The sequence below is a fragment of the Brachymonas moutaii (nom. illeg.) genome (assembly GCF_049977365.1).
GTDB lineage: Bacteria > Pseudomonadota > Gammaproteobacteria > Burkholderiales > Burkholderiaceae_C > Brachymonas.
Window position 1 is genome coordinate 1 of sequence record NZ_JBNGEN010000007.1, and the last position, 166,122, is coordinate 166,122.

Annotated in this window: 140 protein-coding genes and 5 pseudogenes; 88 read left to right on the top strand and 57 right to left on the bottom strand. The window is 64.9% G+C overall.

The genetic code is table 11. The features are described 5' to 3' along the window. The 4 genes from ACP2WS_RS08655 to ACP2WS_RS08670 form a co-directional block, all read left to right on the top strand. Positions 1–570 (top strand): hypothetical protein (locus tag ACP2WS_RS08655; protein WP_426460418.1); only part of this gene is annotated, 570 nt, incomplete at its 5' end. 320 nt (positions 571–890) lie between these two features. Continuing rightward, positions 891–1,532 carry a hypothetical protein gene (locus ACP2WS_RS08660; protein ID WP_426460419.1) on the top strand — a complete coding sequence of 214 codons (642 nt, stop codon included), beginning with the start codon at positions 891–893 and terminating at the stop codon, positions 1,530–1,532. Positions 1,533–1,544: 12 nt separating this feature from the next. Continuing rightward, complete coding sequence (locus ACP2WS_RS08665) at positions 1,545–3,059, top strand: phospholipase effector Tle1 domain-containing protein (RefSeq protein ID WP_426460420.1); 1,515 nt, start codon at positions 1,545–1,547, stop codon at positions 3,057–3,059. 176 nt (positions 3,060–3,235) lie between these two features. Then, positions 3,236–4,735, top strand: a complete 1,500-nt coding sequence (locus tag ACP2WS_RS08670) for an AMP nucleosidase (protein WP_426460421.1) — start codon at positions 3,236–3,238, stop codon at positions 4,733–4,735. A 42-nt stretch (positions 4,736–4,777) separates the two neighbouring features. Here the strand turns inward: ACP2WS_RS08670 and metW are convergent, their stop codons facing one another. Then, the gene (metW, locus tag ACP2WS_RS08675) at positions 4,778–5,374 is read right to left on the bottom strand and encodes a methionine biosynthesis protein MetW (RefSeq protein ID WP_426460423.1); all 597 of its coding nucleotides are present in this window, start codon (positions 5,372–5,374) and stop codon (positions 4,778–4,780) included. Beyond that, a complete protein-coding gene (metX, locus tag ACP2WS_RS08680; protein WP_426460424.1) occupies positions 5,371–6,522 on the bottom strand; it encodes a homoserine O-succinyltransferase MetX in 1,152 nt (383 codons plus the stop codon). The genes metW and metX overlap by 4 nt, the downstream gene beginning before the upstream one ends. A gap of 398 nt (positions 6,523–6,920) precedes the next feature. Between metX and ACP2WS_RS08685 the strand changes: the two genes are divergently transcribed. The 3 genes from ACP2WS_RS08685 (at position 6,921) to ACP2WS_RS08695 (ending at position 10,048) form a co-directional block, all read left to right on the top strand. Beyond that, positions 6,921–8,129: an ammonium transporter gene (locus ACP2WS_RS08685; protein ID WP_426460425.1), complete on the top strand. Its 1,209-nt coding sequence runs from the start codon at positions 6,921–6,923 to the stop codon at positions 8,127–8,129. A 336-nt stretch (positions 8,130–8,465) separates the two neighbouring features. Continuing rightward, positions 8,466–8,945 carry an RNA recognition motif domain-containing protein gene (locus tag ACP2WS_RS08690; RefSeq protein WP_374491818.1) on the top strand — a complete coding sequence of 160 codons (480 nt, stop codon included), beginning with the start codon at positions 8,466–8,468 and terminating at the stop codon, positions 8,943–8,945. A gap of 296 nt (positions 8,946–9,241) precedes the next feature. Further along, on the top strand, positions 9,242–10,048 hold the full coding sequence (locus ACP2WS_RS08695; protein ID WP_426460426.1) for a carbon-nitrogen hydrolase family protein: 807 nt from the start codon (positions 9,242–9,244) through the stop codon (positions 10,046–10,048). Between the two features lie 93 nt (positions 10,049–10,141). Here the strand turns inward: ACP2WS_RS08695 and alr are convergent, their stop codons facing one another. Next, the gene (gene alr / locus ACP2WS_RS08700) at positions 10,142–11,260 is read right to left on the bottom strand and encodes an alanine racemase (RefSeq protein ID WP_426460427.1); all 1,119 of its coding nucleotides are present in this window, start codon (positions 11,258–11,260) and stop codon (positions 10,142–10,144) included. A gap of 394 nt (positions 11,261–11,654) precedes the next feature. Here alr and lplT point away from each other — a divergent pair. The 3 genes and pseudogenes from lplT to ACP2WS_RS08715 all read left to right on the top strand — a co-directional run bounded on the left by lplT (position 11,655) and on the right by ACP2WS_RS08715 (position 14,589). After that, positions 11,655–12,942, top strand: a pseudogene (lplT, locus tag ACP2WS_RS08705) (lysophospholipid transporter LplT). A 189-nt stretch (positions 12,943–13,131) separates the two neighbouring features. Beyond that, positions 13,132–14,013 (top strand): DMT family transporter, encoded by an 882-nt coding sequence (locus ACP2WS_RS08710; protein ID WP_426460428.1) that lies wholly within the window; start codon positions 13,132–13,134, stop codon positions 14,011–14,013. Between the two features lie 78 nt (positions 14,014–14,091). Continuing rightward, the gene (locus tag ACP2WS_RS08715) at positions 14,092–14,589 is read left to right on the top strand and encodes a glutathione peroxidase (protein WP_426460430.1); all 498 of its coding nucleotides are present in this window, start codon (positions 14,092–14,094) and stop codon (positions 14,587–14,589) included. 28 nt (positions 14,590–14,617) lie between these two features. Here ACP2WS_RS08715 and ACP2WS_RS08720 read toward each other — a convergent pair whose 3' ends face one another. The 5 genes from ACP2WS_RS08720 to fur all read right to left on the bottom strand — a co-directional run bounded on the left by ACP2WS_RS08720 (position 14,618) and on the right by fur (position 17,971). Then, positions 14,618–14,836: a hypothetical protein gene (locus ACP2WS_RS08720; protein ID WP_374491812.1), complete on the bottom strand. Its 219-nt coding sequence runs from the start codon at positions 14,834–14,836 to the stop codon at positions 14,618–14,620. 251 nt (positions 14,837–15,087) lie between these two features. Then, positions 15,088–15,585 (bottom strand): carboxypeptidase regulatory-like domain-containing protein, encoded by a 498-nt coding sequence (locus ACP2WS_RS08725; RefSeq protein ID WP_426460431.1) that lies wholly within the window; start codon positions 15,583–15,585, stop codon positions 15,088–15,090. Positions 15,586–16,131: 546 nt separating this feature from the next. Continuing rightward, positions 16,132–16,848, bottom strand: coding sequence for an LrgB family protein (locus ACP2WS_RS08730; RefSeq protein ID WP_426460432.1), 717 nt, complete (start codon positions 16,846–16,848; stop codon positions 16,132–16,134). Beyond that, positions 16,841–17,239 carry a CidA/LrgA family protein gene (locus tag ACP2WS_RS08735; RefSeq protein ID WP_426460433.1) on the bottom strand — a complete coding sequence of 133 codons (399 nt, stop codon included), beginning with the start codon at positions 17,237–17,239 and terminating at the stop codon, positions 16,841–16,843. Before ACP2WS_RS08735 ends, ACP2WS_RS08730 begins: the two co-directional genes overlap by 8 nt. A gap of 300 nt (positions 17,240–17,539) precedes the next feature. Next, positions 17,540–17,971, bottom strand: coding sequence for a ferric iron uptake transcriptional regulator (gene fur / locus ACP2WS_RS08740; protein WP_426460434.1), 432 nt, complete (start codon positions 17,969–17,971; stop codon positions 17,540–17,542). A 140-nt stretch (positions 17,972–18,111) separates the two neighbouring features. Here fur and ACP2WS_RS08745 point away from each other — a divergent pair, with 140 nt between their 5' ends. The 7 genes from ACP2WS_RS08745 to ACP2WS_RS08775 all read left to right on the top strand — a co-directional run bounded on the left by ACP2WS_RS08745 (position 18,112) and on the right by ACP2WS_RS08775 (position 23,690). Further along, positions 18,112–18,636 (top strand): outer membrane protein assembly factor BamE, encoded by a 525-nt coding sequence (locus tag ACP2WS_RS08745; protein ID WP_374491807.1) that lies wholly within the window; start codon positions 18,112–18,114, stop codon positions 18,634–18,636. Between the two features lie 81 nt (positions 18,637–18,717). Further along, entirely contained in the window at positions 18,718–19,569 is an 852-nt protein-coding gene (gene dapB / locus ACP2WS_RS08750) for a 4-hydroxy-tetrahydrodipicolinate reductase (protein WP_426460435.1), read from the top strand. Beyond that, positions 19,566–20,216, top strand: a complete 651-nt coding sequence (locus tag ACP2WS_RS08755) for a MotA/TolQ/ExbB proton channel family protein (protein WP_426460436.1) — start codon at positions 19,566–19,568, stop codon at positions 20,214–20,216. The genes dapB and ACP2WS_RS08755 overlap by 4 nt, the downstream gene beginning before the upstream one ends. A gap of 56 nt (positions 20,217–20,272) precedes the next feature. Beyond that, entirely contained in the window at positions 20,273–20,653 is a 381-nt protein-coding gene (locus ACP2WS_RS08760; protein WP_426460437.1) for an ExbD/TolR family protein, read from the top strand. A 72-nt stretch (positions 20,654–20,725) separates the two neighbouring features. Beyond that, on the top strand, positions 20,726–21,082 hold the full coding sequence (locus ACP2WS_RS08765) for a DMT family protein (protein ID WP_426460438.1): 357 nt from the start codon (positions 20,726–20,728) through the stop codon (positions 21,080–21,082). A gap of 371 nt (positions 21,083–21,453) precedes the next feature. Next, positions 21,454–21,858, top strand: a complete 405-nt coding sequence (locus ACP2WS_RS08770) for a hypothetical protein (protein ID WP_374491802.1) — start codon at positions 21,454–21,456, stop codon at positions 21,856–21,858. Positions 21,859–21,884: 26 nt separating this feature from the next. Beyond that, entirely contained in the window at positions 21,885–23,690 is a 1,806-nt protein-coding gene (locus tag ACP2WS_RS08775; protein ID WP_426460440.1) for a phosphatase domain-containing putative toxin, read from the top strand. Positions 23,691–23,744: 54 nt separating this feature from the next. Here ACP2WS_RS08775 and ACP2WS_RS08780 read toward each other — a convergent pair whose 3' ends face one another. Further along, positions 23,745–24,743 (bottom strand): TauD/TfdA family dioxygenase, encoded by a 999-nt coding sequence (locus ACP2WS_RS08780; protein ID WP_426460441.1) that lies wholly within the window; start codon positions 24,741–24,743, stop codon positions 23,745–23,747. A 301-nt stretch (positions 24,744–25,044) separates the two neighbouring features. On the opposite strand from ACP2WS_RS08780, the gene leuS reads away from it, so the two are divergent. From leuS to ACP2WS_RS08800, 4 genes are all read left to right on the top strand, one after another. Then, positions 25,045–27,765, top strand: coding sequence for a leucine--tRNA ligase (gene leuS / locus ACP2WS_RS08785; protein WP_426460442.1), 2,721 nt, complete (start codon positions 25,045–25,047; stop codon positions 27,763–27,765). An 8-nt stretch (positions 27,766–27,773) separates the two neighbouring features. Further along, positions 27,774–28,292, top strand: coding sequence for an LPS-assembly lipoprotein LptE (locus ACP2WS_RS08790; RefSeq protein ID WP_426460443.1), 519 nt, complete (start codon positions 27,774–27,776; stop codon positions 28,290–28,292). After that, entirely contained in the window at positions 28,289–29,344 is a 1,056-nt protein-coding gene (holA, locus tag ACP2WS_RS08795) for a DNA polymerase III subunit delta (protein WP_426460444.1), read from the top strand. Before ACP2WS_RS08790 ends, holA begins: the two co-directional genes overlap by 4 nt. Positions 29,345–29,453: 109 nt before the next feature. Beyond that, positions 29,454–30,743, top strand: a complete 1,290-nt coding sequence (locus ACP2WS_RS08800) for a glutamate-5-semialdehyde dehydrogenase (RefSeq protein ID WP_426460446.1) — start codon at positions 29,454–29,456, stop codon at positions 30,741–30,743. Positions 30,744–30,848: 105 nt separating this feature from the next. On the opposite strand, the gene ACP2WS_RS08805 is transcribed toward ACP2WS_RS08800, so the two are convergent. After that, on the bottom strand, positions 30,849–31,493 hold the full coding sequence (locus ACP2WS_RS08805) for a regulatory protein RecX (RefSeq protein WP_426460447.1): 645 nt from the start codon (positions 31,491–31,493) through the stop codon (positions 30,849–30,851). A gap of 14 nt (positions 31,494–31,507) precedes the next feature. Next, positions 31,508–32,581: a recombinase RecA gene (gene recA, locus ACP2WS_RS08810; RefSeq protein ID WP_426460449.1), complete on the bottom strand. Its 1,074-nt coding sequence runs from the start codon at positions 32,579–32,581 to the stop codon at positions 31,508–31,510. 149 nt (positions 32,582–32,730) lie between these two features. On the opposite strand from recA, the gene ACP2WS_RS08815 reads away from it, so the two are divergent. The 3 genes from ACP2WS_RS08815 to ACP2WS_RS08825 all read left to right on the top strand — a co-directional run bounded on the left by ACP2WS_RS08815 (position 32,731) and on the right by ACP2WS_RS08825 (position 36,330). Beyond that, positions 32,731–33,273 carry a MarR family winged helix-turn-helix transcriptional regulator gene (locus ACP2WS_RS08815; RefSeq protein WP_426460450.1) on the top strand — a complete coding sequence of 181 codons (543 nt, stop codon included), beginning with the start codon at positions 32,731–32,733 and terminating at the stop codon, positions 33,271–33,273. 48 nt (positions 33,274–33,321) lie between these two features. Further along, positions 33,322–33,738, top strand: a complete 417-nt coding sequence (locus tag ACP2WS_RS08820) for a DUF2946 family protein (protein ID WP_426460451.1) — start codon at positions 33,322–33,324, stop codon at positions 33,736–33,738. 336 nt (positions 33,739–34,074) lie between these two features. Beyond that, positions 34,075–36,330, top strand: a complete 2,256-nt coding sequence (locus ACP2WS_RS08825; protein WP_426460452.1) for a TonB-dependent receptor — start codon at positions 34,075–34,077, stop codon at positions 36,328–36,330. Positions 36,331–36,426: 96 nt separating this feature from the next. On the opposite strand, the gene ACP2WS_RS08830 is transcribed toward ACP2WS_RS08825, so the two are convergent. The 5 genes from ACP2WS_RS08830 to ACP2WS_RS08850 form a co-directional block, all read right to left on the bottom strand. Then, entirely contained in the window at positions 36,427–37,317 is an 891-nt protein-coding gene (locus ACP2WS_RS08830; RefSeq protein WP_426460453.1) for a TonB family protein, read from the bottom strand. 68 nt (positions 37,318–37,385) lie between these two features. Then, complete coding sequence (mrdA, locus tag ACP2WS_RS08835) at positions 37,386–39,767, bottom strand: penicillin-binding protein 2 (protein ID WP_426460454.1); 2,382 nt, start codon at positions 39,765–39,767, stop codon at positions 37,386–37,388. A 25-nt stretch (positions 39,768–39,792) separates the two neighbouring features. After that, a complete protein-coding gene (mreD, locus tag ACP2WS_RS08840; protein WP_426460455.1) occupies positions 39,793–40,308 on the bottom strand; it encodes a rod shape-determining protein MreD in 516 nt (171 codons plus the stop codon). After that, positions 40,305–41,276, bottom strand: coding sequence for a rod shape-determining protein MreC (mreC, locus tag ACP2WS_RS08845; RefSeq protein WP_374491785.1), 972 nt, complete (start codon positions 41,274–41,276; stop codon positions 40,305–40,307). The genes mreD and mreC overlap by 4 nt, the downstream gene beginning before the upstream one ends. 150 nt (positions 41,277–41,426) lie before the next feature. Next, a complete protein-coding gene (locus ACP2WS_RS08850; protein ID WP_426460456.1) occupies positions 41,427–42,470 on the bottom strand; it encodes a rod shape-determining protein in 1,044 nt (347 codons plus the stop codon). A 347-nt stretch (positions 42,471–42,817) separates the two neighbouring features. On the opposite strand from ACP2WS_RS08850, the gene gatC reads away from it, so the two are divergent. The 5 genes from gatC to ACP2WS_RS08875 all read left to right on the top strand — a co-directional run bounded on the left by gatC (position 42,818) and on the right by ACP2WS_RS08875 (position 47,312). Further along, positions 42,818–43,120, top strand: coding sequence for an Asp-tRNA(Asn)/Glu-tRNA(Gln) amidotransferase subunit GatC (gene gatC / locus ACP2WS_RS08855; RefSeq protein ID WP_374491783.1), 303 nt, complete (start codon positions 42,818–42,820; stop codon positions 43,118–43,120). A gap of 109 nt (positions 43,121–43,229) precedes the next feature. Continuing rightward, a complete protein-coding gene (gatA, locus tag ACP2WS_RS08860; protein WP_426460457.1) occupies positions 43,230–44,723 on the top strand; it encodes an Asp-tRNA(Asn)/Glu-tRNA(Gln) amidotransferase subunit GatA in 1,494 nt (497 codons plus the stop codon). 20 nt (positions 44,724–44,743) lie between these two features. Further along, positions 44,744–46,201 carry an Asp-tRNA(Asn)/Glu-tRNA(Gln) amidotransferase subunit GatB gene (gene gatB / locus ACP2WS_RS08865; RefSeq protein WP_426460459.1) on the top strand — a complete coding sequence of 486 codons (1,458 nt, stop codon included), beginning with the start codon at positions 44,744–44,746 and terminating at the stop codon, positions 46,199–46,201. 133 nt (positions 46,202–46,334) lie between these two features. Beyond that, positions 46,335–46,646, top strand: coding sequence for a hypothetical protein (locus tag ACP2WS_RS08870; protein ID WP_426460460.1), 312 nt, complete (start codon positions 46,335–46,337; stop codon positions 46,644–46,646). A 153-nt stretch (positions 46,647–46,799) separates the two neighbouring features. Next, positions 46,800–47,312 carry a peroxiredoxin gene (locus ACP2WS_RS08875; protein WP_374491778.1) on the top strand — a complete coding sequence of 171 codons (513 nt, stop codon included), beginning with the start codon at positions 46,800–46,802 and terminating at the stop codon, positions 47,310–47,312. Between the two features lie 228 nt (positions 47,313–47,540). Here the strand turns inward: ACP2WS_RS08875 and ACP2WS_RS08880 are convergent, their stop codons facing one another. Continuing rightward, positions 47,541–51,371: a DUF748 domain-containing protein gene (locus tag ACP2WS_RS08880; RefSeq protein ID WP_426460461.1), complete on the bottom strand. Its 3,831-nt coding sequence runs from the start codon at positions 51,369–51,371 to the stop codon at positions 47,541–47,543. A gap of 500 nt (positions 51,372–51,871) precedes the next feature. Here ACP2WS_RS08880 and ACP2WS_RS08885 point away from each other — a divergent pair, with 500 nt between their 5' ends. The 3 genes from ACP2WS_RS08885 to ACP2WS_RS08895 are packed head-to-tail and all read left to right on the top strand — an operon-like array spanning position 51,872 to position 53,701. Further along, a complete protein-coding gene (locus ACP2WS_RS08885) occupies positions 51,872–52,462 on the top strand; it encodes a helix-turn-helix domain-containing protein (protein WP_426460462.1) in 591 nt (196 codons plus the stop codon). Beyond that, a complete protein-coding gene (locus tag ACP2WS_RS08890) occupies positions 52,455–53,039 on the top strand; it encodes a HipA N-terminal domain-containing protein (RefSeq protein WP_426460463.1) in 585 nt (194 codons plus the stop codon). The genes ACP2WS_RS08885 and ACP2WS_RS08890 overlap by 8 nt, the downstream gene beginning before the upstream one ends. Further along, complete coding sequence (locus ACP2WS_RS08895; protein ID WP_426460464.1) at positions 53,015–53,701, top strand: type II toxin-antitoxin system HipA family toxin; 687 nt, start codon at positions 53,015–53,017, stop codon at positions 53,699–53,701. Before ACP2WS_RS08890 ends, ACP2WS_RS08895 begins: the two co-directional genes overlap by 25 nt. A gap of 167 nt (positions 53,702–53,868) precedes the next feature. On the opposite strand, the gene ACP2WS_RS08900 is transcribed toward ACP2WS_RS08895, so the two are convergent. From ACP2WS_RS08900 to ACP2WS_RS08920, 5 genes are all read right to left on the bottom strand, one after another. Beyond that, complete coding sequence (locus tag ACP2WS_RS08900) at positions 53,869–54,492, bottom strand: chorismate--pyruvate lyase family protein (RefSeq protein WP_426460465.1); 624 nt, start codon at positions 54,490–54,492, stop codon at positions 53,869–53,871. 70 nt (positions 54,493–54,562) lie between these two features. After that, a complete protein-coding gene (locus tag ACP2WS_RS08905) occupies positions 54,563–55,360 on the bottom strand; it encodes an SDR family oxidoreductase (RefSeq protein WP_426460466.1) in 798 nt (265 codons plus the stop codon). A 17-nt stretch (positions 55,361–55,377) separates the two neighbouring features. After that, positions 55,378–56,103, bottom strand: a complete 726-nt coding sequence (gene lptC, locus ACP2WS_RS08910) for an LPS export ABC transporter periplasmic protein LptC (RefSeq protein ID WP_426460467.1) — start codon at positions 56,101–56,103, stop codon at positions 55,378–55,380. After that, positions 56,100–56,708, bottom strand: a complete 609-nt coding sequence (locus tag ACP2WS_RS08915; RefSeq protein ID WP_426460468.1) for a KdsC family phosphatase — start codon at positions 56,706–56,708, stop codon at positions 56,100–56,102. Before ACP2WS_RS08915 ends, lptC begins: the two co-directional genes overlap by 4 nt. Before the next feature lies 1 nt (position 56,709). After that, positions 56,710–57,732 carry a KpsF/GutQ family sugar-phosphate isomerase gene (locus ACP2WS_RS08920; protein ID WP_374491767.1) on the bottom strand — a complete coding sequence of 341 codons (1,023 nt, stop codon included), beginning with the start codon at positions 57,730–57,732 and terminating at the stop codon, positions 56,710–56,712. Positions 57,733–58,215: 483 nt separating this feature from the next. Between ACP2WS_RS08920 and ACP2WS_RS08925 the strand changes: the two genes are divergently transcribed. The 3 genes from ACP2WS_RS08925 (at position 58,216) to ACP2WS_RS08935 (ending at position 62,945) form a co-directional block, all read left to right on the top strand. After that, positions 58,216–59,484, top strand: coding sequence for a lytic murein transglycosylase (locus ACP2WS_RS08925; RefSeq protein WP_426460539.1), 1,269 nt, complete (start codon positions 58,216–58,218; stop codon positions 59,482–59,484). Positions 59,485–59,894: 410 nt separating this feature from the next. After that, positions 59,895–62,195 carry an NADP-dependent malic enzyme gene (locus ACP2WS_RS08930; RefSeq protein ID WP_426460540.1) on the top strand — a complete coding sequence of 767 codons (2,301 nt, stop codon included), beginning with the start codon at positions 59,895–59,897 and terminating at the stop codon, positions 62,193–62,195. Positions 62,196–62,273: 78 nt separating this feature from the next. Continuing rightward, positions 62,274–62,945, top strand: a complete 672-nt coding sequence (locus ACP2WS_RS08935) for a LysE family transporter (protein ID WP_426460469.1) — start codon at positions 62,274–62,276, stop codon at positions 62,943–62,945. A gap of 85 nt (positions 62,946–63,030) precedes the next feature. Here ACP2WS_RS08935 and ubiA read toward each other — a convergent pair whose 3' ends face one another. Together ubiA and ACP2WS_RS08945 are read right to left on the bottom strand one after the other, a co-directional pair. Continuing rightward, complete coding sequence (ubiA, locus tag ACP2WS_RS08940; protein WP_426460471.1) at positions 63,031–63,906, bottom strand: 4-hydroxybenzoate octaprenyltransferase; 876 nt, start codon at positions 63,904–63,906, stop codon at positions 63,031–63,033. A 57-nt stretch (positions 63,907–63,963) separates the two neighbouring features. Then, complete coding sequence (locus ACP2WS_RS08945; RefSeq protein WP_426460472.1) at positions 63,964–64,962, bottom strand: LysR substrate-binding domain-containing protein; 999 nt, start codon at positions 64,960–64,962, stop codon at positions 63,964–63,966. Positions 64,963–65,255: 293 nt separating this feature from the next. Here ACP2WS_RS08945 and ACP2WS_RS08950 point away from each other — a divergent pair, with 293 nt between their 5' ends. Continuing rightward, positions 65,256–66,980 (top strand): long-chain-fatty-acid--CoA ligase, encoded by a 1,725-nt coding sequence (locus ACP2WS_RS08950; protein ID WP_426460473.1) that lies wholly within the window; start codon positions 65,256–65,258, stop codon positions 66,978–66,980. A gap of 140 nt (positions 66,981–67,120) precedes the next feature. On the opposite strand, the pseudogene ACP2WS_RS08955 reads toward ACP2WS_RS08950, so the two are convergent. From ACP2WS_RS08955 to ACP2WS_RS08970, 4 genes and pseudogenes are all read right to left on the bottom strand, one after another. Further along, positions 67,121–67,305, bottom strand: a pseudogene (locus ACP2WS_RS08955) (IS481 family transposase); the annotation flags it as partial. Between the two features lie 226 nt (positions 67,306–67,531). After that, entirely contained in the window at positions 67,532–68,314 is a 783-nt protein-coding gene (locus tag ACP2WS_RS08960; protein ID WP_426460541.1) for a peptidoglycan-binding domain-containing protein, read from the bottom strand. Then, positions 68,303–68,920 (bottom strand): annotated as a pseudogene (locus ACP2WS_RS08965) (VgrG-related protein); the annotation flags it as partial. The pseudogene ACP2WS_RS08965 and the gene ACP2WS_RS08960, both read right to left, overlap by 12 nt. After that, entirely contained in the window at positions 68,910–69,329 is a 420-nt protein-coding gene (locus ACP2WS_RS08970; RefSeq protein WP_426460474.1) for a lysozyme inhibitor LprI family protein, read from the bottom strand. The gene ACP2WS_RS08970 and the pseudogene ACP2WS_RS08965, both read right to left, overlap by 11 nt. Positions 69,330–69,628: 299 nt before the next feature. On the opposite strand from ACP2WS_RS08970, the pseudogene ACP2WS_RS08975 reads away from it, so the two are divergent. Continuing rightward, positions 69,629–69,818: pseudogene (locus ACP2WS_RS08975) on the top strand (IS481 family transposase); the annotation flags it as partial. 238 nt (positions 69,819–70,056) lie between these two features. Here the strand turns inward: ACP2WS_RS08975 and ACP2WS_RS08980 are convergent. Further along, entirely contained in the window at positions 70,057–70,239 is a 183-nt protein-coding gene (locus ACP2WS_RS08980; protein ID WP_465248522.1) for an HVO_A0114 family putative DNA-binding protein, read from the bottom strand. A gap of 48 nt (positions 70,240–70,287) precedes the next feature. On the opposite strand from ACP2WS_RS08980, the gene ACP2WS_RS08985 reads away from it, so the two are divergent. The 6 genes from ACP2WS_RS08985 (at position 70,288) to rpoN (ending at position 79,846) form a co-directional block, all read left to right on the top strand. Beyond that, a complete protein-coding gene (locus ACP2WS_RS08985) occupies positions 70,288–70,635 on the top strand; it encodes a phage holin family protein (protein ID WP_426460476.1) in 348 nt (115 codons plus the stop codon). A 399-nt stretch (positions 70,636–71,034) separates the two neighbouring features. Then, a complete protein-coding gene (gene putA, locus ACP2WS_RS08990) occupies positions 71,035–75,081 on the top strand; it encodes a trifunctional transcriptional regulator/proline dehydrogenase/L-glutamate gamma-semialdehyde dehydrogenase (protein ID WP_426460477.1) in 4,047 nt (1,348 codons plus the stop codon). Positions 75,082–75,277: 196 nt separating this feature from the next. Next, a complete protein-coding gene (locus tag ACP2WS_RS08995) occupies positions 75,278–76,486 on the top strand; it encodes a benzoate/H(+) symporter BenE family transporter (RefSeq protein WP_426460478.1) in 1,209 nt (402 codons plus the stop codon). 85 nt (positions 76,487–76,571) lie between these two features. Next, on the top strand, positions 76,572–77,255 hold the full coding sequence (lptA, locus tag ACP2WS_RS09000) for a lipopolysaccharide transport periplasmic protein LptA (RefSeq protein ID WP_374491757.1): 684 nt from the start codon (positions 76,572–76,574) through the stop codon (positions 77,253–77,255). Next, a complete protein-coding gene (gene lptB / locus ACP2WS_RS09005) occupies positions 77,252–78,073 on the top strand; it encodes an LPS export ABC transporter ATP-binding protein (RefSeq protein WP_374491756.1) in 822 nt (273 codons plus the stop codon). The genes lptA and lptB overlap by 4 nt, the downstream gene beginning before the upstream one ends. 57 nt (positions 78,074–78,130) lie before the next feature. Continuing rightward, complete coding sequence (rpoN, locus tag ACP2WS_RS09010; protein WP_374491755.1) at positions 78,131–79,846, top strand: RNA polymerase factor sigma-54; 1,716 nt, start codon at positions 78,131–78,133, stop codon at positions 79,844–79,846. 200 nt (positions 79,847–80,046) lie between these two features. Here the strand turns inward: rpoN and ACP2WS_RS09015 are convergent, their stop codons facing one another. The 4 genes and pseudogenes from ACP2WS_RS09015 to ACP2WS_RS09030 form a co-directional block, all read right to left on the bottom strand. Further along, positions 80,047–80,568 carry a hypothetical protein gene (locus ACP2WS_RS09015; protein WP_426460480.1) on the bottom strand — a complete coding sequence of 174 codons (522 nt, stop codon included), beginning with the start codon at positions 80,566–80,568 and terminating at the stop codon, positions 80,047–80,049. A 92-nt stretch (positions 80,569–80,660) separates the two neighbouring features. Next, entirely contained in the window at positions 80,661–80,906 is a 246-nt protein-coding gene (locus ACP2WS_RS09020; RefSeq protein WP_426460481.1) for a hypothetical protein, read from the bottom strand. 64 nt (positions 80,907–80,970) lie between these two features. Continuing rightward, positions 80,971–81,412: pseudogene (locus ACP2WS_RS09025) on the bottom strand (DDE-type integrase/transposase/recombinase); the annotation flags it as partial. Positions 81,413–81,432: 20 nt separating this feature from the next. Then, the gene (locus ACP2WS_RS09030; protein ID WP_426460482.1) at positions 81,433–82,263 is read right to left on the bottom strand and encodes a GntR family transcriptional regulator; all 831 of its coding nucleotides are present in this window, start codon (positions 82,261–82,263) and stop codon (positions 81,433–81,435) included. Positions 82,264–82,471: 208 nt separating this feature from the next. Here ACP2WS_RS09030 and ACP2WS_RS09035 point away from each other — a divergent pair, with 208 nt between their 5' ends. The 6 genes from ACP2WS_RS09035 (at position 82,472) to ppc (ending at position 93,477) form a co-directional block, all read left to right on the top strand. After that, complete coding sequence (locus ACP2WS_RS09035; protein ID WP_426460483.1) at positions 82,472–83,290, top strand: (Fe-S)-binding protein; 819 nt, start codon at positions 82,472–82,474, stop codon at positions 83,288–83,290. Continuing rightward, positions 83,287–83,976: a LutC/YkgG family protein gene (locus tag ACP2WS_RS09040; protein ID WP_426460484.1), complete on the top strand. Its 690-nt coding sequence runs from the start codon at positions 83,287–83,289 to the stop codon at positions 83,974–83,976. Before ACP2WS_RS09035 ends, ACP2WS_RS09040 begins: the two co-directional genes overlap by 4 nt. Then, positions 83,973–85,502, top strand: coding sequence for a LutB/LldF family L-lactate oxidation iron-sulfur protein (locus ACP2WS_RS09045; protein WP_426460485.1), 1,530 nt, complete (start codon positions 83,973–83,975; stop codon positions 85,500–85,502). The genes ACP2WS_RS09040 and ACP2WS_RS09045 overlap by 4 nt, the downstream gene beginning before the upstream one ends. Before the next feature lie 247 nt (positions 85,503–85,749). Beyond that, positions 85,750–88,518 carry an FAD-binding and (Fe-S)-binding domain-containing protein gene (locus tag ACP2WS_RS09050; protein WP_426460486.1) on the top strand — a complete coding sequence of 923 codons (2,769 nt, stop codon included), beginning with the start codon at positions 85,750–85,752 and terminating at the stop codon, positions 88,516–88,518. Positions 88,519–88,705: 187 nt separating this feature from the next. Then, positions 88,706–90,526 (top strand): L-lactate permease, encoded by a 1,821-nt coding sequence (locus tag ACP2WS_RS09055; protein ID WP_426460487.1) that lies wholly within the window; start codon positions 88,706–88,708, stop codon positions 90,524–90,526. Between the two features lie 143 nt (positions 90,527–90,669). Next, positions 90,670–93,477: a phosphoenolpyruvate carboxylase gene (gene ppc / locus ACP2WS_RS09060; RefSeq protein WP_426460488.1), complete on the top strand. Its 2,808-nt coding sequence runs from the start codon at positions 90,670–90,672 to the stop codon at positions 93,475–93,477. A 192-nt stretch (positions 93,478–93,669) separates the two neighbouring features. Here the strand turns inward: ppc and ACP2WS_RS09065 are convergent, their stop codons facing one another. Together ACP2WS_RS09065 and ACP2WS_RS09070 are read right to left on the bottom strand one after the other, a co-directional pair. Then, on the bottom strand, positions 93,670–96,141 hold the full coding sequence (locus ACP2WS_RS09065; protein WP_426460489.1) for an adenosylcobalamin-dependent ribonucleoside-diphosphate reductase: 2,472 nt from the start codon (positions 96,139–96,141) through the stop codon (positions 93,670–93,672). A gap of 460 nt (positions 96,142–96,601) precedes the next feature. After that, on the bottom strand, positions 96,602–97,858 hold the full coding sequence (locus tag ACP2WS_RS09070; RefSeq protein WP_374491732.1) for an NAD(P)H-dependent flavin oxidoreductase: 1,257 nt from the start codon (positions 97,856–97,858) through the stop codon (positions 96,602–96,604). 417 nt (positions 97,859–98,275) lie between these two features. On the opposite strand from ACP2WS_RS09070, the gene mnmA reads away from it, so the two are divergent. Continuing rightward, positions 98,276–99,400: a tRNA 2-thiouridine(34) synthase MnmA gene (gene mnmA / locus ACP2WS_RS09075; RefSeq protein ID WP_374491730.1), complete on the top strand. Its 1,125-nt coding sequence runs from the start codon at positions 98,276–98,278 to the stop codon at positions 99,398–99,400. Positions 99,401–99,560: 160 nt separating this feature from the next. Beyond that, the gene (locus tag ACP2WS_RS09080) at positions 99,561–99,956 is read left to right on the top strand and encodes a TraR/DksA family transcriptional regulator (protein WP_426460490.1); all 396 of its coding nucleotides are present in this window, start codon (positions 99,561–99,563) and stop codon (positions 99,954–99,956) included. A 239-nt stretch (positions 99,957–100,195) separates the two neighbouring features. On the opposite strand, the gene ACP2WS_RS09085 is transcribed toward ACP2WS_RS09080, so the two are convergent. Together ACP2WS_RS09085 and ACP2WS_RS09090 are read right to left on the bottom strand one after the other, a co-directional pair. Beyond that, positions 100,196–100,750, bottom strand: a complete 555-nt coding sequence (locus ACP2WS_RS09085; protein ID WP_426460491.1) for a cytochrome b — start codon at positions 100,748–100,750, stop codon at positions 100,196–100,198. Between the two features lie 279 nt (positions 100,751–101,029). After that, positions 101,030–103,240: a malate synthase G gene (locus ACP2WS_RS09090; RefSeq protein ID WP_426460492.1), complete on the bottom strand. Its 2,211-nt coding sequence runs from the start codon at positions 103,238–103,240 to the stop codon at positions 101,030–101,032. A 447-nt stretch (positions 103,241–103,687) separates the two neighbouring features. Between ACP2WS_RS09090 and ACP2WS_RS09095 the strand changes: the two genes are divergently transcribed. Next, the gene (locus ACP2WS_RS09095; RefSeq protein WP_426460493.1) at positions 103,688–104,137 is read left to right on the top strand and encodes a polyhydroxyalkanoate granule-associated phasin; all 450 of its coding nucleotides are present in this window, start codon (positions 103,688–103,690) and stop codon (positions 104,135–104,137) included. A gap of 86 nt (positions 104,138–104,223) precedes the next feature. Here ACP2WS_RS09095 and gshA read toward each other — a convergent pair whose 3' ends face one another. From gshA to argC, 3 genes are all read right to left on the bottom strand, one after another. Further along, entirely contained in the window at positions 104,224–105,519 is a 1,296-nt protein-coding gene (gene gshA, locus ACP2WS_RS09100) for a glutamate--cysteine ligase (RefSeq protein ID WP_426460494.1), read from the bottom strand. A gap of 121 nt (positions 105,520–105,640) precedes the next feature. Further along, the gene (locus ACP2WS_RS09105; protein WP_426460495.1) at positions 105,641–107,230 is read right to left on the bottom strand and encodes a chloride channel protein; all 1,590 of its coding nucleotides are present in this window, start codon (positions 107,228–107,230) and stop codon (positions 105,641–105,643) included. Positions 107,231–107,382: 152 nt separating this feature from the next. After that, positions 107,383–108,315: an N-acetyl-gamma-glutamyl-phosphate reductase gene (gene argC / locus ACP2WS_RS09110; protein WP_426460496.1), complete on the bottom strand. Its 933-nt coding sequence runs from the start codon at positions 108,313–108,315 to the stop codon at positions 107,383–107,385. A 673-nt stretch (positions 108,316–108,988) separates the two neighbouring features. Between argC and sucC the strand changes: the two genes are divergently transcribed. The 14 genes from sucC (at position 108,989) to ACP2WS_RS09180 (ending at position 124,633) form a co-directional block, all read left to right on the top strand. Then, complete coding sequence (gene sucC, locus ACP2WS_RS09115) at positions 108,989–110,179, top strand: ADP-forming succinate--CoA ligase subunit beta (protein WP_426460542.1); 1,191 nt, start codon at positions 108,989–108,991, stop codon at positions 110,177–110,179. Then, positions 110,176–111,201 carry an OmpA family protein gene (locus tag ACP2WS_RS09120; RefSeq protein WP_426460497.1) on the top strand — a complete coding sequence of 342 codons (1,026 nt, stop codon included), beginning with the start codon at positions 110,176–110,178 and terminating at the stop codon, positions 111,199–111,201. The genes sucC and ACP2WS_RS09120 overlap by 4 nt, the downstream gene beginning before the upstream one ends. Before the next feature lie 26 nt (positions 111,202–111,227). Next, on the top strand, positions 111,228–112,121 hold the full coding sequence (gene sucD / locus ACP2WS_RS09125) for a succinate--CoA ligase subunit alpha (RefSeq protein ID WP_374491717.1): 894 nt from the start codon (positions 111,228–111,230) through the stop codon (positions 112,119–112,121). Between the two features lie 376 nt (positions 112,122–112,497). Further along, on the top strand, positions 112,498–113,085 hold the full coding sequence (locus ACP2WS_RS09130) for an FHA domain-containing protein (protein WP_426460498.1): 588 nt from the start codon (positions 112,498–112,500) through the stop codon (positions 113,083–113,085). Between the two features lie 187 nt (positions 113,086–113,272). Next, complete coding sequence (locus ACP2WS_RS09135; RefSeq protein ID WP_426460499.1) at positions 113,273–115,543, top strand: CHASE2 domain-containing protein; 2,271 nt, start codon at positions 113,273–113,275, stop codon at positions 115,541–115,543. A 449-nt stretch (positions 115,544–115,992) separates the two neighbouring features. Further along, positions 115,993–116,505: a pilin gene (locus tag ACP2WS_RS09140; RefSeq protein ID WP_426460500.1), complete on the top strand. Its 513-nt coding sequence runs from the start codon at positions 115,993–115,995 to the stop codon at positions 116,503–116,505. 306 nt (positions 116,506–116,811) lie between these two features. After that, on the top strand, positions 116,812–118,086 hold the full coding sequence (locus ACP2WS_RS09145; protein WP_426460501.1) for an O-antigen ligase family protein: 1,275 nt from the start codon (positions 116,812–116,814) through the stop codon (positions 118,084–118,086). A 113-nt stretch (positions 118,087–118,199) separates the two neighbouring features. Next, positions 118,200–118,706, top strand: a complete 507-nt coding sequence (locus ACP2WS_RS09150) for a pilin (RefSeq protein WP_426460502.1) — start codon at positions 118,200–118,202, stop codon at positions 118,704–118,706. Positions 118,707–119,129: 423 nt separating this feature from the next. After that, positions 119,130–119,717: a DUF6036 family nucleotidyltransferase gene (locus ACP2WS_RS09155; protein ID WP_426460503.1), complete on the top strand. Its 588-nt coding sequence runs from the start codon at positions 119,130–119,132 to the stop codon at positions 119,715–119,717. A gap of 708 nt (positions 119,718–120,425) precedes the next feature. Further along, complete coding sequence (modA, locus tag ACP2WS_RS09160) at positions 120,426–121,181, top strand: molybdate ABC transporter substrate-binding protein (protein WP_426460504.1); 756 nt, start codon at positions 120,426–120,428, stop codon at positions 121,179–121,181. Positions 121,182–121,392: 211 nt separating this feature from the next. Continuing rightward, a complete protein-coding gene (locus ACP2WS_RS09165; protein ID WP_426460505.1) occupies positions 121,393–121,782 on the top strand; it encodes a hypothetical protein in 390 nt (129 codons plus the stop codon). Continuing rightward, positions 121,761–123,086, top strand: coding sequence for an ImmA/IrrE family metallo-endopeptidase (locus tag ACP2WS_RS09170; protein WP_426460506.1), 1,326 nt, complete (start codon positions 121,761–121,763; stop codon positions 123,084–123,086). The genes ACP2WS_RS09165 and ACP2WS_RS09170 overlap by 22 nt, the downstream gene beginning before the upstream one ends. Positions 123,087–123,113: 27 nt before the next feature. After that, positions 123,114–123,791 (top strand): molybdate ABC transporter permease subunit, encoded by a 678-nt coding sequence (gene modB, locus ACP2WS_RS09175; RefSeq protein WP_426460507.1) that lies wholly within the window; start codon positions 123,114–123,116, stop codon positions 123,789–123,791. Positions 123,792–123,841: 50 nt separating this feature from the next. Then, on the top strand, positions 123,842–124,633 hold the full coding sequence (locus ACP2WS_RS09180) for an ATP-binding cassette domain-containing protein (protein WP_426460543.1): 792 nt from the start codon (positions 123,842–123,844) through the stop codon (positions 124,631–124,633). Between the two features lie 17 nt (positions 124,634–124,650). Here ACP2WS_RS09180 and ACP2WS_RS09185 read toward each other — a convergent pair whose 3' ends face one another. Next, positions 124,651–124,956: a BrnA antitoxin family protein gene (locus ACP2WS_RS09185; RefSeq protein WP_426460508.1), complete on the bottom strand. Its 306-nt coding sequence runs from the start codon at positions 124,954–124,956 to the stop codon at positions 124,651–124,653. Beyond that, a complete protein-coding gene (locus ACP2WS_RS09190; RefSeq protein WP_374491702.1) occupies positions 124,943–125,233 on the bottom strand; it encodes a BrnT family toxin in 291 nt (96 codons plus the stop codon). The genes ACP2WS_RS09185 and ACP2WS_RS09190 overlap by 14 nt, the downstream gene beginning before the upstream one ends. 44 nt (positions 125,234–125,277) lie before the next feature. Between ACP2WS_RS09190 and ACP2WS_RS09195 the strand changes: the two genes are divergently transcribed. Beyond that, positions 125,278–126,153, top strand: coding sequence for a TOBE domain-containing protein (locus ACP2WS_RS09195; RefSeq protein WP_426460509.1), 876 nt, complete (start codon positions 125,278–125,280; stop codon positions 126,151–126,153). A gap of 27 nt (positions 126,154–126,180) precedes the next feature. On the opposite strand, the gene ACP2WS_RS09200 is transcribed toward ACP2WS_RS09195, so the two are convergent. The 13 genes from ACP2WS_RS09200 to ACP2WS_RS09260 form a co-directional block, all read right to left on the bottom strand. After that, a complete protein-coding gene (locus tag ACP2WS_RS09200) occupies positions 126,181–126,435 on the bottom strand; it encodes an acyl-CoA-binding protein (protein ID WP_374491700.1) in 255 nt (84 codons plus the stop codon). 76 nt (positions 126,436–126,511) lie between these two features. Continuing rightward, positions 126,512–128,578: a polysaccharide biosynthesis protein gene (locus ACP2WS_RS09205; RefSeq protein ID WP_426460510.1), complete on the bottom strand. Its 2,067-nt coding sequence runs from the start codon at positions 128,576–128,578 to the stop codon at positions 126,512–126,514. Between the two features lie 165 nt (positions 128,579–128,743). Further along, positions 128,744–129,046, bottom strand: a complete 303-nt coding sequence (locus ACP2WS_RS09210; protein ID WP_426460511.1) for a YciI family protein — start codon at positions 129,044–129,046, stop codon at positions 128,744–128,746. 38 nt (positions 129,047–129,084) lie between these two features. Next, positions 129,085–129,687 (bottom strand): sugar transferase, encoded by a 603-nt coding sequence (locus ACP2WS_RS09215; RefSeq protein ID WP_426460512.1) that lies wholly within the window; start codon positions 129,685–129,687, stop codon positions 129,085–129,087. Between the two features lie 38 nt (positions 129,688–129,725). Further along, entirely contained in the window at positions 129,726–130,883 is a 1,158-nt protein-coding gene (locus tag ACP2WS_RS09220; protein ID WP_426460513.1) for a DegT/DnrJ/EryC1/StrS family aminotransferase, read from the bottom strand. 197 nt (positions 130,884–131,080) lie between these two features. After that, entirely contained in the window at positions 131,081–132,373 is a 1,293-nt protein-coding gene (locus ACP2WS_RS09225; protein ID WP_426460514.1) for a glycosyltransferase family 4 protein, read from the bottom strand. Continuing rightward, positions 132,370–133,527 (bottom strand): glycosyltransferase family 4 protein, encoded by a 1,158-nt coding sequence (locus ACP2WS_RS09230; RefSeq protein ID WP_426460516.1) that lies wholly within the window; start codon positions 133,525–133,527, stop codon positions 132,370–132,372. Before ACP2WS_RS09230 ends, ACP2WS_RS09225 begins: the two co-directional genes overlap by 4 nt. Beyond that, the gene (locus ACP2WS_RS09235) at positions 133,524–134,213 is read right to left on the bottom strand and encodes an acyltransferase (RefSeq protein WP_426460517.1); all 690 of its coding nucleotides are present in this window, start codon (positions 134,211–134,213) and stop codon (positions 133,524–133,526) included. Before ACP2WS_RS09235 ends, ACP2WS_RS09230 begins: the two co-directional genes overlap by 4 nt. Then, on the bottom strand, positions 134,210–135,535 hold the full coding sequence (locus tag ACP2WS_RS09240) for a lipopolysaccharide biosynthesis protein (protein ID WP_426460518.1): 1,326 nt from the start codon (positions 135,533–135,535) through the stop codon (positions 134,210–134,212). Before ACP2WS_RS09240 ends, ACP2WS_RS09235 begins: the two co-directional genes overlap by 4 nt. Positions 135,536–135,590: 55 nt before the next feature. Continuing rightward, positions 135,591–136,682: a DegT/DnrJ/EryC1/StrS family aminotransferase gene (locus ACP2WS_RS09245; protein ID WP_374491691.1), complete on the bottom strand. Its 1,092-nt coding sequence runs from the start codon at positions 136,680–136,682 to the stop codon at positions 135,591–135,593. A 198-nt stretch (positions 136,683–136,880) separates the two neighbouring features. After that, positions 136,881–137,495, bottom strand: coding sequence for an acyltransferase (locus ACP2WS_RS09250; RefSeq protein ID WP_426460519.1), 615 nt, complete (start codon positions 137,493–137,495; stop codon positions 136,881–136,883). 105 nt (positions 137,496–137,600) lie between these two features. Then, a complete protein-coding gene (locus tag ACP2WS_RS09255) occupies positions 137,601–138,554 on the bottom strand; it encodes a Gfo/Idh/MocA family oxidoreductase (RefSeq protein WP_426460544.1) in 954 nt (317 codons plus the stop codon). Positions 138,555–138,754: 200 nt separating this feature from the next. Continuing rightward, a complete protein-coding gene (locus ACP2WS_RS09260; protein ID WP_374491688.1) occupies positions 138,755–140,086 on the bottom strand; it encodes a nucleotide sugar dehydrogenase in 1,332 nt (443 codons plus the stop codon). Positions 140,087–140,278: 192 nt separating this feature from the next. Here ACP2WS_RS09260 and galU point away from each other — a divergent pair, with 192 nt between their 5' ends. From galU to ACP2WS_RS09330, 14 genes are all read left to right on the top strand, one after another. Further along, the gene (gene galU / locus ACP2WS_RS09265; RefSeq protein ID WP_426460520.1) at positions 140,279–141,154 is read left to right on the top strand and encodes a UTP--glucose-1-phosphate uridylyltransferase GalU; all 876 of its coding nucleotides are present in this window, start codon (positions 140,279–140,281) and stop codon (positions 141,152–141,154) included. Positions 141,155–141,156: 2 nt separating this feature from the next. Beyond that, positions 141,157–142,173, top strand: a complete 1,017-nt coding sequence (galE, locus tag ACP2WS_RS09270; RefSeq protein WP_426460521.1) for a UDP-glucose 4-epimerase GalE — start codon at positions 141,157–141,159, stop codon at positions 142,171–142,173. A 12-nt stretch (positions 142,174–142,185) separates the two neighbouring features. Further along, a complete protein-coding gene (gene wbaP, locus ACP2WS_RS09275) occupies positions 142,186–143,685 on the top strand; it encodes an undecaprenyl-phosphate galactose phosphotransferase WbaP (protein WP_426460522.1) in 1,500 nt (499 codons plus the stop codon). Between the two features lie 20 nt (positions 143,686–143,705). Then, complete coding sequence (locus ACP2WS_RS09280; RefSeq protein ID WP_426460523.1) at positions 143,706–144,605, top strand: glycosyltransferase; 900 nt, start codon at positions 143,706–143,708, stop codon at positions 144,603–144,605. Between the two features lie 47 nt (positions 144,606–144,652). Next, complete coding sequence (gene rfbB, locus ACP2WS_RS09285) at positions 144,653–145,711, top strand: dTDP-glucose 4,6-dehydratase (protein ID WP_426460524.1); 1,059 nt, start codon at positions 144,653–144,655, stop codon at positions 145,709–145,711. 18 nt (positions 145,712–145,729) lie between these two features. Further along, a complete protein-coding gene (rfbD, locus tag ACP2WS_RS09290; RefSeq protein ID WP_426460525.1) occupies positions 145,730–146,668 on the top strand; it encodes a dTDP-4-dehydrorhamnose reductase in 939 nt (312 codons plus the stop codon). Between the two features lie 58 nt (positions 146,669–146,726). After that, positions 146,727–147,614 (top strand): glucose-1-phosphate thymidylyltransferase RfbA, encoded by an 888-nt coding sequence (gene rfbA, locus ACP2WS_RS09295; RefSeq protein WP_374491676.1) that lies wholly within the window; start codon positions 146,727–146,729, stop codon positions 147,612–147,614. Next, the gene (gene rfbC / locus ACP2WS_RS09300; protein ID WP_426460526.1) at positions 147,611–148,147 is read left to right on the top strand and encodes a dTDP-4-dehydrorhamnose 3,5-epimerase; all 537 of its coding nucleotides are present in this window, start codon (positions 147,611–147,613) and stop codon (positions 148,145–148,147) included. The genes rfbA and rfbC overlap by 4 nt, the downstream gene beginning before the upstream one ends. Before the next feature lie 82 nt (positions 148,148–148,229). Next, entirely contained in the window at positions 148,230–149,186 is a 957-nt protein-coding gene (locus ACP2WS_RS09305; protein WP_426460527.1) for a glycosyltransferase family 2 protein, read from the top strand. Between the two features lie 124 nt (positions 149,187–149,310). Continuing rightward, positions 149,311–150,570, top strand: a complete 1,260-nt coding sequence (locus ACP2WS_RS09310; protein ID WP_426460528.1) for a flippase — start codon at positions 149,311–149,313, stop codon at positions 150,568–150,570. Then, on the top strand, positions 150,557–151,564 hold the full coding sequence (locus ACP2WS_RS09315; protein WP_426460529.1) for a glycosyltransferase family 2 protein: 1,008 nt from the start codon (positions 150,557–150,559) through the stop codon (positions 151,562–151,564). The genes ACP2WS_RS09310 and ACP2WS_RS09315 overlap by 14 nt, the downstream gene beginning before the upstream one ends. Further along, a complete protein-coding gene (locus ACP2WS_RS09320) occupies positions 151,513–152,844 on the top strand; it encodes an O-antigen ligase family protein (RefSeq protein WP_426460530.1) in 1,332 nt (443 codons plus the stop codon). Before ACP2WS_RS09315 ends, ACP2WS_RS09320 begins: the two co-directional genes overlap by 52 nt. A 110-nt stretch (positions 152,845–152,954) precedes the next feature. Further along, entirely contained in the window at positions 152,955–153,842 is an 888-nt protein-coding gene (gene argB, locus ACP2WS_RS09325) for an acetylglutamate kinase (protein WP_426460531.1), read from the top strand. 68 nt (positions 153,843–153,910) lie between these two features. Further along, entirely contained in the window at positions 153,911–154,585 is a 675-nt protein-coding gene (locus ACP2WS_RS09330) for a response regulator (RefSeq protein WP_374491672.1), read from the top strand. A 63-nt stretch (positions 154,586–154,648) separates the two neighbouring features. Here ACP2WS_RS09330 and ACP2WS_RS09335 read toward each other — a convergent pair whose 3' ends face one another. After that, positions 154,649–156,457, bottom strand: a complete 1,809-nt coding sequence (locus ACP2WS_RS09335; RefSeq protein WP_426460533.1) for a sensor histidine kinase — start codon at positions 156,455–156,457, stop codon at positions 154,649–154,651. A gap of 352 nt (positions 156,458–156,809) precedes the next feature. Between ACP2WS_RS09335 and ACP2WS_RS09340 the strand changes: the two genes are divergently transcribed. From ACP2WS_RS09340 to ACP2WS_RS09370, 7 genes are all read left to right on the top strand, one after another. After that, positions 156,810–157,475 carry a TetR/AcrR family transcriptional regulator gene (locus ACP2WS_RS09340; RefSeq protein ID WP_426460535.1) on the top strand — a complete coding sequence of 222 codons (666 nt, stop codon included), beginning with the start codon at positions 156,810–156,812 and terminating at the stop codon, positions 157,473–157,475. A 162-nt stretch (positions 157,476–157,637) separates the two neighbouring features. Then, a complete protein-coding gene (locus ACP2WS_RS09345) occupies positions 157,638–159,434 on the top strand; it encodes an acyl-CoA dehydrogenase C-terminal domain-containing protein (protein ID WP_374491667.1) in 1,797 nt (598 codons plus the stop codon). 44 nt (positions 159,435–159,478) lie between these two features. After that, positions 159,479–159,949, top strand: coding sequence for a DUF2147 domain-containing protein (locus ACP2WS_RS09350; protein ID WP_426460545.1), 471 nt, complete (start codon positions 159,479–159,481; stop codon positions 159,947–159,949). A 184-nt stretch (positions 159,950–160,133) separates the two neighbouring features. After that, on the top strand, positions 160,134–162,533 hold the full coding sequence (locus ACP2WS_RS09355) for a 3-hydroxyacyl-CoA dehydrogenase/enoyl-CoA hydratase family protein (RefSeq protein ID WP_374491666.1): 2,400 nt from the start codon (positions 160,134–160,136) through the stop codon (positions 162,531–162,533). A gap of 80 nt (positions 162,534–162,613) precedes the next feature. Next, positions 162,614–163,813 carry an acetyl-CoA C-acyltransferase gene (locus ACP2WS_RS09360; protein ID WP_374491665.1) on the top strand — a complete coding sequence of 400 codons (1,200 nt, stop codon included), beginning with the start codon at positions 162,614–162,616 and terminating at the stop codon, positions 163,811–163,813. A 149-nt stretch (positions 163,814–163,962) separates the two neighbouring features. Continuing rightward, positions 163,963–164,721: an enoyl-CoA hydratase gene (locus ACP2WS_RS09365; RefSeq protein WP_426460536.1), complete on the top strand. Its 759-nt coding sequence runs from the start codon at positions 163,963–163,965 to the stop codon at positions 164,719–164,721. A 166-nt stretch (positions 164,722–164,887) separates the two neighbouring features. Next, the gene (locus tag ACP2WS_RS09370) at positions 164,888–165,400 is read left to right on the top strand and encodes a thioesterase family protein (protein WP_426460537.1); all 513 of its coding nucleotides are present in this window, start codon (positions 164,888–164,890) and stop codon (positions 165,398–165,400) included. Positions 165,401–165,476: 76 nt separating this feature from the next. On the opposite strand, the gene ACP2WS_RS09375 is transcribed toward ACP2WS_RS09370, so the two are convergent. Continuing rightward, positions 165,477–165,719, bottom strand: coding sequence for a hypothetical protein (locus tag ACP2WS_RS09375; RefSeq protein WP_426460538.1), 243 nt, complete (start codon positions 165,717–165,719; stop codon positions 165,477–165,479). Positions 165,720–166,122 lie beyond the last annotated feature (403 nt).

A 166,122-nucleotide genomic window follows, 5' to 3' on the forward strand; every position in this document is an offset into this window, starting at 1 on the left:
ATTTTGAGCCTGTCGATTGCCGGTCTGTCTTTTCTATCCGGATGTCAAATGAACCAGCAAACTCCATCTTCGACCCTATCAAACGCCGCTACCGCTGCGGCTAACCCCGATTCAGTCCCTGTGTTGCACTTCAAGTTTCATAGCTTTAACGCACTTTGCTTTGACACATACGGCTGCAAGGTCGTTTATGCGGGGCTAACAGTACCGAACGACGCATCAAACAAGAAAAGATTATCATTTGCGGAATGGAGCGGTAACGAAGGTGAGAATGCATTGAAACGGGCATTCGGAGGGCACATCAACATCAAAAATTTCCCTGCACCCGCCAAGGTGACCTGGCGCTCCAAGGACGGTACATCCCATTCTGCAGAGATCGATATCGGAAAAATCTTCAAGGATGAGCGAATCATTCACCACTTGCCTTTGCGGGATTTTCCGCACTCCCCAGAGACCACCGGTAGAGATGTAACCATCTTGCTTATCGTGGACGACAGGACTATCAAGGTGTACATGTTGAGCGAAGTCAATATGAATTACTACCTGACCCTGGCCTACAGCCAGACCTTCTAAGCGAGGCCGCGCATGACAACCGATCAAACCCCTGCTCTCGTGATGGCGGTTTAGACACCTGGGTGGCAGATGCCACAGTCATCAACAGCCACACGCAGTCGCAGCAAATTGTTGCGCAGATGCAGGTGCCGCAGTTAGTCAGCAGCACAGATCCACATGCTCGCCTGCATGTCGCCCTTGCTTTGAGGGCACTGGCAATGCGATGAACCATGTGCTGGACAGGAAGAAAAATTTTTTTACAACAATACTTTCTTTGTGTAATATGAATTATATTGAATTAAAGAAATTATGTTTTTCAATAGCACACGCACGAGGGTGACATGAAGCGCAAACGGCTATTTTTTCAATCCACGCTTTTGAGCCTGTCGATTGTCGGCCCACTTTTTCTATCTGGATGCCAAATGAACCAACAAACGCCATCTTTGTCCACTTCAGGCACAACTACCGCTGTGGCAGACCCTAATTCCATTCCTGTGCTGCATTTCAAGTTTCATTCGTTTAGAGGCTTGTGCTTTGATACCTATGGCTGCAAAGTCACCTATGCCGGACTCGCTGTTCCCAACGATGAACCAAATGAAAAAACACTCTCTTTTGCACAATGGGGAGGCGAGAGTGGGTTGAAGCTGGCAGGAGGAGGCGGGCATATCAACATCAAAAACTTTCCTACCCCCGCCAAGGTGACGTGGCGCTCCAAGGACGGTACATCCCATTCCGCAGAGATTGATATCGGCAAAATCTTCAAGGATGAGCGAATCATTCACCACTTGCCTTTGCGTGAATTTGCTTTTCAAGACAATCCTATGGCGTCTTCCGACGATCCTACGATAGTACTAGTAGTTGATGATCGGACAATCAAGGTGTACATGCTGGCATCCATCAATACCAATCGTGAGCAAATTCCTGGTAATAAATACAGCTATACCAAAAATGAGCTAACCCTGGCCTACAGCCAGACCTTTTAAGCGAGGTGCGGCATGGCAACCAATCAAACTCCCGGCCCTCGTGATGACGGTGTAGATACCTGGGTGGCTGATGCCTCCGTCATCGACAGCCACACTCAGGCTAGCCAGACTGTTGCGCAGATGCAGATGCCACTACTGGTCAGCAGCAAAGACCCGCATACACGTTTGTATGTTCCCTGCTTCGACGGCACTGGCAATGACATGAACCATGTGGCAGCCGGTGAGAAGATGACCAATGTGGCGGAGCAGTACCAGCAGATTTTTGATTCTTCAGAGTCTCAAAATCAGATACGTGCTGGTTACGAACCCGGCGTAGGCACCCAAGGCGGCCTCACCGGAGTGGTAGACAGCATTCGTGGATCAACTTACCAGGCGCATCTGGAGAGCATGTACCGGAAGTTCATCAAACAGGCGGAAGAGTGGAAGGCAGCTGATCCACAGGCTGAGATCAGCGTGGCCAGCATGGGCTTTAGCCGTGGTGCCGTAGAAGCCACTTTATTCACTCGAATGATAGAAGAACGTGGTATTCAAAGCTATAGCAGCACAAAACCTCACTACAACCCCGACGGCACCATCAAAAGCCTAGAATTCACCAAGCCCCCTTTGGTCGAACCCGGCCATGTGCGCATGGCTGCTGCCTTGTACGACCCGGTCAATACAGGCGTGATGGAGCGGCAAAATGCCCTCCTGCCCACGTCGGTAGAGGCGGGTCTGCAACTGACGGCACAGCACGAGCGGCGCGATCTGTTCAAGTCTACCGATATCATTGCCCCTGGTGTTTCAGCGAACGGACGCTTCGTCAACGCTACGGTGGGCGGGGCGCACAGCGATATTGGTGGCAGCTATGCGCATGACGGGCTGTCGGCGCGTAGCCAGAACACCATGACTGACTTTCTCAACAAGCTGTCGGACAAGCCGTTTCTGCAGCATCGGGAAGTGCCACAGGCACCCGACATGAGTTTGGTGCACAACTCTGCGCAGCACCGGTCTTTCTATAAAACCACAGAATTCGACAAGTTGGGCCACCGTGCGCATGTCAATGCGGATGGCACACGCAGCCAGACAATCGAATCCAGGCCCACGCCTGCCACGCCAGAACCCCGGGCCGATCGTCCGCAACAAAGGTCAGAGGCCAGCGAAGTAGACACCCTGGCCAATCACCCTAACCGTTCCATCGTTGCCCTCAACAACCTGGTCAACAACAGCCCTGATCTGGCACACCACACGGATACCGAACGCGCCCGCATTACCGCAGCCTTGTGTCTGGAATGCCTGAAGACCGGCAAGGACATCTCTGGCATGACAGAGGTGGAAAGCTTCGAGCACAAAGGCAAAACCCTGGCTCTGGTAGATGATCCCGTCAAGGCAGAGCGCAACCCTTACACCAGCACAGCCACCGTAGACGTGGCACAGGCCACCCAGACACCCGTACAGGACAGTCTGGCCCAAATGCAGAACGTGCAGGTCGCCCGGGCTCAGACACAAGAGCAAAGCCGCAGCCAAAGTGGTCCTGTGATCACCATGTAATTGAATCACTCCGGGATTCGCGGAGGCCAGTTGATTTAAGTCAGACGGTCGTGGCCTGACCAGCGCATGTTTGGGCTGTTGCCGGTCTCCAAAGACCCGGAAAAAGGAAAAACAAGAGGCAGCCCCCCACCGCCCCAGTCATCCCCCTGCCACGCGCGCTTCGTACAATGGGGTGCATGACCCAGCAACCGCTCACGCCGCCGTTTCAGGCGCCCCAGCTCCATACCGATCCTGATGCTGCGCTGCGCCAGGTGCAGACGATCTATCAGGAGGCCATCGACCATCTGCGGGCGGGGTTCAGGCGGTTTCTGGAAGAGGGGAGTCTGCCCTGGCCGGTGCGGGCGCACTATCCGCTGGTGCGCATTCGCACGGTGGTGCCTACCGTGCATCCGCGGGGCGAGAGCCACTCGGCCTTTGGCTTTGTGGCGCAGCCGGGGGTGTACGAGACCACGCTGTCCGATCCCTTTCTGTTTGCCGACTACTACCGCACGCAGTTCGCGCTGTTGCTGGCCAACCATGGGGTGCCGCTGGAGATCGCCACCAGCCACCAGCCCATTGCGCTGCACTTTGCGCTCGATCCGCACGAGGCGCTGCAGGGCACGCTCGATGCCACTCTGCGCGAGCGCATGCACACCACCTTCGACTGGCCCGACCTGTCGAGCATGGACGACCGCATCGCCAACGGCACCTGGCAGCCCCACGGCTCGGCGGCGCATCCGCTGTCGCTGTTCACGGCGCCGCGTGTGGATTATTCGCTGCAGCGCCTGCGCCACTACAGCGGGACCGATGCCGGCCATTTCCAGAACTACGTGCTGTTCACCAACTATCAGTTCTACATCGACGAGTTCATCCGCCTGGGGCACGCCGCCGTGCAGGACCCCGAGAGTGGCTACACCGCCTTTGTGGAGCCGGGCAATGTGGTCACCCACGCGGCCGGAGGCCAGCCGCCCGAAGGCTTCGTGCAGGGCACGCACCCGCAGCGGCTGCCGCAGATGCCGGCCTATCACCTGGTGCGTCCTGGCCACGAGGGCATCACCATGGTCAACATCGGCGTGGGCCCGAGCAACGCCAAGACCATGACCGACCATGTGGCCGTGCTGCGCCCCCATGCCTGGCTCATGCTCGGGCACTGCGCGGGGCTGCGCAACAGCCAGACTCTGGGCGACTACGTGCTCGCCCACGGCTATGTCCGTGACGACCATGTGCTCGACGACGATCTGCCCCTGTGGGTGCCCGTGCCGGCTCTGGCCGAGATCCAGCAGGCCCTGCAGCAGGCCGTGGCGGAGGTGACGCGGCTGGAAGGGGACGACCTCAAGGCCGTGCTGCGCACCGGTACCGTGGCCACCACCGACAACCGCAACTGGGAGCTGGACGCGCAGAACACGCCGGCCCGCCGCTTCAGCCAGAGCCGGGCCGTGGCCATCGACATGGAAAGCGCCACCGTGGCCGCCAACGGGTTTCGTTTTCGCGTGCCCTACGGCACCCTGCTGTGCGTGAGCGACAAGCCCATGCATGGCGAGATCAAGCTCCCCGGCATGGCCGACCGCTTCTACCGCGAGCGGGTCGACCAGCATCTGCGCATCGGCATCAAGGCGCTTGAGCTGCTGCGCCAGCGTGCCACGGGGCAGCTGCACAGCCGCAAGCTGCGCAGCTTTCAGGAAGTGGCCTTCCAGTGAGCGCGTGGGCGGCTCCCGGGTGATGGCCCCGGACAGCGCCCCTCAGCGTGGCGTGCCGCGCGCCACCTGGTACACGGCAGTGGGGGCGAGCAGGTTGGGCAGGTGGCGCACCACGCGCGCTTCGTTGAGCCCAAAGCTGTCGAGCACGCGCAGGTGGTTGCGGGCCGCCATGATGCCAAAGTCGGCATAGGTGCCCACCCGGATGTTGGGCGTGTCGTACCACTCGTAGGGCATGCGGCGGTTCACCGGCATGCGTCCGCGCAGCACCGACAGGCGGTTGGCCCAGTGGGCAAAGTTCGGAAACGCGATGATGCCCATGCGCCCGACGCGCACCGTCTCGCGCAGCATGGTCTCGGCATTGCGCAGATGCTGCAGCGTGTCGATCTGGAGCACCACGTCGAACATGTCGTTGGCAAACACCGACAACCCCTGATCGAGGTTGAGCTGCAGCACGTTGACGCCGCGCTGGACGCAGGCCAGCACATTGGCATCGTCGAGCTCCACGCCGTAGCCCGAGCAGCCCTTGTGCTGCTGCAGGTAGGCCAGCAGTTCGCCGCGTCCGCAGCCCAGATCGAGCACGCGCGAGCCTTCGGGCACCAGGGCCGCCACGGCCTTCACATTGACCAGTCCGCCGCTCATGCTGCCACCTCTTTGTCGAAATACGCGCGCACCAGAGCCAGGTAGCGCGGGTCGTTGAGCAGGAAGGCGTCGTGCCCGTGGGGCGCGTCGATCTCTGCATAGGTCACGTCACGGCCGTTGTCGAGCAGGGCCTTCACGATCTCGCGGCTGCGCGCCGGGGAAAAGCGCCAGTCCGTGCTGAAGCTCACCAGCAGGAAGCCGGCCCGGGCCTGCGCCATCGTGCGGGTGAGGTCGCCGTCGAAGCGCCGGGCCGGATCGAAGTAGTCCAGGGCGCGCGTGATGAGCAGGTAGGTATTGGCGTCGAAGTAGCGGCTGAACTTGTCGCCCTGGTGCCGCAGGTAGCTCTCGATCTGGAACTCGATGTCCTGGGTGCTGTACTTGTAGCCCGTGGCGTTGTCGGTCACGGCGTCGCGCAGCTCGCGGCCGAACTTGGCGTTCATCACGTCGTCGGACAGATAGGTGATGTGCCCGATCATGCGGGCAATGCGCAGCCCGCGCGCCGGCACCACGTCGTGTTCGTAGTAGTGGCCGCCGTGAAAATCCGGGTCCGTCACGATGGCGCGCCGCGCCACCTCGTTGAAGGCGATGTTCTCGGCCGACAGGTTGGGGGCGCTTGCGATCACCACCGCATGGCGCACCCGCTCGGGATACTGCAGCGTCCAGCTCAGGGTCTGCATGCCGCCCAGGCTCCCGCCCATCACCGCCGCGAGCTGCGTGATGCCCAGTGCATCGAGCAGCCGGGCCTGGGCATGGACCCAGTCTTCCACCGTCATGACCGGAAAGTCCGCCCCGTAGCGCGTGCGGGGGCTGTCCGGCGGCGCATCGGGATTGGGGTCGCGCGGCCCCGTGCTGCCGAAGCAGGAGCCGAGATTGTTGACTCCGATCACGAAGAAGCGGTCGGTATCGACCGACTTGCCGGGGCCGATCATGTTGTCCCACCAGCCCACGTTCTTGGGATCGTCCGCATACACGCCCGCCACATGGTGGGAGGCATTGAGCGCGTGGCAGATCAGGACGGCGTTGCTCCTGTCGGCGTTGAGGGTGCCGTAGGTCTCGTAGGCCAGGGTGTAGTCGTGGATGCTGGCGCCACTCTGCAGAGACAGGGGCTCCGCAAAGTGCATGGTCTGGGGAATGGCTATCAGGGACATCGCAAAGAAAACTGGAACAAAAAAACCCGGAGCCGCAACGGGACGCCGGGTTTGCCAGTGCTCCGTTTTAGCTGAACTTGTAACGCGCCCGCAAGCTGGAAGCAAATCGGCGCTGACTCGGAACCAGTATAGCAAGAAGTCCCCCCGCGTGGAGAACCGGCCTGCCGATGGCAGCGCACGCGGGCCGGCCCCCGGCCGCTGCGCACCAATTGAGGGTGATGCACCATCATGGCATACGCGAAGCGCACCTCATTGGCACAGTTTGTGCTTATTCCGGTGCGCTTTGGGGCTTTAGATCAGAAAGTTTCCTGGTGTTCGCAAAAGCATCTCGTGATACGCACCTCATCAGTGCGAAATATGGCGATGCAGTGTTTTCTCAAAAGGGAGTGTGTTCAATAATGGGGACGTTTGCACCTAAACAGGGCGTCGATGCGCTGTTCATTCTGCTGGGCGCGATCATGGTATTGGCCATGCATGCAGGCTTTGCCTTTCTGGAGCTCGGCACCGTGCGGCGCAAGAACCAGGTCAATGCGCTGGTGAAGATCCTGGTCGATTTCAGTGTGTCCACCGTGGTGTATTTTCTGGTGGGCTACGGGGTGGCCTATGGCACCCATTTCTTCGTTCATGCCGACGCGCTGGCGGCAGCCAATGGCTATGAGCTGGTGCGGTTCTTCTTCCTGCTCACCTTTGCGGCCGCCATTCCCGCCATCATTTCAGGGGGCATCGCCGAGCGCTCGCGCTTCTGGCCCCAGCTCATGGCCACGGCGGTGCTGGTGGGGTTCTGCTACCCCTTCTTCGAGGGCGTGGCCTGGAACCAGCATCTGGGGCTGCAGGCCTGGCTCAGGCAGGTCACCGGAGCCGAGTTCCATGACTTCGCAGGCAGCATTGTGGTGCACGCCTTCGGTGGCTGGGTGGCCCTGCCGGCCGTGCTGCTGCTCGGGGCGCGCCACAACCGCTATCGCAAGGACGGCGCCATGTCGGCCCATCCGCCTTCCAGCATTCCCTTCCTGGCGCTGGGCTCGTGGATTCTCATCGTCGGGTGGTTTGGCTTCAACGTCATGAGCGCCCAGATGATCGACAGGATGAGCGGGCTGGTGGCAGTCAACAGCCTCATGGCCATGGTGGGCGGCACGCTCGCAGCACTCGTGGTCGGGCGCAACGACCCCGGCTTTGTCCACAATGGCCCCCTCGCCGGACTGGTGGCGGTGTGTGCCGGCTCCGATCTCATGCACCCGCTGGGCGCCCTGGTGGTCGGTGGCGTGGCAGGCGCCCTGTTCGTCAAGGCATTCACCCTGACGCAGAACCGCCTGCGCATCGACGATGTCCTGGGCGTGTGGCCCCTGCACGGCCTGTGCGGCCTGTGGGGCGGCATTGCAGCCGGCATCTTCGGGCAGCGCATGCTGGGAGGCATCGGCGGGGTGTCGTTCGGGGCTCAGCTCATCGGCAGCCTCATGGGCGTGGCGTGGGCGGTCTGCTCGGGTCTGGTGGTCTATGGGGTGCTCAAGAAGACCGTGGGCATTCGGCTGGGCCAGGAGGAAGAGTTCGATGGCGCAGACCTGAGCATCCACCGCATTTCCTCCACTCCGGACCGCGAAACGAGCTGGTAAGGCGTGCTGCCGCCGCAGTCCCCCACCTGCGGCGCGCGTGCTGCCCCGGGGCGGGGCAGTGTGGCGCGGGAAGAACAAAGCGCACAGCGCCGTTGCTTTTGTGATGAAGGCGCGCAGAAAACCCGGGGTTTTCAGGCGCACGGGGCATCCGCGAGTCACATATCTGGCCGATAATGAGCCGCGTATGGATGACACTCTGTCGCGCCGGTTTCTGTGCCGGCAGGCAGGTCGGCCATATGACTGCGGTGATTGATTTGCGAGAGTGATAGAGTGGGTTTTCGAATCGCATCCCAAACGGACATCGCTGGTATTTGATCTATCTGGAGAAGTCCGTTTATGGGCAACAAACTGTACGTGGGCAATCTGCCCTATGCTGTGCGCGACAACGATCTGGCACAAGAATTCAGCCAATTCGGCAGCGTGACCAGCGCCAAGGTCATGATGGAGCGCGACACTGGCCGTTCCAAGGGTTTCGGCTTCGTCGAAATGGGCAGCGATGCCGAGGCACAGGCCGCCATTGAAGGCCTGCATGGCAAGGACATGGGCGGCCGTCCGCTCGTGGTCAACGAGGCTCGTCCTCTCGAACCCCGTCCCCCCCGTCGCGAAGGCGGCTTCGGTGGCGGTGGCTACGGCCGTCGTGAAGGTGGCTTCGGCGGTGGCAACCGCGAAGGCGGCTTCGGTGGTGGTCGCAATGCCGGCGGCTTCGGCGGTGGCAATGGTGGCAACGGCGGCGATGGCTTCCGCAGCCCCTACGGTGGCCGTCGTGACAGCTCCAGCCGTCGTCACAACTTCGACGACCGCGACAACAACTATTGATCACACGGTTTCCATGGGCCCCGGTCCATGGTGCACCCGATCATGACAGGGCCCCGCTTCCATGCGGGGCTTTTGCTTTTCTGGATGAGGTGCGAGGCAGTGTGCAAGACCCCGGCGCATGGTTTTGCGCAGGGTCTTTCTGCATGCCGACTGCGGTGGCAGCCCGGGAAAGGCCCGCGATTGCGGGAATGCGTGCTCCTCTGTATGTGGACATGGAGCAGCCCCCCCTGCGGGCAGCGCTTGGAGCCGCTAGAGTGGGCATGTTGCCATTTCTTTCCTGATTTTCGGAGCGTTCCATGAAAGTTGCTGCCATCCAGATGGTTTCCGGCACCGAGCCCGCCGCCAATGTGCACACTGCTGCCCGCCTGATCGAGGAGGCCGCGCAGGGCGGGGCCGAGCTGGTGGCACTGCCCGAGTATTTCTGTCTCATGGGGCACAGTGACCGGGACAAGCTGGGCATTGCAGAGGAGCACGGCGCCGGGCCCCTGCAGGATTTCTTGCGTGCACAGGCCAGCCGACTGGGGATCTGGCTGGCTGGAGGCACACTTCCGCTGCGGACCGACGATCCCGCACGGGTGACGAACACCACGCTCGTGTACGCGCCCGACGGACGCGAGGTGGCCCGCTACGACAAGGTGCATCTGTTCGCCTTTCAGCGGGGAGGCGAGAGCTACGACGAATCCCGTGTGCAGCAGGCGGGGGCGAAGCCGGTGGCCTTCGAGTTGCCGTCGCGCGATGGCCATGTCTGGCGGGTGGGGCTGAGCACCTGCTATGACCTGCGGTTTCCCGAGCTGTACCGGGCGCTGCGCGCCGATCTGCTGCTGGTGCCGAGCGCTTTCACCCACACCACCGGGCAGGCTCACTGGGAGGTGCTGCTGCGGGCACGGGCCATCGAGAATCTGGCCTGGGTGCTGGCACCGGCGCAGGGCGGTCGCCATGCCAACGGGCGGCGAACCTGGGGGCAGACGCTGGCCATCACCCCCTGGGGGCGGGTGACGGGCGAGCTGGCCGAAGGAGAGGGCGTGGTGCTGGCCGACTGCGACTGGGCCGTGATGCAGGAAATGCGCGAGCAGCTGCCCGCGCTGCAGCATCGACGGCTGTGACGCGGCATGTTCTGCCGCCTCGACCTTCGGCACCGATGCGGCAGGATGTGCAGGCCCGGAGTGCTGTAGAACCGGGCTGGGGGCCGGAGGGGCTCAGTCCGTGACGCTGACGTGCACCCGGGGCGCCAGTGCGCACATGAGCTCGTAGCCCAGTGTGCCGGCGGTGGCGGCCACCTCGTCGATGGGCAGCACTTCGCCGGTGCTGGCACGTCCCCAGAGCGTGACTTCCGTGCCCAGGCCGATGACGGCATCGGCCGGGATGTCGGTGGTGTCGGGCGTCAGGTCCACTGCCAGCATGTCCATGCTGACGCGGCCGAGGGTGCGGCTGCGGTGACCTGCCACGAGCACCGGGGTGCCGGTGCCGCAGGTGCGGGGGTAGCCATCGGCATAGCCGCAGGCCACCACGCCGATGCGCAGGGGACGATCGGCCGTGAACAGGGCGCCGTATCCCACCTGGTCGCCCGGCTGCAGGTCGCGCACCTCGATGAGCTTGCTGCGCAGGCTCATGGTGGGCTGCAGATCCCAGTGATGCACGTCGTGTGCATCCACGTCGGGGCTGCTGCCATAGAGGGCAATGCCGGGGCGCACCCAGTCGGTGGCGGCGGCCAGTTCCGGGTGGCGGAGCAGGGCGGCGCTGTTGCACACGCTGCGTTCGCCGGGGAGTTCGGCCGTGGTGCGCTCGAAGATTTCCCAGGCGCGTGCAATGCCCGGCACGGCCACGTCTGCAGTGGCAAAGTGGGTCATCAGGCCCACATCTTCCACCTGGGGCAGTGCCTGCACGCGGGCATAGGCGGCACGGAAGCGGTCGGGGTTGAATCCCAGGCGCTGCATGCCCGTGTTGAGCTTGAGGAAGACCTTGTGGGGCTGCACCGTCTTGTGGGCGGCCAGCATGTCGATCTGTTCGTCGCTGTGCACGGTGTGCCACAGACCCAGGCGGGAGCAGAGCTCCAGGTCGCGGGGCTCGAACACGCCTTCGATGAGCTGGATGGGGCCGCGCCAGCCCAGGTCGCGCAGACGCACGGCCTCGTCCAGGTCGAGCAGGGCAAAGCCGTCCGCACCGCGCAGACCCTCGTAGGCGCGTTCGATGCCGTGTCCGTAGGCATTGGCCTTGACGACGGCCCAGACCCGCGCCTCGCCCGCTGCCTGTCGGCAGCGCATCAGGTTATGGGAAAGGGCATCGGTATGGACATAGGCATGGATCGGGCGCGGCATGGTGGAAATTCCGGAGGAGGAAAGAGGATGGGAGGCATTATCCTCTTCTGCCCACCGCGTGGGCGTCTCCTGCCGGGAGTGGGCGCGTGGGTGTCTGGCCTGCGTGGCGGACTGCAGACGGTGGGTTTCCTGCGACAGGCCCTGGGTCTGCCACAGGGGGTGCACCCCTGTTTTGCGGCGGCGGAGAAGGGGCGCGGGGCGACAGTGCCTGAAATGGCGCATACTACGATATGGTGCGGCTATCCGTCATGCGGACACAGTGCACCGTCAGGGCATGGACTGCACGCGTGCAAGGACGCGGCGCCATGATGGAGACAAGCGTTCCCGAGGGGCGCGAGGGGTTGTGTTTGAGTGATCTGATGCTATTCGTTCGGAGTTGCGGGGCTGCGGTTTCATGAAACGCGGCTTCTATACCATCATGGCCGCGCAGTTCTTCAGCTCGCTGGCCGACAACGCCCTGTTCATCGCGGCCATTGCCCTGCTCAAGGCAGCAGGCGCCGAAGACTGGCAGAAGGCTGCCCTGGTGCCGGTGTTTGCCCTGTTCTATGTGGTGCTGGCTCCGTTTGTGGGGGCCTTTGCCGATTCGCAGCCCAAGGGGCGCGTCATGTTCCTGAGCAACGCGATCAAGGTGCTCGGCTGCATCATGATGCTGTTCGGCGGGCACCCGCTGCTGGCGTATGCGGTGGTGGGGCTGGGGGCGGCGGCCTATTCGCCGGCCAAGTACGGCATCCTCACCGAGCTGCTGCCGCCCTCGCAGCTGGTCAAGGCCAATGGCTGGATCGAGGGGCTGACCATCTCTTCCATCATTCTGGGAGTGCTGTTCGGCGGGCAGCTGCTCAGCCCGCAGATCGCGCAACCTCTGCTGGACTTCGACTTCCCCTTCATCGACACCGGTGTCGATACCCCCCCCCGAGGCGGCCATCAGCGTGATCGGGGTCATCTACTTCATTGCCGCAGCGATCAACACGCGCATTCCGCTCACGTGCGCGGTCATGCGGCCCATGCCTTCCAATCCGCTGAGCCTGCTGCCCGACTTCTGGACCTGCAACAAGCGTCTCTGGGAAGACAAGCTCGGACAGATTTCTCTGGCCAGCACCACGCTGTTCTGGGGGGTGAGTGGCAATCTGCGCTACATCGTGCTGGCCTGGGCCGCCGTGGCGCTCGGCTATGCAGTGCCCGAGGCCTCCCGGCTCGTGGGGGTGGTGGCGATCGGCACCGCTGCCGGGGCGGTGTTCGCGTCGATGCGCATGCGGCTCGACCAGGCCACGCGCGTGATGCCGCTCGGCATCGTCATGGGGGTACTGGTGGTGGCCATGGTGTTCATTCACCAGCTGTGGCTGGCGGTGCCTTTCCTGATCGTGCTGGGGGCCATCGGGGGCTATCTGGTGGTGCCCATGAATGCGCTGCTGCAGCATCGGGGGCACAACCTCATGGGGGCTGGCCGCTCGATTGCAGTGCAGAACTTCAATGAGCAGGCCTGCATCCTGGGCATCGGCTTTCTCTACAGTCTGGCCACGCGCGGCGGGCTGTCGGCCTATGGTGCCATCGTCATCTTCGGGGTGCTGGTGTCGCTGTCGATGTGGCTGATTCAGCGCTGGTATGCGCACAATTGCACGCGCCATGCGGCCGAGCTCGACAACCTGCTCGAGATCGCTCGCAGCGACAAGAGCCACTGCGTCTGATCCGATTCGGGGGCGCTGTCTGGAAAGCCGGCCTTGGGGCTCTGCAGCCCTGCCGGCTCGCGCAGTGTTTGCACTGGGCAGGGTTTCACGCAGATGCACAGCGAGTGTGGCTGACCTGGCCCACCGGTGCATGTGCAGCACCCGCAACCGGCTTTTTCTTCACTTTCACCCTTCCGTCCATCGCTGTCCATGTCCAACCTGCTGCCCGTTCTTGCCATCGTCTTCAATGCGCTGGTGTGGGGGGTGTCGTGGTGGCCCTTTCATGTCCTGCAGGGCATGGGGGTGCACCCGCTGTGGGCCACGGTGCTGATGTACTGCGTGCCGCTCGTCGGTATCGTGCTGGTCCGGCCTGCCATGCTGCGGGAGTTTGCGCGGCCGTCGGATCTGTGGGCGCTGCTTGTGGTGGCGGGGCTCACCAATACCTGCTTCAACTGGGCCATCACCATCGGCGACGTGATCCGGGTGGTGCTGCTGTTCTACCTGATGCCGGCCTGGGCGGTGCTGCTGGCCTGGTGGCTGCTCGGCGAGCGGCCCACGACCATGGCCATTGTGCGGGTCGTGCTGGCGCTTGCCGGGGTGGCGCTGGTGCTGCAGCCTGCAGGGCAGGGGTGGCGTCTGCCGCTGCCCTCGGGCATGGCCGATGGGCTGGCACTCGTGGGGGGCTTCATGTTCGCGGCCACCAATGTGCTGCTGTCCCGCAGCGCTGTCCGGCACTCGCCGCTGGCGCGTGTATGGGCCATGTTTGCCGGTGGTGCCCTGCTGGGAGGGCTGGTGGCAGGGGCTGCGCTGCTGACGCACCGCTACGGGGTGACGCCCCTGCCGCCGCTGGCGGCGCAGTGGGGGCTGGTGGTGCTGGCTGCGAGCGCGGCCTTCATGCTCAGCAACACGGCCCTGCAGTACGGTTCGGCCCGCTTGACCGCCCATGCCATGTCCCTCATCATGCTGCTCGAAGTGGTGTTTGCCACCACCTCTTCAGCCTGGGCCGGGGCGGCGCATCTCACCGCACAGACTGCCCTGGGGGGCATGCTGGTGATGTCGGCGGCTGTGCTGGCGGCTGTTTCGGCGCACTGAGGGCATGAGTTCGATGGAAGGGCAAGCACCGATGTGGCGTTCCTTTTCTTTTTGCTGCAACCGACACAGGGCTGATGCATGAGCTGCCTGAGCGATTTCACCCCGCTGGATCTGTCCGGTCATCCCTATCCCCTGAGCCGCCATGCGGGTGAGGTGGTGCTGGTGGTGAATACGGCAAGCCACTGTGGATTCACGCCGCAGCTGGAGGGGCTGGAAGCCCTGTACCGGCAGTTCCGCGAGCGGGGGTTCGTGGTGCTCGGGTTTCCCTGCAACCAGTTTGCCGGACAGGAGCCCGGCACCCCGGACGAGATCGGCACATTCTGCAGCTTGCGGCATGGCGTGGACTTCCCGATGATGGCCAAGGTCGATGTGCACGGGCCGCAGGCCGATCCGATGTTTGTGTGGCTCACCCACAGCCTGCCAGGGGTGTTGGGAACGCCGCGCATCAAATGGAACTTCACCAAGTTTCTGGTGGGGCGCGATGGACATCCGCTGCGCCGCTACGCCCCCTGGACGCGGCCGGAACGGCTGGCTGCGGACATTGCGCAGGCACTGGAGAGCGGTTCAGGCACCTGAACCACTCCTTGCAGGGACACTCCCCAGCTCAGGTACAGAAATCCACTGCACCGGAGGCCGTGGTGCACCATGTCTGCACCTCGGCATGGCGGGAATGGCTGCTGTCGGTGTCCGTGGCGGAAACGCGCTGGGTACTGCCTTCGCCGCGCAGCCACACCACCTGCACCAGCACGGCTGCGATGCAGGCCAGTGCGATCAGACCAAAGCCGAGCAGCGGACGCTTCAGGAAATGGCGGAGCATGTTCATGGTGCTTCTCCTTGCAGTGCAGCAGGATTGCCGGTCAGCCACAGAATACTTCAGATGGCTGCTTCCTGCAGGCGAAAAAGTGTGTCTGAAAACTTCGGCAGGACGGCTTGTGGGGGGAGCGGCTCCCGCAGCCTTGTCCTGTCGGATATGTGGGAAAGATCCTCCAGAGTCTGGAAAGTTCCGGCATGGCTGTCATCGAGACAGACTGTCACATCTGTGCCATGGCCGGGCATGCTGCCTGCCCGGCAGGATCAGGGGCGGAAGGTCAGGTGCACCGTCACGGGCTTGCCTGCCAGATGCACCGGATGGGTCAGGGTCTGGCCCTTTTGCGTGGCCTGCACCGTGTAGTGGCCGCGTGGCAGATCGATCAGGCAGAGGGGACCGCCGGCACGCGTGGCGAGCACGGTGCGTCCCCGGCTGTCGGCAATGCGCATCTGGACGTCGGCATCGTAGGCGCCGGTGGGGGTGCTCATCAGCAGGGACAGGGCATGGTCTTTCATGGCATGGCGCATGGCGGTCGATTCGTCGATGCCTATGCCGCCGCAGCTCCATTGTGCTGAGCCTTGATGCTGCATGGCCGGAATCGGCACGGGCTGAGCGGGCGGTGCCGGCTGGGCCACGGCCAGGGCCACCGTACCGCCGGCGCACCAGGCGGCAGCGGTGATGCGCAGCATGGCGCGGGCGCGGGCCCGGAAACGCTGGGCCGGAGTGAGGGGAAGGGCAGGGGTGGAAGCGGTAGGAATGGTCATGGCGGTCTCCTGATGATGGGGCCGTTCGTGTGGCGTGGACCGGGATCGGGATGCATCTCCGCGCTCGCTCCGGAAGGGAGGAGGCGGCAGTCGGAGCCTTGGCGGACGGCAGAAGTGCCGGCGGTACGACCGGGGAGGGTCGGAATATCTGGCATCCGGAGGGCAGAGAGCCTGCTCCGGGCAACTGTGCATCCAGTGAACCCGCGGCACGGCAACGCGGCCATCGGGCCGGGCAGATGGCTGCCGTGCGGGCCCGGGGTTTGGACGGTTTCATTGTAGGAACGCCATGTGACATGCATTTGTCAGCAGGCGTGGCAGCGGTGACTGCATGCAACGCCGGGCACATCTGTCCTGGCAACCCCCGGCAGATGTGTTGCCGACGCAACCTTTGCTTACCGGGGCAGTTCACCCAGACCCTTGGCCGTACCGTACCGTGCCGTGCCGTGCCGTGCCGTGCCGTGCCGTGCCGTGCCGTGCCGTGCCGTGCCGTGCCGTGCCGTGCCGTGCCGTGCCGTGCCGTGCAGGCAGACCCGGGGCCAGCCCGCCTCAGGTAAAGAAGGCGGCGATGAGCGGGATCAGGATGGAGCCGATGAGGGCCTGCATGCCCAGTGCGAGGCCAGCAAAGGCGCCGGCTTCAGGGTGAACGTAGATGGCCCGCGCAGTACCGAAGCCATGGGACTGCGCGCCGAGCGCAAAGCCGCGCACGGCCCAGCCGCGCGCGCCGATGGCGTTGAGCACATACGAACCCCCGATGGCTCCGATGAGTCCGGTGATGAGCACGAACACGGCCGTCAGTTCAGGCACACCGTGAATCGACTGCGCGATGCCCATGGCCACCGGGGCCGTGATGGCCTTGGGCGAGAGCGAGCGCAGCAGGTCGGGCGGCAGGCCCATGGCCCACCCCATGAGCACGGCCGAGCCGCATCCGGCAATGCCGCCCAGCACAGCTGCCGTCAGCAGGGTACGGATGTGGCGCAGCAGCACTTCGCGCCGCAGCCACAGGGGCCAGGCCAGGGCCACCACGGCCGGCCCCAGCAGAAAGTGGATGAACTGGGCTCCCGCGAAATACCGGGGATAGGGCGTGTGCGTGACCAGCAGCAGCAGGATCAGGACCACGACCGACCACAGGACCGGATTGGCCCATGGATTGGCATCGAGCCTTGCGTAGACGGCCGAGGCCAGCACGTAGGCACCGAGCGTGGCCGTCAGTCCAAACAGCGGCGTGCTCGACAGATAGGTGAAGAACTGGACGAAATCATTCACGGGGTGCTCCTGTCTCCGGGGGCAGGGCAGCCTCCTGCACCATCTGGGCAGTGGTGCCGCGCATCAGCCACTGCATGACGAGGGCCGTGACCACCAGCCCCAGCGCCGTGGAGGCGAGCAGGATGATGGCGATGCGCCCACCGTACTGCTGCAGCAGTGGCAGCTGGCTCACCACTCCGACGCTGATCGGCACGAACAGCAGCGCCAGATGCGAGAGCAGGAATTCGGCACAGGCCTGCACCGGAGCGCGCAGAGGACGCCAGGCGAGGCTCGGGAGCAGCAGCATCATGCCGATGACAGGGCCGGGGAGTGGAAGATGCAGCAGCCGTGCCAGCCCCTCGCCGGCGGCCTGCATGAGCAGCAGAATGGTGAAACCTTGAAGACCTTGCATGAACAGAAAGCTTTCTTGACGAAAAAATGCAGCGCTCACCCCCGCACTCCGGATGCGTGACCCGGATGATCAGGAGGCGGCCTGCATGTCAGGCCGTGTCGGATGGGGCACGTGACCCGGGCCGGGATGCACACTGTCCCGGCACCCGATGGGCCTGCATGGCGATCATGCTATGCGATCCGGGTCCGTCCGAGCCGGCAGGAAAGCGTGATTTTTCTGCCACTGTCGTGTGAGCAAACTGCAAAGCGCAGCAAGGCCTGCCCCCTGCATGGCCCAGGTGGGGCACGGGCCAGTGGGGGGTCAGTGCGACGGCCGGTGGGGGCAGTCGGGCTTCTGGCAGTGGGCGTACAGGCTCAGGGCGTGGTCGGCGAGTGCGAATCCACGTTCGCGGGCAATCGCTGTCTGGCGCTTCTCGATCGCGGGATCGACAAATTCCTCGACCCGGCCGCAGTCCAGGCACACCAGGTGATCGTGGTGCTGCCCGAGGTCGAGCTCGTAGACGGCACGTCCGTTGTCGAAGCTGCTGCGGCACAGAAGGCCCGCCTGCTCGAACTGGGTGAGCACGCGGTAGACGGTGGCCAGGCCCACGTCCGATCCTTCCTGCATGAGCACGCGAAAGACATCTTCGGCACTCATGTGCCGTTGTGTGCTCTGTTGAAAAACTTCCAGGATCTTCAGCCGCGGGGCGGTGGCCTTGAGTCCGGTGCTCTTGATTTCTTCGATGTTGTCCATGCGGGCGGAATGGGGAATCGGCAATGCGTGCAGGACATGTGGGAAACGGTCACAAACCCACCCGTCCGGCAAGGCGGCGAGTGCAGGGGCTGCCGCTACAATGTGCCGGATCATATAGCTTTATTGTCAGGATGCATACCATGCCTGTTATGAACCGTTGGCACCGTCTGTCCCGTTCCGCGAAGGCGGTGGCATGCGCGTGCACGCTGGGGGCCGTGCTGGCTGCCGGCGGCTGCGCCATCTACAAGCCCGAGGTCATCCAGGGCAACTTCATCTCGCGCGAGCAGGCGGCTGCGCTGCAGCCGGGCATGCCGCGCGCCACGGTGCGGCAGGTGCTGGGCACGCCCCTGCTGACCGACATGTTCCGCTCGAACCGCTGGGATTACGTCTTCACCATCAAGAACCGCAAGGGCGTCGCGCCCCAGCGCTATGCCCTGACCGTGTATTTCGAGGGCGATGTTCTCAGCAAGGTCGAAGGCGCAGATACCCTGCCGGCCGAGCTGGACTTCGACCGTGAGATCGGTGGCAAGCGCACCTACAAGCCGCGTTCGCTCGAAGCCTCTCCCGCCCAGCTGGAGCAGTTTGCCGCACACAACAAGCCGGCAGCCCCGGCGTCGCTGCCGACGGCCCCTTCCACGACCAGCTATCCGCCGCTGCCCCAGTAAGGGCGGGCAGCGTCTCTCATTCCCGTGCAGGCGGGTGCCAGGGGTGCCTGCCTGCGCCTCTTCCATGTGCAGGATTTTCCCGTGAGCCTTTCTTCTTCTGCCGCCACCGGGCGGCATGCCATTGCCATTGCCGGCGCCTCCGGGCGCATGGGCCACATGCTGATCGAGTCTGTCATGCAGGCTGATGACTGCACGCTCACCGGCGCACTCGACCGTGCGGGCTCGCCCACTCTGGGCACCGACGCGAGCGCCTTTACCGGGCAGCTCTCCGGCGTGGCCATCACCGCCGACCTGGCGCAGGGGCTGCAGGGGGCGCAGGCCCTCATCGACTTCACCCGTCCCGAAGGCACCATGCAGCATCTGGCGGCCTGCCGTGCAGCTGGGGTGAATCTGGTGATCGGCACCACCGGCTTCACGGACGCACAGAAGGCCGAGATCGCAGCCGCCGCTCAGGACATTGCCATCGTCATGGCGCCCAACATGAGTGTGGGCGTGAATGTCACGCTCAAGCTGCTCCAGATGGCCGCCCAGGCCCTGTCCACGGGCTACGACATCGAGATCATCGAGGCACACCATCGCCACAAGGTCGATGCGCCCAGCGGCACTGCGCTCAAGATGGGCGAGGTGATTGCCGAGGCGCTCGGGCGTGATCTCAAGACCTGCGCCGTCTATGAGCGCTATGGCCACACCGGCGAGCGCGATCCGTCCACCATCGGTTTCTCGACCATTCGCGGCGGGGACATCGTGGGGGATCACACCGTGATGTTCGCAGGCACCGGCGAGCGCATCGAGATCAGCCACAAGTCCAGCAGCCGTGCCGGCTATGCGCAGGGCAGCCTGCGCGCGGTGCGCTTTCTGGCGGGGCGCTCCAGCGGCCTCTACGACATGTTCGACGTGCTCGGGCTGCGCGACGGAGCCGGGACGGCGGCATGAACCTGGTCGCGCTGTGGCAGCAGGGCGATGCCGTCAGCCGGGGCGTCATCGTGGTGCTGCTGTGCATGTCTGTGCTGACCTGGGTGGTCATCGTCTACAAGGGCTGGCTCGTGGCGCGCGCCCGCCGCAGCGTGCCCCGCAGCATTGCGGCCTACTGGCAGGCGGCGGATGCCACCGCCGCATGGCAGGGGGTGCGCGCCCATGATCCCCTGCGGCTCGTGCTGCCGCTCCTCGATGGCGTGCAGGCCCCGGATGTGGCGGCGCAGGCCACGCTGGAGGCCACAGGGTCCCGTGCTGCACGGCTCACCCGCCGCCTGCGCGAGGCGCTCGGCTCCGCGAGTCGCCAGCTGCAGTGGGGGCAGATCGTGCTGGCCACGATCGGTTCCACGGCGCCCTTTGTCGGGCTGCTGGGCACGGTGTGGGGCATCAACCATGCGCTCACGGGGCTGGCCGGTGCGGGAGCGCTCAGCATCGACAAGGTGGCAGGCCCGGTGGGCGAGTCGCTCATCATGACGGCCTTTGGGCTGCTGGTGGCCATTCCTTCCGTCATGGCCTACAACGTGTTTGGCCGCCTCATCGCGGGCGTGGTGGAGCAGCTCGACGGCCTCGCGCACGACCTGCTCGCCCTGTACGGCGAAGCGGCCTGAGGGGGGGAGTTGCCATGCCTCTCGGACGGTTCGAAACCCCGGAGCGTGAACGCCCCATGAGCGATATCAACATGACGCCGCTCGTCGACGTGATGCTGGTGCTCGTGGCCATTCTGCTCATCACGGCGCCGCTGCTCGCGAGCCGCATCGCGCTCGACCTGCCGCAGGCGCAGGGAACCCGGCAGGCAGCGCCCGACGCCGCGTTCGTGCGCATCTCGGTGCAGGCCGATGGCCGCCTCTACCTCAACGATGCCGAGATCACCGAGGCCGCGCTGGCCGCGAGCCTGCGGCAGACGGCGCAGACCCGGCCTGCCACCGAGGTGCAGCTGCGCGCCGACCAGACCGTGCCCTACGGGACTGTGGCTCGCATCATGGGGCTGGCCCAGCAGGCCGGGCTTTCGCGCATCGGCTTTGTGGCTGTGCAGCCTGCATCCTGATGCGGGGCCTGCTGCGGTCCTGGGCCCTGTGATTTTTCTTGCTGCGTGCGCCTTGCGGGCACGTCTCTTGCCATGCTGATGTCCATTCGCCCCGCCTGGGGCTTTGTGCTGCTGCTTCTGTGCAGCAATGTGTTCATGACCTTTGCGTGGTACGCCCACCTGCGGGAGCTGGCCACGCGCCCCTGGTATGTGGCGGCGCTGGCCAGCTGGGGCATTGCCTTGTTCGAGTATCTGCTGCAGGTGCCGGGCAACCGCCTGGGCTACACCGTCTTCAGTCTGGGGCAGCTCAAGGTCATGCAGGAGGTCATCACCCTGACCGTGTTCATCCCCTTTGCGGTGTTCTACATGAAGCAGCCCCTCCGGCTCGACTATCTGTGGGCGGGGCTGTGTCTGCTGGGGGCGGTGTATTTCATGTTCAGGGGACAGTGAGCACGGGCTGCGGGCGCGGGCAATTCATGTATTTTCATTGATGCTTATTAATGTACAAATTATTTTGATCATGAATGAAATTTAATCTTCGGTGCCTGTCAGGTGCGCGACAAAATCTTGCGTAGAATAAAAATGCATCTGCAGTAATGGTTTTATGGGGCATGTCCGCCAGAGTTTATTCTGGATGGCTATGATCCGTGAAAACCCTGCTGCATCCGCCGGTCGGTGTGCTTCGATGGATGTCATATATATTCATATACGCATGTGCATATATGAACGGAAAATCCATGAGAAGCGGGCGGCAGGTGGAAATATTCCTCCTGCAAGGGAAGATATTCATTTTCATTCACGAATTACAGGAGATTGCCGCCATGTCCCTCGATACCCAGATTGCTGCTGCCGTGCAGACCGTTCCCGAATGCCTGGCGCTGGGCTATGTCGACATTGCCTCGGGCATGCTGCTGTCGGTCAAGACAGTCGACTCGCATCCCCAGGAGGTGCTGTCTCTCGTGGCGGCCGCCACTGCGGATCTGTTCGCGGGCCCCAACGTGTCCATGATCGAAAAACTGTTCAACCAGGCGCGTGGTCTGGTGGACGATGGGCACCATTATTTCCAGGAAATCCTGGTCAACAGCGACAACCTGATCCACGTCTTTCTGCGTGGCAAGAAATATCCGGATTACGTGGCCATTTTCGTGTGTCGCAAGCATGCCAATCTCGGCATGGTGCTGACCAAGGCACGCATGGCCATGCCGGAGATTGAAATGTCCGTGTAAGTATTCAGAATGGGGAGGGCTTGCTCATGCAAGCAACGCAATCCGGTAACGGACACCCGCATGCCATGCTGGAACTCAGGGAGTTCGGCTGTTCCTTTGGGCAGCATGTGGTCTTTCAGGGGCTGAATGCCCAGATTCCCCTGCAGGGCATCACCATTCTCATGGGGCCGACCAAGACCGGCAAGTCCACCCTCATGCGCACGCTGGCCGGTCAGTACCGCGGCAATGTGCACATGCGGCAATGGGGGGACATCCACCTCAACGGAGTCCCTCTGGAGGAGGCAGGGCCGGTGCCACTCATGCGGCAGCATGTGCGCATGCTCCAGGCCACAGTGCGCGAGGCCTTCCATGTGCTCGTGCGTCAGCGCCAGGCTGCGCACCATGTGCCCCATCTGGATGCCGGCGAGTGGGCCGAGGCGCTGCTCACGCGCTACGGCATGTCCGCCCTTTCGGGGCGGATGTCGCAGGCTGTCATCGACCTGCCGGACTGGCAGCGCTATGCCTTCATCACGCTGGCGCATGCGCTCACGGCGCCGTCGCTGCTGCTGCTCGACGAGCCCACCTTCGGCATGAAGCCTGATTCCGTGGCAGCCCTGCTGCCGCTGCTGCGCAACATCTCGCAGCACCATCCGCTCCTGGTGTCGCTGCACAACCAGCAGGAAGCCCGGCGCCTCGGCGACCGCATCCTGCTCATTGGCGGGGGGCAGGCCGTGGCGAGTGCGCCGGTATCGGAGTTCTTCACGCATCCGGTCAATGCCCTGGCCGATCACTTCATCCACACCGGGAGCCTGGATCTGCCGTCGCCCGACGCGCCCGAGGAATGGCTGACCGATGAAGGACGCGCCCTGCGCGAGAGCCTGCACCAAGCGGCCCCTTCGGGAGAGCCCGCATCTCCGGCAGTGCAGCCTGTCGGGCAGCCGGTGGATGCGGCATCTGCCCCCCTTCCTGAGGATCGGGGGCCTGCGCCCGAGCCCGATGTGCAGGCGCTGGCGGCAGAAGCACAGGAACCGGTCCCGATGCCGGCACAGTCTGTCGCGGCAGAAGTGGAGGCTGTGTCTGCATCTGCCTCTGTGCCTGCGGCCAAAGAGTCTGCTGTCGAAGAGTCTGCTGTCGAAGAGTCTGCTGTCGAAGAGTCTGCTGTCGAAGAGTCTGCTGTCGAAGAGTCTGCTGTCGAAGAGTCTGTGCCCGAGCACGAGCTTCAGGCGGACTCTGAGGCGGCACCTGCCGCAGCGCTGCCTGCGGCGGCGGCAGGGGAGTCCGCACCGGCAGAAGGGGCAGGGCGGCGAGCGCTGCCCATGCCGGACGGGCAGGGGGTGCAGGATTCGGCCATGGTGGGCAAGGTGATGCTGCACAGCACCCATGTGCCTGATGGATTCTCGTGGATCGTGCCCCTGAAGCTGGCGGGCTGCGCGCAGCCGGGCCTGCTGCGGCCGATCGACTACGACCTCGATCTGCTGGCGCAGGTGGGCATCACCATGCTGCTCACGCTGACCGAGACCGACCTGGACCAGGCGGCGCTGACGCGCAACCGCCTGCGCAACATCCACTTTCCCATCTACGACCGCGAGGCGCCGAGCATCACGCAGGCCTACATGGTGAGCAAGCGCATCCAGCGCGCCATGGATCAGGGTGAGCGGATCGCCGTGCACTGCAAGGCAGGCATAGGCCGCACGGGCACCATTCTGGCGTGCTGGATGATCCACCAGGGCGGCGTGGGGGCGCAGGGCGCGATCGAGCGGCTGCGCTCCATCCGGCCCAGCTATGTGCAGAGCCGCGAGCAGGAGGAGTTCCTGTACGCCTTCGAGCAGGACATTCTGTCGCGGCTGCAGTAAGAAAGGTCTGCCCCCGATGCCCTCCTGCGAGGGCAGGGGGCTGGGGAACTGTGCTTACACCGTGGCGGGAGCGGCTGCGGGCACAGGGTCGGGAAAGCCGTTGCGCCCCGGAAAGTCGGGCGAATGCGAGCGGGCGTTGGGCATCTGCAGCCACAGCCGCAGCAGGCGGCGCCGCTGGGTCGGGTCGTCGTGGTCCTCGAAGCCGGTGCGCGAATGCAGCACCACGTTGTTGTTGGCCAGCTGCAGGTCGCCCGGTTCGAGCATCATGTCGATGCGGTGCTCGGGGTTGTGGATGGCCTCGTCGAAAATGTCGAGCGCCTTGATTTCCACGGCCGACAGGGGCAGCCCCATGATCTCGTGACCCAGCTCGATGTACTGGCGCAGGTAGCGGCAGCTCAGCTTGCCTTCGTGGTAGCTGAACAGGGCCGACAGCGCGGGTGTGTCCTGGCACAGGTGGGCCATGTACCAGCGCTTGTAGTACAGGCCGAGGTATTCGGGGTGTTCGGCAAGGATCTGGTTGTAGATGGCGGCCACGCTCACGAGGCTCGACAGGCCGCCCTCCTTGGCCTTGCGCTGGCACAGCAGGCCCACCACATCGGAAGGGTCGGTGTGGTAGGGCAGGTAGAGGTTGGTTTCGTAGACGCGGGTGTGTCTGTCCTGCGCGTTGCCCACGGCCGAGACGGTGCCCAGCAGGTCTCCGCGCGGGTTCTGGCGCACGGGTCTGCCCAGATGCAGGCCCAGGCCATAGCACACGGCCTGCACTTCCTCGTCGGTGTAGCGCTCCACCGGAATGCCGCGCACCACCACGAAGCCGCGACCGTCCTCCAGCGCGTCGGCCCATGCGTTCAGCTGGGGCGCGAGGGCATCGATCGGAAAGTCTTCTCGGGTGAAGTCGGGGTAGCGCAGCCCGCGCGCCTTGAGGGTGGCGAGTGCCGCATCCAGCACTGCAATCGATGCGAGCGACAGCGGGTAGACCCAGTCCTGGCGCTCGCGAAAGTCGGCTGCCGTCCAGGCGGCGGGGCCGGTGACGGGTTGGGTGAGGATGAGAGACATGGCGGCGTTCCTGAAAAAGAGGCCCATGAACCGGCAAAGCAATCGGTTTGCGGCCTTTTGGGGACAAAAGCCCTCCACTTTACCGTATCCGAAAGCGAGTGGGGCCTCCTGGAGCCCTGTGCGGAAGGCCGCCGGACCGGATGCTGCAGCGTGCTGCCGGGGAGGTGGTGCGGTATATTTCAAGTTTCGCGCAGCAGGCCGATGCCGCCCCCGGTTTTCGAGCCGGGCACCGTCTTCACGGCCTGCCGCTGCGCGCGCCATCTCCCTTGTGACGCCTGTTCCTGTCCCAGGCGACTTTGCCATGCAAGAAAACTACCAGCCCACCCCGATCGAGGCCGCCGTCCAGCAGACGTGGCGCGATGCCCATGCCTACACCGTCAGCGAGGATGCCCCTGACGCCGCAGGCCACCAGAAGCCCAAGTTCTATGCCTGTTCCATGCTGCCCTATCCCAGCGGCAAGCTGCACATGGGCCACGTGCGCAACTACACCATCAATGACATGCTCACGCGCCACCTGCGCATGAAGGGCTTCAACGTGCTCATGCCCATGGGGTGGGATGCCTTCGGTCTGCCGGCCGAGAATGCGGCCATCAAGCACGGGGTGCCGCCGGCCCAGTGGACCTACGACAACATCGCCTACATGAAGAAGCAGATGCAGTCCATGGGCCTGGCCATCGACTGGAGCCGCGAGGTGGCGACCTGCGATGCTGACTACTACCGCTGGAACCAGTGGCTGTTTCTCAAAATGCTCGAAAAGGGCATCGCCTACCGCAAGACCCAGGTCGTGAACTGGGACCCGGTCGACCAGACCGTGCTGGCCAACGAGCAGGTCATCGACGGCCGGGGCTGGCGCACCGGCGCGCTGGTCGAGAAGCGTGAAATCCCCGGCTACTACCTCAAGATCACCGACTACGCCGAGGAGCTGCTCACCCATGTGCAGGTGGGCAATCCGCAGGCCACGCTCGAAGGCTGGCCCGAGCGCGTGCGCCTGATGCAGGAGAACTGGATCGGCAAGAGCGAGGGGGTGCGCTTCGCCTTTCCCCACGACATCCGTGGCGAGGATGGCGAGGCCATAGGCGGCGGGCGCATGTACGTCTTCACCACCCGCGCCGACACCATCATGGGCGTGACTTTCTGTGCCGTGGCGCCCGAACATCCGCTCGCCCAGCATGCGGCGCAGGACAATGCCGAGCTGGCCGCCTTCATCGAGAAGTGCAAGCAGGGCGGCACCACCGAGGCCGAGCTCGCCCTCAAGGAAAAGGAAGGCATGCCCACGGGGTTGACCGTGACACACCCCATTCTGGGGGTGCCGGTGCCCGTGTGGGTGGGCAACTACGTGCTCATGGGCTATGGCGATGGCGCCGTCATGGGCGTGCCCGCACACGATGAGCGCGACTTCGCCTTTGCCCTCAAGTACGGCATTCCCATCAAGCCGGTGGTGCTGGTCGAGGACGAGCCCCCCTTCGATTACCACCACTGGCAGGACTGGTACGCGGACAAGACCCGGGGCGTCACCATCAATTCCGGCGACTTCAGCGGACTGGGCTACCACGAGGCCGTCGATGCGGTGGCCGCCGTGCTGGCCGGCAAGGGGCTGGGCGAGAAGAAAACCACCTGGCGCCTGCGCGACTGGGGCATCAGCCGCCAGCGCTACTGGGGCACCCCGATTCCCATCATCCACTGCGAGGAGCACGGCCCGGTGCCGGTGCCCGAGAAGGATCTGCCGGTGGTGCTGCCGCAGGACTGCATCCCAGACGGCAGTGGCAACCCGCTGCTGCGCCACGAAGGCTTCCACCATGGCGTGACCTGCCCGATCTGCGGCAAGCCCGCACGCCGCGAGACGGACACCATGGACACCTTCGTGGACAGCTCGTGGTACTACATGCGCTACACCTGCGCGGGCAATGACCACAAGATGGTCGATGCCCGCACCAACTACTGGATGCCGATGGACCAGTACATCGGCGGCATCGAGCACGCCATCCTGCACCTGCTGTACGCGCGCTTCTGGACCAAGGTCATGCGCGACCTGGGGCTGGTGGAGTGCGACGAGCCCTTCCAGCGGCTGCTCACGCAGGGCATGGTGCTTAACCACATCTACAGCCGGCGCACGGCCAAGGGGGGCAAGGAGTATTTCTGGCCCAGCGACGTGGAGAACGTGCTCGACGAAGGCGGCAAGATCATCGGGGCGCGCCTCACCAAGGCCATACCCAGTGCCGACGGCGAGCTGCCCGTGGGCACGCCGATCGACTACGAGGGCGTGGGCACCATGTCCAAGAGCAAGAACAATGGGGTCGATCCCCAGCTGCTCATCGAGAAGTACGGGGCCGATACCGCGCGGCTCTACACCATGTTCACCGCGCCGCCCGAGGCCACTCTCGAATGGAACGACGCCGCCGTGGAGGGCAGCTACCGCTTTCTGCGGCGTGTGTGGAGCTTTGCCTACCGCCACCGCGATGCCCTGCAGGCCGGCCAGGTCCCGGTCGACCAGTCCGGCAGCCAGCCCGCCTACGGGGCGGCCGCGCGCCAGCTGCGTCTGGAAATTCACACCACGCTGCGCCAGGCCAACTACGACTACGAGCGCATGCAGTACAACACGGTGGTGTCGGCCGTGATGAAGATGCTCAACACGCTGGAGGGCTTCCGTCCCGCCGAAGGTTCGGCCGAGGACGCCATGGCCCTGGCCGAGGGCTTCGGCATTCTGCTGCGCGTGCTCTATCCGGTGTGCCCGCACATCACTGCCGCCCTGTGGACCGAGCTGGGCTACACGGGACGCATGGGGGTGCTGCTGGACGCGCCCTGGCCCGAGGTGGACGAAGCCGCGTTGGTGCAGGACGAGATCGAGCTCATGCTGCAGGTCAACGGCAAGCTGCGCGGCAGCATCCGCGTGCCGGCCGATGCCGACCGTGCCGCGATCGAGGCCGTGGCCCTGGCGAGCGAGGCCTTCCAGCGCTTTGCCGAAGGCGCCGCGCCCCGCAAGGTCATCGTGGTGCCCAAGCGCCTCGTCAACCTCGTCGTGTGAGGGTGGTCATGCAACGCCGGCATTTTCTCCTGCACGTGCCGCTGGCGGCGGCCGGTGCCTCGGCTGCCGCGCTTGCGCTCGGCGGCTGCGGCTTTCACCTGCGCGAGGCGCCGGTGCTGGCCTTCCACTCGATCTACATCGAGGGCGACCCCAAGTCGGTCATCGTTTCGCGGCTCCGGCGCCTGCTGGCGCCCCAGGTGCGCATCGTCACCGAGGCGGCCCACCGGAACGAGGCCGACGTGATTCTGCAGATCCTCTCGGACCGGCAGGAACAGGTGGCGGTTGCGCGCGGGCCTACTGCCCAGGTGCTGGAGGTGGAGCTGCGCGTGCTGGTCGACTTTGCCCTGGTCACGCCAGGCGGCAAGGAGCTGATCGCGCGCAACACACTGGAGCTCTCGCGCGACGTGAGCTACAACGAAACCCAGACCCTGTCCAAGGACGAGGAATTCGCCACCCTCTACCGCGACATGCGCATCGACGCCGTGCAGCAGATCCTGCGGCGGCTCGGCGCGGTCAGGAGCCTATGAACCTGCCCGCCGCCCAGCTGGCACAGCAGTTGCGCAAGGAACTCCGCCCGCTGTACGTGTTTCACGGCAGCGAGCCACTGCTCGTGCAGGAGGCCGTCGATGCCGTGCGAGCGGCCGCACGTGCCGCTGGCTTTGCGGAGCGCACCAGCCATACCGTGAGCGGCGCCCACTTCGACTGGGGCGAGGTGCTCGGTGCAGCCCAGTCGCTCAGCCTGTTTGCCGACCGGCGGCTGGTGGAAATCGCCATTCCCGGCGGCAAGCCAGGCAAGGACGGTGCGGTCGCGCTGCAGCAGCTCGCGGAAGCGGTCGACGGGAGCGACAGCCTGCTGGTGATCGTCACCCTGCCTCGGCTGGACCGCACGGCCCGCGCGAGCGGCTGGTTCACGGCCCTCGAGTCCCATGGGGTGGCTGTGCAGATCGACGCCGTGGAGCGCCAGCAGCTCCCGCAGTGGATCGCCCAGCGCCTGCGCGCCCAGGGGCAGCAGGTCGCCGCCGGAGCCGAGGGCGAACATGCGCTGCGTTTCTTTGCCGACCGGGTCGAGGGCAACCTGCTGGCTGCCCACCAGGAAATCCAGAAGCTGGCCCTGCTGTACCCCGAAGGCGAACTCGGTGCCGCACAGATCGAGTCCGCCGTGCTCAACGTGGCCCGTTACGACGCCTTCAAGCTCGGCGAGGCCGTGCTGGCCGGGCAGGTCGAGCGGGTCGAGCGCATGCTCGACGGCCTGGAGGCCGAGGGCGAAAGCGCCGTGCTGGTGCACTATGTCCTGGCCGAAGACATTCGCGCGCTGGCGCGTGTGCGCCAGTCCATGGATGGCGGCAAGCCGCTGCCCATGGCCCTGCGCGAGCAGCGCGTGTGGGGGCTGCGCGAGCGCCTGTTCGAGCGCGTGGTGCCCCGGCTGGACGGGCGTGCGCTGGCCCGGCTGGTCCATGCAGCCCATGTCGTGGACGGCATCGTCAAGGGCATCCGGGTGCCCGAGTGGCCCGACGACCCGTGGCAGGCCCTGCAGCGGCTGGCTTTCATGGTCTGCCGGCAGATGCGCGCGGCCGCCTGACCGATCCGCAGCAGGCGCTGTCGGGACGTTGCGCTTATCATTGCAGGGAGATCGGCCGCCGTAGCGCGGCCTTTGCGCATTGCTCCTTCCCTTCGATTCCGTACAGCACATGACTTCCCAAGACGTTTCCACCCTCATGCAGCACATGGGCGCACGCGCGCGCGCGGCTTCCGCCGTCATGGCACGCGCCCCGGCGGCCCGGAAAAACCAGGCCCTGCGCGAGCTGGCGCGCCTGCTGGGAGAGGCGGGGCCGGAGCTGCAGGTGGCCAACGAGGCCGACGTCGCCCGGGCCCAGGCGGCCGGACTGGCTGCGCCCATGGTGGACCGCCTGCGCCTGACGCCCGGAATCATCGCCACCCTGCAGGAAGGCTGCCTGCAGCTGGCCTCCATGGCGGACATCATCGGCGAGATCAGCGGCATGCGCGAGCAGCCGAGCGGCATCCGGGTGGGGCAGATGCGGGTTCCGTTGGGCGTGTTCGGCATGATTTACGAGAGCCGTCCCAACGTCACGATCGAGGCCGCCAGCCTGAGCATCAAGAGCGGCAATGCCTGCATCCTGCGAGGCGGCAGCGAGGCCATCGACTCCAACAAGGCGCTGGCCAGGCTGGTGGGCCGTGCCCTGCAACTTGCCGGTCTGCCCGAGGATGCGGTGCAGCTCGTGCCCACCACCGACCGTGCGGCCGTGGGGCAGCTCATTGCCATGCCGGACTATGTCGACGTGATCATCCCGCGCGGCGGCAAGGGACTCATCGAGCGCATCAGCGCCGAGGCCAAGGTGCCGGTCATCAAGCACCTGGACGGCAACTGCCACACCTATGTCGACGATCCGTGCGACGTGGCCATGGCCGTGACCATTGCCGACAACGCCAAGACCCAGAAATACAGCCCCTGCAACGCGACCGAGAGCCTGCTGGTGGCGCGTGGGGTGGCGGCGGACTTTCTGCCGCGCATCGCGGCCGTGTACCGCGACAAGGGCGTCGAGATGCGGTGCGACCCGGAGGCGCGTGCCATTCTGGCGGCCGATCCGGCCCTGCAGGATGCCCGCCTCGCCGAAGCCACCGAGGCCGACTGGTCGGCCGAATACCTCGCACCGATCATCAGCATCCGGGTCGTGGCGGGCGTGGACGAGGCCATTGCCCATATCAACCGCTATTCGTCGCACCACACCGATGCCATCGTCACGACGGACCATGTGCATGCCCAGCGCTTTCTGCGCGAGGTGGATTCGGCCAGTGTCATGGTCAACGCCAGCACGCGGTTTGCCGACGGCTTCGAGTACGGACTGGGTGCCGAGATCGGCATCAGCACCGACAAGTTCCATGCACGCGGGCCGGTGGGCATCGAGGGACTGACCTCGCTCAAGTACGTGGTGCTGGGGCAGGGTGAGATCCGTCGCTGAACGGAGTGCCTGCGAAGGAATTCCCTGCGGCCGCCTCCGTCCGGGTGCCCACGCGCCGATGGGTGGCTTCCCGGGCTTCCTGAGGGGAAAATCGCCCGGTCAGCATCAGGGGCCGTCTTCGGTGCAGGAGGAGCTGCTCCCGTCGCCGTCGGGGTTTGCCAGACTGCCGGAAAGCACCTGCCGGATGGTGTCGTGCCGGAACCCCCGACTGGCCAGAAAGCGGGTTTGCCGTGCCCGCTCCTGAGGCGAGGAGGGGAGCGTGCCGAACTTGCGCTGCCACACGGCCCATGCCCGGGCAGGTTCATCGTCGGCAGCGCGCAGCCCGGCGAGGGTGGCGTCGATGACCGTGGCGTCCAGCCCTCTCTGCCGCAGCTCCTGAGCCAGTCGCGCATCGCCCATACGGCCGGCACGGCGGTGCACCAGCGACTGGGCTGCCCGCTCTTCGCTCAGGTAGCCGCGCGCCGTCATGTCGTCAAGCACCCGGGCAATCTCTGCGTGGGAGTCGGCTTTGGCATCGGCGTCGCCAGACTCCACGCAGGGCAGCTCCTGCGGGAGGGGGCTGTCATCGAGATCGCGTTCGGCAGGGCGGCGGTCGGTCTGGAAGTGCCCGCGTGCGGCTGCACGCTCCTGCGCCTGGCGGGCTTGCTGCTGCAGCCACTGGGCGAGCTTGCGCTCCATCTCGGCGCGTGAGTGGTCGCGCGTGGCCAGCAGCTGCAGGGCCTTGGCTTTCAGGGTGAGTGGGGGGCGCATGGACGACCGGGGCCTCAGTGGGGGCCGGAATCCGGGACGGCTTCCTCGGCTGCGGCTGCCGCCGGCGCGGCGATGGGCGGGAGCTGGATCACGCCCAGATGGGCGCGGACCTTGTTCTCGATCTCGCGGGCGAGGTCGGGGTTCTCGCGCAGGAATTCGCGCGTGTTGTCGCGGCCCTGGCCGATCTTCTCGCCGTTGTAGGAGTACCAGGCGCCTGCCTTGTCGACGATGCGGGCCTCGACGCCCATGTCGATGATTTCGCCCTCGCGGCTGATGCCTTCGCCGTAGAGAATGTCGAAGTGGGCGTCCTTGAAGGGCGGGGCCACCTTGTTCTTGACGACCTTGACCTTGGTCTCGTTGCCGATGGCGCTGTCGGCCTTCTTGATGGTGCCGACGCGGCGGATGTCGAGGCGCACGCTGGAGTAGAACTTGAGCGCGTTGCCGCCCGTGGTGGTTTCGGGCGAGCCGAACATCACGCCGATCTTCATGCGGATCTGGTTGATGAAGATGACCATGCAGTTGGTCTTCTTGATGGTGGCGGTGAGCTTGCGCAGGGCCTGGCTCATGAGGCGGGCCTGCAGGCCGGGGAGCTGGTCGCCCATGTCGCCCTCGATTTCGGCCTTGGGGGTGAGGGCGGCCACCGAGTCGATCACGACCAGGTCGACGGCGCCGCTGCGCACGAGGCTGTCCACCACTTCCAGCGCCTGTTCGCCGGTGTCGGGCTGGCTGATGAGCAGGTCGGGCAGCCGCACGCCGAGCTTCTGGGCGTACTGCACGTCGAGTGCGTGCTCGGCATCGACGAAGGCACAGGTGCCGCCGGTCTTCTGCATTTCGGCAATGACCTGCAGGGTGAGGGTGGTCTTGCCGGACGATTCGGGGCCGTAGATCTCGATCACCCGGCCGCGCGGCAGGCCCCCGACGCCCAGGGCCACATCCAGCCCGAGCGAGCCGGTGCTGACGGTCTGGATGTCCTCGATGGGCTCGCCCTCGCCGAGGCGCATGACGGTGCCCTTGCCGAACTGCTTCTCGATCTGGGCGAGGGCGGCCTGCAGGGCCTTGGCTTTTTCATTCTGGTCGACGGCTGCCATGACAAACTCCTTGTAGGGAAACTGTGCAAAAGATCATGCTGGATGCGTAGACAGTAGTTTAGGGGTGTATATCGGCTTGTAAAGCATTTTGTTGGTCAGTCTGCATGACCAGATTAGAATGCGGCCATTCTCTTCTTCGGGAGCCGATCATGGCAGGAGTACGTACCCCCCAGGGCGGGCGGATGCGCAGCCACCGGGCGCTGCCCACGCCGCCGGACGACTGGCGGGCCAGCCACCTGGGGCGTCTGCTGGGGCATGCCATGCGGCGCTTCGATGCCCGGGTGCTGCAGCTCATGGCGCAGGACCCCGAGGTGCCGCTGGCGCTGTCCAATCTGGCGGCCCGCCAGCAGGTGGGAGCGGCGCATATCCACCTCACGCGCCACCTGCCCCTGCAGGGGGGGCGGCTCACCGATCTGGCAGCTGCGGCGGGCATGCGCAAGCAGGCCATGGCGTCGCTGGTGGATCAGTGCGAGGCCTGGGGGCTGGTGCGGCGCGAGCAGGACCCGGCCGATGCACGGGCCCGGCGCATCGTGTTCACGTCCATCGGGCTGGCCTGGCTCGGCGGCTTCGAGCGTGCCGTGGCGCAGGCCGAGGCCGAGTTTCGCGACGAGGTGGGGCCGGAAGTGGCGGTCGTGGTGCGGCTGGGGCTGGAGATCTACGCCGGTGGCGGCGACTGGGAGGCGCGGGGCTGAGGAAGCCTGCCCCCTATAATGCCCCTTCCCGCAGTAAAGTCTTTCGACATGTCCGTCTCCCTTCTCCATCCCCGCCAGCAGCGCTGGATCGCCTTTCTGAGCGGTCTGCTGATGGCGCTGGCCGTGATGGCGCCGACGGTGTCGCGCGCACTGGCCGCCGAGGGCGTGGGCGGCTGGGAGATGGTCTGCAGCGCCGAGGGCATGCGCTGGGTTCAGGCGGGAGACGAGGAAGGCGACGAAGCCCATGCCGCCGGTGGCGACCACGGGTTCTCGCTCGATGTCTGCCCGCTGTGCGTGCTGGCCACGGACCGGCAGGCACCGCCGTCGCTGCCTCCGGCCCTGCCGGTGCTTGCGGCCGCGGCGCAGATCGTGGCCGACCTGGTGGTGCCCCCGCCGCCTGTGCTGCGGGTGCCCTGGTCGGCTCCGCCGCGCGGTCCTCCTGCAGACGCGCCTTTGTGGTTCTGAAGCCGAGCCGGCCGCTGGCCTGCTGGCGCTCTGCCTGATGCCCGGTCGCCCTGCGCGCCACCGAGGCCCGGGGCCTTCCTGACGTGTTCTTTTCCCTTCCCGTTTGCCGGGCTGCCTGTGCGAGGTGGCCTGCAGGTGGGGCCGCGCTGTGCGCCTGTCCGACCCTGTCATGGAGCCGGTAGGCGGCTGCAGAGGGCGGTGGATGGGGACAGGTGGGCTCTTTCTTCCCTTCTTTCGATTCCTGACCCCGGCGGCATTCGACCGGGGGCGGGCTCTGCCTGTGCGTTTCCCTGCAAGGGGGCCGGCGTGCCCGCATGTCTGCAGACGAGGTCCATTGTGTCCACTTCCCTTTCCCGTCATTCCCTGACTCCCATTGCCCTCGTGATCGCGGGGCTGCCTTCGGCCTGGGCCGAGGAGCCCGCGACCGATGCGCCCGAACTGGCTCCCGTGACGGTGACAGCACCCTCCGCGCGCAGCCTGACCCGCGGTTCCGCGACGCTCCAGGGCGCCGCCCTGGAAGCCAGAAAACCCACCACCAGCGATACCGCCGCGCTGCTGGCCGATGCGCCCGGCGTGGCCCTGCAGTCGGCCGGCGGGGTGTCCAGCCTGCCGGTGGTGCATGGGCTCGCCGATGACCGCTTGCGCATCACCGTCGACGGGGTCGATGCCATCGCTTCCTGCCCCAACCACATGAATCCTCCGCTGTCGTATCTGGCACCGTCGGTGGTGCAGAGTGCCCGGGTGTATGCGGGGCTCACGCCCGTGAGCGTGGGCGGCGACAGCATCGGCGGCTCGATCGTGGTGGAGACGAAGCCCCCCGTGTTTGCCGAGGCGGGCAAGACACTTGCCACCGGCGAGATCGGCGGCTTCTACCGCAGCAACGGGCATGTGCGGGGTGCAGATGTGTCGGCCACCCTGGCGACCGATGCGCTCAGCCTGAGCTATCGCGGCTCGGTGGCGCAGGGCGGAGACTACCGTGCCGGGGGTGATTTCAAGACGTTCACCGCCACCGGCAATCCCGGTCAGACGCTGGACCGCGACGTGGTGGGCTCCACCGCCTACAAGACGCAGAACCATGCGCTGGGCGTGGCATGGCGCAGCGGCGGGAATCTGGTCGAGGCCACCTACAGCCGCCAGAACCTGCCCTACCAGCTCTATCCCAACCAGCGCATGGACATGCTCGACAACCAGCAGACGCGCGTCAACCTGCGCTACACGGGCGAGTTTGACTGGGGCACCCTGCAGGCGCAGGTCTACCACGAGGAGGTGGACCACTACATGAACTTTGGCGAGGACAAGCAGTTCTGGTACGGCACGGCGCCCGGCATGCCCATGTACACGCGCAGCCACACCACTGGTGCCCGGCTCGGGGCCACCGTCGATCTCGGTGAGCGCGGCACCCTGCGTGCCGGCACCGAATACCAGCGCTACACCCTGGCCGACTGGTGGCCCGTCTCGGGCACCGGCATGATGGCGCCCTATACGTTCTGGAACGTTCGCGACGGTCTGCGCGAGCGCGTGGCCCTGTACGGCGAATGGGAAAAACGCCACAGCCCTCAGTGGCTCACCCAGCTCGGACTGCGGCTGGAGCGCGTCACCTCGGACGCTGCGCCCGTGCATGGCTACAACCAGGACACGGCGCCCACGGCCACCGCCGGCACCACCATGGCCAACCAGATCAGCGACGCGGCCACGCTCAACACGGCCGAGCGCCGACGCACCGACTACACCGTCGATCTGACCGCCATGGCCCGCTACACGCTCGACGCAGGCCGCGACATCCAGTTCGGCTACGCGCACAAGGAGCGCGCGCCCAATCTGTACGAACGCTACAGCTGGTCGACCTGGCCCATGGCGGCGGTCATGAACAACACCGTGGGCGACGGCAACGGCTACTTCGGCAATCCGGCGCTCAAGCCCGAGAAGGCCGATACCCTGTCGGCCACCTTCGACCTGCATGCGCCGGATCGCTCCTGGGAGCTGCAGGTCACGCCGTACTACACCCATGTGCGCGACTACATCGACGCCGTGCAGTGGAGCGGCAACGCCGCCACCGGCAGCGCCAGCACCGTGCTGCGCACGGACCAGTTCGTCGTGCTGCGCTATGCCAACCAGACCGCGCGGCTCTACGGGCTGGATCTTTCCGGCCGTGCTGCGCTGGGGCATACCGCCTGGGGTGACTGGGAGCTGCAGGGGGCGCTGGGCTATACCCGGGGCCGCAATCTCGATACCGGGCATGACCTCTACAACGTCATGCCGCTGCACGCCAAACTCACCCTGGCGCACCAGCTCGGGGGCTGGAACAACCGCATCGAGTGGGAAGGCGTTGCCGCCAAGGACCACGTCTCCACTCCGCGCAACGAGATCCGCACACCCGGCTACGGGCTGCTGCACCTGCGCAGCAGCTACGAGTGGAAGAACCTGCGCCTGGATGTCGGGGTCGAGAACGCCCTCAACAAGCTCTATTACCTGCCGCTCGGTGGCGCCTATGCCGGACAGGGCAAGACCATGGGCATCAATGCCATTCCCTGGGGCATTGCCGTGCCCGGACCGGGCCGCTCGTTCTATGTGGGCGTGAAGATGAAGTTCTGATTCCCAGCATGCCCGCGTGGCAGCTCTCTCCCTGGCTGCATGGCGGGGGAAGGCAGTGCCCGGCCCCGTGCCGTGCCCTGCGGGGCCGGTGGGGCGTCATTCGAGCCGGTAGATGACCGGCACGCGTCGCTGCAGGGGCGTGCCGGGCCCGCCCACGCTGCTGCGCACCGACGCCACGGCGCGACGCACCAGCTCCAGCGCCGCCTCATCCAGAATGCCGGTGCCAGAGCCCTCGACCACCTCGCATCCGAGCAGGGCGCCATCGGCAGCCAGGCGAACCTGCACCACGACCTGTCCCTGCTGCTGCAGGCGTTCGGCCAGGGCCGGGTAGCGCCGGAGCTGCCGCACGCGGGCCTGCAGCAGATCTGTCCACCGGGCCGGCGTCGCCGCTCCCTGGTGGCCAGCCGATTCGGAGTTCGACCGCAGGGCTGGCGCAGAGACAGAGCCGCCGGAATGCGTGCCCGCTGCAGATGGAGGCGCCGTCTCCAAAGTCTGCGGCCCGGCAGACGCATCATGGCGTTGAGTCCTGTGGGCAGCGCGGGCGGGGGACGTGGTGCGCAGGGCGCGTGCCGTCAGGGCGGGCGCCGGAGAGGCGGCAGCCGGGACATGGGCCGTCACTGGCCGGGCGCGTTCTGCATCCGGTGGGGCAGGGCGGATCTGTCGTGTCGGGGCAGGCTGGGGTGTGGATGTGTCGGGAGGGGATTTGTCCGGGCGGGGGGATGATTCGGGGGCGGGTGCGGCAGTGGCCGGAGCCGCTTCCTCGGGCATCCACAGAACCTGCAGGTCCTGCGGAGGAGGTGGCGGTGCGGGAGGCGTGTGAGTGGGCACCTGCCGGGCCACCAGCAGCACCCCCGCAAGCACGGCCGCATGCAGCAGGGCCGATCCGGCCCAGTCTCCCAGCGTCAGGCCCGAACCGTCCGGGGAGCGTGCTTCCGGCACGGGAGAGTCTCCCGCCGCAGAGACGGTCAGCAGGGCGGGGCCGGTCATGGACAGACCTTCAGCGGAGGGAGCAGGGAAAGGAGCTGCACCGGGGGCCATGTCCATCCCTTTCGGCATCAGCGTCGCACCGCGCTGGCAGCAGCAGGGGCAGGCGGTACGCGTCGTGCCGTTTCAGGGGCCAGGCCCGAGGCCGGAGCGGAAGGAGCCGGTGCCGGGACGGGACGCGGAATGGACCCTTGCCCGGGCAGCCGCAGGAAGAGCTGGTTGAGCCGCAGCGCCGCAGGCGGCGGGGCGTAGGGCGGAGGGGCACTGGCTGCCGAGGCCTGAGAGGCGGCTCCCGAAGCCGCCACAGCCGAGGGCGCTGCCGCACTGCCGGGGGCTGCTGCCGCCGCTGCCTGCGCGGGCGGCACCGCGCCGCTGCTGGCCATGGCATGGGTGAGTGCCGGGGCGGAGGGGCCCGTGAGTGCGCTGATGGCCGTCACGCCCCGGTTGCTGTTGCGCACGGGGGTGAGCAGCTTCATGCCCGCAGGCGGCCAGGGCAGGGTGGCGACGGGACGCGATCCGCCCGGATTGCCCGCCCCACCGCCGTGGGAGACGGCCTCGATGTCGGCCTCGCTCGGGTAGAGCCCCTTGATCCAGTAGTCGAGCACACGCCGGGCAATCGGCGCGGCTGCCGTGGCGCCAAAGCCGGCGTTTTCCACGATCACGGCCAGCGCGATGGTGGGATGGTCCGCCGGGGCAAAGGCCTCGTAGAGCGAATGGTCGCGCTTGCGTTCGCTCATGGCCGAGGCGCTGTAGCGCTGGTGCTGGCCGAGCGTGACGGCCTGGGCGGTGCCCGTCTTGCCCCCGCTCACGTAGCCCGCCCCGCTGAACGACATGCGCGAGGTGCCTGCGACGGTCACGTTGACCATGGCGTTCTTGACGAGCTGGACATTCTCGGGCTTGTAGCCGAGGTACACGGGCTTGTTGCGGTCGGGGCGCACGAACTGGTGCGACACCGCGTCCTGCAGCGCCAGGGCCACGCGGGGCTGGTAGTTGTTGCCGCCGTTGACCATGGTCGCGAGCGCATGGGACACCTGCAGCATGGTGAAGTTGTTGTAGCCCTGCCCGATGCCGAGCGAAATCGTCTCGCCGGGCAGCCAGCGCTGCTGGGCCGGGCGCTTGAAGGTCTTGCGCTTCCACTCCTGGCTGGGCAGCACGCCGCGTGCCTCGCCCTGCAGGTCGATGCCCGTGCGCTGGCCGAATCCGAGCGGGGCCATGAAGTCATGGATGGCATCGACGCCCATGTCGTGCGCCAGGATGTAGAAGTACACGTTGCTCGACATGGTGATGGCGCGCGCCAGGTTCACCATGCCGAGGCCTCCGGCCTCGGGGCTGCGGAAGCGGTGATTGCCGTAGATCCAGTAGCCCGGGTCATAGATGGTGTCGCCGGGCTTGCGCTTGCCGGTTTCCAGCGCCGCCAGTGCCATGAAGGGCTTGTAGGTCGAGCCGGGGGGATAGGTGCCGCGCAGGGCGCGGTTGAGCAGCGGCTTGTCGGCCGAATCGTTGAGGGCCTGCCAGCTGTCCTGGTCGATGCCGTCGACGAAGAGGTTCGGATCGAAGGTCGGCTTGCTCACGAAGGCCAGGACCTGCCCGTCGCGCGGGTCGATGGCCACGAGGGCGCCGCGCCGGGAGCCGAACAGGTCTTCCACCAGCTTCTGCAGCCGGATGTCGATCGACAGCACCACGGTCTTGCCCGGCACGGCCGGCGTCGACGAGAGCCGGCGCACGATGAAGCCGCCTGCCGTGGTCTCCATCTGCTCGCTGCCGGAGGTGCCGTGCAGCTCGGTCTCGTAGCTCTGCTCGATGCCGAGCTTGCCGATGTGGTCGGTGCCCCGGTAGTTGGGGCCGTCCTCGCTGTCCTGGATCGCGTCCTTTTCCTTCTGGTTGATGCGTCCGATGTAGCCGATGACGTGGCTCGCCAGCTCGCCGTAGGGGTAGTAGCGGAAGGGCCGCGCATTCACCTCCACGCCCGGCAGACGGTAGAGCTGGGTGGCGATGCGTGCGATTTCCTCGTCGCTCAGGCGGCTGCGCAGGGGAATGGGCTCGTAGCTCCTGCTGTCGGCCTGCAGCCGCCGGAAGCGCTTGCGGTCGGCCGGCGTGATGGTCACGAGCTGCGCGAGCTGGTCGATGGTGGCCTGCACATCCGGCATCTTGTTGGGCGTGAGCTCCAGCGTGTAGGCGGTGTAGTTGGTCGCCAGCACGATGCCGTTGCGGTCCACGATGTCGCCCCGGCTCGGGGTGATCGGCACCGTGGCCGTGCGGTTGTTCTCGGCCTGGGCGATGTAGTCCTTGTGGCGCACCACCTGCATCACCACCCAGCGCCAGGTCAGCAGCGCAAAGCACAGCAGCACCAGCATCGCCATGGCCAGCAGCCGCTGCTGCACCAGCTCCTGCTGGTTCGCGGCGTTCCGGAGCTCCTTGGCAACGGGAAGGGAGGAATCGTCCTTGCGGCGCATGGGCATGCAGACAGGGAAAGGGGGATCAGAGCGGCCGGGTCAGGTCGCGGTCCGGGGCACGGCGCTGCGGTGCGAGCAGGATCATGCTCACCGGCAGCCACAGCAGGGTTTCGGCCACGGGCGCTCCCAGCAGCTCCCAGCCGGGAAACTGCCCGCCGCTGGCCATGCTCAGCACCCAGGTCAGGGCATGCACGGCCACGAACACCGCCGCCATCTGCAGCGCCTGCGTGAACGGGTGGAACCACTGCAGGCGCCGGTGCAGCAGCAGCACCGTGCTGGCCATGACGCTGTAGGCCAGTGCATGGATGCCGAGCAGCGTGGTGGCATGCACATCCATCACCAGCCCGAGGCAGAAGGCCACGCCCACGCCCACGCGGGCAGGCTGGTACAGGCACCACAGCGCCACCGTCACCAGCAGGAAGTCCGGCGCCCAGGGCGCGCGGCCAAAGGGCAGCAGGTTGAGCATCAGCGCCGCCAGCAGCGTGCCGACGATGTAGGACGGCCGCACGGGCAGCAGCAGCTGTTGGTCGCGCTCGATCATGGCTTGCGGGCTCCCTTGTTTCTGGACGCCTTGCCGCGGGCCGGCGCGCTGGCCGCTCCGCTGGCGGCCGATGCGTCGGGGGCGCTCGCGGCGGCCGTGGCCTCGTTGCTGGCCACCTTCTGCGGTTCGAGCACCAGCACGTAGCCCATGGACAGCGGGCGCGCTGCCGGCTTGACCTGCACGCGCTCGAAGGCCGTGTTGCCGCGCCGGTCCACCAGCGTGACGGTGCCCACCGGCAGGCCCGCCGGATAGATCCCACCGATGCCGCTCGTCATGAGCACATCGCCGACCCGGAAATCGGCCGTGTTGGTCAGGAAGCGCACTTCGAGCGCGCTGCTCTTGGGCGACTGGCTGTCGCCGTACACCAGCCCGCGCTCGCCGGTGCGGCTGTTGAGCACCGGCGTGGGCTGTTCGGGGTTGTCGATGAGCGAGACTTCGCTGCTGAACGGGTACACGCGCACCAGCTGTCCCACCAGACCGTACTCGTCGATGACCGGCGAACCTACGGCCAGACCGTGGCTGCTGCCGCGGTTGATCACCACCTTGCGCGTGAACGGGTCAGGAGCCACGTACACCACTTCGGCTGCCCGGGCCCGGATGGGGAGGGCCTCGCTCAGGCCGAGCAGATGGCGCAGCTGGGCGTTCTCGCGTTCGAGCAGGTCGGCACGCTGGGCCTTGAGCGACTGCTGCGACACCAGCAGGGCTGCCTGCTCCTGGCTGTGCTTGGCCGATTCGACCGTGGTGACATAGCCGCCCATGAGGTCCACGGCCCGCACCGGCTGGGCGCCGAGCCACTGGAGCGGCGACAGCACGGTGGCAATGGCGCTGCGCATGCCGTCCCCGACATGGAAGCGGCTGTCTGCCACCATCAGAAACACCGACAGCGCCCCGGCCATGGCCAGTCGCGTCAGAGGCGACGGCCCCCGGCGGAAGAGGGGAGGCGTGCGTTCAAGCTGCTGCAGCGACATGGGCGAGCCCGGCTCCGGCGGCCGGCGCCATCGGCAGCGCTGCCCGCAGGCCACCGATGCCGCCTGACGCAGGCAGGGAAGGGGAGAGAGAACGGAGGGGGAGGAGTGGCACCAGCGGACGAGACGCCGACAGGCACCCGGCCACGGGCATCATTCGTTGGTGAAGATGCTGCCCAGACGATCCATGCGTTCGAGTGCGATGCCACAGCCGCGCACCACGCAGGTCAGTGGCTCCTCGGCCACCAGCACCGGCAGGCCGGTTTCCTCGGCCAGCAGGCGGTCGAGGTCGCGCAGCAGCGCACCGCCGCCAGTGAGCATCATGCCGCGTTCGGCAATGTCGGCACCCAGTTCCGGCGGGGTCATTTCGAGCGCGGTCTTGACGGCGCTGACGATCTGGTTGAGCGGGTCGTTGAGGGCTTCGAGGATTTCGTTGCTGCTCACGGTGAAGCTGCGCGGCACGCCTTCGGAGAGGTTGCGTCCCTTGACTTCCATTTCGCGCACCTCGCTGCCGGGGAACGCGGAGCCGATTTCCTTCTTGATCGCCTCGGCGGTCTGCTCGCCGATGAGCATGCCGTAGTTGCGGCGGATGTAGTTGATGATGGCCTCGTCGAACTTGTCGCCGCCCACGCGCACGCTGCCCTTGTAGACCATGCCGCCCAGGCTGATGACGCCCACCTCGGTGGTGCCACCGCCGATGTCCACCACCATGGAGCCGCTTGCCTCGCTCACCGGCAGGCCTGCGCCGATGGCGGCGGCCATGGGCTCCTCGATCAGGAACACCTCGCTGGCGCCAGCACCGAGAGCGGCGTCACGGATGGCGCGCTTTTCGACCTGGGTGGAACCGCAGGGCACGCAGATGATGATGCGGGGGCTGGGCTTCATCAGGGAGCGGGGGTGCACCATCTTGATGAACTGCTTGATCATCTGCTCGGTGACCACGAAATCGGCGATCACGCCGTCCTTCATCGGGCGGATGGCTTCCATGTTGCCGGGCACCTTGCCCAGCATGGCCTTGGCGTCCTTGCCCACGGCCTGGATCACGCGGCGGCCGCTGGGGCCCCCTTCCTGGCGGATGGCGACCACCGAGGGCTCGTCGAGCACGATGCCCTTGTCGCGGGTGCAGATGAGGGTGTTGGCGGTGCCGAGATCGATGGCCAGGTCGGTGGAGAAGTACCGACGGAAACCGTTAAACATGTGCGTAGTCCTTCGTGTGCCCAGGGCGGCCTGCGGCGGCCCTGCGGCAATGTGCAAAAATGAGGGGTGTGGAAGGGGTCGGAAAGAGCCTGCGCGCGGGAAGTGGCGCTGCTTCTCGGACCGCAAAAACCACGAAACGGCAGAAACAATACCCCACCGTGTTAAACCTTAGATAATACCGTATATGCGTTCGCAAGGGTATGCGCCGCAAGCCTTTTTTGCACTGCACACCATCCCTTGCGGGCCTTCTGCAGCCCGTGTGCCGGCCCGCTTTCCGGGCGCTGCCGGCGCACTCCCGGAGCCTCCCGATCCGGGACCACTTCTTGCCCGGACGCATCGATTTCACCATGTCCCTTACCGCCGAGAACATCGCCTTCATTGCCAAGCTGTCGCGGCTGGCCCTCACGCCCGACGAGGGCGAGCGCCTGCGCACCCACCTCAACCAGTTCTTCGACACCGTCGTGGGTCCCATGCAGCAGGTGGACACCACGGGCCTGCAGCCGCTGGCGCATCCCACCGACGTGATGCAGGAGGTGGCGCTGCGGCTGTGCGACGACGTGGTGAGCGAGCCCGATCAGCGCGAGCGCAACCAGGTCAGCGCCCCGGCCGTGCAGGACGGGCTGTTCCTGGTGCCGCGCGTGATCGAGTGATCGCCTGCCCTTGATTCGTCTTGCCGGCCTTCCTGCCCGGACTGCCGCGTTCTCCCATGGCATCGCATGGCCTTGCAGGCCCTGCGTTCCGAACCCTTGATTGCCCCCCATGAGTGATTTTCACCAATCCACCGTTGCCGGCCTGAGCCAGATGCTCGACCGCAAGGAAGCCAGCGCCGTCGAGCTGGCCCAGCATTTTCTGCAGCGCAGCCAGGCCCGGCCCGATCTGGGCGCCTACTTGAGCATCGACCCCGAGACCACCCTTGCCCAGGCCCGCGCCGCCGATGCGCGTCGCGCCGCCGGCACGGCCACCCCGCTCACGGGCGTGCCGATTGCCCACAAGGACATCTTCGTCACGCGCGAATGGCCCACCACGGCAGCGAGCCGCATGCTCGAAAACTACCGCAGCCCCTTCGACGCCACCGTGGTGGCCCGTCTGGGCTTCGGCAACCGGGACCAGGGCGGGCAGGACGACGGCGCCGGCATGGTCACGCTCGGCAAGCTCAACTGCGACGAATTCGCCATGGGCAGCGGCACCGAGAACTCCGCCTACGCCAAGGCGCACAACCCCTGGGACGTGACGCGCGTGCCCGGCGGCTCCAGCGGCGGCAGCTCTGCGGCGATCGCGGCCCGGCTCGCACCGGCGGCCACCGGCACCGACACCGGCGGCTCCATCCGGCAGCCCAGCGCCTTCTGCGGCGTGACCGGCATCAAGCCGACCTACGGGCGTGCCAGCCGCTACGGCATGGTGGCCTTTGCCAGCAGCCTCGACCAGGCCGGCCCCATGGCCCGCACCGCCGAAGACTGCGCCCTGCTGCTGTCGGCCATGTGCGGGGGGGACGCCCTGCGCGATTCCACCTCGCTCGACCTGCCGGCCGAGGACTACACCCGCTCGCTCGGCCAGAGCCTGGAGGGCCTGCGCATCGGTGTGCCCCGGGAATTCCTGGGCGACGGGCTTCAGGACGACGTGCGCCATGCCATCGAGGCGGCGCTGGCCGAGTACGAGCGACTGGGTGCGCGCCGCGTGGACATCAGCCTGCCGCATGCGCCGCTGGCCATTCCCGTGTACTACATCATCGCGCCGGCCGAGGCCAGCTCCAACCTGTCGCGCTTCGACGGCGTCAAGTTCGGCCACCGGGCGGCGGCGTACACCGACCTGGGCGACATGTACGAGAAGACTCGCTCCGAAGGCTTCGGCCCCGAGGTCAAGCGCCGCATTCTCACCGGCACCTACGTGCTCAGCCACGGCTACTACGACGCCTACTACCTCAAGGCACAGCAGATCCGCCGTCTCATCGCCAACGAGTTCCAGCAGGCGTTCACGCAGTGCGACGTGATCGCCGGCCCGGTGGCTCCCAGCGTCGCCTGGAAGATCGGTGCCGAAAAAGACGCCCTGGCCGACTATCTGGCCGACATCTACACCCTGCCGGCCAGCCTGGCCGGCCTGCCCGGCATGAGCCATCCCGTGGGCTTTGGCGAGGGCGGCATGCCGGTGGGCCTGCAGCTCATCGGAAACTATCTGCAGGAGGCGCGTCTGCTGCAGGTGGCGCACCGATTCCAGCAGGCCACCGACTGGCATGCACGCACCCCCGCAGGCATCTGACCGAGCAGCAGCACACCATCATGAGCACCTCCACATCGTCCCCCCTCATTCAGGGCTATGAAGTCGTGATCGGCTTCGAGACCCACGCCCAGCTCTCCACACACAGCAAGATCTTCAGCCGCGCCAGCATCGCCTTCGGGGCCGAGCCCAACACCCAGGCCTGCGCCGTCGATCTGGCCCTGCCCGGCACCCTGCCGGTCATGAACCGTGCGGCCGTCGACCGCGCCATCCGCTTCGGGTTGGCCGTGGGCGCGCACATCGCCCCGCGCAGCATCTTTGCGCGCAAGAACTACTTCTACCCCGACCTGCCCAAGGGCTACCAGATCAGCCAGTTCGAGATTCCGGTGGTGCAGGGCGGCGAGGTGCACTTTCACCTCGGCGAGGAACCCCGTGCCGTGCGCCTCGTGCGCGCCCACCTGGAAGAGGACGCCGGCAAGTCGCTGCACGACGTGTTCCCCGGCATGAGTGGCATCGACCTGAACCGCGCGGGCACCCCGCTGCTCGAAATCGTGACCGAACCCGACATGCGCAGCACCGAGGAAGCCGTGGCCTACGCCCGCGAGCTCCACAAGATCGTGACCTGGATCGGCATCTGCGACGGCAACATGCAGGAAGGCTCCTTCCGCTGCGACGCCAACGTCTCGGTGCGCCGGCCCGGCCAGCCGCTCGGCACCCGCCGCGAGATCAAGAACCTCAACAGCTTCCGCTTCATGCAGCAGGCCATCGACTACGAGATCCGCTGGCAGATCGAGCAGATCGAGGATGGCCACGCCATTCAGCAGGCCACCGTGCTCTTCGACCCCGACAGCGGCGAAACCCGGGCCATGCGCGTCAAGGAGGATTCGGCCGATTACCGCTACTTCCCCGACCCCGACCTGCCGCCGCTCGTCGTGGCGCCGGAATGGGTCGAGCAGGTGCGCGCCGACATGCCCGAACTGCCGCGCCACATGGCCGAGCGCTTTGTGGCCGACTACGGGCTGCCTGCCTATGACGCGAGCCAGCTCACCCTGAGCCGCGACATGGCGGCCTACTTCGAGGACACCGCCCGCCTCAGCGGCCAGCCCAAGCTGGCCGGCAACTGGGTCATGGGCGAGCTCTCGCGCCGGCTCAATGGCGACGAGCGCAGCGTGGCCGACAGCCCGGTCTCCACCGCGCAGCTGGCCGCCCTGATCGGCCGCATCCACGACGGCACCGTCAGCCACAACGCCGCCCGCCAGGTCTTCGACGCCCTGTGGACCGGCGAAGGCCACGACGTGGATGCCGTCATCGACCAGAAGGGCCTGCGCCAGATGAACGACACCGGCGCCCTGGAGAAGATGGTCGACGACGTCATCGCCGCCAATCCCGGCAACGTCGAGCAGTACCGGGCCGGCAAGGACAAGGCATTCAATGCCCTCGTGGGCCAGGTCATGAAGGCCAGCAAGGGCAAGGCCAACCCGGCACAGGTCAACGCCCTGCTCAAGCAGAAGCTGGGTTGAGTGACGGAATGCATTCCCGGCTGCCGCGTGCTGCCGGGGCCTGCACGCCGGTGCCGGGCACATGCTTTTTCATCGCGGGCGCATCGGCCCGTGGCATTTCGATCGTGAAACACCGTTCCGCACATTGATTCCCATGCCGTCTTCCAAGTCGCCCCCTTCCTTCGCCGCCATCGTTTCCGTGGGGGCCTTCGCGCTGCTCTCCATGCTGGGCGGGTGGATCATTGTCTGGGGAGGTGGGTTCTACCATTCGCCAAACAAGTACGTGGCGAACGCGCGGTTCTATGACGGGGGGCCGGCGGTGCTCATGGCGCTGCTGCAGTTTCTGGCGGCGGCACTCGGGTGGACGTGGCTCTTTTGCTTGCGGCTGGGGGCCTGGGCGGCGGCGACGCTGGGCTTTGTGCTGGTCTTCGTGCCGCCTGCGCTGTTCTGGGTGCTGGCGCGCTAGCGGCGGGTCGGGCCGTGGCGTCTGAGGCTTGAGGCTCCGGCATGCCCGCAGGAGACGCGGGGTTTATGGGTGGGACGCGACAATGGGGAAGGGGTGGTTCCTATGGAGCCGCTTCCTTCCCTTTTTTGTTTTTTCTGTTTGCGGAGCGTGCCCATGATTGCCGTTGGAGATCTGTTGCCTGATGTGACGTTGTCGGAGTATGTGGAGGTGGAAGGCGAGGGGTGCAGCCTCGGCCCGAATGCGGTCCCGGTGCGGCAGGCGGCTGCGGGCCGGACGATTGCCCTGTTTGCGGTGCCGGGGGCCTTTACGCCGACGTGCTCGGAGCGCCATCTGCCGGGGTATCTGGCCGCGCACGATGCGCTGCTGGCGGCCGGGGTGGATGAGATCTGGTGCGTGTCGGTGAACGATCCGTTCGTGATGGGAGCCTGGGCGCGTGCCGAAGGGACGGCGGGCAAGGTGCGCCTGCTGGCCGATGGCGACGCGGTGTTTGCCCGTGCGACGGGACTGACGCTCGATCTGACGGGCAAGGGCCTGGGGCTGCGCAGCAACCGCTATTCGATGCTGGTGCGCGACGGCCGGGTGGTGACGCTCAATGTGGAGGCGCCCGGGCAGTTCGCGGTGAGCGATGCGGACACGCTGCTCGCGCAGGTGCGCCAGCAGGGCTGATCGCCCCGCGGTTGGGGCACCCCGTGGCGCATGCCCGTGTGCCATGCCTCTGTGCCCATGCAGGGCCGGTTCCCGGAAAGGGGCCGGCCCTGTGTTTTTGGTGGAGGAGCTTTTCGGCATGCCGTGTTCGGCGCTTCGGCACCTCGATGCCCCCGGGGGCGTGATTTCACAGAGCCCCGGATTTCCGCGTGTGCAGAAGAAGCCGGAGAAGCCGGAGCGGGGGGGCAATCAGTCGCCGGTTTCGCCGTCCACGCCGAGGGCGAGGTCGGCGCGGGTGGTCTTGCCCTTGTCCTCGATGCCGGCGGCACTGAGCTTGACGGGGCGCAGGGTGATGCGCTGGTCGTCGAGCTTGCCGTGCAGCCAGGTGCGCACGGCCTGGGCGCGGTGCTCGGCGAGGGTCTTGAGGGCCTTGTCGTCCACCGGGATGCTGGCGTCGAGGAGCTTGCGCATGGCTTCGGGGTCGAGGGATTTGTCGAGGCCGAGGAAGTTGCGGGGGCGGTTCTTGACGGGGGCGTGCTTGTAGGCGCGCTTGAGGTAGGTTTCGTATTCGTCGGGAGTGATGGTGATGGACGCGAGGGCGGCGTCGGAGAGATCGGCCTTCTTGCCCTGGGTGTCGAGGGCCTTTTCGCGGCGGATCAGGGTCTGTGCCATGACGTGGCGCAGGCCGTCGGCATCGCGGGCAGGGTCGACGCGGCCGACGAGGCCGAGCTGCAGTGCGGATTTCTTCTGCAGCAGGGTGACGACCTTGGCGAGCTTGTCCTGCGCGTCGGTGTCGAGCACGGCCGAGCCGGGGGCGAATTCGACATAGCCGAGCGCACCCGGATCGCTGCCGCCGAAGATGGCGCCCAGCAGCTTGAACGGGGCGGTGACGACCTTGACGATGAGGTTGCCCACGGCACGCCAGATGAGGCCCCCCATGCTGAACTGCGGATCGTCCAGGGAGCCGGTGACGGGCAGATTCACGTCGATGTTGCCGTTGTCGTCCTTGAGCAGGGCGACGGCGAGCTTGACGGGGAGGTGGCGGATGCCGGGGCTCTCGTCGCGGTTGCCGAAGGTCAGCTCGGTGAGCAGGATGTGGTTGTCGGCGTTGAGCTGGCGGTGGTCGAGCCGGTAGTGCACGTCCACGCTGAGGCGGCCGTGGGTGATGGGGTAGCCGGTGTAGCGGGTGGAATAGGTGCTCAGGCTGGGGAGCTCCACGCGGTCGGCCTTGCCCTTGATGTCCAGAAAGGCCACGGGCTGCAGCGGGTTGACCGAGCCGGTGATGTCGATGGGCGAGCGGCCATTGAGCGCCGCATGCACGGCCACGCTGGCCGGCGGAGCACCGGGAGCCGTGCCGAAGGCGCCGATGCGGCCCGCGAGCCGCGTCATGTTGGCGGTGTAGTGGGGGCGGATGTAGTTGTCGGTGTAGTTGAGCTGGCCGTTGGCCAGGGTGATGCCGCCGATGCGCATGTCCACGGGCAGCGGGGCAGCAGGCGCGGAGGCCGCTGCGGTCGGGGCCGTGGCGACGGTGCCCGCAGAGGCTGCCACGGCGGTGCGGAGCGGGGCGGAAGGCGCCGTGATCGGAGCAGGCGCCGGGGTACGGCTGGGCGCTGCGCCGGCCGTGGGCTGCACGCGGGTGACGGACACAGGGGCCGACTGCGGCTGGGCCACCACGTCCGACAGGTTGAGCCGGCCGTTGGCGTTGATGATCATGCGGGCATAGAAGGCGCTGAGCAGCACGTGGCCCACGTCGATGCGGGGGCGACCGGCACCGGCCGTCACGCGCAGGTGGGTGCCTGCCAGCGTGCGCCAGCGCAGGAAGTCGTCGCCGGTGAGCTTGTCGCGGATGCGGACCTGTTCGAGCGCGGCATTGCCCTGGTAGCTGAAGGTGGGATGGCCGCTGCGGCGCCCGTCGTACACCAGCTGCCCCTGGTTGGAGGCGTGCGCGCTGGTGATGGTGACGTTGAGCGGCACCTGCACATAGGGCTGGAACGGAGCCAGGTCCATCGCGCGGGTGGTGACGTGCAGGTCGGCCCAGACGGGCGTGGGCTGGGCCTTGCCGGCCAGCGCGAAGTTGCCTGCACCGATGCGCCCCGCCAGCGTGAGAGCACGCGGACGATCGAGGTGGCTGTCGAGGGCGTCGATGCCCCCCTTGAGCGCCTCCACCGTCAGGTGCACGGGGCGGGAGCCGGTGGCCGCGTCGGTCCAGCGGACGGTGGACTGGTCGATGCCGGCATGGGCCACGCTCCATTGCCAGGGAGCAGAGGCCGTGCCCGGGCGAGAGCGGGTCTGCGCTGCGCGGGAGCTGCCTGCGGCAGGGGCGGCCGCGAGCCGGGCGAGGTTGAGCTGCCCATCTCGGGCGCGCTGCACGTCGAGTGCCAGCCCGGTGGCCAGCACGGACTGCACCCTGGCCACGCGCTGGGTCAGGTCCACTTCGTCGATGACGGTGTCGAGCTTCTGCCAGGCGACGGGGGGCGTGCCGCTGCGGGTGCCGGCAGGCTGCAGGGCCGTGTCGGAGAGGGTGGTTCTGGTCTTGGACAGGTGCAGGGTGAGGCCCGTAGCCCAGCCGAGCTGGAGCTGGCCTGCGGCATCGAGGGTGCCCTTGGGGACCTGCACGGGCAGCGCCCCCTGCGCCAGAGGCAGCAGGGTGGGCAGGTCCAGATGGGACAGGCCGAGCGTGGTGTCGAGCCGCGCGTGGGCGAGGTCCAGGGTGCCGGTGGAGCTGATCGTGCCGCCTGCCACGTGGCCCGACAGGTTCAGCGCCGCAGGTGGGGCGCTGGCGGACAGGGCCAGATGCTGCAGCGCACCCTGCAGCCCGTCCAGCGACAGGGTGTGGCCGGTGGCATCGGTGTAGTGCAGGGCATTGTCCCGCAGGGTCAGGGTGGCCACGCGCAGATCGGTGGCAGGAGCGGCGGACTTGGGCGCAGGAGCGGGAGTGGCCGATGCCGCAGCCGCCGGGGAGGCAGCGAGGGTGCTGAAGTTGCTGCCGCCCCCTGCGTGCCCGACAAAGTGCAGCTGCGAACGCTCCAGCGAGACGGCACCGAGGTGGTAGCGGGCGATCAGGGGCTGCACATCGGTGAGCTGGGCCCGTGCCCGGCCGATGGTGGCCAGAGGCGCCGCATGGGTGTCCTGCAGGGCGAGGTCATCGAGCTGGAGCTGGCCCGTGAGGCCCAGCTGCGGCGTGGACGCCTGCACGAAACGCAGCGCCACGTCGCCCGAGAGCCAGCCGCGCGGCAGCGCCACGGGCAGGCGCACCGGCACGTAGTCCACATAGCGGGCCAGATCGAGCCGGTCGATGCGGAAGTGCAGGGTCGAATCGAGCGAGCGGGCAAAGGGCTTGGCCTGTCCCTCGAAGCGCAGGGGGCTGCCGTCGACCTGCATCGACAGCAGCGGCCGCACGAACACGTCCACATCGCTCGGCAGATTGGCCAGGAAGGGCACGCCCAGCTCCAGATGGGCCACATGGTGCCGTGCCTGGAGCACGCGGTCGTCGAACTGGATATCGCCGTCGCGCAGCTCGATGTTGGAGACGGCAAAGCGCGTGGGCGAGGCGCTGGGGCTGGCGGGCTGCGCCATCAGCCGGTCCACGATGTCGCTGAAGTTGAAGCGCTGGGGCCCGGTGCGCACGATGCGCACGCGGGGCCGGTCCAGTCGCAGCTCGCCCACCACCGGAGCCAACCGGAACAGCGAGGCCCACGACACCCGCGTGGTGGCGCGGTCGATGTCGACAAAGGGCGACTGCCCATCGGCATCCGCAATGTGCACGCCGTCGAGCTGCAGACGCAGCGTGTAGGGGTTGAGATGCACCTGCCCGATCTGCACCTTGCGTGCAAGGGCGGCGCCGGCACGCTGCTCGATCTGCGTGCGCAGCAGGTCGGGCGCCACCAGAAAGCCCAGCACCCCCACCACCAGCAGAAACAGCACGGTGGCCGCAAGACCCCGGCGCATCAGCCGGGACCGTGCCAGGGTGCCGAGGCGCTGCCCGGCAGCCTTCAGCCGGGACGGTGCAGGAGCGGGCGGCTGCGGCGGGGCGTCGTGCGTCTCGTCAGAGGAAGAAAAGGCGGGTGGGGTGTCGGACATGTGCCGGAGCTCCGGTCGCGGGCAAAAGAAAAACCTGCCGCAGCCCGGAACGTGCAACGCAGCATGCATGCAAGCCGCCGCATGCGGACGCGGATCGGGGATGGGAGGGAATGCTACCAAGTGTAGCCCCGAGCCGCAGCCAGTAACCCCGCCCCGCCAGACCGACGCACATTGCCCCGCATTCCGGAAAATCCGTCACGAACGGACGGGGCATGTCCTCTGTGTCCCTGAGCAAAGGGAGCGGAGAGAAGGGGCGGGTGGCAGCAGGGCTCCTGAAAACGCATGGCACTGCATCGCCGAGGCTGCGTGGGCGGGTCTTGGCGGACGTCCTGCCCCCGGCACGTGTCTGCTGAGAGTGTTTCAGGAAAGTTTTGATCTATCTTTGCAGATCAAGAATTTATGTAGATATATAAAAATAGATTTTTATTGGAGATCTGCTTGATTGCAGATGCCTGTTTGCATATCATGAATCAAGCATGATATGTTTTTGTAGATCAAGTATGACTTACGAAGCGGAAAGGCTGGCAGCGACCTTAAAGGCTGCACGAGAGAAGAAGACACTCAGCCAACGGACGCTGAGCGTGCGTGCCGGCGTACCGCAGTCGCACATCTCCAAGATCGAGCATGGCAAGGTGAACCTCACCGTCTCAAGCCTGACCGCCATCGCCCATGCGCTTGATCTGGAGTTGGCACTCGTTCCGCGCAAGGCCATGCCCGCTGTCAACTCGATCACACGCAGCGTGGATGACGTGCCGCAGGCTCCGTCCGATGTGCGTAAAGAAATTTCTCGGGTTGCCAAGCAACTCAACCACATCAGGGTTTCAAGCACGGACCCATCAGGATTTGAAGACCTGAATCGTCAGTTCCGTGAGCTTCGGCAATACGCACATCTCATCACCAACGCCGAGGCTCTCCGCAGCCTCAGAGAGGCCCTCAATGAATGTGAGGAATCAGGAGGTCATGGGAACCTGCGGGACATCACCAGGCAGGTGAGAGACATCCGAAACGCGCTGGCCCATGGCAGTACGGGCTCGGATCGTCCGGGCTTGCCGCGCCCTGCCTATCGACTGGATGAGGACAATGATGAGTAGCGCCTCTGTACTGAATGTGAATCTCTACGACGACCCCATCGGGACTCTGACCCATGTCAGCGGAGATCGCACGCTCTTTGCATTCACGGATGCATATATCGAAAACGACGACAGGCCGACCCTTGGCCTCTCATTCAAGGACGAATTTGGTGCGCTGCGGACAGAGTTTCGGCCGCATCAGAAGCGGGTGATGCCTTTTTTCTCCAATCTCCTGCCAGAAGGCCGCTTGCGGAAATACCTGGCCGAGCGGGCTGGCGTGAACCATGAGCGGGAATTCCACCTGCTCTGGGCTCTCGGGCATGACCTTCCGGGCGCGATGACCATTACCCCTGCCGAAGGCGAGACGTGGTCATCCGATGCGGCGCAACGCGCGGAGACTCATGATGATGGCACTCGTTTGAATGCGTTGCGCTTCTCTCTTGCTGGCGTACAGCTCAAGTTCTCGGCCGTCACGGAAGCCAGTGGGGGGCTCACCATCCCTGCCTCGGGCGTCGGGCGTCGGGCGTCGGGGGTTCGTGGATCGTTAAGCTCCCTTCACGCGAATACGAAGGCGTGCCGGAAAACGAATTCTCCATGATGAAACTGGCCAGTCTCATCGGAATGAATGTACCGGCCATTGATCTTGTGAGTGTCGATGCCATCCAGAACCTGCCCGAAGGAATGGATCGGATCGGCAAACATGCCTTCGTCATCGAACGTTTTGATCGGCTCGCCAATGGCACGCGCGTTCATATCGAGGACTTTGCGCAGATCTACGGGCTCTACCCCGAAGCCAAATACGGGCATGGAAGTTTTCGGGACATTGCGCAGGTGATCGCCGCCGAAGGCAATGATGCGGACATAGTCGAATATGTGCGGCGCCTGACATTCAACATGCTGATCGGCAACGCGGACATGCACCTGAAAAACTGGTCGCTCATCTACCCGGACAGACGTCATGTTTCGCTCGCGCCGGCGTATGACTTTGTAGCGACAGTGCCCTATATTCCCGGGGATGCGACCAACATGAAGATCAGCCGGGCAAGTGCCTTTTCTGCATTCTCTGTCGATGAGCTTGAACACCTTGCCGTAAAAGCATCCATTCCCAAGAAGATGGCAGTCGACGCTGCCAGGGAAACCGTTCGGCTCTTTCGGGAGCATTGGGAGAAGGAGGCGGCGCACCTGCCAATGAGTGCAGCCGTGAAGGCCGCTGTCGAAGTGCATATGAAAACCGTGCCGATTCTCAAGGAGCTGGCGTAGCGGTCGCATCCTGGCCGCTCATGTGGCCGATGCCACTGTTTGATGGCTTGGCATGGGGGCGTTTGGAGCGCTGACTGCTCACAATGGGAGTGAGCAAGGGGTGTGGTGTTTTCCCACGTGGAGCCTTATCGGTTGAGGGTGTTGCACGTGATTGTTGACTGCGTCTATTAATTCTGCCGCGCTGCCATAGACGAATCCCACACGCCGGGGGCGAACCATTCGGTCACGATCAGGGGAGCCTGTGCATGCACGAAGACCGAGCTGCGTCGCCACACTGCGCGGGGGGGCAGGGGCGGGGTGGGGTCTGCTGGGCGGGGCCAGAGTCGCAGCACGTGGCGGGCTGCGGGGCTGGCAGGGGCATCGCGCTGCGCCACGAGCGGGGAGCGGCGGATGCGTGGGGTGTCATAGAGCAACTGCGCGAGCGGGGAGCGACCCAGTCCGCGCAGGCCGCTCCAGCGCAGTCGGGCGTGGGGGGCGAGCACGGCCGAACGGGCCAGCACGGCGGGCCAGGGGTGGCCGTCGGGCAGGGTGCACCACAGCACCACGGTGCGCACATGGGCTACGCCGCCGTGTCGGAATCGCTCGCGCTGCAGGGCGCGTGCTTCTTCCGGCCACAGCGGGGCTGCGCCCTGCTGCAGCACTTCTACCTGTACTGGCCCGATGGCCTGTGCCAGATGTCGGGTGAGTGAACCGGGGGCCTGCAGCCAGCTCCGGGCCTGCCGTGCGCGCGGCCATGTCGCCCCCGGCTGGCGGACAGGGGGGCTGGCGGGCATGGAGACAGGGGAGAACATGGGCGGTGCAGAGACGGGAAAGGCGAAATCGGCGCAATAAAGAAAGGAGGCCGGCAAGGCGGCCGCCGGCTCAGGGCTGCCCGTCGGGCGTGAGGCGCGGCTTGCGTGGGCGGCCGGCCAGCAGCCGGTCGAAGACGGCGTTGGGCAGCAGCCGCAGGAGCCGGGCGACGACGGCCATCTGCCAGGGGATGACGCGGTAGCTGCGTCCGGCCCGGATGGCGGGCCATGCGCGGCGGGCAAATTCGGCCGCAGAGATCAGGAAGGGGCGTGCATAGGTGTCGTGCGCCGTCATGGGGGTGTCGATGTAGCCCGGTACCAGCGTGACCACAGGCACGCCTGCTGCGCGCAGTTCGCCGCGCAGGCTCTCGCAGTAGGCGATGACGGCGGCCTTGCTGGCGCAGTAGGCGCCGTGTCCGGGCAGGCCGCGGATGCCGGTCATGCTGGCCACGCCCACGAGCGTGCCGCGCCCGGCGGCCCGCATGGACGCCACAAAGGGGTGGAAGGTGGCCGCGAGCCCCATGACGTTGGTGTCGAGAATGCGCTGCATCACGTCCAGATCGGCCCGCTCGGCGGTGTCGATGCCATGGCTGATGCCGGCACAGGCCGCCACCACGTCGGGCAGGCCCAGCGTCTGCAGGCAGGTGTGTCCTGCGGCGACGATGGAGTCGGTATCGGTCACGTCGGCCGCCAGAATGACATGGCGTGCCGGATCGAGGCCCTGCTGCGCGGCCCAGGTGTGCACCGCGTCCGCGCGGCGGCTCACCAGGCAGAGCCGCCAGCCCAGGGCGTAGGCATGCAGGGCCAGCGCCTGCCCGATGCCGCTCGATGCGCCGGTCACGTACAGCAGGGGAGCCGTGGGTGCGGTCATGGACGTGGGAGGAGGCGTCAGCGCGCGGCAGAGGCGGGCAGGATGGTGGCGTGCACGCGGCCACGTACCTCCAGCACCTTGCTTTCGCCGGTGTAGTCGAGTCCGGAGCCGGTCATCACGTCGGTGCCGCGCGTGATGCGCACGGGCTGGTCGGAGCTGATGCGCTCGCCGCGCCGGAGGATGTGCAGAAAATCGCCCGCAAAGCCCAGCGGCTCGGCTGGCCGGGAGGCCCCGGGGGCAGGCGGTGCGGTGCGCACCACGTGCACGTGGTCGAAGAGCCGCACGTCGTCGCCCTTGCGGTCGGAGATGGCGCGGTCGGCCGTGGAGCGGATGTCGGCGCCTCTGCTGTCCTGGCTGTAGCCCTGCACCGTGCGGGCGTGGATGGTGTCGTCGACCGGCAGATGCTCGCCGTACACGGCAGTGATGTCGTTGTGCAGGGCGCCCTGACCGTCATAGCTGCGGATGCGGAAGTCGCGCATGTAGTAGTCGGGCTCGCTTGCGGGAGGGGCGGCGCGGGGGCCTTCTTCCTTGGGCATGTTGTGCACCAGCCAGCCGGTGGCCAGTGCCAGGATGAGCAGCAGCCCCATGGGCAGAAAATCCGCCACCCGGCGCCGGGTGCGGTCGTACCACGTCTCGGGCGCGCTGCCGGCCACGGCCGGATGCAGGGCGCCCAGATCGAGCAAGGGTGCCCGTGCGGGCACCGGGGCCTGCGGAGGGGGAGAAGAGGGCGTGGCCGGATTCATGGGGCAAGGTCTCCGCCATCCCGATCGGCGCCGGGCGTGTGCAGGTAGGGGGCCAGGAGCGCGGCATAGCGCCCGGACGCCTGCAGCAGCAGGTCGCAGGCTTCGCGCAGGGCGCCTGCGCCGCCGCCGGCCTGGGTGACGTAGTGCACGCGGCCCCGCACTTCAGGGTGGGCGTGCGCCGGTGCCATGGCATAGGCTGCGCGGGTGAGCAGGGGCAGGTCGGGCCAGTCGTCGCCCATGGCGGCAGCCTGGTGCCAGCCGAGCCCCAGTTCGGAAAGGATACGCTCGGCCGCAGGCGCCTTGTCTTCGGTGCCGAAGACCGCATGCGTCACGCCCAGCGCCTGGAGCCGCACGCGCAGCGGCGCGCTGTCCCGGCCCGAGATCACCGCCGGCACGATGCCCGCGCGCTGCAGCAGCTTGAGCCCGTGGCCGTCGAGCGTGTGGAAGCGCTTGACCGTCTCGCCGGTCTCGGTATAGAGGAGGCCGCCGTCGGTGAAGACGCCGTCCACGTCCAGAAACACCACACGCACTTCCTGGGCGCCGATGAGCACTTCGGGCGGAAACTGCAGCAGGGGCCGGTCAGAGGAGGGAAGGAGGTCGGCCATGTCAGATCACCTTGGCCAGCATGAGGTCGTGGGTGTTGAGGGCACCGAGCAGCAGGCCGTCGGCATCGGTCACGGCCACGCTGTTGATGCGGTGCTCTTCCATGAGGCGGGCCGCATCGGCGGCCAGCGCGTCGGGTCGGATGGTCCAGGGATGCGGATGCATCAGCGTGGCGGCGGTCTGGCTGCGCAGGTCGGCCCCGCGTTCGAGCAGGCGGCGCAGATCGCCGTCGGTGAAGATGCCCACGGCCCGTCCGGCCTCGTCGACCACGACCGTGGCGCCCAGACCCTTGGCGCTCATCTCGCGCATGACGGTGCTGAAATCCGCTGCCAACGGCACGGCCGGTGCGGCATCGCCGGCGCGCATGACATCGGCCACCGTGGTGAGCAGCCGTCGGCCCAGCGCGCCGCCCGGGTGCGAGCGGGCAAAGTCTTCGGCCCTGAATCCGCGTGCATCCAGCAGGGCCACGGCCAGGGCATCGCCCAGTGCGAGCTGCACGGTGGTGCTGGCGGTGGGGGCGAGGTTGAGGGGGCAGGCTTCCTTCTCGACGCTGCTGTCGATCACGATGTCGGCATGGCGTGCGAGCGTGGAGTGCAGTCCGCCCGTCATGACCACCACCGGCACGCCGAGGCGCCGGAGCACGGGCATGATGCGGGTGAGCTCCTCGCTCTCGCCGCTGTTGCTGATGGCGAGCACCACATCCACTTCGCGCACCATGCCCAGGTCGCCATGGCTGGCCTCGGCCGGGTGCACGAACAGTGCCGGCGTGCCGGTGGAGGCGAGGGTGGCGGCGATCTTGCGGCCCACATGGCCGCTTTTGCCCATGCCCATCACCACCACCCGCCCACGGGCGGCGAGGATCAGGGACACCGCCTCCACGAGGGCGGCGCCTGCCGGGCCTTCGCGCAGGCGCCGGGCAGCGGCCTGCAGGGCAGAGGTTTCGATGTCGAGGGCGCTGACGGCCAGCTGCAGCACATGGGCCGCATCCGGCTGCGCGGGCCGTGCAGAGGGGGGAACGGTGCTCATCGGGGCATTGTAGCGGCGCCGTCCCGTGCGGCGGAGGCGGCTGGGCATGGCCCGGATCCCGTATGGGCAAGGAAGCACCGCCGCACGGCGTGACAGAATGAAGACTTCCTGAAAAGCGTGCAGCGCCCTTGTCCTTGCCATGGCACTGGGCGTCCCATGCGCCGGTGTGCCGATGCGGCGGCAGATGGGGCCGGGGCCCACGGGTTCCCAGCTGACGGCCCTGCTCTGCCCTTGCATGCCCCTCTTTGCCCTTCTCTCCACCTTCTGTTTCGAGGAACGTCCATGCCCCTGTCGTCTGCGATCTCGCCCTGTTTCTCTGGTCGGCAGTTTCGGCCGGCATTGTCTGCGTCCCACGCTGGCCCGCGCATGCGTTCTGGCCGGTGGGCCGTGCGGCCCGCTGTGACGGCCTGTGTGCTGGCGCTGAGCTCTCTGGCAGGCTGGGCCCAGGAGGCGCCCGAGCCGGACGCCCCTGAACCCGATTCCATGCAGTCACAGAAGCCGGCGCAGTCGGAGGCTCCCGGGAGCGACTTCGCGCAGTGCCTCGACGGACTGCGCCAGACAGGCGGCTTTGCCCGCATCGACGAGGCCACCTGGCAGCGCTACGTGGTACCCCTGCAGCCTGACATGAGCGTGCTGCCGCTCCTGAACCGGCAGCCCGAATTCTCGCTTCGCCCCTGGGACTATCTGGCCCAGCTCGTCGATGCCGAGCGCGTGGCCGATGGCCGGGCCGCCTATCGCCGCTGGCAGGATGTGCTCCAGCGCATCGGGGCCGAGTACGGCGTGGACCCGGCCATGGTGGTCGGGGTGTGGGGCATCGAGAGCAACTTCGGGCAGAACGTCGGAGGGCGGCCACTGGTGCAGTCGCTGGCCACCCTGTCGTGCTACGGGCGGCGGCAGACGTACTTCCGCACCGAGTTCGCCAACGCCCTGCGCATCCTGCAGGAAGGCGACATTCCCGCCTCGCAGCTCAACGGCTCCTGGGCCGGTGCCTTCGGGCAGACGCAGTTCATGCCTAGCACCTTCCTGCGCACGGCGGTCGACTTTGACGGGGATGGCCGGCGCGACATCGTGGGCAGCGTGCCCGACGCCCTGGCTTCCACCGCGCGGTTTCTGCAGCAGGCGGGCTGGCGCACGGGCGAGCCCTGGGGCTACGAGGTGCAGCTGCCACCCGGCTTCGACGCCAGCGGCGCCGGGCGCCGCAACCGGCAGGATGTGGGCCTGTGGGCTGCGCAGGGCGTGACGCTCCCGGGCGGCGCGCCCCTGCCGGCGGTGCCCGACCGTGCCGGCCTGATGCTGCCGGCCGGCCCGCAGGGCCCTGCCTTTCTGGTGGGGCGCAACTTCGACACCCTGTATCGCTACAACGCCAGCGAGAACTACGCACTCGCCATTGCCCATCTGTCGGACCTCATCGCCGGGCGCGATCGCTCCGTGGCCTTCCGCACTGCCTGGCCCACGGACGATCCCGGCCTGAGCCGCGCCGACAATCGCGAGCTGCAGCGCCTGCTGCTCGCGCGCGGCCATGCCGTGGGCGTGGCCGATGGCCTGATCGGTGCCCGCACGCGGGACGCCATCCGTGCCGAGCAGGCCCGCCTGGGCATGCCGGTCACCGGCAGGGCCGGGCAGCGTCTGCTCGCGGCGCTGCGCGGCGGCGGCGCACGTCCGGTGCAGGACATGTCGCCTGCAGTCCCGGCAGCCGTGCGGCCGGCGCGGCCCGTACCCAGAGCGGCAGGGCTGGGGCAGACGGACTTCTGAGCCACGGATCGCTGCACCGCGCGATGTTGCGCTACGTCATGCACTGTCGCTGAAGTGCACCGTCCCGGTGCCAGGTGCTGTTCCGATTCCCTCTTTGTGTGCGAAAATGCAAGGTTCCACCGTCGAGGGCCTACCGGCCCTTGACGCGCATTCAGGTGGGGGTGCGCCTTTCGACGGCTCCCGGGCAGCGAACCGCCCGGGGTGCTGCACAAACACCCCGAGAGCCACACTGCCCGCTGCCCGCGCGGCCAATTCCGATGCCCGGGGTGGGGGAGGTGGTTTTTGTTTCTGCAGGGAACGCCCATGGCCGGGGGAATGACCGGCCTCCGGCAGCCACAGGCCGGCGCGTTCCGCAGCAACGCAGCAGCATGACCTCCTTGAAGGACCACAACGTGACGACCGATAGCTCCATGTCTTCCGCCGCTCCCGGCTCGGATCTGCGCGAAGCCGCGCTGGAATACCACCGCAGCCCGGTGCGCGGAAAGATTTCCGTCAATGCCACCAAGCCCCTGTCCAACCAGCGCGACCTGAGTCTGGCCTATTCGCCGGGCGTGGCGTATCCCTGCCTCGACATCCAGGCCGATCCGGCCTGTGCGGCCGAGTACACCGCGCGCGGCAATCTGGTCGGCGTGGTCACCAACGGCACGGCCGTGCTGGGGCTGGGCGACATCGGCCCGCTGGCCGGCAAGCCGGTCATGGAAGGCAAGGGCTGCCTGTTCAAGAAATTCGCCGGCATCGACGTGTTCGACATCGAGCTCGCCGAGCGCGACCCCGACAAGCTCGTGGACATCATCGCCGCCCTCGAACCCACGCTCGGCGGCGTGAACCTGGAAGACATCAAGGCCCCCGAGTGCTTCTACATCGAGAAGCGCCTGCGCGAACGCATGCAGATTCCCGTGTTCCACGACGACCAGCATGGCACCGCCATCATCTCCAGCGCTGCGCTGCTCAACGGGCTCGAACTCGTGGGCAAGGACATCGGCAAGGTCAAGGTGGCCGTCTCCGGCGCCGGCGCTGCCGCCCTGGCCTGCCTGGACCTGATGGTCGAGCTCGGCGTGCGGCGCGACAACGTGTACGTGTGCGACTCCAAGGGCCTCATCTATGACGGCCGCCCGGCAGGCTTCGACGAGTCCAAGGCGCGCTATGCGCAGCCCGACACCGGCGAGCGCACCCTGGCGGACGTGGTCGAGAACGCCGACGTGTTCCTCGGCTGCTCCACGTCCAACGTGCTCACGGCCGACATGGTCAAGACCATGGCGCCCACCCCCATCATCCTGGCGCTGGCCAACCCCGACCCGGAAATCCGTCCCGAAGTCGCCCGTGCCGCGCGTCCGGACTGCATCATCGCCACCGGCCGCTCGGACTATCCGAACCAGGTCAACAACGTCCTGTGCTTCCCATACATCTTCCGTGGCGCGCTCGACTGCGGCGCCACGCGCATCACCGAGGCCATGAAGCTCGCCTGCGTGCGCGAGATCGCGGCCCTGGCCAAGATGGAGATCAGCGACGAGGTCGCGTCGGCCTATGTCGGGCAGGAGCTGCGCTTCGGCCCCGAATACATCATTCCCAAGCCGTTCGACAGCCGCCTCATCCTGCGCATCGCGCCGGCCGTGGCGCTGGCGGCGCAGGAATCCGGCGTGGCCACCCGCCCCATCGCGGACATGCACGCCTACCGCGAAAGCCTCAAGATGTTCGTGAACCACACGAGCATGTTCATGCGCCCCGTCTTCAACATGGCGCGTGCCGTGGATTCGGGCCGCAAGCGCGTGATCTACGCCGAGGGTGAGGACGAGCGCGTGCTGCGCGCCGTGCGTCAGGCCGTGGATGAAGGCATTGCCGAGCCGATCCTCATTGGCCGTCCCGACATCATCGAGGAACGCATCCGCCGCCTGGGCCTCAATCTGCACCTCGGGCCGGACGTGGGCGTGATCGACCCCGAGAACGATCCCCGCTTCCGCACCTACTGGGAAACCTACCACACGCTCATGGGACGGGACGGCGTCACCCCCGACGCGGCCAAGATGGCCGTGCGCCGCAGCAATACCGTCATCGGTGGTCTGGCCGTGCGTCTGGGCGATGCCGATGCCATGATCTGCGGTCTGGTGGGCAGCTACGACCGCCACCTCGACACCCTGCGCAACATCATTGGCACGCAGCCCGGCGAGAAGTTCGCGGCGCTCAACGCCGTCATCCTCGAAAACCAGACGCTGTTCATTGCCGACACCTTCGTCAACGAGGATCCCAGCGCCGAGGAGCTCGCGCACATTGCGCTGCTGTCGGCCGTGGAGGTGCAGCGCTTCGGCATCACGCCGCGCGTGGCTTTCCTGTCGCACTCCAACTTCGGCACCAGCCGCCGCGCCAGCGCCCGCAAGATGCGCGAGGCCGAGGAAATCTTCCGCCGGCTCGCCCCGCACATCGAAAGCGAAGGCGAGATGCAGGGCGACAACGCCATGGACGCCGGGCTGCGCCGCCACATGCTGCCCTCCAACCGCATGAATGGCTCGGCCAACGTCCTGATCTGCCCGAACCTGGATGCCGCCAACATCCTGTTCAACATGCTCAAGATCACGGGCGGCAACGGCCTCACCATCGGCCCGGTCCTCATGGGGGCCGCCGCCAGCGTGCACATCCTCACGCCCAGCGCCACCATGCGCCGCGTGCTCAACCAGACCGCGCTGGCCGTGGCTGCCGCAGAGGCACGCCGCAAGTAAGGCGCTGCAGCGGCCCGGTGCGTGGGTGCCGGGCCCTGCCGCTCCGAGCTGGCTGCGCCGCTCGCATTCCCTGCCGCCATGGATCTGCATCTCTGGGTTGCCTACCTCGCGGCAGCCGTGCTCATCGCCCTGTCGCCGGGTTCCGGTGCGGTGCTCTCGATCACGCACGGCAGCCAGCACGGGGTGCGTGGTGCCAGTGCCGCCATCGCGGGGCTCGAAGGCGGGCTCCTGGCCATTCTGCTGGTCGCAGGGCTGGGGGTGGGGTCGCTGCTGGTGGCTTCCGAACGGGCCTTCTGGGCCGTCAAGGTGGCCGGGGCCTGCTATCTCTTCTACCTCGGGGTGCAGCAGTGGCGCAGCACGGGCAGCCTGCTGCCCGGCACCATCTCATCCACCGCCCCTGACGCGCAGGGCGGCCCGGCAGGCGGTGAGGCGCGTCCCTCGTGGGGCAGCCGCTTTCTGACGGGATTCCTCACCAACGTCACCAATCCCAAGGGCATCGTGTTCATGGTGGCAGTGCTGCCGCAGTTCATCGATCCCGCGCGTCCGCTTGCGCTGCAGCTCCTGATTCTTTCCGTCACCACGCTGTCCGTCGATGTGGTGGTGATGCACGGCTATGCCCTCTTTGGCCGCGCGCTGCGCCAGCTGCTGCAGTCCCCGCGCGCGGCACGCTGGCAGCGGCGCATCTTCGGCGGCTTTTTCATGGCGCTGGGCACGGGGCTGCTGTTCGTGCAGCGCCACCGGCAGGGCTAAGCGGCAGCCATTCGGGCGATGACCGCAGCAGGAGTCGTCGGGCTCAGTGAGCCTGCGCTGGGCGAGCAGGCTGCGGCAGCAGAGCTCAGGCCAGCAGCAGGGCTGCCACGAACACGGTCAGCCCGATCCAGTGGTTTTCGCGGAAGGCCACGAAGCAACTGTCGCGCTGCCGGCGGTGGATCAGGTGCCAGTGCCAGCCCACCTGCGCCACCACAGCCGCCAGAGTGAGGGACCAGACGGCGAGCTTCCAGCCCGGCGCCCCATGTCCCAGCCCTGCATGCAGCCAGAAGATTGCCCACCATACCCCGGTATGCACGGCATAGAAGGCCATGATGCCGGCCACGTCGAAGCGGCCCAGCGTGATGGCCGAGGTCTTCATGCCGATGCGCAGGTCGTCGTCGCGGTCCACCATGGCGTACTCGGTGTCGTAGGCGAGTGTCCAGCACAGGTTGGCAATCAGCATCCATACCACCACGCCCGGCACGCTGTCCTGCACGGCGGCGTAGGCCATGGGCATGCCCATGCTGAAGGCCACGCCCAGCACGGCCTGCGGCATGGCAAAGAAGCGCTTGGTGAAGGGGTAGACGATGGTCACCAGAAGCGCCGGCACCGACCAGGCGATGGTGAGGGGATTGGTGGTGAGCACCAGCGCGAACGACACCAGCGCCAGCACGGCGCCCACGCCCAGTGCCTCGGGCACGCCCATGCGCCCGCTGGTGAGCGGGCGGTGCACGGTGCGCTTGACGTGCCGGTCGAAGTGGCGGTCGGCCACGTCGTTGATGCAGCAGCCCGCGCTGCGCATCAGGATGGTGCCGAGCGTGAAGACGGTCACCAGATGCCAGCCGGGCCAGCCTCGCGCGGCCAGCCACATGGCCGCCAGCGTCGGCCACAGCAGCAGCAGCCAGCCGGCAGGGCGGTTCCAGCGGATCAGGTCCAGGTACAGATGTAGTTTGTCTCGCATGGCTCGCCATTGTAGGCGCCGCACTCCACCGGGCGGAGACACACGAGGCGGCAGACCTCAGGCGTTGAGCCGCTCCACGCCGGGCAGGGCGCAGGCATGCACCGCATTGCGCAGGGCGGCAATGGCCTCGTAGCGGGTGAAGCTGCGGCGCCACACCAGCACCACGCGGCGCGAGGGCGCCTCCCCGCTGAACGGGATGTAGTGCACAAAGGGTGCGTCGCTGTGAGGGCTCGCAGGGGTGGTGCGCACCGGCTGCATGTCGGTGGCATCCCCCGCCTCGTGGGCCAGCAGCACGGCTGGCGGCACGCTCAGGGCCGGCACCAGGGTCACACCCATGCCTGCCGCCACCATGTGCTTGATGGTTTCGAGCGACGAGCCTTCGAAGCTCTTGCGGATGCCCTCGGCATGGCTCGAATAGCGCGCGAACTCGGGGCAGACTTCCAGCACATGGTCGCGGAAGCAGTGGCCGGTGCCGAGCAGCAGCATGTGCTCGCGGCGCAGGTCCTCGGTGTCGATCCGGGCGCGCGCGGCCAGCGGGTGGTCTGCCGGCACTGCGGCCCAGAAGGGCTCGTTGTACAGCGCCGCCGAGGCCATGCCCGAGTCGGGAAAGGGCTCGGCCATGATGGCGCAGTCGATCTCGCCCGCCCGCAGCATCTCCAGCAGCCGGGTGGTGAAGTTCTCCTGCAGCATCAGCGGCATCTGCGGGGTGAGCGCCATGTTCTGGCGCACCAGGTCCGGCAGCAGGTAGGGGCCGATGGTGTAGATGATGCCGAGCCGCAGCGGCCCGGCGAGCGGGTCCTTGCCTCGCTTGGCGATGTCGCGGATGACGCCCGCCTGTTCGAGCACCACCTGCGCCTGCTGCACCAGCTCCTCGCCGATGGGGGTGAGCGTGATCTCGCTCGCGTTGCGCTCGAAGATTTTCACATCCAGCTCGTCTTCGAGCTTGCGCACCGCGACCGACAGGGTCGGCTGTGCCACGAAGCAGGTCTCCGCCGCACGTCCGAAATGCCTTTCACGGGCCACGGCCACGATGTACTTGAGTTCGGTCAGAGTCATGGGCGCGATGGTAGCAGCCCCCCGCAGCGCAGGGCGACCCGGTACCGAAATGCGACGCACTCCATCTCCCATGTACCATCCCTGCTTGGGGAAACTCCCGTGCCCCGGCAGGCCACAGTCGTGGAGCAGGGCCATTCCCCCGGGGTAAGATGAATCCCATATAAAACGAACGACTGTGCGAATTTCGCCCGCCTCCCGTCACCACCCGCCTGCGCGACCTGGGGGTGCCGCGCAGGGCAGGACGCAGCGCCCATGCCCTGCAGATTCCGGGCACCACAAGGAAGACAAGTCCCATGAGTGAGTTCACCGACAGCCGCCCCTGGCTCAAGCAGTATCCCGACGGGGTGCCGTCCGACATCGACACCGGCCGCTACCGCTCGCTGGTCGACCTGCTGGAAGACAGCTTCCTCAAGCACGCCGACAAGCCGGCCTACAGCATGATGGGGCAGGAGCTCAAGTACCACCGGCTGGAGACCTACAGCCGCAAGCTCGCCACCTACCTGCAGAAGCTCGGCCTGCAGCGCGGCGACCGCGTGGCGGTGATGATGCCCAACATCCTGCAGTACCCGATCGCGGTCATGGCCATCCTGCGGGCCGGCTTCGTGCTCGTCAACGTCAATCCGCTCTACACCGCACGCGAGCTCGAGCACCAGCTCCACGATTCCGGTGCCCGCGCCATCTTCATCATCGAAAACTTTGCACACACCCTGGAGCAGTGCGTGGCACGCACCCACATCGAGCACGTGGTGCTCGCCTCCATGGGCGACCTCATGGGCACGCTCAAGGGCGGGCTCATCAACTACGTGGTGCGCCACGTCAAGAAAATGGTGCCCGCCTACGAGCTGCCCGGTGCCGTGCGCTTCAATGCGGCGCTGCGCCGCCACTCCCAGACCGAATACCAGCCGGTCACACTCGAACCCGACGACGTGGCCGCGCTCCAGTACACCGGCGGCACCACCGGCGTGGCCAAGGGCGCCGTGCTCCTGCACCGCAACCTCGTGGCCAACGTGCTGCAGTGCGAAGCCTGGTACATGCCGGCGCTCGCGCACCGGCCGCCGCACCACCAGATCGCCTTTGTCTGCGCGCTGCCGCTCTATCACATCTTTGCCTTCACGGTGAACATGATGCTGTGCTCGGTGCTGGGGGGCAAGAACATCCTGCTGCCCAACCCGCGCGACCTGCACGCGGTCATCAAGGAGCTGCGCGGGCATGTGTTCCACGCCTTCCCCGGCGTCAACACCCTGTTCAACGGGCTCGCACACCACCCCGAATTCGACCGCGTCGACTGGCGCCACCTGCGCATCACGGTGGGCGGCGGCATGGCCGTGCAGGGCGCCGTGGCCCGGCTGTGGCTGGAGAAGACCGGCTGCCCCATCGTGGAGGGCTACGGCCTCTCCGAAACCAGCCCGGTGGTGAGCTGCAACCCGGTCACCAACGACAAGTACACCGGCACCATCGGCGTGCCCGTGCCCGGCACCTGGGTCATGCTGGTCGACGACGAGGGATTCGAGGTCGAACGCCTCGGCGACCGGGGCGAAATCGCCGTCAAGGGGCCGCAGGTCATGGCCGGCTACTGGCAGCGCCCTGACGAAACCGCCCGCGCCATGACCCCCGAGGGCTACTTCCGCACCGGCGACATCGGCATCATGGACGCCAGCGGCTACATCACCATCGTGGACCGCAAGAAGGACATGATCCTCGTGAGCGGCTTCAACGTGTACCCCAACGAAGTCGAGGACGTGGTGGCTGCCGTGCCGGGCGTGCTCGAATGCGCGGCCATCGGCATCCCCGATGAGCGCACCGGCGAAGCCGTCAAGCTCTACGTGGTGCGCCAGCCAGGCAGTCAGGTTTCCGAGCAGGAAATCCGCGACCACTGCAAGGAAGACCTCACCGGCTACAAGCGCCCCCGCAGCATCGAGTTCCGCACCTCCCTGCCCAAGTCCCCCATCGGCAAGATCCTGCGCCGCGAACTGCGCGATGAGTACCTGGCTGTCGCCTCTGCAGCGGCAGGTGCCTAGCTGTCGCATCCCGGCCGATCATATGGCCGCTTGTGAAACAGATGCGGATGCGTCTGTTACCGGACTTTCATCGCCTGCATCGGCGTTTTGCTCTTGAGCGCTGACTGGGGCAACTGGTGGTTGTACAAAGCCACATAGTGCAGCAAGGTCTGCAGATGATGGGCAGCGTGCGAGCGATCCCCAAAGACGGAGCGCTTCTTTCACTTGTACGCCGTCTGTATCGGTGATGCCAAAGCGCTGGGCCAGGACACTGGCTGTCTCGGTGCTGGCCGCGATCTCGGCACGCACGGCGGGCGTTCTTGTTCTTGTGCAGGGCCATCAACATGGCTTCACTCCCCGGGTGGATGGCAAGGACTCTATCAGCTCTTGCAGGACATTTCTGGCCATGAACAGCGGATAGCGTTTGGGATCAATGCAATCATCCGGGATGCGACACTTATGCGTACATTACCCGTTTGGGCAGTGTCGCGCTTCGGATTGGAGACCACCCCTTGATCCATGGTTTCATGAGGTTCACTGTTTTTTATTATTCTGTTTTGGCAGCTTGGTAATTACATGGTGATCGTAGGACCACCTTGGCTGCGGCTTTGTACCTGAGCCTGGGCGACCTGTACGTTCTGCATTTTGGCCAGACTGTCCTGTATGGGGGTCTGCACCGCTTGGTCTGCATTAATTAGGGTAAAACTGGTATACGGGTTGCGTTCAGCCTTGACTGGATCATTGGCAAAGAACATGGTTTTACCGTTCTTGTCATAGCTCTCCAGGTCGGTAAGAGTGGCGACATTTATGCCTGTTCTCTGGCACTCGAGCATTGTGGCAGCCGCAATGCGGGAGCGATCTGTTTCGGAGTAGCTCACCAGGGTAGGCTCGTTTTGTACCCGCTCATGAAAGGCAATGATGGCCGGATTTTGATTCTGTTTCAGCAAATCGATCTCCGATTGGGGGCGATCAGCGGGATTGTGGGGCATGGGGGCATAGGCAGGTTGTGGCTTGGCTTGTACTTGCTCGTCAATGGCTTTTATGGTGCCAGGCCCCACGCGCCCGTCCTCCTTCATGTTGTGGTTATGCTGAAAGCGTTTAACTGCCTCTGTGGTCTCGTGATTGAAATGACCATCAACCTTCAACGATTGATCCTTCGCGTCATGTACCTCTAGCTCGTTAAGCTTGTTTTGTAGCGCCTTAACGTCTTCCCCATATTGACCTTGGTGCAGGGGGCGTATATGGGCAACACGTTCTGCAGGGGCCCAGTCTGGTCTCTGACCGTTATGTTCAACCGTATATTCTGCTGAAGCAAGCCTTAATAGATCTGTTTTTTCTTCGTGTGCACGATGCAATGTGCCGGCGCGAACTTTGGCGGACGAGCTTTGAAACAGGCTATCGTTGTGCGCGACTTTATAGTCTTGCAGCGCTTCAATAACGTCTTTGTCGCTGAGATTTTCTAGCTTGTAATCTTTTCCGAATTTTGATTTTAGTCCATCGGAAAATAAATTCGGTGTTTTCCCTCGGAACTGAACTGAAGTGCTCCAGATGGCATCTTGCACTGCTTTTCAGCGATCCGAAAGATCAAGGCCGGCTGCTTTGAGGGCTTCGACCTGCGGATCAAAGTGTGTGCGCGCAATGAATTCGTGCTGTTCTTGTTTGAAGCCAACGGGATCTTTTTTTGCAATCGATTCCCACTTTGCGTTGAAATTCGAAGAGCCTGAAACTAGATGTTCAAAATCTTTGGCATGACTTGATTGACGCACATAGGACATCACAGTGGATTTGGATAGCTGGTATGAGCCATAGGACATACCCCCGTGGTCGCCAATGCCAGATGAAATAGTGCCCGGTCCTCTGCTGCCACTTTCATAATGTTCCGAGGTTTGACCTTGGTGCCATGCATCAAGCTTGGCTTGCGCAGCGCTCAGTTGTTTTTGGAGTTGCAGTTCATCTGCCATTGTGTTTTCCTTTTGCTTCCAAGTAGTTTGCTTGCCTTGCGGTTTCTTCGAGATAGCAACTCTGGCTGTTTAATGTCGCTGACGTTCCTCCATCGACGTCAGGTGCACAGCGGGTATCGCGGCCAGTGAGCCACTTAATTTCGTTCGCACGCAACTTGACCTGTTCTGCTTTGCTCGATGCACGCATTAATTTCTTATACGCCCTGTTTAAACGCTTGTCCTGATAATCACTTTCAGCAGCAATGCAGTTGAGCATATTCAAGGTCACCCCGCTGGACGCGTCTATACATTTGTCAAAAGACGGACGCATTTTGGGTTCATCAGCAGGTGCCGCATGGGCACTTGAAGCAAAAATTAAATAACTAAAAATGCTCACAGATGCTGCTATTGCAAGGCGACGTTTTGGCATGGTAGGGAGATACATGGAATAGAAGGCAGACGGTGGAGACGGTCGCACTACGCCTCTCCTTGGCAGGCGCCGCGGCCAAGGCTGCATCATACACTTGAAAGCTAAAAAGTAGGTACTTTAAACTAATTAAAACCCATGCTTACGAACGTATGTGCGTAAATAGGTTTATCCACAGGTGCTATGGATAAGTGTCGCATCCCGGATGATTGCATTGATCCCAAACGTTATCCGCTGTTCATGGTCAGAACTGTCCTGCAAGAGCGGATAGAGTCCTTGCCATCCACCCGGGGAGTGAAGCCATGTTGATGGCCCTACACAAGAACGCCCGCACCACGCCCGCCGTGCGTGCCGAGATCGCGGCCAGCACCGAGACAGCCAGTGTCCTGGCCCAGCGCTTTGGCATCACCGATACAGACGGCGTACAAGTGAAAGAAGCGCTCCGTCTTTGGGGATCGCTCGCACGCTGCCCATCATCTGCAGACCTTGCTGCACTATGTGGCTTTGTACAACCACCAGTTGCCCCAGTCAGCGCTCAAGAGCAAAACGCCGATGCAGGCGATGAAAGTCTGGTAACAGACGCATCCGCATCTGTTTCACAAGCGGCCATATGATCGGCCGGGATGCGACAGGTAAGAAAATCGGAAACAAGCTTCTCTTGCTTTCATCGCGTTCCGAGCAATGATGCGCTTTGACTGGCGGAAATCACGAGACGCTGCTGGCTGCAACGTCAGGCCGCAGCAATCGACGCGTTGATCGAGATTGTGGTGGCAACAGGCATCACGATCTTCTTGCGCCCGTGCACCTCATTCTTGACCAAGCCCCATTGGCTCAGCTTGGCAACGTCGCACGACACGGCGCTCTGGTCACGGTGTGCTGCAGTCGCCAAATTCGCGATGGATCGCCACCGCATCACCCACGATGCTATGCTGCCCGCAGAACCACTCTTTTCCAAAAAGTCATGATCAAGCTTGCTGTCAAATGGTTGCTGTATGCGGCTGCTCTTATGTTTGTGGCCAAGGTCATCGGGGGGATCGAGGTGCGCAGCCTGGGGTCTGCGCTGGTGGCGGCGGCGGTGATTGGGTTGCTCAACATGCTGGTGCGTCCGGTGCTGGTGCTTTTGACGCTGCCGGTGACGGTGCTCACGCTTGGGCTGTTTCTGCTGGTGATCAACGCGCTGGTGTTCTGGATGGCGGGCAGCATTCTGGCGGGCTTTGCGGTGGCGGGGTTTGGCGCGGCGCTGCTGGGGGCGCTGGTGTATTCGCTGCTCGGGGTGCTGATTGATGCCGTGGTGGAGACGGCGCTGTGAGGTGATCGACCCCCTTCATGAGTCCCGACCATGCACAGGGTGCATGGGCCGACGGGCTGCATGAAATGACGTGTGTGCTACAGGCAGCCGGCGGCAGCGTCGGCTGCCTTTTTCGTGCATGAGGGGGCGGCATGCCGCTGATGCGGCGGCGCCACATTGGGGGGCACGGCTGTGGTGCACGGGCAGGTGGAGGGTGCCCGGGCGTGCGGGTTTTGCCTGTTCGTGGTGCGGAAAGGCGGTGCGGCATGGTGCGTCATGCACCAAGGTGCAACCCGCGCAAAATCAAGGTTGCACCTTGGATTTTTTGCCGGCATGATGGCTGCGTGCCGCTTCGCAGTGGGGGGAGTGGCGTTCCTTTGCAGTCACTTTCTGCTTTCTGTGTAGCCACGGATTTCCATCATGACCAGCACCACCCTTGGGATCAAAGTCGATGACGCCCTGCGTCAGCGCATCAGGACTGCCGCCAGCCAGATCGAGCGCACGCCGCACTGGCTCATCAAGCAGGCGATTTTCAATTTTCTCGATTCGCTCGACCGGGGTGTTGTGCCGCCGATGCCGGGGGCTCCGCTGCCGGAAGGGCAGGGCGCCGAGGAGTCCGGGCTGTCGGCGGGCGGTGCCGGTGGGGTGGAGGTGCAACCCTTTCTGGAGTTTGCGCAGTCGGTGTCGCCCCAGACTCCGCTGCGCGCGGCCATTACTTCGGCTTGGCGCGTGCCGGAGCCCGAGTGCGTGCCGCAGCTGCTGGCGCAGGCCGAGGTGCACGATGAGGCACAGCGCGCGTCCATTCGCCAGATGGCGGCCAGTCTGGTGGAGGCGCTGCGTGCCAAGCGCTGCGGCGGCGGGGTGGAGGGGCTGATTCAGGAGTTTTCGCTCTCCAGCCAGGAGGGCGTGGCGCTGATGTGCCTGGCCGAGGCGCTGCTGCGGATTCCGGACCGGGCCACGCGCGATGCGCTGATCCGGGACAAGATCGGCAAGGGCGACTGGAAGGCGCATCTGGGCGGGGGCAAGTCGCTGTTCGTGAATGCGGCGACCTGGGGCCTGCTCATCACCGGCAAGCTCACCAGCACCAGCAGCGAGGCCACGCTGAGCAAGGCGCTGACCCGCCTGCTGGCCACGGGTGGCGAGCCGCTGGTGCGCAAGGGCGTGGACATGGCGATGCGGCTCATGGGCGAGCAGTTCGTGACGGGGGAGACCATCGGCGAGGCGCTGGCCAACAGCCGCAAGTTCGAGGCCAAGGGCTTCCGCTACAGCTACGACATGCTGGGCGAGGCGGCCGCGACCATGGAAGATGCCGATGCCTATGTGCGGCTCTATGAGCAGGCGATTCAGGCGATCGGGCAGGCGAGCAATGGCCGGGGCATCTACGAGGGGCCGGGCATCTCGATCAAGCTCTCGGCGCTGCATCCGCGCTACAGCCGTGCGCAGCAGGAGCTGGTGATGACCGAGCTGCTGCCCCGGCTCAAGGGGCTGCTGGTGCTGGCGCGCCAGTACGACATCGGGGTGAACATCGACGCCGAGGAGACCGATCGGCTGGAGCTGTCGCTCGACATTCTGGAGGCGCTGTGCTTTGCGCCCGAGCTGGCGGGCTGGAACGGCATCGGCTTTGTGGTGCAGGCCTACCAGAAACGCTGCCCGCATGTGATTGCCTGGCTCATCGATCTGGCACGCCGCAGCCGCCACCGCCTGATGGTGCGGCTGGTCAAGGGGGCGTACTGGGACAGCGAGGTCAAGCGCGCGCAGATCGACGGGATGGAGGGCTACCCGGTCTATACGCGCAAGGTGCACAGCGATGTGTCCTATCTGGCCTGCGCGCGCAAGCTGCTGTCGGCGCCGGATGCGATCTATCCGCAGTTCGCCACGCACAACGCGCAGACGGCGGCGAGCATCTACCACTTCGCAGGCAACAACTACTACCGCGGGCAGTTCGAGTTCCAGTGCCTGCACGGCATGGGCGAGCCGCTGTACGAGGAGATCACGGCCGGCAAGTACCAGCGTCCCTGCCGGGTGTATGCGCCGGTGGGCTCGCACGAGACGCTGCTGGCCTATCTGGTGCGGCGCCTGCTGGAAAACGGGGCCAACACGTCGTTCGTGAACCGCATCGGCGATCCGGCGGTGCCGGTCGAGTCGCTCACCGTCGATCCCGTGGAGGAGACCCGGGCCGTGGCCGAGCGGGAGGGGGTGCCGCTGGGCACGCCGCACCCGCGCATTCCGCTGCCGCGCGCCCTGTTCGGTGATGAACGCCTGCTGGCGCAGGGCCTGGATCTGGCCAACGAGCAGCGTCTGGCTTCGCTCACGGCCGGGCTGCTGCACAGCGTGGTGCAGGTGTGGCAGGCCGCTCCGCTCATTGGCGATGGGCGTGCCGAAACGGTCTGGCCGGCCGAGCGCCTGCAGCCGGTGTGCAATCCGGCTGACCACCGCGACGTGGTGGGGCAGGTGGTGGAGGCCGACGCGGCCGACATCGACGCCGCCCTGGCCGCCGCCGCAGCGACCGAGCCGATCTGGCAGGCCACGGCACCCGCCGAGCGGGCCCAGTGCCTGTGCCGCGCGGCGGATCTGCTCGAATCACGCATGCAGCAGCTCATGGGGCTGATCGTGCGGGAGGCGGGCAAGTCGCTGCCCAATGCGGTGTCCGAGGTGCGTGAGGCGGTGGACTTCTTGCGCTACTACGCGGCGCAGGTGCGCGAAGGCTTTGCCAACGACACCCACCGCCCCCTGGGCACGGTGCTGTGCATCAGCCCCTGGAATTTTCCGCTGGCCATCTTCACGGGGCAGGTGGCGGCCGCGCTTGCGGCAGGCAATGCCGTGCTGGCCAAGCCGGCCGAGCAGACGCCGCTCATTGCCGCCGCCGCCGTGCGCATCCTGCGCGAGGCCGGGGTGCCAGCCGGGGCCATCCAGCTGCTGCCGGGACGGGGCGAGACGGTGGGCGCCGCACTGGTGGCCGATGCCCGCGTGCAGGGCGTGCTGTTCACCGGCTCGACCGAGGTGGCCCGCATCCTGCAGGCGACGCTCGCACAGCGGGTCAACCGGCATGGCCGGCCCGTGGCGCTGATTGCCGAAACAGGCGGGCAGAACGCCATGGTGGTGGATTCCTCCGCGCTGGCCGAGCAGGTGGTGGCCGACGTGCTCGCCTCCGCCTTCGATTCGGCCGGACAGCGGTGCTCGGCGCTGCGCGTGCTGTGCCTGCAGGAAGAAGCCGCCGACCGCATCCAGCACATGCTCGAAGGGGCCATGCAGACCCTGCGGGTCGATCGGCCCGACCACCTGCACACCGATGTCGGCCCCGTCATCGACGCCCCGGCCCGCGAAGTCATCGAGGCGCACATTGCCCGGCTGCGCGAAGAAGGCTGCCGCGTGCTTCAGACTCCCGTGTCCGAAGGGGCAGGGCAGGGCCATTTCGTGCCGCCCACGCTCATCGAGATCGGCAGCCTCGGCCAGCTCCGCCGCGAGGTCTTCGGCCCCGTGCTGCATGTGCTGCGCTACCGGCGCGAGGAGCTGCCTGCACTCATCGACGCCATCAATGCCACCGGCTACGGGCTCACTTTCGGGGTGCATACCCGCATCGACGAAACCGTGGCGCAGGTCACGCAGGCCGTGCATGCAGGCAACCTGTACGTGAACCGCAACGTGATCGGCGCCGTGGTGGGGGTGCAGCCCTTCGGGGGCGAGGGACTGTCGGGCACCGGGCCCAAGGCAGGCGGCCCGCTGTATCTCTCGCGCCTGCTGGCGCAGCGCCCGCTGGGACAGAACCTGTTGGCAGGCCTGACGCCGGCCGAGGCTTCCACAGCCATTGCCCCGGCCCGGGAGGCCCATGGCCTCACCCCCGAGGAACAGGCCGCCCTCTCGCCGCTGCGCCAGGCGCGCGCGGTGTGGGATGCCTGGCAGGGCTGGTTCGGGCTGCACGGCATTCATGCGCAGGACCCCGAGCATCTGGCCCACATGACGGCCACGCCGCTCCTCGCCGCGCCCTGGCGCCTGCCTGGGCCGACAGGGGAAAGCAACCGCTACCAGCTCCACCCGCGCGGCACCGTGTGGTGCATGCCGGCCACGCTGGCCGGGGCGCAGATGCAGCTCATGGCCGCGCTGGCTGCGGGCAACCGGGTGCTGTGGCAGGTGCGTGACGAGGCCCTCGCCTCCGAGCTGTGCGCCTGGCAGGCCGGTCTGCCGGTCGAGGTGCAGGAGGCTGCCGTGGTGGCCGGACCGCAGGCCAGCCTCGGCACGCACGCGGAGCCGGTGGCCGCCGTGCTCTTCGAGGGCGATGCCGACGTGCTCCTGCAGGTGCAGCAGGAGGTGGCCGGACGCGCCGGGGCACTGGTGCCGGTGTACGGGCTGTCCTCGGGCGAGGTGGCAGACGGAGCCTCGTGGGACCCCGTGCGCCTCGTCGCCGAGACCAGCCTGAGCATCAACACCGCCGCCGCAGGGGGCAACGCCAGCCTCATGACCATCGGCTGAGCCACTGGCCCTGGACGCCAGCCCGGCTCGCCGCCCCGGGCTGGCGTCTGGTCCCCTGCCGCAGGGGAGCTGGCACTGCACCTCCGGCACTCCCCCGGCCCGGCGCCGCTGCGCAGAACACCGGGCGTGCGGGGTGCCTGAGCGATGTCGACTTTCCTGCCACAATCGGGACTTTGCTTTTTGCAGGACGTCCGTCATGCACTGGACCCAACGTCTGTCGCCACTGCAGTTCGTGCGCGACTTCTCCCTGACGGCGTTTGTCGCAGGTTTCGTGGCCACCCTGGTGGGTTTCACCAGTTCGGTGGCCATCATCTTCCGGGCGGCGCAGGGCTTTGGCGCCACTCCCGCCGAAATCACCTCCTGGATCTGGGCCGTCTGCCTCGGGTGTGCCGTCTGCAGCATCCTGCCCTCGCTGTGGCTGCGCAAGCCGGTCATGATCGCCTGGTCCACCCCGGGGGCCGTGGTGCTCGCCACGGCGGCCGCCTCGGGGCAGTTCACCATGCCGGAAGCGGTGGGGGCCTTCATGGTCAGCTCCGCGCTCATCACCGTCTGCGGGTTCACGGGCTGGTTCGAGCGGGTCATGAACCGCATTCCCCTGTCGGTGGCGGCGGCCCTGCTCGCCGGGGTGCTGGCGCGGTTTTCCATGCAGGCATTCGCGGCAGCGGGGTCGGCCCCGGTGCTCGTCATCGGCATGCTGCTGGCCTACCTGCTCGGCAAGCGCCTGAGCCCGCGCTATGCGGTGGTGTGGACGCTGGCCGTCGGGGTGATGCTCGTCGCGCTCGGCGGGCACCTCTCGCTGCACGACCTGCATGCCGACTGGGCGCATCCGGTCTTCACGGCGCCGGTCTTTTCCATGGCAGCCATCACCAGCCTGGCGCTGCCGCTGTTCGTCGTCACCATGGCATCGCAGAACCTGCCGGGTGTGGCAGCCTTTCGTGCCGCCGGGTACGAGCTGCCCACGTCCGTGCTCGTCACCGTCACCGGCATGGTGGGGCTTGCCCTGGCGCCGCTGGGGTGCTATGCCATCAATTTCAGCGCCATCACCGCCTCCATCTGCATGGGCGATGAAGCCCATCCCGACCCCGATCGCCGCTACGTCGCCGCCGTGGTGTGGGGGCTGTGGATGCTGCTCATCGGCCTCTTCGGCACCGTGGTCACGGGCCTGCTCATGGCCTTTCCGCACGAGTTCATTGCCGCCATTGCAGGGCTTGCGCTGCTCTCGACCATTGCCAGCAGTCTCGTGACTGCGCTCGACGTGGCGCGCCACCGCGATGTGGCCGTCATCACCTTTCTCGTCACCCTCAGCGGGGTGGAGGTGGCTGGCGTGGGTTCGGCCTTCTGGGGCGTGGTGGCCGGGGTGGTGGCGCTCCTGGTGCAGGACTACATGCCCCGCCGACGCATCTGAACGGCTCTTCGGCCCGAGCCGCGCGGGAGGCATCCGGCATCGCTACAATGGACCATACGTCCAACGAGCAAGAATCGTGCCGAACATGAAACCGTTGTCCTCCGCCTTGCCGGCCCTCGCGCTGGCTGTCGCCTGCCTGGGTCTGGTGCAGACCGCCCACGCCGAGCTGGCCGACCGCGCCAAGCCCCTCAACATCGAGGCCGACGCCATGCGCTACGACGATGCGCACAAGATCACCACCTTCACCGGGCGGGTCGTGGCCACCAAGGGCACCATCGTGCTGCGTGCCGACAAGGTCGAGGTGCGCCAGGATCCGCAGGGCAACCAGTTCATGTACGCCGAAGGCAGCGCGGGCCACCAGGCCTTCATGCGCCAGAAGCGCGAGGGACTCAACGAGTACATCGAGGGCGAGGCCAACCGCATCGAGCGGGACGACAGAACCCAGATCGCGCGCCTCACCGGCAACGCCCGCATGCGCCGCCTCGTGGGCACCCAGCTCGCCGACGAAGTCCGTGGCGACACCATCGTCTACAACGACCTCACCGAGGTCTACAACGTGGCCGGCGGCCCCTCCACTGGCGCCGGGGGCGCTGCCGCAGGGGCCGTGCCGGCCGGCCGGGTGCGCGCCGTCATCAACCCCGTGGGGCAGAGCGGCGGCAAATCCGCGCTGCCCATGCCCGCCACCCGGGCCGCCAGCAAGGGGGCGCGCGCCGCGTCGGCTCCCGTCACCACCCTGCGCTCCAGCGCCACCATCGGAGGCCGCCCATGAGCGATGCCGCTCCCGTATCTGCTCCGGCCGCCGACCTCCGCTGCGAGGGCGGCAGCCAGGGCCGTCCGCCTGCCGACGGCAGCGAACTGTGCGTGCGCCACCTCCAGAAGGCCTACGGCCGCCGCCGCGTCGTCAAGGACGTGTCCCTGAGCGTGCGCAAGGGCGAAGTCGTGGGCCTGCTCGGGCCCAACGGAGCCGGCAAGACCACCTCCTTCTACATGATCGTCGGCCTCATCCGGGCCGACGGCGGCGCCATCTCCATCGACGGCCAGCCCGTCGAGGACCTGCCCATCCACCGCCGCTCACGCATGGGCCTGAGCTACCTGCCGCAGGAAGCCTCCATCTTCCGCAAGCTCAACGTCGAGGACAACATCCGCGCCGTGCTGGAGCTCCAGGTCGATGCCCACGGCAAGCCGCTCGACCGCGCCACCATCGACACCCAGCTCGATGCCCTGCTCGCCGACCTGCACATCACCCACCTGCGCGACACCCCCGCGCTCGCACTCTCCGGGGGCGAGCGCCGCCGGGTCGAAATCGCCCGTGCCCTTGCCAGCCAGCCGCGCTTCATCCTGCTCGACGAGCCCTTCGCCGGCATCGACCCCATCGCCGTCATCGAAATCCAGAAGATCATCGCCTTCCTCAAGGCGCGCGGCATCGGCGTGCTCATCACCGACCACAACGTGCGCGAAACCCTGGGCATCTGCGACCACGCCTACATCATCAGCGAAGGGGCCGTGCTCGCCTCGGGCACGCCCGAGCAGATCGTCTCCAACGCCGAAGTGCGCCGTGTCTACCTCGGCGAACACTTCCGCATGTGAGCGGACTCCGTCCATGAGCCGCTTCCCGCTGTACCTTCCGAAGCCGCCCTCCGTGCCATGAAAGCAGGACTGCAGCTGCGCACCGCGCAGAACCTCTCCCTCACGCCGCAACTCCAGCAGTCCATCCGCCTGCTGCAGATCTCCACGCTCGACATGCAGCAGGAGATCGACCAGATGCTGGCCGACAACCCCTTCCTGGAGCAGGACACCAGCGCCGAGGACGCGGCAGCCTCCGAGTCGGAGCCCGACGCTGCTGGCCACGCATCCGGCGATGTCGATGCCACCACCGGCCCCAGCGCAGAGGCAGGCAGTGACGACGGCATGGGCGCCACAGCCGAAGGCGGCTACGACGACCCCGAAGGCGCCGACGCCCCCGACACCAGCGAAGTCCTCTCCAGCGACGCCCCCGACCACACCGACCTCGCCAACGCCCAGACCGACGACTGGAGCGCCGGCTCCACCCGCGACGACAGCCCCGCCACCTCGGGCGACGACGAAGTCCTCTCCAGCAGCAGCGACGGCGACGACGACTGGGACAGTCTGCGCGTGAGCAGCGCCGGCAGCAGCCATGACGACGACGAGGACGAGCCCTCCGCCATCGAGCGCGCCGGCTGCCACGAAAGCCTGCAGGACTGCCTGCACCGACAGGCCCTGGCCCTGCGCCTCGACACCAGCGAACAGGCCGCGCTGTACTTCCTCATCGAATCCCTCGACGACGACGGCTACCTCGAAGACACCCTCGGCGAACTCGCCCAGAGCCTGCAGGAGCGCAACCCCACCGGCGACCCCGAACGCGACGCCGAGGAGCACGCCGAACTCCTCCACCACCTCACCATGGCCCTGCGCCTGCTTCAGTCGCTCGACCCCGTCGGCGTCGGCGCGCGCGACCTGGCCGAATGCCTGCAGCTCCAGCTGCGTGCCCTCGACATCCCCGACGCCGACACCCCCCGCCTGCTCGCGCGCGAAGTCGCCCTCGACGTCTGCCGCCAGCCGCTCGACTACCTCGCCCGGCGCGACGTGCGCGGCCTCGGCAAGCTGCTGCCCTATTCGGCCGCGCACCTGCGCAGCGCCATGCAGCTCATCGCCACCCTCGAACCCAAGCCCGGCCGCGCCTTTGCCCAGACCGAGCGCAACATCGTCATCCCCGACGTGCTCGTGCGCGCCAACCAGGGCCGCGACGCCGCCAGCCGCCCCTGGAGCGTGCAGCTCAACCCCGCCGTCATGCCCCGCGTGCGCGTGCAGGAGATGTACGCCAGCGCCCTGCGCCACCACAAGGGCGAAGGCATCCAGGCCCTGCAGCAGCGCCTGCAGGAAGCCCGCTGGATGGTCAAGAGCATCCAGCAGCGCTTCGACACCATCCTGCGCGTGAGCACCGCCATCGTCGAGCGCCAGCACCGCTTCTTCGAGCAGGGCGTGCTGGCCATGGAACCCCTCGTCCTGCGCGAAATCGCCGACGAACTCGGCCTGCACGAATCCACCGTCAGCCGCGTCACCAGCGCCAAATACATGAGCACCCCCTGGGGCACCTTCGAGCTCAAGTACTTTTTCGCCTCGGGCCTCGCCAGCGAAGACGGCAGCACCACCAGCAGCACCGCCGTGCGCGCCATGATCGGGAAACTCATCGCCGACGAACCCCCCGCCAAGCCCCTCAGCGACAACCGCCTCTGCGAACTCCTCCAGGAACGCGGCGTCCAGTGCGCCCGCCGCACCGTAGCCAAATACCGCGAAGCCCTGCGCATCCCCCCAGCCCATCTGCGCAAGGTGCTGGGGTAGGGGAACGTTTCAAGCAACTCCGCCAACTGGCAACTCGCTACGACAAATTCGCCACACGCTTCAATGCCTTTCTGCAACTCGCATGCGCATTCATCTGGCTAATGTGAACACGCCCTAGTCGCCCGCCGCTGGCACGGCGATGGAGATGGCGACGTGCGCGGCTACGTGTCGAACACGCGCCAGACCTCGCATGCTGCGCTTCACCTTGGGCTCGCCTTGTCAAGATAGTTGACCAGGCTTTGCGACATGACAAGGGCGTGGGCCATCAGCGCATTTACCAGATTCTCGTGCCTGTTGATGTCCATGGAGAGCCCGCCAGCTTGGAAGATTGGCTGTTCGACCAAAACGATCACGCCGGCCACGTCGCCGCCACCGACATAGCTGGCGATCTGGGCCCTGGCCGCGGGCTCCCGGGCCTTATCGCCCGCCAAATTGGCCCACTTGAGAACGTCCTCGATCATCGTTTCTGAATTGTCAGTCTTTCCGTTCTTGTGAACGATGACGTGCCGAAACTTCTCAGCCATGCGGGTGTGAAGCCGGAGATTGATGCTGATCTGGTTTTCGACTTCAACCTTCGCGAGCTCAGGTAGCTTTTTCCGAAGCATGTCGATGATCAGAGGCACTTTCTTTTTGAGCTCGGACGGGGGCATCACCGCGTCAGCATCCTTGCTCAGGCGAAAGTGCGTGTGGTCCCCTCTGACGAGCTCATAGAGTGACACCACGAAGTCCTCAAACAGCTCGTAGGCCTCGACGAGCAGCCATTGGTACTGCTTGTTCTTGTGAAGGTAGACGAGCCTGACCGTCTCTTTAGGCGTCAGCCTTGCGTGCGAGTAGGGGGGAAGATGTGTCCCGTGTATGGATTCTGAAAAAAGAACAGTTCGTGGCTGCTGCCAAGCAACTTGCGAGCCTCCGAGGCTAGGCCAGCCAAGTCTCGGTCGCGAGCCTGCAAGCTCGCGATCATCTGCTTCGCAACGTTCGCGGAGAGTCGCTGATAGTGCTGGATGACGGCGACTTCGTTAAAGAACTTCTCAAGTCGGCTGTTATAGGGTTGAAGGTTCATCGACGTTGCATTCATTGTCAGGAGGTGAAGCGCCCCGGGTTTCGCAGAGGCCAGTTGGTTTAAGTCAGACGGTCGCGGTCTGACCAGCGCGTTGTTGATGGTAGTTTGCCTCGAACTCTGCGGGCGGGACATTACCAAGTGGCCCCATCAACCGATGGTGGTTGAACCAGAGACCCATTCCAGCGTGGCCAGCTCGACGGCCTGCTTGGTCTTCCATGGGCCACGGCGGTGGATCACCTCGGCCTTGTACAGACCGTTGATGGTCTCGGCCAGGGCGTTGTCATAGGAGTCCCCCCTTGCTGCCCACCGAGGGGCGTATGTCGGCCTCGTCCAGACGTTCTGGTGTAGCGGATAGAAACGTATGGACTGCCCCTATCGGAGTGGTGCGTCAAGGCATGCGCTGCGGGCTGGCGGTCGTACAGGGCCTGCTCCAGGGCGTCGAGCACAAAGTCTGCCTGCATGCTGCGGCTGACCCGCCAGCCCACGATGCGCCGGGCGTACAAGTTTGGTGGTGGCAAGCCAGCTTTTACCCCCGCTCCTGCCCCAGCACGGATTCGAGGCGGCGGGCGGCGGTTTCTCGGCGGGCTACGGTGCGCAGGGTCTGGTGCAGGGTTTCGCGCACGTAGTCGATGTGGGTTTCGGCGGCGGCGCGGGCTGCGGCGGGCTGGCGGTCGCGGATGGCGTGGTAGATGGCGGCGTGCTGTTCGCGGATGCGGCTGCGGGCGGCGGGGACGCGTTCGAGTTCGTCGAGGTTGAGCCGGATGTGGTCGTGCAGCAGGCGCAGCAGGGCGCCGAAGAGGTGGCCGATGAGCACGTTGTGCGCGGCGTCTCCCACGGCCTGGTGGAAGGCGATGTCGGCATCGGCACGGGGGGTGTCGCCGGCGGTGGGGGATTCGGCCGCAGACGAGGTGGCCGATGGCGCAGGGGCAGCGTCGTCGGTGCTGTCGTTGGCTGCATCGAGGGTGTGGAAGGCCTGTTCCAGGCGCTGCAGGTCGGCCTCGGTGGCGCGCTGGGCGGCGAGTTCGGCGGCCTGGCCTTCGAGCATGCGGCGGAATTCGAGCAGGTCTTCGCGCAGCTGGGGGTGCTTGCCCATCATGGCCTGCCAGGGGTCGAAGAAGCTGGCTTCGAGGGCGCCGGTGATGTAGGTGCCGCCGCCCTGACGGCTGCGCACCATGCCCTTGGAGGCGAGTTTCTGGATGGCTTCGCGCAGGCTGGGGCGGGAGACGCCCAGTTCGACGGCGAGTTCGCGTTCGGGCGGCAGGCGATCCCCGGGGCGCAGGGAGCCTTCGAGGATGCGCTGCTCCAGCGTGGAGGCGATGGCGTCGGAAATGCGGGGGATCTGCAGCTTGCTGGACATTGGTAAGACCAAATTGATTGGTAAGACCATTCATTTTACCAATGCCGCATGTCTGGTGGCTGAACAGCCTCCGCGCAGAGTGCAAGACAGCTGTCTGAGGGAGGCCATGTGGCGGGATACCGATCGAATTGCGGGATTTCCCTGATTTGACGGCATGGAGTGATTCCCCTACATTCGCGCATCGGATCATTTGTCTTACCAATTTACCATGTCATCCGTTGCTGAAATTGCCGTGCCGTCCCGGCCGCAGGACGTGTACCTGTTTGCCACCTGTGTGGTGGACCAGTTTTTCCCTCAGGCGGGGCTCGATGCCATCACGCTGCTGGAGCGGCTGGGGCTGCGCGTGCATTTCCCCGAGGATCAGACCTGCTGTGGCCAGCCGGCCTACACGAGCGGCCAGCCCGATGCGGCACGGCGCGTGGCGGCGGGCACGCTGGCGCTGTTTCCCGAGCCGTGGCCGGTGATCGTGCCCTCGGGGTCATGTGCCGGCATGATGCGGCACCACTATGTGCGCCTGTTTGCCGACTGCCCGGAGGAGCGGGCGCAGGCCGAGGCGCTGGCGCCGCGCGTGTATGAGCTCACGCAGTTCCTGGTGGAGGTGATGGGCTGGCAGCCGCAGGATGGGGGCGAGCCCTGCACGGTGGTGCTGCATACCTCCTGTTCGGCGCGGCGCGAGATGGGGGTGCACCGCACGGGGCGGGCGCTGCTGGGGGCGCTGGCGGGGGTGACGGTGGCGCAGCAGGATCACGAGTCGGAGTGCTGCGGCTTCGGGGGGACGTTTTCGGTGAAGCAGCCGGAGATTTCGGTGGCGATGGTGGAGGACAAGGTGCGTGCCCTGCAGGCGACGGGCGCATCGGAGGTGGTGAGTGCGGACTGCGGCTGCCTGATGAACATTCTGGGACACGCGGCCTGGAAGGATCGCCAGGAGGGGCGCCGGAGTGCGAGCCTGCCGGGTGAGCACATGGCCAGTTTTCTGCTGCGGCGCACGGCCGGGCAGGGCACGACGCAGGGCGGGGAGGGCGCATGAACGCGAGAGAGCAGATTCTGGGTCGGCTGCGGGCACATCGTCCGGCTGCGCCGGTGTCCGCGCCCGAGGTGGCCGCATGGTATGCGGCGCATCGTCCGGTCACGCCGATGGCCGAGCGGGTGGAGCGTCTGTGCGCGGGGCTGGAGCTGGCCCATGCCGAGGTGCATCGCGTCACGCCGGAGAACTGGGTGGACCGGCTGGCGGAGGTGCTGCAGGCGCGGGCGCTGACGACGCTGCTGGTAGGGCGCGATACCGCCCATGGTGCGCGTGCGGCCGAGGCGCTGGCGGCGCGCGGAGTGATGTGCCCGGGCTACGGGCAGGCGATCGAGCACTGGAAGGAGCGGCTGTTTCACGAGGTGCCGGCGGCCCTGACGGCGGCGCGGGCGGCCATTGCCGAGACTGGCACGCTGGTGCTCTGGCCCGATGCGCGGGAGCCGCGGCTGATGTCGCTGGTGCCGCCGGTGCATGTGGTGCTGGTGGATGCCGCCCGCGTGTATGACACCTTCTACGAGGCGATGGGGGCCGATGGCTGGGCGCATGGGCTGCCGACGAATGCGCTGCTGGTGTCGGGGCCGTCCAAGACGGCGGACATTCAGCAGACGCTGGCCTACGGCGCGCATGGCCCGCGCGAGCTGGTGGTGCTGGTGTGTGCCGCAGACACAGAAACGGAAGGAGCAGGCGCATGACGGCACGCACGACGACGACCGAGCAGGTGCTGGAGTTTCATCCCGCAGCAGGGTTTCGCAAGCGGGCGGGGGCCGTGGTGGCCCATCCGCAGCTGCGCGAGAGCTTCCGGGGGGCGATGGATTTTCTGATGGCCAAGCGCGCGGCCCAGTTTCCCGATGCGGAGGAGCTGGAGAGTCTGCGGGTATTGGGCGAGCGCATTCGCCAGTACAACCTGGCCCGGCTGCCCGATCTGCTGGTGCAGCTGGAGGAGACGCTCACGCGCAATGGGGTGCGGGTGCACTGGGCTTCCACGCCGCAGGAAGCGACGGGCATCATTCTGGACATCTGCCGGACGCACGGAGCGCGGCACATGGTCAAGGGCAAGTCGATGGTGAGCGAGGAGATCGAGCTCAACCATGCGGCGCAGGCCGCTGGCGTGGATGCGCTGGAGTCGGACATGGGCGAGTACATCGTGCAGCTCGCTGGCGAGAAGCCGTCGCACATCATCATGCCCGCCATTCACAAGACGCGCGAGGAGATTGCCCGGCTGTTTGCCGAGCGGATTCCGGGGGTGGACTACACCGACAGTGTGGACGCGCTCATCCAGATCGGGCGGCGCGTGCTGCGGCAGAAGTTCCAGGAGGCGGACATCGGGCTGTCGGGGGTGAACTTCGCGGTGGCCGAGACCGGCACGCTGTGTCTGGTGGAGAACGAGGGCAACGGCCGCATGTGCACCACGGTTCCACCGGTGCACATTGCCGTGACGGGCATCGAGAAGGTGGTGGAGCGGCTCGACCATGTGCCGCCGCTCTACACGCTGCTCACCCGTTCGGCCACGGGGCAGAACATCTCGACGTATTTCAACATGATCTCCGGTCCGCGTCGCGCGGGCGAAAAGGACGGGCCGACCGAGGTGCACCTCGTGCTGCTGGACAACGGACGCACGCAGGCCTACGCCGATGAGCAGCTGCGGGCCACGCTGCAGTGCATCCGCTGCGGTGCCTGCATGAACCACTGCCCCGTCTATGCCCGCATCGGCGGCCATGCCTATGGCACGACCTATCCGGGGCCCATCGGCAAGATCGTGTCGCCGCATCTGCTGGGCATGGAGGCAGCCGGGGGGCTGACCACGGCCTCGTCGCTGTGCGGAGCCTGCGGGGAGGTGTGCCCGGTGCGCATTCCCATTCCCGAGCTGCTGATCCGGCTGCGTGAGGAGCAGTTTTCGGCTCCGCATCCGCATCCGGCGCTGCGCGGGCAGGGGGCAGGCTACAGCGCGTGGGAGGCTGCGATCTGGCGCTGGTGGGCGCGGGTGTATGGCTCGCCGCGGGCGTACCGCGCGGTGTCTTGGCTGACCAGCCGCCTGCGTGCGCTCACCCCGCGCCGGCAGGGGGGCTGGACGCGTGCGCGGGAGCCGATCGTGCCTGCACCACGCCGTCTGCGCGATCTGCTGCAGGCCCGTGAGGCGACTGGGCAGCAGCCGACGGAGAAGGGCAAGAACGCGAGCCTGAATTCCCACAGCAACCCCACGGGATCGTCGGGGAGGTGACGCGCTGCGCTGAGCTGAGGCACCGGGCAGTGTGTTTGCTCCCGTGTCTGCATCGCTGCTTCCTTGCGTTCCTGTATGCCAGATGCCGCTTCTGTGCGAATGGGCTCTCCCGTCGGGTGGCTGTCGGGCTGGCAGCCGCTGCGCTGGATGCCCGGCGTCTTCATGTCGCCACGGTGTGACGGATGCATCGGTTTTTTCATTCACTGATTTCTTGTCCCGGAGCTGAATTCCGGGAGGGTGTGTGCTCATGACTCCTCTGATTTCCGCCCTGCAGGCGGCCCTGCCGGACGGGCAGGTCATCACCGACGATCTGCGTCGTCTGGCCTATGGCACCGACGCGAGTTTCTACCGCCTGATTCCGTCCGTGGTGGTGGTGCTCCAGGACGAGGCGCAGGTGCGCGAGGTGCTGCGCATCGCACAGGCACACACGACCCCCGTGACATTCCGGGCGGCGGGCACCAGCCTGTCGGGACAGGCCGTGACGGACGGCATTCTGGCGCTCGTGGGCGAAGGGTTTGCCACCTATGCGCTCAGCCCGGATGCCGGGGTGGTGCGGCTGGGGCCGTGCATGGTCGGTGGCGAGGTCAACCGGCGCCTGGCGCCGCACGGGCGCAAGATCGGGCCCGATCCGGCTTCGATCGGGGCGGCCCGCATCGGGGGCATCGCCGCCAACAATGCGTCTGGCATGTGCTGCGGCACCGCCCAGAACAGCTACCGCACGCTCGCAGGACTGCGCCTCATGCTGGCCGACGGCACGGTGCTCGATACCGAGGACGCAGCGAGCGTGACGGCCTTCCGGCAGTCGCATGCGGCGCTGCTCGACGGGCTTGCGGCGCTGGCGCGCGAGACGCAGGCCGACGTGGCGCTTGCCGAGCGCATCCGGCGCAAGTTCCGCATCAAGAACACCACGGGCTACAGCCTCAATGCGCTGGTGGATTTCGAGGACCCCGTGGACATTCTGGCGCACCTGATGATCGGCTCCGAGGGAACGCTGGGCTTTCTGTCGCGCATCAGCTACCGCACGGTGGTGGAAGATCCCTGCAAGGCGTCGGCGCTGGTGTTCTTTCCGGACATCCGCACGGCCTGCGAGGCGGTGGTGCGGCTCAAGAGCCAGCCGGTATCGGCCGTGGAGCTGCTCGACCGGCCAGCCCTGCATTCGGTCGAGAACAAGCCGGGTCTGCCAGCCGGTCTGCGGGCGCTGGGCGAGGAGGCGGCGGCGCTGCTGATCGAAGTGCGGGCGGGCGATGCCGCACGGCTCGCCGAGTACATCGACGCCGTGGAGCAGGCCCTCGTGGGCGTGCCCACGGTGGAGCCTGTGGCCTTTTCGACCGATGCCTCGCTGTGCGAGACCTACTGGAAGGTGCGCAAGGGCACTTTCCCGGCCGTGGGGGCCATGCGCCGCACGGGCACCACGGTGCTGATCGAGGATGTGGCCTTTCCGCTGCCGCGGCTCGCCGATGCCACGCTCGAACTGCAGGCGCTGCTGCGCCACCACGGCTACCACGAGGCCATCATCTTCGGCCACGCGCTGGAGGGCAATCTGCACTTCGTGATCACGCAGGATTTTGGCGATCCGGCCGAGATCGACCGCTACGCCCGGTTCATGGATGCGCTGTGCAACATGGTGGTGCACACCTACGACGGCTCGCTCAAGGCCGAACACGGCACGGGCCGCAACATGGCCCCCTTTGTGGAGCTGGAGTGGGGAGCTGCAGCCATGGGGCTGATGCGACGCATCAAGGCCCTGTGCGATCCGGCCGGGCTGCTCAATCCCGGCGTGATCCTCAACGACGATCCGCAGGCCCATCTGCAGCACCTCAAGCCCATGCCGGCAGCCGATGACCTGGTCGATCGCTGCATCGAGTGCGGATTCTGCGAGCCGCTGTGCCCCTCGTTCCGACTCACCCTGAGTCCCCGCCAGCGCATCACCAGCGTGCGTGAGCTGGCCCGGCGTGCGGATGCCGGCGAGCCGGCTGGCAGCCTGGGGGACGACTATCCCTACATGGGACTTGATACCTGTGCCGCCTGCGGGCTCTGTGCCACGGCCTGTCCGGTGGGGATCGACACGGGCGCGCTCACCCGGCGCCTGCGCGGCCAGCGGCTCGAAGGGGTGGCTCGGACTGCCACGGTCTGGGCCGGGGAGCACATCGGGGTGCTGGCTGGCGTGGCCCGCACGGGGCTGCGTGCGGGGCATGCCGTATCGGCAGTGGTGGGAGATGCCGCAATGTCGCGCCTGAGTGCCGGGCGCTGGAAATCCGGCATGCCCCATCCCGGGCGGGCTCCGCTGCAGCGCGGCGGGGCGGGGGATCCGGTGGTGTACTTCCCCACCTGTGGCACACGCATCTTCGGGCCGACGGGGCAGGACGCCCAGCAGGCCGACGTGATCGACACCCTGCTGCGCCGCGCGGGCTATCACCCCATCGTGCCGGAGGGGGTGGAGCGCCTGTGCTGCGGACAGATGCTGGCCAGCAAGGGGCTGGCCGAGGAGGCCGAAACCATGGCGCAGCGGCTCGAAGAGGCTCTGCACACGGCATCGGACGGCGGACGCATCCCGATCGTCATGGACGCGAGTGCCTGCACGGTGCGCATGCAGCAGCATCTGGCCGGGCGGCTGCCGGTGTACGACTTTCACGAGTTCGCGCACGATGCGCTGCTGCCGCGCCTCATGGTCACCCGCCAGCCCGGCCCCGTGGCCCTGCATCTCAACTGCAGCGTGCGCCGTGCCGGCAGCGAAGCCAGGCTGCGCGCCCTGGTGCAGGCCTGCGTCGAGGAGGTCATCGAGCCGGCCGGTGTGACCTGCTGCGGCTTCGGGGGCGACCGCGGCTTTGCGGTGCCCGAGCTCAATCACCACGCGCTGCGCCATGTGCACGAGGCCCTGCCTGCGGCCTGTGCCTGCGGCGTCTCCACCAACCGCACCTGCGAGATCGGCCTCACGGCCGAGACCGGCAGGCCCTACCGCTCGGTGGCCTACCTGCTCGAAGCGTGCACACGCAAGGAGGACGCCATGCCCTGCTGAGGAGGACAAGGAGACAACCCAGAAGGCCGGCCCCGGAGGAGCTTATTCCCGGGAGTCGGTCCATCACCAGACCCCACTCCGCCTGCCGCCCGAGGGCGCAGGCCATGTCCCGGACCGGGGCGCATGCCGACAGACACGCTGCGTCGACCCCCTGACCGTGGACCGCTTTTCTCATAAGGACCATTCCATGACCTGGCAAATGAATGTCGACCCGCTCGGCCACATTGGCCTCTCGGCCCTCGTGGCCGCGGTGCCGATCGTCTTTCTGTTCTGGGCGCTGGCCATCCGCCGCATGAAGGGGCACTACGCGGCCCTGGGCGGCACGGCGCTGGCACTGCTCATTGCGCTCACTGTGTACGGCATGCCGGTGCAGTATGCGGCGCTGTCCACGCTGTATGGCGGAGCCTTCGGGCTGTTCCCGGTGTGCTGGATCGTCATCACGGCACTCTTCATCTACAACATGTCGGTCAAGACCGGGCAGTTCGAGGTCATCAAGAATTCGCTCGCCTCCATCACCGACGACCGCCGCCTGCAGGCGCTGCTGATCGCCTTCTCCTTCGGGGCCTTCATCGAGGGAGCGGCCGGTTTCGGCACGCCCGTGGCCATCACGTCGGCCATGCTGGCGGGGCTGGGCTTCAATCCCCTCTATGCTGCGAGCCTGTGCCTGTTCGCCAACACGGCCCCCGTGGCCTGGGGAGCCATCGGCATTCCCATCGTGGTGGGAGGTCAGGTGGCCGGTATTCCCGACCTGGCCCTGAGCCAGATGGTGGGGCGCACGCTGCCCTTCCTGAGCCTGTGCGTGCCCATGTATCTGGTGGTGCTGATGGCGGGCTGGAAGAAGGGACTCGAAGTGTGGCCAGCCTGCCTCGTGAGCGGAGGCTCGTTTGCCGTGGCGCAGTATTTCTCGGCCAATTCGCCGCTGACCGCACCGCTGCTGCCCGACCTGATTGCCTCCATCGCCTCCATCGTCTGCACCGTGGTGTTCCTGCACTTCTGGCACCCGAAGGAGAGCTGGCACTTTGCCGACGAACCGCGCCGCCAGGGCAAGGAGCAGCTGCGTTACACGGGTGGACAGATCTTCCGTGCCTGGGCACCCTTCATCATCCTGTCGCTGTTCGTCTGTGCCTGGGGCATCAAGCCCGTCAGCCAGGCGCTCGACCAGATCACCAAGCAGGTGTTCGATTTCTCGCTGCCCATCGCGGGGCTCGACAAGATGGTCATCGACCAGGCCGGCAAGGCCAAGCCTGCCGTGTTCAAGCTCAACGTGCTCAGCGCCGCCGGTACCGCCATCCTGTTTGCCTGGTTCTTCTCGATCGCCGTCATGGGGGCCTCGCTCCGAACCGCTGCCGGGGTGGCACGCGACACGCTGCGCACGCTGGCCTGGCCCATCGTGACCATCGCCACCATCCTGGGCTTTGCCTACATCATGAACTTCTCGGGCATGGCCATCACGCTCGGTCATGCCATCGCCCACACCGGGGCGGCCTTCCCCTTCTTTGCCGCGCTGCTCGGCTGGCTCGGCGTGTTCATGACCGGCTCGGATACCTCCACCAACGCGCTGTTCGGCAAGCTGCAGGCGGTCACCGCCGACAAGCTCGGCATCGATCCCGTCATCACCATGTCGGCCAACACCTGCGGTGGCGTGTGCGGCAAGATGATTTCCCCGCAGTCGATCTCGGTAGCCACCGGCTCCACCGGCATGGTCGGGCGCGAGTCGGAAATCTTCCGCTTCACCTTCAAGCACTCCATCTTCATGGCCGCCATCGTCGGTGGCATGCATCTGCTGTGGGCCTACGTGTTCCCTGGCATCGTGCCGAGCTATGTCAGGCCCGTGGCGGCGGCAGCTGCTGCCGTGGCCAAGACTGCGCAGGCGGCCATCAATCCGCAGGGGCTGATGTGGCTGGCGGTCTTCGTGGGCATCATCACCCTCGTGACCGTGGCTGCACGCACCCTGGGAGCGCGGCTCGAAGCCCCGGTGGAGGGGCATGACGAGGTGCATTTCCACTGATCCACCATGCCGGTGCAGCGACTGGCCCCCTCGCGGGCCAGAAGCGGCCGGGTTCCGGGCCCGTCGGGAGGTTGCGCGCCACCCGGCGGGCCCTGTGCTGTCCGTGTGTCCATTTGCATGTTTGCCATCCGAAAGGCCGTTCCATGTCTTCGTCCCTGACCGATGATTTTCCTTGCCCCACTCCCGAGGCGGCACGCAAGAATGACCCCCTGCGACACGACATCCGCCTGCTGGGGCGGGTGCTGGGCGACACCGTGCGCGAGCAGGAGGGCGATGCCGTGTTTGCGCTCGTGGAGCATGTGCGGCAGACCGCCGTGCACTTTGCCCGCCATGGCGATCCGGCCACCCGTGATGCGCTCTCGGCCCTGCTCGATCCCCTGGGGCCTGATACCACCCAGACCGTGGTGCGTGCCTTCAGCTTCTTCCTGCAGCTGGCCAACATCGCGGAGGATGCCCACCATATACGCCGCCGCCGGGCCCATGGCATGGCGGCGTCCCCTCCCCGCGCGGGGAGTCTCGCCCATGCGCTCGACACGCTCGTGGCGGCCGGAGTGTCCCGGGCAGCGGTCGCTGACTTCTTTGCACGTGCCCTCATCGTGCCCGTGCTCACGGCCCACCCCACCGAGGTGCGGCGCCAGAGCCTCATGCGCAACCACCGGGCCATTGCCCGGCTGCTCGATGCACGCGACCGCCAGGCCCTGACCCCCGAAGAGCAGGCGGAGCACGATGTGGCCCTGTACGACACCGTGCTGACGCTGTGGCAGTCGCGCATGCTGCGGCCGGCACGGCTGCGGGTGATCGACGAAATCCACAACGGCATCGCCTGGTTCGGCCAGACCTTCTTTACCGAGCTGCCGCATCTGTATGCCGAAACCGCACGGCTGCTCGCCATCCACTATCCAGACGGCGCATGGACCTTGCCGCCGTTCTTGCGCATCGGCAGCTGGATCGGGGGCGACCGGGACGGCAACCCCCACGTCGATGCCGGCATTCTGCGCGAAGCCCTGCATCTGCAGTCCGCCGCGGCCTGCACCCACTACCTCGACGAGGTGCATGCCCTGGGCGAGGAGCTCTCCCTGTCCGACCGGCTGGTCGGCATCTCGCCCGCCCTGCGTGCGCTCGCCAACGCTTCCCCCGACCATTCGCCCCAGCGGGCCGACGAACCCTATCGCCGCGCACTCGCCGGCATCCACGCACGCCTGGAGGCCACGGTGCAGACGCTGGAGCAGGGCGCCGCATCGGCGGCGGCATCGGGCAGTGTCCCTACAGCCCTGGCGGTGCAGCCCTATGCCTGCCCAGAAGACCTGCGCGCCGAGCTGGAAGTGCTGGCCGATTCGCTGCGCACCCATGGCAGTGCCCGTCTGGCAGACGGACGGCTGCGGCGCCTGATCCGGGCCGTGCAGGTCTTTGGCTTCCATCTCGCCTCGCTCGATCTGCGGCAGAACGCCGACGTGCACGCCCGCACCGTGGCCGAGCTGCTGGCGCGCGCGGGGCGTTGTGCCGACTACGCCCGCCTTGACGAGGACGCCCGTGTGGCCCTGCTGGTGGAGGAAATCACCAGTCCGCGTCCGCTCCACGCTCCCTGGCTGCCCTATGGGGAGGAGACGCGCGGAGAGCTGGCCATCTTTCTGGCGGCCCGCGAACTGCGCGAACGCCATGGACACGCGGCCCTGCCACACTGCATCATCTCCAAGACCGACGCCGTCTCCGATGTGCTCGAAGTGGCGCTGCTGCTCAAGGAGGCGGGCCTGCTGCTGCCCGGCAACACGCCCCGGCTCGGCATGGACATCATTCCGCTGTTCGAGACCATCGACGACCTGCGCCGCAGCGCCGGCATCATGGAGGCGCTGCTGGATCTGCCGGCCTATCGCGCCCTGCTGGCGAGTCGACACGACGGGCAGGAAGTCATGCTCGGCTACTCCGACAGCAACAAGGACGGCGGATTCCTCACCTCGGGCTGGGAGCTGTACCAGGCCGAGCAGGCCCTGACGCGCGTGTTCCAGGCACGGGGAGTGCGGCTGCGGCTGTTCCATGGCCGGGGCGGTTCGGTGGGCAGGGGAGGGGGCCCCGCCTACCATGCCATCCTGGCGCAGCCCCCGGGAGCGGTCGATGGGCAGATCCGCCTCACCGAACAGGGCGAAACCATCTCGGCCAAATACGGCAATCCTGACACCGGGCGTCGCAACCTCGAAGTGCTGCTTGCAGCCACGCTGGAGGCCAGCCTGACCGATGCCGAGAACCGTGTCACGCCGGTCGAGGTCTTTCATCCCGTCATGGAACGGCTCTCTGCACTGGCCTTTGCGGCCTATCGCGGTTTGGTGTACGACACGCCGGGCTTCGAGGTCTACTTCCGGCAGTCCACGGTCGTGGCCGAGATCGCGGCTCTCAACATCGGCAGCCGGCCAGCTTCGCGCACCGCCTCGGCACGCATCGAGGACCTGCGCGCCATTCCCTGGGTGTTCAGCTGGACGCAGTGTCGTCTCATGCTGCCAGGCTGGTATGGATTCGGGGCAGCGGTACAGGGCTATCTGGCCGAGGTGCCCGACGGGCTCGACATCCTCCGACACATGGCGCGCACCTGGCCCTTCTTTCGCGGGCTGCTCTCCAGCATGGACATGGTGCTTGCCAAGTCCGACCTCGCCATGGCCTCGCGCTATGCCGAGCTGGTGGACGATGCAGCCCTGCGCACGCGCATCTTCGAGTGCATCCGCGCCGAATGGACGCGCACCCGCCACTTCCTGCTGCAGATCCTGGAGCAGGACGAGCTGCTTGCCGCAGATCCTCTCCTGCGCGAATCGCTGCGGCTGCGTGCCCCGTATCTCGACGCACTCAACCATCTCCAGGTCGAGCTGCTGCTGCGACACCGTGCGGGCGAGACCGACGAGCGCGTGGCGCGCGGCATCCATCTCACCATCAACGGCATCGCCTCCGGTCTGCGCAATACCGGCTGAGGCGAGCGACCCGGCGCAGCGGAGCCGGCACCCCTGCGGCTGCAGCCTGCAGCCTGTGGCGCCTCATGCGCCACGGCCTTCCGCAGGGGAAGGCCGTGGGCGTCATGTCATGCCATGGCTCCCTGCGCAGGGATGCCATGGCGTGCGTGCCGTGCCACCCCGCAAGGGGTGACCGGCCGGGCAGGGGGTGGATCAGCCGCAGCTGCCCACGAAGCCACACTGCGTGCAGTAGTCGCAGCCGTCCTTGCGGATCATGGCGTGCGCACCGCATTCAGGGCACTTCTTGCCGGCCATCACCGGCAGGGCCATCTGCTCGGTCATGGTGGGCGTGTGATTGGGCGAGGGGGCGTCCAGGTTCTGCAGTGGGAGCTCCATCTGGCTGCGCTCGGCGATCAGGTTCTGGATTGCGTAGGCAATCGCCGCCACCTCCGAATCGTGCCAGCGCGGCACCAGCGTGCCGTCGGCCTTCTGGTAGGTGCCCAGGCGCACCGGGCCGCGGTCCCATGCCACCTTGCGCAGGTCCGACAGCGAGCGGTCCAGGAAGCCGCCACGGGCGGCCAGCGACAGGGCCCGCATGGTGGAGGTGATCCACTGCTGCGATTCGCTGCTCTGGCCCACCGGCATGAAGAACTCGATCGCGCGCTCCACCGTGCGGCCGTCCTCGGTCTCGATCGGCATGAAGCTCACGATCAGGTACAGGCGCTTCTTGCCTTCCTGCGTCCAGTATTCGATCTTCTCGGCCACGGCATTGAGCGCGCCCTTGGGCCGGCTCTCGATGACCACGCGCATCGGGTCGATCGGCGCATGGGCCGCAATGGCCGCCACTGCCTCCGGACGGGCCGCTTCCTCGGCCTTGGGCGCAGGAGTGGCTTCGAGCACGGCCCCGAGAATGTTGTTCGGACGGTAGGTGGCCAGTCCCTTGAGCCCCGCGCGCCAGGCGTGGTGGTACAGGTCCTTGAAGTCGTCGTAGGGGTAGTCGGCCGGAATGTTGACCGTCTTGGAAATGGAGGTGTCGATATACGGCTGCACGGCCTGCATCATGGCCACGTGGTCGGCCGCGCTCATCTCCAGCGCCGACACGAAGCTCTCGGGCAGGGGCGCATCCGCTCCCTTGAGGGCATGGTAGAGGCGGTAGGCGTGGTCCTCGACCGTGTACTCGCTCTTGCTGCCGTCGCTTTCGCGCTTCCTGCGTGTGTAGGTCCAGGAGAAGGCCGGCTCGATGCCGTTGGAGGCATTGTCGGCAAACGCCAGGCTCACGGTGCCCGTCGGGGCGATCGACAGCAGATGGCTGTTGCGCAGGCCGTACTTGCGGATGTCGGCCTGGATGTCCTCGGGCAGACGGCTGGCAAAGCTTTCGCTGCCCAGGTAGTCCTTGGCGTCGAACTTGGGGAACGGTCCCTTCTCGCGGGCCAGATCCACCGACGCGCGGTAGGCGGCATTGCGCATGCGCTCGGCAATGAGCGCAGCCATGGCGCGGCCTTCCTCGCGGTCGTAGCGCAGTCCCAGCATGGACAGCGTATTGCCCAGCCCGGTGAAGCCCACGCCGATGCGGCGCTTGGAGGCGCTTTCTGCGCGCTGCTGTTCCAGCGGCCAGAACGTCACGTCGAGCACGTTGTCGAGTGCGCGCACCTGCACGGCCACACTGCGCTCGAAGGCCTCGAAATCGAATTCCGCCGTCCCGCCCACATGGAACGCATGCCGCACGAAACGCGGCAGGATGATGGGGCCCAGGTCGCAGCAGCCGTAGCTCGGCAGGGGCTGCTCGCCGCAAGGATTGGTCGCCGCAATGGTCTCGCAGTACGAGAGATTGTTGTCGCGGTTGATCTGGTCGAGGAACAGGATGCCCGGCTCGGCAAAGTCGTAGGCCGAGGTCATGATGGTGTCCCACAGTTCGCGGGCGGGCACCTTGCGGTAGACCCACTTGCCGTCGTCACGCAGGTAGCCGCCGTCGTCGAGCACCTTCTGGCCGGGGCGGGCCTTGTGCACCAGTTCCCAGTCGGCGTCGTCGGTGACGGCCTGCATGAAGGCATCGCTCACGCCGACAGACACGTTGAAGTTGTTCCAGCGTCCGGGGGTGCGCTTGGCCGTGATGAAGTCGAGCACGTCCGGGTGATCGATGCGCAGCACGCCCATCTGGGCACCCCGGCGGGCGCCGGCGGACTCGACCGTGGAGCAGCTCTGGTCGAAGACGTTGATGTAGCTGCACGGGCCGCTGGCGATAGAGTGCGTGCCCTTGACCTCGGCTCCCTTGGGACGGATGCGGCTGAAGTCATAGCCCACGCCGCCGCCGCGGCGCATGGTCTCGGCCGCCTCGCGCAGCGCCTCGTAGATGCCGGGATAGCCTTCGGCATCCACGCCCTGGATGCAGTCGCCCACGGGCTGCACGAAGCAGTTGATGAGGGTGGCCTGGATGGCGGTGCCGGCCGCGCTCATGATGCGGCCTGCCCCGATCGCGCCGGCGCGCAGGTTGTCGAGGAAGCGGGCTTCCCACTCGGGGCGCAGCTCTGCTTTCTCGGCCCCGGCGAGCGCACGGGCCACGCGGCGGTAAATGTCCTCGGCCGTGGATTCGCCCTCCTTGCAGTATTTTTCGTGCAGGACGTCCAGGCTGATGTGCTGGGCGGGCAGGGCGGGGGAATTCTCGGGAGTGCGTGCAGCAGTGTCCATGTCGGGGTACATCGGAATAAGGGAAAAATCGGGTGAATGGCTGGCGCGGTCGCCAGGGGACGGCGCAACGGCTGCATGCCCTGCAGAGGCACGGTGCTTCCGCCTCAGGAGGGCCGGAGAGTCCGTGCAGCGGGATCGCAAACCGTCAGATCAGGGCGCCAGTTTAGCGGTTCCGGGATCGCTGAGTCGCCCGAAATTTTCAGGTCGAACCCGGGCATCCGCTGAATGCCGCGCCCCGTCTGGCTTGCCGCCGAATGGCCGCTTTTTGGGGGCGGACAAAAAACCACAGGATCCATGCAGGCATCGGCCCCCGCGTTGACAGAAAGTCGTTTTGCGGTATGGGGCACATGCAGCCCGCTCGGTCCAGCCAAAAAACAAGGCGCCGGACATGCGCCCGTGCGCCTTGGGGGCCGCGCCAGGCACGATCAAGTGGCCTGTGCGGGGAGGGGAGAGATCGGGGTCAGACGCCCACGGGGCGCTTGCCTGCGAGCATCCACTCCATGAGTTCCTGGACGCTGCGGATCTGGTTGCCGAAGGGCAGGCGGCCCGCACCGCGGAAGAACAGGCCCTTCTGCACCTCGCCCTTGACGGCATGGCCCAGCTGCTTGTCGATGCAGAACTGTCCCATGTCGGACTTGCCGTCGCGCAGGCCGCAGTGGGCCAGGCAGTCGAAGGCCATGTTGCAGCGTTTTTCGTGGGCCACGGCCTGGAGCTTGGGTTCGATGCGCAGGTACTTGTCGAGCCACGGAGTGCGCACGGCGCGTGCGGGGAGCCCCGCCACGCTCACGAATTCGACGATGTCCTCGGGCTTGGCGTTGGCCAGCACGCTCTTGAATTCGGCGTCGGCGTCGCTCTCGCGCGTCACGGCAAAGGCGGTGCCCATCTGCACGGCATCGGCCCCCAGATCCTGCATGCGCTGCAGGTCTTCATGGCTCTCGATGCCGCCTGCCGCGATCAGCGGAATGTGGCGTTCGTAGCCGGCGCTCTTGAAGAATTCGCGCACGGCCGGCAGAACGTTCTGGAACTCGAAGCGCTCATGGTTCAGGTCCGAGACCCGCGAGGCGCCCAGGTGGCCCCCGGCGAGGCGGGGATGCTCGATCACGATGGCATCGGGCAGGCGGCCGCGCTTTTCCCACTTCTTGACGATCAGCTGCACGCCCCGTGCGTCCGACAGGATGGGGATGAGCGCTGTCTTGGGGAAGTCCTTGGCCAGCTCGGGCAGATCCAGCGGCAGGCCCGCGCCCACCACCAGGGCGTCCACCCCGGCTTCGAGCGAGGCGCGGACGTAGCCGGCATAGGCACTCAGGGCCTTCATGATGTTGACGGCCACCATGCCCAGGCCTTCGGAGAGCTGGCGGGCCCGCGCGATCTCGCGGCGCAGGGCTTCGTAGTTGGCAGCCTCGATGATCGCCTTGGCGGGGCCGGTGTCGCGGGCCTTTTCGTGTGGGGCGGTTTCTTCCATCAGGTCGGGATGGAGACGGCGCAGGTCGATGGACGAGATGGTGCCCATGGCGCCCATGCGGGCCACCGTGCCGGCCAGGCCGCCAGCGGAAATGCCCACGCCCATGCCGCCCTGGACAACCGGGAGCACGGTCTTGCCGGCGACCGTCAGCAGCTTGAGACCCGACTGCAGGGCCATGGCGCGCAGGCGATCGGCAATGGCCGTGGCTTCGGACACGGCGGATTGGACAGGAGAGGGAATGGCAACGGAGGTCATGTCGGAACGGTCGAACTGGCGAAAGGGGAAGCGGCGACACCCCGGGCCTTCCGGGGCACGCGCCCGGGCTGACAGCGCCGGGTGCATGACAGGGCATGCATCCGGTTTCCACAGGGGGATGCGCAGGACGCAGGCAGGGAGAGGAAGGGCAATGGGGGTGTCTCGACCCGTGGGCTCCGGGGACTGGGGAGCCAGGCCACTGGAAGCGAGCTGAAAAAATTTCAGCCCATCGGGAGTTCATGTGAGAAAACTGAGTGGACTATTGTCGCGTGTCCGACACGCTTTGTCGACTTTGCCCTATAGGTATTCCGTCAACAGGGGCTTGTCTGAGGGTAAAGCGAGACAGTGCAGCGCTGCCAGCGGCATCGGGGCCCGCCCTGCGCCGGGCCTGCAGGACCCATGGGGGCAACTGCGATAATGGCGCCCATGACCAAACAGCGTATCGTGGTGGGCCTCTCGGGTGGAGTCGATTCCGCCGTCACGGCCTACCTGCTCAAGCAACAGGGCCACGAAGTGGTCGGCATCTTCATGAAGAACTGGGAGGATGACGACGACAGCGAGTACTGTTCCTCCAATGTGGATTTCGTCGATGCCGCTGCCGTGGCGGATGTGCTGGGCATCGAGATCGAGCACGTCAACTTCGCGGCCGAGTACCGCGACCGTGTCTTTGCCGAATTCCTGCGCGAGTACCAGGCGGGCCGCACCCCCAATCCGGACGTGCTGTGCAACGCCGAGATCAAGTTCAAGGCCTTTCTCGACCATGCCATGCGCCTCGGGGCCGACCGCATCGCCACCGGCCACTATGCCCGTGTGCGCACGCGGGCCGAAGACGGCCAGGTGGAGCTGCTCAAGGGCGTCGATCCCGCCAAGGACCAGAGCTATTTCCTGCACCGCCTGACCCAGGCCCAGCTGCGCCGGGCCCTGTTTCCCGTGGGGGAGCTGCTCAAGACCGAGGTGCGCCGCATCGCCGCCGAGATCGGCCTGCCCAATGCCCGCAAGAAGGATTCCACCGGGATCTGCTTCATCGGCGAGCGGCCGTTCCGCGAGTTTCTCAATCGCTATCTCGCAAGCAAGCCGGGCCCGATCAAGGACGAGAAGGGGCGCACCATCGGGCGGCACATGGGGCTGTCCTTCTACACCCTCGGCCAGCGGCAGGGACTGGGCATCGGCGGCATCCGCGACAAGGGCGCTCCGCGTGGCGGCGGCGACCATGCCCCCTGGTTCGTGGCCCGCAAGGACATGGCCACCAACACCCTCTACGCCGTGCAGGGGCACGACCATCCGTGGCTGCTGTCGCAGACCCTGCAGGCCGACCAGCTGAGCTGGTGCGCGGGGCATCCGCCCATGGCCGCCACCTCGTCTGCCGGCTTCACCGCCAAGACCCGCTATCGGCAGGCCGATGCGCCCTGCACGCCGTCGCTGCGGGCCGACGGCACCCTGCAGCTCGACTTTGCCGAGTCGCAGTGGGCCGTCACACCAGGGCAGAGTGCCGTGCTCTACGACGGCGAGGTCTGTCTCGGCGGCGGCATCATCACCGCCTGAAGCGGGTGGCGATTCTGCCGGGGGCTGATGCAGGTCATCTTCGGCAGGGGCGCCGCCGTGGGCTGTGGCAATCGTCGTTACACTGTCCAGTGAAGCATCCCACGCGGACAGGGCAGGAGCACGTCTTCTGCCCCGCCGCCAACGACTACGGAGTATTTCCATGAGCAAACACCTCACCGCCGCGCAGCTGACCGAACTCAAGACCCTGCTCGAAGCCCGCAAGGCCACCATCGAAGCCCGTCTGCAGGAGGTGCAGGAAGGCCAGAGCCGCTCCGACCACGCCCGCGAGATTCTGCTGCAGGACAGCGATGACCTTTCGCACCGCGCCTCCGACCGCGAGGTCGATCTGGTGGCCAGCGACATGGGCTCGGTCGATCTGGCGCGCATCGACGCCGCCCTCGAACGCATGAAGAATGGAACCTACGGCTACTGCGACGAATGCGGCTGCGAGATTCCCTACGCCCGCCTCAAGCTCGAACCGCAGACCCAGCACTGTGTGGCCTGCAAGGGCCGCTGGGAAAAGCGCACCGCCGCCGTGCCCGACGCGCGCATGTGATCCATTCCCGCTGCTGACGGCGCGACTGCCGCGCATCGGCGCATGCATTCGTGCCGTCGCACCGCAAAGAGCAAAGGGGCCGCAGATGCGGCCCCTTTGCTTGGACAGTGTCCCGCAGACATGCAGGGCAGACGGGTAAATGGGCGGGAGAAGGCCTCCACCTCCACCGGACGCGCTGCCGAGTGGGAACAGGCTGCACCCCGACATCCGCCATCCCCGCCACGGTCAGCGGCGCGAAATCAGCCCTTGAGGCTCATGCGCAGCAGCGTGTTGTCGTGGCGCATGTAGTGGTGGTACAGAGCCGCCACGGCATGCAGGCCAATGAGGGCATAGCCCAGGTTGGCCACGGCTTCGTGCACTTCCTTGATGCTGTGAGAAGTATCCTTGTTGACCGCCGAAGCCAGCGAGGGCAGATCGACTCCCCAGAACCACACGTGGCCGCCGTTGTAGCTCACCGTCAGCCAGCCGGACAGCGGCAGACCGATCATCAGCAGGTACAGCAGGCCTTCGACCGCATGGCTGAGCACGCTCTGCCAGCGCGGCAGCGGCGGCTCGATGGCGGGGGTGGGAGACGCCAGGCGGGCCAGCAGGCGCAGCCAGGTCACGGCAAAGATCGTCATCCCGACCGTGAAGTGCCAGGACTTCATGGCGGTGCGCTCTGCACTGCCCTTGGGAAAGATGTCGCTGAATTCCATCAGGGCATATACCGCGATGATGAGCAGCACCGTCAGCCAGTGCAGAAGAATCAGGGGCGTGCCAAAGCGGGCAGCCCGGGACGGAAGAGGGGTATTCATGCGCAATCTCCGGAAAAAGGGGCGGAATGTCCTTCCCCCGGGGCCATGCCGTGGGACAGGCAAGTCGGCGGAAAGACTTCGGCGCCCATTGTCGCATTGCCCGATGAAGCTTCGCTGAAGCCGCAGGGCTGCCTGCACCACCTGCCCCTGACGGCACGAGGGGCCGGATGCAGCACACCCCCACGGCCGGGCATGTCCAGCCATGGGGGTGTGTTGGGGGGCCGGAGTCGGTGGCGGCCGTGCCTGCCGGACGCAGGGCACGGTCCATGCCCACCGAAATCAGGCAGCGGCTGCAGCGGCCTTGGCCTTCTGGCGCCAGGCGTGCAGGAGCGGCTCGGTGTAGCCGCTCGGCTGCTCGACGCCCTTGAAGACCAGGTCGAGCGCCGCGCGATAGCCGAAGCTCGTGTCGGCATGGCCTGCCATGGGGCGGTAGGCCGGATCGCCTGCATTCTGCTCGTCCACCAGGGCAGCCATGCGTTCGAAGGTCGCACGCACCTGCTCGGGGGTCACCACGCCATGCAGCAGCCAGTTGGCCATGTGCTGGCTGGAGATGCGCAGGGTGGCGCGGTCTTCCATGAGTCCCACGTTGTGGATGTCGGGCACCTTGGAGCAGCCCACGCCCTGCTCGACCCAGCGCACCACGTAGCCGAGGATGCCCTGGCAGTTGTTGTCGAGTTCCTGCTGCTTCTCGGCGTCGCTCCAGTCGGTGCGTGCAGCCACCGGCACGGTGAGCAGTCCTGTGAGCAGGGCGTCGCGTTCGGCAGCCGCGTCGGTCTGTTCGAGCTGGCGCTGCACGTCGGCCACGTTCACCTGGTGGTAGTGCAGCGCGTGCAGGGTGGCGGCCGTGGGGCTCGGCACCCAGGCCGTGTTGGCGCCAGCGCGGGGATGGGCGATCTTCTGTTCGAGCATGGCCTTCATGAGGTCGGGCATGGCCCACATGCCCTTGCCGATCTGGGCCTTGCCGCGCAGGCCGCAGGTCAGGCCCACCAGCACGTTGTTGCGTTCATAGGCCTGAATCCAGGCACTGGACTTCATGTCGCCCTTGCGGATCATGGCGCCGGCGCGCATGCCGCTGTGGATCTCGTCGCCGGTACGGTCCAGGAAGCCGGTGTTGATGAAGGCCACCCGCCCACGGGCCGCGGCGATGCAGGCCTGCAGGTTGATGCTGGTGCGGCGCTCCTCGTCCATGATGCCGAGCTTGACGGTGTTCTGTGCGAGTCCGAGCAGCTGCTCCACGCGGCCGAACAGGTCGTTGGCAAAGCCGACTTCGGCCGGGCCGTGCATCTTGGGCTTGACGATGTAGACCGAGCCCTTGCGCGAATTGCGGATGCCATCGGCACCCAGCCCCTGCAGGTCATGCAGGGCAATGGTCGTGGTGATGACCGCATCCATGATGCCTTCGGGAATCTCGCGGCCTTCCGCACCCCACAGAATGGCAGGATTGGTCATCAGATGGCCCACGTTGCGCACGAACATCAGCGAGCGGCCATGCAGCCGCACCTCGCCCTGACCGTCCGGGGCCGTGTAGAGCCGGTCGGCGTGGAGACCGCGGGTCATGCTCTGGCCGCCCTTGTCGAAGGTCTCGGTCAGTGTGCCGCGCAGGATGCCGAGCCAGTTGCGGTAGCCCAGGAGCTTGTCCTCGGCGTCGACCGCAGCCACGGAATCCTCCAGATCCAGAATGGTGGAGAGCGCTGCCTCGACCACCACGTCGCTCACCCCGGCCAGATCGGACTGGCCGATGGGGGTGGAGCGGTCGACACGGATGTCGATGTGCAGGCCGTTGTGGGTCAGCAGGATGCTGTCGGGCGCGCGCACGTCTCCCTGGTAGCCCTTGAACTGGGCCGGATCCTGCAGGGCGACGATCTGTCCGCCCTTCACGTTCACGGCCAGCTGGCCGTCCTGCACGAAGTACACCGTCGCGTCGCGGTGGGAGGCCCCGGCCAGCGGCACGGCCTGGTCCAGAAAGTCGCGGGCGAAGGCAATGACCCTGGCGCCGCGGGCGGGGTTGTAGCCCTTGCCCTTGCTGGCTCCATCGGTCTCGGGGATGGCGTCCGTGCCGTAGAGCGCGTCGTACAGGCTGCCCCAGCGCGCGTTGGCGGCATTGAGGGCATACCGGGCATTCAGGATCGGCACCACCAGCTGCGGACCCGCCTGTACGGCCAGCTCGTCATCGACCCCGGTCGTGGTGATCTGCGCATCGGCAGGCACCGGCACCAGATAGCCCAGTCCTTCCAGAAAGGCGCGGTAGGCCGGCAGGTCGGTGATGGGGCCGGGATGGGCGCTGTGCCATTGGTCGAGCGCCGTCTGCAGTCGGTCGCGTTCGGCCAGCAGGGCGGCATTCCGGGGGGCCAGATCCATCACCAGATCGCTGAATCCCTTCCAGAAAGTGTCCTGTGCGATGCCGACCGGCGGCAGCACCTCCTGGTTGATGAAGTCATAGAGAGTGGAGTCGACCTGGAGCTGATGGGCCTGGGTGCGGGCGTGTGACATGGGGCTTCCTTTGCATCCGGAGAGAAAAATACAGAGACGAACGGTTGTGGCAGGCTGTACACAGAAGTCGCACAGGCGTTTCCACCAAAGTGTCATGCGGTATGTATCATGAATGGCGGTGATGTCGTGCGCATCCGGAATTGCCGGTCGACCGTTCCGTATGAATGGACTGTATTACAGCATCAATGGGTTATTAATCGGTAATTTATCTCATGATTGGTGACTTTTTGGGGGGTAATTCAGGCCGCTGGTCCTTGTCTTCCGGCATGATTGCGGCAGGCGATTGCCTGACGGGGCAGCAGGGATGTTCACGAATCATTCAGAATATGCCGGCCACCACACGCTGGCATCTCCCCGGGGCAGGAAGGCCCAGGGGCAGAGCGGCAGGCCTGTCTTGCAGGACGGGCCCTGCATCAGGGAGTCTTCCGCCACTACAACCTACACATCATGAACCATTACACCATTCCCAATACGCGCAAGGCACTGCAGCTCGCCAAGCAGACCACCGAGCTGTCCTTTGCGGCGCCTCAGGTCGTGGCTCTGCGCGTGGCACGCATGGCCACGGCCGGGGCTGACCCCTCCGAGGAAGACCGGCGCGAATTCACCCTGATGGGGGCCGAAAAGCTGGCGGCCTTCACCGAATCGTGGCACGCCATGGGAATGCAGATGCTGCAGGCGCAGCAGCATTTCTGGTCGGGATGGTGGGGCTACTGTGCCAATCCCCTCAAGTGGGCGCAGCCCTGGGAAGGCATGGGGCTGGCCGCCGTGGGCAGCCAGTACCAGCAGGCCTGGCTTGATGTGATGCGCAAGGGGCTCAAGCCCGTGCACAGCCGTGCAGTGGCCAATGCCCGCCGCCTGGGACACCCGGAAGCGGCACGCGCCAGCGCCCTGCGCTGAAGCGCACCCCGCAAAGCCTGTCCGCTGCCCCTCCATCCCTTCCCGTGTGAGCCGGGGCGTGGATGGGATCGGCGGACGTCAGGACATCAGGAGTCCAGGGCCAGGGGGTCGGTGGCTTCCAGCTCGTAGCTGGCCGCCAGCATGGCCAGCCGCCCGATGACCCCATACATGTAGAAGCGGTTGGGCGCACTCATGCCCGGCTTCTTGCCCAGTTCGGGCAGGTGGGTGCTGCGGTCGAACGCCAGTGGCACATACTTGGCGCCGGCCGTGTTGAGGTTCTCGTCCACGCCGCGTTCCTGGTGCATGCGGTAGAACCCTCCCACCACGTAGCGGTCCATGAGGTACACGACCGGCTCGGCTGCGGCGTCGTGGATGCGCTCCTGGGTGAGTACCCCTTCCTGCACGATCACCTTGCTCACGGGCTGCCCGCCCTTGAGGTGGTTGAGGTCCTTGCGGGACTGGCAGCTCAGATCGTCGAGTTCGGCGGCATCATGCACGGTGACGATGCCCATGCCGTAGGTGCCGTTGTCGGGCTTGACGAGCACGAAGGGCTTTTCGTGGATGCCGTACTCCTTGTACTTGCGCCGGATGCGGGTCAGCACCGTGTCGACCTGGTGGCGCACGCCGTCGAGCCCGTGCGGGTCGGTGAGATCGACTTCTCCGCACGGAGCAAAGAGGGGGTTGATGAGCCACGGGTCGATGCCCAGCATCTTGCCGAAGCGCTTGGCGACATCGTCGTAGCAGGCAAAGTGCGTGCCCTTGTGGCGCACGTTCCAGCCGGCATGCAGAGGCGGCAGCAGGTTCTGCTCGTGCAGGTCTTCCAGAATGCCGGGCATGCCGGAGCTCAGGTCGTTGTTGAGCAGGATGGTGCAGGGATCGAAGTCCCGCAGCACCAGCCGCCGCTCCGTGCGCAGCACGGGCTCGACCAGCAGGGTATGTCCATTGTGCAGCGTAAAGCGCGTGGCTTCGCGCAGATCGGGGTCGATCGAGCCGATGCGCACGTTCAGTCCGGCCATGCGGAAGATGCGTTCGAGCTGGGCCACGTTGTGCAGGTAGGACAGGTCGGTGCGGAGCGTGTTCTCGGGAATGATGAGCAGGTTGCGCGCCTCGGGGCAGACTTTCTCGATGGCGGCCATGGCCGCCTGCACCGCCAGCGGCAGCATGGGCTCGGAAAGGTTGTTCCAGCCGGCGGGAAAGAGGTTGGTGTCCACCGGGGCGAGCTTGAAGCCCGCATTGCGGATGTCGACGGAGGTGTAGAACGGAGGCGTGTGCTCCATCCATTCCAGGCGGAACCACCGTTCGGTGGCGGGCATGGAGTCGATGATGCGTTGCTCAAGTTCGTTGATCGGCCCGGTCAGGGCAGTCACGAGGTGGGGAACCATGGCAGGGGGGAGAGAAAGAGGTGGAGGGCCGGCAGCAAAATACGCTTCCAGTTGAGGCCAGTTCCGGAGGATTCAAGGAGGTGCAGGACACGCTGCAAGGAAGGAGAAAGAGGCTGTCTCCTCACTTTGGCGCAGAATCGTCTGCGGCGCCTGCCGTGTCCGCATCTTCTGACGTGGAGCCCTCTGGCGGGGTGGTCGACGCCGGAGTCTGCGCGGCGGCTGTGTTCGGGAGCGGCACGGATGGATCGGCGCTGGCCTCGGCGGGGGAGGAAGAGGGCGCCGCGCTGCTGCCTGGGGCTGCCTCGGGGGCGATGTCCGAAGGAGCTTCCGAGGCGCTGTGGAGCGCATGGGAGTTGTCCTCCCGGCTGTCGCGCACCACATAGGCGGGCTGCAGCGAGAGGTACATGGCTCCGGCCAGAGCCGGATAGAGCGGTCGGCTGATGAGGCGAGACAGCATGGCCGCCACCATGGCCGCAGCCATCAGGCTCAGCACCATGGCGCCTCCATCCACCATTTCCATCACGATGATGAAGGCTGTCAGCGGCGCCTGGGTCACTGCGGCCAGAAAGGCCGCCATGCCCAGCGCAATCAGGGGGGCCAGAATGGTCATGTTCTGGCTGTAGTAGGCCACGTCGTAGCCCACCCCCGCGCCCACGGCCAGACTCGGTGCGAAGATGCCGCCCGGCACGCCGGACCAGGCCGTCAGCCAGGTGGCCAGGAACTTGAGGGGCACGAACAGGAACGACGGGCGTTCGGTCTGCGTCAGCATGTTCCGTACCGATTCGGCCCCGCCGCCGAACGTGGCGCCCTGTGTGGCCAGCCCGATGCCTGCGATCAGCAGCCCCAGAAACGCGGCGAAGGGCAGCGGATACCGCCGTCGCAGCGCATTGAGGGGGGAGGGCGCACCATTGAGCGAGGCCGTCATCACCCGCGCGAACAGCCCGCCCAGCAGACCGCTGGCCAGCGTCACCCCGATACCGGGGCCCAGCATCGACAGGCTGATGGGAGGCACGACGATCGTGCCCAGGAAATGCTGGTTGCCAAAGAACGTGATGCCCACCAGACCGGCGAGCACGATCACCACGATGATGAGGCTGCTGTTTCTGGGCGGCAGCTTGCGGCCCAGCTCCTCCAGCGCGAACACCACCCCGGCCAGTGGCGCATTGAACGTGGCCGCGAGTCCGGCCGCACCACCTGCCACCAGCAGGGCATGCACGCCCAGTTCCGAATCCTTGCGCAGCCAGCGGCGGGCATGCAGCATCACCCCGGCGGCTACCTGGACCGAAGGGCCTTCGCGCCCGATCGACAGCCCACCCAAAAGTCCGGCGGCAGACAGCAGGATCTTGGCCACCGACAGCCGCAGCGACACAAAGCTCGTGCGCTGCGATGGCGTCAGGTCAGGCTCCAGCGCCACCATCACCTGTGGAATGCCCGAGCCCCCGGCTCGGGGAAACCACCGTCGCGTGCACCAGGCCACGGCCACGGTACACAGGGGCGTCCACACCAGCAGTGCCAGAGGCCAGGCCGCATAGAGCCGGGAGAACAGGCCAAAGGTCCGATCGGTCAGCCAGGTGAAGGCCACCACGCTCAGACCGGCCAGCGTGGCATACCCGAGAATGATGGCCCGATCCACCCACTGCCGTCCCTGCGCCAGTTCCTGGCGCACGTTGTGCCAGACATTGGGTTCTTCGCGTAGGGAGGGATCGTCCATGAGGCAGGGGTGCGGCGCAGGCAAAAGGGGGGATTGTAGAAAAAAACGGCATGCCCGTCAGCCCGGCGTCATGCACTCAGCCAGGGCATTCTGCGGACAGGGCCGCCTCGGCCCCCAGGATCAGGCCCGGGGAGCCGTGGGCGACGAGTGCCTCACGCCTGTCCTTCCGGCAGCCCCAGCATCAGCCGCAGGTTCTGCACGGCGGCACCGCTCGCGCCCTTGCCCAGGTTGTCGAGCCGCGCCACGGCCACAGCCTGCTGGGCGCCCTCGTTGCCGTACACCCGGATCTCCAGGCGGTTGGTGCCACGGAGAGCCACGGCGTCGAGCTTGCCGTCCGGCGTCGGGTCGGGAGCCGTCACATAGGTGCTGCCCTCGTAGTGCCGGCGATAGATGGCGTGCAGGTGCTCCAGCGTTGGCGCTCCCGGCAGCAGAGTCAGATGCAGTGGCAGCTGCACCAGCATGCCCTGATCGAAATTGCCCACGCTCGGCACGAACACCGGGCGACGGGCCAGTTTGCCGTAGGCCATGATCTCGGGCAGATGCTTGTGCGACAGCCCCAGTGCATACAGCTCGTAGGGGGCCCCCTGGCCGGCCTCGTAGGTCTCGATCATCTGCCGTCCGCCCCCCGAATAGCCGCTCACGGCAGGCAGGGTCACGGGGTAGTCGGGCGGCAGCACGCCTGCATCGATCAGCGGGCGCAGCAGCGCGATGGCCCCCGTGGCATAGCAGCCGGGGTTGGCCACGCGGGCGGCCTTGCGGATAGCCTCGGCCTGGCCTGCACACAGCTCGGGAAAACCGTACACCCAGCCCGCCTCCACCCGGTGGGCCGTGGAGGCGTCGATGATGCGGGGGCGCGGAGCCGGCAGGGCGTCGATCAGCGCCACCGATTCGCGCGCGGCATCGTCATGCAGGCACAGGATCACCACGTCCACCGAAGCCATGAGCGCCTGCTTGGCCTGGGCGTCCTTGCGCAGGGCGGGGTCGATGCTGACCAGTTCCACTTCCGGCACATGGGCGAGCCGTTCGCGGATCTGGAGCCCGGTGGTGCCCGCCTCTCCGTCGATGAAAATTCTGAATCGATCCATGATCTGCTCCTCTGCGGTCTGTGTCGCTGCCGACTGCGCCACGGAGCACCTCCAGTATCGGAAGGCCCGCCCAGAACTGTGGCAGTTCGGCTTTCTGGTCAAGGTGCCATTATCGGTGTCAAGGTGCAGGCCGGTGGGTGTGGAGCTGTGATTTGTGGCCTGCATGCCGTGTCGCCTGCCCACCCCTGACGTACATGCCAAAAGAATGCAACATACGGGTTATGCGTATAACGTGTACCGAGGGAGTGATACAGACAGAAAAATGACCGCGGCTCGACACCCTTTCCAGGGCAGACATGCTGGCCATCGGGGATGCCATCAAGGTGCATCTGGCCTTTTCCCGGTGAAGGCACGGGGCAACTCCTGGATGCCTGCCTCACGCCACTTGCATGCAGCTTGCGACCTTGCTGCAATCAGGGGCTTGTGTGGGGCGGAACACACGCGCGTGCTGCTCCCTTGGCGCACCGGTTCATTTTTTGCATCGAGAATTTGCGTTCAATCATGCGAAAAAACGCCGATATTTCATCATGCGATAGAACAGGGGTGTGCAGGCTCCGGGTTTTCAGGGATGCTCCTATATTCGAGCGTAAGTCGCACATGATACATTTACGCCCGGATTTTCCAGACCCTTTTCGGGGCAGCCTTCCGGCCCCGTCTCGGGGGATCCTTTTCCATTCGTAGAGAGAACCGCATGAAGATTCATGAGTATCAGGGCAAGGAAATCTTGCGTCAGTTCGGCGTGCCGGTCCCACGGGGAATTCCTGCATTCACCGTGCAGGAAGCCGTGGAAGCCGCCCAGAAGCTGGGAGGCCCCGTGTGGGTGGTCAAGGCACAGATTCATGCCGGCGGCCGTGGCAAGGGCGGTGGTGTGAAGGTGGCCAAGTCCATCGAGGACGTGCAGAAGCTCGCCGGCGACATGCTCGGCATGCAGCTGGTCACGCACCAGACCGGGCCCGCAGGCCAGAAGGTTCGCCGTCTCTATATCGAAGAGGGCGCCGACATCCAGAAGGAATACTACGTCTCCGTCGTCACCGATCGTGGCACCCAGAAGGTCGCCATGATGGCCTCCAGCGAAGGCGGCATGGACATCGAGGAAGTGGCGCACAACACGCCCGAGAAGATCGTCAAGATCTTCATCGACCCCCTCGCCGGCCTCACCGATGAGCAGGCCAAGCAGCTCGCAGACGGCATCGGCATCCCCGCCGACTCCACCGCGCAGGCCATGGACGTGTTCAAGAAGCTCTACCAGTGCTACATGGACACCGACGCCTCCCTGGTCGAGATCAACCCGCTCAACCGCGACAGCAAGGGCAACATCATGGCGCTCGACGCCAAGTTCAACTTCGACAGCAACGCGCTCTTCCGCCACCCCGAGATCGTCGCCCTGCGCGATCTGGATGAAGAAGACCCGGCCGAAGTCGAAGCCTCCAAGTTCGATCTGTCCTACATCAGCCTCGACGGCAACATCGGCTGCCTGGTCAACGGCGCCGGTCTGGCCATGGCCACCATGGACACCATCAAGCTCTTCGGCGGCGAACCTGCCAACTTCCTCGACGTGGGCGGCGGTGCCACCACCGAGAAGGTCACCGAAGCGTTCAAGATCATGCTCAAGAATCCGAACGTGAAGGCCATCCTGGTCAACATCTTCGGGGGCATCATGCGCTGCGACACCATCGCCGAGGGCGTGGTGGCTGCCTCCAAGGCAGTCGGCCTGTCCGTGCCGCTGGTGGTGCGCATGAAGGGCACCAACGAAGACGCCGGCAAGAAGATCCTGGCTGATTCCGGTCTGCCCATCATCAGTGCCAACACCATGGCCGAAGCCGCCGAGAAGGTCGTCACTGCCGTCAAGGACGCCGCTCGGTGAAAACCGCCTCCGTTCCTGTCGCCGTCCAGTCGCCGGTCGCCCCCGAGGGGCATGACCTGCCCGGACATGACGGACACGCCCATGGACACGCTGCAGCAGGGACCGGTCTTCCGGCACCCGAAGGCACGTGGTATGGCCGTGCGCTCTGGTTCGCGGCCATCGCAGCCACTTCGCTCGCGCTGCTGCGTCTGTGCAGTCAGCAGGCCCAGCCTGTCGACATGCCACTGCCGCCCATGCAGCCTGCCTCAGGGGTCGAAACACCCGCCGCATCCGCTTCCGCATCGTCCGATGCGGCCGTGGAATTCGGCCAGTGGTCGGCCACCGTGGCAGGCGGCACGCTCACCCTCGACGGGCGCGTGTCCAGCGAAGCCGCGCGCAACGCCCTGCTGACCGCAGCGCGTGCCCGGTTCGGCGCAGACCACGTCATCGACCATCTCCAGGTGGACGGCTCTCTGCCGGCCACGGTGCTGGGTGAGCGCATGGACGAGCTCTTCGGCTGGCTCCAGTCGCATGCGGGCGCAGGCCTGCGTGCCCAGGGACACCGCATGGCCCTGTCCGGCTCGCTGGGCGAGGCCCTGATCGACGACATCGCCAGCCGGCTGCACCTGTGGTTCGGTGAGAGCGTGACCGTCGACACCAGCGGCGTCAGGATCGAGGCCATGCAGGCGGCAGAGGCACTGCGGCAGGGAGCCACAACCTTCCGCATCCATGTCGAATTCGACACCGGCAAGGCGTCCATTCGCCCTGCCAGCCATGCGGAGCTCGACGCACTGGCCGAAGCGCTCAAGTCGGCGCGGGTCAAGGGAGAAATCGCGGGTTACACCGACCATGTCGGCAACTCCGCCACCAACCTTCGCCTGTCGCAGGCACGCGCAGAAGCCGTTCGGGCCTATCTGGTCGGGCACGGCGTCGATGCCGCCGCGCTGACGGCCAAGGGCCATGGGGACGCCAGTCCCGTTGCCGACAACTCCACTCCCGAAGGCCGGCAGCGCAATCGCCGCGTGGCATTCATCGCACAATAAACCCCGAAAAACCATCGGAGCATTCCATGAGTATTCTGATCAACAAGGACACCAAGGTCATCACGCAGGGTATCACCGGCAAGACCGGCCAGTTCCATACCCGCATGTGCCGTGACTACGCCAATGGCAAGAACTGCTTCGTGGCAGGTGTCAATCCCAAGCGTGCCGGCGAAGACTTCGAAGGCATTCCCATCTACGCCAACGTGACCGAAGCTGCCAAGCAGACCGGCGCCACCACCAGCGTGATCTATGTGCCGCCCGCAGGCGCTGCGGACGCCATCTGGGAAGCCGTCGAGGCCGACCTCGACCTCGTCATCTGCATCACCGAAGGCATTCCGATCCGCGACATGCTGATGGTCCGCAACAAGATGAAGGCCAAGGAAGCCGCAGGCGGCAAGAAGACCCTGCTGCTGGGCCCCAACTGCCCCGGCACCATCACGCCCGACGAGATCAAGATCGGCATCATGCCCGGCCACATCCACCGCAAGGGACGCATCGGGGTGGTGAGCCGCTCCGGCACGCTGACCTACGAAGCCGTGGCCCAGCTGACCGAAATCGGTCTGGGACAATCCAGTGCCGTCGGCATCGGTGGCGACCCCATCAACGGCCTCAAGCACATCGACGTCATGCAGATGTTCAACGATGACCCCGACACCGATGCCGTCATCATGATCGGCGAAATCGGTGGCCCCGACGAGGCCGAAGCTGCCCGCTGGTGCAAGGACCACATGCAGAAGCCCGTCGTTGGCTTCATCGCAGGCGTGACCGCGCCTCCCGGAAAGCGCATGGGCCATGCCGGTGCGCTGATCTCCGGCGGTGCCGATACGGCCGAAGCCAAGCTCGCCATCATGGAAGAGTGCGGTTTCAAGGTCACGCGCAATCCGTCCGAAATGGGCAAGCTGCTCAAGAGCCTGCTCTGATCGCAGCGCGGGTCCAGGTGGGCGGAGCGTCCGGGGCAGAGGGAGAGTCTTTCCTCCGCCCGGAAGCGGGCTCCGCCATCCAGCCGCCAGCTTTTCACGGCTGGCGGTTTTTTTTGAGGGGAGCCGCGGGCGGCTGCTCCATCCTTGTGGGAAACCATTCATAATCCATCGAACATTCCATGCCTGCTGACCGAGGTTTCTCACATGGAAGAAGCACAGAAGTAGGTATATGGGATGACTTCTATGTACAATTAATAAATTAAGGCTATTGCGGTATGCGGATCCATGCATTGCATGGCCTGACCGTGTCAAGTGGCCTGCGCATGGTGCGCAGGGGTCGTTCCGCTCTTTCCGTCACAGCCCAAGAGGTCTGCACATGGCTAAGCTGGTCATCACGCTCGATGGTGTCGTCATCCGAGAGGTTCCTCTCGACAAGGATCACATCTCCCTGGGGCGCCGTCCCTACAACCACATCGTGATCGACAATCTGGCCGTCAGTGGAGACCACTGCGTGTTCCAGTATGTGGGTGGGCAGTTCTACGTCGAGGACGTGGACAGCACCAACGGCACCTCGGTGAACGGCCTCAAGATCAAGCGCCAGAAACTCCAGAATGGCGACATCGTCGGTGTGGCCAAATACCGCATCGAGTTCCTGTCTTCCCCTGAGGACGCCCTGCGTCCACCTCGTCCCACAGGCGTACTCAACAGCACGATCCAGGTCATTTCAGGGCCGGCCACGGGGCGTTCGCTGGTGCTCACCAAGCCGGTGACCACGGTAGGCAAGCCCGGCGTGGCCGTGGCCAGCATCTCGCGGCGGGCCGAAAGCTTTGTGCTGCGCTACATCGAAGGTACACGCCCCATGACCTGCAACGGCAACACCGTTGCCACGCGGGAGCACATTCTGCTCGACGGCGACCTCATCGACCTTGCCGGGGTTCAGATGCGCTTTGCACAGCACCTCTGATGCCTCTCCGGGGGGAAGATTTCGGCGGGCAGCGCCGGGGCTGCTGCCTGCATGGTCTTGAGATACCCGCACTGGCAGGTGCTTGGGCATTCGTGTGTGTGGTCATGCTCAGGGAGAGCCTCGGCAAGTCTTTTGCGCTTTCCAGTGCACGCATGCACAGAGCCTTGTGGCTATGCGCGCCTTGCTCGTGAGATTTTCCCTGTGGGCGCGAGCGCACCTGCGTGCGTGCGGCTCTCTGCTGCAGCGGGCAGGCTGGCGGTGGGTCCTGCTTCTGCCCCTGGTGCTGTTGTGGCCTCATGCTGCCGGATGGTGGCCGTATGGAGCCATCACGTCGCTGGATCGCGCCTGGTACGACCTTGAACTCACCACCCTGTGCGCACGCAAGGGAGCTGATTCCCGCATCGTGATCGTCGACATCGACGAAGCCAGTCTGCGCCAGTGGGGGCGCTGGCCCTGGAGTCGCGCCGTCATGGCGCAGTTGGTCACCGAGCTGTTGCAGCGCCAGAAGGCCAGCGTGCTGGGGCTCGACATCGTGTTTGCCGAGCCCGAGGGCGACACGGTGCTGCCGGGGGTGGCACGGGTGATTGCACAGCAGGCGGGGCACAACCCCGCGCTTCAGACGCTCTCCCGCCGGCTGCAGGCCGAAATGGACCACGACGCAGCCCTGGTGCGTGCCCTGCAGCACCAGCCCGTGGTGATGGGCGCCTACTTCGAGAAGGACGGCGCCTCCACCATGGTGCCGCCGCCCGCTGCGCGGGCTCTGCCCGTGCCCGCCGCTGCCCAGGCGCTGGGGGCGGACTGGTCCCATGTGCCTGCCATGCGTGGCTATACCGGCAGTGTGTCCGGGCTGCGGGACATGCCGTTTGGCGCCCTCAACGCCTGGATCGACCCCGATGGCACCCTGCGGCACATTCCGCTGGTGATGCGCCATGTCGATGCGCAGGGCGTGTCCCGCTTCTATCCCTCGCTGGCCCTGGCCATGCTGCAGCGTGCCTTGCCCGCCGCCCAGGTGCAGGTCGCCCTGAGCCCTGCCGACGGGGCATCTAGAGGCTCTGCCCATCTGGCCGGCGTGCGCCTGTCGCAGGGGGCGGATCGCCTGTGGATTCCGTCGGATGACCGGGGGGCCATGCTCGTCCCGTTCCGGGGAGAGGGAGGCGCAGGAGCCGGACACTTCCGGTACATAGGTGCGGCCGACATATTGGCTGGGCGCCTGCCGCCCGGATCGCTGGCGGGGCGCATGGTCATCGTGGGAACCAGCGTGCCCGGGCTGCGCGACCTGCGGGCCACCCCCTTCGACAGAGCCTATCCCGGCATGGAGGTCCATGCCTCCGCGCTGGCCGCCATGCTCGATGGTCGTTTTCTTGTGGCCCCTGACTATGCCAATGCGTGGTCCGCGCTGTGGCTGCTGCTGCTGTCCGGTGGGCTGTGGTGGGGACTGGCGCATGCCGGCGCCCTCAGGGCATGGTTCGTGACCCTGGCCTGCGCGGCTGTGGTGGTGGGGGCGCAGGTGGCACTCTTTCGTGCAGGCCTGGTGCTGCCTCTGGCAGCCAGTCTGGTGCTGGTCGTATCCATGTATGTGCTCCACACCCTGATGGCCTACCTGCACGAGCGCCGCGCGCGCGCCCGGCTTGTGACTCTCTTTGGACACTATGTCCCGCCCGAGCTGGTGAAGGAAATGGATCGCCAGCCCCAGTCCTGGTCGCTGCAGGCGCAGTCGCGGGAGATGACCGTCATGTTCTGCGACATCCAGAACTTCACGGCCATGGCCGAGGAAATGGCACCCGAAGAGGTGCAGCGCTTCCTCAATGGTCTCTTCAACCGCATGGCCGGCGTCATTGCGCGACACCGGGGCACCATCGACAAATACATCGGCGACTGTGTCATGGTGTTCTGGGGAGCGCCGCTGCCCGACCCCGACCACGCCAACCATGCCGTCCACACCGCCCTGGAGCTGCAGGCGCTCATGGGCGAATACAACACCCAGCGCGCCCGCCAGGGCCGCCCACTGCTGCGTCTGAGCATCGGCATCAATACCGGAATCATGCGCGTGGGGGACATGGGCTCGGACCTGCGCCGCAACTACACCGTGCTCGGAGATGCCGTCAACCTGGCTGCCCGTCTCGAACCCTGCTCCAAGCAGTGGGAGCAGCCCCTCATCGTCGGGCCCGGCACCGCAGCGGCGGCCACCGACTTTCTGTGGCAGTGGGTCGACGACACCCATGTCACCGGCCGCAACCGCATGGTGGAGCTCCATGCCCCCTGGGCTCCGACCTCGGCCGCCTCGGCGTATCGCACACAGCGCGACCTGTGGCAGCAGTACCAGAGCGCCTGGCGTGCCCAGCACTGGAATTCCTGCCAGACTCTCCTCACCCGTCTCCTCCGGGAAGCCCCCGACCATCTGCTCTATCGACTGCATGCCGAGCGGCTCCATGCCATGCGGGTGTCTGCCGTCATCTGACGGGGGCCGCGCATCAGAGTGGGGGCAGGGTAGGCCGCCAGGGCATACCAAGGCGTGCGCAGCCCCGTGTACGAAAGTGTGCGTGAACCTGTACACCTTGGTGCAGACAGGCCATGCCCGTGGGAGCTGGACGCACGGCATGCGGCAAGTACGGCGCAGCAAACCATGTCAACCGACAGAAGTTGTCACCTCTGCGCTGACAAAAAACGTCTGGTGCAGGACGTTTTTTGTGACGTGCGACAGAATTTGTCACAACTTATGCAGTCTGGGTGAACCGAGCAAGAACGTCGACCTCCGCAAAGCGTGAAAAAGTGGGCACAGCGCACGTCGTGGCGCTTCATCATGCAGTCTGGCACGACAGTTGCATCATGTCAGTCGTAGTCAGCAAAACTACAGAGCGCGAGTTCCGAGTTTTAATTCTTTGGTAAAAGTTTTTTGGAGTACATCTCATGAAAGCCTCCCTGCGTAAAGCCCAGCAAGGTTTCACCCTGATCGAACTGATGATCGTGGTGGCCATCATCGGTATCCTGGCCGCCATTGCCATTCCTCAGTATCAGACCTATGTGGCCAAGTCGCAAGTGGCTCGTGCCATGGAAGAAACTGGTGCGCTCAAGACAGCCTATGAAGATTGCCTGAATAATGGGCAGACGGCTGTAGGTGCATGTAATATGGGTGCAACAAAATCCAATATTATCGATTTTACAGCTCCTTTGTCGTTGGGAACTACGGGTTCTGATTCAACTAACACTGTAGCTCTGACTCCCGATGGGACGATCAGTGCAACGTTTGCGGGTAATGCATCTTCTGCTCTGACCTCTGGTACGGCCAAGACCATTACGTGGACGCGGACTACTGATGGCAGCTGGTCTTGCTCTACTACGGCAGATGCCAAGTACAAGCCTGCTGGATGTTCTGGCGCTGCTGCTGCTGCTTCTGCTGCTTCTGCTGCTTCTGCTCCCTGATATTCAGCTTCTTGCTTGAATGCAAAAAGGAAGGCTTGGCCTTCCTTTTTTTATGGAGCCGTCATGTCTTATGTGGTAGGGATCTTTGTCCTGTGTCTGGTGCTGGGCCCCAATGTGTCGAGCTTCTGGGCGGGCAATGTGGGGGTCTATGACATGCAGCGTTTACTGCTCTGTCTGGCTGTGACACTGGGAGCAGTGCGGGCATGTGCAAGGCTGGCGGGAAGCGCTCCTGGGGCAGGCCGGTGTGGCAGGCACAATGGAAATTTGCGCGGGCCAAGCAGTCAGGCGCAGCAGGTGTGGGGCGGTTTGGGATTGATTGCCTGCATGGGGCTGTGGTCCGCCTCTTTGGCCGCATCGCCGCGTCATGCACTGGCCGAATATGCGTTGTATGTGCTGCTGGGGGTGTCGGTTGTGCAGATGGCGCAGGAAGCGCGCAAGGCGTCCGTGCGCCGGGGAGTGTTGTGGGCCTTGGGCGGGGCCTGTCTGTTGCATGAGTCCAAGAGTCTGGTGTTTTATGCATGGTGGCTGGCAGATCGCATGACGCTGACGCCTGACCCGTTCATGGTGGGGTTTTCCAACATGCGTTTTGTCAATCACTTTCAGACTGCGACACTGCCGCTGCTGGCGCTTTTGACAACGACTTATGTTCCCACACGGAAGTGGCGCGTGGTGAGCTGGGGGGTGACGGCACTGTGGTGGGCGCTGGCTTTTGTGCTGGGAGGGCGTGGCACCCAGCTGGGCATGGCAGCCGGGTGTGGAATGTGTCTGGTTCTGTTTGGGCAACGTGCCTGGACAGCAGGCTATCTGCGACACATGGTGGGGGCCTGTCTGGCAGGAGTGGTGCTGGCATGGTGCTTGCAGTGGGCCATTCCTTACGCTGTTACCGGGCATATGTCAGATGATTTTCTGTTCGGCAAGCTCAATCGGCTGGAAGATGGGGGCTCAATCCAGACACGTCTGGCTTTGTGGAGAGCTGCATGGGGCATGTTTCTACAGCATCCCTTGCTGGGTGCAGGACCGATGCACTTTGCTGCATTGCCGAATGCCATGCATCTCGATGCCTCTGCTCCGCACAACTGGGTTCTGCAAATCGCTGCCGAGTGGGGCGGCATAGTGCTGCTTGCCGTGCTCATGCTGCTGGGAATGGCCGTCAAGGGAATCATGCATACCCGTGTGTGGGTGCGTGAAGGCGACATAACGCCTGCCAAACAGGAGTGGATGGCATATTGCACTGCATTTTTTGCCCTGTGGACAGATGGCTTGGTGTCGAATACCTTCATGGTTCCCATTATTCTGACTACGGTGGCAGTGGTATTTGCACTCATGTTGGGTATGGCGAATGAGCACGGATGGATGGAAGATATTCTGGCGCCCTCCATCGCACAGGGGGGAGGAGCATGGCAGCGGGTGCTTGTGGGCAGCTGTTGGATGGCCATGGCCTGCATTCTGTGGGTGGGCATGTGGCCCGAAACAGTGCTGGCCCTGCACGGATGGATACGGCCCGATTTTGCCCCTGATGAAATACGCTGGTTCAGACCAAGATGGTTTCTTGATGGGCATTTCGATGTGCCGGGCACCTGATGGCGTCAGGGTATTTGGGGTGTGCATGGCATGCAACTTGCTGGGTGTGCCACGGGAGGCTCTCGATGCATGCATCAAGAGGGCGATGAATAAATATAAATTAATCAGTCATCATGAAAGAACACAGTCTGCAATCCATCAGAGGTTTTACGCTCATTGAGCTGATGATCGTGGTGGCCATCATAGGTATTCTGGCTGCCTTGGCTTTGCCTCAGTATCAGCGGTATGTGATTCGTTCTCAAATATCGCGGGTAGTGTATGAAGCCGGGTCGCAGAAAGTGGCTGTAGAAGACTGCATCAATAATGGACAGCTTACGGTGGGCACAAGTGGCATGTGCAAGGGCCTGGCCACGGGGTCCAATCTGATGGCCAATGGGGGCAACATGTTCAATGGCGGAGCTCCGGCTGCAGGGCTGGGTGTGCCCACGCTGGCGTTCGGCAGCACGGGCAGGGCCGCGCAGGTAGTGGCTGTCATGGGCAATCAGGTCAGCCCGCTGGTGGTGGGCAAGAAAGTTGCCTGGTCACGGGCAGATAACGGCAGCTGGGGCTGCGCTACGGATGCAGATGCACAGTTCGCTCCGCCGGAATGCCCACATGGCTCGATTCCGGCACTGCCCTGAGGCGATAGGGCAGTGTGCATGTCGGTTGATGGGGGAGGGACATTCATGCTCAAGAAGACTTATCTGTTTCGCTGTAGAGTGATGACATCGAAAATCGTAAATTCACTGTTGTGACGGAGGTTGGTGGCATGACTGCCAGAGATGCTGAATCAGCGCTGCTTGCCCGGTGCTCCGCTGTCGCACGGGAGGTTGCGCAGTCCGCGCAGGATCAACGCGAGGCCAATGTGTTCCGCTTGGCTGCGATGGTCGTTCAGTCGCGATTTCCCAGCGAGTCGATGTGCTTGATGCGAGCGAGCGAGCGGTACTTCGACTCGCACCCGAACGAACGACTTGCACCGGCTGATGTTGTCAGGAAGGGCTGGGTTCTGAGCCTTCCTCGCCTGTGTGACATGCTGAGCCACCGACTTCACGGGCATTGAATCCATGGTGACGACACAAGCATTCCATACTCGCACGGCTTTGGCGGAAGGTCTGCGAGAGTTGTTCAAGCAACTTGAGGAACGGCTTTCGCTGCGCAGCCCGGTTAACGTCTACCTGGCTGGGGGAATGGCTGTCCATCTTTACACAGCCAGTCGCGTCACGACCGATGTGGACGCGGAGTTCGGAGGTCGTGTTTACCTTCCGAACGATCTGATGGTCGAGGTGACTCTGGAGGACGGCACCCAGCAAGTCGTCTATTTCGACACCAACTACAACTCGACCTTTGCGCTGATGCACGAGGACTATCTGGACGACTCCATCCCTGTAGACTTCGGCATGGATCAGATTCGTGTCCACGTCCTCTCTCCCGTCGATCTCGCGGTGAGCAAAATCGCCCGCTTTGCTGACAACGACAAGGATGACATTGCTGCATTGGTAAGGCTTGGCCTGACCAGCGCAGACGAGATTGAACATCGCGCAACAAGCGCCTTGGCGGGCTATGTTGGTGGTCAGGCGATGCTGCAACTGAACCTGCGGGATGCCGTCGCCTTGGCTCGCGAGGTCGAAAGCGAACGGGTGGCCGCGCAGTGATTGACCGAACTGCCTCTTCTCGAAAAGCATGCGGGAGCGGCATTCACCTTTTGGCGGCACGCCACCGAGGCCATGAAGGCGCATGGCGCTGGTGGCATGAACTGGGCTGATATCGAGCACAGAACCATCCTCGAAAGCATTTCTGAGCATGGGCAACCCGCCTCTGATGGTGCGGATGTGATCTGCCAGCACAGTCCGGGGGCCGTGACGAAGGCAAGACGACCTGCGTGCCTTGGTTGAAAGGCTCGCACCTGAACTTCAAGCGCAATATGCCAAGGCGCGAGGCGAGAAAGGGTGTGAATCATCCAGCTGGCTGGGTGCAAATGTGTAAATCGGCGTGCACTGTGTGGGTTTGTGGCAGCGCCAAGGGGCTATGGAGCTGAGCTGGTTGGTGCATGAAACTGCGGGGCCTGCCGCCATGGATCAGTCTCGCTGGAGCCGCTGACTCAGTATGTGATCCAGCCCGAGGCAGGCTGGTGGATATCCATTCTTGTCAGACTCGGTCTCTCTGGCAGTCATGGGCCTTGCTTCTCGTGGAGGGCGGTGACTGGCAAGAATACGCTCTGCATCAGGGCGTCATGGCTTTGCTGCATGCACCACTTTCCTTGTCTGGAGGCAATACACGCAGACGGCCATGCGCTGTATAGGTGGCTATACTTCGCTCATCTGACGAGCAACAGGAGCACTTCGATGCGGATGACCAGGCTGATGAACAGGCGGATCGGGATGGCAGTGGCGGCGGTGTGGCTGCTGGGGGGGAGCGTGGCGGCGCAGGCGGCCGAGATCACGGTGTCGGCTGCGGCGAGTCTGACCAATGCTTTCCGTGAGGTGGGGCAGGCCTACGAGCGGCGGTATCCGGGGGCGCGGGTGCACTTCAACTTCGGTGGGTCGGGGGCGCTGCTGCAGCAGATGGCCAAGGGCGCACCGGTGGATGTGTTTGCCTCGGCTGACGAGGAGACGATGAACCAGGCGCAGCAGCACGGACTGGTACGGGCCGATGCGAGGCGCGATTTTGCCCGCAACGCACTGGTGCTGATCGTGCCGGCCGACAGCCGCCTGGCGCTGCACCGTGTGGAGGATCTGGCGCAGCCGGGTGTGCACCGGGTGGCGGTGGGCAATCCGGCGAGTGTGCCGGTAGGGCGTTACAGCATGATGGTGCTGGGGCGCCTGAAGAGCTGGCCGCAGATTCAGCCGCGCGTGATCCATGCCGCCAATGTGCGGCAGGCGCTGGACTATGTGGCCCGTGGCGAGGTGGATGCCGGGCTGGTGTACCGCACGGATGCGGCCATCATGCCGGGCAAGGTGAAGGTGGCAGCCACGGTGCCCCTGCCGGTGGCGATCCGTTACCCGATCGCGTCCACCACGGGCAGCTCGCAGCAGGTGGAGGCGCGGCGCTTTGTGCAGTTTGTGCTGACGCCCGAGGCGCAGGCACTGCTGGCCCGCTACGGCTTTGGCCGGCCGTGAGGGGCTGACTGCAGGCAGGGATGGATGCTGTGCGGCAGCGGTGAGTGGTTGTGGGTCTTGTGTGTGCTTTGCGTGGGGGCACGGTCTGCTGCGCGATGGAGCCCAGAGGCTTCGGGTACAGTGCAGGGGGTAGCTCTTTTCCAGCTTTTTGCAGGGGCATTGTGTGAGTCGACCAGGAAATAATCCCAAACGCCGTATCGTGCGCGCGGATATGCTCAGTGACGCTGCGAAGCAGCGCCTCGAAAAGGCAGTGCGTTATGTGGGCAGCGGCCATCACAAGCGCAATCCTGCTGATTACGGGTTGCTGCGAACCAATCCACGGCCCACAAAGTCGTTGTGCGATCTGGTGCGTGTCGTGACGCTTGACGAGGCGCGATCGCTGATGAAAGCGGGTATTGGATGGGGTTTGGTCAGTGAGCTGCGTCAGGATGGGTTTCCCAAGTACATCTGGAGTGTTTCAGAGTGCGGGGAGGTGTTCGAGGCCAAGACAGATGCACATGGCACGGGGGAGTATCACGGGTATCCACTCGAAAATGAGGATGCCATGCATCTGTATGTCACGTCGGTTTGGAAGGAACGATGTCAACACGCTGGTCAATAAAAACGGATTGGGCATGGCTGGAGTCCGGCTCGCCAGAGGAGCGGGCCGGATTTGCTGCGATCGACATTACAGCCTATGGCACTTGCCTCACGGAAGGGCATGACCGTCTTCTGCAGAGTGTGCGCAGGGCTCCCTTTCTTTCTGCGTACCATCTTGCCGAATGGCTGGCCTGGAATTGGTGGCGTTTGCGCTGGGAGCCATGGAAAGCCTCCATGGAGTGGAGGCTTTCGCACGAAATGACGAGCATAGGCAGCGGCTATATCTGGCCCCATATCAGCGTGCTGTCGGATGGTACGGATGTCACGTTGTGCGCCAGACCCACGCCGGAACGGCAGCGCACGCCTTATCGTTATATCAGCGATGCGGTGAGTGTGATTCCGGGAACGGATTTCGAGACCGAGGTCGATCTGTTCATCGAGACGGTTTTGCGACGGCTGAAGGATTGTGGAGTTGCCAGGACCAATCTGGAGACAGTGTGGCAGTCTGTGCTCGAAGAACGGCAGGATGCCGCCTTGTACTGGCGCAGAAAGATCGAAGCCCTGCTCGGCGAAGATCCCGGAGAGATGGATGTGAATTTGCTGCAGCACCTGTTGGATGAATCAAGGCAGATCGGGACTTCTGCCATTGAGGAAATTGCAGCCAATCGTGTCGAAGGGCAGGCGGTGCCGGATGTCGGGGCACTTCTTGCGCATGTGCGCCGTGTGGGTACCGTAGCGCGATCTGGGGGGCGGGCGCATGTGGATGTGTGCAAGGTACGGGAGGCTGATGCGCAGAAAACCGATGTGCAGAAAACTCCGGCATGGAAGATAGGCGCCGACGCGGCCCATGCGTTACGGGCACATCTGCAACTGGACCCGGACAGGCCAGTATCCAATCAGGTGCTGACAGATTGCTATGGAGTGCCCGTATCCATTCTGGATGCCCGGGCCGATGTTCCTCCAATGGATCTTTCACTGTCTTTTGCAGAAACGCAGGGGCAGGATAGGGTGCTGCTGCGCTCCCGGTGGGAGACGGGGCGTCGGTTTGAATTGGCAAGGCTGCTCGGCGATAGTGTCGTGTACGTTACCCGTGAGCCCATGCGCCCAGCCACACGGTCGAGTACCTATCGGCAGAAGGTGCAGCGCGCTTTTGCGGCCGAGCTGCTTTGCCCGTTCAGGGCAGTGGACGATATGCTGGGGGCAGATTGTTCGATGGAAAATCAGCAGGATGTCGCGCACCATTTCGGAGTGTCCGCTTTAACGGTTCGCTCCTTGCTCGTGAGTCATGGTCGCATGAGCCGCAGCGAATTTGACGAAGGGTACTGACATGGGGCCTTGCAGGAGGGGGGCCGTATGGACGAGCCGGTGACGGTGGCGCTGGAGCTGTCGCTGCGGGTGGCGGGGCTGGCCACTGCGGTGGATCTGGTGCTGGGGGTGGCGCTGGGCTGGCTGCTGGCGCGGCGGCGCTTTCCGGGGCGGGATGTGCTCGATACGGTGTGCACCCTGCCGATGGTGCTGCCGCCGACGGTGCTTGGCTATTACCTGCTGGTGCTGCTGGGCTCTCGGGGGTGGCTGGGCGGCTGGCTGCAGGAGGTGTTCGGCATTCATCTGATCTTTACCTGGCAGGGAGCCGTGGTGGCGGCTGCCGTGGTGGCGTTTCCGCTGGTGTTCAAGCCGGCACGCGCAGCCTTCGAGGCGGTGGATGGGCATCTGGAACAGGCCGCGCGGGTGCTGGGCGTGAGCGAGTGGGGCATTTTCTGGCGGGTGACGCTGCCGCTTGCCTGGCGCGGCATTCTGGCGGGGTTGCTGCTGGCCTTTGCGCGGGCTCTGGGTGAGTTCGGGGCCACGCTGATGGTGGCCGGGAGCATTCCGGGCAAGACGCAGACGCTTTCGATTGCCGTGTACGAGGCGGTGCAGGCCGGGCAGGACGATGTGGCCAACCGGCTGGTGGTGCTGATTTCGGTGGTGTGCGTGGTGGTGCTGCTGTCGGCGGGCCGGCTCGCCCCCGGGCGGCTGGCGCGGCAGGAGTGACGGTCATGCAGAACCATGAGAAGGCCGGTGTGGCGCATGCCACACCGTGCATGCAGCCGGCGGAGGCAGCAGGGGCTGTGCCTGCGGCAGCCGAGGCCGCGGCCGTGTTTGATCTGGCGGTGGACAAGGTGCTGCAGTCGCGGCAGCACCGGTTTGCGCTGCGGGTGCGGCTGCAGTCCCCGAGCCGGCGGGTGGTGCTGCTGGGGGATTCGGGGGCGGGCAAGTCGATGACGCTGCGGGCGGTGGCGGGGCTGCTGCGCCCCGACGCCGGGCATGTGCGGGTGTCCGGGCGCACGCTGTTCGACAGTGCGCGCAAGGTGCATCTGCCGGCCCAGGCACGCCGCATGGGCTATGTGTTTCAGGATTATGCGCTGTTTCCGCATCTGAGCGTGCGGCAGAACGTGGCGTTTGGACTGCGCCGGGGGTGGCGCAATCCGTCGGCACGGGCCCGGTGGCCCGAGGTGGAGCACTGGCTGGACATGCTGGGGCTGATGCCGCTGGCGCACCAGCTGCCGGATGCGCTCTCGGGCGGGCAGCGGCAGCGGGTGGCGCTGGCACGCACGCTGGTGGCGCAGCCCGATGCCCTGCTGCTCGACGAGCCCTTTTCGGCACTCGATCCGTCCCGGCGTGCGGCCCTGCGCGACGAGCTCGATGCCCTGCAGCAGCGCCTGCAGCTTCCCATGCTGCTCATTACCCACGACACCGACGATGCAGCCCAGCTGGGCGAGCATGTGTTTCGTCTGCGCGAGGGCGAAGTGGTGGGGGAAATGTGGCAGGGGGCAACCGCTCTGCCTGCGAGCGCCGGGGCAGGGCTGGCATGCAGGCCATGGCCCCCTCGGTGATGCGGGGGAGTGGGGGGTCAGGTCTTGTGATGCAGTGCGCGCAGCATGGCTTCCCGCAGGATGGCATTCATGCGGGTCTGATAGCCTTTGCCCTGGCTCTTGAGCCAGGCCAGGACATCGGCATCGATGCGCACGGAGGCGTGGGTCTTGACGGGCTTGAAAAAGGGGTTGGGAAGGGCGCGTGCCAGGAATGCGTCATCCAGCTGGGGAATGTCGCTGTAGTCGATCCTGTCTGCCGGCTGGCTCGCAAGGGCCTTGAGTTCGGCCTCGCGGGCGGCGCTGAGAGGCGGAAGTGTGCCCTGTGCGTACCTAACTTTGCTCATAATGATGCCTTTCGTGGCGATCGGCGCGACGGGCGCTGATGATGCGGATGATTTCGGCTCCTTCGTCTTCAAGCTGGAGGGTGTGGGCAACCAGCAGTACCACGCACCCGCCGACCATGCCAAGGGTCTGCCATCGCTGTTCTCCATGTTCGATGCGATCCTGTACCGAAAGGGCCAGAGGGTCATCGAACACGCGCGCTGCGTCTTCGAATCGAATGCCATGCTTGCGGAAATTGAGATCTGCTTTGTGGTCGTCCCATTCGAAGTAGCGCTGCATGGCAAAAGAGTAGCATATTTTTGTATATACAAAAAGGGGGCGAAATGCGCATGAAGGAAACGCCGGAGGCTGTCCCGCACGGAGCGCACGCTCCCTGCCCCTGTGAAGAAGCCAGCGAAGAGGCTGCCGTGACGCTCGAAGCGCCGCTTCAGCTGGCGCTGGGGGGGCGGGTGCTGGGGGGGGAGCGGCAGATGCGGCTGCTGGAGGCGGTGGAGGCCTGTGGCTCCATCACGCAGGCGGCCCGCATGGCGGGCGTGAGCTACAAGACGGCCTGGGATGCCATCGATGCCATGAACCAGCTGGCCGGCGAGCCGCTGGTGGTGCGCGCCACGGGGGGGCGCGGCGGTGGCGGCACGGTGCTCACGCTGCGCGGCCGGAGGCTGCTGGCGGGCTATCGGCGCATCGAGGCCGAGCACCGGCGCTTTCTGGCGCATTTGGCCGAAGATGCAGGCCATCTGGCCGACGATTACCGACTGCTGAGGAGAATGATGATGAGAACCAGTGCGCGCAATCAGTTCATGGGGACGGTGTCCCGCATCGAGCGGGGAGCGGTCAACGACGAGGTGATGCTGGCCATTGCCGGAGGGCATGAGCTGGTGGCCGTGGTGACGCGGGAAAGCACCGATGCGCTGGGGCTGGTGCCGGGGTGCGAGGCCATTGCGCTGGTGAAGTCGTCTTCGGTCATTCTGGTGACCGAGAGCGAAGGGGTGCGGTTCTCGGCGCGCAATGCGCTGGGAGGGCGCATCATGCGGCTGCATCCGGGGGCCGTGAATACCGAGGTGGTGCTCGACATTGGCGCCGGGCTCACGCTGGCGGCCATCATCACCAATACCAGCGCCGACGCGCTGGGGCTGGAGGAGGGCATGCAGGCCCGCGCCGTGTTCAAGGCGTCGAGCGTGATTGTGGCGGTACCGGCCTGATGCGCTCTGGGCGGTAGCCGGGGCCGCTCAGGCCAGGCTGTCGATGAGGGTGATGTACTGCTGGCGGGCTGCGTCGGCGCTGGTGCCCTTGAGGGCGTTCCAGGCGTCCCACTTGGCGCGGGCGACGAAGTCGCTGAAGCCGGGCTTGGCGGCGGTGTTGTCGCCTTCGGTGGCCTGCTTGTAGAGGCTGTAGATCTTGAGCAGGGTCTGGTTGTCGGGCTTTTCGCTCAGGGTGGTGGAGCGGGCGACGGCGGCTTCGAAGGCGGCGTTCAGGTCGGTCATGGATGTCTCCTCTGTGGGGCTGGGATGCACGGCCTGCGCGCACAGGAAGGGGCAGGCCGGCAGAGGCGCATTCTACCTATTTCTGAACGCTCGTGCTTTTTTGTGCAAGACTGAGCCAGTCCACGATGGGGCCGGCCTTGAAGCCGCTCACCAGCCGCAGCAGCAGCCCCGACAGGGCCTCGACCTCGTTGGCCTGCATGTGGGTCTGCAGTTCCACCAGAAGGGGCTGGAGCTGTTCCCAGGGGAGCAGGGCCTCGTGGGCTTTCATGATGCGGGGGTGTTCGGTGGGCTGGGGGTTGTCGCCGATGAGCAGTTCCTCGTAGAGCTTTTCGCCGGGGCGCAGGCCAGTGATCTGGATGGCGATGTCGCCTTCGGGGTGCTGTTCGTCGCGCACGCTCAGGCCGGAGAGGGTGACCATCTGGCGCGCGAGCTGGAGGATGCGGACGGGTTCTCCCATGTCGAGCACGAAGACGTCTCCACCCGTGCCCATGGCGCCGGCCTGCAGCACGAGCTGGGCGGCCTCGGGAATGGTCATGAAGTAGCGGGTGACTTCGGGGTGGGTGAGGGTGATGGGGCCACCGTGGGCGATCTGCTGCCGGAACAGCGGCACCACCGATCCGGAGGAGCCGAGCACGTTGCCGAAGCGCACCATGGTGAAGCAGGTGCGGGGGGCGGCTGCCGCAGGCTGGGCAGGACTGCCGTCCGTGGCTGTTGCCACTGCCGCTGCGGGGAGCTGCGGCAGGGGGCGGTCGCCCGGGGGGATGTGCATGGCGTCGTCGAGCGGCGCGAAGCCGGGTGCGGCGGCGCTTGCAGTGGCGTGCGCCAGGGCCTGCAGGCACATTTCGGCCAGGCGCTTGCTGGCACCCATGACGTTGGTGGGGCGGACAGCCTTGTCGGTGGAGATGAGCACGAACTGGGGCACCCGGCATTCCAGTGCGACGCGCGCCATGGTGAGGGTGCCGAAGACGTTGTTGGCCAGGCCCTGTACGGGGTTGTGCTCGACCATGGGCACGTGCTTGTAGGCGGCGGCATGGTAGAGGGTGGCGGGCTGCCAGGTGCGCACGATTTCGCGCATGTGGTGCAGGTCCTTGACGTCACCCAGCAGGGGCACCATGGTGGCGGGGGTGCCCTGCGGGCCTGCCGTGGCGGCAGCCAGGGCGCGCAGCTCGTGGTAGATGCGGTAGAGCGCGAATTCGCTGTGCTCGACGAGCAGCACGGTGCGCGGGCCCTGCCGCACGATCTGGCGGCACAGCTCGCTGCCGATGCTGCCGCCGGCGCCGGTCACGAGCACGACCCGGTCCTGGATGTCGCGGGCGATGAGGGCGGGGACGGGCGGCACGGGGTCGCGGCCCAGCAGGTCCTCGACATCGAGCTCCTGGAACTGCTGCACGCCCGAGCGGCCGCTGGTGAGCTCGGCCATGCTGGGCACGCTGCGCACATGCACGTTGAGCCCCTGCAGGCTCTGGATGATGGCGTTGCGCCGGGCCCGGGGCAGGGAGGGAATGGCCAGGAGCACGTCGGTGACTTCGCTGTCGCGGATCACGTCGGGGAGCTCGGCGGGGGACCAGACTTCGGCGCCGTTGATGCTGCGGCCGATCTTGGCGGGGTCCTGGTCGACGTAGCCGATGAGGGTGTACTGGCGGGCGTTGCGGATGGCTCCGGCGGTCTGGATGCCGGTTTCGCCGGCGCCGTAGATGAGCAGGCGGCCCTGCTGGCGGGCCTCGTGCTGGCCGCTGTAGAGGAACAGTCCCCGGATGAAGGCGCGGTTTCCGCCCACGAGGAGCAGGAACATGAGCGGCTGCAGGATGCCGACGCTGCGCGGCACATGGGTGGGGTTGCCGACGAACACCACATAGCAGAAGAACAGCACCCCGTAGACGGCGATGGCCTGGATGGTGGTGACCATGGCCGCGAAGCCGGTGTAGCGGAAGATGGCGCGGTACAGCCCGAACCGCAGCATGATCGGTATGGCGAGCGCCGGTGCGAGCAGGTAGGTGATGCCCTGGGCACGGTAAGGGGCGGTCCAGACGTCGAGCCGCAGGCTGATGGCCAGCCACAGGGCCAGCCAGGCGCAGAGGATGTCCATGCCCATGGCCAGGAGTTGGCGGGGCAGGGTTTGGGTGTTGAAGATGCGGGACTGCATGGTGTTTCAGAGCCTGTTCACAGGTTCTTCAGGGGAGGGGATGAACTTCATTCAGATGGGGAGCGGCTCGGGCGGGGAGCAGGACAGTGCAGGCTGCCAGAGGAACCATGCAGAAGGCGCTCCGGGAGGTGCGGGCGCATGGCGTGTGGGTGCAGGGGAGCGGCATCACAGCACCCGGAGGGGTTCGAGGCCCTCTGCCGTCATCGACGGCCACCATTCCTGGATGGTGTAGGCCGCGATCCGTTCGCGGTGAAAGGGGTCCTGTGCCACCAGCGTGTCCACCGCCGTACGGTCTGCCGCGCGGGCCAGAATCACGCCGCCGGTGCGGGGTTCGAGCCGGCCGGAGGCAAGAAACACGCCTTGTGCATAGCCCTGACGCAGATAGGCGCGATGAGCTTCCAGGTGGCGTTCCACTTCTTCCAGGGGCTGAAGGTAGCGCAGGGTGATGAGAAACAGGGGAGCGGGCATGGGGACAGCAGGGAAAAGGGGCACGAGAGGGCAATGCATCAGGGCTTGAGCAGGATGCCGAGCGTCATGCCGATGATCTTCAGGTCGAGCCCGAGGCTGCGCTCGCGCACATACTGCCTGCACAGCGCGAGCTTGGCCGGGAGGATGGTGTCGATGTAGGTGCGTTCGGGGTCGGCACTCTGTGCGAGCAGCGTGCTCTCGCTGCGGTATTGTACGGAGGCCAGATCGGTGATGCCGGGGCGCACGCTGAGCACTTCGGCGCGCACGTCGGCCGGGTAGAGCGCCACGTAACGGGGGACTTCAGGGCGCGGGCCGACGAGGCTCATGTCGCCCAGGAACACGTTGAGGAGCTGGGGCAGCTCGTCGAGCTTGTAGGCCCGGATGATGTGGCCGCTGCGGGTGATGCGGTCGTCCGCGCCCACGGTGATCTGGAGGCCGGAGTGGTCCACGCGCATGCTGCGGAACTTGTAGATGCGGAAAGGCCGCCCGCGCAGGCCGATGCGTTCCTGGCGGAAGAACACCGGCCCCGGGGAGTCGAGCCGGATCCAGGCCGCCAGAGCCAGCAGCAGGGGCGAGAGCAGCAGCAGCCCGATGCCGGAGGCGGCGAGGTCGAAGGCGCGCTTGAGGGCGAGGGACTTCATGCGGGGTGTCGTGCGGTCGTCGTCATGTGCGCGGGGGCTCAGCCGAGGATGTCGTGCAGGGCCGCAATGATGCGTTCCTGGTCGGCGTCGCTCATGGCGGTGAACAGCGGGATGCTGAACATGTGCTGGTAGGCCCTGTCTGCCTCGGGGAACTGCTCGGGGGTGAGGTGGTAGCGGTCGCGCCAGTAGGGCTGGCGGTGCAGGGGCACATAGTGCACGCTGGTGCCGATGCCGGCGTCGGACAGGCGCTGGATGACGTCGTCGCGCGTGACGCGGGCCGCCTCGGTGAGGCGCAGCACGAACAGGTGCCATGAGTGCACGTCGCCCGCAGGGGCATCGGCGGGCAGGATGAGGGGGAGGTCGCGCAGCGCCTCGAAGTAGCGGGCGGCGAGCTGCTGGCGGCGGGCCAGAAAGGCGGGCAGGCGCCGCAGCTGCACGCGGCCCAGGGCCCCGGCCATGTCGCCCATGTTGTACTTGAAGCCGGGAGCCACGATCTCGTAGTACCAGGCCGGTGTCTTGCTGGTGAAGCGGTCGAACGCATCGCGGCTGATGCCGTGCAGGCGCATGATGCGCATGCGCGCAGCCAGGGCCGGGTCGTGCGTGACGGCCATGCCGCCTTCGCCGGTGGTCATGGTCTTGTTGGCGTAGAAGCTGAACACGGCCGCATCGCTCGGGAGCTGGCCGATCTTGACGCCCTTCCAGGTGGAGGGCAGGGCGTGGGCGGCGTCTTCGACCACGCGCAGGTGGTGCTGCCGCGCCAGCGCCATGATGGCGTCCATGTCGCACGACAGGCCGCCGTAGTGCACCGGCAGGATGGCCTTGGTGCGGGAGGTGATGGCGGCCTCGATCTTGCGCACGTCGATGTTGAGCGTGACGGGGTCGCAGTCCACGAAGACGGGGTCGGCGCCCAGGTAGCGCACCACTTCGGCGGTGGTGGTGAAGGTGAGGGTGGGGACGATGACTTCGTCGCCCGCCTGCACTCCGATGGCTTCGAGGGCCAGGTGCAGGCCGGCCGTGGCGGAATTGACGGCCACGGTGTCAACGCCACCGCCGAGCGAGTCGGCGAATTCCTGCTCGAAGGCGCGGGTTTCAGGGCCGGTGGTGACCCAGCCGGAACGCATGGCCTGCGTGACGGCGGCAATTTCTTCCTCGCCGATGTCGGGGCGAGCAAAGGGGATGAAGGCAGGTGTGCTCATGAAGTCGATGGAAGAAGGGGAAAGTGCCTGCGCGGAAGGGGCATGCGTCAGCGGCCGCTGGGCCGCCCCTGACCGGGCGCAGGAGACCCCCGGGGCCTCTCGTGCAGGGCCCGGCCAGGGGCGGGGCGCAGGAGAGGCATTCCGGGTTGCATCAGAAAGGTATTGTCCGACTTTTGGTCTGGAGCCGGGAGGACGTTTCAGCTTTTTGCAAGGCTCGTGCCACAGGCTTCCAGAAAGCGGCGTGCGAGCACGGGGTAGGTGTGGTGTGCGAGCACGTGGGCACGGCCCGATTCGCCCATGCGGGCTCGGGTGGCGGGGTCGATCGCGGCGAGCTGGCGCAGGCCTTGCGCAATGGCAGGAGGATCGGCCGGGGGCACGGTGAGTCCGCAGCCGGCTTCGGCCACCGGATCGTTGCCGGCCTCGACCGAATGCAGGACCACGCAGCGCGCCATCATGTAGTCCATGAGCTTGTTGGGCGCAATGCCAAAGCGGTAGATGGGCACGCGCTGCCAGCCGATGTAGGCGATGTCCACCTGGGCCAGAAAGGCGGGGATCTGTGCCTTGGGAATGGGGTCGAAAAAGGCCACGGTGTCTGCGAGCCCCAGGGCCTCGGCCTGCTGGCGCAGGGCGGCTTTTTCGTGTCCGTCGCCGACGAGCACGAAGCTGAAGGGCGCGTCCCGGAGCAGGGCGGCAGCCTGGAGCATCACGTCGAGCGCGTTGGGGGTGCCGTGCGAGCCGGCATAACCGACCACGGTGCGGCCGGCGGCCTTCTGTGCGGCCACGTGGCGCGCGATGTCGCCCCGCAGGGGCGGCGGCTCGCCCTGCCATTCGTCGAGCGTGATGCCGTTGGGCACGATGTGGAGCCGGCGCAGGTCGAGTCCGTGCGCCTGCATGTGTCCGGCCACCTTGGGCAGCATGCTCACCACGACATCGGCGTCCCGGTAGGCGGCGTTCTCGGCGGCCTGGCACAGCCGGATGAAGGGGTGGCCGGGCGACATGCCGCCCAGCTCGATGGGAGACAGGGGCCAGAGGTCGTGCACCTCGAACACCAGCGTGCAGGGGTGGCCGGCACGGCGGGTGAGGCGCGCGATGCGGCGGGCGACCCAGATGTCCATGGGGTAGGTGCTGCTGGCGATGACTACATCGGGCCTGAACTCACGAGCGATGCGGGGGGCATCGGCCCATGCCTGGCGCAGGAAGGCCCAGATGTTGCGCACCCGGCCCAGGCCGTTGCCCGCGTAGGGGGGGGTGGCATACCAGTGGTAGGCGATGCCGTCGATGTCCTGCACGGTGGCGTGTCCCGACCGTGTCGCTCCCGCCGCCTGCAGCGCGGGCAGATCGGGCTGCCTGGCCCGCACATGGCTGTGGCTGCCGGCGAGCATGCGCACGCAGTGGCCGGCGTGCACCCATTCGCGGGCGAGGTAGTAGGGACGGTATTCCATGCCGTGCAGGGGACTGCCGGCATAGTGGTTGAGGTAGAGAATGTTCATGCGTGCGGCCCCCGGAGCGGAGGCAGGGTGTGCAGGGTCTGGATGAGGCGCGAGACGGCAGGGGCAAAGAGCCCGTGGTCGGCCACCCAGGCGCGATGGTGTCGGGCAATGTCCGGGGCGCGTGCGGCCAGGATCGGGAGCTGCCGGGCACTGACCCGGGCCAGCTCTGCGCTGCCCAGGCGGTCCGGCACGATCCAGCCGTGGGCGTCGTCGGCCACCAGTTCGCGGTTGGCGGGCAGGTCGCTCAGCAGCGGAATGCAGCCGTGGGCCATGGCTTCGAGCACCGACACGGCGACCGAGTCGCTCTGCGGCAGGCTCAGATACCACTGGGCCCGGTCGTACCACACGGCCTGTGCGGCGGCGTCCAGGCGCCCGACAAGGCGCACGCGGTCGCCGAAGCCTTCGCGTTGCACCCACGCTTCCAGCTCGGGGCGCAGACTGCCGTCGTGGGCCATCACGAGCCGGGCCTGCGGCTGCCACGAGACGATGCTGCGGAACAGCTCCAGCACGCGCAGGGGCTGGTAGATGGGTTCCAGCCCCCGGTTGGCGTAAAAGAGCCAGGGCTCGCGCACCGGCTGTGCCGGCACGGGCGGCAGCGCATCGAGCCCGAAGGGAAAGGTCATCACCTCGCGTGCGCCCAGCGCCCGCATCTGCTGCGTCATGTGCTGCGAGTCGCTGGTGCAGAGGTCCGCGTTGCGCAGAATGGAAGAGGTGAGCCACCGGTAGGCCGCGTGGCGCCCGGGCGTGAGCAGGATGTCGCTGCCCCAGGCCGATGCCAGCACGCGCCCGCGCAGGCGCCATGGGCGGCGTGCCAGCCACACCAGCGTGCCGTGCGAGGTGAGGTAGTGGGGGTTGATCCAGTCGGCATCCGCATGGCGCAGCCAGCGGCCGACTTCCGGCAGGCGACGCAGCAGCGCAGCGTTGCCCCCGCCATGGGCCGGGTCGGTGTGCAGTGCCAGCCGCTGCTCGGGCGGTACCAGCTCCGCCAGCCCGGGTGCAAAGCCCCGGCTGGAGCATACCCACAGATCGACATGCGGATGCAGGGCACGCCCCCATTTGACGAGGTGCGGGCTTTCGCCGTCGCCCACCAGGGCATAGCGCAGGCGGCGTGTGGCATCGACCGGCAAGGGGGCGGGAAAAACGGCAGGGGTCATGCGTCGTGCGGAGGAAATGGGGATGCCGATGCCGCCTGCATCCCGGAAGCGGAGGGCAGCGCACCGGCCCAGTGTGTGTAGGCCGTCAGATGGTCGGGGTGCTCGGCGAGCCAGCGGGCATCCTGCGTGCGGGTGTCGCCCACCACGCGGGCAGGGCAACCGCTCACCACCGCAAAGTCGGGAAATGTGCCACGCACCCGGCTGTGGCTGGCCACCAGACAGCCCTTGCCCAGCACCGTGCCGGCCTCGACCACGCAGTGCGGGCCGATGAAGCAGTGCGCCCCGATGCGGATCGGAGCCCGGATATCGCTGGCGAACGAGCCGTCCGCAGCGGGCCCGGGAGCCCCCGGCACCCGGGCTGCCACCCGCACGCTGCGGTGGGTGCTGTGGGTGACGATGCTGACGAAGTTGGTGATCTGCGTCCCGGCCCCGATGGTGATGCCTGCGCTGGCCTCGATGAAGTTGAAGTGCCCGATGAACACGTCGTCCTCCAGCAGCAGCCGGTCCTCGTGCTCGATGCAGGTGCTCGGCGAGATGCGGGTGGCGGGGCGGGGCTGGCCGCCGGACACCTCGCCGAACACCATGCGGAAGCACAGTGCCTGCCACAGCCAGCGCCGCATGCGGTTGAGGCGGGCGCGCCAGCGCAGGGCGGGGGGCATGGAAGGCGGGGACATGGGGGACGTCATGGCTGCTCCTCCACCAGTTGACCCACATCCGCTTCAGCCGGATCGGCAGGCTCGGGTGCGGGAATGTCCGACCAGAAGGCCAGACGCCAGAAATAGATGCCGAAATACACCACCATCGCGGCCGAAACGGCCCAGGCCCCGGCCAGCAGCCCTCCCCACCGCAGTCCGGCCGCGAGGGCGCCCACGAAGGCGATCTGCCCCACCACTGCCCAGCGGAAGGCCCAGCGCTGGGCCTGCCAGGCCATGGTGACCACGGCCAGCGGCGCAGCCACGAAATGCGCGGCAATGTAGGGGGCCAGGGCGCGGGCCAGCTCGCCCGCATCCCGCCATCCGGCCCCGAACACCAGCCGGAACAGCCAGGGCCCCGCCACCATCAGCACGCCCATGAGCCCCAGCGCCACAGCCCCGAGCAGCAGCATGATCTGACGCACGGCTCGCCGGGCATCCTCGGGCCGGGCGCCGGTCAGCCGGGGGTACAGCGCCTGCGACACCGCGCTGCCCACCAGTGTGGCCGGCGCCTTGAGGTAGCGCAGCGCCAGTCCCCAGAAGCCTGCGGCCGCATCGCCCGACCAGGCCACCAGCAGCGCCACGGCCAGTGCATCCTGCAGCGTGCCCAGAAAGGCATGCGGCGTGTTGAGCAGCGGAAAATCGCGATGGATGGAGGCCATGCGCCGCATGTCCTGTCCCAGGTCCGCAGAGGCCGCCAGCGGCCAGACTCTCCGCCAGCCCCCCGCCGGAGCAGGGCGCCACAGGGGCAGGGTCGCCAGCAGCACCGCCACGCTGGGGGCCAGCACCAGTGCCCATGTGCCTGCGGTGCCCGTGGCCTGGCCGCTCCACAGTGCATAGCCGAACAGCACCTGCAGCACGGCGCCTCCGCCATACTGTACCACCCGGCTGGTGGCCAGTGCGCGGAACTGTTCGGCGCGGTTGCACCACATCACGAGCAGCTGCAGCAGCCCACTCCCTGCCACCGCCAGCGGCAGCAGGGCCGGCAGAGGCAGATGCGCCCAGCGCGCCAGCGCCCAGCCCACAGGCAGGCACAGCACCGTCACCGCCAGCCAGATGCGCAGGCACAGCGCCAGCAGGGCACGGGCATCGCCTTCCTGCCGTGCCATCGGCAGCGCAAACTCGTAGCGGCCGCAGGCCACCACGGCCAGGGTGGCGGCCACCGTGGTGAAGCTCGTGAATCCGCCCATCGCCTCCGGCGTGAACAGGCGTGTGATCACCGGCCCCAGTGCCAGGGGCACGACCTGTGCGAGCGCTCCGCCCATCAGCAGGGTGAGCGTGGCATGCAGGAGTCCGGCAGGAGCACGGGAAGACATCGTCGGCAACAGGGCAGCGGGGAGGGAAGAAAGAGGGCGGGGCAACCTGCGCCGGTCAGCCCAGTACCCGAGCCAGGGCCGCGATGACGCGGTCCTGCGTGTCGTGCGTCAGGTCGGCGCTCATCGGCAGGCTCATCACCGAGCCCGCCAGCATGTCTGCCACCGGGGTGGGGGTGTCGCACAGTCCCTGATAGGCCGGTTGGCGGTTCATGGGGATGGGGTAGTGCACGGCGGTCGGAATGCCTTCGGCCTTGAGGGCCGCCTGCACCGCCTCGCGGTCAGGCACCCGGACCGTGTACTGTGCAAACACGCTGGTGCGTCCCGGCCGCTGCTGGATGCGCGTGATGCCGGCGGCATCGCACAGTGCGTTATAGCGGGCGCCCAGCTCCGCGCGCCGCGCCACTTCCCAGTCGAACCGTTCCAGCTTGGCCAGCACCACGGCGCACTGGATCGTGTCCATGCGTCCGCCCACGCCGATGCGGGTATGGGTGTAGCGCTTGCTCTGGCCATGTACCCGCAGCTCGCGGCAGGCGCGGGCCAGCGTGTCGTCGCTCGTGAAGATGGCGCCGCCATCCCCATAGCAGCCGAGCGGCTTGCTGGGGAAAAAGCTCGTGCAGCCCAGCGTGGACAGATGGCCGCTTTCCACACCGTCGAGCGTGGCCCCGAAACTCTGCGCGCCATCCTCGATCACAGGCAGATGCCCATGCCGTGCGGCCACTGCGCGGATCGCCGTCATGTCCGCCACCTGTCCATACAGGCTCACCGGCATGATCGCACGGGTGCGCGGCGTGATGGCTGCCTCGATCCGGCCGGCGTCGATCAGGCCCGTGTCGGGTTCCACGTCGACGAACACCGGGCGCCCGCCCAGGAACACGATCACCTCCACCGTGGCGGCAAAGGTGAAGGGCGTGGTGATCACCTCGTCGCCGGGGCGCAGTTCCAGCGCCATCAGGCTGATGAGCAGCGCCTCGGTGCCGCTCGACACCGTGATGCAGTGCGCCGCACCGGTCCGCGCTGCCAGCGCCGTCTCCAGCTCGGCCACTTCGGGGCCCATGATGTACTGGCCGTGGTCGAGCACCTGCTGGATGCGGGTGTCGATGCGGGTCTTGAGGGCAGCGTACTGCGATTTGAGATCGATGAAATCCATCGTGATGCATGCAGGGCATCCCGCACGGGAGCCCTGTCCTCCACAGGTCATGAAAAAAGGGACAGTGAACAGACCCCGCGCCATGCAGGGCCACAGGACCGTCCCGGAATGTGTTGTGCGCGTGGCATGTCGGGTGCGTGCTCGCGGTCGTCCGCCCCGCAGGGCTGCCGCAGCCAGATCGTGCAGGGCCCTCCGGCCTCAGGCCGCCGGCACCAGCGTCACTGCGTCGTCCTGGAGCACATAGCGGTCGCCCGTGTGGGGGCAGCGCGCCTCGCCCTCGCCCGAAGCCGGCAGATCCAGCCGCTCGCCGAAGCGGCTCATCCAGCCGATGCGCCGCGCCGGCACCCCTACCACCAGGGCAAAGTCCGGCACATCCCTTTGTACCACGGCCCCGGCCCCCACGAAGGCGTACCGCCCCACGGTATGGCCGCACACAATGGTCGCATTGGCGCCGATCGTCGCCCCCTGTCGCACCAGCGTGCGGCGGTATTCGCTCTTGCGCGCCACGGCAGAGCGGGGGTTGTAGACGTTGGTGAACACCATGCTCGGGCCGCAGAACACGTCGTCCTCCAGTGTCACCGCGTCGTACACGCTCACGTTGTTCTGCACCTTCACGTTGTTGCCGATCTGCACGTCATTGCCCACAAACACGTTCTGCCCGAACGAGCACCCCGCGCCGATGCGGGCTCCGCCGCAGATGTGCACCCAGTGCCATACACGGGTGCCCGCGCCGAGCTGCGCCCCCGCATCCACGATGGCCGTGGAATGGACCACAGGAGAAGAAGCAGGAGCGTCCGCAGACGCCGTCGTCATGTCAGCCGCCATGGGCAAGCACCTCGTCGATTGATGTTTCTGGCGGCGCGCACCGGCATGTGCCCGTGCGTGCCGCCTCCAATGCGTGGAAAAAGCGCAGCCCCCTCAGGCCCGCAGCAGCCGGGCAAGCATCGGGTGTCCCTGGCCGTCCCGGGCGGGCACGGGCTGCGCGTGGCGAATGACGTTCACCGTCTCGATGCAGTGCCGCGCATCTTCCAGCCCGTAGCCACGGCCGGCCAGAATCTCCTCGTAGCTCACCTTGTGCAGTTCCGTGAAGCCTTCCGAGAACTCAAGCTGCTCGCCGCTGATGTCGATGCTGCGGAAAGTCGGCTTCCTGCCCTTCACGCTGTCGGGCAGATCGGTGGCGTCGATCGACAGGAACCAGCGCACGCGCGCGCGTTCGTACTCCAGATAGCCCGCCGCCTTGTTCTCGGCGCTGTAGTGCACCACGTTCTCCTGCAGGTTGCCGAACACGAAGTGCAGCATGTCATAGAAATGCACCCCGATGTTGGTCGCCACACCGAAGGACTTGCGCGGATCGCCCTTCCAGCTCTCCATGTACCACTTGCCGCGCGAGGTGATGTAGGTCAGCTCCACGTCGAACTTGCGGTCGGCCGGCGCCTCGGCCACCTTGCGGCGCAGCGCCAGAATGGCGTCATGGTGGCGCAGCTGCAGAATGTTGCGAACACGGTGGCCGGTTTCCTTCTCCACCAGCACCAGGTCGTCGAGCAGCTCGGGCGTCGGCACCAGCGGTTTCTCGCAGATCACGTCGCACCCCAGCCGCAGCCCCGCCGTGATGTGGGAATGGTGCAGGTAGTTGGGCGTGCAGATGCTCACAAAGTCGAGCGTGCGGGCCGGATCGCGCTTCAGGCTCCAGGCATGGTCGTAGAAACGCTCGAAGTCGGTGAAGAACTCGCTCTGCGGAGAGATGCTGTCGATGATGCCGACCGAATCGTTGATGTCATAGGCCACCGCCAGATGGTGTCCCAGATCCTTGATGGCCCGCATGTGGCGGGGTGCAATGTAGCCGGCCGCACCGATCAGCGCGAAATTCTTGATGGTATGCATGGAAGGAAATCAGGCGTGTCATGAAAAACAGCCCGCATTGTGCGCCTATTCGGCAAAGCTGACAAAAGGGTGACACATCGGCGCAGTCCGTCCGGCGGAGCACGCAGCCCCTCCTGCAGACAGGGCCGGGGCACAGGGGGCAGGGGCCTGCACGGGGTGTCCGTGCCTGTGCTTCGTGCCCCTGGGGTGCCTTACAGCCGGAACACCTTGAACCCGGCCTCTGCGGCTGCGTGGCGGTCGTACAGGCTCTTCACGTCGCTCAGGATCGGGTGCTCGCCCCGGGTGAAGGGCCGGAGCTCGGCGGGCGTCAGGGCCCGGTAGGCACTGTGGCCCACGGCCACCACCAGCACATCCACCGGGTGCTCGGCGTCGATCGGCTCCAGCGCGATGCCGTATTCGCGCTGCACCTCCACCGCATCGGCTACCGGGTCGCACACCGCCACCTGCATGCCCCAGCTCTCGAACTCGCGCACCATGTCCACCACCTTGCTGTTGCGGATGTCCGGGCAGTTCTCCTTGAAGGTGATGCCCAGGATTCCCACCCGGCAGCGCGGAGCGTCCATGCCCTGCTGCAGCATCAGGCGAATGGTGTTGCGAGCCACATAGCGCGCCATGTTGTCGTTGATGCGGCGCCCCGCCAGAATCACCTGAGGGTTGTAGCCCACGGCCTGCGCCTTGTGCGTGAGGTAGTAGGGGTCCACGCCGATGCAGTGTCCTCCCACCAGCCCGGGCCGGAAAGGCAGAAAGTTCCACTTGCTGCCCGCTGCCTCCAGCACCTCCACGGTGTCGATGCCCAGTCGGGCGAACAGCACGGACAGCTCGTTGACAAACGCAATGTTGAGGTCGCGCTGCGTGTTCTCGATCACCTTGGCGGCCTCCGCCACCCGGATGGAGCTGGCCGGGTAGGTGCCCGCCGTGATGATGTCCGCATACAGCGCATTCACCGTCTGCGCCGTGGCGGCCGTGCTGCCGCTGGTGATCTTGCGGATCTTGGTGAGGGTGTTCACCTTGTCGCCGGGATTGATGCGTTCCGGGCTGTAGCCGCAGTAGAAGCCGCGTGCCGCATCGGCCGTGGCCTCGTTGCCGCTGTGAATGTAGGTGAGCCCGGACATGCGCTCCAGCACCGGCACGCACACCTCCTCGGTCGCGCCAGGGTACACGGTCGATTCGTAGATCACGATGTCGCCCGGCTTGAGCACCTTCCCCACTGATTCGCTGGCCTTCACCAGAGGAGTCAGGTCGGGGTTGTTGGCACCGTCCACCGGCGTTGGCACCGTCACGATGAAGATGCGGCAGTCGCGCAGCGCGTCGAGCGTGCTGGCGTAGCGCAGATGGGTGGCTGCAGCCAGCTGCTCGGCGGTGGTTTCGAGCGTGCTGTCCCGTCCGGCCTCCAGCTCGGCAATCCGTGTCGTGTTGATGTCAAAGCCCACCACGGGTCGCTGACGGCCGAATTCCACAGCAAGGGGCAGGCCCACATAGCCCAGGCCCACCACAGCCATCAAGGGCATAGAAGTGCTTTGCATACAATATCGAGAGAAGAGTAGTTTGAACGGCCTAGCGTGTGGCGCGCAGTCCTGTCATGCCGGTGTCAATGTCGTGTCAGACACTTGTCACTGTGCTGCCATGCATGCGCCGCATGGGCCCGGCCGGGTCCACCCAAATTATAAGAACCGTTCCCCCGGATTACGGGGGTTCCCTGTGATACAAACCCTCCCATGAACACTGTCATCCGCAAGGCCGTTTTCCCCATCGCGGGCCTGGGCACCCGCTTCCTTCCCGCCACCAAGGCCAGTCCCAAGGAAATGCTTCCCGTCGTGGACAGGCCCCTCATTCAGTACGCTGTTGAGGAGGCCTACGCAGCCGGCATCCGCCAGATGATCTTTGTCACAGGGCGCACCAAGCGTTCCATCGAAGACCATTTCGACACGGCCTACGAGCTGGAATCCGAACTCGAAGCTGCAGGCAAGACGGCGCTGCTCGATCTGGTGCGCAGCATCATGCCCGAGGACATGCAGTGCGTGTACGTGCGCCAGCCGCGGGCCCTGGGGCTGGGCCACGCCGTGTCCTGTGCCCACCAGCTCGTGGGAGACGAGCCCTTTGCCGTGCTGCTGGCCGATGACCTCATGGTCGGTGAGCCCCCGGTCATGAGCCAGATGGTCCAGCAGTTCCGCGAGTGGCGCGCGAGCATCCTGGCCGTGCAGGACGTGCCGCACGAAGAAACCCGCAAATACGGCATCGTCTCCGGCACCCCCATCCGTGAACGCCTCGTCGACGTCGACGGCATCATCGAAAAGCCTGCCCCCGAGGAAGCCCCCAGCACGCTCGCCGTGGCCGGACGCTACATTCTCACCCCCGGCATCTTCGACGAGCTCGCCCGCCAATCCCACGGCGTGGGCGGCGAGATCCAGCTCACCGACGCCATCGCGGCCCTCCTGCGGCGCGAAAAGGTCTTTGCCTACCGCTATGAAGGTGCCCGCTATGACTGCGGCAGCAAGCTGGGCTTCCTGCAGGCCACGGTCGACCTGGCGCAGACCCATCCGGAAGTCGGCACCCAGTTCTCCGAGTGGCTCGCACATCGCATGAAGGGGTGAGCATGTTCCAGTCCCATGTGCTTCTCACCGGCGGCACCGGCTACATCGGCAGCCATACGGCCGTGACGCTGATCGAGGCAGGATACCAGGTCGTCCTGCTCGACAACCTCTGCAACAGCCAGGCCGACATGGTCGACCGCATCGCTGCCCTGTCTGGCGCGCGGCCTGTCTTCGTCGAGGGCGATGTGCGTGATACCGCCCTGGTGCGGGACACCCTTGAGCGCCATTCCATCGAAGCCGTCATCCACTTCGCGGGCCTCAAGGCGGTCGGCGAGTCGGTCGAACGGCCCATCGACTACTACGCCAACAACGTGCAGGGCTCCATCAACCTGCTGCAGGCCATGCAGGCCGCCGGTGTGCACCGGCTGGTGTTCAGTTCGAGCGCCACCGTCTACGGCACCCCGCACTACCTTCCCTACGACGAGCAGCATCCCACGGCGGCCATCAACCCCTATGGGCGCACCAAGCTGCAGGTCGAGGAATTCCTGCACGACGTGGCGGCCAGCTCGGCCGACTGGCGCTTTGCCACCCTGCGCTACTTCAACCCTGTCGGCGCCCACCCTTCCGGGCTGATCGGCGAGGCGCCCAACGGCATTCCCAACAACCTCATGCCCTACATCGCCCAGGTCGCCGTCGGCACCCGGCCCTGGCTCAACGTCTTCGGCGACGACTACGACACCCCCGACGGCACCGGCGTGCGCGACTACATCCATGTCATGGATCTGGCCGAGGGCCACCTTGCCGCCCTGCGCTTCCTGCAGGAGCATGCGGGCTGGCATGCCTTCAACCTGGGAACCGGGCAGGGCACCAGCGTGCTCGACATGGTGCGGACCTTCGAGTCTGCATCGGGCGTGCCCGTCCCCTATCACATTGCCCCGCGTCGGAATGGGGATCTCCCCGCCTACTATGCCAAGGCCGACAAGGCCCGCGAGCAGCTGGGCTGGCAAGCCCATCGCACACTGCACGACATGTGCGCCAGCACCTGGCGATGGCAACAGAATTTTTCGCGGCAATCCTGAAGCCCTTCCCTCATGAGAATATCTTCGCCAGAATCTGATACCGTCAATTTTTATAAACGGCTATATCAACTTCCGCCCTTCAGGCATGCAGCGGGCTGGCAGCTTCTGGCACAGGCTACTTGCGACATAGGTGCCTTTATCCTGAGTGCGATACTGGCCAACATATTGGCACGCTGGCTCAATGGTCCCATGGCCGAGCAGATATTCTGGCAAGGCGCACGCGGCAGCATTTTTTTTGTGTTGCTCCTGGGGTGGATGTTTTGGTTTGGGGCGGTTAAACAGGCCTATACCCGTCGCAAGCCTTTCTGGGCTGAACTGCATCGGTCACTCACGGCAGTTTTGATTTTTGCTCTACTCGATTTGGCCTTGCTCGGTTTGCTTCGGGTTTCCTATTCTCGGACCTGGTGGCTGGCGTTCTGGGGCTGTCTGCTCGTGCTCCAGCCCTGGGGCAGGGGCCTCGCGCGCCGCATGCTCATGCGGCTGGGTAAGTGGAACCGTCATACCGTGATCTATGGTGTGGGGCCCAATGCCTGGCAGGCCTGTCTGGCCCTGCGCTCGGAGCCTGCGCTGGGGGTCATTCTGGACGGATTCGTGGCACCTCCGGAGCTGCTGACCGAAGTGGATCCCGCCATCCGTGCCTCCGGCCTGCCGGTCGTGGAGTGGCAGGGCACAGAGGATCAGGCAAGCAGCATCCATGAGTGCAACAACGTCATCGCCTTCGAGGCCGAGCAGCGGGACTACCGCGACGCCTGCATCCGTCAGCTCACCCAGTACATGGTCAGGAGCGTGCGCGTCATCCCCTCCATGCGGGGCGTGCCGCTGTACGGCATGGAAACCTCCTATTTCTTCAGCCATGAGGTTCTGCAGATTCACCTGCAGAATAACCTTGCCAAAATTCAATGGCAGATATTGAAAAGGAGTCTGGATATTTTCCTTGCAAGTATCGGATTGTTTGTTCTGTCTCCATTTTTTCTATGGATTGCATTTCTTATAAAAAGAGAAGATGGTGGTCCTGTTATCTATCATCAAGCAAGAATAGGAAAAGATGGAAAAGCATTCAAGTTTTATAAGTTCAGAAGCATGGTGGTGAATGCAGGGCAGATTCTTGAGCAGTGGAGGTTAAATGACTCGCCTGAGTGGTTGGAGTATAAAGAAAATAATTTTAAGCTGGCAAATGATCCGCGCATATTGAAGATTGGACGTTTCATAAGAAGGACGAGTGTTGATGAGTTTCCTCAGCTTTTCAATGTATTGAAGGGGGACATGAGTCTTATTGGTCCTCGTCCTCTTATGCCCAGTGAGGTGGTGGATTACGGTGAGGATATTTCTTTGTATGGGGTAGTGCGGCCTGGAATGAGTGGGCTGTGGCAGGTCAGTGGTCGAAGTAATACCTCGTTTGCAGATCGCATTTATTTCGATGGATGGTATATCAAGAACTGGTCCCCCTGGATGGATGTAGTGATCATTGCAAAAACATTTAAGGTGGTGCTTGCTGGTTCTGGTGCGTACTAGAGGATATTATGAGAGTGTGTGTGCTTTTGGCTGCATTTGATGGTGAAAAATATATTAAAGAGCAGTTGGATTCTATTTTTCAGCAATCCGGATGTGATGTCATCGATGTATTTGTTCGGGACGATTGTTCTCGTGATGGCACAAGTGAGGTTTTGAAGAATTATTCTTTGAAAAAAGACGCCTTGAAAGTGCTTGAGGCAGATTCCAATACAGGAAAGGCGGGATTTAATTTTTATGAGTTAATAAGATATGTCCCGCCTGATTATGATTATTATGCATTTGCAGATCAGGATGATATCTGGATGCCAGATAAGTTGGCGTCGGCGGTGAATTTGCTGCAGGGCAGCGGAAGCGAATGTTACTCGTGCGCAGTAGAAGCCTTCTGGCCGGATGGTAGGACTTCGATATTGAAGCAAAATCCCAGACAACTCCCGGCCGATGCTTTTTTTGAAGCGGCCGGCCAGGGATGTACCTACGTTTTTACGCAAGCATTTTTTGTGAGGTTACAGGATTTTGTGCGATCGCATGCAAGCGAGATAGCTAAATTTGAATTCCATGACTGGCTGGCCTATGTCCTTTCAAGGGCATGGGGATCAAAATGGTATTTTGATCCTGTTCCTCATATGCGTTACCGTCAACATGACAACAATGAATTGGGTGCAAGAGGTGGCTGGAAATCGATTGCCAACAGGCTGCGCAAGATACGAAGTGGATGGTACAAGGGACAAATTGTCATGGCTTCGGATATTTATATTGCTGCAGGTGGAGGTGATAAAAGTGCACTTGATTTACGTAGCAGTTGTGTGAATTCTTCTGCGAAATTCAGTGCAAAAAGTATTTGTCTTTTGATGAGGTATTCGCGCAGGCGTGTAGTGGATAGGGTGGTCATTGTATTCTCGCATCTGATGCGTTGGATTTGAGTGCTTGCAGAGGCTTATTTTATTGATTTTGTATTGAAAGGATTTCCATGATATTGGTAACAGGCGGCGCCGGCTTCATTGGCGGAAATTTTGTGCTGGACTGGGTGGCTGGGCATGAGGAGCCGGTGGTCAATCTGGACAAGCTCACCTATGCGGGCAATCTGGAGACGCTGGCTTCGCTCAAGGACAATCCCCGCCATGTCTTTGTGCAGGGGGACATTGGCGACCGTGCGCTGGTGGAGCGGCTGCTGGCCGAGCATCGGCCGCGTGCGGTGGTGAACTTTGCGGCCGAGAGCCATGTGGATCGCTCGATCCATGGCCCGGAGGATTTCATCCAGACCAATATCGTCGGCACCTTCCATCTGCTGGAGTCGGTGCGTGCGTATTTTGGGGGATTGGGGGGTGCCGAGCAGGCGGCTTTCCGCCTGCTGCATGTGTCGACCGACGAGGTGTATGGCACGCTGGAATCCACGGCTCCGGCGTTTACCGAACGGCATCGCTACGAGCCAAACAGCCCCTACAGCGCAAGCAAGGCGGCAAGCGACCATCTGGTGCGTGCATACCATCACACTTATGGGCTGCCGGTGCTGACCACCAACTGCAGCAACAATTACGGGCCCTACCATTTCCCCGAGAAGCTCATTCCGCTCATGATCGTGAATGCGCTGGCTGGCAAGCCGCTGCCGGTGTATGGCGACGGCATGCAGATTCGGGACTGGCTCTACGTCAAGGACCATTGCAGTGCCATCCGCCGCGTGCTCGAGGCCGGGCAGGTCGGCGAAACCTACAACGTGGGCGGCTGGAACGAAAAGGCCAATATCGATATCGTGCACATCGTCTGCGATCTGCTTGACGGGCTCCGTCCCCGTGCGGATGGCCAGAGCTACCGCACGCAGATCACGCATGTGACGGATCGTCCCGGTCATGACCGCCGCTATGCCATCGATGCGCGCAAGATCGAGCGTGAACTCGGCTGGAAGCCGGCCGAAACGTTCGAGACCGGCATTGCCAAGACGGTGCAGTGGTATCTGGACCATCCGCAATGGGTGCAGAACGTGCAGAGCGGGGCCTACCGGGAGTGGGTGAATCTGCAGTACCACCAGTAAGACACAGGGGATACCGTCATGAGAATTCTGCTGTTCGGTCGCAACGGGCAGGTGGGCTGGGAGCTGCAGCGCAGCCTGGCGCCGCTGGGCGAGGTGGTGGCGCTGGATCACCGCCTGGAGGACAACCCGGTATGGGAGGGCCGGCCGCTGGCCGGGGATTTCGGCGATCCCGAGGGATTGCGGGACACTGTGCGCCGCGTGCGCCCCCATGCCATCGTCAATGCGGCCGCCCATACGGCCGTGGACCGCGCCGAGAGCGAGCCGGAGCTGGCGCGCTGCCTCAACGCCACGGCCGTGGGCGTGCTGGCCGAGGAAGCTGCCACGCTGGGGGCGGCACTGGTGCACTATTCGACCGATTACGTGTTCGACGGATCGGGGGATCGTCCCTGGACCGAAGGCGATACCCCGGCACCGCTCAATGTGTATGGACGCACCAAGCTGGAGGGCGAGCAGCTCGTGCAGCGGCATTGCCCGAAGCACCTGATCTTTCGCACCAGCTGGGTCTATGCGGCCCGGGGGGGCAACTTTGCCAAGACCATGCTGCGGCTGGGGCAGGAGCGCGATGCCCTCAGCGTGATCGACGACCAGCATGGGGCCCCCACCGGAGCCGAGCTGCTGGCCGATGTCACGGCCCATGCGCTGCGCCAGCTGCTGCGTGGTGATTCGCAGTGTGCCGGGCTCTACCATCTGGTGGCGGGTGGCGAGACCACCTGGCATGGCTATGCCTCGCTGGTGCTGCAGACGGCGCGGGAGGCAGGAGTGCCGGTGCGGGTGACGCAGGACGCCATTGCAGCGGTGCCGACCAGCGCATTTCCCACGCCGGCGCGTCGGCCGCTCAATTCGCGTCTGTCCACGACGCGGCTGCAGCAGACCTTTGGCCTGGTGCTGCCCGACTGGCAGCAGGGCGTGCGGCGCATGCTGGCCGAGATTCTGCCCGATGGCAAGGCAGCGAAATAGTTCTGAAGGCCCGCGGTGAACCGCAGGGCTGTCGCATTCTCTTTCTTACGCACACATCATGACGACACGCAAAGGCATCATTCTGGCCGGAGGTTCGGGCACCCGCCTGCATCCGGCTACTCTGGCCGTCAGCAAGCAGCTGCTGCCGGTGTACGACAAGCCCATGGTTTACTACCCCCTGAGCACCCTGATGCTGGCAGGGATCCGGGATATCCTGATCATCAGCACGCCGCAGGACACCCCGCGCTTTCAGCAGCTGCTGGGCGATGGTTCGCAGTGGGGCATCCATCTCGAATATGCGGTGCAGGCCAGCCCGGATGGGCTGGCGCAGGCCTTCCTGATCGGGGAGCATTTTGTGGGCAACGCGCCGAGCGCGCTGGTGCTGGGTGACAACATCTTCTACGGACATGACCTGAGCATGCTCCTGCAGCAGGCCGACGCCCGCACCACGGGCGCGAGCGTGTTTGCCTACCATGTGCAGGACCCCGAGCGCTACGGCGTGGTGGAGTTCGATGCGGCGGGCAAGGCCATCAGCATCGAGGAAAAACCGGCGACTCCCCGATCCAACTATGCCGTGACGGGGCTGTATTTCTACGACAGCCAGGTGGTGGACATCGCCAAGGCCGTGCGGCCGAGCGCGCGCGGGGAGCTGGAGATCACCAGCGTCAACCAGGCCTATCTGGAGCAGGGCTCCCTGCATGTGCAGATCATGAAGCGGGGGTACGCCTGGCTCGATACCGGCACGCACGAGAGCCTGCTCGATGCCGGACAGTTCATTGCCACGCTGGAGCAGCGGCAGGGGCTCAAGATCGCCTGCCCCGAGGAAATCGCGTGGCGCAACGGTTTCATCGACGCTGCACAGGTCGAGCGGCTCATGCAGCCCCTGCTCAAGAACGGCTACGGCAAATATCTGCAACGCATGCTCAAGGATGGAGTCAAGGCATGAACATCATCGAAACCACGCTTCCCGAAGTCCTCATCATCGAACCCAAGGTGTTCGGCGATGCACGCGGCTTCTTTTTCGAGAGTTTCAACCAGCGCGATTTCGATGCGGCCACGGGCACGCATTACAGCTTCGTGCAGGACAACCATTCCCGTTCCCGCAAGGGGGTGCTGCGCGGCCTGCACTATCAGACCCAGCAGCCCCAGGGCAAGCTGGTGCGCGTGGCGCGTGGCGCCGTGTTCGACGTGGCCGTGGATATCCGCAAGGGGTCGAGCCATTTCGGACAGTGGTTCGGCGCCGAGCTGACCGAGGACAACCAGCGCCAGCTGTGGATTCCGCCGGGGTTTGCGCATGGCTTTGTGGTGCTCAGCGAAAGTGCTGACTTCCTCTACAAGACCACGGACTACTATGCGCCGCAGTATGAAGCTAGCTTGATGTGGAATGATCGCTCGATTGGTGTTGCATGGCCGATTCGTGAGGAAGATGCTATCCTTTCAGATAAAGATAAGAAAGGTATGCCTTTTGCGGGAATTTGAAAATTAAATTTAATGGTCTGCATAACGTAGAGATGAATTGTCTCGATGCGTGGCGTGAATTGATTGAAATTTGATTGTACGTATGAGTGTAAGAAATTGCATATTGTTGGCCACATATAATGGCGAAAAATATATTGAGCAGCTCCTGGAATCTCTTGATTTCATTGAAAATGAGTCATCTTTTTTGGTTGTCAATGATGATGGGTCACAAGATGGAACTATCGATATTTTAAGAGGTTTTGAAAGAAAATTCAGTGGCAGGGTTTTTATCAATGAAAACCTGTCTGGCGAGCATGGGGCTCTAAATAACTTTAGGGACTTGATTTCTAAGGCGCCGCCAGCGGATTATTATTTTTTCTGCGATCAGGATGATGTGTGGGTAAAAAATAAAATACCGAAAATGATTGGCGTTATGCAAAATGCGGAAGCTGCACATGGGGTCGATTGCCCTATATTGGCGCATTCTGATCTTTTTGTGGTTGATAAAGATCTGAAAAAAATAGGAAATTCTTTTTTTGAATATCAGAATCTTTATTCAGATAAATCTGGATTTAATGACATTCTTTGTCAGAACATTGTGACAGGCTGTGCGAGTGTAATTAACAGAAAACTTTGTCGTTTAATGGCAAACGTTCCTGCAGAGGCGATCATGCATGATTGGTGGGCGGCGCTAGTTGCGTCTGCTTTTGGCAAAATTGTGTTTAATAATGAATCATTGGTATATTATAGGCAGCATGATTCTAATTCGGTGGGTGCGAAAAAATGGACGATTTCTTCTGTGGCAAAGAAGCTTTCTCTTGTTTTTTCTAGAAAAAGGTCTCAAAAGGTTGTCGCTCCTCTTTTTATTCAAGCGAAATCTTTTTGCAGTATTTATTGCGACAAGTTGGATCTTGCTAAAAGGGGGATAATCCTGGATTTCTTGTGTATTGAAAAAAGAAATGTGGTGCAGAAAATTATACTTCTGGTCAAGAATAAATTTTCTAAAAATGGGATGCTTCGAACTTTGGGGTTTTATTTTGTGGTTTTGAGATCGATTTGATTGTTTGGATGGTTTGGTGGTGTGGATTTGTTGTGAATTTATTAAATAATCGCGCTATATTTTGTGTATTTTATGTCGTTGAATGGTGTGTTTCTTGTGAGGGTTTTGCTTAAAAGGTGCAAGAGTGAGTATATTGAAAAATAGTTTTTGGAATATGCTTGCCTTCGCTGTTCCTACGATAATAACGATACCTGCATTTGGTGTGATATCGCGCTCGCTCGGGTTGGAGAAGTTTGGCGTCTATACAGTGGCATTCGCAATATTGGGGTATGCTTCTGTAATCGATATTGGAATATCTAGGGCTGTAATACGCGAAATTGCACAGAATGGAGGCGATGAAACTCAGGAGGCGAAAATACTTGGTACGGCATATAAAGCGATATTTATTTTTAGCTTTGTTTTTTCCTTTCTTTCTATAATTTTTTCTTCTGAAATTGTAGATATGATGGGGGTGCGGATTGAAAATCATCGCGATGTGCAAATCGGGATGATTTTTTGTTTTTTATCTTTCCCGTTGATGATGATTGTTCAAGTGCTTCTGGCATATTTGGAGGGGAAAGAGGAATTTTACGTACTTGCTAAACAAAGAATTTATACGTCAACGATTAGTGCTATTGTTCCTGCGATATTGTGCTATGAATATAAAAATTCTTTTTTGTGGGCGGGGCTAGGTATATTGATTGGAAGAATTTATACTCTGGTTTTGACTTTTTTCGTCGTGAGGAAGATCTGTCCTGCTTGGCCGCGTGAAATCGATTTCAATATTCTTCGTAGAATGATGAAGTTTGGAGGTTGGTTAACGATCACTAATATTATTAGTCCAATTATGGTTTACTTTGATAGATTGGTTGTGGCTAATTCGCTGGGTGCGGGGAGAGTAGGGATTTATTCGGGGCCATCTGAGTTGGTGGCTCGCTTGAGTGCTATACCGCAGGCTGTTACGCGTTCCCTGTTTCCTAAGCTATCGAATTTAAATGAAGTAAAGAGCCATAAACAATACGTCGTGCAAACTAGATTTATTGTTTTTTTGTCGACTTTTGTGATTTGTGTTGTCGTCTATTTTTTTTCTGGGGCTATTTTGGGAGCATGGCTTGGTCTTAGTTTTAAAACGGATGAATCTATTGCTGTTCTGAGGATTTTGTTGCTGGGTTTCTTTTTTAATTCTATGGCGCAGATACCATTTACGGAGTTGCAGGCAATGGGGCGATCCCGTTTGACGGCATATGTTCATTGTGCAGAAGTTGTTCCATATGTTGTGGTACTTTATTATCTTATGAAGAATTTTGGGCTTTATGGCGTAGCTGCTGCTTGGGCGATAAGAGTAGGGTGTGATTATGTTTTGCTTGAATATTTGACGGGTAAGGCAAAAAATGAATATTACTGAGCTTCAGTGCGCCTCGAAAGAGGTTATTGTGCTCTTGGCAACTTTCAATGGTGAGAAGTTCATTGAAGCACAATTGCAATCGATTGTTGATCAAAATTATCAAAATTTTTCAGTATTGATTCATGATGATGGATCCAGCGATGGTACCAGAGAAATAATATTGAATTTTGTTAAAAGATATCCTGAATTATTTTTTCTGATAGAGGATGGTCTTGTTTTTGGTTCGGCGAAGAATAATTTTTCTCATCTTTTGGGTTTGGCTTCTTCTTTGAATGCTAAATATTTCATGTTCTGCGATCAAGATGATGTTTGGCATAGGGATAAGATAAGTCAATCACTTTTATCTATGCGTGTTATTGAAGGTGTCGATGAAAAAACTCCCTGTTTGGTTTGTACGGATTTGAATCTAATGGACGGGGAAGGTAATATATTTGCCGATTCTTTTTGGAATTATCAGCAAATGGAGTGTAAAAAGGATTTTAAGACTCTTGTTAATAAGAGTTATTATCCTGGATGCTCTATGATGATCAATAAAGCGTTGCTTAATTTTGCTGGTTGCATACCAGATGAAGCAATTATGCATGATTATTGGATTTTGCTTGTGGCTTCGGCTTTTGGAAGAATTTCTGTGATTGATGCTCCTTTGATTTCTTATAGGATTCACGGTGGTAATCTTGTTGGAATAAATGGCTATCAAAAAAATTTCCAAAAAATATTAAAGATTTTGGAGTATTTTAAAAATCAAAGAATGATGGGGAAGAAGCAATTTGACCAGGCTTACGCTTTTTGGAGAATTTATCATGATAAATTGCCGATGGAAATTGATGGTTTTTTGAGAAATTATCTGAAGATTAGGCTTTCGGGAAATTTTATTTTAAAAATAAAAAACCATCGCCTTTTGTATGCTGAAGGATTGATTAAATCTATTAATAAGCTGATTTTGTGGGATTCCTTGCTTTGCAAGGACGTGTATGCGGATGTTGTTTTGTATTGATTTTTATTTGGTTGTTTATGATTGCTATAAAAAGATCATACACTGAGAGTGTTTCTTGGCTTTTTTTGGCCTGTAGTTTTTTAGCAGTCTTGTTGCCTAGTGGCCGGTTTTTCGGTATAAATTTAAAAATAATTTCATTCTTTTTTTTATTGTTTTTTATTGGAATAAAATCTTATATTTTTTCTGATTTTATTAAAAGATTGAATTTTGTCATTTTGTTGTTGATAATTTGGGTTTTTGTTGGGCTTGTGTATTGGCAGGGTGACCTTTCTCCTGTTTTTTCACAGGCTAAAGATATCTTTGTGACAGCTGTTTTCCCTATAATTGGAAAAATTCTTCTGCAAAGAAATATGCTGACTGCTGAAAGACTTCTTCGAAGTGCAACGGTTTGGCTTTTTGTTATTGCGTTGATAAAGATTTTTATTTTCATTTTTTCATTTGTTGCTGGTGTTCCTGTGTATGTGGTTATGGAAGGCATTTCGGAGTTTTTCGGTACTTCTCTGATGTCTTTCGATCTTGGGGATTTGGGAGGAAGAATTCAATTCGTTTCTGATTTGTTAATTCCTTTCGTTATATTTTATATTCTTTCTTTAAAAAAGAATAGAAACAGGTTTGATTTCTTTGTTTTGTTTTCGCTGATTTTTTCTGCTTTGGTTGGTTTTTCTAGATATGTGTGGGTGGTGGTGGCGGTTTCGGTTTTTTTGTCTAACTTTCTTGTTTTGAGGAAAAGAAAGAGATTTGCTATTTTTATTTTTATAATTTTGTTTTCGTGTGTCTTTTATTTTTTTGAAAAAGAATATATTGATTATGTATTCTTGCAGAGATTTGATAGCGTCGCTTCCTCTGAGTCTGATTTGGTTAGACAAGAACAATCCAGAAATCTATGGGCGTGGTTTTGGGATGCTCCTTTGATGGGGCATGGTTTGGGTGCGTACATTCCAGGCTATATAAGGAGTGAGGAGGCACCTTACTCTTATGAGCTTCAGCTATTGGCTCTTCTAGGACAGATGGGAATTATCGGCGTAGGTTTCTTGTCGATTGCCGCCATCAGCCTTTATTGGCGTCAATTTTTAATGGCTTTACGTTCTAATTTGATGGATGCTGTGGCTATTTTTGTGCTTTCTGTTTTTTGGATTATGAGTGGTCTTTATAATCCCTATTTGTTTTCTTCTTCTGCTGGTGTAATCTATACAGTAATTTTTGCGCTTTATTTTTATATTTCTTTCGAATGTCGTTCGAAGGGCGGTGTTTCGGATTATTTGAATATAAAGTCAATTTGATCTAATAAAATTTGTGTTTATTATTAATGTTTCGTCTGGTTGGAATTTATTTTAGTGAGTGGTGTCAAATCAATTTTTTGGCAATCGTTTTCTGTAATTAATTTTATTTTATGATTGATTCTACAAAATCTCTGACTAGGAATAATGTCGAAGTGCTGGCTCAGGCGCTTCCGAGCATCCAGAAATATCACGGCAAGACCATGGTGATTAAGTATGGCGGCAACGCCATGACCGATCCGGCCCTGCAGAAGGCGTTTGCCGAGGACATCGTGCTCCTGAAGCTGGTGGGCATCAATCCGGTGGTGGTGCATGGCGGGGGGCCGCAGATCGAGACGGCGCTCAAGCGGCTGGGCAAGGAAGGGCACTTCGTGCAGGGCATGCGCGTGACCGATGCCGAGACCATGGGCGTGGTGGCGTGGGTGCTGGCCGGCGAGGTGCAGCAGCAGATCGTCGGGCTCATCAATCAGGTGGGCGGCAAGGCCGTGGGCCTGACCGGACGCGATGGCGCCATGATCCGTGCCCACAAGCTGCGGCTCAAGGACCAGCACGACCCGTCCATCGAACATGACGTGGGCATGGTGGGCGACATCGAGGAGATCGACCCGAGCGTGGTCAAAGCGCTGCAGGACGATCAGTTCATCCCCGTGGTCAGCCCCATCGGCTATGGCGTGGACAACGAGAGCTATAACATCAACGCCGATGTGGTGGCGGCTGCGCTGGCCACCAAGCTCCAGGCCGAGAAGCTGCTCATGCTCACCAACATTGCCGGGGTGCTCGACAAGCAGGGCCAGCTGCTGCCCGAGCTCACGCCCACACGGGTGGACGAGCTGTGTGCCGATGGAACCATTTCCGGGGGCATGATTCCCAAGATTTCCGGGGCGCTCGAAGCGGCCAAGCGCGGTGTCAAGGCCGTGCACATCATCGACGGTCGGGTGCCGCACAGCATGCTGCTCGAAGTGCTGACCGAGCAGGCCTACGGCACCATGATCCGGGCCTGAAGACGGCGGAGCCGGCCCGTGGGGCGGGGCGGCTCCCTGAGAGTGCCCCGTCATAAAGGAGAACAGACATGCGATTGCTGCTGGTGGAAGACGACCAGATGCTGGCCGATGGCATCAAGCAGGGGCTGACCACGGCGGGCGGCTATGTCGTGGATGCGGTGGGCAGTGCCGAAGCGGCGCTGGATGCCCTGACATCCGACGAGTTCGATGCCGCAATCATCGACGTGGGCCTGCCCGGCATGGACGGCATGGCGCTCACGCGCCGCATTCGCGAGCGGGGGCTGAATCTGCCGGTGCTCATGCTGACGGCCCGGGATTCGCTCCAGGACCGGGTGCAGGGACTGGATGTGGGCGCTGACGATTACATGGTCAAGCCTTTCGAGCTGCCGGAGCTGCTGGCGCGGCTGCGGGCACTGCTGCGGCGATCGCAGGCGGCCACCACGTCGGTCCTCACGCTCGGGCCCATTGCGCTCGATACGGCGGCCCACCAGGTCACGGCCGATGGCCAGCCGCTCGACATGGGCCCACGCGAATGGACGGTGCTGCAGTATCTGATGCTGCATGCACCCAAGCCCGTGAGCAAGGAGAAGCTGCTGCAGGCGCTCACCGGCTGGGACAAGGAAATCACCCTCAATGCGGTGGAGGTCTATATCTCCCGGCTGCGGGCCAAGCTCGACCCCTACGGCATCGCGCTGCGGTCGATCCGTGGCTTCGGCTACCGCATCGAGCACAACGGGCACTGAAGGGGGCTTGAAGGGGGCTTCAGCCGGGCGACTGCCCGGCATGGAGGCTGTGTGCAGCCGTCACTACTCCCCCTGCACGGTGTTGCCGTAGCGCAGGAGCAGCGAGGCGGCAAAGAGCAGTGTGACCTTCAGGCCGCAGCCGGTGTCCTGCTCGTGGGGCATACCGTCCGAGAGAATCAGGTCGCTGTGATGGCGCAGCGCGATTTCGCGGGCGATGGCCAGGCCGAGGCCGGTGCCTTCGCCCTTGGTGCCGGGGACGCGGTAGAAGCGCTCGAACACATGGGTACGCTCCGTCACCGGGATGCCGGGGCCGTTGTCCTCCACTTCCACGAAGGCGCGGGGCGGAATCGGGGCGTGTTCGGGGTGGCCGGTGACGCGGGCCAGCATGCTGGCATGGTCGTGCTCATCGGTATCGCCGACGCCCTGCACGCCGCAGCGCAGGGTGATCACGCCGCCTTCCGGGGTGTAGTGGATGGCGTTGACGATCAGGTTGCTCAGGAGTTCGCGCAGCCACAGCGCATGGGCGGAGACGCGCACCGGCTGCACGTCCAGCCCGAGGTCGATGTTCTTGGCGGCGGCGGCATCGAGGTGCGATTCGAGCAGGTCCTCGCACAGCGCCTTGAGGTCGACGGCCTGCAGGTGCTGCGCTTCCATGGCATCGGAATCGGCGCGGGACAGCGACAGGAGCTGGTGCACGAGCTGCGAGTTGCGCCGGATGGCCGCACGCAGGCGGGTGAGCTCTGCCACAGGGATCTGGGCCACATGCTGGTGCAGCTCCGGACTCCAGACCAGACGGATGCCGTTGGCATCGGCTCCTGTGCCCGCGCCTGCCCCAGAGCCTGTCGGGGGGGGCAATGCTGGAGCCGTGTCTGCCAGACCGGGTGTGTGGAGCCGGGCGGGAGGGGAGGACGGCAGTGCGTCCTGCTGCTGCCGCAGGGACTCGGTCCAGGCCTCGATCTGGGCCTGCAGGCCTGCCAGCGGGGTGCGGAGCTGGTGCGCGGCGTCGGCCACGAAGCGGCGCTGGGTTTCGGCCTGGGCGTTCACGAGGGCGAACAGGCGGTTGAGCGAGGCGATGAGGGGGCGGATTTCTTCCGGTGTGATGCGTTCGTCGATGCTGCTGAGGTCCCGGGGAGAGCGCTGCTCGACGGCCATGATGAGGTCGCGCAGCGGCTTGAGGGCGCGCCGCACCGCCCAGCTGATGACGAGCGAGGCACCCGCAATCATCACGAGGTTGGGCAGCAGGACCTTGAGAAAGAGCTGCTGCAGCCAGCGCTTGCGCGGGTCGGAGGCGTCGGCCACTTCGACTACCACGTCGCCTGCCACGCTGGGCACGCGCTGGACCACGATGCGGTAGCTGGTGCCCTTGACGTCCTGGTTGAAGAAGTCGGGGTCCTGGGTCACGGGCACGATCGAGGGCAGGCGTTCGTCGCCGTGCAGCAGCTTGCGCTTGGGGGTGTAGACCTTGTAGGTGACGAGGCCCTGGCGCTCCTTGAGGAATTCTTCCACCGGTGGGGCGAGCAGGAGCACGGGCGGGTCGCCCTCATGTGCGCCCACCGCGATGATCGAATCCGCCAGCAGGGGCACGAGCTGCAGGAGCTGCTTGTCCTGCTGCGAGGCGGCCGAGTCGGCCGAGCGGTAGTCCGACCAGGCGTTGATGAGCGCGAGCACGACCAGCGGGGCGATCAGCAGCATGAGCAGACGGCGCTGGATGCGCACCGTGTCCACCCGGGCCACTGCGCGGTCTGCCACGGCCCGCGCCCGCGCACTGGCGGCGGCATCGGGGGAGCGGGGGGAAGACAGGGCGTCGGCAGCGTCCGCCTCGGTGAGGGAGTGGGGGGCCAGGCGCAGCCGCAGCCAGCGGGGAAGGTTCATGGGGCGAGTATGCGGGAAAAGGGATCGAATTCCCAAGGCCCGCGATGCTTGTCCGGCCGAAGGCGTGTGGAGCCCACGCCCCCGCCCGCACCGTGGCATCGGGCCCCCGGAGGGCAGATCGAGGGCAGGCTGCAGGGTGTGCGCCCGAGGGAAAACGGCAGGAAACGAGGAGTCTCCCCATGCGCTGCGGGGATAGGGTGCGCTACCATGGGCGCCGCAAGCATGTTACATCCTGCGAGGAGGTGGGGAGGTGTGCTGCAGGATGCCTGGTGCTGGCTCGCGCGGCTAGGTGTCTTCCCTAGATGTGCCTGAAAAAAGCACGACCGTTCTATTCATTTGATATATTCACGCCATGTCCACGATCCATCCTGTTTCGTCGTCCAAACCCGAAGCGGAGAGCCACGGCAGCCGCCGTGCCCACCACAAGGGAATGCACACCCGTGCCATGCTGCTCGATGCAGCACTGGCGCTGGCGAGCGAGCTGGGATTGGAGGGCATCAGCATCGGTGCGCTGGCCGAGATGGTCGGCATGAGCAAGTCCGGCGTGTTTGCCCATTTCGGGTCGCGCGAGGATCTGCAGATTGCCATCGTTCAGGAGTATTACCAGCGTTTCGAGCAGGAGGTGTTCTATCCCGCCCTCAAGGCGCCCCGGGGTTTGCCGCGGGTGCGGGCGATGTTCGGCAACTGGATCCAGCGGGTCACGGAGGAGGTGCAGTCCGGCTGCATCTTCATCAGTGGCGCGGTGGAGTTCGATGACCGCGAGGGGGCTGTGCGCGACGCGTTGCAACGTGCCGTGCGCAGCTGGCTGGCGGCCATGTACCGGGCGATCGAGCAGGCCAAGGAAGAAGGACACCTCCGGCCCGATACCGATGCGCAGCAAATGGTGTTCGAGACCCATGGGCTGATTCTGTCGGTGCACTACGAGGCGCGCTTCCTGCAGGAGCCGCACGCACTCGACCGGATTGCGCGGGGTTTCGAGCGCATCGTGGCGTATTACAGCACCGGCACGTCCGCGTAGGCGCGGCGGGGTACGGGCGGTAGACGTCGGAGAGGAGTTCCACCGGAAGCGGTGCGACATCGGGGGGCCTGCGGGCAGGCCCGATGCTGCGGAGCCATCGGTGGGGTTCGAGGTCTTGAATGAACGAGGCGCATGCGTGCGCCGGACACAGGAGATGGACAGATGCCGATTTACAACCCGCCCCTGCGCGACATGCAGTTCGTGATGCACGAGGTGTTCGACGTGAGCCGCGAGTTCGCCGCCATGCCGGCCTTTGCCGAGGTGGATCGCGAGACCGTCAACGCCGTGCTCGAAGAAGGGGGCAAGTTCGCCGCCGAGGTGATCTTCCCGCTCAATATTTCCGGGGATACGGAGGGCTGCCGGCTCGACGTGGTCACGCACGAGGTGACGCCGCCCCAGGGCTTCAAGGAAGCCTACCGCCAGTATGTGGAAGGGGGCTGGCCTGCGCTGTCCTGCGCTCCCGAGTTCGGCGGGCAGGGGCTGCCTGCCGTGGTCAACCAGTGCTTCTACGAGATGCTGAACTCGGCCAACCAGGCCTGGACCATGTACCCCGGCCTGAGCCACGGTGCCTACGAGGCCCTGTTCGCACACGGAACCGAATGGCAGAAGACGACCTATCTGCCCCGGCTGGTGAGCGGAGTGTGGACGGGCACCATGTGTCTGACCGAACCGCACTGCGGCACCGATCTGGGGCTGCTGCGGACCAGGGCCGTGCCGCAGGAAGACGGCAGCTACCGCATCACCGGCAACAAGATATTCATCAGCGCGGGCGAGCACGACATGGTGGAGAACATCGTGCACCTGGTGCTGGCCCGCCTGCCCGACGCGCCTGCGGGGAGCAAGGGCATCAGCCTGTTTGCAGTGCCCAAGTTCCTGGTGAACACCGATGGCTCGCTGGGTGCGCGCAACGGCATTTTCTGCACGTCGCTTGAGCACAAGATGGGCATTCATGCCAATGCCACGGCCGCACTGGCCCTGGAAGATGCCGTGGGCACCCTGATCGGCGAGCCGAACAAGGGGCTGCAGGCCATGTTCGTGATGATGAACGCGGCCCGGCTGGGTGTGGGCAACCAGTCGCTGGGACTGACCGAGGTGGCGTACCAGAATGCGCTGGTCTATGCCAAGGACCGCCTGCAGATGCGCAGCCTCTCGGGGACCAAGGCCAAGGACAAGCCGGCCGATCCCATCATCGTGCACCCCGACGTGCGCCGCATGCTGCTCACGGCCAAGGCCTGGGCAGAAGGGGGCCGGGCGCTGGGCGTCTATGCCTCGCTGCTGCTCGACAAGGAGCAGCATCACCCCGATGCCAAGGTGCGCAAGGACGCCGGCGAGATTCTCGCGCTGCTCACGCCGATCGTGAAGGCCTTTCTCACCGACAACGGCTTCCAGGCGGCGGTGGAGTGCCAGCAGGTGTTCGGCGGGCACGGCTACATCAAGGAATGGGGCATGGAGCAGTTCGTGCGCGACGCCCGCATCAACATGATCTACGAGGGCACGAACACCGTGCAGTCGCTCGACCTGCTGGGACGCAAGGTGCTGGGCAACCAGGGAGCCACGCTCCGCAAGTTCGGCAAGGAAGTGGCGGCCTTCATCGAGAGCGAAGGTGTCAATGAGAAGATGGCCGAGTTCATCAACCCGCTGGCGCTGATTGCGGGCCAGATGGAGAAGTTCACCACCGAAATCGGGTTCCGGGGGTTCCAGAACGCCGACGAGGTGGGGGCAGCGGCTGTGCCCTACCTGCGCGTGGCCGGGCATCTGGTGTTTGCCTACATGTTTGCCCGCATGGCGCAGGTGGCGCTCCGGGCGATCGCCGAGGGGAACACCGATCCGTTCTACCAGGGCAAGCTGCAGACGGCACGGTTCTACTTTGCCCGGCTGTTCCCCGAGACGCTCACGCTCATGAAGACGGCACGTGCCGGCAGCCGGGTGCTGCTCGACACCGATGCCGCGCTCGCCTGAGCGGCATGCGCAACCTGCAACCTGCTGGAGGAGACAGATCCATGATGAACCAGACGCATGCACGCAGAGGCCGGGGACTGGCCGTTGCCCTGGGGATGGCCGGTGCGCTGCTGGTCCAGGCGGGAGCCTGGGCGGCCGAGATGACTCCGGTCGGCACCTGGCGCAGCATCGACGACAGGACGGGCGCACCCAAGGCGCAGATCGTGATCCGCGAACGCGGCGGGGCGCTCTATGGCCGCATCGAGAAGCTCCTGCGGCCCGGAGCCGACCCGCATGCCGTGTGCAGCCACTGCACCGATGACCGCAAGGACAAGCCCATGGTGGGGCTGGAAATCATCCGCGGCGCCCGCCGCGATGGCGACCGGGCGGTCTGGGAAGAAGGCAAGATTCTGGATCCCGAGAGCGGACGCAGCTATACCCTGCGCCTGACGCCGGTGGAGGAAGGCCGCAGGCTGCAGGTGCGCGGTTCGGTGTTCGGCATCGGCCGCACACAGACCTGGGTGCGCGTGCACTGATCCGGGCACTTGAGACCGGGCCGGCCGCCATGGGCCGAGCGGGCCCGGGCCGATGCTGACTGTCTTTTTTCCCTCCATCCCATCAACCCGCTGGCTGCGAGGCCGCGTGGGGAAGACCGGCTCCTGCAGTGTGCGCAGGGGGTGTCCCCACCGGCCTGCAGACGGCTGAACCGAAAGCAAAACCATGTCCCGATTTCAAGTGAAGAAGGTCGCCGTGCTGGGTGCCGGCGTCATGGGTGCGCAGATTGCCGCGCACCTGGTCAATGTGAAGGTGCCGGTGGTGCTGTTCGACCTTCCGGCCAAGGAAGGTCCCAAGAGTGGCATCGCGCTGCGTGCCATCGACAATCTCCGCAAGCTCAAACCCTCGCCGCTGGGCGTGGCGGACGACGCGGCGCTCATCGAGCCGGCCAACTACGAGGAGCACATGGCGCTCCTGCAGGAGTGCGATCTGGTGATCGAGGCGATCGCCGAGCGCATGGACTGGAAGACCGACCTGTACCACAGGATCGCGCCGCACGTGGCTCCCCATGCCATTGTGGCGTCCAACACCTCGGGCCTGTCCATCACCCGGCTGTCGGAGGCACTGCCCGAGAGCCTGCGGCCGAGCTTCTGCGGCATCCACTTCTTCAATCCGCCGCGCTACATGTATCTGGTGGAGCTGATCGCCACGCCGACCACGCAGCCGCGCATTCTCGACGACCTCGAAACCTTCTGCACCAGCGCGCTCGGCAAGGGCGTGGTGCGCGCCAAGGACACCCCCAACTTCATCGCCAACCGCGTGGGCATCGCCGGCATGCTCTCGACCATGATCGAGGCCGAGAAGTTCGGTCTGACCTATGACGTGGTGGACGATCTCACGGGCAAGAAGCTCGGACGGGCGAGCTCCGGCACCTTCCGGACCGCCGACGTGGTCGGTCTCGACACCATGGCGCACGTGATCCACACCATGCAGGAGAACCTCTCGGCCGAGACCGATCCGTTCTACGGCAGCTTCGGGACTCCCGCCGTGGTGGCGCGGCTCATCGAAAAGGGCAATCTGGGGCAGAAAACCAAGGCCGGTTTCTTCAAGAAGGTGGGACGCGATATCCTGCGCTATGACCTGGCCGAGGACGACTATGTCCCCGCCGGCGACAAGAGCGACGAGGTGTATGCCCGCATGCTCAGGAAGCCTGCGGCCGAGCGCCTGCGGCTGCTGCGCCATGCAGAAGGCGCCCAGGGCCGCTTCGTGTGGGCCGTGCTGCGCGACCAGATGCACTACGCGGCCGTGCATCTGCAGACCATTGCCCATACCGCGCGGGACGTCGACTTCGCCATGCGCTGGGGGTACGGTAGCAAGCAGGGCCCGTTCGAGCTGTGGCAGGAGGCCGGCTGGCTGGAAGTGGCCCACATGATCCAGGAAGACATCGACCGGGGCGAAGCGCTGTGCAAGGCGCCGCTGCCTGAGTGGGTGTTCCGGGGACCGGTTGCCGACGCGGGCGGCGTGCACACGCCCGAGGGCTCGTTCAACCCCTCGACCGGCGAGTTCGAGCCCCGCTCGGCACTGCCCGTGTATGCCCGCCAGTACTTCCCCGAGAGCGTGCACGGCAGCGTGCAGGCCGATCCGGCCACGGCGGGCACCACTGTGCACGAGGACGATGCCCTCCGCCTCTGGACGCTCGATCACGAAGTGCTCATCGCTTCCATCAAGACCAAGATGCACACCATCAGCCCCGCCGTGGGCGAGGGTCTGACCCGCGCCGTGGAGCTGGCCGAGCAGTCCTACCAGGGGCTGGTCATCTGGTCGAACGACGAATGGTTCAGCGCCGGCGCTGACCTGCAGAGCGTGCTGCCTGCCTTCATGGCGGGGGGCGCCCTCACCGTCAACGGCATGGAGCAGGAACTCCAGCAGCTCATGCTGCGCATGCGCTATGCCCAGGTGCCCACCGTCGCCGCCGTGCGGGGGCTGGCACTGGGCGGTGGCTGCGAGATGGCCGTCTACAGCAGTGCGCGTGTGGTGGCCATGGAGAGCTACATCGGGCTGGTCGAGGTGGGGGTGGGCCTCATCCCCGGAGCCGGGGGGTTGACCTACATTGCCCGCCGCGCGGCCGAGCATGCCGCACACAGCACGGGCAAGGATCTGCTGCCCTTCCTCACAGAAGGCTTCACCGCAGCGGCCATGGCCAAGGTGGGCACCAGCGCCCTCGAAAGCCGCAAGCTCGGCTATGTGCTCGACAGCGATGTGATCGTGCCCAACAAGGACGAACTGCTGTACGTGGCCATCGCCCAGGCCAAGGCCCTGTACCAGACCGGCTACCGCCCGCCCATGAAGCGGCTGTTCCCGGTGGCGGGGCGCGACGGCATCGCCACCATCAAGGGCTCGCTCGTCAACATGCGCGACGGTGGCTTCATCAGCCAGCACGACTACGACATCGCCTCCATGATCGCGCGCATCGTGTGCGGCGGAGACGTGGACCCCGGCACGCTGGTGAGCGAGGAGTACCTGATGCAGCTCGAACGCGAAGCCTTCACGGCCCTCATCGCCCATCCCCTGACCCAGGACCGCATCCTCCACATGATGAACACCGGCAAGCCGCTGCGGAACTGACCCCGCACCGCACGCACTGCCACCCCCCTGACAGAGTCCGTTCCCTACAGGGAACGGCCCCCATATCCGGAGTCTGAAGCATGAGCAAACAAATCCAGGACGCCTACATCGTGGCCGCGACCCGCACGCCCATCGGTCGCTCGCACAAGGGCTATTTCAAGCACACCCGTCCCGACACCCTGCTGGTGCGGGCACTGCAGTCGGCCATGGCGCAGGTGCCGGGGCTCGACCCCGCAGCCGTCGAGGACATCATCTGCGGCTGTGCCATTCCCGAGGCCCAGCAGGGCCTCAACATCGCCCGTGTGGGCGCCGTGCTTGCCGGGCTGCCCGAGAGCGTGGGCGGCATCACCGTCAACCGCTTCTGTGCCTCCGGACTCAGCGCCGTAGCCATGGCGGCCGACCGCATCCGGGTGGGCGAGGCCGATGTGATGATCGCCGCTGGCGTCGAAAGCATGAGCCTCGTGCCCATGATGGGCAACACGCCCTCGCTGTCACCCACCATCTTCGACGGCAACCACGACATCGGCATCGCCTATGGCATGGGCCTCACCGCCGAAAAGGTGGCCCAGCAGTGGAAGGTGAGCCGCGAGGCACAGGACGCCTTTGCGGTCGAGTCCCACCGCCGTGCCGTGGCCGCCATGCAGTCCGGTGCCTTCCGCGACGAAATGACCCCTGTGGACATCGAGGAGCGCCGTCTCGACCTGGCCACTGGCGAGGTCCGTGTCTCGACCCGCACCGTCGATCTGGACGAAGGCGCACGGCCCGACACCACCCTGGAAGGACTGGCCCGGCTGCGCACCGTGTTTGCCGCGCGCGGCACCGTCACCGCCGGCAACAGCTCCCAGACCAGCGATGGGGCGGGCGCCCTCATTCTGGCGAGCGAGGCGGCGGTCAAGCGCTTCGGCCTCACGCCACTGGCGCGTTTCGTGAGCTTCGCGGCCAAGGGCGTGCCCCCGGCCATCATGGGCATCGGCCCCATCGAGGCCATTCCCGCTGCCCTGCGCGTGGCCGGACTGCGGCAGGACGACATGGACTGGATCGAGCTCAACGAAGCCTTCGCCGCCCAGTCCCTCGCGGTCATCAACACCCTGGGACTCGACGCCGCCAAGGTCAATCCCATGGGCGGCGCCATTGCCCTCGGCCACCCGCTGGGCGCCACCGGTGCCATCCGCTCGGCCACCGTCGTGCACGCCCTGCAGCGCAACCGGCTCCGGTACGGCATGGTCACCATGTGCGTCGGCATGGGACAGGGTGCTGCCGGCATCTTCGAGCGCGTGTAAGCTGGGCGCGTGTCCCTGCCCGTGTGTCGGGCAGGGAATTCCGTGCGTGACTTTCCTGTCCATACTGCTTGCCGTCCCTGCCGGGGCTCCAGGCGGTGGCGGACACACCATGGCACGCCCCTTCCCTTCTCCAGATTCCCTGCATTTCCATGTCCGACATCCTGACCCACATCGACCACGGCATTGCCACCATCACCCTCAACCGGGTGGACAAGAAGAACGCCTTCACGGCTGCCATGTACGCCGACATGGCCCGTTTCATGGAGCAGGTGGCACAGGAGGACGGGGTGCGCGTGCTCGTCTTCCAGGGACATCCCACCGTGTTCTCGGCCGGCAATGACATTGCCGACTTCCTGCACCATCCTCCTTCCACGCCTGAGGCGCCTGTGTTCCGCTTCCTGGAGCAGATCAGCACCTTTCCCAAGCCTGTGGTGGCCGCGGTGGCCGGTCCTGCCGTAGGCATCGGCACCACCATGCTGCTGCATTGCGATCTGGTGTACGCAGGCGACAATGCCGCGTTTTCCATGCCCTTCGTCAACCTCGGCCTGTGTCCCGAGGCCGCCTGCAGCCTGCTCGCGCCCCTGCGCATGGGGCATGCCCGTGCGAGCGAGGCCCTGTTGCTGGGTGAACCCTTCCTGGCCGATGCAGCGCTCGAAATGGGCGTCGTCAACCGCATCGTCGCCCCTGTCGAGGTGAACGCCTACGCGCAGGCACAGGCAGCGCGCCTGGCGGCCAAGCCCCTGTCCTCCCTGATCGAAACCAAGCGCCTGCTCAAGGCCGATCTGCAGCCAGCCATTGCCGCACGCATGGCCGAGGAAGCCACGGTCTTTGCCCGCATGCTGCGCGAACCTGCCGCGCGAGAGGCCTTTGCTGCCTTCATGGAAAAGCGCCCGCCCCAGTTCCATTGAGCGCCCGGGAATTGAGCACTCGGGAGCCGGATCGTCGCTCCACTCTCTGCGTGGCAGCCGGCAGAAAGGGGCAGGGCAGCGTTCCGTGCTCCCCGCCTCCCTCTCGTGCTGCGCTTTTGCCCACTTCTCTTTTTCTTCCTTTTTCCCGTTTCAGGAGACACCGGCCATGAGCAGTACCCAGGTCCCTACGCGAGCCCTCCCTTTCGAGCAGCTGGCCGCCGTGGAGCTCGATCCGGAATTCGTGCGCGCCGTGCACGACATGTTCGGAGAAAAAATGGCCTTCAACCGTCTGCTGGGCCTGCGGCTGACGCGCAGCACCCCGCTGGTGAGCGAAGCGGCCATGGACCTGCGTCCCGAGCTCATCGGGCACTATGCCCATCGGCGCATCCATGGGGGCGCCATTGCGGCTGCGCTCGACACCATGGGCGGATTGGCCGTCATGAACGCCATCGGGGCACGCTATCAGCACGAACCACTGGAGCAGCGCCTGCGCCACTTCATGCATCTGAGCACCATCGATTTGCGCATCGACTACCTGCGCCCTGGCCTCGACGAGCACTACACCCTGCGCGCCGAGGTGCTTCGGCTCGGGTCCCGCCTGGCCAGCACCCGCATGGAGTTCATGACGGGAGAAGGCAGGGTGCTGGCGCTGGGCACCGCTGCCTACATGGTGGCCTGAAGCCGGGGCCTGTCTCTCTGTGCCCTACTCCTGCGCAGGAGCAGGAAGAACACAGGCCCGGAGCTTCCTTCGGGGGTCAGGCCTTCCAGCCACCTGCCTGCTGCGTGAGGCGCAGCTGAGCGGGCAGCGCGTCGAGCGTGCCGTTGTGCACCTCCTGCCCATCCACCTTGACCACTACCTGGGGCTCATCCACCAGGAACATGACAGTGCCCATCACACTGGTGCGCAGTTCTCCACAGCCGCTGGCAGACACGAGCGTGCCGGAAACCGGCTGCCCCTGTGCATCCAGCAATTCGATAGTCAATTTTTTTGCCGACATGAGAATTCCTTTTCAAATCGAGAGGGCGGAAAGGAACTACTGGAATCTACCCGCCCCGCTGACGCGCATTGTGACGCAACTCGGTCGGCATTCCGGCACATAGGCGAATAAAGCATGAAGAATCATATGGTTGCCCATTCACCAGAAACCTTTAGCGGCGTAAATTTTTTAAAAATGGCATGAATGCCATCATGAAAGTAGCTGATCGCGGTAGATTCACCGCGCACCAGTGCCCGCGCAGCTGCACTTCAGGCTTCCGGCCGATTTCCTTTCTCCCTCTTTGCAAAACTCCTGACCGCGCGCAGTGCGCCGATGGTGCTCACTCCGTGTGCAGCGGCACACGTGTCGGAAGAGGGGCTGGCGGCAGCAGGCGCTGGGTGAACAGGTCTTCCTGGTAATAGCG

What these genes read in the sequence shown, in the direction of transcription:
- ACP2WS_RS08815 (WP_426460450.1), top strand. Translation starts at nt 32,731, where the DNA reads ATGGCAGGAGTACGTACCCCCCAGGGCGGGCGGATGCGCAGCCACCGG.
- gatA (WP_426460457.1), top strand. Translation starts at nt 43,230, where the DNA reads ATGAGTGATTTTCACCAATCCACCGTTGCCGGCCTGAGCCAGATGCTC.
- wbaP (WP_426460522.1), top strand. Translation starts at nt 142,186, where the DNA reads ATGAGAATATCTTCGCCAGAATCTGATACCGTCAATTTTTATAAACGG.
- ACP2WS_RS09035 (WP_426460483.1), top strand. Translation starts at nt 82,472, where the DNA reads ATGTCATCCGTTGCTGAAATTGCCGTGCCGTCCCGGCCGCAGGACGTG.
- ACP2WS_RS09170 (WP_426460506.1), top strand. Translation starts at nt 121,761, where the DNA reads ATGTCAACACGCTGGTCAATAAAAACGGATTGGGCATGGCTGGAGTCC.
- ACP2WS_RS09235 (WP_426460517.1), bottom strand. Translation starts at nt 134,213, where the DNA reads ATGACGTCCCCCATGTCCCCGCCTTCCATGCCCCCCGCCCTGCGCTGG.
- ACP2WS_RS08935 (WP_426460469.1), top strand. Translation starts at nt 62,274, where the DNA reads ATGGATCTGCATCTCTGGGTTGCCTACCTCGCGGCAGCCGTGCTCATC.
- ACP2WS_RS08875 (WP_374491778.1), top strand. Translation starts at nt 46,800, where the DNA reads ATGATTGCCGTTGGAGATCTGTTGCCTGATGTGACGTTGTCGGAGTAT.
- ACP2WS_RS09085 (WP_426460491.1), bottom strand. Translation starts at nt 100,750, where the DNA reads ATGAATACCCCTCTTCCGTCCCGGGCTGCCCGCTTTGGCACGCCCCTG.
- fur (WP_426460434.1), bottom strand. Translation starts at nt 17,971, where the DNA reads ATGGACAACATCGAAGAAATCAAGAGCACCGGACTCAAGGCCACCGCC.
- lptB (WP_374491756.1), top strand. Translation starts at nt 77,252, where the DNA reads ATGAGCGATGCCGCTCCCGTATCTGCTCCGGCCGCCGACCTCCGCTGC.
- ACP2WS_RS09165 (WP_426460505.1), top strand. Translation starts at nt 121,393, where the DNA reads ATGCTCAGTGACGCTGCGAAGCAGCGCCTCGAAAAGGCAGTGCGTTAT.
- ACP2WS_RS09180 (WP_426460543.1), top strand. Translation starts at nt 123,842, where the DNA reads ATGCAGCCGGCGGAGGCAGCAGGGGCTGTGCCTGCGGCAGCCGAGGCC.
- ACP2WS_RS08670 (WP_426460421.1), top strand. Translation starts at nt 3,236, where the DNA reads ATGACCCAGCAACCGCTCACGCCGCCGTTTCAGGCGCCCCAGCTCCAT.
- ACP2WS_RS09210 (WP_426460511.1), bottom strand. Translation starts at nt 129,046, where the DNA reads ATGCCCGCTCCCCTGTTTCTCATCACCCTGCGCTACCTTCAGCCCCTG.
- modB (WP_426460507.1), top strand. Translation starts at nt 123,114, where the DNA reads ATGGACGAGCCGGTGACGGTGGCGCTGGAGCTGTCGCTGCGGGTGGCG.
- recA (WP_426460449.1), bottom strand. Translation starts at nt 32,581, where the DNA reads ATGGCAGCCGTCGACCAGAATGAAAAAGCCAAGGCCCTGCAGGCCGCC.
- ACP2WS_RS08920 (WP_374491767.1), bottom strand. Translation starts at nt 57,732, where the DNA reads ATGAGCACCGTTCCCCCCTCTGCACGGCCCGCGCAGCCGGATGCGGCC.
- ACP2WS_RS09050 (WP_426460486.1), top strand. Translation starts at nt 85,750, where the DNA reads ATGACTCCTCTGATTTCCGCCCTGCAGGCGGCCCTGCCGGACGGGCAG.
- mnmA (WP_374491730.1), top strand. Translation starts at nt 98,276, where the DNA reads ATGGCGCCCATGACCAAACAGCGTATCGTGGTGGGCCTCTCGGGTGGA.
- ACP2WS_RS08900 (WP_426460465.1), bottom strand. Translation starts at nt 54,492, where the DNA reads ATGTTCTCCCCTGTCTCCATGCCCGCCAGCCCCCCTGTCCGCCAGCCG.
- ACP2WS_RS09070 (WP_374491732.1), bottom strand. Translation starts at nt 97,858, where the DNA reads ATGACCTCCGTTGCCATTCCCTCTCCTGTCCAATCCGCCGTGTCCGAA.
- ACP2WS_RS08980 (WP_465248522.1), bottom strand. Translation starts at nt 70,239, where the DNA reads ATGCGGTGGCGATCCATCGCGAATTTGGCGACTGCAGCACACCGTGAC.
- ACP2WS_RS08690 (WP_374491818.1), top strand. Translation starts at nt 8,466, where the DNA reads ATGGGCAACAAACTGTACGTGGGCAATCTGCCCTATGCTGTGCGCGAC.
- rfbB (WP_426460524.1), top strand. Translation starts at nt 144,653, where the DNA reads ATGATATTGGTAACAGGCGGCGCCGGCTTCATTGGCGGAAATTTTGTG.
- galU (WP_426460520.1), top strand. Translation starts at nt 140,279, where the DNA reads ATGAACACTGTCATCCGCAAGGCCGTTTTCCCCATCGCGGGCCTGGGC.
- ACP2WS_RS08820 (WP_426460451.1), top strand. Translation starts at nt 33,322, where the DNA reads ATGTCCGTCTCCCTTCTCCATCCCCGCCAGCAGCGCTGGATCGCCTTT.
- ACP2WS_RS09360 (WP_374491665.1), top strand. Translation starts at nt 162,614, where the DNA reads ATGAGCAAACAAATCCAGGACGCCTACATCGTGGCCGCGACCCGCACG.
- ACP2WS_RS09190 (WP_374491702.1), bottom strand. Translation starts at nt 125,233, where the DNA reads ATGCAGCGCTACTTCGAATGGGACGACCACAAAGCAGATCTCAATTTC.
- ACP2WS_RS09140 (WP_426460500.1), top strand. Translation starts at nt 115,993, where the DNA reads ATGAAAGCCTCCCTGCGTAAAGCCCAGCAAGGTTTCACCCTGATCGAA.
- metW (WP_426460423.1), bottom strand. Translation starts at nt 5,374, where the DNA reads ATGAGCGGCGGACTGGTCAATGTGAAGGCCGTGGCGGCCCTGGTGCCC.
- ACP2WS_RS08830 (WP_426460453.1), bottom strand. Translation starts at nt 37,317, where the DNA reads ATGACCGGCCCCGCCCTGCTGACCGTCTCTGCGGCGGGAGACTCTCCC.
- ACP2WS_RS09080 (WP_426460490.1), top strand. Translation starts at nt 99,561, where the DNA reads ATGAGCAAACACCTCACCGCCGCGCAGCTGACCGAACTCAAGACCCTG.
- ACP2WS_RS09330 (WP_374491672.1), top strand. Translation starts at nt 153,911, where the DNA reads ATGCGATTGCTGCTGGTGGAAGACGACCAGATGCTGGCCGATGGCATC.
- alr (WP_426460427.1), bottom strand. Translation starts at nt 11,260, where the DNA reads ATGCCGCGCCCGATCCATGCCTATGTCCATACCGATGCCCTTTCCCAT.
- ACP2WS_RS09095 (WP_426460493.1), top strand. Translation starts at nt 103,688, where the DNA reads ATGAACCATTACACCATTCCCAATACGCGCAAGGCACTGCAGCTCGCC.
- ACP2WS_RS08890 (WP_426460463.1), top strand. Translation starts at nt 52,455, where the DNA reads ATGAGTAGCGCCTCTGTACTGAATGTGAATCTCTACGACGACCCCATC.
- putA (WP_426460477.1), top strand. Translation starts at nt 71,035, where the DNA reads ATGACCAGCACCACCCTTGGGATCAAAGTCGATGACGCCCTGCGTCAG.
- ACP2WS_RS08765 (WP_426460438.1), top strand. Translation starts at nt 20,726, where the DNA reads ATGCTGATGTCCATTCGCCCCGCCTGGGGCTTTGTGCTGCTGCTTCTG.
- ACP2WS_RS09340 (WP_426460535.1), top strand. Translation starts at nt 156,810, where the DNA reads ATGTCCACGATCCATCCTGTTTCGTCGTCCAAACCCGAAGCGGAGAGC.
- ACP2WS_RS09260 (WP_374491688.1), bottom strand. Translation starts at nt 140,086, where the DNA reads ATGCAAAGCACTTCTATGCCCTTGATGGCTGTGGTGGGCCTGGGCTAT.
- holA (WP_426460444.1), top strand. Translation starts at nt 28,289, where the DNA reads ATGAACCTGCCCGCCGCCCAGCTGGCACAGCAGTTGCGCAAGGAACTC.
- ACP2WS_RS08985 (WP_426460476.1), top strand. Translation starts at nt 70,288, where the DNA reads ATGATCAAGCTTGCTGTCAAATGGTTGCTGTATGCGGCTGCTCTTATG.
- ACP2WS_RS09215 (WP_426460512.1), bottom strand. Translation starts at nt 129,687, where the DNA reads ATGAAGTCCCTCGCCCTCAAGCGCGCCTTCGACCTCGCCGCCTCCGGC.
- ACP2WS_RS08770 (WP_374491802.1), top strand. Translation starts at nt 21,454, where the DNA reads ATGTCCCTCGATACCCAGATTGCTGCTGCCGTGCAGACCGTTCCCGAA.
- ACP2WS_RS08685 (WP_426460425.1), top strand. Translation starts at nt 6,921, where the DNA reads ATGGGGACGTTTGCACCTAAACAGGGCGTCGATGCGCTGTTCATTCTG.
- ACP2WS_RS09245 (WP_374491691.1), bottom strand. Translation starts at nt 136,682, where the DNA reads ATGGATTTCATCGATCTCAAATCGCAGTACGCTGCCCTCAAGACCCGC.
- ACP2WS_RS09155 (WP_426460503.1), top strand. Translation starts at nt 119,130, where the DNA reads ATGGTGACGACACAAGCATTCCATACTCGCACGGCTTTGGCGGAAGGT.
- ACP2WS_RS08915 (WP_426460468.1), bottom strand. Translation starts at nt 56,708, where the DNA reads ATGGCCGACCTCCTTCCCTCCTCTGACCGGCCCCTGCTGCAGTTTCCG.
- ACP2WS_RS09305 (WP_426460527.1), top strand. Translation starts at nt 148,230, where the DNA reads ATGAGTGTAAGAAATTGCATATTGTTGGCCACATATAATGGCGAAAAA.
- ACP2WS_RS08800 (WP_426460446.1), top strand. Translation starts at nt 29,454, where the DNA reads ATGACTTCCCAAGACGTTTCCACCCTCATGCAGCACATGGGCGCACGC.
- ACP2WS_RS09335 (WP_426460533.1), bottom strand. Translation starts at nt 156,457, where the DNA reads ATGAACCTTCCCCGCTGGCTGCGGCTGCGCCTGGCCCCCCACTCCCTC.
- ACP2WS_RS09345 (WP_374491667.1), top strand. Translation starts at nt 157,638, where the DNA reads ATGCCGATTTACAACCCGCCCCTGCGCGACATGCAGTTCGTGATGCAC.
- ACP2WS_RS09365 (WP_426460536.1), top strand. Translation starts at nt 163,963, where the DNA reads ATGTCCGACATCCTGACCCACATCGACCACGGCATTGCCACCATCACC.
- ACP2WS_RS09090 (WP_426460492.1), bottom strand. Translation starts at nt 103,240, where the DNA reads ATGTCACACGCCCGCACCCAGGCCCATCAGCTCCAGGTCGACTCCACT.
- ACP2WS_RS08925 (WP_426460539.1), top strand. Translation starts at nt 58,216, where the DNA reads ATGCAGTCACAGAAGCCGGCGCAGTCGGAGGCTCCCGGGAGCGACTTC.
- ACP2WS_RS08880 (WP_426460461.1), bottom strand. Translation starts at nt 51,371, where the DNA reads ATGTCCGACACCCCACCCGCCTTTTCTTCCTCTGACGAGACGCACGAC.
- gatB (WP_426460459.1), top strand. Translation starts at nt 44,744, where the DNA reads ATGAGCACCTCCACATCGTCCCCCCTCATTCAGGGCTATGAAGTCGTG.
- ACP2WS_RS08715 (WP_426460430.1), top strand. Translation starts at nt 14,092, where the DNA reads ATGAGCTGCCTGAGCGATTTCACCCCGCTGGATCTGTCCGGTCATCCC.
- ACP2WS_RS09065 (WP_426460489.1), bottom strand. Translation starts at nt 96,141, where the DNA reads ATGGACACTGCTGCACGCACTCCCGAGAATTCCCCCGCCCTGCCCGCC.
- gatC (WP_374491783.1), top strand. Translation starts at nt 42,818, where the DNA reads ATGTCCCTTACCGCCGAGAACATCGCCTTCATTGCCAAGCTGTCGCGG.
- ACP2WS_RS08870 (WP_426460460.1), top strand. Translation starts at nt 46,335, where the DNA reads ATGCCGTCTTCCAAGTCGCCCCCTTCCTTCGCCGCCATCGTTTCCGTG.
- ACP2WS_RS09040 (WP_426460484.1), top strand. Translation starts at nt 83,287, where the DNA reads ATGAACGCGAGAGAGCAGATTCTGGGTCGGCTGCGGGCACATCGTCCG.
- ACP2WS_RS08775 (WP_426460440.1), top strand. Translation starts at nt 21,885, where the DNA reads ATGCAAGCAACGCAATCCGGTAACGGACACCCGCATGCCATGCTGGAA.
- ACP2WS_RS08945 (WP_426460472.1), bottom strand. Translation starts at nt 64,962, where the DNA reads ATGACTCTGACCGAACTCAAGTACATCGTGGCCGTGGCCCGTGAAAGG.
- mreD (WP_426460455.1), bottom strand. Translation starts at nt 40,308, where the DNA reads ATGATCGAGCGCGACCAACAGCTGCTGCTGCCCGTGCGGCCGTCCTAC.
- ACP2WS_RS09205 (WP_426460510.1), bottom strand. Translation starts at nt 128,578, where the DNA reads ATGCAGTCCCGCATCTTCAACACCCAAACCCTGCCCCGCCAACTCCTG.
- ACP2WS_RS08790 (WP_426460443.1), top strand. Translation starts at nt 27,774, where the DNA reads ATGCAACGCCGGCATTTTCTCCTGCACGTGCCGCTGGCGGCGGCCGGT.
- ACP2WS_RS08760 (WP_426460437.1), top strand. Translation starts at nt 20,273, where the DNA reads ATGAGCGATATCAACATGACGCCGCTCGTCGACGTGATGCTGGTGCTC.
- ACP2WS_RS09350 (WP_426460545.1), top strand. Translation starts at nt 159,479, where the DNA reads ATGAACCAGACGCATGCACGCAGAGGCCGGGGACTGGCCGTTGCCCTG.
- ACP2WS_RS09355 (WP_374491666.1), top strand. Translation starts at nt 160,134, where the DNA reads ATGTCCCGATTTCAAGTGAAGAAGGTCGCCGTGCTGGGTGCCGGCGTC.
- rfbD (WP_426460525.1), top strand. Translation starts at nt 145,730, where the DNA reads ATGAGAATTCTGCTGTTCGGTCGCAACGGGCAGGTGGGCTGGGAGCTG.
- ACP2WS_RS09130 (WP_426460498.1), top strand. Translation starts at nt 112,498, where the DNA reads ATGGCTAAGCTGGTCATCACGCTCGATGGTGTCGTCATCCGAGAGGTT.
- ACP2WS_RS08970 (WP_426460474.1), bottom strand. Translation starts at nt 69,329, where the DNA reads ATGCCAAAACGTCGCCTTGCAATAGCAGCATCTGTGAGCATTTTTAGT.
- lptA (WP_374491757.1), top strand. Translation starts at nt 76,572, where the DNA reads ATGAAACCGTTGTCCTCCGCCTTGCCGGCCCTCGCGCTGGCTGTCGCC.
- gshA (WP_426460494.1), bottom strand. Translation starts at nt 105,519, where the DNA reads ATGGTTCCCCACCTCGTGACTGCCCTGACCGGGCCGATCAACGAACTT.
- ppc (WP_426460488.1), top strand. Translation starts at nt 90,670, where the DNA reads ATGTCTTCGTCCCTGACCGATGATTTTCCTTGCCCCACTCCCGAGGCG.
- ACP2WS_RS08660 (WP_426460419.1), top strand. Translation starts at nt 891, where the DNA reads ATGAAGCGCAAACGGCTATTTTTTCAATCCACGCTTTTGAGCCTGTCG.
- leuS (WP_426460442.1), top strand. Translation starts at nt 25,045, where the DNA reads ATGCAAGAAAACTACCAGCCCACCCCGATCGAGGCCGCCGTCCAGCAG.
- ubiA (WP_426460471.1), bottom strand. Translation starts at nt 63,906, where the DNA reads ATGCGAGACAAACTACATCTGTACCTGGACCTGATCCGCTGGAACCGC.
- galE (WP_426460521.1), top strand. Translation starts at nt 141,157, where the DNA reads ATGTTCCAGTCCCATGTGCTTCTCACCGGCGGCACCGGCTACATCGGC.
- ACP2WS_RS09150 (WP_426460502.1), top strand. Translation starts at nt 118,200, where the DNA reads ATGAAAGAACACAGTCTGCAATCCATCAGAGGTTTTACGCTCATTGAG.
- ACP2WS_RS08805 (WP_426460447.1), bottom strand. Translation starts at nt 31,493, where the DNA reads ATGCGCCCCCCACTCACCCTGAAAGCCAAGGCCCTGCAGCTGCTGGCC.
- ACP2WS_RS09225 (WP_426460514.1), bottom strand. Translation starts at nt 132,373, where the DNA reads ATGAACATTCTCTACCTCAACCACTATGCCGGCAGTCCCCTGCACGGC.
- ACP2WS_RS08665 (WP_426460420.1), top strand. Translation starts at nt 1,545, where the DNA reads ATGGCAACCAATCAAACTCCCGGCCCTCGTGATGACGGTGTAGATACC.
- rfbA (WP_374491676.1), top strand. Translation starts at nt 146,727, where the DNA reads ATGACGACACGCAAAGGCATCATTCTGGCCGGAGGTTCGGGCACCCGC.
- argC (WP_426460496.1), bottom strand. Translation starts at nt 108,315, where the DNA reads ATGGATCGATTCAGAATTTTCATCGACGGAGAGGCGGGCACCACCGGG.
- mreC (WP_374491785.1), bottom strand. Translation starts at nt 41,276, where the DNA reads ATGTCGCTGCAGCAGCTTGAACGCACGCCTCCCCTCTTCCGCCGGGGG.
- ACP2WS_RS09200 (WP_374491700.1), bottom strand. Translation starts at nt 126,435, where the DNA reads ATGACCGACCTGAACGCCGCCTTCGAAGCCGCCGTCGCCCGCTCCACC.
- ACP2WS_RS08905 (WP_426460466.1), bottom strand. Translation starts at nt 55,360, where the DNA reads ATGACCGCACCCACGGCTCCCCTGCTGTACGTGACCGGCGCATCGAGC.
- modA (WP_426460504.1), top strand. Translation starts at nt 120,426, where the DNA reads ATGAACAGGCGGATCGGGATGGCAGTGGCGGCGGTGTGGCTGCTGGGG.
- ACP2WS_RS08720 (WP_374491812.1), bottom strand. Translation starts at nt 14,836, where the DNA reads ATGAACATGCTCCGCCATTTCCTGAAGCGTCCGCTGCTCGGCTTTGGT.
- ACP2WS_RS08695 (WP_426460426.1), top strand. Translation starts at nt 9,242, where the DNA reads ATGAAAGTTGCTGCCATCCAGATGGTTTCCGGCACCGAGCCCGCCGCC.
- ACP2WS_RS09370 (WP_426460537.1), top strand. Translation starts at nt 164,888, where the DNA reads ATGAGCAGTACCCAGGTCCCTACGCGAGCCCTCCCTTTCGAGCAGCTG.
- lptC (WP_426460467.1), bottom strand. Translation starts at nt 56,103, where the DNA reads ATGAATCCGGCCACGCCCTCTTCTCCCCCTCCGCAGGCCCCGGTGCCC.
- metX (WP_426460424.1), bottom strand. Translation starts at nt 6,522, where the DNA reads ATGTCCCTGATAGCCATTCCCCAGACCATGCACTTTGCGGAGCCCCTG.
- ACP2WS_RS08780 (WP_426460441.1), bottom strand. Translation starts at nt 24,743, where the DNA reads ATGTCTCTCATCCTCACCCAACCCGTCACCGGCCCCGCCGCCTGGACG.
- ACP2WS_RS09020 (WP_426460481.1), bottom strand. Translation starts at nt 80,906, where the DNA reads ATGAACCTTCAACCCTATAACAGCCGACTTGAGAAGTTCTTTAACGAA.
- ACP2WS_RS08850 (WP_426460456.1), bottom strand. Translation starts at nt 42,470, where the DNA reads ATGTTTAACGGTTTCCGTCGGTACTTCTCCACCGACCTGGCCATCGAT.
- ACP2WS_RS08930 (WP_426460540.1), top strand. Translation starts at nt 59,895, where the DNA reads ATGTCTTCCGCCGCTCCCGGCTCGGATCTGCGCGAAGCCGCGCTGGAA.
- ACP2WS_RS09315 (WP_426460529.1), top strand. Translation starts at nt 150,557, where the DNA reads ATGAATATTACTGAGCTTCAGTGCGCCTCGAAAGAGGTTATTGTGCTC.
- rpoN (WP_374491755.1), top strand. Translation starts at nt 78,131, where the DNA reads ATGAAAGCAGGACTGCAGCTGCGCACCGCGCAGAACCTCTCCCTCACG.
- ACP2WS_RS09185 (WP_426460508.1), bottom strand. Translation starts at nt 124,956, where the DNA reads ATGAGCAAAGTTAGGTACGCACAGGGCACACTTCCGCCTCTCAGCGCC.
- ACP2WS_RS09055 (WP_426460487.1), top strand. Translation starts at nt 88,706, where the DNA reads ATGACCTGGCAAATGAATGTCGACCCGCTCGGCCACATTGGCCTCTCG.
- ACP2WS_RS08995 (WP_426460478.1), top strand. Translation starts at nt 75,278, where the DNA reads ATGCACTGGACCCAACGTCTGTCGCCACTGCAGTTCGTGCGCGACTTC.
- ACP2WS_RS09105 (WP_426460495.1), bottom strand. Translation starts at nt 107,230, where the DNA reads ATGGACGATCCCTCCCTACGCGAAGAACCCAATGTCTGGCACAACGTG.
- ACP2WS_RS08735 (WP_426460433.1), bottom strand. Translation starts at nt 17,239, where the DNA reads ATGCAAGGTCTTCAAGGTTTCACCATTCTGCTGCTCATGCAGGCCGCC.
- ACP2WS_RS09250 (WP_426460519.1), bottom strand. Translation starts at nt 137,495, where the DNA reads ATGACGACGGCGTCTGCGGACGCTCCTGCTTCTTCTCCTGTGGTCCAT.
- ACP2WS_RS08725 (WP_426460431.1), bottom strand. Translation starts at nt 15,585, where the DNA reads ATGACCATTCCTACCGCTTCCACCCCTGCCCTTCCCCTCACTCCGGCC.
- ACP2WS_RS09240 (WP_426460518.1), bottom strand. Translation starts at nt 135,535, where the DNA reads ATGTCTTCCCGTGCTCCTGCCGGACTCCTGCATGCCACGCTCACCCTG.
- argB (WP_426460531.1), top strand. Translation starts at nt 152,955, where the DNA reads ATGATTGATTCTACAAAATCTCTGACTAGGAATAATGTCGAAGTGCTG.
- ACP2WS_RS08710 (WP_426460428.1), top strand. Translation starts at nt 13,132, where the DNA reads ATGTCCAACCTGCTGCCCGTTCTTGCCATCGTCTTCAATGCGCTGGTG.
- ACP2WS_RS08755 (WP_426460436.1), top strand. Translation starts at nt 19,566, where the DNA reads ATGAACCTGGTCGCGCTGTGGCAGCAGGGCGATGCCGTCAGCCGGGGC.
- sucD (WP_374491717.1), top strand. Translation starts at nt 111,228, where the DNA reads ATGAGTATTCTGATCAACAAGGACACCAAGGTCATCACGCAGGGTATC.
- ACP2WS_RS09375 (WP_426460538.1), bottom strand. Translation starts at nt 165,719, where the DNA reads ATGTCGGCAAAAAAATTGACTATCGAATTGCTGGATGCACAGGGGCAG.
- ACP2WS_RS09220 (WP_426460513.1), bottom strand. Translation starts at nt 130,883, where the DNA reads ATGAGCACACCTGCCTTCATCCCCTTTGCTCGCCCCGACATCGGCGAG.
- ACP2WS_RS09230 (WP_426460516.1), bottom strand. Translation starts at nt 133,527, where the DNA reads ATGACCCCTGCCGTTTTTCCCGCCCCCTTGCCGGTCGATGCCACACGC.
- ACP2WS_RS08745 (WP_374491807.1), top strand. Translation starts at nt 18,112, where the DNA reads ATGCCTGTTATGAACCGTTGGCACCGTCTGTCCCGTTCCGCGAAGGCG.
- ACP2WS_RS09045 (WP_426460485.1), top strand. Translation starts at nt 83,973, where the DNA reads ATGACGGCACGCACGACGACGACCGAGCAGGTGCTGGAGTTTCATCCC.
- ACP2WS_RS08885 (WP_426460462.1), top strand. Translation starts at nt 51,872, where the DNA reads ATGACTTACGAAGCGGAAAGGCTGGCAGCGACCTTAAAGGCTGCACGA.
- ACP2WS_RS09030 (WP_426460482.1), bottom strand. Translation starts at nt 82,263, where the DNA reads ATGTCCAGCAAGCTGCAGATCCCCCGCATTTCCGACGCCATCGCCTCC.
- ACP2WS_RS08950 (WP_426460473.1), top strand. Translation starts at nt 65,256, where the DNA reads ATGAGTGAGTTCACCGACAGCCGCCCCTGGCTCAAGCAGTATCCCGAC.
- mrdA (WP_426460454.1), bottom strand. Translation starts at nt 39,767, where the DNA reads ATGCGCCGCAAGGACGATTCCTCCCTTCCCGTTGCCAAGGAGCTCCGG.
- ACP2WS_RS09195 (WP_426460509.1), top strand. Translation starts at nt 125,278, where the DNA reads ATGCGCATGAAGGAAACGCCGGAGGCTGTCCCGCACGGAGCGCACGCT.
- rfbC (WP_426460526.1), top strand. Translation starts at nt 147,611, where the DNA reads ATGAACATCATCGAAACCACGCTTCCCGAAGTCCTCATCATCGAACCC.